The organism is Modicisalibacter xianhensis (assembly GCF_900113605.1).
GTDB classification, from domain to species: domain Bacteria; phylum Pseudomonadota; class Gammaproteobacteria; order Pseudomonadales; family Halomonadaceae; genus Modicisalibacter; species Modicisalibacter xianhensis.
On the sequence record NZ_FOPY01000002.1, the window covers coordinates 1 to 228,011 of the forward strand.

The window sequence follows — 228,011 nt, forward strand, 5'->3', positions numbered from 1 at the left end:
ACCAGCCGTTGATTCATCATTCGGACCGAGGCATTCAGTATTGCTGCGATCGCTACCAGCGCCTGCACGCTCGTCATGGCATCCGCTGTTCGATGACCGATGGCTACGACTGCTACCAGAATGCCTTGGCGGAGCGGGTTAATGGAATCCTGAAAACGGAGTTCCTGTTGGTGCAGCCTTGGGACCTGGACCAAGCCCGCACCATGGTCAACGAATCGGTTGAAATTTATAACCGTGACCGGCCCCACCTGGCCCTGAAATACAAAACGCCCGATGCAGTGCATCGGGCGCTCTGAGGCGAAATTAGGTGTCAACCTATTTCAGGACTAGACACCTGAAAAAGGAAAATCCATGTCGCCTACCCTGACCAAGACCCTCGCCGCCCTTCCCCTGGCCAGTGCCATTGCCCTGCCGGCGGTGGCCGACGACGCCACGCTCGACTTCGGCGTCCCGGCCTGGCCCGGCATCACCGTCAAGACCGAGATCGCCTCGCAACTGCTCGAGCCGCTGGGCTACGAGACCCGCAGCCAGGAACTCGGCCTGCAGGTGATCTACCAGGCGCTGGAAACCGGCGATCTCGATGTTTTCCTCGGCGGCTGGATGCCGGCACAGCAGGATATGCTCAAGCCGCGCGAGGAAAGCGGCGACATCCTTCGTCTGGCCAACAATGTCGATGGCGCGCAAATGACGCTGGCCGTGCCCGAGTACGTCTACGAGAACGGCGTGCAGAGCTTTGCCGACCTGGACGCCAACCGCGAACACTTCAATGGTGAGATCCATGGCTTCGGTGCGGGCTCCGCCGCCAGCGAAATCCTCACCAAGGCCATCGACAATGACACCTGGGGCCTGGGCGACTGGCGCATCGTCGACACCAGTACGGTGGGCATGCTGAGCGCTGCCGAGGATGCCATCTCGCGTCAGGAACCCATCGTCTGGGTAGGCTGGACACCGCACTGGATGAACCTGGAATTGCCGATGCGCTATCTTGACGATCCCAAGAACCTGTTCGGCGAGAACAATGGCAAGAGCGATGTGCTGACTTTGATGCGCAGCGACTATGCCGAGTCCCACCCCAACCTCAAGAGCTTTTTCGAGCAGTTCGCCTTCAAGGCCGAGGAGCAGAGCTGGATGATCCAGGCGTTCGGGTTGGACGAGCGTGCCGCTGATGAGGTAGCCAAGGAGTGGATCAGCAACAATCCCGAGCGTGTCCAGGCCATGCTCGACGGTGTCACGACCCAGGATGGCGCACCGGCCTGGCCAGCCGTGCGTAAGGCTTTGTCGCTATAATCCTGCCTTCACGGCGGCCAGGCGTTGGCCGCCGTGCGCTGGATGCGTATCCTGATCGCCACCCAAACGACCGGATGCGCCGAACCCATGTCCCGTCCCCTCCTCATCGTCATCGTTTCGCTGGTCGCGCTGGCCGGTCTGGGCCTGCTATGGCAATGGTTGGCCATGAACGACGCCCTGTCGCCGGAACGCCTGATGGAACTCGTCCAGTATTCCGTCGCCTGGCGCGACTCGCCCTGGGCCGTGCTCGTGGTCGTGGCCGTTTACGCCGGTGCCTCGCTGGTGGTGTTTCCGCTCAGTATCCTGGTGGCCGTCACCGGTTTGATGTTCGGGCCTTGGTGGGGGTTCGGCTATGCCCTGGCCGGTACGCTGGTGGCCTCGGCCACTACCTACTGGGCGGGACGCAAGCTGGGCCGCGATGCACTGCTGCGGCATGGGGGTCATCGCCTCAACGGGATTGCCAAGCATCTGGCCGGACGCGGCATCCGCACCATGACGGTAGTCAACCTGCTGCCACTGGCGCCCTTTACGCTGACCAACATGATGGCCGGCGCCTTCCACCTGCGTTTTCGCGACTACATGCTGGGTTCGCTGATCGGGATCGTCCCCGGCCTGGTGGGCATGACCCTGCTGGGTAGTCAGCTCGGCTCGCTGGTCACCGCCGAGAATCGCAGCGATCTCTACTATGCCCTGGGTGGCCTGGTGCTGGCAGTGCTGGTATTGCTGGGCCTCAAGCGGTATGCCACCTACCGGCAGCAACGCAGCCGGCGCTGACCCTCATTTCTGCGAGGTTTCCGGCGCTTCGGGCTTGGCCATCAACCCGTGTACCGGCTCCTCCTGAAGCAGCGAGCGCAGCACCCGGCCGCGATGACGCAGTAACTGCCACTCCGCCTCCAGGCGACCACGCATGCGCTCCCAGGCATCCTCGTCGGCATGACTGACGGGGCCACCGGCAGCGATCGCTTGCCGGTAGACGTCCAGGCAGCGTGCGGCACAGCGTGACTCATCGAATGCCTGTGCCGTCGACAGGGCGCCTTCGCGTAGCGTGTTCCTCAATTCAGGCTCGTCGAGATTGCCGAGGGCGGACGCCAAGGCCTCGGTGTGATCGCCAGGCAACAGGTAGCCGTTGCATCCGCTTTTCACCACTTCACGTACACCCGGTGCATCCACCGCCACCACGGGCAGCCCGGCCGCCATGGCCTCGACCAGCACCATGCCCTGGGTCTCGCTGTGCGAGGCAAACGCAAACACGTCCATGGCATGGTAGGCATCGATCAGGGCCTGGTCATGCAGCTTGCCGGTGAAATGCAGCCGATCGACGACACCGGCGTCGAAGGCGATCTCATGCATGGCCATGCGTGCATCGCCATCGCCGACGACGAGAAAGTGCGCACGTGGCCGCTGGATGAGAAACCGCGCGACTGCCTCGGCCAGAAAAGGCAGGTTCTTTTCCCGCGCCAGCCGACCGACATGACCGATGACATAGGCCTGCTCGGGGATGCCCATGCGCCGACGCATGGCCACGCCATTGCCGTGGGCGAAGCGCAGGGTATCGACGCCGCTGGGGACGACATGTACTGCCTCGTTGGCCCCGCGCAGGCGCAGCAAGTCGCGGATACTATCGCTGGGGGCGATCACGGCATCGCACAGGCGGGTATATTCGGTGGAAAGTGCCACGGCAAAACGCTGCATGCGGGGCGAATCGCCCGGCACGTAGTGCGTGTAGTGCTCGTAGAGGGTGTGGTGGGTGAAAACCAGCGGCAAGCCATAGGTTTCCGCCGCCCGCGCTGCAGTATCGCCGAGCAGAAACGGATGATGCGAGTGAACGATATCGGGATCGAAAGCCTCGATGGCTTCGTAGAGTTGTCCGGGGATCGGCACCGGCAAGGAGAAGTCGCTGCCGTTGAAATGCTGTACCGCTGCCACGCGCACCACGTCAGGCTCATGTTTCGGCTGCCCCTTCAGCTTGGGCGCCACGACCAATACCCGGTGCCCTTCCGCCTGCAGACGGGCCTTGAGCCGCTGTACCGACTCGCTGACCCCGCCGACGATGGGACGGTATGTATTGGTAAACATGAGTATGTTCAAGCCAACTTCTCCTTGGCAGTGAAGGTGACGGTGGCGGTTAGGCCTCACGTCCTCGCGATACCCTCTCGGTATGCAGTGGCACGCTGCGGTGGCGACGGTACGCGACCGGGCAGCGCCTCCTCAAGATAGGCGACGAACGCCCGCAGGCGGGCCGGCAGATGACGACGCTGGTCATAGACGGCATAGAAGTCCGCCTCTATTCCCTGCCAGTCTGGCAGCAATCCGACGAGTTGCCCGCTTTCCAGATAGGGATACACGTCCCACCACGAACGCAGCATGATGCCATGCCCTTCCAGCGCCAGCAGCGTAATCGCCTCGCCATCGTTGCTGGCCAGCCGCCCGGATACCTTGACCCCGACTTCGCGCGTTTCGTTCACGAAGCGCCACAACGCATAGTCACTGTCGTTTTCGCGAACCACCAGGCAGTGGTGCATCGCCAGATCCTGGGGTGCAGCCAACGGCGGCATGGAAGCGACATGGTCCGGGGCCGCACACAGAATGCGGCGATTATACAGAATGCGTCGGGCAATCAAGCGGGAATCCGGGGGCTGACCGATACGAATGCCGATATCGAAGCCGTGGTCCGCCAGGTTGAGAGGGAAGTTGGTCAACTCGAGAAGGATCTCGAGCCGGGGATGGCGCTGGGTGAACGCCGAGATCAGCGGCGCGACATGTCGCCGCCCGAAACCGAAGGTGGCATTGATACGCAGGCGTCCCGACAGTGCACTCTGTCGTGCACTCAGCATACCCTCCAACTCACCAATGTCGTCGAGGATGACCGCTCCGCGTTCACGGTAGAGTTCGCCCTCGGGGGTCAACGTGAGACGACGAGTGGTTCGGCTGGCCAGTTCGACGCCCAGTCGTGCCTCGATCTGCTTGAGACGCTTGCTGACCGCCGACAACGAGATGCCGAGCTCGCGGGCCGTCGCTGTCAGGCTGCCGCAGTGTGCCAGGCGTTGGAAGAATGCCAGGTCATCGACGTGGGCCATACGATTATCAACTGCAACGCAACAATAGCTTGCATTCTACTCTGATTATTCCATGCCTGACAGCGTCTAGACTCTGGGTATCCGCATCCCCTACAACCCGACAAGAAGGAGACCGCCATGACCCATCGCATAGCCGCCATCGCCGGTGATGGCATCGGTACCGAGGTACTGCCGGAAGGCTTGCGTATCCTCGAGGCCGCGGCCAAGCGTTTCGACATCGATCTTGAAATCGAACATTTCGACTTTGCCAGCTGCGATTATTATCTCGAGCATGGGCAAATGCTGCCGGACGACTGGTTCGATACCCTGTCATCATTCGATGCCATCTTCTTCGGTGCCGTGGGCTGGCCGGAAAAGGTCCCCGACCACATATCGCTGTGGGGCTCCCTGCTCCAGTTCCGCCGCGCTTTCGACCAGTACATCAACCTTCGTCCCTGCCGCCTGATGCCAGGCATCAAGAGTCCATTGGCCGATCGCGAACCCGGGGACATCGACTTCTACGTGGTGCGCGAGAACACCGAAGGGGAATATTCCAGCGTCGGCGGCAAAATGTTCGAAGGCACCGAGCGCGAGGTGGTCATCCAGGATACGGTCATGACCCGGACCGGTATCGACCGGGTACTCAAGTACGCCTTCGACCTGGCCTCGAAGCGTCCGCGCCACAAGCTGACCTCGGCTACCAAGTCCAACGGCATCTCCATTACCATGCCCTACTGGGATGAGCGGGTAAAAGCCATGGCCAGCCACTATCCGGATGTCACTGTCGACCAGTTCCATATCGACATTCTAACGGCCAACTTCGTGCTGCATCCCGACTGGTTCGATGTGGTGGTGGCCAGCAACCTGTTCGGCGACATTCTTTCCGACTTGGGCCCCGCCTGTACCGGCACCATCGGCGTGGCTCCCTCGGCCAACATCAACCCGGAAGGCAAGTATCCCAGCCTGTTCGAGCCGGTTCACGGTAGTGCGCCGGACATTGCCGGCAAGGGCATCGCCAACCCCATCGGCCAGATGTGGTGTGGCGCCATGATGCTCGAGCATCTCGGCCATGAAGAGGCGGGTAAGGCCATCGTCGACGCCATTGAACAGGTACTGGCAGCAGGACCGGAACAGGCGCCACTCACCCCTGACTTGAAAGGCCAGGGCACGACCCAGTCATTGGGTAAAGCCATCACCGAAGCGCTCGAGAAGTAACCAAACGTACCAGTGTGTCCCAGGGCATACTGGTACGGTTACAGTACGGCGTTCGTTATCATCTAGATCAATTTTCTCGCTCTTTCGTCTTGCAACTTGTCCGCGATCCCCCTATCCATGAGTGAAACCTACAATGACAAGGATAAGGATATCGGCCATGGCCATTGCAACCCAATTGCCCACGTTTCCCCGCCTTACCTGGTTGGCGCCCTTTTCGTTCCTGGCCGGCTGCACCGGTATTCCCGAGGGCACCCAGGCCGTGACCGATTTTCGGCTCGAAAACTATCTGGGTCGCTGGTACGAGATCGCCCGTCTGCCGCACGGTTTCGAGGAAGGTCTCTCCTGTGTCACTGCCACTTATCGCCCGCGTGACGATGGCGGAGTCGATGTCATCAACCAAGGATATAACCTGGAAAATGGCCAGTGGGACGTCGCCGAAGGGAAGGCGTACTTCATCGAGAGTCCCGATGTCGGCCGTCTCAAGGTCAGCTTCTTCGGCCCGTTCTATGGCGGTTACAACATTCTGGAACTCGACGCGGACTATCGCCATGCCCTGGTGGCCGGCCCCGACCGCGACTATCTATGGATCCTGGCACGCGAGCCCAGTCTCGACGAGCACACTTACCGCTCGCTGGTCCGTCGAGCCCGGGAATTGCAATTTCCCGTCGACAAACTGATCAAGGTGGAACAACGCCCGACCATTTGCCCCGAACAGCGTCAGGCGAGCTGATAGCAACCCGGCATCTGCCTTCGACTAAAGACGCTTGCTATATGTTTAACATTCACCATTAAAGCTTCTACATTTTTTCTGGTAGGCCCTTGTGGCCTGCACCCTGTTCAACGCCACCAACAAACAGGTAGAAAAATGAAGCTTGGACGCCGCCAGTTCCTGTCAGCATCGGCCGCCCTGGCCGCTGCCAGTACTGCCCCCACCCTGTTCGCCCACACAGGCATGAGCGCTTCGCCACCGGATCGTTATCCGGCCGATGCCTGGAAGATCGTCGATGAACGTTTCCGCGATTATTTCCTTTTCAATACACCGCTGCAGCGCCAGTGGACCGGCGGGTTGTGGCTGGAGGGGCCGGCCTGGAATGCCGTAGGCCGCTACGCCGTTTTCAGCGACATTCCGCGCGCCCGGCAAATGCGCTGGGACGAAGCCACCGGACAGGTCAGCGTACTGCGCCACAAGGTAGGTCACTCCAATGGCAACACCTTCGATGACCGCGGTCGCCTGGTCTCCTGCGAGCACTCCCCAGCGCGCGTGATCCGCTACGAATGGGATGGAACTACCACCGTACTGGCCAGCCAGTACCAGGGCAAGCCGCTCAACGCCCCCAATGACCTGGTAGCGCTGCCCTCGGGCGGCATCATCTTCACCGATCCCGGTTACGGGGCCCACGTGGAATATGAAGGGCACAAGCGTGAACTGCAGCTCAAGCCGGCCATCTACTACATCGACGACTCACTGGACGAGCCGATCCTGCTGACCGACGAGATCCACAAGCCCAACGGCATCGCGCTGACCCCGGACGGCAAGGCCTTTTACGCCAGTGACACCGCCCCGTCGCACTTCCCCGACCAACCGGCGGCCATCATCAAGTGGTCCCTGGCAGAAGATGGCAAGAGCGTCAGCAACCGACAGGAAATCGTTACCAGCAACAGCACCACCTATGATGGCCTGACCTGCGACGTGCACGGCAATATCTGGTCGAGCGCCTCGGGCGGCGAGAGCGTCGACGGTGTGGCGGTGTTCACTGCGGATGGCACCCTGCTGGGCCGCATCTTGCTACCCGAAATCTGCTCCAACGTCTGCTTTGTCGGCGAGGATCGCAACCAGCTGCTGATGACCGCCAGCCAGTCGATCTACACGCTGTACACCGCCACTCAGGGCGCCTGATCCCGGCCCTTGGCCAACCAACCGCCAGCCGCCACCCATTTGTGAAAGGGTGGCGGCTGGCGTTTACATTATCGCACCCGCGTTTTTCATCACGTCGACGTCACCTCTTGTCCCTCTTCGCCCAACCCTCGAAGGTATTTATCCATCGAGGCAGCTAATCGTGCATTAACGCCATCGATTACGCTGCCCATGGATGTTTCCCAACAGAACAACAGGACAATAGGCAGGCGCCACGATGACTCTCGACCAGTTCTTCGCCAAGCTTTGGAACGACTACACGGCGATGACGCCGCAGGCCCAGCGCATTCACGATGCGTTTGTCGCCGACGGCGAGGCCATCATCAACGATCATGTCGCTTTCCGCACCTTCGATCGCGGGCCGATTACCTTGGCCAATCTCGAACCACACCTGCTGGCGCTGGGCTATACCCGCTTCGAACCTTACGACTTCGCCGCCAAGAAGTTGCGCGCCTACGGTTACCTGCCCCCCTCTGAAGAACAGCCGCGCATTTTCCTGTCGGAACTCAAGTGCGATGAGCTTTCGACGACCGCTCAGCGCATCATCGACGGGCTCGTCGGCCAGATCGATGCCGCCCGGGTGGGAACACCCGAAGTGATGTGGGCCGGCCGCCTATGGGATGCCCCCAGCTTCGAGGACTATCAGACCCTGATGGACGAGAGCGAGTATGCCGCCTGGCTGTCGATCATCGGCTTGCGCGCCAACCATTTCACCATCAGCGTCAACCACTTCCAGACCTACGACAGTGTCGAGAAGGTGCTCGACAAGGTCGAGTCGCTGGGCCTGGGCATCAATGCCTCGGGCGGGCGCATCAAAGGCTCGCCCGAGGTGCTGCTGGAGCAGGGCTCGACGTTGGCCGACCGCGCCGAGTTTACCTTCGCCGGTGGTCAGGTCGAGGAAATACCCACCTGCTACTACGAGTTCGCCAAGCGTTATCGCGCCAGTGACGGTAGGCTCTATCAGGGCTTCGTGGCCGCCAGCGCCGACAAGATTTTCGAATCCACCGATGTCCGGGGCGCTCGCCATGCTGGCTGAGTGGCTCGACCTGACGCTGGACGGTGAGCTGCCCTCTGACACTCAGGGGCGGCTGCCCTTCGGGCGTTATGTCCTTCACGGACCGGGCATTCTCGAACTGGCACCCAGTTCGCTTCAGCCACAAGCTCGGGCGGTGATCGTCTCCGTCGGCATCCACGGCAACGAAACCGCCCCCATCGAGCTGCTAGGCGAAATGCTTGCCCGTCTGGAAGCCGGCCTGCTGCGCCTCGGCGCCCCGACGCTGATCATTCTCGGCAACCTGCCCTCGATTCGTGCCGGACAGCGCTTTTGCGAAACCAACCTCAATCGCCTGTTCCGCCGCGATCAAGACGAACCGGGCGACGAGCCGCAACGGGCCCGCGAGTTGATGGCAGCTGTCGATAGTTTCTATGCGCGCCACTCCCAGCCGCGCCTGCACTACGACCTGCACACCGCCATTCGCGATAGCCGCTTCCCCCGCTTTGCCGTCGAGCCCTACGCAGATAACGGCATCCATGCCGAGCAATGGCGCTGGCTCGCCGCAGCCGATATCCAGGCGGTACTGCATCAGCATCAGCACAGTTGGACGTTTTCGCACTATTCGAAGCATTACTATCAGGCGCAGGCGTTTACTCTCGAGCTGGGCAAGGTGCACCCCTTTGGCGAAAACGATCTAGCAGTACTTCGCCCCATGCGACAACTGCTCGAAGCGCTGCTCGAAGGGCGCGAACCGCCCGGCGCCGACCCCGATGCCATGAAATTCTTCACGGTAGCGCATGAGCTGATGCGCGAAAGCGAGGACTTCCGCCTGTGCTTTCCCGACGATACGCCGAACTTCAGCGAATTCGATGTCGGTACCCGCCTGGCCTGTGATGCCAAGGCGGGCGAGTTTATCGTCACCGAGCAGCCCTTGGCGGTGGTCTTTCCCAACGCTCACGTGGAACTCGGGGCCCGTGCCGCCCTATTGGTACGCGCCACGACGACACCGCAGAATTAACGTTAGCGGCACATGCTACCTAGACGGCGCCGCATAGAATAAAAAACTTTTTCATTACAATAATTTAGAGGAAATTTACCATGAACCCTCCAATATCGTCAGACCAAAGTCGTAACTCTGGGTGAACAACCCGCTCTGAATCGGCGTCGAACGCCTGTTAGAATCGCTGCCTTTTCTGCGGCATCACGCTGCGTCAGCTCGCATCGATACACCGTACAGGTGACTTACGAAACGGCCCGCCCAGCCCCGGCTCATGCCGGCCCTGACCTGGGCACGGTTTCGTAGGTGACCTGACAAGCCAGTCACCGGAGCCCGACTCATGGCCGAAACGCCCCTTCCCCTCGAAGTGCGCAACCTACGCAAGCGCTTCGGAAGCAACGAGGTCCTCAAAGGCCTGTCCCTGCAAGCCCATCAGGGCGACGTGATCACGCTCATCGGCGCCTCCGGCTCCGGCAAGAGCACCTTCCTGCGTTGCATGAACCTGCTCGAGCAACCCAATGAGGGCGATATTCTCGTGCATGGTGAGGAGATTCGCTTCAAGGAAACCCGCCATGGCCGCGAGCCCGCCGACTGGAAGCAGGTCGAGCGTATCCGCGCCAAGCTGTCGATGGTCTTCCAGGGCTTCAATCTGTGGGCGCACATGACGCTGCTCGAGAATGTCATCGAAGCGCCGATCCATGTGCTCAAGAAGCCCCGCAAGGAAGCCATCGAGCAGGGCCGCGCCCTGCTCGATCGCGTCGGCCTGCTCGAGCGCGCCGACTATTACCCGGCACAGATGTCCGGGGGGCAGCAGCAGCGCGGTGCTATCGCCCGTGCCCTGGCCATGGAGCCGGAAGTCATGCTGTTCGACGAGCCGACCTCGGCACTCGATCCGGAGCTGGTCGGCGATGTGCTCAAGGTAATGCGCGACCTGGCCAAGGAAGGACGCACCATGGTCGTGGTCACCCACGAGATGGCCTTCGCCCGGGATGTGTCCAGTCAGGTGATCTACCTGCATCAGGGCGTGGTAGAAGAAGCCGGGCCGCCCGCAGACGTGCTGGACAACCCGCGCTCCGAGCGTCTCAAGCAATTCCTCGCGCCCAAGCATTGAGCAGGAGAGAACCATGATCGACCTGCAGGGCTACGGCCCGCGCCTGCTGGAAGGTGCTCTGGTAACCATCGAACTGGCGGTACTGTCGCTGCTGCTGGCCGTTATCCTCGGCTTGCTCACCGCCAGCGCCAAGATGTCACGCAGTTGGATCCTGCACCGCATCGGCACGCTTTACACTACAGTGATTCGTGGCGTACCCGACCTGGTACTGATGCTGCTGCTGTTCTTCGGTGGGCAGATGGGCATCAACCTGGTTACCGACTGGCTCTATTACCAGTTCGACATCGACATTTTCATCAACGTCAACGAGTTCATCGCCGGGGTCGTGACCATCGGGCTGATCTTCGGTGCCTACATGGGCGAGACGTTCCGTGGTGCCTTTCTTGCCGTGGACAGTGGCCAGATCGAGGCCGGCCGGGCCTACGGCATGTCCGAAGGACTGATGTTCCGGCGCATCCGCTTTCCGCAGATGATGCGCCATGCCCTGCCGGGACTGTCGAACAACTGGATGGTGTTGCTCAAGACCACGGCGCTGGTCTCGATCATCGGGCTCACCGACATGGTACGCGTGGCTGCCGAGGCCTCCAAGGCCACCCACGAGCCGTTCACCTTCCTGATCCCGGTCGCGGTGATCTACCTGCTGATCGCCAGTGTCTCGGAGTGGATCTTTGCGCGCCTGCAGAAACGCTACAACGTCGGGTTCGGGGAGGCTGACGAATGGAACAACTGAATATCTGGTTCACCAACCTGCTGGCCGACAACACCATCTTCAACGCCCAGACCCTGGAATACTATGCCGAGGGCCTGGCCACGACAGTTCAACTGGTGTTCCTGTCACTGGTCATCGGCCTGGTCATGGCCGTCCCGCTGGCCATCGCCCGCGGCTCACGGCGCAAGTGGATCAAGATGCCGATCTTCTTCTACACCTACATATTCCGCGGCACACCGCTGCTGATCCAGCTCTACATCATTTATTACGGCGTGGTGTTCATCGATGGCATCCAGGATACCTGGTTGTGGCTGATCCTCGAAGAACCGTTCTACCCCGCGCTGATCGCTTTCACCCTGAACACGGCCGCCTACACCACGGAAATCTTCCACGGGGCGATCAAGGCCACGTCCAAGGGCGAGATCGAGGCAGCTCGTGCCTACGGCATGTCACGCGGCCTGATGATGCGGCGCATCATCCTGCCCAGCGCTTTCCGCCGCGCCCTGCCGGCCTACGGTAATGAAGTGATCTTCATGCTGCACGCCAGCGCCATTGCCAGCGTGGTGACGATCATGGACCTGACCGGCGCCGCCCGACTGGTCTATGCGCGCTATTATGCCCCGTTCGATGCGTTCCTGTTCGTGGCCATGCTCTACCTGTGTCTGACGTTTGCCATCCTCTACCTGTTCCGCTATCTCGAGAAGCGCATGCTGGCGCATCTCCGGCCGCAGAGCTGAGGCAGCGTCAAACGAGCGTTGGGAAAATGCCTTCGGATGGCATGATTCCCTCTTCCGACACGACCTTGGGTACGCTACCTTGGTCGGGTCATCGATCAAAAGTCGATTCGCACAACAAAAGGGAAAGTCTCTCCATGAAAAAATTGCTGACCGTCACACTGCTGGGCGCCGCCCTCGTAGCCGGCTCTGCCCAGGCCCGCGATTACGACACCGTACGCTTTGGTGTCGACGTCCCGTACGAGCCGATGGAATACCGCACGCCGGAAGGCGAGCTGACTGGCTTCGACATCGAACTCGGCAATGCCCTGTGTGCGGAAATCGGCATCGAGTGCGAATGGATCGTGCAGGGCTGGGACGGCATCATCCCGGGCCTCATGTCACGCAAGTACGACGCCATCATGTCCTCGATGACCATCAATGAAGAGCGTCGCGAGCAGGTGCTGTTCTCAGATCCGTACTTCACGCCGCCGTCCGCCTGGTTCGTGCCGGCTGACAGCAACATCGACATGCCCGCCAAGGAGACCCTCGAAGGCAAGAACATCGGGGTGCAGCGTGGCACGCTGCAGGACAACTACGTAAGCGACATGTACGGCGAGATCGCTGATGTCAATCGTTACGCCACCGCCGACGACATGGTGCTCGACATGGAAGCCGGACGCCTCGACGCCGTGTTCCTCGACTTCCCGGTCGGCAAGTCCACGCTGCTCGACAGCGAAGACGGCAACTACAAGGTCGTCGGCAGCATGATCACCGAGCCCAAGTCCTATTTCGGCGATGGCTTCGGTATTGCCTTCCGCAAGCGTGACGAGGACCTCGCCAGCAAGTTCAACGAGGCGCTCGCCACGCTCAAGGAAAACGGCACCTACGACGAGATCTTCAACAAGTACTTCAGCAACAAGAAGTGACCGCAGGCGCTCCGGGCCACACGGCCCGGAGCACCGGGTCGGCAACCGCTCATGAACGCCTCGCCCATGCCACCGCTTTCGGCCACAGCCTATATCGTGCCGTTCTATCTCAGCGAATGGTTCGACGAATAGCCTTTCCTCGATGACGCGCCCGCGTCGTCCCGGCACGCCCGTGCCTGCTGCAATAGCCAGCCCCTGATATCACTCCAGATTTGCCCTGTGTCGAAAGGGCATGCTCCCGGTGCCACTGCACCTAACTCATCCTCCAGGAGGAGATTCGACATGCGTCATTCACGCTTGCTGCTTACCGCCGCCCTGAGCGCTTCCCTGGCCAGTGCGGTATTTTCCGGCTCCGTCATGGCTCGCGACGACGACCCGATTCGTCTGGCCGTCGACGTGCCCTACGAGCCGTTCGAGTACAAGACCGCCGACGGCACGCTGACCGGTTTCGAAGTCGACCTGGGCAATGCCGTCTGCGACTATCTCGAGGTCGAATGCACTTGGGTCGAGCAACCTTGGGACGGCATGATTCCCGGCCTGATGGCACGCAAGTACGATGCCATCATGTCGTCGATGGCGATTACCGAAGAACGCGCCCAGCAGGTCCTGTTCTCCGAGCCCTACTACACCACGCCCAGCGCCTGGATCACCGCCAAGGACCGTGACATCGACATCCAGGACAAGGAGAGTCTCAAGGGCCTGACGGTCGGCGTCCAGCGCGCCACCATTCAGGACCGCTACGTTACCGACCTCTATGGCGATGTGCTCGAGATCCGTCGATACGGCAGCGCCGATGACGTAATTGCCGACATGCAGACCGGTCGCCTCGACCTGACCTTCATGGACTACCCGATCGCCGAGGCGAGTATCGACATCGACACCGAAGGCAGCGAGTTCAAGCGCATCAGCGACTTCATCAAGGAGCCAAAGAAGTATTTCGGCCAAGGGGTCGGTGTGGCTTTTCGCAAGCGGGACAAGGCGCTGGCCGAGAAGTTCAACGAGGCACTGGCCGAACTCAAGGCCAATGGCACCTACGAAGAGATCATGAACAAATACTTCACTTACGACGTCAAGCTATGAGATCGCATGCCGCCCCGCTCCACGGGGCGGCATCGACAAGCGAGGTAACATGCTGACCCTGCTACGCAACGCCCGACTCTACAGCCCGGAACCGCGCGGGCTATGCGATCTTCTGATTGCCGACTCGCGCATCGCCGCCATCGCTGCGGCGGGCGAGACGTTGGCTACAGGCCCTGGCATCAACGAGATCGACTTGCACGGCCGACGTGTGGTACCCGGCCTGGTCGATCCTCTGGTACATTTTCTCGGCGGCGGCGGTGAAGGCGGCTTCGGCACCCGCACGGCCGAGCTGACCCTGGACGAGGCCTTGCGTTCGGGCGTGACGACACTGGTCGGTGCGCTGGGCACCGACGCCCTGACCCGCACCCCGGCCAACCTGATTGGCAAGGCACGTGAGCTGGCCGCCGGCGGCCTGAGCACCTATGCCTATACCGGTTCGTACCAGCTTCCCCCAGTCACCTTGACCGGCAGCGTGAATGGCGACATCGTCTTCATCCCCGACTTCATCGGTGTCGGCGAGGTGGCCATCAGCGACCATCGTGGTTCTCAACCCAGCTGGCAGGAACTCGCCCGGCTCGCCTCCGAGGCGCGTACCGCCGGCATGCTCGCCGGCAAGTCGGGCATCGTCTTCGTGCATGTGGGCGATGCTGACACTCGACTCGAGCCGCTGCGCGATGTTGCACGAAACACGGCAATCCCGCTGAGCCAGTTCTACCCCACCCACATCAACCGTACCTCGGCCCTGTTCGAGGATGGCCTGCGTTTCGCACGCGAAGGCGGACGCATCGACTTCACGACCAGCACCACACCGGAACTCCTTGCCGACGGCGAAGTACCCGCTGCGGAAGCGGTCGACCGAGTGCGTCATGCCCGGATCGACCTTTCGCGTGTCAGCCTGTCTTCGGATGCCAACGCCTCGCTGCCTCGCTTTGATGCCCAGGGTCGTTTCGTGGGGCTGGAACCCGGCCGTCTCTCCAGCCTGTTCGACACGCTGGGCGAGTGCCTCGATCTCGGCTTGCCTTTGGAACAGGCGTTACCGTGTGCCTCGACCCATGCGGCCGATACTCTGGGCCTGCACCGCAAGGGCCGCCTCGCAGCCGGTCAGGATGCGGACCTGCTCGTGCTGTCCGACGATGCCTGGCACATCGACGAGGTATGGGCGCTGGGCAAGTGCGTGCATGGCGGGCACGGATCCCGACGCTAGCAGTTGGCTCAACCCCGGCAAGCGCTTAACCTGTGCGCAGAGACACTGGCCAACAGGGAAGTCGATGATTCGTACCTTTACTTTCGATAAGCACGCCATCAAGGAAGTCAGCCGTGAGGCCCAGCCGCTCCCGCAACGGCTGTCCTCAGCGGCCTGGATCGATGCGCACGAGCCCGACGACGACGAGCGCGAACAGCTCAACGCCTTTCTCGCCGATGAACTACCTGCCGGTGAGGACGTGGAGGAAATCGAATCGTCGGCGCGCTACTTTGTGGATGCCGATGGCATCCACGTACACTCCCTGTTCCTGTCACACAGCGAAGGCCGCCACGGCAATACCACCGTGGCCTTCATCCTGCAGCCTGATCGCCTGATCACGTTTCGCGATTGCGAACTCGCCGACTTTCGCCTGCTGCGCATGCGAGCCCGCTATGGGCAGGTAGAGGCTGCGTCTCCCCAGGAGTTGGCGCTGACCATCTTCGACCAGAAAGTCGAGAATCTCGCCGACACCCTGGAGGACATCCATCGCAAGCTCGAGGATGTCAGCCATCTGGTACTTGAGGAGGAGGATTCGGATCTCGAGGATGCGATTGATCAGCTCGCCAAGCTGGAGGACAGCAACGGCAAGATTCGCCTGTGTCTGATGGATACACAGCGCTCGGTGGCCTTCCTGATGCGCCAGTTGCGAGGCCACAACGAGTTGCAGGAAACTGCGCGCGAGATCATGCGCGACGTCGAGACGTTGATGACCCACACCACCTTCTTGTTCGACAAGATCAATTTCTTGATGGACTCGACCCAGGGTTTCATCAACATCCAGCAGAACCAGATCATCAAGATCTTCTCGATTGCCGCTGTCGTCTTTCTCCCGCCGACGTTGGTCGCCAGTATCTATGGTATGAACTTCGAGCACATGCCGGAATTGTCATGGCCCTATGGCTACCCGTTCGCGTTGTTGTTGATGGTGGTGGCCGGGATTTCGCCGTATCTGTATTTCAAGCACAAGAACTGGCTTTAGAAGGACACTTCAACGAGCTGTTCCCACTCTCGGCAACTCAATGGGAATGGGAGCCACCGATATGCTGCACGGGAGGCGGCAGTTCGCCGTTGTCCTGCTCGTCGGCGGGCAGCGCGAGTTCACGCAGGATGCCACAGGCGCCGGCTTCCGCTTCACCCCGACAACGTGCCCGCAGATCGAGCAGCGCGTCGCGCAGGCTGGCCAACTGGGCGAGACGCGCCTCGACGTGACCAATGTGCTCGTCGATGAGATCGTTGACCGCAGCACAATCACGCTCGGGGTGATCGCGAAGGGCCAGCAACTCGCGGATTTCGTCGAGCGCCATGTCCAATGCCCGGCAATGACGGATGAACGTCAGTCGTTCGACATGCGTCGCGCCATAGACCCGATAATTGCTGCTGCTACGCGCCGGCTCGGGCAGTAGTCCCTCGCGCTCGTAGTAGCGAATCGTCTCCACCTGGCACCCGGTCCGGCGGGCCAGTTCACCGATCTTCATTACACGTCTCCTGCCGATGCACCGCGAAGGTGCAATTTCTTTCCTGCATCGGTCACTGGAAGTCTTTCAATGGTATGTCAGGCGCCAGGAGTGGCAACCATGGCACGCCCCGACAGGCGATTGGCACGCTCCTTACTTTAGTTTAAATGCATCGCCTGAACGGCGGAGCCGGCGCTCTCACCGGTTCCGCCGTCCGTTTTTCAAGATGCCACCGACTGATGCAAAGCCTGATCAAGAAAGTTGAGCATCCAGCGCACCACCACCTGATCGTCCACCGGCGCACTGAGCGAGGTCATGCCCTCCCGCAACCGGTTGCCCGGCAGAATGTCGCGCTTGAACTCCATCAGATCAGCCGAATAGGCCTTGGTGAACTCGGGGTGTCCTTGGACACCGAGGAATGTCTCCCCTACCTGCATGAGATAGATCGGACAAAAATCGCTCACGGCGAGGATCTTCGCCCCTTCCGGCAACTGTCGCACCTGGTCCTGATGGCTGACCACCAGATCGAGCCCTTCCTGCCAGGGTTCCATCCAGGCGGCACGCTCTGTCACCCGGTTGAAAGACATGCCCACGCCCCAGCCGCGTTCATTCTTGACCACCTCGCCCCCCAGCGCCTTGGCGATCAACTGATGTCCGAAGCATACGCCGACCAATGGCCGGCCTGTCCGCCAGAGTTCACGCACGAAGCTGCAAAGCCTGTCGATCCAGTCGCTACCGTCGTTGACGCCAAACTTGGACCCGGTAATCAGCCAGGCATCTACCGCCATGGTATCGGAGGGAATGTCCCCGTCGTGGCAGCGCCAGGTCCGAAAGCTCAGCGTGGGGTCGGCTGACGTCATTAGCCGCTCGAACATGTCGGGATAATTGCCATGACGAGGCTGTAGCTCCTCGGCCACATCATCGCACTGCAGCAGACCGATGCGCATGCGTCACTCCTTTATCGATCGTTGTGTCGTTCGTGGCGTGCCAGGACATGCCCAAAGGCAGGCGAAGCGATGGCACGCGGCAGCCATGGGCGCTATCGTAGCGTGGAATCGGGCCTTAACCCATGCCGGAGCGATCCATGCCCCTGACATCACAAAGCATCCCTTTCCAAGAAGTCCAGCGTCCTTCGTCAGCATGGACGGGCTGGGGCCAGTGGCTGGCCCTGATCACCATGACCGTGGACCACGTTACGCGCTACCTGTTACCCGATCATTGGAACGTCGGGTGGGCAAGCTCCTCCATCGGACGCATCGCCTTTCCCCTGTTCGCCGCCATGGTGGCCTGGCACGCGCTGTTCAATACCCGCAGCCCGCTGCGCTATGCTCGTCGAATCCTAGTCATCGGCCTGTTAGCTCAGTTGCCCTACCTGGCCATGCCGCGCGATCATTTCCAGTTGAACATCTGCTTCACGCTGGCCTTGGGGCTGTTCTGGGGAAGCTGGCTGTTCGACGTCGTCCGCCAGTCGGGAACGAGGCGTAACACGTTCATCACGGCCCTGCTTATTGCCCTGACAGGCCTGGCCTGGCTGCTCATCGGGCCATGGGTAGAGTACGGCCGCCAAGGCTTGCTGATGATTCCGTTCTACATGCTCGCCTTCCAGGCATTGAGCCAACCGGCCGAGCCACTGCTGGAGCGCCTGTGGGCCGCCCTTGCCACGCTACCGCTGCTGCTCAATGCCGGATTGCTCAACAGCTCGGACATGGCCAAGTCATTTACCGTCGCGACCTGTCTGGCCGTGCTGCTGCTGGCCGCCGGTGCAGCCAGGCACATTCCCCAGGTGGGCTATGCCATGCCACGCCGGGTCTGGCTGGCCTGGTACCCGGCGCACTTTGCGGTTATCGCGCTCCTGCTGTTACTGATGGAGTGACGTCCTGCGCCTCTCACTAACCGAGTCACGTCATGTAGTTTGGCGCGGGCAGTACCCGTGCCAGCGCCGAAAACGTCAACGGACGATGGAAGAAGAACCCCTGGAATCTTTCGCAGCCGTTGGCTGACAGGAAAGCCAGTTGGTCGTCCGTTTCCACGCCTTCGGCCACGACATCCAACGCCAGATGCTGGGAAATGGCGATGATCGTCTGCACGATAGCGGCGTCGTTGGGGTCGTCCAGTTCCTGCACGAAGCTGCGGTCGATCTTGAGTTCATCGAGGGGCAGACGCCGAAGATAAGACAGCGACGAGTAACCGACCCCGAAGTCGTCGATAGCCAGGCCGACGCCGATGCGCTTGAGCTCGCGCATCTTGTCGACGGCACCCTGCAAGTGGTCGATGAGCACGCCTTCGGTCAACTCGAGGAACAGACGCTCAGGCGCGATCCCTGAACTGCCGACGGCTCGCTCGATGCATGTCACGAAGTCGGACTCGCCGAAATGACGGGGACTGATGTTGATGGACAGTCGCGGCAAGCGCTCGGCATCGAGGGCCTGCAGGCAACGGCAGGCCTCGCGCAGCACCCATTCGCCCAACTCGACGATCAGGTTGCTTTCTTCCGCCAGTGGAATGAATTCCGCCGGTGACACCGAGCCACGCGTCTCGTGTTCCCAACGCAGCAGCGCCTCGGCACCGACGATGACGCCATAGGCATCGACTTGAGGTTGATAGTGCAGGCTCAACCGGTCGTCCTCGATGGCCCGACGCAGGTCGCTTTCCAGCGCCAGACGCCGTTCGACCTCGATCTGCATGCTGGGCTGGTAGCAGCAGACCCGTGAGCGGCCTTGGGTCTTGGCCTGGTACATAGCGGTATCCGCGTGCTTGAGCAGGTCATCGGCATTCTGTGAGCCATCGGGGAACAGTGTCATGCCAATGCTCGGCGTTACACGCAAGGTACGTCCATTCAGCACATAGGGAACAGAAAGCGCATTCAGGAATCGCCGCGCCAATGCCATGGCCGCCCGGTTGGCACGGTCGGGTGAGTCTGGCAAGCCAGTGACCAGAACCACGAACTCATCGCCGCTCAAGCGGGCCGCGACATCTCCCTGACGAAGCAGGCCGGTCAGACGCTGGGCCACATCGCGCAGTAGCCGATCGCCCATGGCATGCCCCAGCGAGTCATTGACTGCCTTGAAGCGATCCAGATCGAGGAACAGCACGACGCCACGTTCGCCACTTTGCTGGCAGGCCTGATGTGCCGCACCAAGCCGCTCGAGGAGCAGGCGACGATTGGGCAGGTTGGTCAGAGGGTCGTAGAAGGCCTGATGATGGATCGTTTCCTCGGCACGCTTGCGCTCGGTAAAGTCCTCGATGACCGCGACACCGCCAGCGATCTGGCCACTCGCGTCGCGAATCCCGTTGAAGAAGGCGCGTAACGGAATCATTCGCCCCGAATGAATGCTGACGTAATCCCCCTCGTAGTAACCACTGCCTTCGTGAAGCGCACGAGCCACCGCGTCCATGACCCGGGAGTCGATCAAGTCATGGCAAAGGTCCAGCCCGATCACCCCGCCCCGTCGCCCGCCGACAATGTCGAGAAACTTGTCATTGCAATCGAGAATGCCACCCTGCGCATCGAAATGCAGGATACCCAACGGCGCGGAGTGAAAAATGCTGCGATAGCGGCTACGACTTTCACGTAGCGCCCGCTCACGTTCCTCCCCCTGGGCACGCAGCCGAATATTGTCGGCGATCAGCCTTCCGAACCGGTAGCTGGCGACCAGCGTGAGACACAGGAACAAGGCCATCAGCAGCGCCAGCAGCATGGCGACCGGCGTGCCTGTCTGCACAAAGCGCAGCATCAACGGCGCCATGGTCGGCACCAGAAACAGCGCCGCGACACCCCATACCGACGATAACGTCGTTACCGCCCCGGCGCTGACGCCGGCCAGAATGATGGCCAGCGCCGCCTGTCGCTCGTGCTGATCGACAGGAAACAGCAGAAAACCGGCGGCCCCCCAGGCCATGCCCGCAGTCAACGCACCCAATGAGAACCCGATGAGCCAGCGCCTTCGGGCCTGCATGGCATCGTTCTGGCGTCGATAGCGATGCGCCAGGCCAAGACGCAGCAGGGAAACCGCAACGATGGCCACCAGCCAGGCCAGTAGCCAGGCATGTGGCATGACCGACCAGAGCGACACAATGAGCAACAGGGCACAGGCCACACTGGCCAGGACCGGCTGCCAAAGCCCGTGATACAGCATGCTCACCCGTTCGCGGCGCACTGCCGGCAGGGAGCCACGCCCCAACATCCTCCGCCATGGTGCGAAGCGCCCCAATGAATCCGTCATCCACTCTCCCTATCCTGGGCCTGGACCTGCCGCAGGTTGTCCTGTAGCAGCCCCGAATGCTCTCGTCCTTGAGCCAGCCGACATGGCAGCCACTCAGCCTTGTACGTTATCTCATCATAGCGAACCAACGAGCCCCGACGAATGGATGAGATCGCTGCGTTGAATCGAGTGAGCGTTTACCGATATTTCGCATGTCGCCCTTGAGTGAGCTCAAGCCTTGCTATGCTTGCCAGAGGTGGGGTGGGCGCGACCGTGGAGCGCTAGCCGCACCGGGGCGGCCATCGCAAGCCCGTTCGTGGCATTCCGCCATACAACAACAGGAAACCATGGTGGCCGCAGCTTCCATCCGACCCTGGGGAACCTGCCATGAAACGTCCCGTACGGATCGCCATTACCGGCGCTGCCGGTAGCATCAGCAACTCCCTGCTCTTTCGTATCGCCGCCGGCGACATGTTCGGCCCCGACCAGCCGGTCATCCTGCAACTCATCGAGCGCCCCGAAGCCATGCCTGCCTTGCATGGGATGGCCATGGAACTCGAAGACTGCGCCTTTCCGCTGCTGCATACCGTACGCCTGCACGACAACGCCGAAGCCGGCTTCAAGAACGTGCATTATGCGATCCTGCTCGGCGCTCGGCCGCGAGGCCCCGGCATGGAACGCAAGGACCTGCTGTCGGCCAACGCCGAGATATTCAGTCGTCAGGGTCGGGCCTTGAACGACCATGCCAACCATGACGTCAAGGTCGTGGTGGTCGGTAACCCCGCCAACACCAACGCGCTGATCGCCAGCCGTAATGCACCGGACCTTTCGCCGTCACAGTTCACGGCAATGAGCCGCCTCGACCACAACCGTACCAAGGGCATGCTGGCTAATCATACCGGCTGCAACCCAACTGATATTCGCCGGGTGGCAGTCTGGGGCAACCACAGCGCCACCCAGTACCCTGACCTGCGCCACGCAGAAACGTTCGGCATGCCGGTCTTTCCCAGCCTGGACCTGAATTGGGTCGAGAACGACTTCATTCCCCGGGTCCAGAAGCGTGGCGCCGAAGTCATCGCCGCCCGCGGCCAGTCCAGTGCCGCCTCGGCGGCAAATGCCGTCATCGATCACATGCGCGACTGGGCCCTGGGCACCCCGCCGGGCGATTTCACCAGCATGTGCATTGTCTCGGACGGCAGCTATGGCGTGGCCAAGGGCATCGTCTTTTCCTTCCCGGTCTGCTGTCGCTATGGTCGTTACCAGATCGTCCAGAACCTGGCCATGGATGAGGCAAGCCTGAAGCGGCTAAAGACCACCGAGGCCGAACTGCTCGAAGAAAAGGCGGCTGTCGATCACCTGCTGCCCAAGGAAACCGAAGAAGCCCACAATAACCTGAGTATTCGCCTGCGCTCCGGCGCTGTCCGCTATGCAGAGGAAGACAACGATGATGACAGTCCGGCAACCGTGCTGAGAACCGATCGCGTCATGTAAACGACGCCCAGCGTCTAGCGATGCCGTTCGATGGATGTTTGATTGGTCATCGGCGGCATCGTGAACGTTCTTACCACCCACCACAGCGCTACCAGCAATCCCAGCGGCAGCAGTACCGTCTCGAGCAGGTAGACCACCAGCAACTGGATGAAGCGGTCCACCATATCGTCGGAAAAGCCGCGAACATCCAGCGCCATCGCCGTTGTCTCGTCACGCAGTTCGCGCATCCAGTCGAATAGACCGCTATCCTCCGCTTCCAGCGCTTCGACATCGGCTTCCTGCAGTTCGGCCGTGGCAGTATCCAATTGTTGCTGAGCCACGATACGTCGGGGCTCGAGCACGGCATCCGAGATCACGGCGACCCCGGTCACCGCCAACGGCACCATGAGCCGGGCAACGACCAACAGGACCAGGGCACCGCGCGCCAGCCGTCCCAGACGCCAGGCAACCGACGGCAACATTAGCGAGATCAGGAGAATCAGGGCCACGGTACTGCCCAGCACGGCGATCGACGCATTGTGACCGAGCTCGATCAGCACGCGCTGGATGCCGATCGAGGCCATTGCCACGACCATGACATCAGAATAGCGCTCGGCCATGTCCTGCAATGGCTTGAAGAATTGCCCTGGCTTGACCGCCACGCCACCGATGACCGGCAAGGTCAGCTCGGCTTCGGAGACCAGGGCGATACCGCGATCAATCAGACGCGCCGACCCGTAGGAAGCGGCAGCCAGCACCAGCGAGCGGTTCAGCGCCTCCACCGCCGTAGTCTCGACCGGCGCCATCGCCGGCCCCAGCACGCGTCGTTCGGCCAGGCCACTGCCCGATGCCAGCAGCACGAGACATAACAGGAACGCCATGGCGACCCGCTGGCCCACGCCATGGCGGGGACCGGAGAGCCCCGCGGGCGCTGCCTGGCGCGACATCGTCCAGGATAGGCAAGGCAGCACCAGGCTCAGCGCCAGCAACACACCTTGCCAGGGCGCCTGCATGCTTTTCAGCCACCATTGCCGTGCCGCCACGGCGCCGACGAGCCAACCCAGCAGCAGGCCGTAACTCAGCCATGGCAGGTCCATCACCCACCAGTAACTCACCAGGTAGGCCGCATCGAGCAATGCGGCCACCCCCACTCGCCAGACGACGTTCATGAAATAACTCCTCGACTTTCTCCGACTAAGGCCTGCCCCGTGCACACGGTACAGCGCAACATTTGCAGCCTGCCCAGTTAATTACCATCCTAGTTATCAAAGCTGAGGAGAGGCCTTATGAACGACCGAGTTTTTCTGATCACCGGTGCCTCCAGCGGCATCGGTGCCGCCACCGCCCGCGCCGCGCACCGAGAAGGCTACCAGCTGGTGCTGGCGGCACGCTCCGCGGACAAATTGGATGCCCTGGTCAAGGAGTTCGGTCCCGAAAAGGCCTTGGCCATCTCCTGTGACGTGACCTCCATGGACGACCAGCGTGCCATGGTCGATCAGGCGCTGGAGCATTTCGGACGCATCGATGCCGTGTTCGCCAATGCCGGGCGCGGCGGTTCGCCGGGCGGCTTCAGCGAGGCCGACCATGAATCATGGCGCGCATTACTGATGACCAACGTCTATGGCGTCGGCCTGACGATCCAGGCCACCCTTCCCGCCCTGCGCCGTAGTCGGGGGCATATCCTGCTCACCGGTTCGGCAGCCGGTCGCGCCACCATTCCCGGCTCGATGTACAGCGCCAGCAAGTGGGCGGTGACCGGCATCGGCTACAACCTGCGCGAAGAACTGCGCGGCACCGGCATCCGCGTGACCTTGATAGAGCCCGGCATGGTCGATACTGCCTTTTTCGATCAGGCGCCGGCACATGCGTTACAGGATAGGGACATTGCCAATGCCGTACTGTATGCGGTCAACCAGCCCCCGCACGTCGACGTCAACGAAATTCTCGTGCGCCCGACCCCACCCATGGACTAGGCTGGCAAAGGCAATAACAAAAACTTGATCGATGGCATGAATCGGGACTAGCACAAGCGTCAAAAATTGCGCATCCTGACACGGTCATAGGTAAGGCACTGGAGCCTCATGGACGCTGTACGACAGATGAACGGCTGTGCTTCTTCCGCACAGCCGTCGAAATGGAAAAGCGATTTCGATGTCCGCGACATGGAAAAACGCACCCGCCTGATGCGCGTCGTCACCCGCCGCATCGCCCTCTCGGAACTTGGCAACCGGGAAATCGCCCGCCGCGCAGGCATCCCTCCTCAACGCATCAGCGATCTTCTCGCAGGACGCATCGAGCAGTTCTCCGTCGACGAGCTGCAGGCGCTGCGCGAGACCGTGGAAGAGGACGTCACAACGCCGCCCCTCTAAGCGACAAGGGCTACCGCCCGCCCTGCAACCACTCGAGCGGCAACTCGTGCTGGCCACGTTCGTCGGTCACGAACAGCGTATCCTCGCTGAGCATCACCGCCCATTTGACGCTGCGCGGCAGGTTCTCTGCGAGTGCAGCCAGGGGCGCCTGGGGTAACGCCGCAATATTCAGATTGCCCAGCGTGTCCACGCTGGGCAATACACGCGTTTCCCAACCTCGCCGATTGCCATACGCCAGCAGCGAAACCCGCTCGGCGCGGCGTGAACACCAGGTCAGCCGCTCGGCATCGGGCTGGCCGACCTCGATCCAGTGCAGGATTCGCTCATCCAGGCTCTTTTCCCATAATGCCGGCTCATCGACATCGGACAGTCCTCGGCCGAAGGCGAGCCCCTCGGCGTACCACAAAGCGTAAGCCAGCAAGCGTACTGCCAGGCGCTCCTCGGTTTCGGACGGGTGACGCGCCACGGTGAAACGCAGCGTGGCGTAGACGTCACGATCCAGATCGGACAGGCTGAGGTCGACCTTGTAAGGCGTGGCGGTCAGGGCCATGAGACACATTCCAGATGAACAGGGGCGCCTAGCATAACCTGCATGGCGCAACACGGCCCACCAGTTCCGTTTCCGGCGAGTTTCGCGAGCACCCTGACGTAGAATGCAGTCATCAGCGGTTTGTGGAGAGAGCTCATGCTGGATCGCGACGTTTGCCGACGTGCACGGCTTGCACGCGATGCCCGCTTCGACGGCCAGTTCTTCACTGCCGTCAGGACAACGGGAATCTATTGTCGTCCGATCTGCCCGGCCACGCCTCCCCAGGAAGGAAACGTCGATTATTATCCTAGTGCCATCGAGGCGGCCAGGGCCGGCTATCGCCCTTGTCTGCGCTGTCGTCCGGACAGCGCCCCCGGCTCACCGGCCTGGAAAGGCACCGACACCACGCTTGAGCGCGCCCTGCGCCTGATCGACGCGGGCGCCCTGCAGGACGCCTCGCTCGACCGGCTCTGCTCGCGCCTGGGCATCGGCGATCGCTATCTCCGCGCCCTGTTCCAGCGTCGCTTCGGCGTTTCGCCGAAAGCGTATGCGCGCTACCAGCAGTGCCTGTTTGCCAAGCAACTTCTCCACCAGACCCGCCTGCCGGTGACCGACATCGCTTATGCCAGCGGATTTCGCAGCCTACGACGTTTCAACGCCTGTTTCCGCGAGTACATGGGCATGGCCCCCAGTCAGCTACGCCGACAGGCCGGCACCACGACGGGTGGCCTGACGCTTCACCTGGCCTATCGCCCACCCTATGCCTGGCCGGTCATGCAGCGTTTCCTGGCGAGGCGCAGGATCGACGGCCTGGAGTGGATCGGTGACGACCACTATGGGCGTAGCTTCACCTGGCAGCATACCAAGGGATGCTTTACCGCCATTCACGATCCCAGGCGGCATGGGTTCCGGGTCACGCTGGAACTCGACGACCTGAGTGTCATGCAGCCGGTCGTGGCCAATATCCGCCGCATTCTCGATCTGGATGCCGATACGCGGGCGATCGAAACCCACCTGGCAGGAGCCGCCCCCGGCCTGCCGCTAATCGAGGGGCTGCGCCTGCCCGGCACGTGGAGCCTGTTCGAAGCCGGCGTGAGAGCGATCCTCGGCCAGCAGGTATCAATCGATGCCGCCAAGCGCCATGTCCAGATGCTGGTCGAGACGCTAGGCCCCGGATTCGCCGATAGCGCTGGTGAGCAACGGCGTCACTTCCCGGGGCCCGAGTCCATTGCCGAAAACGAGCTGGCCTTTCTGCGCATGCCCGGGGCCCGTCGCGAGACACTGCGTCGCTTCGCCGCCTGGTATCGTGACGCCCCGAAAGTCGATGATCCGGCCCACTGGTTGGCGCTCAAGGGCATCGGCCCATGGACGGTGGACTATGCACGCTTGCGTGGCACCAGCCATCCCGATATCTGGCTGGCCGGCGACCTGGGCGTGAAACAGGCTCTAGGCGCCTTAGAGAGCGAATCGCGAATTGACCCGCAAGCTGCCGCTCCCTGGCGCAGCTACCTGACACTGCAACTGTGGAATCGCTGACATGTACGTGGATTATCTGACCCCACCCTGCGACAGCCCCATCGGTCTGCTGGAAATACGTACCAATGACCAGGGCGTCACGCATATCCTGTTCGTCGAATCACCTTCCCGGCCGGCTCGCCCCCACCCGCTAATCGAACGCTGCCAGGCGCAGCTCAGCGAATATTTTCAGGGACAGCGCCTCGAATTCGACCTGCCCCTCGCCCCGATAGGCACCGATTTCCAGCAACGGGTGTGGACGCGTCTGCGCGAAGTACCCTACGGCGAGACCTGTAGCTACGCGGCGATTTCCGCCGGTATCGGCAGTCCGAAAAGCCATCGTGCCGTGGGGGCCGCCAACGGTCGCAATCCGCTGGCGATCATCGTGCCCTGCCACCGGGTGATCGGCAGCAATGGCCGACTCACCGGCTATGCGGGGGGCCTGGCACGCAAGGAGTGGCTTCTCGCCCATGAGCAGGCAAACCGGGGTTTCGCCCTTCAATAATGCTGAATGACGCCGTATGACTTGGCCGCGCCGGCCGGCTTGGCTAGGGTGGACATGACGTACACTGACTAACGCTATTACGGAGACCACCCATGAAACGCCTTCTCGCAGGGTTGATGCTCATCGCCGCCACGCCGGTGTTCGCCGATGGCAAGGCGACCATTGCCTCGAACGACAGCCAGCAGGACATGCAGATGGAGATTCAGTGGGCCGGGGACAAGATGCGCATGGACTTTCCCGGCCAGCAGCAGCACGGTTACATGCTGATGCGCGACGGCAAGGGCTACATGGTGACCCAGCAGGGCGGACAGCCGCTCATCATGGACATGTCCATGCTCAGGGAGATGAGCGACTCGATGGACGATAACACCGGGGCCATGGCCGGCCAGGCGGAAACCGTCGAAACCTTGGAGGTCACCGGCGAGACGGAGACCGTCGCCGGCATCGAAGGGAAAGTCTATCGTCTCGAGTGGACCGATCGTGGCGGTCAGACCCACGAAGACACGCTGGTACTCAGCGACGACCCGCTGGCCCACGAGATGCTGACTGCCTTCCAGAACTACGTGCAAGCCGTCATGGGGCGCGCCGACCCGATCGGCCAGGCGGTTCTCGAACGCGACTTGGGCATGTTGCGCTTCGGCGAACGCTTCAAAGTCGCTGAAATCGCCAAGGCCTCGCCCGCCGAAAGCGCCTTCGAACTACCGGAAAACGCCATGACCATGGATCAAATGATCCGTGAGCAGATGGGGGAAGGCGCCCAGTAACAAGACGGTTTACTGCACCTGCAGCTCTCAGACCGGCAGGTGCAGAATCGCCCCGCGCAAGCCGCGGGTATCTGCCCACAGCTTGCCCACGGTGATCGGCAGCGTAAAACGCCGCCGCCCACCACCGCCCGGATTGAACAATAGCCGTCTATCCTGCCATTCATTGCGCGGCTTGTGGGAATGGCCATGCAGTACGGCATCGCAGGGTGTGCCGGTGTCAAAATCGTCCAGATTGTGGACCAGATGCAATCGCCAGCCATTGACGACGAGATCCTGCGTCATCGGCAGGCGCCCGGCCCAGTCCGGCGTGTCGATATTGCCGCGCACGGTGTACAGCGGCGCCATCCCGGCCAAACGTTTCAGGATATCTTCGTCACGCTCACGGCTGCCCACATCGCCCAGATGCAGCAGCAGCTCGCAGCCGTCGAGCATGGTCAGCGCTTCGTCGCGCAGCGTACCGTGGGTATCGGCGATCACGCCGATTGGCGAGGCGATCTCGTGCACCGGCACTGCCATTTCTTCCTACTCCGGCAGGTCCGTTACCGCGCCCAACGACGCCGAACTCACCGTTCGCGCATACTTGGCAAGTACACCACGCCGGTATCTTGGCTCGGGCTGACGCCAGGCGGCACGGCGGCGAGCCAGTTCGTCGTCGCTGACATTGACCTCGATGACATCGGCCTCGGCATCGATGGTGATCTCGTCGCCATCTTCCACCAGCGCGATCGGCCCGCCTTCGAAGGCTTCAGGCGTCACGTGGCCAACCACGAAACCGTGGCTGCCGCCCGAGAAGCGCCCGTCGGTGATCAACGCCACGTCGTTGCCCAGGCCGCGCCCCATGATCGCCGAGGTCGGCGTCAGCATTTCGCGCATGCCCGGCCCGCCCCTGGGCCCTTCGTAGCGGATTACCAGCACGTCGCCGGCCACCACGGTGCCGTCGTTGATACGGGCCTGGGCCTCCTCCTCTGAGCCGAACACCCGGGCGCGGCCCGTGAAACGTGTGCCTTCCTTGCCGGTGATCTTGGCCACTGCGCCGGTGGGTGCCAGATTGCCATAGAGGATACGCAGGTGACTCTGCGCCTTGATTGGCTTGTCCAGCGGCATGATGATCTGCTGGTCATCCGGGTAGGGTTTCACGTCGGCCAGGTTCTCGGCCAGGGTCCGGCCGGTCACCGTCAGGCAGTCACCGTGCAGCAGCCCGGCATCGAGCAGCGTCTTCATTAGCGGCTGGATGCCGCCGATGGCCACCAGCTCGCTCATCATGTAATGGCCGCTGGGGCGCAGGTCGGCAACTACCGGTACGCGTTTACCGATCCGCGTGAAGTCTTCCAGCGACAACTCGACGCCGATGGTGCTGGCCATGCCGATCAGGTGCAGTATGGCGTTGGTCGAGCCGCCGAGGGCGATGACCACGGTGATGGCGTTCTCGAACGCCTCGCGAGTCATGATGTCGCTGGGCTTGATGTCCTTCTCGAGCAGCTCAAGGACCGCTTCGCCGGCCGCATGGCAGTCGTCGCGCTTGGTCTGCGAGACGGCGTTCTGCGCCGAACTGTTGGGCAGGCTCATGCCCAGCGCCTCGATGGCCGAGGCCATGGTGTTGGCGGTATACATGCCGCCGCAGGATCCCGGGCCGGGAATCGCTGTTTCCTCGATCTGCTTGACGGCGATACGGTCGATATCGCCGCGCGAATGCGCGCCCATGGCCTCGAAGACCGAGACGATATCGGTATGATTCTCGCCGGGCAGGATGGTGCCGCCATAGACAAAGATGCTGGGCCGGTCGAGACGCGCCAGCCCCATCATGCACCCCGGCATGTTCTTGTCACAGCCGCCGATGGCTACCAGGCCATCGAAGCCTTCGCAGCCGGCCACCGTCTCGATGGAATCACAGATCACCTCGCGCGAGACCAGCGAGTACTTCATGCCCTCGGTGCCGTTGGCAATACCGTCGGAGATGGTAATGGTATTGAAGATCACGCCCTTGCCGCCGGCTGCATCAGCGCCCAGACGCGCCTGCTCGGCCAGGGTATCGATGTGGCTGTTGCACGGCGTAACCTGGCTCCAGGTCGAGGCGATACCGACCTGGGGTTTGGCGAAGTCCTCGTCACTGAAGCCCACCGCGCGCAGCATGGCGCGACTGGCGGCCTTGCCCGGCCCATCGACGACCGGGCTGGAATAACGACGACGTGGATCCTGGGAATTCTCCTCGCTCATGGTCTCTCTCCGCGGCATGCATGGTCAGAACAGAGTCTGGCCATCGCCCGCCGCGGTTGCAAACCCGATCAGCCGTACTGGTGGGCAAGCCTTGGCCGGATGAGCGCGACTACCACGCCCACGACACTCGATGCCACCAGCGCGCCGACGAAGGGCGCCAGGGTCGGCGTACCTCCGGGAAAACTCGCCGCGAGCAGGCCGGCCTGAAGGCTACCCTGGGCGACCCAGCCCGGCAGCACGGCACCGACCAGTCCAGCAAGCCCACCGCTGACCGCAGCGGCGGTACTCATGCGCGACCACAAGCCCAGCAGCACCGGCACCACCGCGGTGGCACACAGCAGATCGGCGATCAGGAACAGGCGCAACACCGACACGCCCTGCAGCGCGATGATCACTACCGGCACCATCAGTGCCACCGACAGCCAGCGCGCCCCATTCAAGGACAGTTCCCGGCGAGACAGACCATCGCCAACAGCCAGCGAGGCAATCCCGTTCTGTAGCGTATCCACGCTGGAAGCGACCAGTGTCACCGCCAGCACCAGCGCCAGCAGCTTGAGCCAGCTGGGCGCCTCGCTGAGCAGCGCAAAGAACGGCATCGGTGGTTCGCCCAGGCCGACACCGCTCATCGCCGCGAGAATGCCCAGCCCGCCGACCACGGCCACGACGATCACGGTCGTCACTCCGCCCAGTACCGCGCCCTGCCCCAGGGCAGCCCCGTTCCTGGCCGCCCAGACGCGCTGCCAGTAGCCCTGATGGAACAGGTTGGCGGCGGTCACCGCGATGACCAGCGTCAGCGCCACGCCCAGCGCACTCCCGGTCGGCACACCGGGAAGTGCGGCATCGGCGGGCATGGCCGGCAGGCGCTGCAACGCGACGACGCCCACCACGGCCAGCAGGCCGATCAGCAGCAGTGCCTGCCAGCGGTCGGTGACCAGGCTTGCCCGTAGCCCGCCCCAGGCGGTGTAGATCAGCGTGATGATGGCGACCGCCACCACGACCACCCCGCCCGGCACGCCTGACAGCAAGGCCGTGATCCCGCCGATGGCGGTCAGCTCGGCAGCCAGGAAGCAGGCCATGTAGAGTACCGAGATCAGCGATACATAGCGGCGCACGCCATTGCCGAAGCGCGAGGCGGCAAATTCGCCGATGCTGCGCCCTTCGGGCAGGTGACGGCGGATCGCCGGCCCGCATAGGGCCAGTACGATGAACGGCAGCGCAGACCCCAGCGCATACCCGCCCAGGGCAATGGGACCGACAAAGGCGCCCACCTCAGGCGGCGCGAAGAGGATCCATGCCCCCATGCCCGAGGCCAGAAACGACAGGCCCAGCGTCGAGGCGCCCTGCGAATTTCGTGCGGTGACGTAATCGTCGAGGTTGGTGCCTGCGCGACTCGCGCGCAGGCCGAGAATGGCAAACAGCAGCAAGGCGGCGCCCAGCGCCGCCAGGGTGGCGTAAAGCATGTCGCTCTTCCTCCGCCGGCATTAACCGGATCAGGTTCCAGGGTCAGTCCTTTGCGAAAGGACAATCTCAGCCCTGCCGGACGGCAGGACACCCCTGGCGACAGTGAATGAATTGTGAGCCTGACTGCATATCAGGTTGCAGGTAATGATCGGTCGCGGGATGCCGAGTGTAAAGCACCCAGACTGACAAGACACGACAGCCCGGCGTTAGAGGCGAGTCAAGGGAAAGGCGAGTTTACCGGACGACCGGACCACTCCCGGCTGGTTTTCAGCGCGGGAAAACAGCGCATGGATGAATCGACTGAGGGGTGAATCGGCGCCGAAGACTGCCACCAAATGAAGATCTGCCTCGGCCAGGTGTCCGGCCAGGCGTCGGCGCACCTCCCGTTCGCCGAGCAGGGCCACCAGGGTCGCCTTGCCACGATCCTGATCGATATCCTTGCCGTTTACCGCCAGGCCATCGGTCAGATCGTCATAGAGCTGGTAGGCCTGGCCGAGCGCCAGGGCGAAGTACTGCAAGTGCGATGCCACGGTCGCGGAGGCACTGGCGGCGAGCCCCGCCAATGCCAGGGTCGCCTGGAACAGTGCGCCGGTCTTGAGGGTGTTGGTCGTGGTTACATCATCCACATCAAGCAAGTGCTCGGCGGCATGCAAATCCTGATATTGTCCTCTGACCAACCCTTGTTCGCCGACTGCCCGGGAGAGTTGCGTCACCATCTCGGCACGTATGTCAGGAGCAATGCCAGGCGCTGCCGACACTAGCCCGAACGCCCGGCTCAGCAGCGCTACCATCGACAGCATGGCGACATCCTCACCGTACTGGCGGTGTGTCGTGGGTCGTCCCCGCCGCAGGCTGGCATCGTCCATGCAGGGCAGGTCATCGAGAATCAGCGACGCGCTGTGAATCATCTCCACGGCACAACCCAGATCAAGCAAGGCCGGCGACTCGTGGCCCAGCCCCCGGGCAGCGAGAACCAGCAGGCTGGGACGCACCCGCTTGCCCCCTGCCAGCAGGCAATCGCGCATGGCCAGGCTCACGGCGTCGCCACCCACCTTGGGCAGCAACTCGTCCAGGCGCGCATCGACCTGCCGGCGCAATTCGGCAAACTCGCTTGCGGCCATGTTACCGGCATCGGGTCGATGTGATATTGAACCCATCTGGTGACACTCCCGTTAGGCACCCAGGCGCGACATTGTTATCTTGAAGAAGTGGCCCGTTGGGTACCGATTGACGAGCCTCGTAATTGCATTACCATGCCTTGTACAAGTTACGTATAAGTTAGGCATTCCTCGCGACAATAGCAATCGACAACACTCGGGCCCAGGAGATGCACATGGCCGATGGCGATCTGGTAAACCGCAAGAACGATCATCTGGATATCGTGCTGGATGACCGGCGAGCGCTCTCTCCTGGACAGACAGGTTTTTCACGTTACCAGTTCCTTCACTGCGCCCTGCCCCAACTGCATCTGGATGACATCGACCTTAGCACCCCATTGCTGGGCAAGACACTGCAGGCCCCTTTTTTGATCAGTTCGATGACCGGCGGCGCTGCACGGGCCAAGGCCATCAATCACCACCTGGCCGAGGCCGCCGAGGCCCTGGGCATCGCGCTGGCCATCGGCTCACAGCGCGTGGCCCTGCAATCCGGCAGCGATCACGGCCTGACCCGTGACCTGCGTCAGCTCGCTCCGAGCATCCCCTTGCTGGGCAATATCGGAGCCGCTCAACTGGTCGAGCGCGACGGGATCGACTGGGCACGCCGGGCCGTCGAGATGATCGGCGCCGACGCTCTCATCGTCCATCTCAACCCCCTGCAGGAGGCCGTTCAGGCCGGGGGCGACCGCGACTGGCGCGGCATCCTGGAGGCCATCGAATACCTGGTCACGGTGCTGGACGTCCCGGTCGTCATCAAGGAGGTCGGTGCCGGCATTTCCGCTTCGGTCGCCCGCTCGCTGGTCGACGCCGGTGTAGCGGTCATCGACGTGGCCGGCGCCGGCGGCACCAGTTGGGCCGCGGTCGAGGCCGAGCGGTCGCCGGACGAGGCGTCACGCAAGGTCGCCATGGCATTCGCGGGATGGGGCATACCCACGGCACTGGCCCTGCAATCGGTACGCCATGCTCTGCCCGACACGCCATTGATCGCCTCGGGCGGCATACGCGATGGGGTGGATGCCGCCAAGGCGATCCGCCTGGGTGCCGATGCCGTCGGTCAGGCGGCAGCCGTGCTGCAAAGCGCCACGCAATCCACCCAGGCGGTGATCGACCATTTCGAGATGGTGATTCACCAGCTACGTATCGCCTGCTTCTGCACCGGCAGCGCCGATCTGGCAGCGTTGCGCCGCGCCGAGCTGGTCGACCTGCAAGATCCGGCACTGGGCAGCCTGCATGGCTAAGGAACCCAAGCCGATCCATGTCGGGATCGTCGCGCCACCCTTTCCCAGCCACTACCGCGCCCTGCAGGCGCTAGCCGCCGAGTTGATCGAACGCGGCCATCGCGTGACGGTCATCGACCGCGCGGATGCCGCGCGCTGGCTCGACGCCCCACGCATCGGTTTTCACACGCTCGGGCATGCTAGCCATCCTCCCGGCTCGCTGAATCGACTGCTGCGCCTGGCCGCCAGTCCCGGTAGCCCGTGGGGATTGCTTCGCCTGATTCGCGAACTGGCCGCCAACACCGACATGCTTTGCCGTGAACTCCCCGAAGCGCTAGGGACACTGGGCATCGACCTGCTGCTGTGCGACCAGATGGAAGCCGCTGGCGGCCTGGTCGCAGAGGCCGCTGGCCTGCCCTACGTCTCGGTAGCCTGTGCCTTGCCAGTCAATCGCGAACCCGGCATTCCCTTGCCGGTGATGCCAATGGCCTTCGGTCAAGGGTCGCGCTACATCAAGATGTATGCCAGTAGCGAGCGGGTCTACGATGTCCTGATGTCCCCCCTGCGCCGAGCCATCGCCGTCAATGCCGAGACCTTCGGCCTGCCGCCCCGCGACGGGCTGCATGAGTGCCTGTCGCCATACGCCCAGATCAGTCAAACGGTGCCCGGCTTCGAATTGCCACGACGTGCCTTGCCTGCCCATTTTCATCATGTCGGACCGCTGCGTCCGCCTGCCATGAACCAGGACGCATTGGACTTGCCGGCCGCTGAAGGTCGCCCGCTGGTGTTCGCCTCGCTGGGCACGCTACAAGGCCATCGCTACCGGCTGTTCCAGCGTATTGCCCGCGCCTGCCGTCACCTCGATGTACAACTGCTGCTGGCCCATTGTGGTGGCCTGAGCGCCTATCAGGCCCACACCCTGAAGCGCGAGGGAGCGACCTGGATCACCGATTTCGCCCCACAGCGCGCGGCGCTTGAACGTGCCGATGCGGTGATCACCCATGGCGGGCTCAATACGGTGATGGACGCCCTGTCGACCCGCACGCCGATGCTCGTGCTGCCCATCGCCTTCGACCAGCCCGGCGTGGCGGCGCGTATCGAGCATGCCGGGGTTGGCCTGCGCACCTCGCCGACGTTCGCCGGTACACGCTCGCTGGCGGGGAAGCTTCACGAACTCCTGCATTACGGACGCTTCACAGCACCGCTGGAACGCTTGGGCGCACAAGTCGATGCCGCCGGTGGCGTCCCGGCTGCGGCCGACATCGTCGAGAACACGTTTGCCGGCGCTGTGCCGGCCGGAAGGATGGACTGCGCATGACCACGCCCGATTTCGATCTGATCTTGGTGGGCGGCGGCCTGGCCAATGGCCTGATCGCGCTGCGCCTCAAGCAGGCGCGTCCTGCGCTGCGTCTGCTGATGCTGGAACGCGATGCGCGCCCCGGCGGCAATCACACCTGGTCATTCCATGATGGTGACCTCGACGATGCCCAGCATGCCTGGCTGGCACCGTTGATCGGCTGCCGCTGGCCGAGCCATCGGGTAATCTTTCCCCAACGCACGCGCCAGCTGCGCGGTGGTTATGCCAGCATCTTCTCGGCGGATTTCGCCCGGGCGCTGGAAGACGCACTCGGCAACGACCTATGGGCCGATACTCGTGTCGAGTCGGTGCAGCCCACCCGGGTGACCCTGAGCGATGGACGCACCCTGCAAGCTGGTGCTGTGATCGATGGACGCGGTGTCGACCCCAACCCGCACGTGGCGCTGGGCTACCAGGCCTTTCTCGGCCAGGAAGTCCGCCTGGCGCGCCCGCATGGCCTGACGCAGCCCATCCTGATGGACGCCAGCGTTGCCCAGAGCGACGGCTACCGCTTCGTCTACGTGCTGCCGTTCAGTGCCGACACGCTGCTCATCGAGGATACCCACTATGTCGACGGCCCCCAGGCCGATGAAGCCACGTTGCGCGCGCATGTCGAAGCCTATGCTCGGGCCAGCGGCTGGCAGATCCAAGAGGTGCTTCGCGAGGAACGCGGCGTGCTGCCGATCACCCTGGCTGGCGACATCGATGCTTTCTGGCGCGGCGCCGACGGTCAACCACGCAGCGGCCTACGCGCCGGGCTGTTCCATCCCACCACCGGCTACTCGCTGCCCCACGCCGCACGCCTCGCCGAGCAGATTGCCAGGCTTGACGACCTGAGCGCGCCGGCGCTGTTCACCGCCATCCGCGACACGGCCGAGCGGGAATGGCGCCGTCAGGGATACTTCCGCCTGCTCAACCGCATGCTGTTCCTGGCCGGACGGGCCGACCAGCGCTGGCGCGTCATGCAGCGTTTCTACGGCCTGCCGGAGCCGCTCATCGAGCGCTTTTATGCTGGCCGGCTCACGGCAGCCGACAAGCTGCGCATCGTCGTCGGCAAACCGCCAGTACCCATAGGCGAGGCTGCGCGGGCCGTGCAACTCACCCATCCCCGGCATATCGCCTCGCACCAGCGTTCCCATCAGCTCAGGAGCCGTCCATGACCCAACCCAAGCGTGCCGTAGTGATCGGTGCCGGTTTCGGCGGCCTGGCCCTGGCCATCCGCTTGCAGGCCGGTGGCTACCAGACCACCCTGCTAGAGAAGCGCGACAAGCCCGGCGGGCGAGCCTATGTCTATGAGGACAACGGTTTCGTCTTTGACGCGGGCCCCACGGTAATCACCGATCCGTCCGCGCTGGAAGAGCTTTTCACGCTGGCCGGAAAGCGCCTTGAGGATTATGTCGAGCTACTGCCGGTCACGCCGTTCTATCGCCTGTGCTGGGAAGACACGCCCGCCTTCGATTACGTCAACGACCAGGCCGAACTCGAACGCCAGATCGCCGAGCGCAATCCTGAAGATGTGGAAGGCTACCGGCAGTTCCTCGACTATTCCCGCGCCGTGTTCGAGGAGGGCTATCGCAAGCTCGGCGCCGTGCCGTTCCTGTCGTTTCGCGACATGGCGCGCGCCGGGCCGCAACTCGCCAGGTTGCAGGCCTGGAAAAGCGTCTACGCCATGGTGTCGCGTTTCGTCAAGGATGAGCACCTGCGCCAGGCGTTTTCCTTCCACTCACTGCTGGTGGGCGGCAACCCCTTCGCCACGTCGTCGATCTACACCCTCATCCACGCCCTGGAGCGCGAATGGGGCGTGTGGTTTCCGCGCGGCGGCACCGGCGCGCTGGTGCGCGGCATGGTCCGGCTGTTCGAGGATCTCGGCGGCCAGCTCGAACTCAACGCCCCGGTGAGTCGCATCGAGGTCAGCAATGACCGTGTCAGCGGCGTCAGCGTCGAGGACGGCCGCCATTTTCCAGCCGACGCCCTGGCCTCGAATGCCGATGTCATGCACACCTATGGCCAGTTGCTCGGCACGCACCCACGCGGTATCAGCCAGGCCCGCACGCTGGGCCGCAAGCGCTTCAGCATGTCGCTGTTCGTGATCTACTTCGGCCTCGACACGCCACCGCCCGACGGCCTGGAACACCACACGGTGTGCTTCGGCCCGCGCTACCGCGAGCTGATCGAGGACATCTTCAACGGCGAGACGCTGGCCGACGACTTCTCGCTCTATCTGCATGCGCCGTGCGTCACCGACCCCTCGCTGGCCCCGCCCGGCTGCAGCGCGCACTACGTGCTCGCACCTGTGCCGCATCTGGGCAAGGCCCCCATCGACTGGAGTGTCGAAGGGCCGCGCTACCGCGACCGCATCCTCGAGTATCTCGAACAGCACTACATTCCCGGCCTGCGCGAGCATCTGGTGACCTGCCGCCACTTCACGCCCGAGGATTTCCGCGACGAACTCAACGCCCACCTGGGCTCGGCGTTTTCGCTGGAGCCCATCCTCACCCAGAGCGCCTGGTTCCGCCCGCATAACCGCGACGCGCGGATCGACAATCTTTACCTGGTGGGTGCCGGCACCCATCCCGGCGCCGGCGTGCCGGGCGTGATCGGCTCGGCCAAGGCCACGGCTGGCCTGATGCTGGAGCGCCTCGACGCATGAGCGAACCAACCGACGTCAATGACCTGGCACGCCATGCCACCCAGACCATCCAGACCGGTTCGAAGAGCTTCGCCACCGCTTCGCAATTATTCGATCCCGCCACGCGGCGCAGCGCCGTGATGCTCTACGCCTGGTGCCGCCACTGCGACGATGTGATCGACGGTCAGGAATTGGGATTCGGCCAGGCCGAGGGCGAGCGTGCCGACGCGTCCTGCCTGGCCGAGCTACGCGCAACGACCCGGCGTGCCTATGCTGGCGAGACGATGGAAAGCCCGCCGTTCGCCGCTTTCCAGCAGGTTGCCCTGACCCACCGCATCCCCGAGCGCTACCCCATGGATCACCTCGACGGCTACGCCATGGATGTGCAGCATCACCGTTACGAGACGCTCGAGGATACGCTGACCTATTGCTACCGCGTCGCTGGCGTGGTCGGCGTGATGATGGCCATGGTCATGGGCGTGCGCGACGCGCCGACCCTCGACCGCGCCTGCGACCTGGGGCTGGCTTTTCAATTGACCAATATCGCCCGCGACATTGTCGAGGATGCAAGCATCGGCCGTTGCTATCTGCCCGCAGAATGGCTGCACGAAATGGACATCCCGGCAGACGAGGTTGCCGACCCGAGCCATCGCGATGCCTTGGCCGGCCTGGCCGCCCGCCTGGTCGACCTGGCGGAGCCCTACTATCAATCGGCCAAGGGTGGGCTGAATGCGCTACCGCCACGCTCGGCCTGGGCCATCGCCACGGCGCACGGAGTCTATCGGGAAATCGGCATCAAGGTGAAGGCACAAGGCGCCCGAGCGTGGGATACGCGGGTTTCGACCAGTCGAGCCGACAAGCTACGCCTGCTGGCCCAGGGCTCGGCGATGGCGTTGCGCTCACGGGTCGGCACGCCCGAGCCGAGACCGCCCGGGCTGTGGACACGACCGCACTGAACTCCTGGCGTCTGGGCCCCTAGCGATCGTCCTGACGCTTCAACGCTCCACCATGCAGGTCGCGCAATTGACGTTTCAGGGTGCTCACCGGCGGCGCAATCAAGAAACCGAACGACACGCAGCCGTCCTTGCCATGCACGGCATGGTGCATGCGATGGGCCTGGTAGAGGCGCTTGAGATAGCCGCGGCGAGGCACATAGCGAAACGGCCAGCGCTGATGCACCAGGCCGTCGTGGGCGAGAAAATACAGAAAACCGTAAGCAGTCATGCCGGCGCCGATCCATTGAAGCGGATACCATCCCGCCGTACCCAACGCGATCAGGGCAATCGCAATACCGGCGAAGACCACGGCATACAAGTCATTCTTCTCGAACCAGCCGCTACGCTCGGGCGAGTCGTGTGGCTCATGATGCGAGCGATGCCACGCCCAGCCCCAGCCATGCATGATGTACTTGTGAGCGAACCAGGCGAACGCCTCCATGCCGGCCACCGTCAGCATGACGATCAAGATATTCAGGACATAGCTCATCGATCTCGCTCCCGGCCTTGGCAGGACACTGTACCGCTACTGTACAAGCTCACACGGTACTTCGACAGGACAAACCCGCAGAGTTTCATTTTCTCGCTGTACATAAAAACCGCCGCCCGAAGGCGGCGGAAGGGAGGCATTCCAGAGGGGTGGCAACTCAACCCATCGAAATCGTGCTGTTGATACCGCTGGAGACGTTCTCGGGCTCGAACCAACGCGCGGTGACGGTCTTGGTCTGGGTCCAGAAGGCGATGGCCTGCTTGCCGTTGGGGCCGAGATCGCCAAGCTTGGAGGCACGCGACCCGGTGAAGCTGAAGTAGGCCACCGGTACCGGGATCGGCACGTTGATGCCGACCTGACCGACATCGATGTCGCTTTCGAAGCGCTTGGCCGCCCACCCCGAATTGGTGAATATCGCCGTGCCGTTGCCGTTGGGGTTGGCGTTGATGAACTCGATGGCGTCGTCCAGCGTCTCGACACCTGCCACGCACAGCACCGGGCCGAAGATCTCCTCCTTGTAGATGGTCATGTCGGCGGTCACGTCACTGAAGATGGTCGGGCCGACGAAGTTGCCGTCCGGGTAGCCTTCCACTTGAATGTCGCGGCCATCCAGCGCCAATGTCGCGCCTTCGCCCTCCCCCGTGTCGATCAGTTGCAACACGCGATCGCGTGCCGCCGGTGAGACCAGCGGACCGAGATCAGCGTCGCGCTGGGTGCCGGGGCCGACCTTCATGGCGCGGGATTTTTCGACGATCTCGTCGAGCCATTGCCGGGCCTCGCCCACCAGCACCAGAACCGAGTTGGCCATGCAGCGCTGCCCGGCGGCGCCGAAGGCCGATCCGAGAATGTTGTTGATGGCCTGGCTGCGGTTGGCGTCGGGCATGATCACGCAGTGATTCTTGGCGCCCATCATGGCCTGCACGCGCTTGCCCGCCTTGCCGGCCCGCTCGTGAATCAGGGTACCGATGCGCGTCGAACCGATGAACGACAGCGCCTTGATGTCGGGGTGGTCACACAGCCGGTTGGCCACGTTCGGGCCACCGTGCACCACGTTGAGCACCCCGGCAGGTACGCCGGCCTCGTGAGCCAGCTCGACCAGGCGCATGGTCGAGGATGGGTCCTGTTCGGAGGGCTTGAGCACGAAGGTGTTGCCCGTAGCGATGGCCAGCGGGAACATGAAACACGGCAGCATCACGGGGAAGTTGAAGGCGGTGATGCCGGCTCCCACGCCCAACGGCTGGTTCAGCGAATAGACATTGACGTCGCTGGCGGCGTTCTCGGCGATCTCGCCAAGCTGCAGCGTGGTGATCGAGCAGGCGTGCTCGACCACTTCCAGGCCACGCCCCACCTCGCCTTCGGCGTCCGGCAGGGTCTTGCCGTGCTCCTCGGTGATCAGCGAGGCGATCTCGGCGGTGTGCTCTCGGATCAACGCCTGAAACTTGAGCATGATGCGCATGCGCTTGGCCAGCGGTACCTTGCGCCAGGTCTTGAAGGCTGCCTTGGCACTGGCCACGGCACGGTCGACCTCCTCGACGGTACAGAACGGCACGCGCGCCACGACTTCCTGGGTGGCCGGGTTGATCACGTCGCGCCATTCCCCTGACTGCGAGGGAACGGGCTGACCATCGATGTACAGGGAAACATTTCGGACGGACATGGTGGCGGCTCCTCGTTCGTTGTCTTTGTTGGTGTGCCCGTGCATGGCGAAATGCAGCGGTGGCAATTCTTCGAGTCTAGTCAGAGGGCGAATTGACAGACAACCGGCAGCGCAGCACATTGCTTGTGCATGAATGCACAAGGCTGACGACATGCTGGACTGGCAGGATATCCAGATTTTTCTCGAAGTGGCACGCTGCGAGCGCCTGACCGATGCCGCCCGTCGCCTGGGGCTGGATCACTCCACCCTGTCGCGTCGCGTCCGCCGCTTCGAGAAGCAACTCAACACCCAACTGTTCGAACGCAGCACGCGGGGCTACCGGCTCACCGAGGCCGGACAGCGCCTGCTCGGGCATGCCGAGGAAATGGCCCGCCACGCCATCGACGCCCGCGAGACGCTGGCCGACCAAAATCATCAGGTCAGCGGCCAGATTCGCCTGGGTGTCACCGAAGGTTTCGGCACCTGGGTGATCGCGCCGCTACTGGCCGCCTTCTGCGAGCGTCATCCCGGCATCACCGTGGACTTGCTGGCCCTGCCGCGCATGATCAACCTCAGCCGTCACGAGGCGGACCTGGCGATCACGCTGGACCGGCCGACCAGCCAGGGACTGGTGGTATCGCGATTGTGCGATTATGCACTGCGCCTGTATGGCAGCCAGGGCTACCTACAGCGTCACGGCACGCCCCGGTCGCTGGCCGACTTGTCCCACCATCGCCTGATCGGCTACGTCGACGACCTGATCTTCAGTGAGCAGCTCAACTACCTGGTGCCCTTGCTCGGCGCGGAGTCCGGCCACGGCGCGCCGGCCCATTTCAGCCTGCGCAGCACCAGCGTCTCGACCCAGTGCAGCGCCACACGCCACGGCGCCGGCCTGGCCATCCTGCCCTGCTTCATGGCCTCGGGCTGCAAGGACCTGGTCGGGGTGCTTAACGACAAAGTGGAAATCCACCGCCAGTTCTGGATCGTGTCGCGCCAGGAACAGCGCCAGCTTGCCCGGGTCAGGCTACTGTGGGAGTTCCTGCGCGACGCCGGCGAGCGCAACCGCGAATTCCTGATGGGTGAATCGGCCGAACTGGTCGTGCCCTGATCACGTTCCGCAGAACGTCCGGAACACCTGCTCGCTGGGTTCGGCCGGCAGCGTATAAGACTCACGGCCGGGCTGCTCCTCGAACGGCCTGGCCAGCACCTCGCGCAAGGCCTCGAAGGGTGCGAAGTCACCTTCGTAAGCCGCCGACAGCGCTTCCTCTACCTTATGGTTGCGCGGGATGTAGAGCGGATTGACCGCCCGCATGCGTGCGGCAATGGTCGGGGGCTCGGCATCTTCACGCACCAGCCGCGCCTGCCACTGTTCCAACCAGGCCTCCAGCGGCTCGCTGCGCTCGAAGAGTTCAAACAGTGCCGGCCGGGCCTCGGCGGATTCGGCCACGTCGGCCAGCAGGCGAAAACTCAGGGTGAAGTCGGCACGTCCGGCCTGCAGAGCCTCAAGCAGCGAATCGGCCAGTTCGCTGTCGCCCTCCTCGTGCTTCGCCAGGCCGAGCTTGGCGCGCATCACCGCGAGCCACTCGGCACCGTACTGGTCGGGATAGGCCTCGATGACCTGGGTGGCGCGTTCGACGGCACGCTCCTGCTCGGTATCGATCAGCGGCAGCAGCGTTTCGGCAAAGCGCGCCAGGTTCCACTGGATGATGCCCGGCTGGTTGCCATAGGCATAACGCCTGCCCTCGTCGATGGAGCTGAACACCGTGCGCGGGTCGTAGGCTTCCATGAACGCGCAGGGGCCGAAGTCGATGGTCTCGCCGGACACCGCCGTGTTGTCGGTATTCATCACCCCATGAATGAAGCCCACGCCCATCCAGCGCGCGACCAGCGCCGCCTGACGCGCCTGCACCGCTTCCAGCAGGCCCAGATAGCGCTCACCCTCGGGGCGTTCGCTCAGCTCCGGAAAGTGGCGCTCGATGACGTGATCGGCCAGTTCGCGCACGCCCTCGATGTCACCACGCGCAGCGAAATACTGAAACGTCCCCACGCGGATATGGCTCGACGCCACCCGCGTGACGACTCCACCGGGCTCGGGCACCCGGCGCACGACACGCTCGCCGGTGGTGACTGCGGCCAGCGCCCGCGTGGTCGGGATACCCAAGGCATGCATCGCCTCGCTGACTAGATATTCGCGCAGCACCGGCCCCAGCGGTGCACGGCCGTCGCCGCCACGCGAGAACGGCGTACGCCCGGCGCCCTTGAGGTGAAGATCGCGCAGCCGTCCATGCCGGTCGGTAACCTCACCGAGCAGCACGGCGCGGCCGTCGCCCAGCCGCGGCACGAAGTTGCCGAACTGATGGCCGGCATAGGCCATGGCCAGCGGCTCGGCCCCCGGCGGTACCGAGTTGCCCGAGAACCAGGCCGCCGCCTGCCCGGCATCGAAGGCCTCGATGTCGAAGCCGAGCTCCTCGGCCAGCGGGCGGTTGAAGGCGACCAGTTCGGGCGCCTTCACGGGAACGGGGTCGAAGCGTTCAAAGAAACGCTCCGGCAGTCGTGCATAGTGCAACGAAAACGCGGGAAACATCGCAACTCCAGCGGCATCCAGCCGAATGACGAATGACATCCTGTCCCGATCAGCGTAGGCCATGCCCGGCAAGGATGCCGGCAGGAAACAGGATCAGGACGGGGGATAGCGTCGGCTCAGCTCGTCATCATACTCGCCGTGCCCATGGCCCACATAGACCTGCGGCAGCCATTGCAGGTCATGCCCCAGCCGCTCCATCGAGTCCTGCAGTTCCAGCGCGGCGACCCACGCCTGGGGCAGCCCGCCGAGACCGAAGCGAAGGCCGAGCAGATTGCCGGCGAGCAGGCCGGCGTCCTTGCTGTCACCGCCATGGTTCACCGCCCACAGCACGCCCTGCCGGTAATTCCCGGCAGCCAACGCACACCATGTCGCGACGGCCAAGGCTTCCTGAGCGGTTCGTCCGGCACCGAGCGCCGCAATCCCCTGCGGGCTGGGCACGCTGCCCTGGGCATGCAACTCACGGACCGCATCGAGCAGAAAACGAATCTCCGCCTGGCAACGCGACAGGCTGGCCCGTTCGTCATCGTTCTCGATGTAAAAATCGATGCAGGCTCCGCTATCCATGAAGGTCAGCGCCTGGGGCAGCAGCGTCTCGAGGGATTGCTCGCTTTCGAGCAGACCATTGATCAGGTAAGCGAACACACCGGCACCAAGATAAGCGCAGGGGTGGCCATGGGTCAGGCGGGCGGCCTCGCAGGCCACCGAGAAGGCTCGCTCACGATGCCGGAGCAGAAAGTCACTCCAGGGAAACAGCCCGATGGCCGCGGCTCGCGCCAGGGCAGCACTGCCGTTGACCGCATTGCGTGGCAGCGAGGTAAAGGCCGGGGCCTGTTGCAGAGCCTTCAGGCATGTCTCGTCGGGAAAGTGTCGCTGGTGAAGCTGTGGATTGACGACCAGTCCATTATTCCGGTCGACACCGGCGACAGTCGGCGTGACGCCCTGGGTGACTGCCCAGCGCATCAGGGCATGATGAATGACGGCGACCGGATCGTAGATGTCACGCTCCTGGATACGCACATAAGCGCGCAACATCCCCTCGGCAGTAAACAACATCGTCTGGGTCGCCCCACTGACGCCTCCCCGCACGCCACCGAGCCCCAGCAGGTCGCTCACCCCGTCGGGACCGAACTGTGCGACGATCTTGTCCCATCCCTGCGATTCGATCGGCGCGCCCAAGGCATCGCCGATAGCTCCACCCAACAGGCAAGCCTGTGTCAGTTCGATCCGTTGTGCCGTATTCATACTCGACCTCCCGCCCCATGGCTCTAGGAGCAAGGCTAGGGCCAGCATACGACAACACGTGTCGTTCGCCACCTAACTCCGAGCAGGTTACGACTCGAGAACCAGACGAGACTCGCCTTCATCAAGGCCACACGACCACCCCGCTCATCGGCGTCGCACCATCTCTCTCATTCCCGTGGCGTCTACCTGTTGCTCACTGTCTTGGAACCGGGCGTCCTATAGTAGGTTCAACCTCGAACGGAGATGACCTAAATGCCCAAACCATTGACCTGGCCCTTGCGAGTACTGAACCGCTTTCGCCAGAGCATCGCGTACCTGACCAGCCTGATTACCCTGGTTTACCTGGGCCTGGCACTGCTCGTGGTGCTGCTCCCCGTCGATGCCTCCGTGCTGCCGGATTTTCTCGAGTTCGTGAACTTCGACGACCCGGATACGGCACGCACGCTACTGGCGACACTGATTGCTGGGATGATCTCGCTGATGGTGTTCAGCTTTTCGATGGTCATGTCGGTACTCAGCCAGGCAGGGGGTAACTTTTCCCATAAGCTGGTTTTCGGACTGGTCACGGAGCGTCGCCATCAGCAGGTGCTGGGCCATTACCTGGGCACGATCCTGTTCATCCTGGTGCTGCTGATGGTGCCGGAGGATGGCAGGACCCCCGATCTCTGGCGTTCACTGGCCGTCTACCTGGGCGCCGCGATGGTGATCCACTGCCTGGCACTGTTCGTCTACTTCATTCACAACGCCTCCCAATCCGTGCAGATCAATGCCGTCACGCAGGAACTGCATCGCTCCGCGCTGCAATCCATGGAAGGGCTTCAGGCCAGGCAGGCCCAGTCCCGATGGTGCTACGCCAGCGATCGTCGAGTGCCTGCCAACTGCCATATCATTCATGCCCGGCAGAGTGGCTATATCCAGCGCACCCATCTCGACGAGTTGGCCAACCTGGCCAAGCAGTCAAACGTCACCATTCATTTCAATTTTACGCTGGGCGACTTCATCGTCAGAGGCTTTCCGATATTGCAGATAGAGACGGCGCGTTCCCTTGACGATGACTGGTGCGAAGCCGTGAGAGCTCAACTGGAGTACGTGGAAGGCGAGTCGATCCAGGACCTCTACGTCAATGGGCTGACACAGCTCATGGAGATCGCCATCAAGGCCCTTTCCCCCGGCATCAACGACCCGGGCACCGCCAGGCTGTGTCTGCACCAGATCACCGAGCTGCTCTGCGAGCGGCTCAGGTTCCAGCCCTGCAACACCCTGGCTGACGACACGGGACAGGTCAGGGTCACCTGGCCCGAGGAGTCGCTGGAAAGCCTGCTCTACAAGTTGTATACGCCCATTTTGCATTACGGACGCGACGACGTGAGCATCGGCCTGGCTCTGCTGCAATCACTCAAGACCCTGTCTCTGTTCGCCGATGCCGAGCAACGTGAGCTTATCCAGGCACATGCGCAACGCGTCGTCGCTGCATTGGCCGACCGGGTCAGCGACTCGCTGGACAGTCGGTTCATTCTCGAACGCCTCGATGGCGGCACGCATCGGCTCAACTTGTCGCGTGAATCGTTCGAGACTATTTAAACCGATGCAGATCGCCCGGACATGACGTGTCATGTCACCATGGCACTGTTGGCAAACTTCCCATACAGCACGGCAAGGAGTCGAAGATGCTCGACAAACTGATGGCAGCCATCGGAATCGGCAGTGCTCAGGTGGACACCCGCCTGGAGGCGGATGTCGTCCGCGCCGGCGAGACACTGCGCGGCCAGATTCACATCAAGGGCGGCGAAGTGGCCCAGGAGATCGACGGCCTGACCCTGGACCTGGTCAGTGAAGTCACTGAGGAAGTCGACGACAAGAAGGTGCGTGTACCGCACAGCTGGGCGCGCCTGAGCCTGACCGAGCGACTCAGCGTGCAGCCCGGTGCATCACAGGTCCACGATTTCACATTGGATATCCCGCTGCTCTCGCCGCTGTCGATAGGCCGCCAGCAGCCCCGCACCTGGGTCGCGACTCGAGCAGACATCGCCATGGCCATCGACCCGCGCGACCAGGACGCCCTGCGCATCCAGCCCGCGCCGCTGCACGAGAACGTGCTCGACGCCATGGCGGCCCTGGGCTTTCGCCTGACTGAGGCACCGCTGAACCGCTCGCGGATGAACCCGCAGACCGGCTTCGTCCAGGAGTTCGAGTTCAAGCCCGAGCGCGGTGGGCGCTTCTCGCACCTCGACGAGGCGGAACTGGCCTTTCTGCCCTCCCGCGAAGGGGTGCTCGATCTGCTGATACAGCGCGATACCAAGGCGCGCGGCCTCGGCTCGATGTTTGCCGAGATGACCGGCACCGACGAGCAATTCCACCGCCTGACCCTGCACGGCAACGAAACCCGGCAGACCCTGCAGGATGCCCTGGCACGGAACCTGTCCTGACCCCGCCTGGCTGATGACGCAAGCGCCGGTGCCCGGCGAGCATCGGCGCTTGCAGTGGTGACCGCGACATGGTTTATTCCCGCGCCTCGTCCAGTCCGGTATGGTTGGAACGTGTTCGACCGCCCCGCATCAAGGAAGCGCCATGTCCCTGTTTTCTAACGACGCCCTGCAGCCCGGCTTCATGGTCGTCCATGGCAATCGCCTGGAAGACCTGCGCGGCGTGGCGGTGGAATGGATGAAGCGTCATCCGCTGGCGCCGCTGGAAAACGAAGTCATCCTGGTACAGAGCAACGGCATCGCCCAGTGGATGAAGCTGGCGCTCGCCGCAGACACCGACGAGGCCGGCACCGGCGGCTCCGGCATTGCTGCCGCGCTGGACATCACCCTGCCGGCACGCTTTCTATGGCAGGCCTACCGCGCCGTTCTTACCCATATCGAGAACGATCCCGCTGCCGTGCCCTCGACCTCGCCGTTCGACAAGGCGCGGCTGACCTGGCGCCTGCTGCGTCTGTTGCCCGAACTGATGACGCACGACACCTTCGCGCCGCTCAAGCAGTTCCTGGATGGCGATGGCGACCTGCGCAAGCACCACCAGCTGGCCGAGCGCCTGGCCGACCTGTTCGACCAGTACCAGGTCTACCGCGCCGACTGGCTGGATGCCTGGGGGCGCGGCGAGGACGTGCTGATCACCGCGCGTGGCGAGTCCCGCCCGCTGGATGAAGGCCAGCGCTGGCAGCCCGAGCTGTGGCGCGCCATCCGCGAGGACGTGGGTAGCGATGGCATCGACTCCAGCCGCGCCATGGTCCACCGGCGCTTTCTCGATGCCGCCCAGGCACTGACGCCCGAGAATCGCCCGCCGGGCCTGCCGCGCCGGGTCATGGTGTTCGGCATCTCCTCGCTGCCGCAACAGGCGCTCGAGGCGATGGCCGCCATCGCCCGCTGCTGCCAGGTGGTGCTGTGCGTACATAACCCCTGCCAGCACTACTGGGCGGACATCATCGAACACAAGGACCTGCTGCGCGCACGGCGTTTTCGCCAGGCACGCAAGGACGGCATGCCCGAGCGCCTCGACGTGATCGGCGACGGTGACGGCGAGGCCGACCTGCACTTGCATGCCCAGCCGCTGCTGGCGGCGTGGGGCAAGCAGGGCCGCGATTACCTGCGCCTGCTCGACGAGCACGACGACACCCAGCAGTACGAACGCCTGTTCGCCGCCGAGTCGCTGCGCATCGACCTGTTCGACTCGAACGGCGACGGCTGCCTGCTGCACCAGCTGCAGGACGACATTCGCGAGCTGCGCCCGCTGCACGAGACCCGCGAGCGCTGGCCGGCCGTGGACACCCACCGCGATGACTCGGTGGTCTTCCATGTCGCCCACAGTGCCCAGCGTGAAGTCGAGATCCTTCACGACCAGCTGCTCGCCGCGTTCAGCGCCGACCCGAGCCTGCGCCCGCGTGACGTGATCGTCATGGTGCCGGACATCGACAGCTACGCGCCGCACATCCAGGCAGTGTTCGGGCAGATGCCAACCGACGACCCGCGCCACATCCCCTTCACGCTGTCGGACCAGGGCAGCCGCCACCGCCTGCCGCTGCTGATCGCACTGGAAAAGCTGCTGCGCCTGCCCGAGCTGCGCCTGTCGGTCAGCGACCTGCTCGACCTGCTCGACGTGCCCGCGCTGCGCACGCGCTTCGGCATCGCCGAGGACGACCTGCCCACCCTTCGCCGCTGGATTCACGGCGCCGGTATCCGCTGGGGCCTGCACGGCCTGCAGCGCCGCAGCCTCGACCTGCCCGACGGCATGGAACAGAACACCTGGACCTTCGGCCTGCGCCGCCTGCTGCTGGGCTACACCGTGGGCAGCGCCGCCGATGGCGCCTGGCGGGATATCGAGCCGTTCGATGACATCGGCGGACTGGAAGCGCAGCTCGCCGGCCCGCTGGCGACGCTGCTGGAGACCCTCGAGGACCAGTGGCACGCGCTGCGCGGCGAGACCGACGTGGTCGGCTGGGGCACGCGCCTGCGCGCCCTGCTCGAGGCCTGTTTCTTCGCCGACGAGGCCCGCGACAGCCTGGTGCTTACCCAACTCGAACAGGCCCTGCAAACCTGGCAGGAAAGCGCGTTGGAGGCCGGCCTGACCCGCGACCTGCCGCTGTCCATCGTGCGCGAGCACTGGCTTGACCAGATCGACGAGCAGACCCTGTCGCAGCGCTTCATGGCCGGCGCGGTCAACTTCGCCACGCTGATGCCGATGCGCGCCATCCCCTTCCAGCGTGTCTGCCTGCTGGGCATGAACGACGGCGACTACCCGCGCAGCCATCCGCCCATCGACTTCGACCTGATGAACGGCGACTACCGTCCCGGCGACCGCTCGCGCCGCGAGGACGACCGTTACCTGTTCCTCGAGGCGCTGCTCTCGTCGCGCCAGCAGTTCTACGTCAGTTGGGTGGGTCGCAGTATCGTCGACAACAGCGAGAAGCCGGCCTCGGTGCTGGTCGGCCAGTTGCGCGACCATCTGGCGGCCGGCTGGCGCACTGACGACGACACCGACCTGCTCGGCGCGCTGACCACCTTTCATCCATTGCAACCGTTCAGCCGCGCCTACTTCCCTGCCGCCGAGGAGTACGCCGCGCGCAACGTGGCGGCACGTCGGCTGGTGACCTATGCCCATGAGTGGCGAGCCGTGCATCACGAAGCGACGGACAACGAGGCGCTGAGCGTCTCGTCGAGATCAGACGTTCTGGCCGACTTCGAACAGGATACGCCACTGACGCTGCACCAACTCGGCAGCTTCCTGCGCAACCCCGCCAAGGCGTTCTTCAACACTCGGCTCAAGGTCTACCTGGAGCGCGAGGATATCGTCAGCCTCGACCAGGAGCCCTTCGCCCTCGACGGGCTGGAACAGTGGCAACTGCAGGACCTGTTGATCCAGGCCCAGCGTCAGGCCGTGGACAGCGGCCACTCCCGCGAGGCGGCACTGAGCGACATGCTCGATACCCTGCAGGGCCAGGGCGTGCTGGCCATGGGCGCCTTTGGGGAACGCATGCGCGATTCCCTGGCCGAGCCCATGGAAGCGCTGTTCGACGACTATCGCCAGGCCTTGGATGAGTGGCCTTACGCGTTTGATGAGCCGGCGCCGGTACGCCTGGCAATTCCCGGCGGCCCGCTGCTGGAAGACTGGCTGGGCGATCTGCGCCACGACGACGCCGGCAACCGCTGTCGCCTGCTGCTTATCAGCAGCAGCCTGGTGAAAAAGAACCGCTACAACTGGCACCACCTGCTTCGCCCCTGGGTGGCGCACCTGGCGGGACACCTTACGTCTCACCCTGACGACGCGCCGCTGACCACGCGCCTGCTCTCCAAGGCGGGCAACATCACATTGCCACCGCTCGATCCCGCCGTGGCCCGCGAGCACTTGCGCGCCCTGATTGATGCCTGGCAGGTCGGCATGCAATCCCCCCTGCCGTTGGCCACCGGCACCGCCTTCGCCTGGCTGGGCAAGGAAGGCAACCCGGAAAGCACGCCGGACAGCGATGCCTGGAAAGCGGCGATCAGCGCCTTCCAGGGCGATGACTTCGTGGCCGGCGAGGTCGGCCGCGACCCGTACCTGGCCCACCGCTGGGCGACCTTCGCCACGCTCTACCAGACGCATCTCGGCACGCCCTATGCCTTCGCCACCCTGAGCGAGCGCTTGCTGGCCCCCGTGTACCACGCCGTGAAGGGAGGCGGAAAATGAGCGATGTCACGCAGCTTGATCCACTCAACTTTCCCTTGCACGGCAGCCGACTGATCGAAGCCAGCGCCGGCACCGGCAAGACCTTCACCATCGCCCTGCTCTATGTGCGCCTGGTGCTTGGTGCGCGCCGCGACGACGATCCCGCCGCCTTCGCCCGGCCGCTGACGCCGCCGGAAATCCTGGTGGTGACCTTCACCAACGCCGCCACCCAGGAACTGCGCGAGCGTATCCGTCACCGCCTGGTCGAGGCTGCCGAGGTGTTTCGTGCCGGCGCGCAGACCGACACCAGCGAGGCCACCGCCAAGCCGGCCGATCCGCTCCTGCTCCAGCTGCGCGACGAGTACGACCCGGCCACCTGGCCAGCCTGCGCACGCCGCCTGCAACTGGCCGCCGAGTGGATGGACGAGGCCGCCGTCTCGACCATCCACAGCTGGTGCTATCGCATGCTGCGCGAGCATGCCTTCGACAGTGGCAGCCTGTTCTCGCTCAACCTAGAAAACGACCAGAGCGAGCTGATCAGCGAAGTGGTGCGCGACTACTGGCGCAGCTTCTACTACCCGATGAGCGTCGACGAGCTGCCCGCGGTGATGCGCTACTGGCAGTCGCCCGACACACTCTACGAGCATATCTGCCGACTGCTGCCCGAGTGCGACGCCCTGCCCGAGGGCGCGCCGCCGCCCGACGAGGCGCTGAATGAAGCCCGGGAAGCGACTGCTCAGCGTCTCGCCGAGCTCAAGGCGCCCTGGTCGCAATGGGTGGATGAGTGCGAAGCCCTGTTCGAGGACGCCGCCAAGCGCAAGGCCTTCAAGGGCCAGAGCTTCAATGCCCGCAGCCGCGCCAACTGGCTGGGCGCGTTACGTGATTGGTGTCAGGGTGACGACGTGCGACCGGCGCTGACCGAGGCCGCCTGGAAGCGCCTGACACCGAACGGCATGGCCGAGATCTGGCTCAAGGGCGAGCCACCCGATCACCCCGCGCTCAGTGCCATCGTCGAGTTACAGACCGAACTCGAGGCGTTGCCCGAGCCGCGCGCCACGCTGCTGCTTCATGCCGTGCACTGGTGCCGCGCGCGCCTGGAGCGCGAGCAACTGCGCCGCGCCGAGATGGGCCCCAACGAACTGCTGACTCATCTCGACCGCGCCCTGGCCGGGGGCAACTGCGAAGCGCTGGGCGCACAGATCCGCCGCCAGTTCCCGGTGGCGCTGATCGACGAGTTCCAGGATACCGACCCGGTGCAGTACCGCATCTTCGACTGCATCTACCGCATCAAGGAGAACCGCCGCGACAACGGCGTGTTCTTGATCGGCGACCCCAAGCAGGCGATCTACGCCTTCCGCGGCGCCGACATTCACACTTACCTGCAGGCGCGCCGCGATACGGCAGGCCGGCATGTCACGCTGGGCACCAACTTCCGTTCCTGCACGCCGATGGTCGAGGCAGTCAACCGTTGCTTCGCGCATGCCGAGCAGCACCCGCCCGGCGCGTTCCTGTTCAAGGGCAAGGACGGCAGCAATCCCGTCCCGTTCAATACCGTCGCGGCCAAGGGGCGCAAGGACGCACTCACCCTGAACGGCCAGCCGCTGTCGGCCATGACCCTGTGGCAACTGGAAAGCGACGAGCCGCTGGCCAAGGGTGCCTATCACACCGAGATGGCCGAACGCTGCGCCAGCGCCATGGTCGAGCTACTCGACCATGGCCAGCACGGCCGCGCCGGCTTCCGTAGTGATGACACTTTCAAGCCACTCAGGCCCTCCGACATGGCGGTGCTGGTCAACGGCCTGGGTGAAGCCCGGGCCATCCGCCAGGCACTGGCCCGGCGCGGGGTGAAGAGCGTGTACCTGTCCGACAAGGACAAGGTGTTCACCTCGCCCATCGCGCCACAGGTCGAAACCTGGCTGCGGGCCTGCGCCGAGCCCGACGACGACCGCAAGCTGCGTGCTGCCCTGGCCACGCCCGCGCTGGGGCTCGACCTGCCCGAACTCGATGCCTTGAATGAGGACGAACTGGCCTGGGAAGGCCGGGTCATGCAGTTCCGCGATTATCACCGCCAGTGGCAGTTCCAGGGCGTGCTGCCACTGCTGCGCCGGGTGATGAACGACTTCGCCGTACCCGCCCGGCTGCTCGCCGACGGGCCCGCCAGCGATGGTGAACGCCTACTCACTGATTTGCTTCACCTGGGCGAGTTGCTTCAGCAGGCCAGCCAGGAACTCGACGGCGAGCATGCGCTGATCCGCTTTCTCGCCGAGGCCATCGCCGACCCGCAGGGCCAGGGCGACGCCCACAAGCTGCGCCTGGAAAGCGATGCCGATCTGGTCCAGGTGGTCACTATCCACAAGTCCAAGGGCCTGGAGTACCCACTGGTGTTCCTGCCCTTCATCTGCAGCCACCGCCCGACCAAGAAGGACGACTCGCCGCTGCGCTGGCACGACGATGCCGGCAGGCTGCAGATCAGCCTGGAAGCCGACGAGGCCATCCTCGAGCGTGCCGACCGCGAGCGCCTCGGTGAGGACCTACGCAAGCTCTACGTCGCGCTGACCCGCGCCCGCCACGCCACCTGGCTGGGCATGGCGCCGCTCAAGGGCATGGAAAGCTGCGCCGTGGGGCAACTGCTGGCCAACGGCGAAGCCATCGCGCCGTCCAACTTCGGCAATATGCTGGCCACACTCAAGGGCCGCTGCGAGTCGATTGAATTGTGCCCCGCGCCAGAGATCACTCGCCGCGTCATCAGTCTGGACGACAAACAACCGCTGCTTGGTGAAGTGCGCCAGCCGCTGCGCCGCGCCCGCGAGCACTGGTGGATCGCCAGCTATTCGGCGCTGCGCTTCTCCGGCGAGGCTCCAGCCATCGCCCCCGAAACGACGTTTGCGCCCATCGAGTCCACGGCAAGCACCACAAACGAGTCGACACCGTTCGAACCGGCGACTGCCGTCGAAGCCACCGCCTTCGAGGTCATGGCCGAGCCCCGCGACAGTTCCGAACCCGACGCGCCGGTGCCCAGCCTTCACCGTTTTCCACGCGGCCCCGGTCCCGGCACCTTCCTGCATGGCATCCTCGAGTGGGCCGGTCAGCAGGGTTTCGCCCAAGTGAACGCTCATCCCGCCCAGCGCGAGGACACCCTGGCGCGGCGCTGCAACCTGCGCGGCTGGAGTCAGTGGCTACCCACGCTGGACGAGTGGCTGGCCGACCTGTTGAGCCGCCCCCTGCCGCTGCCCAGTGCGAACGGCATGACCGACGAGGTGCGCCTGGAAGACCTGAATGCCTATCAGGTCGAGATGGAGTTCTGGTTCGCGGCCAACCAGGTCGACGCGCCCGTGCTCGACGAACTGGTGCGCCGCCATACCCTGCACGGCATGCCAAGGCCGCGCGCCGAACGCGACAGGCTCAACGGCATGCTCAAGGGCTTCATCGACCTGGTGTTCGAGCATCAGGGTCGTTATTACGTGGCCGACTGGAAGTCCAACCATCTGGGCCTGGACGACAGCGCCTACACGAGTGAGGCGATGCGTGCCGCCGTCGCCGAGAAGCGCTACGACCTGCAGTACGCGCTCTACCTGCTCGCGCTGCACCGCCTGCTCAAGGCACGCCTGCCGGATTATGACTACGAGCGCCACATCGGCGGTTCACTGACGGTGTTCCTGCGCGGCACCCATGCCGCCAGCCGTGGCGTGCACGCCGAGCGCCCCCCACGCCAATTGATCGAGGCCCTGGACGCGCTGTTCCGTGGCGATGCTCCCGAGTCCACTCACACCCAGGCCATGGAGACACCGGCATGAAGGAACTCGACCTGTTCGATGACCTCAACCCCGAGGCGGACAGGCCGCAGCGGGACGTCTCGCATGCCGCCTGGCACGATCACGCTGCGCTGCTGGCGCTGCTGCAGCGCTGGGTGGATCGCGGCTGGCTGCGCCCGCTGGACCGCGCGCTGGTGGTGTTCCTGCATCGCGAAGTCGGCGACGGGCACCCGCTGCTGCTGCTCGCCGCCGCGCTGGCCAGCCATCAGCTCGGCCGTGGGCATGTATGCCTGGACCTCGCCCAGACCCTGGCCGCGCCCAACCTGGCGCTCTCGCTGCCACCGGAAGGCGACGACCTCAGCGACCCGCCGCCGCTGCCCAGCGAGATTCTCGACGGTCTGCACCTCGACACCTGGCGCGCCGCACTGACCGATCCGATGCTGGTCGGCGAGGCCAACCACGGCCGCGCCGGCAATACCCCGCTCGTACGACTGGATACCGCCGGCAGCACACGCCTCTACCTGCGCCGCTACTGGCAATATGAGCAGGACATCCGCCACGCCCTGCACGGCCGACTGACGAACGACTTGCCCACACCGCCGACCGATACCCTGAGGCAGGCGCTCGAGGCATTGTTCGGCGAAGCGACCGCCACCCAGGCGCATGACGACGCCCAGCTCGACTGGCAGAAGCTCGCCTGCGCCCTGGCTGCCCGTTCGCGCTTCTCGGTAATCACCGGCGGTCCCGGTACCGGCAAGACCACCACCGTGGTGCGCCTGCTCGCCCTGCTCCAGGCCTTGCAGCTTGGCCAGCAACAGGGCAAGGGCAGCGACCGGCCCCTGCGCATTCGCCTGGCCGCCCCGACCGGCAAGGCCGCCGCGCGCCTCAACGAGTCCATCGCCAAGCAGGTCGAAGGCCTCTCGTTGCTGGAACTCGCCACGGCGGCCAGCACCGACGGCGTGGATATCCGAACGCTGCGCGAAGCGATCCCCACCGAGGTCACCACGCTGCACCGCCTGCTCGGTTCACGGCCGGATACGCGCCACTTCCGCTACAACCCCAGCAACCGCCTGAGCCTCGACGTGCTGGTGGTCGATGAAGCCTCGATGGTCGATATCGAAATGATGGCCGCCCTGCTCGGCGCCCTGCCGCCACGCGCGCGGCTGGTACTGCTGGGCGACAAGGACCAGCTTGCCTCCGTGGAAGCCGGTGCCGTGCTCGGCGACCTGTGCCAGCGTGCCGAGGCCGCTCACTACACCCCCGAGACCAGCAATTGGCTGGCTCAGGTCGCGGGCGCCACGCTACCCGAGCGTTATCAGAGCGACCACGGCCAGGCACTGGATCAGGCCATTGCCATGCTGCGCGTGAGCCACCGCTTCGATGCCAGCAGCGGCATCGGTCAGTTGGCCCAGGCCGTGAACCGCCCACTGTCCAGCGACCATCAACCCAAGGACAAGCGCCGCGCAGTGCGGGGTGTCTTTCAGCAGGGCTATGCGGATATCGCCCACCTGCGCCTGAGCGACAGCGACGACCCGGCGCTGGACCGGCTGGTGGTCGACGGCAACCCCAACGGCTTTCTCAACAAGGGCCGCGGACGTGCTGGGCGCGACGGCGAACTGCCGCCACCCACCGGCTACCGGCACTATCTGGAAACACTGGCCGGGCATCGCCCACCCGCCGACGCCGACCTGGAGCACGACCGCGAGACCTTCGATGCCTGGGCACGCGCCGTCATCGACGCCTATGGCCGCTTCCAGTTGCTGTGCGCGCTGCGCAAGGGCCCATGGGGTGTGGAAGGCCTGAACCCGCGTATCGCCCGCGCCCTGCGCCGCCAAGGGCTGATTCACGCCAGCGACGCCGAACTCGAACGCGGCTGGTATCTTGGCCGGCCGGTGCTCGTCACTCGCAACGACTACAGCCTGGGGCTGATGAATGGCGACATCGGTATCACCCTCGCCCTGCCACTGCCCGGCCAACCCGGCGAGACGATGCTGCGCGCCGCCTTCCCCAGCAACGACGGCAGCGGACGCATCAAGTGGGTACTGCCCAGCCGCCTGCAGGCGGTGGAAACCGTCTTCGCCATGACCGTCCATAAGTCCCAGGGCTCGGAATTCACGCACACCGCATTGGTGCTACCCGACGCCCCCAACCCCATCTTGACGAGAGAATTGATCTATACGGGCATTACGCGTGCCAAGGATTGGTTTACCTTGGCAGAAAGCGGGCGCGGGATACTGGATGAAGCGGTGCTGCGGGAAGTGACGCGGGTGAGTGGTTTGACGTGAATAACAAAGTCAGAATTCGGCTCAAAGCGATCATGTACCGGTTCGATTCAGGTAATTAAATGAGATGGAGTGAGTCGGCACACTCGCCTTTCTAATTATAGACAGGGTTATTAACAGAACAGCACGCTCTCTTCTTAGTCTTCTCTAAAAAATAACCATGCTTTACTCATTGACTCATGGATGAGTCTCATTAGGGAACCCTTCGACATAAGATGACTTGAGAGCGCCTGCAAAGCGGGCTTTTTCCTTTCGACAATAGCTAAGGGGCACAACCGTAGTCGTCGCCCCTTAGCTTGTTTGGAATACTATCTACAAGTCCTATTGAGAATTGGAAGAGCTAGAACCACTCTGGTTTTGCTGCTGCATTGAGCCGGAGCTACCTTGCGAGCTTTGCTGACGCTGGCTGTTCTGCTGCTGTTGCCCCTGTTGTTGAGCTGCGGCTTGCTGAAGGCCCTGAATATACCCTTGCTGGTAGCCTCGGATAAGCCCCTGCTGAGTGCCTTCTTCCTTACCTTCCATATATCCCTTGACGTAGATGTATTGCATCAACTGCTGAGGGCTAGTGATCTGGGCACCTTGGTTACCCATCTGACCACCTTGGTTGTTACCCTGATTCCAGCTTGGGTTCCCTTGGTTCCAATTCTGGTTGCCATCTTGCCCCCAGTTAGGGTTACCTTGCCTTTGGCTATGCTGGTTGGGGTCATTCCATTCTTGGCGATACGACTGCTGCCCTACTTGTGGGCCTTGGTTATTCTGGTAGCCTTGCCCTTCATTCCATTGCTGGGCTGTGGCTGCTCCAGTAGCGAGGGCTGATGAAATGGCTGCTGTAATGAGTAGGCGCTTGAGCATATTTCCTCCTTGATTCTGCGTATCAAGTGAAATCCCCAATATGCGTAGCGGGAAATCACTTCTACCCACCCTAGATGCTGAAAAGAGAAATTGAAGAAACTCGCCGAAAATTTATTGTTATTTTTTGAAAACCCACACATTATAATCAAACTGATATCATTAGGATTGAAATAATTACTTTGCATAATTTTACCCCCCCCCAATTGAGCATTTATCAAAATGCATATTATAATTTATAGCTTAAATTAACTAAAAACAACATTACAGGATTTGATTGTTTATACGCTCCTCTCCTACGTTGAAACTGTCGATTGCTTGAAGGGCAATCCGGTTTAGGACAAACCGTCTTATCATCGCTTTTCATCAGCATGGAGGTAGTATGAAACGCAACTGGATTAATGGCATTGGCGGCACTCTTGTTCTCTTTTCTCTGCTAGGCGCTGGTGGCGCCTTTGCTCAGGAAGACAATGGCTTCAACGACTGGGATAGTGATGGTAACGGCGCCATCAACTATGAAGAATGGGATGCTGGCTTTGACGATGAAGGCATTTTCGATACTTGGGATGCCAACGACGACGACGTCATCGATGACACTGAATATGGTGAAGGTATTTACAATGCCTATGATCAGGACGAAAGCGGCGATCTGACCGAGGACGAATACGGCGACTTCAATGATGACGCCGGTGATGAAGGCTTCTGGGACGTATAAAATACATCCTTATCCATGAGATTGCCGAAGCGGGGGAGTGTTCTCTCCCGCTTTGTTGTGTCTAGGCTTGCGCGTTCCTGCTATACCCGAAAGGCTACCAGCCGATCGCACCTCCTACAGTCCTACTGCTGTTTGCCCCCCAACATTGCTACGCCCACAGACCCTGCAAGAAAACTGCGTCATGGCATGCCTGCTTCCTTACTACTGCGCTACCGCCATGTTTCTGGCTCTTGCGGGGATAAGCAGTCGACTGGCTGGATAGCCATAACTGGCATAGATTGATAGTCAACAATGGGTTTCGCCCGGCCATTGGGCCAGCGACTCCATCCGCCAATAACAAAAATCCGGTGCGAACAAGAATTGGCCATGGATGCGACGAAATGCCCCCCAGGGATGCGGGTGCTGGTTTCTCTGACCGCGCTTTCTTCACTCTCCGGATGCAGTGGTCCCCAATCGGCTCTGCAACCAGCCGGGGTCGATGCCGAGCAGATCGGGCAACTGTTTTGGTGGATGTGTGCGGTCGCTGTCCTGATCTGGTTGCTGGTGATCGGCTTCGCCGTCTATGCCACGCATATCAACCCTGAGACCCATGACAGCCGAGCGGCACGCTGGTTGATTATCGGTGGCGGCGCTATTGCCCCGCCTGTTGTGTTGGGGGCATTGCTGGTCTTTGGTCTGCCTCTTCTTCCCTCACTCAGTGCGCCGGCAGAAGACGGCCTGCAAGTCACTGTCTCGGGCGAGCGTTGGTGGTGGCGAGTGCAGTACCCGACACCATCGGGCGGAACCGTCGAACTTGCTAACGAGGTTCGGCTGCCAGTGGGTGAACGGGTCGGATTCAGTCTCACTAGTCCGGATGTCATCCATTCATTCTGGATTCCCTCCCTGGGCGGTAAGGTCGACATGATTCCAGGGCGGACCACCCGCTTGACGCTGGAGCCTACCGACGTCGGTGTGTATCGCGGCGCCTGCGCCGAGTATTGCGGTACGGCCCATGCACTGATGAATTTCCAGGTGGTGGTCATGGAGCCAGAGGCATTCACCGTTTGGCTCGAGCAGCAGGCGGCACCCGCCCAGACACCTCAAAGCTCGCTTGCCAGGCGGGGGCAGGAAGCCTTTCTGGCCAACGGCTGCAGTGCCTGTCATACCATCCGCGGCACCCCCGCCGACGGCGTGTTGGGGCCGGACCTGACGCACGTCGGTAGCCGCCTGAGTCTGGGGGCGGGCATTCTGCCTAACGATGCAGAGGCCTTTGCCCGCTGGATCCGTCATACCGACCAGATCAAGCCGGGGGTGAACATGCCGGCATTCGCCATGTTGCCCGAGGGGCAGCTTACTGCACTCGCCGCTTACCTGAGTGGACTGAAATGATGCCTGCTGATGCCCAGAGTGATGACGACCGGGCTGACCGGGCACGTCAAAAAGCGCAGGAGGCGCGACTGAGCAAGCCTTGGGTGACGCCACGCGGCTGGCGCTACTGGTCGGCAGTCAATAATTCCGAAGTCGGTCGCTGGTACACCGCAACCTCCTTCCTGTTCTTTCTTTTTGCTGGGGTGCTGGCGTTATTGATGCGCACGCAACTGGCCGTTCCAGAAAACGACTTCCTGTCGGCAGGCACCTATAACCAGATATTCACCTTGCATGGCTCGGTGATGATGTTCCTGTTTGGTGTGCCGATTTTCGAAGCCTTCTCGATCATGATCCTGCCGCAGATGCTGGGCGCGCGGGACCTGCCGTTTCCCCGCCTGTCGGCATATGGGTACTGGAGTTTCCTGATCGGTGGCGTCTTTGTCTGCGGGTCGATTTTCTTTGGGGTCGCGCCCGAAGGCGGCTGGTTCATGTACCCGCCCCTGACCACGACATATCAGGAAGGGCTGGGAGCCGATATCTGGCTGCTGGGACTTTCATTCATCGAGGTCGCGTCACTTGCCGCAGCGGTCGAGCTCATTGTCGGTGTGCTCAAGACGCGCCCACCAGGCATGCGCATCAACCTGATTCCCCTTTACGCCTGGTACATCCTCGTGGTGGCGGGAATGATCCTGTTTGCCTTCCCTCCACTGATCGCCGGCGATTTGCTGTTCGAACTGGAAAGGGCGTTCGATTGGCCTTTTTTCGACCCTGCCCGGGGCGGGGATCCTTTGCTCTGGCAACACCTATTCTGGATATTCGGTCATCCCGAGGTGTATATCATCTTTCTGCCCGCGATCGCGCTAGTGGCAATGATCGTCCCGACCTTTGCCCAGCGGCCCATCATCGGCTATAGCTGGATCGTGCTGGCCGCCGTCGGCACGGGCTTCATCAGCTTCGGTTTGTGGGTGCATCACATGTACACCACTGGCCTGCCTAACGTCTCCCTGGCCTTCTTCTCGGCGGCCTCGGAGGCGGTCGCCATCCCTACGGGAGTCCAGCTCTTCTGTTTTCTTGCCACGGCGGTTGCCGGCCGGTTCGTGCGTTCAGTGCCCATGCTCTTCGTCACTGGCGCCTTGGCGATCTTTGTGCTGGGTGGTCTCACTGGAGTCATGGTGGCCATCGCCCCATTCGACTTCCAAGCCCATGATACCTATTTCGTGGTGGCTCACCTGCACTATGTGCTGATCGGCGGCATGTTGTTTCCGGTAGCAGCCGGCCTCTACTACTTCTACCCCATGGCTACCGGCAAGCTGCTGGCACAGAAGCCGGGCTACTGGGCATTCTGGTTGATGTTCTTTGGCTTCAACGTCACCTTTCTGCCGATGCATCTTACCGGCCTGCTGGGCATGCCGCGGCGTGTATTCACCTATCCTGCCGATATCGGCTTCGATGTGCTCAACCTCACTTCGTCCATTGGTGCCTTCATCTTTGCAGCGGGGGTCGTCGTGCTGGTGCTCGAAGTCGTGCGCCCAAAGACGAAACAACCCTATGCGAAACGCAATCCCTGGGGCGCAGGAACCCTGGAATGGCTCGGAGAAATGCCGGGCAAACCCTGGGGGATACGTTCGATTCCCTCCATCAAGGGACGTTATCCGCTCTGGGATCAGCCCAACCTCATGCAGGATGTCGATGCCGGGCGCTTCTACCTTCCCGATGCCGAAGAAGGCAAGCGAGAGACGTTGATCACCACGACGATCGATGCCGACCCGATCCAGTGCCTACGGGTTCCCGGGCCGACATTCGTGACGCTCTGGGCGGCGATCTTTACTGGTGGGGCTTTCATTTTCGCCACCTATAAATGGTACTTCGCCGCAGGCATCAGCGCTGTACTGGCATTGGTCACGGTGCTCATCTGGCTATGGACCGGCACGGCAAAAATACCCGAGAAGCGCAGCAAGGAGGCGGGGCTGGGTGTAACGTTGCCGCTGTATGCCTCGGGTTCGACGTCGGTGGGATGGTGGGCGATGTTCATCACCATGATCGGGGACATGAGCGCCTTTGCCAGCCTGATTTTCGGGTATTTCTTTTTCTGGACCGTGCATGAGGATTTTCCGCCCGATCCGGCGTCCGGCCCGGGGCTTTTCTGGCCGCTGATAGCCGTGGGGCTACTGCTGGGTGCCTGGCTGCTTACCGTACTGGCCAGGTGCTGGAATCGACACGACCGGCCCATGGCGTTCCATGTCGGGCTCGGGCTGGCGGTATTGCTTAATGTGGCCGGCACAATGGCGCTGTTGGCCGGCCCCTACCTGAGTGGTCTCGACCCCACGCGCCATGTCTATCCAGCCACTGTCTGGGTGCTGGTGCTGTGGGCGGTAATTCATTTTGGTGTCGGTCTGGTGATGCAGCTTTACTGCATCGCTCGTCGCTGGGCCGGCCGCATGAGTGCCGACCATGACATCGATATCCAGAATGTCGCGCTGTATTGGCACTTCATGGCCATTACGGCCGTGCTGACAGTGGCGGTTATCGCCGGTTTTCCGATGGTGGCTTGAGCAAGAGCCCCTGGAGGTCCTATGGCACAACGCATGGAATCCGAACCCGATTCAGAGAGCGAAGCCCTTCCAGAACGACGGGAGACGCTCTGGCTATTGGCACTGAGTCCCATGCTGTGGATGCTTTATTTTCTGGTGTCCTATGCCACCGCGGCTATCTGGTGCGCGAAAGTGGTGGGGCGCGATGGCTCCCTGGAGGGCGCGCGCATCGCGATCGGCGTCTACACCGTGCTCACGCTGGTGGGCATTGGCATCGTGACCTGGCGCGGCTTTCGCAAGCACAGTTTCGGCACTGCGACGGTACCACACGACTTCGATACGCCTGCCGATCGTCATCGCTTTCTCGGCTTTGCCACGGTACTGCTTGGCGGCCTTTCCGTGGTCGCTACGCTGTACGTCGCCCTGGCCATCGTCTTCATCGGCAGCTGCACATGACGCGCCCTTGCATTGCATTCATGAGCCTATGCCTATTGGCGTTTGCTCTGCTGGGGCCGCTGCTCGACCTGGCCAGGCTGAGCTTCGGCGGGCACATGGCCCTGCACATGCTGATCGTGGCGGGAGTAGCGCCCCTGCTGGCCATGGGGCTTGCTGGCAGCCGCCTCGACCCGGCCCAAAAGGCACCGAAACTATTCTCGCCTCTTCTGGCGTCAGTGCTTGAATTCCTGGTGATCTGGGCCTGGCATGCTCCGTCGCTACATCACGCCTCAAGGCAGTCGATGATCGTGTTCGCTCTCGAACTGGCAAGCTACCTGGCGGTCGGACTCCTGCTATGGTGCGCAGCCTTCGGTGGCCCACACCAAAAGGCACATGGGCGGGCGGCCACTGGCATCGCGGGATTGCTGCTGACCTCGATGCACATGACCTTGCTAGGGGTGCTGTTGGCGCTGACCGACCGTCCACTATACCGGCACTCGGGGTCAGCTCCCTGGGCACTCACACCGCTTCAGGACCAGCAAATCGGCGGGGTAATCATGCTCGGTGTCGGTGGTGCGGTCTATCTTCTTGGAGGCCTGTATCTTCTGGCCGGTCTATTGCGTGGCACTCCTGTGACGGGTACCAATTTACCGGAGAAGCGACATGAGGGTTGAGCCAACCCGAGCCCTGTTGTATCGGCTTACCACTCTCCCGCATCGGGTCATTCGATACATGGTCGGTCATGGAAAGGCGTTACTGTTGAGCTTGGCAATGCTGGGCGGCGTACTGGCCGGTGGTGGTTTTCTTGTCGTGTGGCTGGGCCTGGTACCGATCAGTGCCAGCTCGGGCCACTGGCCCGTGACTCGCTGGTTCTTGCATTTTGCCATGCGCAATGCTGTCGAAACCCAGGCGATGGGAATCAAGGCGCCTGCACTGGACGACCCGGCGCTGGTACTCAAGGGGGCCGGGCATTATGCGACCGGTTGTGCGCCTTGCCATGGCGCTCCTGGGGAACGCCAGTCGCTTATCGTGCAGCAGATGACGCCAAAACCGCCGTTCCTGCCACCCAGGATTCATGAATGGACACATGAGCAGCTGTTCTGGATCGTCAAGCATGGCGTCAAGTTCACGGCGATGCCGGCTTGGGTGAGTCTACAGCGCGAAGACGAGATATGGGCAATGGTCGCGTTCCTGCGCGAACTACCGACCCTAAGCCCCGAAAACTACGAACGCTTGGCATATGGCGAGCGTGCCGATACCGGTATCGCCAAGGAAACGACACCCGACCATCTGCGAGCGTTGAGTGACCCTCTGGGGCCAACGTTAGCCAACTGCGACCGCTGTCATGGCTCGGATGGCCTGGGTCGTGGCACCGGCGCCTTCCCCAAGCTGGCCGGCCAGAGCGAAACCTACCTACGGGCCAGCCTTCGCGCCTATGCCGATGGCGAGCGCAACAGTGGCATCATGGAGCCGATCGCTGCGGGCATTGACGAAGCGACAATGCAGGCGCTCGCAGAACATTATGCCAGCCAGTACGCCATCGCCGATCAGCCGGCCGATACACAGCGGCCCAACATCGATGGGCCAGTAGCAACGGACTTCGATCCGGCCGCAATAACACGCGGTCGCGCCATCGCCCAGCGAGGTATTCCCGAGCAGGGAGTTCCTTCCTGTACCGACTGCCACGGCCCACGGCGAGAGCCCCACAATCCTTACTATCCCAAGCTTGCCGGCCAGTACACCGACTATCTTGTGCTCCAGCTATCACTGTTCAAGTCGGGCAAGCGCGGCGGCACAGCGTATGCGCACATCATGCACAGCGCAGCCAAGGGGTTGAGTGAAGAGCAAATACATGATGTGGCGCTATACTACGCCTCGCTCAAGCAAGAAAGCCGATATCCTTCGATCCGACTAAAGCGAGGCGAGGAGCCGATATCCAGTAGTATCGAGATCTCTTCGATATACCGTGACAGGCTCATACGTTAAGCTTTACGAAAATAATGCGCTGTCTTTAAGGCTCTGCCTTACTCTATTACCGTGCGCCTTTTTAATACCATAACGACATTTTATATAAGTTACTCATCACCGGTGTTTATTGGCCTCCTATACGCCGATAGTCAACCTTGAGCCAGGTAACGACGACCACGTCGCAGCAATACCCATGAAATGGCAGTTACTCCACCAACCAGCAACAGGCCAAGGAACCGCTCATAGGCACCGTTCCATTCTGTCGGCGTTACCAAATACAGTGGCGTCAGAACTGACCAGGAAAGACCGAACCATAGGGCATACCGCCCCCATAAGCCGGATATCTCACGCAAACCGCCAATTACAAAGAAAACTGTCAGACAAACCAGCACATATAGCGTATAAACCGCATAAGTATGGACCTTCATTCCAGCATTATGGCTGCCTGCATATTGGTTGAAGAGGGCAATGACAGTGATGTCTATACTCAATAACGCAAAAAAGTTACTAGCTGCCCTCCACCTTGCTCCTGCCCAGCTCCAACGATACAGGCCAAATGCACAGGCCATCAGGCCTGCAGCAAACATGTACATACCCGAATCGACTATCCAGGCATACTGGCCCACTGCCAGTTTGCTGATGGTTTCGCTAATGGGGTCATGCTGTTCGTAGACAAGAATGCCCACCAGGTTACCGAACACTACTGCCAAGCACCCGATCAGTCCTCCCACCCCACAGACGAAAAGAATCTTCCGTTCTACTGCTGATAACATGCAGCCTCCCTGCCTTGGCAAGAGCTCCCGTCACTGCAACATAAAAAAGCGGGAGGTAGCCTCCCGCTTTATACGGCATTACTCTCTATCATCAGAATAGTTTAGACGTCCCAGAAACCATTGTCACCGGCATCATCATTGAAATCGCCGTATTCATCTTCGCTCAAGTCGCCATTTCCATCTTCGTCATAGGTGTTGAAAACACCTTCACCAAACTCATTTTCATCAAGCATGTTGTCGTCGTTGGCATCCCAAGAGTCAAAGACACCTTCATCGTCAAAGCCTGCATCAAACTCTTCATAATCGACGACGCCGTCACTGTTTGAATCCCACTCATTGAATCCAGCGTCTTGAGCAAAGGCACTACCAGCGCTCAGCAGAGAAAAAGCAATGAAAGTTCCACCGAGTCCATTAATCCAATTGCGCTTCATGCTTACCTCCTTGCTTGCGAAAGCGATGAGAAACCTTAACGGCAACTCCTTGTCCGCTTAGAATCTTCCAATAACAATGTCGTCGCAAAACCTTAACCATAACAACCAGCCTAGAAGAAGGCTTTCAGAAACGACAAGCCAAAAAGGATACTATTTGTCATGAATCGTAACTTTACTTCGGAGATGACTCGCTACCACGATAATTTATGCACTAATTTCCTCATGTCGTCGCAAATTTCCGCAATAATTAAGATGCTAATATTTTGTATTACTGAAGAAAAAAATGGGCGACATAGAGTCATAAACCTTCTATTTAATAAAGAATCATGGGCTAGGCTGGACCTAATCTAGCTTCGTTCACTGAGCGCAGGCGTACGGGCGTAACCCCCGTCAGCTCAGCGTCGACCGGAGCAGTTCCAGTTGCCATTCCATCGCCTGCCCAGATGTTGAGGCCCGGCCGAGGCGTCAGGCTACACCGAAGCTTTTAGGCCAGTGGTAGGTAGCAAGCAAGTGGCCGCTAATCGCTAGCCTGCTACGTAAGCTTATTCTTACATATGAATAGCAGATTTCTTACACGGAATCCCAACCTGCGTTAGTTCCAAAAAAATTGATCTGGATAAAATTCTTTCACGTGGACAGGGATGAACTCCACAGGGAACCCGGGCAAGGATGGCCCGAAGCACCAAGGATGCGCGAGCGGGATTGCTCGCGGTTGAGCAGCATGGAGCACTACGCTACGCAGCCCGGCCTTTCAGGCCGGGCTTTTTAATGATTTGATGGCGCCTACCCCCTACTTCGTCTTGGCCGAGACACTGCTCTGATCGTCACCCCCCGAGTCACCGGCCAGCAGCGGATTCATGCCGTCACCGAACTTTTCGGTATCGAAATTCGAGATCTGGTGCAGGCAGGTCAGGTCCAGGATCTCGATCTCGGTACGGGTCTTCTTGATGACGTTGTCCTCATGCAGCTCCTTGAGGATTCGGCTGACGTGCACGTGAGTCAATCCCAGCGCCAGGCTGATGTGCTTCTGCAGCAAGGGCAGCGTGAAGCCACTGCCGAGATCGCCGTGCACCCGCTTGATACGGTAATAGATTTCGAGAATGAAGTGTGCGATACGGCAACGTGCGTCGTTGCTCAGCACGTTGATCAGGCGGTCGGTAATGACGGCTTGCTGCCGCGCGGCAGAGGCATGGATACCCATCGCCAGGTTGGGATGAGCTTCAAAGATGTCCTTGATCCGACCGGTCGGAAACGGGCAGATGATACCGTCCGTCAACATGACGGCAGTCGTGTAGTGATGAGGAAGCGTGGCGTCGCGAATCCCCATCAGATCGCCGGGGATGAAGATATCCAGAACACGAATCGTATTTTCACCCAGGCAATGGTAGGAATAGGCCCAGCCACTGCGCAGCGTGTAGAGCTGCTCCGGCCGCATCCCCACTGTCCATAGCTCGTGCCCTTTCTTGACCTCTTGCGGGTCCTGCTCCAGCTCGGAGAGTATCTGGGCCTCTCGCTCCCCGATCGTCATGTGGTGCGACAGGTTCTGTGTGACGCAACTCTCGAAATGGTCCGCCATTCTTCCTCCTTGAAGTCTGACCTGCATATTCTGATGAGAATAGTCTATCAGCCCCCATCATCTTCTCCATCGGTTGTCATTGGGTTGCCAGATAGAGCCGGGACAGTTCGGTCAGCCCGTGTTTCATCCGTTATAGCGTTTGCCCACCGCTAGCGAAGGTGTCACGCTCAATGGAGTGTTTTTATCCCTGAATAAGGAGTGGTCATGTTCATTGCCATGAACCGTTTTCGCGTCAACCCCGAGAGAACCGAAGAGTTCGAGCAGATCTGGCTGGAACGCGAGACACACCTGAAGGGTCTGCCCGGGTTCGTCGAGTTCCACATGCTGCGCGGACCCGAAGAAGAGGATCACGTACTCTACGCCTCGCACACCATCTGGCGCTCGCGCGAGGATTTCGAGGCCTGGACACACTCCGAGGCGTTTCGCGCCGCACACGCCAACGCCGGCCAGAGCCGCCGCGAGGGGCTGTACCTGGGCCCGCCGAAATTCGAAGGTTTCGAGGTGATCCAGACGGTCGGTAATGACTGACCACACCAGCCCAGGGAGGCTGTCGACTGGGTAGCGACTCATGCAGCCTCCTGTTCCTGCGGGTAGTCCTGCGCCGACTCATTACGGTACGCCACAGCCATGGTCAGGATCGCCACACTGGCGAAGGCAGCGAAGGTGAAACGTGCCGAGGTCGACTCCATGAGCGCGCCGGCGACAGGCGCGCCGATGACCTGACCGACCGCGATCATCAGAAACGGCAGGCCGAGGCCGATAGCCGGCCTGTCGGAATAAACGTTGACGCCCCAGACCAGGTACGTTCCCGCCAGCATCATATAGGCGACGCCCAGCAGTGCAGCCGAACCCAGGGCCGTGGCCAGCGATCCGGGAAACAGGGCCAATCCCAACGTGGCGGCTGCCAGCATGACGAGAAAGAGCCGATGGACGGTAGTCACGCCAAGGCGGCGAATCAGGTCTCCGCCGGCCCCGCCCAGCAGCCCTGCGATGCCCATGACGACCCATAGCAGGCTGATATTCTCCCGCGACAGGCCGCCGACCTCGACCACGACCTCGCCGGCAAATACCCAATAGGCGGTGCTGGCAAAACCCATGCCGGTGGCAGCGTAGATCAAGGGCAGCGCGTCACGCCGCCACAGGCCATGCCCGGGCGCTTTCGAGCGGATAGCCGAGTGGCGATTCCCGCCTTGGGTCCGTGGCATGGAGCGCGCCAACCAGAAGGTTGTAGCCACGGCCATTACGGTGAACAGAAGATAGGCACTTCGCCATTGCTCGGCGGCAACCAGGGCAACTGCGCCCGACAGCGCGATGCCTACGCTGGTGCCGCTGCTGATCAAGGTGTTGGCCCGCGCCTGCCCCCGCAGCGGAATCGCACGGGCCACGACATCGGCCAGCGGCGGCGAGGCCAGCCCTGTGCTCATGCCGGCAAACAGTACGGCGAAAGACAGTGCCCAGGGCGAAGGGCTGACGGCGATCATGGCCATGCCCAGCGAGGCCGCGAGCCCGGCCATGAGCGCCACCCGGCGGGGGCCCAGCCGCTCGACCAGCAGCATGCTGAGGATGATTGCGACACAATAGCCCAGGTACGAGCCACTGCCGATCACGCCAGCGATGGTCGGCGTCATGCCCACAGTGTCACGCATACCGGGCAGAAACAGGCCATAGGCGAAGCGGGCCAGACCATAACAGACACCGGTCAGTATCAGACCGGGAAGCACGATGCGAAGGCTGGATGATGCAGTCATGTTCATGTCTGGCCCCATCCCCTGACGTGTTCAGCGTTTCGCCGGCATCGCTGCAGTTCCAGCGCAGCCAGGGCATCCTCACGCAGCGGTAGCCGCAAGGCCCATTCGATATCGCTGCGATGATGGCCCATGTCTTCGAGGATATGGTCGTCATAGGTAAGCAAGGGCAGTATATAGCGGCGGAAAATGCGTCGACGCTGCCAGGCATACCAGCGATTTTCCAGTGCCGTGATCAGCCCCAATGGCGGCATGGCCGGCATGGAAAATTCCGGTTGGGGCGAAGTGCAAGGGCGCGGCAAATTGTCGATGGCCCGGCGAACGTGTTCGAGATCGGACATGACGATATCTCCCGGCGAGTGCCAGATCATGGTTTGGCAAATTTCAGGAACGTTGAGGGTCGCGACCTCATCGTCAGGATGGCGGGCGCATTGTGTTCAATCAAACAAAAAGAACTACACTTATCTTTAAGTAATACTGAAAGGTTTGATCATGACTTCGACGCTTCCACCCCTCGAGCGCGGCACCCTGCCATTACTGGACGCCGACGTACTGCGCATGTTCGTGGCAATTGCCGAAAGCGGCAGTTTCACCCAGGCCGCCAAGCAGGTATTCCGTACGCCCTCGGCGCTGAGCATGCAGGTCAAGCGTCTGGAAGAAACGCTCGGGCAGGCGCTGTTCGTGCGCGAGGCCCGGCGAGTCACGCTGACGCCGGAAGGCGAGGTACTGCTGAGTTATGGCCGCCGGCTACTTCGGCTCAACGAGGAGGCGGTGACGCATTTCCTGGCGCCCTCGCTGGATGGCACGGTGTGCTTCGGCACGTCAGATGATGTGGGGTCGCGTATCCTGCCGCATGTGCTTGCGCGCTTCGCCCGGTCGCATCCGGGCGTTCAGGTCAACGTGGTGGTCGGCCGCAGCGTGGAGATGCTCGAACGCCTGGATCGGGAGGAGCTCGACCTCATCCTGACAACCACCGGCAACGAAGGGCCGGCCAAGGAGCGTGGAGAGATCGTGCATGCGGAACCGTTGGTGTGGGCAGGTCTGGAGGGCGGTGTCGCCGCACGGCGTTCACCGTTGCCGCTGGCCCTGGCAAGCCACGGGTGCCCTTGGCGCGGGATGGCGCTTTCCGTGCTGGACCGCATGGGCCTGGCGTACCGCATCGCCTACACCAGCGAAAGCTGCAGCGGTCAGGAAGCCGCCCTGCAGGCAGACCTCGCCGTGGCGCCCCTGCCGCAGGGTATGATACGCCCGCCCCTGCGCCGATTGGACAACGAGACCGGCCTGCCCCCGCTCGACAACTCCCAGGTCGCGATGCTCTGCCGGCCCGGCGCCGGGGCGGCAACCGATACCTTGGCCGAGCACGTCAAGGCGGCGTTTCGGGAGCTGCGCTAGAACGTGCCCGTCGTACGCAGACGCTCGCTCAACTTGCCGAGCTGGTAGAGGTCGTGCATGTAGATATCGAACTTGGAAATGGCGAAGTTCATCAGCAAGAGCACGCCGATGATTACCATCAGGATGAACTCGTCGTTGGCCCACTGCAGCGCTTCCATGGGCACTTCGTAGGCGATGGTGTAAACGCTCAAGCCGCCCAGGAACAGCACCAGCAGACAGTTCACGATGATCACGGGTAGCAGCACGCCCCGGATATCATTGCCTGGTGGGCGGGTCGTCCACGAGGCCAGGTGGCGCACCTTGAGACCACCATCGCTCACCACGTGTCGCTTGCGGCGCAGTAGCGGCTCCGCGTAGGTTTTTTGTGTGCCTTCGCGAAAGGCGACCAGTGCAATGCGGTAATCGAAGCTGCGCCCGAAGATGCGATGTGCCGCCTGGACGAAGCCTGCCGATTCGCCGGTTTCCTCGTACGCCTTCGCCTCGCGCGAAAGCGCCTCCAATTCCTCGTTCTCGGTACGGGAACGCGTGTCCTCGTCGTCAAAGTTCAGGTTGTAGTGAATATCGTAAACCTGATAGAGCGCCAGCGTGACGCCGGCGTAAATCAACACGTAGATTAAAATGCTCAGCATGGCATGCACCCGTTCGAAACCTGCCTTGGCGCGATCCACCCGAGGGTCGATGGCGAATGTCGCCAGCATCCTACCTTGGGGTGCGGTGCATTGCACCGCTTGGCCGCCCGATGCAGGGCTAATCTCGCGACTTGACCCGCAATCCCCCCGATAGTGTGATAGCCCATGCACCAACCGCTTCGGTATTCCCCCTGCGCCAGCTCAGAGGCTTCCATGCAACGCTCCATGCGAAAGATCGTGCTCATCGATAACGGCTCCCTGCGGCCCCAGGCCACGCTCAACCTGCGTCGCCTTGCCCATGCCCTGAGCCTGGCCACCGGCGAGGCCGTCGAGGCCGCCTCCCTGTTGCACTCTTTCAAGATTCCTCCCGAGCAACTCGATGGTCGCAAGGCCGTGACATTGGGGCCGCTGGCCGAGCGGTATGCGGCAGAGGGCGTGACCGAGCTGCTTGTCCTGCCCTTCTTCTTCGGCCCCAGCCAGGCGCTGACCCGCTACCTGCCCGAGCGTCTGGCAGAGGTGCAGGCCAGCTACCCGCAACTGAGCGTCAAGGTGGCCCTGCCTCTGGTCGAGACCCAGGCACCGGTGGATCTGCGCCTGGCGCGGTTGCTGGCAGACAACGTGCGCGAGCGGATAGCCGGCCTGACGCAGCCCAAGGTGGTGCTGGTCGATCATGGTAGCCCGATCCCCGAGGTCACGGCCGTGCGCAACTATCTCGCCGGCCAGTTGAGTGTGCTGCTTGGCGATGAGGTCGGCTGCGTCACCTTTGCCTCCATGGAACGCCGTGACGGTGAGGCCTACCGCTTCAACGAGCCACTGCTGGAACACCTGCTGGCCTCGCCGGCACTGGCCCACAGCGACGTGATCCTGTCCATGCTGTTTCTTTCCCCGGGCCGCCACGCCGGCGAAGGCGGCGACATCGCGGAAATCTGCGACCGGGCAGTGGCACAGTCGCCCGGACTGAACGTCGTCACGACGCGCCTGGTGGGGGAAAACGACGCCATCGTGGACATTCTCGCTACCCGCCTGCAGCAACTTCTGACCGGACAGCCGCTGCTGACGGAAATGCCAGCGGCGCAGGGGGAGCGTACCTGATGGCCCTGCTCATTACCCGTGTCGCCCCGGAATGGGTCGATTACAACGGCCACATGAACGATGCCGAGTACGCCCGGGTCTTCTCGCTGAGCGTGGAAGCGCTGATGGCGCGTATCGGACTCGACGAGGCCGGACGCGAGAAGGAGCGGTATACGCTGTATACCCTGGAGACTCACCTGTGCTATCGGCGCGAAGTCCACGAGGACCAGACTCTCGAGGTCGAGGTGACGCTGCTGGATCGCGACGCCAAGCGCCTGCACGTCTTCTTCGAGATGCGCGATAACCAGGGCAACCTACTGGCAACCAGCGAGCAGATGCTGATGGGGATGGCCACAGCTGCCGACGGGGCCCGACCGGCGCCCTTTCCCGAGTCGGTGGACCGAGCCATCTCTGAGCTACCGGTAGCCCCTATGGATGCCTGGCCGGAACTCGCCGGCCGGCGTATAGGGCTTCCGCCCAAGCGCTGATGCTGCTGGCCATACACGGGGACGCGATACCTAGCCGCCACCTTCCAGGGCGCGTCGTAGCTCGTCGCGCCAGGCATCTGCATGACGTGACGGGGCGGCGGGAAAACGCCCAAGTGCTACCGCCAGTTCGAAGAAGCCCTGCGCCGGCAGCCCCTCGCCTCGTCGACTGACAACCAGCGCGGCGATGAATGGCTCGCCCCGCTGGGCATCTTCGCGCATCAGAGTTTCCAGTGCCTGGGTCACACGCTGAATAGTGCGCGGCGGACGCAGCCCCAGCGCCTCGGCGAGCTGCCGGTAGGTCATCGGCAACGCCTCACGAGGAGTGGTCTCGAGGATCTGACGCACCTGGTCGGGCAGCGACACAATATCGGTCATGGTTTGCTCAGGCATTCGGATCGAAGAGCGCCACTTCGCGAATGTCGACCCGCTCCCATACGCGCCCGGTCATGTAGGGTTCGGTCTCGAGCCATGCCTCCAGGTCCTGCCGGTCGGCAAAACGAAAATGGGCGTTGGAGCCGATCATCCTGCCCTTGCTGTCGAGAATCGCCCCGCCACTGAGAAATTTCCCCTGCCTGGCGAGGTCACGAACGCCGTCCAGATGCGCCTCGCGGTTGGCCAGGCGCCGATCCAGGGCCGCGTTGTCGGTGTAGTCATAAGCCATCACGGCGTATTGCTTCATGTTCCGCTCCTTTCGTTCACCGTTCGCTGTCAACGCACCGCATCATGCGCCAGGCCGCCGTGCGAGACAAACCGACATAGGCGGCACACCAAGTGGGCTGCATTGAACGTTGCAATGCCCTCATGGCGCCTCGCCAGACTTGGCCCGGATCCCTGAGCGGTACTATGTTGGGAACTGTGGTAACACTCAATAAGCAACGACCCCAAGGAGGGAGTCATGACCGTTGACAATGCAAATGGCACCGGCACGGACGTCGTCGATATCCTGACCGCCGACCACCGGGAGATGACGGAACTGCTCGCCCAGGCCGAGCATACCCCGGACGCCGATCAGCGCCGGGATCTGGTCGAAACGGTAATCGCCGAGGTGATGCGTCATTCCGTTGCCGAGGAGATGTACGTCTACCCGGTGATGGAAAAGCACCTGCCCAACGGCAAGGAAGAAGCCGATCATGACAGGCAGGAGCACGACGAGATCGTGCAGGTCATGAAGAAGCTGGAAGACGCTGATGCGACCGATCCGCAGTACATGGCGCTGGTGCAGGAACTGGACAAGCAACTTCGCCACCACGCGGACGACGAGGAATCCGATCAGTTCCCCTCGCTGCGCAAGCATCTGACCCAGGACCAACTGATCGACATGGGCAACAAGGTGCAGAAGGCCAAGCAACTGGCACCGACCCGCCCTCACCCCAGCGCACCGCACTCCGAACTGTTCCACAAGAGCGTCGGCCCCGGTGTCGGCATGATCGACAGGCTCCGCGACAAGCTCACCGGACGCCAGACCGGTTAACATTACTCACTGCAAGCACTTCAAGCACTTCGCGGCCCACGCCGCGAAGTGTCCCTTCCTTCGCTGTCTTCCTTTTCGTCATTCCCTTACTGCCTGACGCAGGCCATGCGTCAGGGTGTTGTTTGTGTTCATTCTGGAGTCTTACACCCAGCCGGAACACCACGCTACCGACGAAATACTTTTTGATTAACGAATTCACCAAGTACACCAATGACATGACATCAGAGTCTGCTACTTTAAAGTTACGTCTTTAAGAGGGAACAAATATGCACAATGAAAGCCTTCTCGAAGATATCCAGGAGGTGAACCTGGCATACCTGCTCCTCGCCCAGCGCATGCTGAAGGAGGACCGGGAAACTGCCATGTTTCGCCTGAAGATCGACGAGCGCATGGCGGACCTGATGGCATCGCTTTCCATCAAGCAATTGAGCCAGATGGCACGCTCCAATCAGCTGCTGTGTCGGCTGGCGTATGTCGACCCCGACCAGCTAATGAAACTGTTCGAGAACCCACGTGAACTGGGCATGGCCCAGACCCATGCGGCCCTGCTCATGGCGGCAGACCGTTTCTCGAGTTCCGGCCACTGAGTGCCGACCCGGCGCGAGGGCGAGGGCGAGCGATGAAAAGTCTGGTCAGCGAGATGATGCAGGTGCAATTGGCGATCGAGCTTATCGAGCTTGGCGCCCGCCTGCAGGTACTCGAGACGGAAACCGAGCTGAGCCGTGCCCGGCTGATCAAGCTGTACAAGGAAGTCCGTGGCGTATCCCCGCCTAAGGGTATGCTGCCCTTCTCGACCGACTGGTTCGTCACCTGGCTGCCGAACATCCATGCCTCGCTGTTCTACAACATCTACCGTAGCCTGTGCGACGATATTCACTGCGAGCGCCTTGCGGCCTTCGTCAAGGCCTACCGGCTCTATGTCGAGCATGTCATGCTGGAGGCAAACGAACCGGTGCTCGGGCTGACGCGTGCCTGGACGCTGGTGCGCTTCTTCGAGAGCGGCATGCTACAGCTATCCCAGTGCAAGGAATGCCGTGGGCCGTTCGTCGCCCATGCCCATAGCCCCGTAAAGCATTTCGTCTGTGGCATCTGCCAGCCCCCGTCACGTGCCGGAAAGACGGTCAGGAGCCGCCAGAGCAAGTTCGATGACAATCGCAGGACAGGCACTGCCTGATTCGCGTATCGGCTCCTTTGCCCCTTGGCTTGGCCTGTCGGCTGCCGACACGTGGCGTGATGGCCAGCAGCTAAGGCGAAGAGATTTCTTCAGTAATGACCTCAGGCTGATACAAACCATCCTGCCAATATCGATGGTGGACCTACCCTGGGATGCTGGCTTTGTTGCATGATGTCCCGATTGCCCAATCGGGAGTCATCATGATGTTTATCCCCCGTGTGCGAAGCGCCATTTGTATCGTTGCCATGGTGTTGTCAGCCCCGGCCCTCGCTATCGAACCTGCCCAGCGAGCACAGGTTGCCGAAAAGAAAGCGGAAGTGCTGGAACAGGAAGCCTCGGCCGAAGGCAGCGGCCGCCCCCCCGAGCCCGACGAGTTGATCACGCGGCCCGGTGCCCAGGCAGTAGACCCTGTCGGTGAGGCGCCACTGGATGACGCCATCACTTGCCTGGCACGCTCGATTTACTGGGAAGCGAGGGGAGAAGGCGCGACGGATATGGAAGCGGTCGCTAACGTGGTGATGAACCGGCTGGGTCACGAGGGCTTTCCCGATACTGTCTGCGGGGTAGTCAAGCAGGGCTCGGAACAGGGCAACTGCCAGTTTTCCTGGTGGTGCGACGGGCGCCCTGACGAGGCTCAGGAGGAAGAGGCTTATACGGTGGCCAAGGAAATCGCTCGCAAGGCGCTGAACCAGCAATTGAGGGATCACACAGAGGGTGCACAGTTCTTTCACCACCGCAATGTGACGCCTCACTGGGCCTCGGAATTTACCCGAACATTCACGACCGATGAGATGCTCTTCTATCGGCAGGCCCGCTGACGACAGCGGGATTCATCGGGTTGAGACGTAGGCACGCGAGAAATACGAAGCCCGGATACATGCATTGTAGTGATGCATCCGGGCCAAAAACGATTCTTGTTGGTGCAGAAATTATCTGGAAGAGGGCATGTCCCCTCGGCAAAAATACTTAAATCTTCTTAATGGCTTGTTTTTGAAGGTTTTTTGTTATTATGGCGCAATATTCGTATAGTTATTGGCATGGTAGGTGCGGTAATGGCCGCTCCTGAGGTCCCATGGCAAAGATTGCGCCGGGACAAGCCACCCGTTTTCAACGTCGCCTTCAACATGGCGATAAACCGAGTGAGCTGGCGTGCTCCCCTGGTCCCCTTCGGGGGACTTTTTTATTCAAAGCCCGATGTTGTTCTTGTGACCTTTCGGTTCGGGCCGGCGAGCTGTAATGGCCCTAGTCTCCATCGCCTGCCCCCTCGAGACAACACCACCTTCGTTTAATATCGGCTCACTCGAGCATGGCTTTCAGATGTTAGTCCTCTCTTCCTGATGCCCTGTCGTATCGTCTGCTACAGCCTACACTGACATGCGTTACAACCGGGTCAGTCAAGGAAGTGGCTGTCCACGAACAGCAGTGGACTGGAACGTCGCATCGCACCCGGTTGTCGTTTCCTCGTATGCCCTCATGCTTCATACCCATGAGCGTTAATGGAGGCAGACCAACAAGGAGGTGTCATGCCGCATCAGATCACCAATCGTAGACGTAGCTACAGGAAGGCCCCGCAGCGTGAACGTTTTCTCTGGGAGGGATTGAATGCCTCGGCCTATGTCGCAGGTGCTGCGACCTTCGTTATTGGCAGTGTCTTCTTCCTGCCCTCGTTCGAATCGTACTCCAGCGCCGGCGCATGGCTGTTCATCCTGGGCTCATTGATCTATCTGGCAGTCACGGCCAATGACTTTCTCGAGACCGTCAATCATTACCGGCACTATTCATCGCACGGCAGGAAGACCGTGCTCGAATTCGTCACCTCGACGGGCTACGTCATCGGGTGCGGACTGTTTCTGGTAGGCAGTGCATTCTTTCTGCCCAGCCTGGGCCTGGAGCGCTGGGGAGCCTGGTGTTTCATTGTTGGCAGCGCCCTGTTCACCATAGGCGCGACCATCAACGTCACGCAGATCACCCAGGCCGGCTCGCTGGTTACCCTGCAACTGCTCAATGGCGTTGCCATTTCGTTCATCATCGGCTCCATCCTGTTCCTGGTGGCCTCGATCCCCTACCTCTGGTCGACCCATCATTCTTCGCTCGCCCATGCCTTGCATACCTACCTGGGCTCGCAGTTCATTTTCGCCAGCCTTCTGTTTCTCGCAGGGGGCGTGGCGAACTTCTACCGCGCCTATCGCACCCATCGCTTCCATCAAACCCAGGTTAATGGCAAGTGATGATGCTTCGCTAAGCGCCAGGCAGAAAAAAGCCCCGGCCGAAGCCGGGGCTGAACGCCATCATTACTGCTACGGATGCTGATGGACACTGGTTACATCTTGCTGCCGGGATAACCTTCACGGTGCTGCTGAGTACCGAGATGTGTTGCCTCGCCGACGACATCGGCAGAACTCGAGCGTGACGCACCGCCTTTATGCTGAGCCGTGCCCAGATGCGTGGCTTCCCCGACGACGCCCGAACTGGACGCCGGGCCGGCTGCAGCCGTTCCCACCCCAGACGTGGTTCCAGAACGATTGGTCCCGGTCACGGTATCGGTGTACTCCGGCGGAGCCGAAGTCGAGGCAGTCGGCGTTGCCGGCATGACGGTACCCGGCCGGTAGTGACGCCCCGAGGCATCATCATGCCGCTTTCTACCCAAGGTCTTGGCGTAGGCCTTGTCATAGGCCTTCTGCCCTTTGCCGCTCTGCGACATCATCAACCAACCGATGCCGACACCAATCAGTAGTACAGGGAAGGGATTCTGCTTGATGGTATTGCCAAGGTTGGAAAGGAACTCGTTGGCTCCACCGTTACGCACATGGTTGTAGGCGGAATCCACGAAGTACTTCGGCGAGAGCCGGTCTTCCAGTTCGTGGAGGGTATCGTCCAATTCTTCGCGCGTCTGGCGAATTTCCTCTTCGATTTCATCCGGACTGCGTCTTTCGTGTTTATCGCTCATTATCTGCCCTCCTTGACATGTTCACCGTGATGCCTGGCCAGGTCCTTGTCGTTTCTGAAGCTGGCCATCGTTCTCTCGGGAGCGAGCTCCAGCGTCTTGAGCTTCTTGCGTCCGGCCTGCAACAGGATAGCGCCAATGATCAGCACGACACCGCCCACGATCAGTGCCGACAGCCAAGGCGTCGAGCCATAGTCGATCACCGTGTCGAGTCCATAGACGGCAGCGGCGAGTAGCACTAGAAATCCGCTGAACAGTACAGCGCCGGCGGCAGCGATGGAGCCGGCGCCTTTCGACGCCTGGGAAGCCTTTTCGGTCATCTCGGCTTGCGCCAGACGCACTTCGCCACGAATCAGGGTTCTGACTTCGTCGGTCAGATTGGAAACCAGCGATCCCAGCATGGAACTCTCCGTACGATTTTTCTCATCATCCATGAGTGCCTCCTTGCCAGACGTGAATCCGCGTTAGCAATTACCAACGTAGACGATGATGCTGCCGTGACAATGCCTGCTATCGTTACGTTACAAACATTTTCAACTCTTTTCCTGGGTGTGGGGCGCTGCCTGTCGTCCCGGCCAGTCCGAAAGACGATGCTTGCCCATCCCCACCGGCCGGCATCGAGGAACGGTACGCAAGGGGTGCAGGCCGTAGTGCCTGGTGCAGCGCACCGGATCGGCAGGCAGTGCCGAACGACGCCAGGTCGGGCGATGCCGCAGCGATGCCTGTCGGTAGCGCATCCCGGCAAGGTATTCATCAATGAGCCTGATGAGCATGGCGGCCAGCATGGCCAGTTTTCTGAGGTTAGCCATCGATCCGATCCAGTGCCTGAGAGATTGAATGGGTATTGGGCGGCCGAACAAGACGGGTGACTTCCTCGCCGTTGTCGAGAAAGACCAGGGTGGGCCACAGCTTGATTCGAAAGGAACGTCCCAGTCGGCGCCCTCGGCCATCCGCAATCTTGAGATGGTTGACACCGGGGTGGGATTCCATGGCCGCCGCCAGGATCGGTTGCGCCGACAGGCAGAAACCGCACCAGGGCGAGCCGAATTCGAGGACAGTCGGCATTTCCATCGCGTCGATCTCCTCACGCGCTGGCTCCCGCTCCAGGTAGGTCGTGGTCATTGGCATTCCGTATCCTCCTTGACTTGATCCGTCAGCCAATGTCGCTAGCTTTGAAAGTAAGCGCTCCCCAACCCAACAACAACGACACGGAGGTCGGTATGAAACGCTCGTGTTCTTTCCTGAACCTTTCCTCTTCAACCCTAGTTGGAAGTATGGCGACTTTTCTAGTTTTCGCCGTACTCTCCTCCTCACCTGCATTGTCACAGGACACCGCCTCGCCTTCACCACAGGCAGCAGGTGACGTGCCTGGCCTGGAAGCTTCCGCCTGTGTCACGGATGCCCTGAAGGCCATGCAGGCCGAGTGCTACACCTTCCGCGGCCAGGAAGATTGGAGCGATCCCAATGGGCAGGTGGTGGAACTTCCCGTGGCCGTGATTGCCCCGGAACAGGCAGGCAACCCGGACGCCCCGCCAGTCGTGTTCTTTCCCGGCGGGCCCGGCTATTCGGTGATCGGCAACCGTGATTACGTCGAGCAGTTGCGCAAGGACATCGGTGATCGCACCTTGATCGTCATGGATCACCGAGGCTTCATCCATGCCAAGCCGACCCTGGCTTGTCCGGACTATGCCGAGGTTTCCCCCTACCACAACATCATCCACACGCCAGCCATCACGTCGTCACTGGACCCCATGGAGCGCATGGAGGCCATGACTGGCGAAGTGAGCGCCTGCTATCGCAAGCTCGAAAGCGAAGGCATCGATGTGGCGGAATATAACCAGTACGCGGTAGCGCGCGATGTCGACGAGATTCGTCGACTGCTGGGGTACGACACCATCGATGCCTTCGGCTCCTCGACGGGCAGCGGGACGGTCCTGTCCTATCTTCAGTACCACCCTGAACACGTCCGAGCGGCGATTCTCGGCTGGCCCTGGTTCACCAGCTTGCGCAACCGCTCGCCCCTGGACGAGTTCTACGTCGCCAAGCAGACCTTCAGCGACGTGCTTGCCCTTTGCACGGCGAGCAGCGAGCGCTGTCGGGAGCAACTGCCGGCTTGGTTCCTGGCCATCGACCGGGCCCGGCGGACACTGGATGATCGACCCTACGTCGCCACGGTGCAGGACGAAGGTCAGGAGAAGCGCCTGTACTTTGATGGCGCCGCGTTTCTGGATACGCTCTACCTGATGTTGCCCAGCGACTATGCCCAGCTTCCGCGCCTGGTCAACGATATCCAGGCCGGGGACTACTCTTCGCTGGGGCAATTCTTCCGCATCGATCAGTACCAGCCGGACACTGAAGCGCCCAACTACGCGCTGGGCTATTTCCTCGCTCATGTCTGCAACGACATGGGCACCAACCGCCCCACCCCAGCCGACTCACGCGCGGCGATACAACGCGAACCGGGTATCCTGGGGTTCGAGCCGCCGTGGGTATGTGCCTGGTGGGGGGTGGATGGCGACGTACCGAGCTCACATAGCGATCCGCTGCAGTCGGACAAGCCGGCGCTGTCGATTCATGGGCAGATGGACCCCTGCTGCGGCACGCGCTGGGGGGAAGTACTGTCGCGCACCATGCCCAATCTGCAGACCCTCGAAATCCAGGCCAAGGGACACAGCCCGGTGACCGAGTGCCGTTCTCAGGTGATTTCGGCGTTTCTCGATGATCCCATGGCCGAAATCGACACAAGCTGCGCTAATGAGGTACCGCTGGAGCCGTGGGCACTGCAGTGACAGGAGATGACGGCAGGGGCCAACCGCGCCGGCCCCTGCCGTATCAGTTTTAGCCTTGGGATTGGCCTTGGGTGTCCTGCTCGGGCTGCTGCTCGTTCTTAGAGCCGTCAGGGGCCACCAGATACCATTCCCCACCGAAACCATGGACGTCCTGGCCATTGACCTCGCCCGGCGCCTGATCCTTGACGAAGTAGTACAGCGGCCAACCGCCGTAGGTGACCTGGGTACTCCCGTCCTCGCGCTGGAACGTATCCACCAAGTCCTCCTGCAATTGCTCGCCGACCTGGGGCTTACCGCTTTCCAGCGTCAGTGGCGGCCAGGCCTCGGCACACTTGTCCTGACAGGAACTCTTGGCCTGGGTGTCACCCTGGCCTTGCGTATCCGTCGTGAACATGTAGAGCGTCCTGCCCTGTCCATCGGCGACATAGGCACCGTAGCCGCTAGTGGTCTGTTCAGAGAGCTGGACGCTACCCTCCGACTGGGCCAGGGCCGGCCCGGCGAACGCGACGGCGGCCAACAGCGAAAGCGACATCAGTTTCATGACTGGCACTCCTTTGACGATTGTCGCCTTCAACATAGCAGGTAGAGGCGCAGCCACGACCGGCATTTACCGTTCGTTGCACATTGAATGAAGAAACCGCTCAGAACTGCTGCATGGCCACCAGCACGACCAGATAGCGCGCGCCCTTGCCGATGGCGGTCAACACGAAGAAGATCGGGAAGGAAACCCGCAACAGGCCGGCAATGAAGGTTAGTGCATCGCCACCCACCGGCAACCAGGCCAGCAACAGCGACCACACGCCGAAGCGGTTGAACCAGCGCTGGGCATGGCCCAGCTTCTTCTCCTTGAAGGGAAACCAGCGCCGGTCCTTGTAGTGTTCCAGATAGCGCCCCAAGGCCCAGTTCACGGCCGCGCCGAGCGTATTGCCCGCCGTGGCGACCGCCAACAACAGCCAGAATTCATAACCGGCACGAAACAGACCGGCCAGCAGCACTTCGGAATAGAAGGGAAGCAGGGTCGCCGCGAGGAAGGAAGACGTGAACAGCCCGAAGTATCCCGTCACATCCGCTCCTGTCGTCTATGGGTGAATTGCGGGTTACAGCGTAGCCCCTGCCGGGCCGAGTGTCCGGCAACCATGTCAGCGTAGCAACCGGCTCAGTGTGTCGTGCCGCGCTTGCCCCCGAGGCGGCCGGCGAGCTTGACGACGCCCAGTACCACGCCACCGGCAACGATCCCGAACAGGGCATTGAGCACGGTGGTGCCCAGCGTGCCGAGCACGGCCCCGATGCCGGGGATCGCGGCTGAGGCATGCGAAACGTCCTCCATCGCGTGCTCGAGGAAAGGAATGCCATGGGTGAGAATACCACCGCCGACCATGAACATGGCGGCCGTGCCGATCACTGACAGGCTTTTCATCAGGTACGGTGCAGCACGCAGGATGGCGCCGCCGATGGCTTGCGATAGGGCGCCGGATTTCCTGTCGAGGTAGAGTCCCAGGTCGTCGAGCTTGACGATACCGGCCACCAGCCCATAGACCCCGACAGTCATGAGAATGGCGATGCTCGACATGACCGTGATCTGCTGGGTCAGGCTGGCGCCCGCAACGGTGCCCAGCGTGATGGCAATGATCTCTGCCGAGAGAATGAAGTCCGTGCGTATGGCCCCCTTGATCTTGTCCTTTTCGAAGGCCACCAGGTCAACGTCGGGATCGTTGAGCGCCTTGACCTGCTCGTCATGGTGGGCCTTATCCTCATCCTTGCTGTGCAGGAACCGGTGCGCCAGCTTCTCGAAGCCCTCGTAGCACAGAAAGGCGCCACCCAGCATCAGCAACGGGGTCACTGCCCAGGGAATGAAGGCGCTGATCAGCAGGGCCGCCGGCACCAGGATCAGCTTGTTGAGGAACGAACCCTTGGCCACTGCCCAGACCACCGGCAGTTCGCGGTCTGCCTTGACGCCGGTGACCTGCTGGGCATTGAGCGCCAGGTCGTCGCCGAGCACGCCAGCGGTCTTCTTGGCCGCCACCTTGGTCATCACCGACACGTCGTCAAGAATGGTCGAAATGTCGTCGATCAGGGTCAGTAAGCTTGCACCGGCCAACAGCGGATCCTCTTCGATGGGTTACGCTGGCTCAGCATAAGCAATTGGCGGTGTCGCCGCCATCGCCGCGGTGTCACGATAGCGCACGCAGACGCTGCAGGTAATCGTCGGCCACCTGTTGCAGGTTCTCACGCTGGCGGGCCGCCTGCTCTCGCGAACGGCCATCAAGGGCGCTCAGATTGGCATCCACATTGAGCAGCACGGCACTGAGCCCCGAATGCAGCAACATGCCCCCGGCAATCACGTCGCTCTGCAGATAGGCCTCGGTCAACGGCCGCGCATCCAGGGACAGCGCCAGGCCATCCAGGCAGGCATCGGCGGTGACCAGTGGGATTCGATTCACCTCCCGCGTTGCCACGTCCAAGGCTTGGTCTCGCTGCTCACGCTGGGTCTCGTCATCCTTGGGCATGCGCAATGCCTCCAGATAGCCTTCAAAGGCCTGCATATCGCCGTCGGCATGATCGGCCAGCGTTTCCAGCAATTGTTCCGCACGCTCGAGCAGACGCTGGCGATCGACGCTCGGTTGCTTGTCGTTGCTGATCTTCAACCCTTTCATGATCAGCGCCACCCCGAAATCGGCAGACGCCGCCGCAGCAGCACCGCATCCCGGGCTGGAGCGTTGCACCACGGCTTCGCGAAAGTCGAGCAGTGGCAGGGTCCATAGACTTTTAGGTGTTGTCATGGGCGCTCCAGCCGGCTTACCTGACCATCGCGCGAGAGTCGGTAGGTCTCGAGGTCACGGGCCAGGTAGAGCGTGTTACGATAATGGTTGCGCGCTTCGCGCTCGACGTCGCCGATGTTGGGAACGACCCCGCGTTTATCGTGGTAGCGCGGGCTGAAGTGGGTGAGGATCAGGTTGGGCAACGCCATGGCCTGGGCGAACGTCGCCACGGCAGCCGCCGTGCTGTGCTGGTTGTCGGAGCCCAGGCGTTCGACGACGTCCTCGGTGTAGGTCGCCTCGTGAACCAGCAGGCTCGCCCCGAGGCAGGCGGCCTCGAGTCGCGAGGGGGCGTCGTTATCGCCGCCGATCACGACCTTTCTCGCCGGACGGCTGGGTAGCAAGACCTCATCGCTGCGCACCTGCGTGCCGTCGTCCAGGGTCACGTCCTCGCCGCGGTGCAGCCGCCCCCACGCCGGCCCCCTCGGCACGCCGAGGGCGTCCAGACGCTCGGTGTCCAGTTGGCTTTCCACGCCACGTTCATGAAAGACGAAGCCGTAAGATGCCACGCCATGCGAGAGCTTGACGGGCTCCACGCTGAAATCGGGCAGGCTTAAGCGCGCGTTTACCGCTTCCACCGCAACGAATTCCAGCGGAAAGGTCAGGTGCAGCCCGGTCGTGGCCTGGATGGCGTCGAGATAATCGCGAATCGCTGCCGGCGCAATGATAGTAAGGGCATGGCGACGCCCAGACATCGAGGCACTGGCCAGCAAACCGGGCAGACCATAGCAATGGTCGCCGTGCACATGAGTGATGAGCACGGCATCCAGCCGATGCAACGACAATGGGGTCTGCATGACACGATGCTGGGTGCCCTCGCCGCAATCGACGAGATACCAGGCTTTGCCACTCTGTTTCTTGATCGCGGCAGCCGTGACGTTGCGCTTGCGTGTCGGCACTCCGGCCGAGGTACCTAGAAAAACGACGTCCATGGTCCTGTTCGTTCAATCCCTTGATCCGATTCATCACAGCGTAGTGTGCAGCACGGGTCTGCACCAAGCGTCACGGCGATTATGTGTCGCCAGCAATGCTCCTTATACTGCGGGCAATTCTGGCGATTTCATGACGAGGCAAGCATGCGTATAGCGATCTACGGTACGGGCGGTGTCGGCGGGTATTTCGGGGGTCGTCTCGCCGAAGCCGGCGAGGACGTGACCTTCATTGCTCGTGGCGAGCACTTGGCGGCGATCCAGCGAGACGGCCTGAGCGTGAAGAGCGTGGCCGGCAGTTTTCACGTCGCCGTACAGGCAACCGATGATCCCGCCACGGTGGGCGAGGTGGATTGCATCATTCTGGCCGTGAAGGCCTGGCAGGTCACCGACGCCGTCGAGGCCATGCGGCCAATGATTGGCCCCGGTACCTTCGTGGTACCGTTCGAGAACGGTGTGGAAGCTGCCGACCAGATCGCGGCCGCGCTGGGCGAACGACACGCCGTCGGTGGCCTGTGCGGCATTCTCGCCTATCGCGACGCACCCGGGCATATCGTGCATGCAGGCGTCGACCCGTTCGTGCGTTTCGGTGAGCGGGACAATCGTCCCAGCGAACGTCTCGAGGCGCTCAAGGCCTGCTTCGAGCGCGCCCGTGGCGTCCAGGCCGAGATCCCCGACAATATCAACGTGGCGATCTGGAGCAAGTTCCTGTTCATCTGCGCCATGAGCGGAATCGGCGCGATTACCCGGGCGCCCATCGGTGTGTGCCGTCAACTGCCACAGACCCGACACATGATCGAGCAGATGCTCGACGAGATCTATCAGGTCGGCCGGGCACGAGGCGTCGCCCTGCCGGACAACGCCGTGCCACAAGCGATGAAGTTCATTGACGCCCTACCCGCATCAGGCACCGCTTCCATGCAACGCGACATTATGGACGGTCGCCCTTCCGAGATGGAGTCGCAGAATGGCGCGGTGGTACGGCTGGGTGAGGCGAGCGGCATCGCGACGCCGATCAATGCCCTGGTCCATGCCGCGCTGCTCCCCCAGGAACTGGCAGCGCGCGGCGAGACCCCGTCGACCTAAGCCATCCCGGAGGAAAAGCGTCAATGCCCAACCTCTACCTGGTGCGAGGCCTGCCCGGTGCGGGCAAGACCAGCTTGGCGCGCAGCATTGTCGATCCGTCGCGGGTGTTCGCAGCGGACGACTATTTCTACGATAACGAGGGCAATTACCACTTCGATGCGGACCGCCTTTGGCCAGCGCACCGCCACTGTCAGCTCGCCGTCGCCAAGGCGATGGAGAACGGTGAAGATATTGCCGTGGCCAATACCTTCACCCGTACCCGGGAAATGAAGCCCTACATGAAGCTGGCCGAGGCGCACGGCTACCGGGTGTTCTCGCTGATCGTCGAGAACCGGCATGGCAGCAGCTCGCTCCACGATGTTCCAGAAGAAGATATCGAACGCATGCGGCAGCGCTTCAATGTCCGGCTGTAAGTACGCCGGCAAACGGCCAGGGCGGGACGAGTGCTCCCACCTTGGCCGTTATCGAACCAGACTCTTCCTCAGGGACGGCAGACAAAATAGTCGTTTTGGATATCGTGTTCGAGCTGGTGCACCGTCACATCGGTGAAGCCCGCGCGGTCGAAGTATTCCAATGCCCTCTCGCGCCCCCACATGGTACCCAGCCCCTCCCCGCCCTGGGCCAGCGACACCGTCATGCAATGCGTGACGGATACCGCATACAGCAGCGCTCCCAGTGGGTGCTCGCGGTCCAGGTGGTGATGGCTCGAGGCATGGATGTCCTGGGCGATGTAGACCCCACCGGGCTTCAGGCTGCGATGGATGCCACGCAACAGCGACAGCGGGCGGGCCTGGTCGTGGATGCCGTCGAAGGTGGTGACCAGGTCGAAGGCTGCCGGCTCGGCCGTGGTGTCGAAATCCGACAGGTCGCGGACCGTGAAGGCGACGTTCGCCAGGCCCAAGGCGTCAGCCTGCTGGCGCGCCCAGCCGATGGCTTCTTCCGAGAGGTCGTAGCCTACGAAGCCGCTGGCCGGGAAGCGCTCGGCCAGCTTCAGCAGCGCCCTGCCCCGGCCGCAGGCACAGTCGAGCACGTCGATACCGCTCTCGAGCCGCTCGATCAGGCCCGGAGCCAGCGGCAGGATGCTGTCCAGCAATGCCGGCAACACCGTCTGGGCACTGTCGGTCGCCATGACTTCGTGGAATCTCGGGTAGCGGGCATAGGGCACGCCCCCACCCTCGCGAAAACAGATAATCACCTCGTCTTCCACGGCGCCCAGCAGGCTCAGGAACTGCGCATACACGGCCAGGTTGGCCCCCTCGATATCGGTCAGGCGTGCGGCATGGGCATCAGGCAGCCAGTAGCGCTGTGTCTCCGGGTCGGTCTCGATGACGCCACCGGCCACCATGCCGCCCAGCCATTCGCGAACGTAGCGTTCTACGAGCCCGAGGCGGTCGGCGACTTCCTGACTGGTCTGTGGGGGCTGGCCGCGCAAGGCCTCGAACAGTCCGGTGCGGTAGCCGATCGAGGTCAACAGCATCAGCCCGCTCTCGTTGAGAGCATTGACCAGACGCGCTTCGAAGGTATCGGTGGTTGGCTCGATGGCCGGCGTGGGTAGAACGTTGCACATGAGTCTTCTCCTTATTGTCTGCCATTCATGGCGAAGTGCAGGAGAAGGCTAGCGCTGGACGTGAGCGTGCACTAACGTGAATTGGGACGTAAACGAGGCTTTTCTGCCATGGCGGCCACCATCAAGCCTGTCGTTGCCCTGCTCGCCCCGCCCGAGGCAACGGCATCGACGCTGTACGGCCTGTTCGACCTGTTCAGTTCCGCCGGTCGCGACTGGAATGCCGTGATGCATGGGCGTCCGGGAGAAAGTCGCCTGGCGCCGGTGATCGTTTCACGTGATGGCCGCGGGTTTCGCGCCGGGAATGGCGCCTGGATCGAGCCCGATGCAGCATTGAGCGAATGTCCACGCCCCCAGGCGGTGTGCATTCCCGATCTGATGGTGGCTCCTGACGAGCCACTGTCGGGGCGCTACCTGACCGAACTCGCCTGGCTGCGTCATTGCCATTCACAAGGTGCCCTGCTAGCGGCGGCCTGTACGGGGGCGTTGCTGCTGGCAGAGGCGAACCTACTGACCAACCGGGATGCCACGACCCACTGGGCCTATTGCGATGCACTGGCGAAGCGTCATCCTGAGATTCGTGTGCATGCCAATCGCGCCCTGGTCGCCACCGGGGATGGCGAGCGCATCATCATGGCAGGCGGCGGAACGTCCTGGCTCGATCTGGCCTTGTTTCTCGTCGCTCGTTTGCTGGATACCGAGGAGGCCATGCATCTGGCCAGGCTCTACCTGATCGACTGGCATCGCGAGGGCCAGCAGCCCTTCGCGGCGTTGACCGCCTCGCGGCAGGTCGAGGACGCCGTGATCGGTAAATGCCAGATCTGGGCAGCCCAGCATTACGACACCCATGCGCCGGTCGCGGAAATGATCCAACTGAGTGGTTTGACCGAGCGCTCCTTCAAGCGGCGCTTCAAGTCCGCCACTGGCATGACACCTATCGAGTACGTACATACGCTGCGCCTGGAAGAGGCCAAGCTGCTGCTGGAAACGACCGATACGCCCATCGAGGCGATTGCTGGCGACGTCGGCTACGAAGATCCCAGTTTCTTCCGCCAGCTCTTCATGCGCCGCGTCGCCCTGACACCGGGCCAGTACCGGCGTCGATTTCGGACCATGCGCCTGGCCATGCAATGAGGCCAGTGAGTCAGACGCTCACGGAGTCGCGCTTGCGCCGGTTGAAGTCCTCGACGAAGGCATCCATGACGTCGGCGTCGTAAGGCTGCAACCCGCTCACGACCAGTTTCTTGGAGCCGCTGCCGACCGACTCGCCGCCGGCCAGCATACGAAACTCCAGGTGAGCCTCGCCTCGCTTACCGTTGATCTCGAAGCTCGAGCCGGCAAATTCCACGTCGAGCGCCGAGACATCCAGATTGTCGAGGACGAATCCCATGCTGTCGTAGATGACCAGCGGCCGCTGCGGATTGAACATCACGCCATGGGTTTTCATTAGCGGCTGCAGGTAGTGCGGAAAGTTGCGTCCCGAGAAGGCGATGTAGCGCCGCGTGAATGCCTCGATCACGTCAGGATCGCGGGTGGTCTCGCCACTGCGTTCTACGCACAGGTATTCCTTGCCGGCATCGTCGACGACACTGAGCAGATTACCCTCGCACTCACGGATGGTCAGCGGCACATCGGCGCCGACCATGCCGCGGAAATGAAACGTCATGCGCTGCGACAGGCCATGCTGCGCCAGCACCAACGCAAACAGCAGATCCCCCGGAACGCAGAAGCGTCGTGCATCGGGGTCGTGAATCGGGTTGTAATCGCCGGCCATCCGCTTGGCGAACTGACTGGCCTGTTCCGCGGCAATGCACAGCCGCCCGCCGGCCAAGGCGTAGAAATCATCGAGAAACATACGATCCTGTCACCGGCAATGCCGCAGGGGCTCCGGTATTGTTGCTGTTTGCATGAGACTGCCCGGGAGACTGTTTCTATCATCCCGCGCTGGCCAAGGCCAGAAGTTATCCTGCACGATGCGGGAAAATACGCATCCTCCCCCCGCCGAGGCAGAAAAGTCTCACAAGCGCTTGAGCAGTTCCGCTTTCTTGGCCGCAAACTCTTCGTCGGTCAGCAACCCCTTGTCCTTGAGATCGCCAAGACGCTCGATGGCGCTGAAGATATCGGCTTGCGCCGGGTCGGCTGCCTGCGTCGTCGCGGAGCTTGTCGCAGCGGCCGGCTTCCCGGCAGTGCTGGATGATGGAAATGAGTGACCATCCTGCGAGACCACGGGCAGGCTGGCCAGGTCGACAGTACCGTGCTGGCTGGTGAAAGTGATCGTTCCCCCACTGCCTTGCTGCTGAGAGAAGCCGCCGATCCGATGATCGCCCGTGTCGTAGACCCGGACATTTCCGCCGACACGCACGGCAAGGCGGCGTGCGTCGGCGAAATAGGCATAGCGGGCATCATTCTGTACACCGGTGGCATTCGGTACACCCAACTCGCTGGGCCACCAGCGATCGCCCGGTTCGGACACGAACAGGCTCGAGCTGCCTCGAGACATGCCGCTGTCCTGATGTTGTTGCCCCCCACCGCTCTGGCTCTGCGACTGAAAATTGCCACTCGTCTGCAGCAGCCCCGGCTGGTTGGCAAGGATCTCGGCGATCTCATGGCACAGCGCGTCGACACGCCCCTTGAGGGTGTGATTGAACATGTCGCTGAGCATCAGCATGCCCCCGCGCATCCACTGGCCGGAACCGCCGAACTCGGGGTGGGAGAACTGCGCCATGCCGCCATTGCCATTGAGCACTGCAAACAGCATGTGGGCTACTGCATCGCGACTGAAACCATGTCGCTGAGCGAGGTCGTCGACCACCGCCTGTCCTTGCGAAGTGAGTCGTTGCATGGCTACTCGCCCTGTCTGAATTCGACTTCCACAGTCTAGTCGAGAAACACGACCGGATGACCCAACGAACCATTGATGCACATCAACGGCGTCAAGCTGAGACATGCAGTACCTTGGCGCCCCGCACCGCCCGGGTCTTGAGCTCGATCAGCGCCTGGTTGGCATCGCGCAAGGCGAATGAACGCACTTCGGGGCGAACGCCGATCTCCGCCGCCAAGGCAAGGAACTCGACGATGTCTCGCCGGGTCACGTTGGCTACCGATTGCAGGGTTTTCTCGAGCCACAGGTGACGGGGATAATCCAGTCCCAACAGCGCCGACTGGTCGTCGTCTTCCTTGCGAATCGCGTTCACGACAAGGCGACCACCCGGGGCGAGATTGGCCAGTGCCGCCACGACCGGCGTCCAGGCCGGAGTCGTGTCGATGATGGCGGCCAAGGGATGTGGCGACAAGGCCCGGGTATCACCTGCCCATTGCGCACCCAAGTCCAAGGCGAAGCGCTGCTCGTCGGGACTGCGCGCGAATACATGGACCGGCGAGGCCGGATAGATATAACGGGCCAACTGCAGGACCAGATGCGCCGAACCACCGAAGCCGGTCAGGCCGAGTGGCTCGCCATCCTCGAGCCTGGCCAGGTTGAGGGACCGATAGCCGATGGCGCCGGCGCACAGCATGGGCGCTGCCTGCGCATCGTCCAGTGACGCGGGTAGCGGGCAGGCATAGCGGGCATCGACCACCATGCGTTCGGCATAGCCGCCATTGATGTCGCGCCCGGTAGCGATGAAGTCGGGACACAGGTTTTCGCGATCGCTGTGGCAAAACCCGCATTCGCCGCAGGCCGAAGCGATCCAGCCGATTCCAACCCGTTCACCGAGACGCGATGTCGGTACGCCCTCCCCCACTGCGCTGATCCTGCCAACCACTTGGTGGCCAGGAATCATCGGCAGCGTGGGCGGTGGGGTGCGCCCCTCGATTTCATCCAGTTCGGTATGACAGACACCGCACACGCTGACATCGATCAGTACCTGGCCAACATCCGGCATCGGCGGTTCACGCTCCCGCCAGGCCAAGGGCGATGCACCGGGCGTCACCGGCGCAATGTGTTCGAGTTGCATGGCATGCATGAAGGCAGTTCTCCGTTCGGGCCTGGTGCGTCCCGAATGCTGGTCTCGTCAGTTTGAGCCTAGTGCAGCTACCTTCTGCCGATGTTGATCTTGGTCATGCCCCGTGACCTGGGGTGTCGGCCAGGGACGAAACAGGGCGTGCCCGGAGAGATCCGGTCCCGAATACAGACGATCCGGCCACTGAAACAGCATGATGGCCAGTACGTTACGATGCTCGCCGAACTCGAGCTCGGTGCCACCGTCTTCGGCAGGGATCATCCGCGCTTGCGGATCGTAGCGCTCACGCAGCGCCTGCTTGATCCTGGCAACGGCAGGATCATCACCGCGCCCGGCCAACTCGAAGCTGATGCCGACTTCGGTGAAAATGTCGGCCTTGGTCCGGGCGATGATGGGGTCGATATTGGCCGAGAAATAGTCCAGTACCCACTCCACCTCCTCTGCATTCACCGGATGCTGGTAGTAACCACTGGCGGCGATGACCAGATGAGTCAGGCCATAGATCTTGTTGCGAAAACCGGCGTTAGAGAGCGCATCGTCCTGCTGGGCTGGATAGCGCGTGCGCATCGCCGTGGCGAATGCGTCACGCAGATCCGTGATGCCCAGATCATGCAGGTAATAGACGGCATTGGCGACCTGGGCGGCATAGATGTCGAGCACGTCGGGGGCGAGCAGGAACCGGCGAAAATCGACGCCAGCCAGGTAATCCAGCGCCCGCTCATGCCCCGCGAAGGGCGGCGTGCCGAGCAGACGGTAGTCGTTGGCCTGCGCCAGCCGGAACAATAGCTGGCGGGCAAAGGGGATCTCGCCCCAACGGGCCAGCAACGCCTTGCGCCGACGCTGCTTTTCGGTCCGGGTGGGATAGGCTTCCATGATCGCCCGGCTGCGCGCCATGGGATAGCCTTCCAAGGCCAGTCCGGCAATGTCCCGTTGCAACTCGAGCGCCAGGCGTGCCGCATAGTCGACATTTGCCGGTACGTATTTAACGTTGCCAGTGATCCGATACAGACGCTGGGCATAGTGACGTTGCTTGCCCGGGCTCAGTGTCGAAAGTCGCTCTTCATAGCGAGCCTGAATCTCGCCACCGATATCGCGAAGTTCGGTCAACGGTGAAGCCGCACAGGCGGCAAGCAGCCAGGCAAGAACCCACCATGCCAGGCAGTGGCGTACCCTGCCGGCAGATAATATCGGTACGTATCGTTGCATGGCTCCCCCTGACTGTATACCTCGCTCTTTGCCCTGAGGTGCTGCACCGCCTGCCTCGACCCGAAAGGGCAACATGACGAGATACTGCCGGAGTGCATCGCCTAAAAACATCCTGGAATAGGCCGCTATTCAACGATAGGCCTGGTTAACGTCGTGGCATGCTGAGCATATCCTCGACCAAAGGTGGGTCAGTCCTTTTTTGCAATTCGAGGTCTCGAGTACGTAATATCCGGTAAGCAAAAATGCGGTGCATTTTCATCACAACTGCACCAGACTATTTATAACGAAATGCTCAAGAGAGTGATTTCTCTCGGTTTCTCAATGATGGCAGAGACTGTGCTTCCATATTCGGAATCGACATATGCCAGCTAGGCGGGACTGGACACGATGGCGAGACAGCTTACCTCGGTGCATGGTCGCGCGCTGGCTCGTCTTCATGGCGCTGAGCCTGTCCTGTCTCGTGAGTTGGGCGGATGAACCGAACGATGTGGTCCTGATCGCGCATCCCAATGTCCGGGTCGAGACGCTTTCCCGGGATACTGCGCGTGCCATCTTTGCCATGCGACAACGAACATGGCCAAACGGACAGTCAGCCAGCGTCTTCGTCCTGCCGGAAGACCACCCTGTCCATGCGCGTTTCTCGAAATCCCTGCTGAATGTATATCCCCATCAGTTGAGGCTCGCTTGGGACCGTGTCGTGTTTTCCGGCACTGGCCAGGCCCCGAATGTCGTGATGTCACAGCCAGACATGATCAAGCACGTTGCCTCGACCCCTGGCGGACTGGGCTACATCGAAAGAGGTTATCTGGATGACAGTGTCAATGTCATACCGATTGTCAATTAGCCGTCTGCTATCGGGCTCGGGGTTCATAGCCACGGTGTTATGTGCCAGTCCAACTGCCATGGCCAGCGAAAACATCATGGGCACTCTGCAAGTGCACGGTTTCCTCAGCCAGGCATGGATCGTCTCCGAAGACAACGATTTTTTCGGCCCCAGCAGCGAACATGGCGGAAGCTTTCAATATACTGAAATCGGTGCCAATGCCTCGCTGCGTCCACACCGCGATGTCCTGCTGGCCGCTCAGGTGCTGGGCCGCCAGGCCGGCGACACCAGCGAGGAAGGCCCTGTACTGGATTATGGCGTCATCGACTACCAGATGGTCTCCAACCGCCATCGCACGATAGGTTTTCAAGCCGGGCGCTTCAAGAACCCCTTTGGCTTCTATAACCAGACCCGAGACGTCGCTTTCACACGCCCCAGCATATTGTTGCCACAGTCCATCTACTTCGACCGTACCCGCTCGCTTGGCCTCGCCGGCGATGGTGTGTCGGTGTATCACGAGGAACGCTTTCCCGGCGGCACGTTACGCACCCAGATCGGCTATGGCGCAGCGCAGGCCGATGACGACCTGAGGCAGACCTTGCGTCTCGATGCTGTAGCGGGGTCTCTGGACCCAGCCGACTCGGCTATTGGACAGGTACGTTACGATCACGCCAGCGGGAATTTCGTTGCCGCCTTGAGCGTAGGCCATGCCAAGGCGGAATTCGATTCCAGCGAAAACACGATTTCCGATGGCACGTTCCGCTTCAATCCATGGGTTCTGTCGTTCCAGTACAATCAGGAGTTGTGGAGCCTGACCATGGAGTATGCGTTACGCAATTCCAGCCTGTCGGGATTCGACAACCCTCGCTTCAATTACGATGTCACCGGCGAAAGCTGGTATCTACAGTATGCCCGGCGCTTTCATGAAGATTGGCAATGGCTGGTGCGTTACGACAGCCTGGTAAGCAATCGCTCCGACCCTGACGGTACCGATTACCAAGCCAGCGGTGCCGGTCCCGCCCATACGCAATTTGCCAAAGACGTGACCCTGGGCCTGCAATGGACGCCTCACCCTCAACTGATGCTGGCTGCCGAATACCACAATGTCGATGGTACCGGCTGGTTGCCCATCCAGGACAACCCAGACCCGCAAGACACTGAGCGCTACTGGCAGATGCTGCTGTTTCAGTTGTCATTACGTTTTTGATTCGTTTTTTCTAACGCAAGCGTAGAGTGGCTGGACAGCAACGATGAGTAACTTGCCGATTCCTTACAAGCCTAGGCACCTGAGCCTGACATGGCGGGTCATTGCCCTGAGCAGCTTGCTGCTGCTGGGCCTGGCTTCGCTCTTCACCTATATCAGTCACTTCAACTTGACCAGCCAGTTCAAGGAGAGTCGCACAGCTCACCTGGCACGTCAGGAGCGCGAGATCAGGCTGGCCGTGAATCGCTCTGAGGAGAACCTCAGGCAATTGGCCAGCCTGTTGGCAGCCTCACCAGGCATGGGAACTGCGCTGGCTTCCAACACACCGGTCTTGGCTGCCGATGCGCTGAACTCACAATGGCCGACGCTTCAGCTTGAAGCCGGCATAGACGAAATTCTGGTTTTCGATGCCAATGGCGAGCGCATGGCTTCTTGGGGAGCCCCTCAGGAAGGAGTATTCAAGCCTGTCAGCGACTGGGTCAGGCAAGTCATGTATTCAGAATCGCCGGTCACCAGCCTGCGCTGCTTCCAGGATTGCCGTCAGTATGCTGCGGTCCCAGTACTGGTTAACGCAGACAGTGCTGGTATGGTTGTCGTGTCTCGGTCACTGGCCGATGTCACCCGGCAAGCCCAGCGCGTTGCCGATAGTGACGTCGCGCTTCTGGTAACCGGTCAGCCAGCCTCTTCCGACCTGGGCGAGGAACGTATACTCAAGGCCTGGAACGGTCACCTGGAAACCCTGACACATCAGGCATCCACCCTGCCCGTGCTTCAAGCTGCAGCGCATAGAAAGTCACTGCCACAACTTGTCAGTAATCCTCTGGTCATTCAGTCGGGCGAGGTGCACCATGAGATAGCCGCCATTCCTCTTGATGGCGACAACCCACGTCAAAGCTCGGGGTATTTCCTGCTGGTCTCGGACATTACCGGGCAGATCGGCACGATCACTCAAGACACCCGCACTAGCCTGATCATTTCGCTGGCAGGCTGGATTGCTGCAGAATTATTGCTGTTGGCTATCCTGTGGCGCCCCATGGCACGCCTCAGACGGCTGGCTGATGTTCTCCCCTCGCTTGCTCGAGGTGGATATTTTCAAGCCAGGGCTGCCGTGGCCCGCCCGAAAGGCCTTTTTTTCGATGAAATCGATGTGCTGGACTCAACGACACTGGATCTGGCCACGCAACTCGAAAGTTTCGAAGGCGAACTTCGCACGCGCAGCGAGCAATTGACTCTTCGCGTCAAGGAACTGGCGCAGGAGCGCGACTTCGTCGAAGGGCTGCTGGATACGGCACGCGTCTTTATCCTGACTCAGGATGACCAGGGCCACATTACGATGGTCAACGATTATGCCCTGTCCATGCTTGCACTTTCCGAAGCGACACTGCTCGGCACGCCCTTCGATAAGGTGTTCCTGCCTCGAGAGGCAATGAGCAATGCCGCGTCCATCGGCTCCCATCAGGATGAGCGCGTGGTCCGACTACCTGGCCAGTCGGAAAGAATCATTGTGTGGGCACATGCCGCCCTGCCCACACGGCAGAACGAAAAATCCACACGCATTTCGGTTGGACTCGACATTACCGAGCGCAAAGCCGCCGAAGCCCGCCTGACCTGGCTGGCGCAGCATGATCCCTTGACCGAGCTTTACAATCGTCGCTTTTTCCAGGAAGCGCTCGATCGTGCGCTGGAAAAGGACAGCCCAGGGGCCGTGCTATTTCTCGATCTGGATCAATTCAAGGAGGTCAATGAACTCAGCGGTCACCATGCTGGCGATAGCCTGTTACGCACGGTAGCCGATGCCTTGCATCAAGAGTTTGGCCGCGATTGTGTCATTGCCCGGCTCGGGGGGGACGAGTTTTCCATCCTATTGCAGAACGCCGATGCCGCACGTGCCATCCAACTTGCCAAAGCGATCGATCGCGTTCTGGACAACATCGGCCTCACCGTGGGATCCCGGCGCCACCGTGCCGTGGCCAGTATCGGCATCGCCCTCTACCCCATACATGGCGATACGCCTTCCGATATCATGGCCAGTGCCGATGTCGCCATGTACAAGGCCAAGGAAAGCGGCATACAACGTTGGCACCTGCTGGAAACGATCCAGCACGCCAAGGATGAACTGCAGCAGCGTGTTTACTGGGTGGAACGTATTCGCAAGGCACTGCGCGAGGATGACTTTACGCTCATGGTGCAACCCATCGTGCGTCTGGCCGACCGCGATGTGCGACACTATGAAGTCTTGCTTCGCATGCGTAACGACGATGGTTCACTGGTCGCCCCGGGCAGTTTCATCCCGATTGCCGAGCGCAGCGGCCAGATCATCCAACTCGACCGGTGGGTGGTGCGCGAGAGCCTCAAGGCGCTTCGCTCTGTCCAGCACCTGGGTATCAGCCTTGCCGTCAACCTATCCGGACAATCCTTCCATGACGATGGCCTGACCCGTTTCCTCGCCGATGAACTCACAGCCAGCGGTGCCGATCCACACCATCTGATACTCGAGATCACCGAGACGGCAGCCGTCACCGACTTTGCCACGGCCAGCGGCATGATGCAGGGGATTCGTGAACTAGGGTGCCGGACGGCCCTGGACGACTTCGGCGTCGGGTTCAGCAGCTTCCACTATCTGAGCCAACTCCCCGTCGATTACATCAAGATTGACGGATCGTTTATTAGGAACCTGGCAAATAATTCAGATAGTCGTATCATCGTCAAGGCTATTGCCGATATTGCCAAGGGGTTCGGCAAGCAGGCCATCGCCGAATTCGTCGATCAGGAAACACTGATTCCTTTATTACAGGATTATGGCATTACTTACGGTCAAGGATTTCATTTGGGCCGGCCAACGCCAATGAAAACCGCGTTTGCGAACATGCCAGCCGGCACATGAAGTGACTTGATAACGCTCGCGTAGATGAGCAAAGGGAACAAGGGACTAACGATGAGAATTGACTCTTCCTCCTGCCCGCAAGGCAGCGAGTCATCACTGACCGTTTATGAACAATTCATCAGGGACTTTCGTTTCCGGCTAGCCGATGACGACGAAACCAAGCGCCGCGTCTACGCGCTAAGGTACGAGATCTATTGCGAGGAACTTTGCTACGAAGAGCCTGCAGAGCGTTTCGACAAGGTCGAAAAGGACGACTATGACACACGCTCCCTGCATTGCCTGATCGAGCACCGCCAGAGCGGAAAGGCAGCCGGCTGTATGAGATTGGTACTGCCGGATCAACGGACTTCGCAAGTGTCAGGCAGGTTGCCTATTCAGTCTCATGGTAGCCAAAGCCTTAACCATGCCACACTGCATCCTGAACGCCTGCCTGATGAAAATATTTGCGAGGTTTCGCGGCTCGCCATCTCTCGTGACTTTCGTAAAGCCCGCCATACCGAAACCTTGGCACAGAATGCCTTGAGATTTAGCGAACAGGAAATTCGCTGCTTTCCACTGATCCTTATCGGGCTGTTTCTTGCCACTTATGCCTTGGTTGGGCTGACTCACCGCCCTCACGTCTTTGCCATGATGGAGCCGCGGCTTGCCAAGCTGCTTTCGCGTTCGGGGTTCAACTTCACCAAGGTGGGGGAAACTATCGAGTTTCATGGCAAGCGCAGCGCCTATTACATCAACCAGCGTAACGCCGAAGAAGAAATGAACGCCGAACTGGTTCCGCTCTACTTGTATGTGCAGCAGCAACTCGGTCCACAATTGAAGGCTGCACAGGCGAGGGGATACCCCGCCCTCGAACTAGGTACTGTCTGAAAAGTCGATGAGCGAAGGTTAGACAAGGCAAAAATCAGCGAAAAAAGCGGAGTTTACGGGTTGGTAATGAGTATTTTTAGCTGATTTTTAACGCAGTATGGCCGAACGCAGTCAGCTTTCAGACAGAGCCTAAGCTGAACTCACGTCAACACAGATAACCTTCCTGCCCGATCGAGATGCGCTCGCATCTCGTCGGTTGCCGCATCACCGTCATGGTGTCGGATAGCCTCGAGAATGCGCGCATGCTCTTCCAGCGTGACGTGCTCGTTGCCTTTCCAGTGCAGCACCGAGGCATGAAAATTGGCCAACCAGTCGAGCATGGCGTTGCTCACGGCAATAAATATGGCATTGCCAGTAATCTTGGCAATGGCGACATGGAAGGACATGTCCGCCTTGATGAACGCGCCGGCATCGCCATTCAGATGGGCGCGCTGCGCCTCGAGCAACGTTTCCAGGCGCTCGATATCCCCCTCACTGGCTTTTTCGGCGGCCCGGGCGACCATCCCAAGTTCGAAGAAGGCCCTTGCCTCCTTGAGCTGTTCCAGTGACTGCGGCGAACTCGACAGCATGTGCATGGCCGTCAGTTCGATCTGAGAGAGCACGCCCGATGCCGTGGGCATGGTCACCGTGGGTCGCTGGCCATGATGGATGCTGACCAGGCCGGCCCGCTCGAGCGACTGCATCGCCTCGCGCACCGCCGGGCGCCCCACCCCGAACATCTCCATCAACTGGCGCTCCGACGGCAGGCTATCCCCCGGCTGATAGTCGCCGTTGAGCAGCATGGTGTACAACCGATCGAACACGTCATCGGATAGCTTGCGGCGGGAAATCTTCAGGGCATCGCTCATGGCGTGTCTCTTGCAATGGCTAGGTGCGGTTGTCGGAAGGCAGCTTACCCAATCGCCTCGCTCACTTCAGCCCTACCCATCACGGCACAGGGCGCGACCAAAGTCGCGTTTGACAGCGCGCGCTACTTATCATGTCATCATACCAGTTGTAATTCGGTTTTTCTCTCCAATCGGTAAAGGCAGGACAACGACAATGACACGCATCGCACTGATCGGCGCTGGCGGCAAGATGGGTTTTCGGCTGTCGCGCAACCTGAAGGGCTCGGAATTCTCGGTCGACCACGTCGAAGTTAGCGAGGCAGGACGCAGCCGGCTCGCCCAGGAACTGAGTATCGAGTGCACCGACGCCGAGCGTGCGGTGCCGGATGCCGACGTAGTGATTCTGGCCGTACCGGACACGCTGGTCGGCAAGATATCCCATCAACTCTCGCCAATGATGAAAAGCGGCACCATGGTCATCACGCTCGATGCCGCCGCGCCCTTCGCCGGGCATCTACCTGCGCGTGATGATCTGACTTACTTCGTCACCCACCCCTGCCATCCGCCGATCTTCAACGACGAGACGGACCTGGAAGCCAAAAAGGATTACTTCGGCGGCCTCAAGGCCACCCAACATATCGTCAGCGCCCTGATGCAAGGGCCAGAAGACAGCTTCGAACTCGGCGAGCGCATCGCCCGGACCATCTACGCCCCGGTTGGCCGTTCGCACCGGGTCAGCGTCGAGCAGATGGCGCTGCTCGAGCCGGGGCTCTCCGAGACGGTCTGCGCTACGCTACTGGCAGTGATGCGTGAAGCCATGGACGAGGTCGTGGCCCGTGGCGTCTCCCAGCAATGCGCTCGCGACTTCCTGCTCGGCCACATGAACATCCTCTCTGCGGTCATCTTCGACGAGCAGCCCGGCGCCTTCTCGGATGCCTGCAACAAGGCCATCGAAAACGGCAAGCCAATGCTGATGCGCGACGATTGGAAGAAGGTCTTCGAACCCGAGGAGATCGCCGAAAGCATTCGCCGCATTACCTGAGCGCGGGCATTGCCTGAAGAACCTGACAAGAGGCGCACCATGAGCGAACGGATCCACGCCACCTATCTCATCGAGACGCCCTACCCGGTCGAACGGGCCGCCGAGGTGATGGCCGGCGAACAGTCGTCGGGCACGTTTACCCGGCTGGCCAACGAGACCGACGAGTTGCGCGCCAACCATGGTGCCACCGTCGAACGCATCGAACGGCTCGACTGCGTCGAGACGCCCTCGCTGCCGGTGCGCCCAATCAAGGGCAGCGACATGCCGCGTTATCAGCGGGCGCATGTCACGCTGTCCTGGCCAATTGCCAACCTGGGGCCATCGTTGCCCAACTTGCTCTCGACCGTTGCCGGCAACCTGTTCGAACTCAAGGAATTCTCGGCGCTCAAGCTGCTCGACCTGACGCTGCCGGCGAGTTTCGCCGCGGCCTACCCGGGGCCGCAGTACGGCATCACCGGTACGCGCGAGCTCACCGGCCTCGAGCGGCGCCCGCTGATCGGCACCATCATCAAGCCCAGCGTGGGCCTGTCCCCGGCGCAGACTGCCGAGGTCGTGGAACAGCTCGTCGAGGGCGGCATCGACTTCATCAAGGATGACGAGCTGCAGGCCAACGGGCCGCACAACCCGCTCGAGGCGCGTGTCGATGCGGTCATGCCGATCATCAATGCCCATGCCGAACGTACCGGACGCAAGGTGATGTACGCCTTCAACATCACCGACGACCTGGATGCCATGTTGCGCCATCATGACTACGTGGCAGCCGCCGGCGGCACCTGTGCCATGGTTGCACTCAACAGCGTGGGCCTGACCGGGGTAACACATCTGCGCCGGCATTGCCGGCTGGCCCTGCACGGCCACCGCGCCGGCTGGGGCATTTACAGCCGCTCGCCGCACATCGGCATGAGCTTCATTGCCTATCAGAAGCTGTGGCGCCTGGCCGGAGTCGATCACATCCACGTCAACGGCCTGGCCAACAAGTTCAGCGAGGCCGATGACAGCGTGATCGCCAGCGCCCGGACCTGCTTGATGCCAATGTTCGCCCCGCCGACGCCGGGCTGCGAGGTGATGCCGGTGTTCTCGTCCGGCCAGACCGCACGCCAAGCCGTGGATACCTACCAGGCACTGGGCAGCACCGACCTGATCTTCTGTGCCGGCGGGGGCATCATGGCCCACCCCGGCGGCATTGCCAGCGGTGTGAAGAGCCTGCGCCAGGCCTGGGATGCTGCCGTGCAGGGCGTGACGCTTGAAGCCTATGCCGCCGAGCACCGCGAACTCGCCCAGGCCCTGGAGACTTTCCAATGAGCGCCCCCGAGACACTCATCACCTATTACGGCGATGACCTCACCGGCTCGACCGATGCCCTGGAGGCCCTGAGCAGCCGGGGCGTACCGACGGTCCTGTTCACGGCCATTCCCGACCATGAACAACTGGCCCGCTTCGCGGCGTGCCGCGCCATCGGCCTGGCCGGCACCAGCCGCAGCGAGTCGCCGGCCTGGATGCGCGAGCACCTGACCCCGGCGCTGAGCTGGCTACGTGAACGCCATGCCGGGCTGTGTCACTACAAGACCTGCTCGACGTTCGACAGCGCCCCCGAAACCGGCAGCATCGGATGTGCGCTGGAGATCGGACGTGAGGTGTTCGGTCAGGCCTGCGTACCGATCGTGGTCGGCGTACCGCAGATGAAGCGTTATACCGCCTTCGGTCATCTGTTCGCGGCCTATCGCGGCGACGTGTATCGTATCGACCGGCATCCGGTGATGTCGCGTCACCCGGTGACACCGATGCGCGAAGCCGACCTGCGTCGCCATCTCGCCGATCAGACCACGCTCGATATCGGCCTGGCGGACCTGGCCTCGCTGGCCGCCGAGGATATCGACCAGCGCGTCGACGACTGGCAACGCCGTCATCAGGCACTGCTCTACGACGTCATCGATGAAGCCACCCAGGCCAGCGTCGGGCACCAGTTGTGGCGCACGCGCCAGGCCGGTGGCAGCTATGTGGTGGGCTCCTCCGGTGTCGAGTACGCGCTGATTCCCGAATGGCGCAGCCAAGGGTTGATCGGCCCGCCTCCGAGCTTTGCCGACCCCGGCAGCGTGGAGCGAATCGCCGTGGTCTCGGGCAGTTGCTCGGAAACCACCGCCCGCCAAATCCACTGGGCGAAAGACCACGGCTTCCAGACCATTGCCGTGGACGCCGCCCGCCTGGCCGACCCGGCAACCGGCAAGGCGGCACGCGACGAGGCGCTGCAGCGCGGTCTGGCCGCCCTGAAGGCCGGCGAGAGCGTGATTTTGCATACCGCGCTGGGCCCCGACGCTGCCGATCCGGCCCTGAATACCGAGCAGGCCCGCCACAGCATCGGCCGGCGCCTGGGTGAGATCCTGCGTGAACTGGTCATTGCCGAAGGCCTGACACGCGTGGTGGTTGCCGGCGGTGATACCTCGAGCCATGCCATCGAGCAACTGGGTATCCATGCCCTGACCACACGATTGCCATTGCCGGAGACGCCAGGTTCACCGCTGTGCACGGCCTACAGCGATGACGCACGCTTCGATGGCCTGGAAATCGCCTTCAAGGGCGGCCAGATCGGCAGCGACAGCTACTTCGCCACCATCCGCGACGGTGGCGCCCAGCGGCCCTGAACGGTTTAACGCCGAGACGCCGTGGAGGCGTCTCGGTAATCCTGCGTCAGTATTTTTCCAGGATACGGATCAACTCTGGTGCCAGGCGATCGCCATGGCCCTGGTCGTTGACCTCGCGGTACAGTGCCTCGATGGCCTCGGCGACGCGATGCGGCGCCTTCACGTCCTTGGCCATGGCGTTGTAGTAGCCGACGTCCTTGAGCGTATTGGCGAGACTGAAGCGGAACCCCGACGGATCGTCGGCGGCAATGAACGGGCGCAGGCGCTCGAGCACCACGCCGGCGCCCCCGCCATTGCCGAGCACCTCGAGGAACACGTCGTCGGCGATCCCGGCATGGCGTGCCGCCGAGGCAGCCTCGGCGAGCACTGCGGTGAAGCCCAGCGACACGTAATTATGCAGTAGCTTGAGCTTGTGCCCGGAGCCCACCGGGCCGCCATGGGTGATGTTCTCGGCGAAGTCCTGCAGCAGCGGCAGCACGTCGCGGAACAGCTCGTCCGGTGCGCCGACGATCAGGTTCAGCCGGCCCTCGGCGGCCTCCTTGGGCGTGCGTGTCATGGCGGCATCCAGGAACTGACCGCCAGCCTCGGCGACGCGCTCGGCGATCTTCACCGTGGAGCTGGGGATCGCCGTGGAGCAGTCGATGACGATGCTGCTGCTGCCCAGCCCCTCGACCACGCCACCCGGCTCGAACAGCACGCTCTCCACCTGGGGCGTACCGGTGACGCACAGGATGATCACGTCGGAGGCCTCGGCAACCTCGCGGGCGCTACGTTTGAGCACAGCGCCTTTTCCGAGCAGGTCGTCGACCGGCTGGTTGCCGGGATGATCGAGAAAACACAGCTCATGCTGGTGTCGCAGCAGGCTGGTGGCAATACCATGGCCCATCAGGCCGATGCCCACCATACCGACACGATAGGGTTTGTTCATGCCCGTTGCTCCTCGATGGCTGGTTGGGTCTGCGAGCCGCCTGCGGCCAGCGCCTCGGCGATGGCACGCCCCAGTGTTTCGGTCGTGCCGCTGCCCTTCAGGTCCGGCGTGATCACGCTCGGGTCGCTGCGTTCCATGACCGCTTCGATGGCGCTGACAATGGCCTTGCCGGCCTCGATCTCGCCCAGATGCTCGAGCATCATCGCCCCGCACCAGATCTGGCCGATGGGGTTGGCGATGCCCTTGCCGGCAATATCCGGCGCACTGCCGTGGACCGGCTCGAACAGGCTGGGGTACTCGCGCGTGGGATTGATGTTGCCGGAGGGCGCAATGCCGATGGTGCCGGTGCAGGCCGGGCCCAGGTCGGAAAGAATGTCGCCGAACAGGTTGCTGGCCACCACCACGTCGAACCAGTCGGGGTGCAGCACGAAATTGGCGGTGAGAATATCGATATGGAACTGGTCGACGCTGACATCCGGGTAGTTCGCCTTCATCGCCTTGACCCGCTCGTTCCAGTACGGCATCGAGATCGACAGGCCGTTGGACTTGGTCGCCGAGGTCAGCTTTTTACGGGGTCGGGTGGCTGCCAGCTCGAAGGCATACTTGAGCACCCGGTCGACCCCGGTGCGGGTCATGATGGTCTCCTGCAGCACCACCTCGCGGTCGGTGCCCTCAAACACGCGACCGCCCAGGCGCGAGTATTCGCCCTCGGTGTTCTCGCGCACCACCATGAAGTCGATGTCGCCCGGACCGCGTCCCTTGAGTGGGCTTTCGATGCCCGGCATCAATCGGCACGGGCGCAGGTTGACGTACTGATCGAAGGCGCGCCGGAACTTGAGCAGCGAGCCCCACGCCGAGACGTGATCGGGCACGGTGTCCGGCCAGCCCACCGCGCCGAAGAAGATGGCATCGAAGCGGGTCAGCGTTTCGTACCAGTCGTCCGGCAGCATGTCGCCATGCGCCATGTAGTAGGCGCAACTGGCGAAGTCGAACTGCTCGAACTCCAGCGACAGATTGAAGCGCTTCGCCGCCGCTTCCAGCACGCGTAGCCCTTCCGGCACGACCTCGAGGCCGATCCCATCACCCGGTAATACCGCAATCTTGTAGGTCATCGTCATTCACCCTTAGCCGTGCTTGATGGCGATAGTCTTGATCTGCGTATAACTCTTCAGCCCTTCGAAGCCCTTTTCACGGCCATGACCGGAGCGCCCCACCCCGCCGAACGGCAGCTCGATGCCCCCGGCAGCGCCGTAGTTGTTGATGAATACCTGGCCGCTGCGGATAAGCTTGGCCAGGCGCAGCTGTCGCCCGCCGTCGCGGGTCCAGATACCGGCGCATAACCCGAAGTCGGTGGCATTGGCCAGGCGCACGGCGTCGTCCTCATCCTCGAAACGCTGCACTGCCAATACCGGGCCGAACAGTTCCTCGCGCACCACGTCATGATTCTCGGGAATATCGACGAGCATCTGCGGCACCACGAAATGGCCGCCAGCGGGTGCGCCGTCGGTCAGTTGGCCGGCAGCCGCAACGCGAATACCGTCGTCCTTCGCCTCGGCAAGCCGCGTCTCGAGCTTTTCGCGCTGGCGGGCGTTGATCAGCGGGCCGCAATCCGGGTCCTTCTCGCCGGCGTCGCAACGCAGCGCCGAGAAGCGCTCGGCCAGGCGCGACACCACATCGTCGTAGCAGCTCGACTCGACCAGCAGGCGGCTACCCGCCGAGCAGGTCTGGCCGGCGTTCTGGATGATGCCGCGCACCACCGCCGCCAATGCAGCGTCAAGATCCGCATCGGCGAATACCACCTGCGGGGACTTGCCGCCCAGTTCCATGGTCACGGGCACGTGATTGGCTGCGGCCGCCTGGGTGACCAGCGTGCCGGTGACCGGCGAGCCGGTGAACGACAGGTGATCGATCAGCGAGTGCGCCGACAGCGCCGCGCCCGCCTCGCTGCCCAGGCCGGGAATCACGTTGAGTGCACCAGGCGGCAGGCCGCAGCGCGTGGCGATCTGGGCCAGGCGCAGCACGCTCAGGCAGGCATCCTCGGCGGGCTTGAGCACCACCGTGTTGCCGGCCGCCAGCGCGGCAGCCACGCAGCGCCCGAAGATCTGTGACGGATAGTTCCAGGGGATGATCTGGGCGCAGACCCCGAACGGCTCGCGCAGGGTCATCACCGCAAAGTCGTTCTCGAACGGGATCGTCTCGCCATGCAACTTGTCGGCGGCCCCGGCATAAAAGCGGAAGTAGCGCGCACAGACAGCAATATCGCCCTTGGCCTGGCTCATCGGCTTGCCGGTATCGGCGCACTCCAGCGCGGCGAGTGCCTCGGCGTCGTCATCGATGGCCGCCGCGAAAGCATATAGCCACTCGCCGCGCTGACGGGCCGACCAGCGATGCCATTCGCCCAGCTTGCCATCGAAGGCGCGCCGCGCGGCCCTGACCGCCTCTTCGACGTGCTCCGCCTCGCTGCGGGCGATCTCGGTGAGGGTCTCGCCGGTGGCCGGCGCTTCCACGCGCAGCGTGTGGGGTGTCGTCACCCACTCGCCGGCAATCAGTGCCGCACGAGGTGGCATTTCGGGTAGCTCATGCATTGTTGTTTTCCTCGCTCAGTAGAGAAGATCGACCAGGCCCAGCGATATCCAGGGCAGATAGGTAATTGCCATCAGGCAGGCCAGCACCACCAGCACGAAGCGCAGCAGCCAGGGAATGAGCTGATCGATGGACAGCTTGGCTACCGCGCAGGCGGCGAACAGGTTGACGCCCAGCGGCGGCGTGAACATGCCCAGCGCCAGGTTGACGACGACGATCAGGCCGAAGTGCACCGGGTCGATACCGTACTGCACGGCGATGGGGGTGAAGATCGGGGCCAGCACCAGGATGGCGGCAGACGTCTCGACGAACATGCCCACCACCAGCAACATCACGTTGACCGCCAGCAGGAACGTGATCGGGCTGTCGAAGACCTGGGTTACCCAGGCCGCCACATCCGAGGGCAGCCCGGAGCGGCTGATCAGGAAGCTGAACAGCGTTGCCGCGGCGATGATCAACATGATCGTGGTGGTCGAGATGACGCTCTGCTTGAAGATCGGCCACAGGTCGTCGAAACCCAGCTCACGGTAGACTAGCCCGCCGACGATCAGCGCATAGACTACCGCCACCGCCGAGGCCTCGGTGGGCGTGAAAACGCCACCGTAGATACCGCCAATGACCACCACCGGCATCAGCATGGCGGCCCAGGCTCGCCGGAATGCCGTGGGAAAGGCTTGGCGTTCCTCGCGGTCGCGCAGGCCGTAGCCGCGCACCTTGCAGAATAGGTAAAGGAACAGCAGCAGCGAACCGCCGATCAATAGCCCTGGCCCGATACCGGCGATGAACAATCGACCGATCGAGGTGTCGGTGCTGACGCCATACAGGATCAGCGGAATCGACGGCGGAATCAGCACGCCCAGTTCGGCGGACGAGGCCTGAATCGAGGCCGCCAGTGGACGCGGATAATCGTGACGCACCATGGCCGGGATCAGGATCGAGCCGATGGCAAACGTCGTCGCCACACTCGACCCGGACACGGCAGCGAACATCATGCAGGTCAGCACGCAGGTCATCGCCAGACCGCCCTGCAGGCCGCCGACGATCGACTTGGCGAGATCCACCAGGCGCTGAGAGATGCCCCCGGCAGCCATCAAGTTGCCAGCCAGAATGAAGAACGGGATCGCCATCAGCGGAAAGTTGTCGATCCCGACAAACATCTGCTGCGGCACCATCAATAGCGGCAACCGCGAGAAGAACTCGATGCCGATGATCGACGCCAGCAGGATGGAAATGGCGATAGGCACGCCCAGGCCGAACAGGATGATCAGCGAGAGTCCGATGGCCAGGTTCATGAGCGGGTCCTCCCGGTGAGTCCGGTCGGGGTCGGCGCAGCCGACGACTTGGTTGGGCCGGACGAGACGTCATGGCGCGGAGCCTGGCGTGACGGTACAGCGGACGAATCCTGAGGCCGTTCGGCCGGTGCTTCGGCCTCGGCGGGGCCGATCGGCTCACGCCGGGTTACCTGGGCGGCAATGCGCGCCAGCACGGCCAGCACCGAGAAAGCGGCGCCGACGGGAATGGCCGCGTAGACCCAGGCAATCGAAATCTGCACGCCCGACAGCATCTGCGCGCTGACCCGCATCGTCATCTGCGTGCCGAAGTAGACTAGGATGGCCAGCACGATGAGGCAGCACAGCGCAACCATCAGTTCGAGCCACACCAGGGCTCGGGCTGGTACCAGCTTGTAGATGACCTCGACGGCCATCATGTAGCCGCCGCGAAAGCAGGCGGCCGCCCCCAGAAAGACACACCAGATCATCGACGAGCGCGACATGACCTCGGACCAGGTCGAGGGTGCATCGAACACGAAGCGGGTCAGCACCTGATAGAAACCCAGCGATACCGAGACAACCAGCATCGCGACGGCAGCGATCAGCGCAATACGTGACGTGAAGCGCTCTAGGCGCAGGAAAAGTTCCAGCATGGCAGTCACCTTGCATCGGCCACCCCCGACGCGGGGGTGGCGAGGTTCCTAGAGTGCTGTGCTCAGCTGCCGGCGAGACATTCGCTGTTGCGAATCTTGTCGAGCATCTCGCTGCCGTACTGGTCGGTATACACCGAGTAGGACGGTTCGACGGCATCCTGGAACTGCGACTTGTCGACGTTCTCCACCACCGTCATGCCCTTGTCCTTGAGTTCCTTCACCCCTTCGGTCTCGAGACGAGATACCTCGGCACGGGTCGCTTCGGCCCCGGCCTTGGCGGCCTGCGTGAACCAGCCCTGCTGCTCCTCGCTGAGACTGTTCCACAGGACCGGCGAGGCGAGCATGACGGCCGGCGAGTAGACGTGGCCGGTCAGTGTCATATGGTCCTGAACCTCCCACAGGTTACTGGTCAGGATCACCGACACGGGGTTTTCCTGGCCATCGACCGTGCCTTGCTGGAGTGCCGTGAACAGTTCCGGGAAGGCCATCGGCGTGGGGTGCACGTCCATTTCCTCGAAGGCCGCCATGTGCATCTGGTTTTCCATGGTGCGTATCTTCAGGCCGGACGCGTCTTCGGGGGTCTTCACGTCACGCAGGCTGTTGGTCAGGTGACGGAAGCCATTCTCGGTCCAGGCCAGGCCGACCAGGTTGTTCTGGCCGACCTTGTCGAGTAGCTCCTGGCCGATCTCGCCATCCAGCACGCAGCGCGCCTGGTCGTAATCGGCGAACAGGAACGGCAGGTCGAGCACGTAGGTCTCGGGCACGAAGTTGCCGAGCGGCCCGGTGGACGTGATGACGGTGTCGATGGTGCCGATCTGCAGCCCCTCGATCATGGCGCGCTCGCCCCCCAGGGCCCCGGACGGATGCTCCTCGACGGTGAACTCGCCACCGCTGAGCTCTTCCAGGGTTTTCTTGAAGGCATCGACGCCCACCGAATAGTGGGAATTGTCGGAGGTGGTATGGCCAACCGTGATGGTCTGGGCCGCCAAGGCAGTGAGGCTGGTGGATGCCAGGGCGACGCCAGCGATGGCGGTGGTCAGAGCGGTGCGTGCAAAGCGTGCTGTCATTGTTATTTCCTCTTTCGCGTTACGCTTCTGGGTTGTGGCGGCAGTGCCGCCGGATGAGTCGTTGTGTTGTTGTCTATCACACCTCAGGACGCGGTCTGCTCGGCGATGAAGGTGCGTACGATCTCGTGAAAATCCCGGTCACCGGCAAAGCCGAGCCGTTCGGCACGGCGCGTCTCGAAGCGTGCCGGCCAGCTGGCGACGATGGCTTCGATGCGCGGGTCGGGCTCATGGCTCACCCGGGCCAGCGCCTCCTCTCCCCCCACCTCACGCAACACCTCGAGCATCGCGGCGACACTGACGGTCAATCCGGGCAACATCACACTGCGATACGGGGCCAGTGCCTCGCCGGGGAGTGTGGCGGCATGCAGCAGCGCGTCGATGACGCGCCCCGGCGACATCACGAACAGGTCGAGATCGGTGGGTACCGGGCAGACCGCCGCCTCGCCATTGAGCGGTTCACGCAGGATGCTCGACGCGAAGCTGGACGCGGCGGCGTTGGGCTTGCCGGGACGTACCACGATGGTCGGCAGACGCAGTACGCAACCGTCGACCAGGCCACGCCGGCTGTAATCGTTGATCAGCAGCTCGCACATGGCTTTCTGGGTGCCGTAGGAGCTTTGTGGCGTCAGCGCCGTCATGTCGTCGAGCGTGTCCGGCAGCTCACCGCCGTAGACGGCGACCGAACTGGCCATGATCAGGCGTGTCTCGGCCAGCCCGGCCGCACGGCAGCCTTCCAGCAGGCTACGGGTAGCATCGAAATTGACGGTCATGCCCAAATCGAGATCGGCCTCGGCCGCCGCACTGACCACAGCGGCAAGGTGATAGATAGCCTCGGGACGCTCGCCGAGCAGACTGTCCAGTGCACCGGGACGGGTGATGTCCATGGCCCGGCAATCGAGCCGGACCGTGTCATCGGAAGGCGGTACCGGTGCGACCTGGTCAATCAGCGTCAGGCGTGTCAGTACCTTGCCGTTGACCTCGCCGCGCTCGAGTAGCGTCCTGGTCAGGCGTTGGCCGAGGAAACCGGCCGCGCCGGTGATCAATACGTGCATCGTCTTTCCTTGTCGTTGTTTGTCACGCAAACTGGCTTATCAGTCTTGGCGTATCAGGCTTGCAGCCCGTAGGCGATCCCCCACCCCAGCCCGGCGGCGGTTTCCGCCGCCGGCTTGTACTCGCAGCCCACCCAGCCGTCGTAACCTAGCGCCGCCAGGCGCTCGAGCACTGCCGGATAGTTCACCTCACCGACATCCGGCTCATGACGCCCCGGGACGCCAGCAATCTGCACGTGCCCGAGATAGGGCAACTGTGCCTCGAGATTGGCGAACAGGTTTCCTTCGCTCATCTGGCAGTGATAGAGATCGAACTGGACGCGCAGGTTGTCGGCGCCGACCCGTGCCAGCACCTCGCGGGCCTGGGCCTGGCGATTGAGGAAGAAACCGGGCATGTCGTGGGTATTGATCGGCTCGATGAGCAGGGTCCGCCCTGCCTTGGCCAGTTCCCCCGCGGCAAAGCGCAGGTTGTCGACGTAAGTCGTCATGTGCGCTTCGCGGGTCGCCTCGTCGGCCTCCGCCGGCAGCAGCCCGGCCATGGCATGCAACCGGGGGCAGTCGAGGGCCTCGGCATAGCGCAGCGCTTCCTGGACGCTGTCGCGAAACTCGGCCTCGCGCCCCGGCAGGCTGGCCAGGCCGCGTTCGCCCGCCTCCCAATCGCCCGGCGGCAGGTTGAACAGCACCTGCTGCAGGCCGTTGTCGTCCAGGGCGGAACGCAGTTCGTGCGGCGCATAGGCATAGGGGAACAGGTACTCGACGCCACGGAACCCGGCCTTCGCCGCCACCGCGAAGCGCTCGAGGAAGTCGTGCTCGGTGAACAGCATGCTGAGATTGGCAGCCAGCTTGATCATGGAATCGTCTTGCCTCGTGTCGTTGTGGATTGCCGCTTCAGTCACGCGGAAACTTCGCTTCGAGTTCGGCCACCTGTTCCGGCGTCAGGCAGCGCGGGTTCTGGCCGCGCAGCAGCAGGAACAGCTTGGCGGTTTCCTCGAGTTCTTCGGTGGCGTAGACCGCCGCCTCCAGCGACTTGCCTGCCACCACCGGGCCGTGATTGGCCAGCAGCACCGCGCTGTGCCGGCCTGCCAGTCCCTTCACCGCGTCGCCCAGCGCGGTATCGCCCGGCACGTGGTATGGCACCAGCGGTAGCCGGCCGACACGCATCACGTAGTAGGCAGTGAGCGGCGGAATGCAGTCGTGGGTGTCGATGTCCGGCAGGCACGACACCGCCACCGAATGGGTCGAATGCAGATGCACGATGGCCTGCGACTGCGGCCGCTCGGCATACATCGCCATGTGCAGAAAGCTTTCCTTGGTTGGCTTGTCGCCGTCGATCAGCCCACCGTCGCGATCGAGGTGCGAGATGCGCGCCGGATCGAGTCGCCCCAGGCAGGCATTTGTCGGTGTCATCAGCCAGCCGCCATCGTCGAGGCGCATGCTGATATTGCCGCTCGAGCCCATGGTCAGGCCGCGATCGAACAGCGACTGGCCGTAGGTGACGATCTGCTCGCGCAGGCGGTTGTCGTCGTGGCGGCTCATGACGTCCCTCCCTGGCCAAGGGCCGCGAAGGCCCGAGTGAAGAAATCGACCCCGCCGAAGTTGCCGGACTTGAGCGCCAGCGACAGCGGCGCCTCGCGCCCGGCCACTTGGGTCTGCGTCCACGGTACGCCGGGGTCGATCTGCTCGCCGATGCGCAACTCGGTTACGCCCAGCGCCGAGACCACGGCACCGGACGTCTCGCCACCGGCCACTACCAGCCGCCCGACACCCGCATCCAACAGTTCACGGGCCAGGCGTGCCATGGCCCGTTCGACCAACTCGCCAGCCTGCGCCGCGCCCAAGCGTTGCTGGGCCTGCTCGACCCGTTCGGGCGATGCCGAGGCATAGATCAGTACCGGCGTCGCCTCGTCCAGGCGCTCACGGGCAAAGGCCAGCGCTTCCTCGATCTGCGTATCGCTGTCGGCCAGTGCCAGCGGGTCCAGCGCAAACCCCTCATGGGAAGCCAGGAAATGCTCGACCTGACCCAGCGTGGCGCGCGAACAGCTTCCGGACAGCACCAGGGCCGCACCGTTCGGCGCGTCTAATTGACCGGCATTGGCGACCGGCGCCAGCCAGCCACGCCGGCGGTAGGCTTCGGGCAGGGTCTGGCCCAGCCCCGACCCGCCGGTCACCAGCGCCAGGTCGGCCACCGTCTCGGCGAGCACCGCCAGATCGTTTTCATCGAGAGTGTCGCAGATCACGTGACGCACCCCCTCACGTTGCAGCGCGCCCAGGCGCGCCTGGGCGGCCTCAGCCCCCTGGGCCAGCGTGGCATGTGGCAGCAATCCGACCGGATGCGGCGTCTGTTGGGCCAGTACGCGCACCAGGTCGGCATCCTGCATGGGATTCAGGGGGTGATGCTGCATGCCGCTGTCGTTGAGCAGCCGGTCACCGACGAACAGATGCCCCTGGTAGACGGTGCGCCCGTTGACCGGAAAGGCCGGTACCATCACCGTCTGCTCTCCACCCACGCGCTCCAGTAGCGCATCGGCGACCGGGCCGATATTGCCGCGCGGCGTGGAGTCGAACGTCGAGCAGTACTTGAAGAAGATCTGACGCGCGCCCTGTGCTTGCAGCCAGGCGAGCGCGGCCAGCGAATCGTTCACGGCCTGCTCCGCCGGGCAGGAGCGCGACTTGAGCGCCACCACCACCGCATCGACATCGTCGACGTCCAGTGCATGCTCGGGCACGCCGATGGTCTGGATGCAGCGCATGCCGGCACGCACCAGGTTGTTGGCCAGGTCGGTCGCGCCGGTGAAATCGTCGGCAATGGCACCGAGAACAAGGCTCATGCTCCGCCCTCCTCGTCGTTAGCGGCCGGCAATGTAATTCCCGACAGGCGCTGATACACCTTGACGACGGCCGCGTCGTCCTCGCGCCCGAACCCGGCGCCACTGGCAGCAGTGAACTGCTGCAATGCACTGGCCGACACCGGCATGGAAAAGGCCAGCTCGCGCCCGGTCTGGTGCACGATATTGAGATCCTTGACGAAAATGTCCACGGCGGAGAGCGGCGTGTAATCGCCCTTGAGGATGTGTGGCACGCGATTCTCGAACATCCAGGAATTACCGGCCGACTGCGTGATCACTTGATAGAGCGTATCCGGGTCGATGCCCATGCGAATGCCCAGCGCCATGGCCTCGGCGGCGGCGGCGATATGCACGCCGGCCAGCAACTGGTTGACCAGCTTGACGCTGGAGCCTGCGCCGGGGACATCGCCCAGGCGATGAACGGTTTCGGCCATGGCCTCAAGGACCGGCCCGGCCTTGCCATAGGCCGCCTCGCTGCCCGATGACATCACCGACAGCCGGCCCTGGCGCGCCTTGGCCGCCCCGCCGCTGATCGGGGCATCGAGCATCAGCAGGCCGGCGGCCTCGAGCCGTTCGCCGAGCGACTTGGCGTAGCTAGGCGCCACCGTGGCACACTGCATCACCAGGCTGCCCGGTGCCAGCCGATCCACTAGCCCCGCTTCACCGAACAGCACCGATTCGACCTGCTCGGCGTTGACCACCACCACCAGCACGATGCTGCAACGCTCGGCCAACTCGACCGGCGTGGCCACGCTGGTGCCGCCCCGCGACTCGAAGGCCTGCCGGGCGCCGTCGTTGATATCGCAGCCCATCACCTCCAGCCCGGCTTCCAGCAATGCCGTGGCCGTGCCCAACCCCATGGCACCCAGCCCGATGACTCCTATCGTTGCGGCGTTCGTGGCGCGCTCGGCCATTGGCGTCTCCCGTGTTCCACCTTGTCGTTGTTGTCGCTGTATCGGCTTGGATGTTAGCGCTAACATCTGGTTTAGATTACCCTCTCAGAACACGCAAGCGATGGGAACGGGAGCGCGACCAATGTCTAATCCAGAATTGCCGGAGCGTCGCAAGCGACGTGGTGCCGACAACCCGACCCTGGCCGACGTCGCCCGCGAATCGGGAGTCTCCACGATCACTGTCTCGCGTGTGCTCAACTCGCCCGACAGCGTGCGCCCGGCGACCCGCGAGCGCGTCGAGGCCGCCATCGCGCGGGTCGGCTACGTACGCAACATGCTTGCCGGCAGCCTGGCCTCGGCCAATTCACGCTTCATCGCCGTGATCGTCCCGTCGCTCTCCAACGTGGTATTCATCGAGGTCATACACGGCCTGCAGACCACCTTCGAGAAGCACGGCTACCAGATTCTGCTCGGCAATACCGAATACGACATGCGTCGGGAGTACGAGCTGGTCCAGACCTTCCTCGGCTGGTCCTCCTCCGCACTGGTGATTACCGGGCTACGTCACGACGCCGCCTGCACCGCCATGCTCAAGCGCTGGCAGAAACCGATCATGGAAATCATGGAGCTCGGCCAAGGCATCGATCTCAATGTGGGCCTGTCGCACTACGATGCCGGACGCTGCATGGCGCAGCATCTGCTCGACCGAGGCTATCGGCGCATCGTCTATGCCGGCTCGCAAATGGACGGCAACTACCGTGCCCGGCTGCGCTACGAGGGGCACCGCGACCTGTTGCAGGAAAACGGGCTGGAAGCGCCATTGGAGGAATGGCCCGAAGCCAGCGCGCTGGAGATCGGTGCCAGGGCATTTCGCCAGATAATGGTGCAGCGATCAGGCACCGAGGCCATTCACTTCGCCGACGACACCCTGGCGGCTGGCGCCATCCTGCATGCCAACCGAGCCGGTATCCGCGTGCCCGACGATGTCGCCATCGCCGGCTTTACCGGGTTGCCGTTCGGCCAGCACATCACCCCCCGGCTGACGACGATCGTGTCACCACGCGAGGCGATCGGGCGAATTGCCGCCAAACAAGTCATCGCACGTATCGAGGGCAAGCCAATTGAAAATACAAGTCACGATGTAAGTTTCGAACTTTGCATTGGTGAAAGCACTTGATAAAAACTAAGCAAACTTAACCAATGGAGTATTCACACCTTGAATACTTTGAATTGATAAACGCAAGTTTGAACGTGAACAAACGTGACAAGTCATGACACATAGTCGACTAACAATAAACTCGGGATTTACTGTTCCGTAACAGTTAGGCACTGTCTGAAAAGTCGACGAGCGAAGGTTAGGCAAGGCAAAAATCAGCGAAAAAGCGGAGTTTACGGGTTGTAAATGAGTATTTTGAGCTGATTTTTAACGCAGTATGGCCGAGCGCAGGCAGTTTTCAGACAGTGACTAGTCAACTCTTCCTAGAGAGAGACATGTCATGACCAGGCACTTCAAGAAAATCAGCGTAAAATATGCCGTCGCCTTCATTGGCGTGGCACTGGCCCTGCTGGCGGTCGTCATCGCCGACTTCATGCTGACCCGCAGCGTCAAGGAGCGCATGCTCGAGTTCAGTTCTTCATTCAACCCCGCCATTTCGGCAGCGCTCAACGCCGACCGGGACCTCTACCAGGCCAGGACAGCCGAGCTCGAATATTTACGCGCCGAGCCAGGTACCGCCCATGCCGAGGAAGTGCGCAAGGCGTATCGGGAAAATGCCCAACAGGCATACGATGGTTTGATGGCCTACAAGGAAAAATTGGCGAGTCACCCCGAACTCATCGGTCAGTTGAATGCGTTCGAGAATACTTATCGGCAATGGCGGGAAGCGTCCGAAATGACATTTACGTTATATTCGGAAGGCAACGTGTCTGAAGCGATAGCCCATCTTGAAGGCGACTCCTTGAGCCACTTCGAGACACTGCGCGGCATTTACGACATGGCAGGCGAAACGGCCGGTCAGAAAGTCGTCGCTCTGGAAGCCGCGACCGTCAAGCGTATCAATACCCAGCAGACCATCATCGTGATTTTCTCGATCCTGGTCTTTCTCGGTGCCGTGACACTGGCGCTGGTCGGTCCGCTGTTCATGTCGCGTGCCATTCGCCAGATCACTGGCCGTATCCGCGAAATCACTGACGGCGATGGCGATCTCACTGCCCGCATCGACAGCAAGCGCAACGACGAGATCGGCGACCTGGCCGTTCAGTTCAACGCCTTCATCGCGCGTATCGACCAGACGTTGCAGCAGGTGCGCGCCAGCACGGAAAGCGTGCATACCGCCGCTGACGAGATCGCCCAGAGCAGCCAGGACCTGGCCTCACGCACCGAGCAGGCCGCCTCCAACCTGCAGGAAACGTCGGCCTCGATGGAGGAGATATCCTCGACCGTCAGCAATACCTCTGACGCCGCCCAGCAGGCCAATCAACTCGCCCACTCGACCGTGGATATCGCCCGCCAAGGGCAGAAGGCCATGCAGCAGGTCGAGACCACCATGGACGACATCAACGCCTCTGCCGGCCAGATCAGCGAAATCATCGGCCTGATCGACAGCATCGCCTTCCAGACCAACATCCTCGCCCTCAACGCGTCGGTGGAAGCGGCGCGCGCCGGCGAACATGGCCGTGGCTTCGCGGTGGTCGCCCAGGAAGTCCGTACTTTGGCCAGCCGTTCCAGCGAGGCCTCACGCAATATCCGTGAGCTGATCGATACATCGGTAGCCCGCACGCAGTCCGGTACGCAACTGGTCAAGCGCGCCGGCAAGACCATGCTGGAGATCGTCGAGAGCATCGAGCGCGTCACCGACGTGATCGGCGAGATCAGTGCCGGCGCCAAGGAGCAGAGCGTCGGCATCGGTCAGGTCAACACCGCCGTGACCGAACTCGACAACATGACCCAGCACAACGCCTCCATGGTCGAGCAATCAAGTGCTGCCGCCAACGAGATGCGCGAACAGGCCGAGCGACTCAATGCCCTGGTGGCCTCGTTCCGCCTGAGCAACACCCTGCAAGGCAACCCGGCAACCGCTCGTCAGGCTGCCAAGCCGGCCGCGGGCAAGGCCTTGGCGTCACCGGGCAAGTCAGTCAAGACGACCCGCAAGGCGACCGAGCATGACGATTGGGAGGCCTTCTGATCGCACCGAGATGAGCCGCTAAGCACTGGACACGGTTTCCCTGGTCTTCCCGGCGTGCAGTCAAACACGCCGGGCTTTTTCTACCGAACTGCAATCCGCTTCCCTACCCGGCACACGACCAACCCCGCTCTCCCTTGTCAGGAGTTCCTTGCATGACACAGCGCGCCTTGATCGTCGATGACGATATCGAAATCCAGTTACTGGGCCAGCATCTGTTGCGACGTCGTGGCTTCGAGGTCATTGCCGTGGCCGGCCTCGAGGAACTGGCTCGCCAGCCGGGCCTGCTCGACGTGGACCTCATCCTGCTCGACTTCAGCCTCGGTGAATTTACCGGGTTCGACATTCTCCAGTACCTGCACGACTTGCGCCTCAACGCCGCCGTGGTACTGCTCAGTGGCTGCGATGAAGATACAGCTCAAGCCTTGCTTCACTCTGGCAGGTCCAAGGGCTTGCACATGCTCGGCTTTCTTTCCAAGGGGCAACTGCTGAAGCGACTCGATACGGTGATCCAGCCCTTGGCAGACCGCGAAACGTCACCGACCCTCGAGGCGCTGGACAATGCCATGCGCCAGGGTCATTTTTTCCTGGCCTATCAACCCAAGTTCGACCTTCAGACCGGCCAGGTGGTCGGCGTGGAGGCCCTACTACGCTGGCAGGATCCACGGTGTGGCCTGATCACGCCCGACCGCTTCATCCCGTTGGCCGAACGCCATCATCGTATCGTCGACCTGAGCTGGCACGTGCTCGACCTGGCCCTGGCACAGCAGGCCCGCTGGCAGGCCAATGGCTGGACGCTGAACATGGCCATCAACGTTCCTGCACAGTGGTTGAAAGCGCCCAACATGCTGGCGACCTTCGACCGCATCGTGGCCCGCCATACCTCACGTCTCGAGGGGCTGACCCTGGAACTGACCGAGTCGGCAGGCATCGAATGCCTGAGCTATGCACGGCATGTCCTGTCGGCGCTGCGCGAACGCGGATGCCGGCTGGCACTGGACGACTTCGGTACCGGCTATTCATCGCTGATTCAGCTCTACCGGCTGCCCTTCGACGAGCTGAAGCTGGATCGCAGCTTCGTTTCGCTGTGTGACGAGGACCGTGAGGCTCGCGCCATCACGCTGGCCATCATTGACCTGGGACGACGACTCGACATGACGGTAGTGGCAGAAGGCATCGAGACCCGGGAACAGCATGACCTGCTGCGTCACGCCCATTGCGATATCGGCCAAGGGTTTCTATTGGCTCGCCCCATGCCCAGCGCACAATTCGATGCCTGGTATGCCGCACAGGCCACGCAGAAGGCCAAGGCCCTCGCGTGAGGGCCTTGGGTATGGCTATCAAGGCAACGGGAACATCAACCCAGCAGTGGCAGGTCTTGCAGCGAAACACGCGTGGCTCGGGCCAGTTCGGCAAGGCGCTGCAGGTCGCGGCGAAGATGGGCCGCTTCGGACAACACGCTTCCCTGTTCCAGGATACGTGCCTGCTCGGCGATGGCCAGGCATCCCAAGGACCCCGCCGCGCCCTTGAGTGAATGCGCTTCCCGTTGAAACGCCTGCCGATCCTCGTTGTCCAGATGGCGCCCCAACGCAACCAGACGCTGATCGAGGCGTGCCAAGAACGTCTCGAACAATCCTTGCAGGGCATCAGGATCGAGGGTATCGCGCAATTCTCGCTGGGTTGCGATATCCACCAGCACACTATCGGCCACCGCTCCACTGGCAGGCGATGGCAACGACAGCGCATCACGCGGGGCCTGCCGGCCTTCCAGCGACTCGACTGCCTCCCGGCAGCAGGGGCCCAGGTAATGGCAGAGCCGGTCGTAGAGCGCTTCACGCGTGAAGGGTTTGCAGATCACCTCGTCCATGCCGCTCTGCAAGCAGATATCGCGATGTTCAGGCATGACATTGGCTGTCATGGCGAGAATCGGCAGGCGCTCTCCCGCCGCCTCCCGCGCCCGCCAGCGGCGTGCCGTCTCCGGTCCATCCAGCACCGGCATCTGCATGTCGAGCAATACCAGGTCGATGGCGCCATTCGAGGCCAGGCAGGCCAGCGCTTCCTCGCCATTGTCGACGACGATGGCCTGCTGTCCCATCCATTCGAGCATCGCGGTGGTCACGGTCTGGTTGACCGGGTTGTCCTCCACCACAAGGATCGTATGGCGGTCGAGGCCCTTGCCATCCGTCACGATCCGGGACAGCGGTTCGACAGGGCTCGTCTCGGGCAAGCTGACGGTAAACCAGAACAGGCTACCCAACCCTGGCTGGCTACTGACACCGATGTCGCCGCCCATAGCTCGGGTCAGGCGCTGGCAAATGGCCAGCCCCAGCCCGCTACCTTCATGCCGCCGGGCAATCGAGGCATCGACCTGAGTGAACGGGGCGAATAGTCGCTGCTGATCGTCTGCAGCAATACCACAACCGGTATCGCGTACCTCGAAGCGAATGTGCTGTCCGTTTTCACGCGTGACACTGAGCCTGACAAAGCCCTGTTCGGTAAATTTGAAGGCATTGGTCAACAGGTTCATCAATACCTGGCGCAGACGATTGATATCGCCGCTGACGAATGACGGCAGATCGGCATCAAGCTGGTACGTCAGGGGAACGTCCCGCTTATCCTGGCGCAACTGATAACCGGCACAGACCTGCTCGATGAACGTCGGCAGGTTGAACGGACGATCGTCGAGATCCAAGGCCCCCGACTCGAGCTTGGTGTAGTCCAGGATATCGTTGATCACCGCGTGCAGCCCAGCCGCGCTCTGCTTGAGTGCCATGAGATACTCATGCCCGCGTGCCGTCAGCCGCTCGTCGCCGAGCAGGTCGGCCATGCCGATCACGCCGTTCAGCGGTGTGCGGACCTCATGACTCATGACCGCCATGAATTCCGACTTGGCCCGACTCGCCGACTCGGCACGACGGGCGACCTCGTCGAGCTCGACGGCCTGCCTCTCGAGCAGTTGCGCCTTTTCGAAACGAGCCCGACCTTCCTGGACCAACGCCCTGACCAGCACGCCCCCGGAAAGCATCACCAGCACAACCAGTATCAGCACCACCCAATACAGCTTGAGCAGTTCCTGGCGCTCGAAGGTACGCCTTTCCGCGACATGGGCATTGATGTCGACCAGGATATCGCCGGTCAGCAACTGTAGCGCCTGGTTCTTGTCGAGAAGTTCCCGGGTCAGCCCCGCCGACAGTTGCGTCACATCCTCGGGCAAGGCCAGCAGTTGTCCATCGATGTCGTCGATCAGGCGTTTGGCACGTTGAAGGGGATCGTTCAGCCCCGGCACCGCGCCGATAGAGCGAGCGATATCGCCGTGGAGAAAAAGGTTCATGCGACTGTAGAGGATTTCATGGCGCAGCAAGGCCTCATCAAGCGAGTGATCGCTTTCATCGAGCAGGGCAAAGCGGAACTCCCTGACCTCGCGGTCGAACTGATACGCCGCCCAGACCAGGTTTTCGAGCAAGCGACCTTCGAGGGCCTGCTGGCGCTGGAAGATCAGGCCGCCTGTGGCCAAGGCCGCAAGAAAAAAGAGGATCGCCGCGAACGTGGCGATCCTGAAACGTCGCGATAACAGCGACTGCATCGACAGGGCCCCCGATGCCCTAGCGGTATCAGTGGATTTCAATGGCCTTGACCTGCCAGACCGAGCGGGTAATGACCTCTTCGTTGAGCAGCGCCGGGGTCTCGTCGAAGGGATAGATGACGAACAGTGGCCCTTGGTCGCGGACCCGCAACCGGCGTCCATCGGCGGACATGGCCAGGATCACGTCATGCTGCGCGAAATCCGCGACGGGGATCTCGGAAGAATAGTCGTTTAGCGCGACGACCTTCATGGTGTCGCCCTGTGCCCCCACCGTCTCCAGCAATGCCCGTCCCAGCGGGCCGTTGAACGTTACCCGGCCTTCGTGCCACGGCGTCCCGGTCACGGTCTCGCGCTGCTCGAGAACCTGGAGCATGTCGCTGTCGAAATGTGCCTCGTCGCCGACATTGGTTTCGGTGATGTCGCCACTTACCACCAGGATTACCGGTCCCGTCGGCGCCTCAAGTGCCAGGGCCTGGCTGCCGATAGAAGAGAGTAAAAAGGCCAGGAGGCCGCCCAACAGGGCGCGTGAGCGATAAAGCGACATGACAGTTCCTCAAATGGCTGACAAACCGATTGTATTTCGAAGACTCGCTATCGAACTGTGAACCATTGTCACAAACATGGCGTGAGCACCCCTATTCAAGCAACGACCGGTGGTTATCGGTAAGAAGAAAAACATGCCAAACCCAATGCATATCGGCGTGCTGGAAGACGATGCCGATCAGCAGGATTTCATCGAGCAATGCCTGATCGCCGTCGGGCACCGCGTCACGCAGTTCATGCGCGCCAGCGAACTGCGCCGGGCCATACAGACCCAGGCGTTCGACCTGTTCATCATCGATTGGCGGCTGCCGGATGCCAGCGGCATGGACGTTACCGCCCACCTGCGACAGCATGATGGCTGGAAGGGGCCGATCCTGTTCGTTACCGCCAGTCAGGAGGAGGAGGACATCGTCCTGGCACTCGACAGTGGCGCCGATGATTTCCTGGCCAAGCCGCTGCGTCCTCGCGAACTCTCCGCGCGTGTCAATGCCCTTGCGCGGCGGGCCGGGCTCCAGGCACAAGCCACTGACAAGGAGCAGTTTGGGGCCTACTCGCTGGATGGCGGTCAGCGCGAGGTGCAGCTTGCCGGCGAGCGTGTGACGTTGACGGAGCGTGAATTCCGCTTGGTCTCGCTGTTCTTCAGCCATCCTGGCGAACTGCTCTCGCGCGCTCACCTGCTGGAAGTCGTCTGGGGCATCAAGGGCGACGTCTCGACACGCACCGTGGATACCCACATCAGCCGGCTACGCCGCAAGCTGGTACTGGACGGCAGTCATGGCGTACGCCTGCGTAGTATCTACCAGCATGGCTACCGGCTGGAGGCGCAGGCCATGAGTCACTGAAGATCAGTTCGTCACGCGGGATGACCGACCTGGTCGGCCTGTTGCAACCCATGGTCGGTATCACGCGAGTCAACGAAGCATCGGTAGTCCTGACTGACACAATCGGCATAAGTCATGGCCAGCGTGGCTACCATGTCGATGAAATTATTGAGGCGCCCCTCGAGCCGCTCGCATACGCAGCGGGCAAAGCGCGCCGGATCGTCCTGATTCAGAGCACGCGCACCGCGCAGGTGTTCGCGAGCCAGGATGCGTCCCCATTGCTTGGTCAGCTTGCGATAGGACTTGGCTCCCTCGATGCGCTGGGTGGGAAAGTCCACCTTGTAGGGCGAGCGCTCGCGCACCGAGAACACCTTGTCGTCCAGATGCAGCCAGCCCAGATAGATGTCGGGATGCTCGGCGATGGCGCAGAACGCTGCGGCATGGCGAATGCCTTCGTGGGGAAAGGCCCGACGCCAGGCGCGCTTCTCGTCGCGGCTCATCAGCCGCCAGCCCTCCGGTGGTGTCTGTTCCTTGATGTCGAGAATGACATCGTCGTGTTCATGTTCGGCCCCGCCCTCGATGAGTACGTAATAGCGCTCCAGCCCCAGCGACCCGGTCCCCGCATCGAGCCGACGCGCCATGTCCTTGACACGAAAGTGGCTGGCCTCGCTGGCAGCCGCCGGCCCCTGCAATGTCTTGGGATACTCCTGCTCGATGGCCTGACGAAGCTGGTTCGCCTGGGCCTGGGAAAGGGGCGCCAGCTTTTTCGGGCGTTTAGCGAAACAGCGCTCGTCATCGCCAAGACGCGTCCATTTCTCCAGCATCCTGGCCCGACTGCACGTGTCCGCAACGGATTGCATGAACGGCGCCAGAATGCCCTTGGCATTGTCCAACGTCACCGCCAGGGGCGTCTCGCCACGGACATGACCGGCCAATTCGTCGTGATAGCTCTCGAGCAGCGCACTCAGGGCCTTGTGGATGCCCTTGCGCGTCAAGCCAACGTTTTCGCGGGCATCGAGTACCACGCTGATCGCCAATCGCCAGAGATCGTATTGATAGTCGCCTATCAGGGCATCGTCAAAATCGTCCATACCGTAGCGCACGCTGTCGTCATGATGGCCATAGGCCCCGAAGTTGTAGGCATGGGCATCGCCCTGCAGCCAGGTCTGGGTCCCGGGCAGCCCGCCATACAAGGCAAAACGCCAGTCGTGCCAGACGTCGGCCCAGTAGAGTTGGTTGGTGCCTCGGAAGAACCGGTAGGGCGACTCGGCCAGTTTGGTGTACTTGGCCTTGCGATGCGCATCGGAAAGACCGGCGTTGGCAGCGTTAATGGCCTCCAGTACCTGGCGGGGCCGGTTATGACGCGTCAGTGGCTGCGACATGCGCAGGCTCCCTCGACGAGAGTGGCGTAGTGTCTCTAGCGTGACGGATAAGTTCAGTGACGCCAAGCGCTCTCGTCTCGACGTCTACGCTTTGCAATCCTGATTTGGGTTCTATGCTTACCGGGCAGTCAGCAGGGAAATGAGACCCCTATATGCACTGGAACGCCTGTGACCACGGGCAAGGAGAGCAATATGGCACTGCGTTTGAAACCGCTCGATGAACAGGTGATCGTGATCACCGGCGCGACGACGGGCATCGGCCTGGCCACGGCACGTATGGCCGCCGACCACGGCGCCAGGCTGGTGCTCGCGGCCCGCGACGAGACCGCCCTGTCGCTGCTTGTCGGGGAGTGTCGCGAGGCTGGCGCCGAGGCCACCTACGTGGTAGCGGATGTCGGTGACGAAGCCCAGGTCCGCGAGGTTGCCGCCAAGGCCATCGGCAGTTTCGGCGGCTTCGATACCTGGATCAATAACGCCGGTGTGTCGATCTACGGGCGCATGCTCGACATCAAGATGGAAGACAACCGCCGTCTGATGGATACCAATTTCTGGGGCGTCGTAAATGGTTCATTGGAGGCGGCGCGCTACTTTACCCAGAAGCCACGTGACCATGGCGGGGTCATCATCAACCTCGGTTCCGCCGTGTCGGATCGTGCCCTGCCCATCCAGGGCATGTATTCCGCCTCGAAGCATGCGGTCAAGGGCTTTACCGATGCCTTGCGCATGGAACTGGAAGAGGAAGGCGCCCCCGTCGCCGTCACCCTGATCAAGCCGGGCAGCATCGCCACGCCCTATCCCGAGCATGCGCAGAATTACATGGACGAGGAGCCCACCCTGCCGCCGCCCTTGTATGACCCGCGTGTAGTGGCCGAGGCTATCCTGCACTGCGCTGAGCATCCCCATCGCGACATGGTAGTCGGCGGCGGTGGCAAGCTTATCGCCGCGCTGGGCCAGATCGCCCCCCGCCTGGCCGACAAGGCCATGGAGGCGTCGGTGATCCGTCAGCAGAAGTCGGGGTACGCCGAGCATCGCCAGCGCTTTGCCCTGAACTCGCCCACGCAGGACATGCGCGAGACTACGCGTTATCCAAGCCACATCTCGAAGTCGAGCATCTATACCCAGTCCTCGTTTCACCCCTTGTTGACCACGGCGGTGGTTGCCGGCGCCGTCATTGGCCTCGCTGCGTTGACCGGCAAGGGCACGCCGAAGAAATTCCGCCGTCACTGAGGGGGCAAACCGAGGTGCAGAAATAGGCTACGTCACGCCCCGGCTCGGACAGCCGGGGCGTCTTCGTTCAGGCACCTTGTCATGATGGTGACGGCTTCGCCGCGATAGTCCACGGCTTCGACGTCCTGCCAGCCCAGTCGCCGGTATAGTGGCTGCTGGTCCGGCGTGTAGAGATAGAAGCGTTCGATTCCCGCCTGGCGCGCCTCGTCCTCGACGCGCCTTACCAGTCGCGAGGCAATGCCCTGCCCGCGCCACTCGGGATGCACGAAGACGGAGGCCAGCCAGGGCGTAAGCTGCGGCCGGCTGCTCATGTCGCTTTCGATCAGGCTGGCGGTGCCGACCGGTTTACCGGCGTGCATGGCCATGAAGACCCGCGGCACCCCCCTTTCACCGCATTCACTGCGCACCTCGGCACAACGATCCGCAAACGACATTGCGGGATTCAGGTGGCCCCAGGACTCATGCTGCCAGGTCACGATGGTTTCCAGATGGGGTGAATCCGGGGTCAATGCCTCGATCGTCGGCGGATTAAGTGGGGTCATGCCGTCCTCCTGCGGTGGGTGACAGGCCAGTATACGGCATCACCCACCGCCAGGTGGCAGGACGCTCAGCGCCGCTGCCGCCGGTACCAGTACAGGCCCAGCGCTGCGACGGCCGCCGTCGTGGCGATCAGCGCCGTACTGCGATACGACGAGGGCTGGCGAAATCCACCATCGATGCGCCGTTCGCCAGTAGGCGGCGAGAACAGGTTGCCCGACGAGGTGGCATCCGGCGCCGCCTTGCCTAAGGCCGTTTCGACCAGGCGCGCATTGGCAATGCTGTAGCCCGGCAACCAGGCCTGGGCGAACCTGGCCAGGCGCGACACGCTGCCTACATAGATGCTCGGGCGCGGGTGTTGCGCCGCCCTGACGATGGCGCGAGCGGTACGTCGCGGGTCGTAGACCGGTGGCACCGGCTTGACGGCACGCCCGGTGAAGTTACCCCCGTCGCGAAAGCCGGGTGAGTCCATGACCGCCGGATAGAGGTTGCAGACGTGGATGTGCGGCCAGGCGTGAAGCTCGCCACGCAGGCTTTCGGCAAAGCCGCGCAGGCCGAACTTGGCCGCAGCATAGGACGCCGCATAGGGCTGCGCCGCCCAACCGCCCAGCGAGATATTGTTGATCAGCACGCCCGACTGCTGGCGCTTGAAGTGCGGCAGCACGGCATGGGCACTGCGCACGTAGCCCAGCAGGTCGGTCTGGATGACTTGTTCGTGAGCCTCGATGGGGATCTCGTCGAAGTTGCCGAGGGCACCAATGCCGGCATTATTGACCCAGACATCGATTCGACCTGCCGTATCGACGGCCGTACGCGCCAGACGCTCGACATCCTCGGTACGCGTCACGTCCGTAACCACTACCCGGGCCTGTCCGCCCTGGCGGTGGCACTCCTCGGCCACGTCGTGCAAGGCGCGACGATCCCGCGCAGCGAGAAACAAGGCTGCTCCCTGGCGGGCGAATTCATGCGCCGTGGCACGTCCGATACCACTGGAAGCCCCGGTAATCACGACGACGGCGTTCTGCAGATCATGCGACATCCTGCTCTCCTTCCGTGAGTTGGATATATCCAGGCTCAAGACCGAGCCAGACTGTTCGTCTCAACTCAACGTAGTAGACACTGTACGCATGGGCGTGACGTATACCCGGCCGGGCGGCGAAAAAAACCCCGCCAAGAGGCGGGGAACCGAGAGTGAAGCGACCCATCCGTCGATGAGCCTCAGCCCAGCTGGAACGGATAGACATTGCCCAGGTTGAGCAGGCGCGTCAGCTCGTCCAGAGCGGTCAGGGTTTCCTCGGCGAGTTGCGGGTCGGCAAGGTCGTCCGGCGTCAGGCGATCGCGGTAATGGCGATTGACCCAATCGGTAAGCTCGCCATACAGCGTGTCATCGAGCAGTACCCGGCCGGTCAATCCTTGCCGCTCGCGCTCGCTGAGCACGATACGCAGGCGCAGGCAGGCCGGACCGCCGCCGTTGCGCATGCTCTGCTTGACGTCCTTGACCACCACCTCGGTGATCGGGTTGTTGCCGGCCAGCAGGTGATCCTGAATGGTCCGCCACACGGCCTCGTTCTCCTCGCACTCGCCGGGCACCACCAGCGTCATGGCACCAGAGCCATCGGGTTGGGTGAGCAATTGCGAGTTGAACAGGTACGAACTTACGGCATCGTCCAGGCTGACCGCCTCGCTGGGCACGCGCACCGGAATCAGCGGCGTGGTCATCTTGCGGCGCAGTTCGTCGAGTGTGCGCTGCTCGTCGAGGAAGGCCATCTCGTGGTAAAGCAGCACCGGTCCGTTGCCCACGGCGATCACGTCATTGTGGAACACGCCGGCATCGATCGCCTCGGGATGCTGCTGGGCGAACACCGTCTGCGCCTCGGACACGCCGTGCTGACGCGCCACGGCCTGGCTGGCCTCCAGGGTCTGGCGGGCCGGGAAGCGCGTGGGCTCTACCTGCCCACCGAACGCCTGGCGACCGTAGACGTAGAGATGCACGCCGGGATCGCCATGCGTCGCGGCCAGGCGGGTATGGTTCGCCGCGCCTTCATCGGAAAACGCCGGGGTCGCCGGCAACACCGGGTGATGGGCAAAATGGGCCTCATCGCGGAAGATCGCCGCCAGCACCCGCGCAGTGGTCTGCGGTTCGAGAAAGCGGTGGAAGCTCGACTGCAGGTTGGCTGGGGTGAAGTGTACGCGCGCATCCGGCGCGTCAATGCTCGGTGTCACCGTAGCGGCGTTGGCGGTCCACATCGACGACGCCGAACACACTGCGCGCAGTAGTTGTGGCGCCTCGCGAGAGGCGCGCTCGAGCACCTCGGCATTGCTGCCGGTAAAGCCCAGGTCGCGCAGCGCGCCGAGATCCGGACGCTGCTGCGGCGGCAGCACACCCTGCGGATAGCCGGCATCCTTGAGGGCCTTCATCTTGGCCAGGCCCTGTAATGCGGCCTCCCTGGGATTGGAAGCCAGGCCACCGTGGCGCATGGAGGCGACGTTGCCATGTGCCAGCCCCGCGTAGTTGTGGGTAGGGCCGACCAGCCCGTCGAAGTTGACTTCCTGAACGTTGGGATCGCTCATATTTCCTCTCATAGCGTCACGCCCGGCGGCAGGTTGTCGGGCATCGCCAGCGACTCGCCTTCCATCGAGGCGATCGGGTAGGCGCAGTAGTCAGCCGCGTAGTAGGCGCTGGGGCGATGGTTGCCGCTGTCGCCGATGCCGCCGAACGGGGCGTCGCTGGAGGCGCCGGTGGTCTGGCGGTTCCAGTTGACGATGCCGGCACGAATGCGCAGCAGGAAGTCGTCCCAGTCGGCACGCTCACCGCCAATCAGGCCGGCCGCCAGTCCGTAGCGGGTGTCGTTGGCCAGGCCGATGGCCTCGTCCCAGTCATGGTAGCGGTGCACCTTGAGCAGCGGCCCGAAGTGCTCCTCGTCGGGTATCTCGAGGCCGGTCACATCGATGAGTGCCGGCGTGACCAGGCTGGTACCGTCGACCACGCGCTGCATGCGCGACAGCACGACCCCGCCGCGATTCTCCAGGTCATCCTGGGCGCGCAGCATCGCGTCTGCGGCCTCGGGGCTGACCAACCCGCCGTAGAACGGCGCCGGCTCGCTGAACGGCGCGGCCACGTGAAGCTTGCCGATGGCCTCGACCAATGCGTCGATCAGCCGGTCGCCGATCTCGCCCTCGGGCACCATCAGGCGTCGTGCACAGGTGCAGCGCTGACCGCCGGAGAGAAACGCCGACTGCAGGATGGTAAGTACCGCCGCAGCCTGATCGGGCACGTCCTTGACCACCAGCGGATTGTTGCCGCCGAGTTCCAGCGCCAGGATCTTGCCCATCTGCCCCGCGAACTGCTCGTGCAGCAACCGGCCGATCTTGACGCTGCCGGTGAACAGCAGGCCATCGATGCCGCTATCGCCGGCCAGCGCCTGGCCGACCGGGGCCGCGCCCTGGACCAGATTGATCACCCCATCGGGCAGGCCCGCCGCCTGCCAGCACTGCAGGGTCAGGTCGGCAGTCATCGGGGTCTGCTCGCTGGGCTTGAAGACCACGGTGTTGCCGGCCAGCAGCGCAGGCACGATATGCCCGTTGGGCAGATGGCCGGGGAAGTTATAGGGGCCGAACACCGCCATGACACCGTGCGGACGATGACGCAGCACGGCCTGGGTGCCACCGGCCACGTCGCGGCTGCGCTCGCCGGTACGGTCCGCATAGGCGGTCACCGAGATGCCGATCTTGCCGATCATGGCGCCGACTTCGGTACGCGACTCCCACAACGGCTTGCCAGTCTCGTGAGCGATGGACTCGGCAAGCGTCTCGCGGTTGGCTTCCAACTGGTCGCGAAAGCGCTCGATCAGTGCCTGGCGCTCGGCCAGCGGGCGGCGCGCCCAGTCCGGGAACGCCTCGCGCGCTGCCGCAACGGCACTGGTCACCTGATCATCGCCGGCAGCCCTGGCCTGCCACAGCGTGTCGCCGGTGATCGGGTCGCGCTTGTCGAACGCTTGCGCCGTGCCGTCGACCCATTGGCCGCCGATAAAGAGTTGTTGTCTGGCGTGCATAGTTCTCTCCCGTTCAGCGCATCACGATGCACTGCAAAACCTTGTTGTGATCCTGGTGTCCTGAAAGCGAAGCCAGGCTCACGTCTCGAGAACGCGGAGGGAATCGCCCGTGCCCACGTTAAGTCGGCCCGCCTCCTCCTCGGTCAATGTCAGGGTGCCGTCCTCGCTGGGGCCACGGCCAACCCAGGCGGCACGGAAACCGACCATGCCGGTGGTCGACACCAGCCAGCCCGGGCGCTCGGTATGCTCGAGGTCGTGCCCGATCTCGACCTGGCACAGCCGTGACAGGCGCACGGCGCGAACATCGTCGATGTAGGCTTCCACTGTCGGGCCACCATCGAAGATGTCGACGTAGCCCTCCCAGCGCAGGCCTTCCTTCTTGAGCATTTCCAGCGCCGGGCGGGTGTGCTCGTGGACCTTGCCGATGCAGTCCCGCGCTTCCTCGCTGAGGAAGGTGGTATGAATCGGGAACTTGGGCATCAGCTCGCCGATGAAGCTCTTCTGGCCCATGCCCGTCAGGCGATCGGCCTCGTTGAAATCCATCGGGAAGAAGTGGCTGCCCAGGCACTGCCAGAACGGACTGTTGCCGTTCTTGTCGAACACGCCGCGCATCTCGGCCAGCACCTTGTCAGGAAACTGATCGCGGAACTGGGCCATGAACAGCCAGCGTGCCTTGGACAGCAATGCCCCGTTGCGGTCGCGGCGGTATTCGGGGCGCAGGTAGAGCGAGGCCACCTCGGCATCGCCGGTGTGGTCGGAGCTCAGGAACAGCGTGTCGATGGTGCGATGCAGGTCGAGCTGTACCGACGAGTGCGCCAGCTTGCCCACCCGATAGTGATAGAACGGTACCTCGCGCCCGACCTGCGCCTCGATGGCGCAGCAGCCGGCCAGCTCACCGTTGCTCTCGTCTTCCAGCACGAAGAAGTACAACCGGTCGTCGACCGGGGTACGTTCCTCGAAGGCGCGTGCCGCGGACTCGATCTTGCTGGCCAGAAACTCCCGATTGTCGGGCAGCGAGGTGAAACCGACGCCGGTTTCCTGGGCCAGGCGTTGCAGGCCGTCCAGGTCGCCACGGGCGATGGGTCGAATGCGCATCACAGTTCCCCCTCGTCGAAGGTGTCTTCCCCGGCGGGCAGGGCCAGCGGCGCGGCCAGCACCGCCCGGCCCTCTTCCACGCCGAGCAGTTCGGCATGTTCCGGCGAGAGCATCAGCTGGCCGGTCGGCGACAGCGCATAGCGCGCCACCACGCAACGGAAGCCGCCCAGCTTCTGGTTGGCGATCATTGCCGGCTCGGCATCGGGCAGCGCCGAGGCCGGCCGGATGCGTACCGGATGCCAGGTACTGCGGCGGAAGGTCTGCAAGCGCTCGCGCTCGGCCTTGATCACCGGCCCGGCATCGAAGATATCGACATGCCGCGAGCGCACGAAGCCTTCCGCGAGCATCTCGTCGAGCGCCGTCTCGTGCTGGGGATGCTCACGACCGATGGCGGCTCGTGCCTGTGGCGTCAGCAACGGCAGGTAGAGCGGGAATTGCGGCATGACCTCGGCGATGAAGCTTTTCGAACGCACCCCGGCCAGGTGATTGATCTCCTGATAGCCACGTACGAAGAAGTGGCGTCCGACGCTGTTCCAGAACGGCGACTCGCCGTCGGCGTCGAGATAGCCCGGAAAGGCGATCGCCAGGATCTCGGCGAAACGCTCGGGATACTGGGCGATGAACATCAGTCGCGCACGGCGCAGCAGGCTCTCGGCACTGGTGCCCTTGTAGCGGGCATCCAGTGACATGGCACACAGCAGCGTGGCCTCGGAGACTTCATGGGACAGCGACAGTGTCTGTACCTCGCGGCGCACGTTGAGTTGCTGCGAGGCGTGGATCAGCGTTTCCTGGCGATAGGTGTAGTACGCTTCATGCGCGCCGGCCTGGGCGCGGATGGTAGCGGTACCTACCACCTCGCCACGCTCCAGGTCCTCGAGCACGAAGGTGTAGCTTTCATCGCCGGGAAACTCCACCTCGCGCGTCAGCGAGCGCTGCGAACGCGAGATGCGCTCTTCCAGGCGGTCGCGGTGCGCGGGCAGGTTGGTCAGCTTGGGGGTGGCGGTTGACGCCAGGCGTTCCAGCCCGGGCAGATCCGCCGGCTTGGCAGGACGAACGACCAGCATGGTGTTCCCTCTTATCGGATCCCGATGGCGCCGGCCGCGATCAGGCCGCGGCCGGCGCGCGTCTCATGCGTTGTCGACCAGGCGGGCGATGGCGCGCTCCAGGCGCTGCATGCCTTCGTCGATGTCGGCTTCGGGAATCACCAGCGACGGTGCCAGGCGCAGCACGTCGGGACCGGCGATCAGGGCCATCACGCCCTCCTCGATGGCCAGCGGCAGGATCTCCCGGGCGCGGCCTTCGTAATCCGCCGACATCTGCGCACCGATGAGCAGCCCCATGCCGCGAATTTCGCGGAACACGCCATACTTGGCGTTGATGCGTTCCAGATGCTCGCGGAACCGCTCGTGGCGGCGCTGCACGCCTTCGAGCACTTCCGGCGTATCGATGGTTTCCAGCGCTGCCAGGGCCACCGCGGAGGCCAGGGCGTTACCGCCGTAGGTGGAACCATGGGTGCCCAGCACCAGCACTTTGGCAATGTCTTCCTTGGTCAGCATCGCACCGACCGGGAAGCCGCCGCCCAGCGACTTGGCGCTGGTCAGGATGTCCGGCGTGACGCCATAGCGCATGTAGGCGAACAGGGTGCCGGGGCGGCCCATGCCCGACTGCACCTCATCGAAGACCAGTAGCGCATTGTGGCGATCGCACAGTTCGCGCAGGCCTTCGAGGAATTCCTGCGTGGCGGGAACGATGCCGCCTTCGCCCTGCATCGGCTCGACGATAATGGCGCAGGTCTCGTCATCGATCAGTTCGCGCACGCTGTCGAGGTTGTTGAACTCGGCGTGCACGATGCCCCCCGGCACCGGCCCGAAACCCTGGGAGTACTTGGGCTGGCCGCCGACACTGACGGTGAACAGGGTGCGGCCATGGAACGACTGTCGGAATGAGATGATCTTGGCCTTGCGCTCGCCGTAGTTGTCATGCGCCCAGCGACGCGCCAGCTTGAGCGCCGCCTCGTTGGCCTCGCCACCCGAGGAACACAGGTAGACCTTGTCGGCGAAGGTGCGCTCGACCAGCGCCTTGGCCAGTTTCAGCGCCGGTTCGTTGGTGTAGATGTTGGACAGATGCCAGAGCTTGTCGGCCTGCTCCTTGAGCGCCTGGACCAGCACCGGATGGCAGTGCCCCAGCGAGTTGACGGCGATGCCACCGGCGAAGTCGATGTACTCGCGGCCTTCCTGATCCCACAGGCGGCTGCCCTCGCCGCGTACCGGTATGGTCTTCTGCGGTGCATAGTTGGGCACCATGTAACGGTCGAAATCTTCGCGGCTCGGGGTGTAGGCCATGTTGTTCTCCATCCAGTGGGATTGGTGTCATACGCTCAGGCGACGGAACGCCGTCTCGGCAGTCGCGTATCGCACGATGACACCGAGTATAAGTGGAGGATATCAGGCGTGGCTTTCAGCAATGGGACGACGAATTATGAAAAGCGGCAGTCGCTGCGAGTTCGCCTGCCCTTGAAAGCTGTCCATCAGCCTTCACACTCATTAGCTGACTAGTCTTTGCAGGAATCTACCGACAACACAGGAGTCACTACATGCAAATCGATCTGACGGGCAAGCGCGCCATCGTGACCGGCTCCACGGCAGGCATCGGCCATGCCATCGCCAAGGGACTCGCCGAGGCCAGCGCCGCGGTGATCATTACCGGACGCACACAGGCTCGCGTCGATGAGGCCATTGAGGCCATCCGCCGCGAGGTCGGCGGCACCCAACTCGATGGCGTGGCAGCCGACCTGGGCACGGCCGAGGGTTGCCAGGCCGTGATCGACGCGCATCCCGAAGCGGACATCCTGATCAACAACGTCGGCATCTTCGCGCCCCAGGATTTCTTCGAGACCGACGACGACACCTGGGACCACTTCTATCAGGTCAACGTCATGAGCGCGGTCCGCCTGTCGCGCCATTACGCCCAAGGCATGAAGCAGCGCAACTGGGGGCGGGTGCAGTTCATCTCCAGCGAATCGGCGCTCAACATTCCCACCGAGATGATCCACTACGGCATGACCAAGACCGCCGTACAGTCGATCTCGCGCGGCCTCGCCAAGACGTTGGCCGGCACCAGTGTGACCGTCAATGCCATCCTGCCGGGACCGACCCGCTCCGAAGGCGTGCTCAACATGATTCGCGAAATGGCGGAAAAGGAAGGTATCTCACAGGATGAAATGGAAGCTCGCTTCGTGAAGGAGAATCGTCCCTCCTCGATCATCCAGCGCCTGGCCACTCCCGAGGAGGTGGCCAATATGTGTGTCTATGCCGCCTCGCCTCAGGCCAGCGCCACCACCGGCGCCGCACTGCGCGTGGAAGGCGGCATCGTCGATACCATGGCGTAGCCCATCCGTGTCATGCTGGCAGCCCTGATCGACAATGTGTGGTTGAATGGCGTAACGACTATGAGGCTGACAGCATGCTCAACACCACCGCCTGGAACCGTCTTCGCTATACCTTCTATGCGCCGGTCTATGATCTCGTTGCCGACCGAGCCTTCCGGCGTGCCCGTCGCCAGTCGCTGGAAGGCGTCGACTGGCATAGTGGCCAATGCGTGCTGATCGTCGGCGCCGGGACCGGCCTCGACCTGCCCTACCTGCCTCGCGATATCGAACTGCACGGCACCGATCTGTCGCCGGCCATGGTCAAGCGCTTTCGGGCGCGTGCCGATGAACTGGGCTTCGATTGCCAAGCCCGCGTCATGGATGCCGAATCCCTCGATTTCCCCGACAAGCATTTTGATGTGGTAATCATGCACCTGATCCTGGCGGTGATGCCCCATCCCGAGCGTGGTCTGGCCGAAGCGCACCGCGTATTGGCCGACAACGGCCAGCTTTGCGTCCTGGACAAGTTCCAGCCCGACGACCGCCCTTCCGGCTGGGGCCGGCGAGCGCTCAACCTGGCGACCAACGCCATCGCCACCGACATCACTCGCCAGGCAGGCCCCTTGCTGCAACGGGCCGGGTTCATGATCGAGCAGGACAAGCCGGTCATGATGGGAAGCCTGTTTCGGGCTTTGATCGCCAGGAAAGCGCCCATGCCCTGAGTCAGGGCTGAGCGCTCCGTCGGTCTGTTTCCGGTGATGACAAGGCAGAGCACTCAGCCCAGGCGCTCTTCGCGAGGTGTCATCCCGAAGTGATTGCGGTAAGCGGTGGAGAAGTGCGCCCCCGAGGAAAAGCCGGTTTGCAGGGCGATGTCGCCCACCGCCTGGTCGGTCTCGCGCAATAGCTTGCGCGCCTGCTGCAGGCGCAGGTCGAGATAGTAACGACTGGGCACTGCCTGGAGGTATTTCTTGAATAGCCGCTCGAGCTGACGCCGCGAAATGCCAAGATGCTCGGCCAGTTCGTGGGTGGTGAGCGGTTCCTCGATATTCGATTCCATCAACGCCACCGCATCGATAAGACTCTGCGGGGCATGCCCGAGCCGCGATCGCAGCGGTACGTGCTGGGGCTCGTCGCCCATGCGGATACGTTCGCACACGAAATGCTCGGAAACCCGCTCGGCCAAGCGCTGGCCATGATGCTGACCGATGAGGGTCATCATCATGTCCATCGCCGCCGTACCGCCACCGCAGGTCAACCTGTCGCGATCGATCTCGAACAGCTGGTGTGTCACGCGCACCGCCGCATGGTTGCGCGCGAAGCTTTCGGCGCTCTGCCACGGCAGGGTCGCCCGATACCCGTCCAGCACGCCGGCTCGAGCCAGGACCTCGGTGCCACCGGCGATCCCCCCCAGACCGATGCCGCGACCGGCAAGGCGCGTCAGCCACGCCAACAGGCCGGGCGGCACGCTGCCCGCCTGGCTGGGCGCAGCACACACGAACAACAAGTCCAGTTCGCCAGCGTCGTCCCCGACCGCGCCCTGCGGCGACAGGGAAAGCTCGGCGGCACTCTTCACGGCCCGCTCGTCCAGGCCGTAGGTCACCGTGGTATAGAGCCGCGCCCCGGCCAGCCGGTTGGCCACGTGAAGCGGCTCCAGGGCACAGGCTTGGGCGAGCAGGGAGAAGCCCGGCAACAGCACGAAGCCGACCTGCCGGGTGACGCCCGAAGGCGCAGGAAGCGTCGCATCAAGGGGCATCTTGGCTGCCGAGCTCGGCAATGAAGGCATCGGAGCGCGCAATCGCCGCTTGCATGCGCTGGCGCAGGGCCGCCACATCACGCTCCAGTCCTTCCACCTCACCCCGCAATGCGCCAATCGCCCGCGCATTGAGGTTGTGCTTGAGGAACAGCACATTGTCGCGCATGGCCAGCAGCACCGGTTGCATGCTGTCTGCCGCGTCGTGCATTGCCTCGATCATCTCGCCATAGCGCACCCGGGTGTCGCGCAACTGCCGTTCGGAGAGGCGCCGGTACTCGGCACTCTGGTACAGCGAAAGCTCATCTTCCCACTCGTCGAACAGCGCCTCGGCCACGTCCTCGATGCTCTCGATGCGTTCTTCGACACGCTTGGCAGCGGTCTCGCTATCCTCGTACTCTGCATTCAACTGATCGTAGGTCCGGGAGAGTTCGCTCTCGGGCACCTGGACCACCGCCCGAAACTGCTCGAGTGCCGAGGCGAACTGCTCCTGGGCCGCCTGCTGGGCGTCGCGGCCCTCCTCGACCCGATCGACCAGTACGTCGCGCTTGTGAATCCCGACCTTCTCCAGCGCGCCATAATAGGCGCTCTGGCAGCCGGCCATGCCGACCAGAACAACCAGCAACAGCGGCCACAGCCAGCCAGCACCACGCTGGCGTTGCGTTCGCCTCGTCATGCGCTTGCCCTTACCCGTCTCAGAGTTGAGTGACGTCGAAGTCGGCGACCGGATCGACCTCGGCGTCGTAGTCGATGTCGTCTCGCTCGAAGCCGAACAGCTTCAGGAACTCATGCTTGTAGCCAGAATAATCGGTAATGTCGAACAAGTTCTCCGTGGTCACCTGCGGCCACAGGTCCTTGCAGGCCTGCTGGACATCGTCGCGCAGTTCCCAATCGTCGAGGCGCAGGCGGCCGGCCTCGTCGGTCTCAGGGACACTGTCGGCATAGACTCGGTCACGGAACAGGCGATTGAGCTGCTCGATGGTGCCTTCATGCAGCCCTTGCTCCTTCATCACCTTGTAGACCATGGCAATATACAGCGGCATGACCGGAATGGCGGCGCTGGCCTGGGTCACCACTGACTTGAGCACCGCGACGTTGGCGCTGCCGCCTTTCTCGCCCAAGCGCTTGTCGATTTCGCCGGCAGCACGGTCGAGGTCTTCCTTGGCCTTGCCCAGCGCACCATGCCAGTAGATCGGCCAGGTAATCTCGGTGCCGATATAGCTGAAGGCCACCGACCTGGCACCGTCGGCCAGCACCCCGGCCCGGTCGAGGGCGTCGATCCACAGCTCCCAGTCCTCGCCGCCCATGACCTGGATGGTATCAGCGATTTCCTGCTCGGTGGCGGGCTCGACCTCGGCCTCGATGATGGTGTCCTTGTTGGTGTCGATGGCGGTGGCGCGATAGGTTTCGCCGATCGGCTTGAGCGAGGAGCGCTTGACCTCGCCACTGTCGGGCAGCTTGCGCACCGGCGAGGCCAGCGAATAGACCACCAGGTCGACCTCGCCGAGGTCCTGCTTGATCAGTTCGATGGCCTTCTCACGGGTCTCGTGGGCGAAGGCATCGCCATTGATGGCCTTGCTGTAGAGACCCTCTTCCTTGGCGTAGCGATCGAAGGCGGCGGCGTTGTACCAGCCAGCCGTGCCCGGTTTTTTCTCGGTCCCGGGCTTTTCGAAAAATACGCCTAGCGTGCCGGCACCATAGCCAAAAGCCGCGGTAATGCGTGCCGCCAGGCCATAGCCGCTGGATGCACCGATCACCAACACTTTCTTCGGGCCTCGGGCCTTGTCGGCGTCACCGATCGCAGCGCGGGTGGCCTCGATCTGTTCGAGCACGTTCTGCGCACAGCCGGCAGGGTGAGTGGTGGTGCAGATGAAACCGCGAACCTTGGGTTTGATGATCACGTCAGACCTCGACTTTCCATGACACTGGTTTCGCTCCCGCAGTTGACATCGAACCGGGAGCCGCTGATTTGCGGCTATTCTAGCGGCTAGACGATTCCCTGTCCGCCCTGCTTGAGCTCACCCACACAATGGTCGAAGATGCCGACGTGATCGACAAGTAGCGAGCAAGCCGTGGAAGAGATCGAAACCCTGGTCGCCAAGCGCGGCGAACTGTGGCTGGCATTGGCCCCCCTGTGGCTCGACCGCGAGCCGCGCGAAAGCGACTACCAGCACATGATCGAGGTCATCGGGCGTCATGATCTGACCCTCGAGCAATTGGAGTGGATCTTTCGCCTGGAACTGGCCCCGGTACTGTCGCGCCAGCAGATGTCGATGGCCGGGGAATGGCGCAGCTTCGACGAGAATCGCCTGTTGACGCGGCTGGTCATTCATTACCGGCGCCTGAGTGGCTGGCGCAAAGGCTTCTGGACCCTGTTCTCGGGGCTGACCACGATGATGACCCGGCATCGCTGGAACCTGCTAATGACGCGCTTGATGGAAGAGCGCGGCGAAACACCTTCCTGAGCCCTGGGGTTCTCAGGCGGAGAATGGCGTATCCAGGGCTGTCTCCAATCTGGGCACAATGCGCCGGATACCATCACGTGGCGCGAAACGACAGATGACCTGACCGTCACGCCCTACCAGGAACTTGGTGAAGTTCCACTTTATCGGCGTGCTGCCCAGCACGCCGGGGGCCTGCCGCCTTAGCAGCGTGAATAACGGATGCGCACGGCTGCCGTTGACCCGGACTTTCTCCATGACCGGAAAGGTCACGGCGTAGTTGCGCTCGCAGAACTCGGCGAAGTTACGGGCCGATTCCGGAGACTGGTTGGCGAACTGGTTGCAGGGGAAGGCGAGCACGGTAAAGCCCTGGTCGCGGTAGCGACGGTAGAGCTGTTCGAGTTCACTGAGCTGCGGCGTGTATCCGCAGCGACTGGCGACATTGACGATCAGCAACACCTGACCGCGCAGGGCGCGCAGGTTGAAGGGTTCGCCGCTCTGAGTGCGGCAGTCCTGAGTATAGATTTGCATAACCCGCCGATTCGCTATGGTCCGCCTACAAGGCCAATGGTCCCCGGAGAAGCCTTCCCCGGCTGTTGGCCAAACGCAAAAGATGCCATGTCTCGTGGCGGCATGCCAACGGCAGCGACGCCTTGTTGGCGAAGAGTGCCGTCTGCCGGATTTGCCTCTTTCAGCATAGCCCCGCCCGGGCCAACGGGCACGTGGCAGCACCAGCGCTCAGGCCTCATGTTTCCTGGCTGAGCAGACCGCGTTCCAGCATCAGCTGCAATGCCAATCGGCTGTCCGGCGTGGCCCGCTCGAGACGTAACGCGTCGGCAATCGGCATCCACAATGCATCGGCGACTTCTTCGGGCTGAAGACGCAGCGGACCATCGTAGCGAGCAAGAAATACACTGCCGAAGATATGGTTACCCTGCTCGGCGAAACGAAAATCGAAACACGGGCGCAGGCGGACACCCTCGACGCCCAGCTCTTCGGCCAATTCTCGCTGCGCTGCCACGTGTACCGGCTCACCGGCGCCGACCACGCCTCCGGTGGCCAGGTCGTAATGGCCCGGGAAAACCTCCTTGGACATCGTGCGTACCTGAATGCAGAGTTCCTGGCGTGCGTTGAGCACGAACACATACGTCGCGCGATGCCAGAAATGAAAGCGCCGCATCATGGCACGCTCGGCACTACCGCAAGGCCGGTTGGCGGCATCGACGAGCTGGATGCGCTCTTTCCTGATGGCAGGTGATGCACTGTGTGCCATGTCGACGGGCATGTCTGGCTCCTCGAAATGAGAACGCCCAGCATGCCAGAAACTCCAACCCGGCGTCATCGCCGCTTCGACGTCGGCAGTATTGACCGCAGGCAGGTGGGGTTCCATGCTCAAGCGAACAAGGAGATCCGCCATGCACGACCGCGCCCCCCGTAGCCGCCTGGCCACGCATAGCGTCGATAACCAGCCGCTCCCCCCGCATGATCGCAACTTGTTCGCCCTTGACCGCCCCCTCCGCGACACATTGGCCCGCGAAGCACCAGCCTGGGTCGCACGCCGTCTCGCCCCCCTGGGCGCCGCTGTCGGCAGTCGAGAGTTTCAGGCCCTCGGCGAAGAAGCCAACCGTCACCCACCCGAGTTGCGCCTGTTCGATCGTCACGGACGTCGCCTCGACGAGGTGCACTACCATCCTGCCTATCACCAACTCATGCACCTGGCCTTCGACCACGGCTGGCACACGGTGGCCTGGGAAGAGGAGTTCCAGGGCGGTCATCAGGCGCATGTTGCAGCACTTTACCTGCTCACCCAGGCCGAACCGGGATTCTGCTGTCCGGTGACCATGACCCACGCCGCCGTGCCGGCGCTGCGCCGTGAACCGAGCGTTTACAATACCTGGTATTCACGATTGCAGGCCTGGGATTACGATCCGCGTGCCGTCCCCGCCTGGGAAAAGCCGGCCGTCACCCTGGGCATGGCGATGACCGAGAAACAGGGCGGCAGCGACGTGCGCGCCAACACGACCCAGGCCGTTCGCGACGACGAGGGTTATCGCCTGACTGGCCACAAGTGGTTCTGCAGCGCGCCGATGTCCGATGCCTTTTTGACCCTGGCCCAGACCGACGAAGGCCTTGGCTGCTTTCTGGTACCTCGCTTCACACCGGATGGCGAACGCAATGCCATCGAACTGCAACGTCTCAAGGACAAGTGTGGCAACCGCGCCAATGCCTCGGCGGAAATCGAGTATCGCGGCGCCTGGGCCGAAGCCATCGGCGCCCCGGACCGGGGGATTTCCACCATTCTGGAAATGGTGCAACAGACACGCCTGGATGCAGCAACCGCTCCGCCCGGCATGATGCGCCAGGCGCTGCTTGAAGCCTGGCTTCACGTTCGCGAGCGGCATGCCTTTGGCCGTCGACTCGCCGAACAGCCCCTGATGCGCCGCGTCATTGCCGACCTTGCCCTGGAGACCGAAGCCAGCCTGGCGCTGGCGATGCGTACTGCACTCGCCTTCGACACACCGCTCGACCCTCATGAACGTGCCCTGGCCCGTCTACTCCCGGCCCTCGCCAAGTACTGGCACAACAAACGCGGCCCCGGCTTCATGGCCGAGGCCATGGAGTGCCTGGGCGGCATCGGCTATGTCGAGGAAACTCCATTGGCCCGCCTGTATCGCGAGGCGCCGGTCAACTCGATCTGGGAAGGCTCGGGCAACGTGATCTGCCTGGATGTACTGCGTAGCCTGGAACGCAACCCGGAATGCATCGACGCCTTGCGCGACGAACTGCTCACGGCCCGGGGCCAGTCAAGGGACTACGATCAGGCAGTGTCGCAACTCGAGACGCTGCTGACACGCCCGGCGGAAGAGATCGAGGCCAATGCTCGCTGGCTGACCCAGCGCATGGCCCAGTGCCTGCAGGCCGCGTTGCTGCTGCGGCATGCGCCCGAAGCGGTCGCGCAGACCTTTTGCCGTAGCCGACTGGGTCAGGACGTGAGCCCAGCCTATGGCGTACTACCCTACGGCGCCCCGCTAGACGCGATCCTGTCGCGCATCGTGCCCTGATGGGCAGCACTGGCATGTGCGTCAGCCGAGCAAGACCCGCAATGCCAGGGCAATCAACAATACACCGGTAATGCGGTTGATCCAGTGGGCACGCGCCTGGAGCCAGGGCAATACCCGGGAATGCGATAGCGCCACGGCGACCAGCACGTACCAGGCACCATCGATCAGCGTCGCCGTGGCTACGATGATCGCCTTGGCTGCCCATCCCATGTCGGCACTGACGAACTGACTGAGTAGCGCCACGAAGAACAGGATCAGCTTGGGGTTGGCCAGGGCAACGATGACGCCGTCACGCGCCGCCTGAACAGGGCTGGTGATGGTGGCCTGGGCATTTAGCGCGCCACCTCGTCCGGCGCGAAGCGCTTTCATACCCAGCCAGGCCAGATAGGCCGCACCGCCCCAGGTGATCACATTGAACACCACGGGCTGATGCGTGATCACTGCGCCGAGTCCCCATACGGTCAGCAGGGCATAGAAACCGACCCCCAGTGCGTGGCTAATGCCAGCCACGACGCCGGGCGCTCGTCCACCTCCCAGTGTATGCCGCAAGACCATGGCCAGACTCGGCCCCGGAGACATGGCTCCCATCGCACAGACAGCAGCCAGTGACAGCCATAGCGTTAGCGGCATCGGTTTCCTCGGTGAGTTTGACTAGCGGTGATATTGCCTGGCGGCCTCCGGCTGCCACAGGATGGCATCGACACGCAGGCGCGTCGGTCGCCCATCGGGCAGCAGCCAGTCGATAGTGTCGCCGACTCGCAACCCTAACAGCGCCGCCCCGACCGGAGCCAGGATCGACAGGCCATCCGGCGTTTCTGCCAAGGCATGAGGAAAGACCAGCGTGCGTGTGATGGCATTGCCGTAAGTCAGCTCGGTAAAACGGACTCGACTGTTCATGCTGATCACATCTGCCGGCATTTCTTCGGGATCATAGATTTCGGCACGTAACAGCTCGGCTTGCAATATCTCGGCAATCGAGCGGTTGCGGGCGTCGCAGGTGTCGATCAGGCGTTGTACGCGTTCGGCATCCAGCCGATTCATGACAAGCATCGGGCGTGGCATCAGAGACTCCTTCTCTTTGGCCATGCGCAGTCGCGCAGAAAAAACAGCCCTTCATGCGTGATTCATGAAGGACTGTCAGCCTTTCGATCATAGCGTCTATCGCGGTTACCGGTAAGCCCCACCCCCTACAACGAAAGTATTATCCGCTCCGATCCGGTAATGGGTCGGCTTCACTCGACACGAAAAAAGCCCGGGACACTAGGGTCGCCGGGCAAAATGCAAATGCTGGGATACAGCGTTGGTATCTTATGCCCAGCCATGGACGCCTCATCCTATAAAGAGCGCATCATTTAGTCGCTTTATTAGAAACATATGAAAAATTGTTTACTCCGGTTAACGAAAAGTGCGTAAAACGTCGCTAGCGTGGATATCTGGCCAAGCAGTATATGACCTTGTACGGATAATGCGTTTTTTGACAGTACGCCCCAAATCGCGTACAAGATTTGTACAATAAAAACATCCCTCCATTCGACGACCTGCCAATACCCCTCACAACCCGACCCGCCAAACGCAAGGAAACCGACCATGCTCCGCTCGAAGCGCAACGATACGATCGCCAGCGCCATCCATCGCTCGATGGCCATCATCGAATTTACACCTCAAGGCGACATCCTTTCAGTCAATGACAACTTCTGTCAGGTCACGGGGTATAGCGAAACGGAGCTGGTTGGCCACCATCACCGCATGCTATGCGAGCCGGAATATGCCGCCAGCCTGGATTATCGGTTGCTCTGGGATGCGTTACAGCGTGGCGAGCATATGTCGGGACGCTTCAAGCGTATTGCCAAGGATGGCTCCGTGCTCTGGCTGGAAGCCGCCTATACTCCGGTGACCGGACGCAGTGGCCGGGTCGATAAAGTGCTCAAGACCGCCACGGACATCACAGAGAAGGTGGCCCACGAACAGGAAATGACCAGTCGCCTCAATGCTATCGACCGCTCCATGGCGGTCATTGAATTCAATCCCGATGGCACGATTCTTACCGCCAACCGGAATTTCCTGGAGACGGTGGGCTATTCCCTTGAGGATATCCAAGGCGCGCACCACCGCCTGTTCTGCGAGGCCGACTACGCGACCAGCGACGAATACCGGCGATTCTGGCAACGTCTCAATGCCGGGGAGTACACAGCGGGTCAATACAAGCGCCTGGACAACCAAGGGCGTGAACTTTGGCTCGAGGCCACCTACAACCCCGTATTCGACGCCGATGGCCAGCTCTACAAGGTCGTCAAGTTCGCCACTGACATCACCCGCCGGATCGAGCGCCAGCGCGCCGAGTCGGCAAGTGCACAGATGGCCTACCGCATCTCTTCGGAAACTCGCCTCACCGCCAATGAAGGCGAAGAAATCATTGGCCAGACAATGGCCGAGATCCGTGACATTGCCGAGCGTGTCAGTCAGGTGTCACACCTCATCGACGAACTGGAACAACGCTCGAGCGACATCACCGCGGTGATCGAAACGATCCGCAACATCGCCGAGCAGACCAACCTGCTGGCCCTCAATGCTGCCATCGAAGCAGCCCGCGCCGGCGAACATGGCCGCGGTTTTGCCGTCGTTTCCCACGAGGTGCGCCAGCTTTCGATACGTACCACCCAGGCCACACAGGATATCGTCGCGACCATCGGCAGTCTGCGCGAGATCACGCAGCAAGCCAGCGAGGGCATGCAAGCCTGTCTGCATAACGTCGATAGCGGCGTGAAACAGACCGGTCAGGCCAGTGACATCATTGCACGCATTCGTACCGGCGCGAACGACGTGGTTACCGCCATTGAGCGCTTTGCCTCGACGCTGGAAAGCGGCACCTGCAACCAGCCTGCCACTCGCCGGTCGAGCACTCCCCTGCTGCAAGAGCTTGCCGGTTCATGAGGTCGTTGCCCATGACAAGATGATTTATGTCGTCTACCTTGACTGCCTAGCGGAAGGAAACCGCACGAAGCCCAACGCGGGCCGTTCGTACCATTGTCGTAACAAGGACAGGAGACAGACGAAATGGATTTCGCAAACGAGAGAACCCTGGATGTGCCGCAGTGGTGGCTGAAGCCCCGTGTCGGCCAGCTGGCCGAAGGCGTGACCTGTCACGTCATCGACCGTAACTCACCGGTAGCCAAGCAAGGCAATGTAACCAAGCTGGCCTATTACCAGCTGCGTGTCGACGAGATTGGCCATGACACCTGCCGCTGCACCATCACCAAGCGGATGAATTGAACTTTCTCTCCAGCCCTGGCGAGACCGCCCGATAGCACAGCGAGCAGTCTCGCCCCTCCCTGTCCTAGCGCTGCGCGCACCACTGCGTATAGACGCCTTTAGTGTCCGGTTCTCCCAGCCTTACTCTCTCGTCGACATCGAGCATCTCCTCCCTCCGCCACTGATCGACACGGTCACAGTACCGGCGCTGCTCCATGGTTGGGCTGTCGTGATCGGCGGTCGAAGGTTCAGGGAACGTCAGTGCAACAGTGCTGGCTCCAAGGGCCAGAAAGAAGAATGCTGTGACGAGGGTAACCTTGCTCATGTCGTGACTCAGTATGTTAAATAATTTTATTCGAGTGTAGCTGCCGGTACGCGCCCACACACAAACCATAAACGTGACTTCGCCATAGCTCCTTTCTTTACGCCATTGAGGCAAACCAGAACGGAATATTTCACGGCAACGTATTTTCCTTGAATGTAACGGCGTGTGTACTAACGTATAGGAAAGGCACGGAATGCCTTTGTGAAAACACGGAGGAGTCCCTTATGGACAAGACACAGAGAACCACACATTCGATTCGCGTCTGGCTGGGTATCGATAAGATCTCACGAGCAGACCACTCGATCGCAACAGCCCGCAGAAGCCTCGACGATGGACCGATGAGCGTGGAGCAGGCTGCCAATGCCCGGCGAGAAGCGGAATACGTGGCCCGGCGCAATGGCATCAAGGAACCTCTTCTGCAGCTGTGGAAGGTGGTGCACTGAACATCGAGCGGTGCATGGCCCGATCCGTGTTGTGACGACAGGCTCAGGCGCTTGCCCGTGTCTGCAGTCGCCATGCCAGGCAATCTCACTGGTTAGCCATGCCTCGAAAACTACGAGGGCCGGCCATTGCCGGCCCTCGTCATTGGCCAAGTGCAACTCGTGTTGTCACGGGTTTGTCGAATGATCCTCGATGCGATGCCAACGCCTGCTTCTGGGCAATCCCGGCCCCTTCGGTTCCCTGCGCGCGTCTTCAATCATCATGCCGTTTCCCAGCAATAAACTCGCTCTTGGTCGTGCCTTTCGCTGGCCACTCGGCTTCTGCTGGGACAAGGCATGCTTGATCAACGCCAGGTCCCGCTTGGAGTCGGTCTCCATGAATTGCGCCAGCATGCGTGCCGCTTCCTCACGCACAAACTCATAGATGTATTCGTCGTAGGTGATGATGAAGGCGTGGCAGTAGCGACAATGCAGTGCATCGGCTGGTGCAGGATCGCCTTTCCAGAAATTGGTGCCATGGCAATGCGGGCAAGCGACGGAGCGCGAAAGGTTGAACATAAGGCCTCCTGCCTTGGAGTTGTTATCGGAACGTAACGTACCACTCCCGTTTGGCGGTCGATATCCCACCTAATCAGGCTTTGGCACACCCTGCTTTCTCTTGGAAGACCCCATACCGAAGCATGAGGAAGCACGCCATGGTCGGCTCTCTTCATGCCCCATATGATTCGCGTTCGTTTTTAGGGTAAGATGGGCTGCGTTTTTGGGGAGTAGCCTGCTTCCGCAACGGAAGTCCCCGTGTCAACACAGTCGGCATCATGCCGTGGCACGGGTGGCCGCAAGGTTGGCGAGACCAATGACATGTCCGCACTTTCGCCGGTAGTGCGTGCTGTCATTGACTCGTTTTACCGGCACGGACTCCTGCTTATGTCGCTGTTATCCACCTTTCTACTGGCATTCTCGATGTCCAGCGATGCCTTTGTCGCCTCGCTGAGCAAAGGTGCGACACTTCATCGCCCGCGCTTCTCGGAAGCCCTGCGCACCGGGATCATCTTCGGTGTCGTCGAGGCACTGACGCCGCTGATCGGCTGGACGCTGGGTCTTTCAATGGCACAGTACGTGGCCGCCTGGGACCACTGGATCGCCTTTACCCTGCTGCTGTTGCTGGGAGGCCACATGATTCTGGAAGGGCTGAAACGCGACGACGATACACCACCCGTCAAGACGACCCGGCACTCCTTTCTGCGCCTGACAGTCACGGCATTCTCGACCAGCATCGATGCCTTGGCGATTGGCGTGGGCCTGGCATTCATGGAAGACGTGCATATTCTATGGACCGCCCTGGCCATTGGCCTGGCCACGCTGTTGATGACAACGCTGGGTGTCATGCTGGGACGGGTCTTGGGAACGCTCGTCGGCAAGCGGACGGAAATCGTGGGGGGAGTCATTCTTATCGGTATCGGCTCGACGATTCTCATCGAGCACCTGGGCCTGTTTGCCTAAGGCGGCGGAGCCCAAGCCCGAACGCCACCCAGCCAGGACCATCAACAGGCCTGGCTGGGTGGCGGCATTCTTCAGGCGCTCAGGCGTTGCTCCGGCGCGGCCAGGACACGCTTGAGATAAGCCAGGTCGTCGGCGGTACGCGCTTCGGTGAACTGCGCCAGCAACTGTTCGGCTTCATGCTGAATGGCGTTGCGAATGTATTCGTCGTAGGTAATGACGAAGTTATCGCAGTAACGGCAGTGCAGTGCCGATGTGGGTTCCGGGTTGCCTTTCCAGAAATTGGTACCGGAACATGTCGGGCATGTCACTTCTCTGGAGCGATTGAGCATATGGCCTCCTGCCAAAAGGGATTGTCTGATCTTTCCGTGACCAGGTAGCGTTAGCGCAACCGACCGCCTCGGCCGCCAACGAGTGACCAGCATAAAGCAAAATTTGCCATGTACAAGGCAAGTACAACCAACGTATACACGACAAAACCAAATTTTCTCTTTCTCGACAAACCGTTACGTTACCCAAGAAAAACCTGATTGAGCAAATGCCTCTTGCATGCCAAACCATGGTCGCTTTCCTGTGGACTGCGGCTTTCGTCATCTCCGGCTTGGGGTGCTCCGGCTTCAATGTTAAGGTACGCGCCCGATCAGGAGGGTACATGAGTATTACCGACGAACTGAAAGCCGCCATCACCGAACACCGCCTGGCGGAACGCCGCTATCCTGAGGCCATTACCGTCACGCCAGTCAAGATGGCCGAGCTGATGCAGCACAGCCTGGAGCAAGCCAAGACCACCATGGCCGATACCAACCCCAACCTTTTCATGGGAGTGGAAATCCAGGTCGACGCCGACCAGGACGACCCTATCGTCGTTCAGCGTTGAGTTGTCACGCTGCGCGCTAGCCGATAGCTCCCCATCGGGCTTCGCTTCACAAAGCAAAAACCCCAGCATCCATGCTGGGGTTCTGCTGGGCTTCCCTGCCCCGGTTTACCGGTTCCGTTTCCCTGCTCTTGTTATCCCTGGTTAGGCTATCCTGGCCTTGCAATCCTTGTTGAGCTGTCCTTGTCTCGATGAAGCGTATTCTGCCCGGCTCACGGCTGGAATAAGAGCAGCAGTTATCGACTCGTTGCGTAAGCCGCAATGGATGGATATGTAGGTTTTCTGACTGCTAAAAAACTCATCCAGAGCGTGGCGACCCCCTGCTGAAAACTGGGTTTCAACGGCATTGCGCTCGAAACGAGCCCAAAAACGGCTCAAAAGAGGATGCTGCGTAACCGCATGACATGAAAGACTTGATAGCCCGGTACGAGATGCGCCCCATGCAGCATGTAAGACATTGGCCATGTAGATCCAATGTGATACGGCGCCAAGGGCGCAGGCACGTTCAGGGTTCGCCCTGAGCCAGCCGGGCTTTGATGATCTCTACGCGGCGCGGCATAGCGGTCCTAATTATGTCAGAAGTCAGCCCATTCGGGCTCGTCCTTTGTGGCTCTGTCGGGCGAACCCGCGGCCGGGACAGGCAGTAGCGCCGCCTTGGCCCGCGCGTCGAGCCTGAAATGAGTCACCAAATCGGCCAGCCGCCTGGATTCCTGCTCCAGCGAAGCCGCTGCCGCATTGTTCTGCTCTACCAAGGAAGCGTTCTGCTGGGTCACGGAATCCATCTCTGTCACCGCGCTTCCTATTTGCGTAATACCCGCTTCCTGTTCCTGAGCAGACATCGACAACTCACCGATCAACTCTGAAACGCGATGAATGACAGCGACGACATCCCGGATCTTCTCACCGCTACGCCCGGCCTGGGCAGACCCGCTGGCTATCTTGGAATTCACATCTGAGATCATTCGATGAATCTCTTGCGAGGATTCCGCCGTTCGGGTCGCCAGGGTCCGGACTTCGCTGGCCACGACGGCAAAGCCACGGCCATGCTCACCGGCACGCGCCGCTTCCACCGAAGCGTTCAAGGCAAGAATATTGGTCTGGAACGCAATCGAATCGATGACCTGGATGATCTCGCTGATCTGGTCTGAGCTACGCTCGATATCCTGCATCAGCGCTACCGTCTGCTCCACTTCCCGAATACCATCCTCAGCTTGGCTTGCCGCTTGGGTAGACAACTCATTGGCAGAGTGGGATGTCTGGGTGTTCTGGCGGACGGTAGAAGAGATCTGCTCCATACTGGAGGCCGTTTCCTGCAATGCAGACGCCTGCTGCTCAGTGCGAGAAGACAGGTCCTGGCTCCCTGCCGAAATCTGCGCCGCCCCGGTAGCCACGGTATCGCTGCTGGCCTGAAGCGTCGCGATCAAATGCTTGAGCTTGCCCTGCATGCCTCCCATCGCCGCGAACAGCTGACCGATTTCATTGCTCCCCTTGGACTCGATATTCGCGGTCAGATCGCCATCAGCTACACGCTCGCAGTGAGTAACGGCTGCCGCGAGAGGCCTCACCAGGTAGACATTGACACTGCGAATCACGAAGAAGGCGACAAGGCCTGCCAAGACCAGCAGTCCCAGCCCAATGCCGTCAGCGAGCTTGCTGAACTTTTCATCGGCAAGGATCAATGTATTGCCACGTTGCTCGGCATAATGCACAAAATCATCGACAGCGGCAGAGAATTTGTCATAGCCAGAGCGGAAGCCCTCTAGGCCATCCACGATGGTTTCCTCCTCCCCGCTCATCACGGCATCGATAAAGGCCTCGCTCATGGCCTGCTCATAACCTGCAATGATGGCGTCGACATAGGGTTGTCGCTCACTACCTTCTGGCAGCCTTACCTCACGAAATTGCTCGAAGCGATCCATGACCTGTCGAAATGACCGCTGCGCTTCGACAAGCTGCCCATCCGCGCGCTCAGGCATGTCTCGGCGCTGGAAGTCAGCGAACTTGACCAGGCGGGTCTCGCCCTGGGACATGTTCAGTTGGGCACGGTTGATGCTATTGAGCTGTTCGACATTGATTTCAGCGAGTTCGGACAAATTGCTACTGCTGATTTTATGCGAGTAGAACCCTAGACCACTGACCAAGGCAACCATGACCACCAGGATGCCGAATGCCAACGTGAGCCCTCTCTTGACCGAGAGATTGTGCATGTTTTGCCCCTGCTTGTACGAATGGAATAGTTCTGTACACATTACGTCCAACTATTGGCTATCGGCAGGCAAGCAGGCAACTTGAGCAAAATACCGGGCACTAGGCAGATACAAGAGAGCCCGACCTTTCGGCCGGGCTGCTACGCTCCTTGCTGACGACTCACGCGCTTCCTAAATTAGTCTAGCTAATTCAATCAGAAAGCTTCCCACTCAAGTTCAGCGGTTTGAGTTGCAGGCGCCTTTTTAACCATTGACTGCAAAGTACGAGAAGGAAGCGCAGTGGCTCGCTCCGGGGCCAAGGTGTGGGTGTGCTGTAGCCCGACCTTACGCTGCGCCTCACCTTCCGCTAGCCGAAATATGGCGACTGCCGATTCAAGTTGAGCCGCCTGTTCCTCAAGCGATGACGCGGCTGCAGCAGCTTCTTGTACCAATGCCGCATTCTGCTGGGTTACTTCATCCATTTGCGAGACGGCCTGATTGACCTGCTCGATACCATCGCTCTGCTCTTGGGAAGCGGCAGAGATCTCATCCATGATGTCGGCAACCCGTTTCACCGAAGCCATGATGTCGTCCATAGTCTGTCCCGCCCCTTCCACCAGGCTCGCCCCCTGCTCGACCTGGTTTGCCGAAGTCTCGATAAGGGCACGAATTTCCTTGGCCGCATCAGCGCTACGGCTTGCCAGGTTACGCACCTCTGTTGCAACGACAGCAAACCCACGGCCTTGTTCACCGGCCCGAGCCGCCTCGACCGACGCGTTGAGCGCCAGAATATTGGTCTGGAAGGCGATCGAGTCGATCACGCCGATGATATCGGTAATCTTCCTCGAGCTTTCAGAAATGCCGCGCATGGTCACAATGACCTGGTCAACCGCGTCACCGCCACGCTCGGCTGTGGCAGAGGCCTCGCTAGCGAGGGTACTGCCCTGACGCGCATTGTCGGCGTTCTGTTTCACTGTCGCGGTCAGTTGCTCCATGCTGGCTGCCGTCTCTTCAAGTGAAGCGGCCTGCTGCTCGGTACGAGACGACAGATCGGTATTGCCGCTGGCAATTTCACGGGTACCGATATGGATAGAGCCGCTACTGTCACGAACCACTGCAACCGTCTGGGATAGCCCTGTCTGCATGTGTTTCATAGCAGCAAACAACTGACCGATCTCATTGCGACCCCGATCGGCGATCTTGTGCGACAGATCCCCCTGGGCAATGCGCTCGAAGTGCGTCACGGCTTCCTGCAAAGGGCGAATGACGACACGCATCATCCCGATACGGACCATGACTACACACAGGACAACCAGACCCAGAGCCGCCAAGCCGATGTAGGCAAACGTTGTCATCGTCGCACGGAAGCCGGACAGCAATTCCTGCCCACGCGTCCTGGCGAAATCGATAAAGGCCTCATTGGCTTTAATATATGCCAGGTTCAGCCTGTCACCTTCGCGCTTGGCTGCTCGGAAGTCTCCCTCGTTACCGCGCTTGAGTGCTTCATGCTGAGGTGTCAGCCCTTTCGTGATGAGCTGGGAGAAAGCTGCCTCAACGGCAGCTGCAATGGGTTTGCCCTGTTCGGTTTTGGGTGCGGCCATGAAAGTTTCGAAACGCTGCTGAGCTGCCTGCAGCTTCTCACCGGCTGTCTCCAGGTACATCACCGCTGCGGCCTTATCCCCTTCATTCAGCGCGTCCAGATGGTTCAGAAAGAACAGTTGGGTATCGGCGATATTTACCTGCGCACGATTCAGTGAGTTCAATTGTTGCACATTGATTCGGTTCAGCTCGTCTATCGAACCAGAGCCCAAGGCACTGGATTGATAGCCAAGCATCGACACAAGCAGTATCAAGGCTGTAAATAACACCAGAACCGCCGTTAACCCGGTCTTAACCGTTAACTTTTTCAATAACTTATGCATCTTTTGATCTCACAGGGAGGAGGATCAGTCAGCCTTGATAATCCAGCCTAGATATAAAAGTGCCTGCATTACGACGTCATGGGCGCAAGGCTAAGTTGTCTTTCCAAAGACAACTTAGGTATCGGCATACACAACAAAGATTTTTAGTATACAAAAATTTATATTTGTATAAAGCTAGATATCACAGGTTAAGAAAGCACATCATTTGTGAATATTAAATGCTCAATTAATGAGAAAACTTGCCCAATAATGGAAAGAAAAAAGTCGAGGGCGTGCACTTACGACCGCCACTGACAGGATCGAAATGCTATAGAGTAATTTTGAAATGCCAAATGAAACGCATCTGTCCTGACACTGAACTCATGCCGACCATCGAGATGAGTTCTTCCTACAGCATGCATATAGCCCCCTTTGAACAGCTCCGTGCCGGAAACAAGCACAGCACACGAACCAGCGGCCGTTGCCGTCATGGCCGCTCTGACGCTCACTCTACGCAGGATAAGCTTGTAGCAGTTCCTTCCCATAGGCACGAATGAACTCCAGCGCCTTGGCATGCTTCCAGTCCTCCCGATAGACGAGGCCAAAACTGAAGTCGATCCGGGGGCTGAAAGGCCTCATCACCACTTCGTCCCGCTTATACAACTGGTCGGTGGCAGTAATCGGGTTCATCACGCTGATTCCGGCCCGGTTTGCGACCAATGACGTGATGGTGCCAATGTTGGCTTCGGTCTTGCCGGCAATATGAATCCCGTGGCTGGCGATCAGGTTGAGCAGCGGATCGGCCCCGACATTGGGCTGGTTGCTGATGACCAGGTACTGGTCCTTGAGATCGGCGACGGTGACCTCTGGCAGATCGCTCAACGGATGCCCCTGCGGAACCAGGCACAGCGCGTGAGTGGTCAGCCACTCCTCGATCCGTAGTATTCGGGAACTCACGGGCAGCGTCACGAAGCCCACGTCGGCATGCCCCGACTCCACTTCCCGCAACACGTCGTGACTCGACATCATGTCGAAGCTGATACTGAAACTGCGGTTCTTCTCGAGCAAGGCTGCGATCAGGCTCGGGACGAACCCGAAGGCCAATCCTGGAATCGCAGCGATCCTCAGGCGCGACGTGCCGAACTCCTTCAGGGCCAGAACACTGTGACGCAACTCGTCGATGTTGCCCATCAGGCGCAGGATTTCCTCGTAGAGCTCGCGTGCCTCGGGAGTGGCAACCAAGCGGTTCTTTTCACGCAGGAAAAGCGCCAGTCCCAGGTTCTGTTCGAGCTGTGACAACGAGCGACTGACCCCGGATTGCGTGATACCCAGCATTCTGGCCGCCTGTGAAGCACTGCCTGCCTCGAACAGGGTCTTGAAGATGGCGAGCGCCTTCAGCGAATGTATGTTGACGTCAGGCATGATTAAAAGTCATCGTATTCGGTAAAAACATCATATATTGAAATATCTTGTCGGGGCTACCTAGACTAGCCCTATCCGACTTACACAACGACAACGGATCGACAAGATGACCACTTCCCCGCTGTTCTATCAGGCCGGTCCCGCCATGCCGGAAGTCAGCCACGCTCACGGCGTCTTCCTCTGGGATGCACAAGGCAAGAACTACCTCGACGGCTGCTCCGGCGCCATTTCATGCAATCTCGGCCACGGTCACGAGGCTATCCGCGACGCCATGCTGGCCCAGCTCGACCGGGTCGCCTTCACCTATCGCACCCAGTTCGAGAACGCCCCGGCCGTGGCGCTGGCCCATGAGCTGGTTGCCATGACCGACGGCGAACTGGAAAAGGTGTTCTTCGTCTCCAGCGGCTCGGAAGCCGTCGAATCTGCGCTCAAGCTGGCGCGTCAGTATTTCGTGGCGAGAGGCGAACCACAGCGCCGCCACTTCGTGTCGCTGCGTCCGTCCTATCATGGCAGCACCCTGGGTGCGCTCGGCGTAACCGGCTATCAGCCCCTGGAAGCACCCTTCACCGATATCACGCCCGGCTCGATCAAGGTGCCCGGTCCCGACTTCTATCGCGCCGGCCAAACTGATCGGGGCGCCCATATCCGCCATGTCCTCAATGAAACCCGAGCGCAAATCGAGGCGGCGGGCGGCGACAGCGTCATCGCCATCGTGGTCGAGCCGGTAGGCGGCGCCAGCACCGGGGCCCGCCTGGTCGATAAAACCTATCTGGAAGGTCTGCGCCAACTGTGCGACGAGTTCGGCTGCCTGCTGATCTTCGATGAGGTGCTGTGCGGCATCGGCCGCACCGGGCACTGGTTCGCCTATCAGCAGTGGGGCGTGGCGCCAGATCTGTTGACCACTGCCAAGGGACTGGGGGCGGGTTATTACCCCGTCGGCGCCCTGCTGTGCCGCGAGGCGCTTGTCGAGACGGTGATGGCCAACGGCGGCTTCCAGCATGGCCACACCTATGCCGGCAATCCGCTGGCCTGTGCCACCGGCCTGGCCGCCATCGAGGCGATCCGCCGCGAGGGACTGCTGTACAACGTCACGGCCCGTGGCCAGCAGCTCAAGCACGGCCTGGAAAGTCTCCAGGCCCGCTACTCCTGGCTCGGCGACGTGCGCGGTCTCGGCCTGCTGTGGGGCGTGGAGCTGGTCATGGATCCCGTCGAAAAGACGCCCTTCCCCGCCGAGGCCAACCTCTTTGCCAAGGTGACCGCCCTGGCCAAGGAAGAAGGCCTGCTCATCTACCCGCGTCGCACGCTCGACGGCCTGGCCGGCGATCACTTTCTGATCAGCCCGCCCTTCACCATCAGCGAGAGCGAGACCGAGCTGCTACTCGAGCGGCTTGCCAGCGCCCTGGAACGTCTCGACCGGGAGGTGGTAGCCCCATTGCTGGATACCGCCACGGTTTCCTCTACCAATGCGATCACAGGCTGACACTCATGACACGTCTCAACCAGAAGCATACTGCCATCGAGACGGCCATTGCGCTGATCCCCGATGGCGCCTCGATCATGGTCGGCGGATTCGGCTCGCCGGGAACGCCCTTTGCGCTGCTCGACGAGCTTCTGGCCCAGGGCCAGAAGCACCTGACCGTCATCAAGAACGACGCCAACGAGCCGGACATCGGTATCGGCCGGCTGATCCGTGCAGGCCGCATCGACCGGCTGATCACATCGCATATCGGGCTCAACCGGACGGCCATCGAGGCGATGAACCAAGGCCACCTGGCGGTGGAGATGCATCCGCAAGGCCTGCTGGCCGAGAAGATCCGCTGCGCCGGAGCCGGCCACTACGGTTTTCTGACTGATATCGGCCTGGGCACCGAGATCGCCCAGGGGCGCCGCGAAATCGAGTGCGATGGACGCACCTGGGCCATCGAGCCGGCCATCCGGGCCGATTTTGCCCTGGTGCATGCCGACCTGGCCGATGCCTACGGCAACCTCGTCTATCGCGGTACGGCGATCAACTTCAACCCGCTGATGGCCATGGCCGCCGACAAGGTCATTGCCCAGGCCTTCCGGGTCGAGGCGCCCGGCACCCTGCCCCCCGAGACCGTTCATACGCCGTGTGCCTTCATCAATCACATCGTCCAGGTCGACTCGGCCACCAGCGAACAAGGGAGACGCGCCCATGTCGTCTGATCAGGAAAGGCTCCTGGCCCGCGCCGCCCGCGAGGTGCTGCCCGGCCAGATCGTCAACCTCGGCATCGGCCTGCCGACCCGGCTGTTTCATTACCTGCCGCCGGACATGGACGTGCTGGTTCACTCCGAAAACGGCGTGCTGGGTAGCCAGCCCGTGGCGCACGGCGCCGAGCCGGATCTCGAAATGATCGACTCGGGTGGGGCCTATATCGGCACGCGGCCCGGCGCCAGCGTGTTCGACAGTGCGCTGTCGTTCGCCATGATCCGCCGCAGTCGCATCGACATCACCTTCATGGGGGCGTTCGAGGTGGATCAGCACGGCAACCTGGCGAACTGGAAGATCCCCGGCAAGTTCTCCCCCGGCATCGGCGGCGCCATGGAACTTGCCCAGAAGGTCGACAAGCTGGTGGTGCTGTGCTCGCACAACGACAAGCACGGCAATCCCAAGATTCTCAAACAGTGCCGGCTACCCCTCACCGCGTTGCACTGCGTTTCACGAATCATCACCGACAAGGCCGTGATGCAGGTGACGAAGGCCGGCCTGGAAGTCGTGGACATTGCCGAAGGGCTCGACGTGGCTTCGCTGCGGGCCGCCACCGACGCCGAGCTGATCATCGACGAAACCCGGCTGGGGAGGTTCTGATGCTGACCGCTACCGAAAAGCGCATCCTCGACTGCTGCGAGGCGCTGATGGACGATACCCTGACGCTGACCCGCGATCTGGTGAAGGCCTATAGCGTGCTGGGTCAGGAACACGGGGCTCTCGCCACCATGGAGCGCTGGTTCGAGCGCCTGGACCTGCCGGCGGAGCGCGTCGGACTCGATGCGCCGGGCTTCGCCGATCATCCCCATCGGGCACCGGCCGCCTGGCCGAGCGAAAGGCGCTACAACCTGGTCAGCCGGCTCAACCCGGGCGTCTCCAAACCCCATCTGGTGCTCAACGGCCACCTGGACGTGGTACCGGCCGAGCCCACCGACATGTGGACACGCCCACCCTGGGAGCCCTGGGAAAAGGACGGCTGGTTGTATGGTCGCGGTGCGGGCGACATGAAGGCCGGCATCGCCGCCATGGTCATGGCCGTGCAGGCGGTACGTCAGGCCAGCGTGGCGATCGACTTCCCGTTGACCCTGCAGACGGTGATCGAGGAGGAGTGCACAGGTAACGGCGCGCTAGCCTGTCTTCACCAAGGGTACTGTGGCGACTTCGTGCTCATCCCCGAGCCCTTCGGGGCACAGATCTACAGTGGCCAGGTCGGTGTGCTGTGGTTTCGCATGCGCATCGACGGCGTGCCGGCCCACGTGCTGGATACCCGCGCAGGAAGCAACGCCATCGAGACCTTGCAGGGCTATCTGCCGGCTTTCAAGGCGCTGGAGGAAAAGATCAACGCCTTGCCCCGCCCCGCGCCCTACGAGGTGTTGGATCATCCCTTCAACCTGAGCATCGGCAAGATCGAAGGTGGCAACTGGGCGTCAAGCGTTCCGGCCCATGCCATTGTCGAAGGACGGGTCGGCTTCCCGCCAGGCATGTCACCCGACACCGTCATGAACCGCGTTCGCGAGACGGTTGCCGAGCACCATCGCACCCTGAACGATGGTACGCCGGCCCCGCGCGTCGAGTTTCACGGCTTTCGCTCGGAAGGCCACCTGGTCGACCTCGAGGCCTCGGGTATCCGCCTGCTGTCACGCTGCCACGAGGATCTGGTCGGCGAGCCACCCGCTCATTACCTCTCGACCTGCACCACGGACCTGCGCGCCTTTCATGTCTCGGGAGGCATCAACGGCACCTGCTATGGCCCGGTGGCTCAGCGTATTCACGGCGTGGACGAGTGCGTCGAGATTGACTCGATCCGTCGGGTCCTGACCACCTATGCCCTGTTCATTCACCGCTGGGCTGCCAGCGGCGACACATCGAGGAGCGCCTGATGAACGCTGCCTATCTCGTCGACTATGCGCGCACGGCCTTCACTCGCGCCCATCCCCGCAAGCCGGAAGTCGACGCCTGGTCAGGCCAGCGTGGTGATGCCTTGCTGGGCCAGGTCATCGATGCCCTGCTCGCACGCAGTGATATCGCGGGCGACAGCATCGAGGACCTGAGCGTCGGCTGCGCACTACCGGTCAAGGAGCAGTGGAGTTTCGGGGGCCGCTACCCCCTGTGGCTGTCCCGGCTGGGGTCGGCGTGCGCCTCGCGTCAGATCGACCAGCAGTGCGGCTCCAGCCTGGCCGCCCTGCGCGGCACGGTCCGCGAGGTCCAGGCTGGCGCCATCCAGGCTGGGATTGCCGGCGGCTTCGAGACCATGTCGCAGGTGCCGATGGGCCCGAGCCTGTTTCAGGAAGGCGTACTGACGGTGCCCCAGGCCCTCATGGACAGCAGCAGGCTCGACATGAGCGTGGCCATGAACATGGGCCTGACCGCCGAGCGCCTGGCCCGGGAAAGCGACATCAGCCGGGAAGCCATGGATGCCTATGCCCTGCGTTCTCACCAGCGTGCCGCACGCGCCGAGCGGGATGGCTGGTTCGAGGGGGAGCGCCTGACGCTGACCAACCCGGCCGGCGACGTCGTGGCTCGTGACGCCAATATCCGCCCCGACACCAGCCTGGCGAAGCTGGCCGATCTTGCCCCGGCCTTCGTCGAGGATGGCCGGGTCACGGCCGGCAACAGTTCTCCACTGACCTCGGGGGCCGGTGCTGCGCTGGTGATGGCCGAGGCCGCCATGGCGCGTCACGACCTCTCGCCGTTGGCACGGGTGGTCGAGGTGGCCGACTGCGGGGTGACGCCCGAACGCATGGGAGCCGGCGCGGCGGCGGCCATCGAACGGGTACTTGCCAAGGCTGGCCTGCGCACCGAGGACATCGATGCCTGGGAAATCAACGAGGCCTTCAGCGCCGTGCCGCTCTATGCCATGCAAACCCTGGGCCTCGACCCGGACCGGGTCAACATGCATGGCGGCGCACTGGCGCTGGGACACCCCCTGGGAGCCACCGGCATCCGGCTGGCCGGCACGCTGGCCCGCATTCTTCAGCATCGGCAAGGGCGCTACGGCTGTGCCGCTGCCTGCATCGGTGGCGGCCAAGGGATCGCCCTGATTCTGGAGCGATGCTGAACGCCATCACGTACCACGTAATCCATTGCTTCATCCACACAACGACAACAAGGTTCATTCCTTGAAGGAGAAAAGCATGCAAACTCCAACAACAAACGACACAGCGCCGCGTCCCTCGCTGCTGGGGGCGGCAAGTTGCATCGGCTTTCTTTGCTTCATGATGTTCGCCCAGATATTCCTACTGGGCGAGGACTGGGTCACTCACATCTCGCTGATATTCGCCATCGTGGTCTGCAGCATCGTCGCCCTGGTGTCCGGCTTCACCTGGCATGACATCCAGAAGGGCATTCTCTATGGCTGCGAAATTGCCATGTTGCCGATGCTGATTCTGATGATGGTCGGCGTGCTGGTTGCCAGCTGGATCGCCTCGGGCACGATACCGTCACTCGTGTATTACGGGCTGCAGCTCATCAACCCGTCCTACTTCCTGGTCACCGCCGTGCTGGTGTGCTCCATCGCCTCGCTGGTGACCGGCAGCTCCTGGACCACCGCCGCGACGTTCGGTGTCGCCTTCATGGGCATCGGCAGCGGCCTGGGCATTCCTCCCGCCATGACTGCAGGTGCCGTCATCTCTGGGGCCATCTTCGGCGACAAGATCTCGCCCATCTCCGACTCCACCAACCTGGCAGCGGGAATCGCCGAGGCCAACCTATTCGACCACATCCGCTCGATGTTCTATACCACCGGCCCCGCCTGGATCATCACCGCGGTCCTGTTCTTCTTCCTCGGGCTGGGTTATCAGGGCGAGGCGGATACCAGCCAGGCCGACCTGCTCCGCGCAGGCATACTGGACAATTATTCGGTCAGCCTGTTCGCCTTCATTCCGCCCCTGGTCGTGCTGGTGCTGGCTTACCGGCGGGTCAGCGCCTTGGCCGTCATGGTCATCGGCAGCCTGGTGGGCGGTGCCATGGCGGTTGCCGTCCAAGGGGTTGGGATTGGCGACATGATGAACTACATGAACTACGGCTACGTGTCGGAGACCGGGATCGAGCCAGTGGACAGCCTGCTAAGCCGGGGTGGCCTGCAGGAAATGATGTGGACCATTTCGCTGGGGTTCATCGGGCTCAGCCTCGGCGGCCTGCTGGAAAAGACGCGCATGCTCGAGGTACTGCTCGGGAGCCTGGGCAAGCTGGTGAGCAATGCGCGAGGGCTCATCGTGACTCACGTCTTGGCTTCCCTAGCTACCAACCTGTTCTCGGCAAGCCAGTACATTGCCATCATCATTCCGGGACGCATGCTGGTACCGGCCTATCGCAAGCTCAAGATCCTGCCTTCCGTCTGCTCACGCACTTGCGAGGACTCCGCCACGGTGACATCCCCTCTCGTGCCCTGGGGCCTGGGCGGCGCCTACTACATGGGCGTGCTGGACGTATCGGCCTGGGACTACATGGGCTGGACCTTCCTTGCCCTGATCACGCCCCTGATTGCCGTGGCCTACGCCATGGGTAACCTGTTCATCTGGAGAGAGGGCGAGCGCAACGACGTCAATACGTATTATCAACAGCCTGCCGGGCAGCGAGATCCGTCTCGCAACAGCATCGCTGACCAAGCACATGGTATGGCAAGCACATCATGGCGCTCTCCTGCCGATCACTGAAGTTTCAAGGCAGGAATATGCCTGACTATATGGTTGATCTTGCTCAGTAGTAGTCTGTAAGTAGTGGCCATCACAGATAAGCACGGCCCGATGGCCATTACGCTCGAACAGCGCGTCCCCCAGATAACGTTCCAGTTTCTTGAACTGCTTGCCTGGCTGACGCGCAGTTCCGTCCGCCTGCTTGATTCCGGCGTACTCTCAGAAACGACTCCAGACCAACGAGGGAGGTGAATGTCACTTAAGCTTGTCTTCGCGATTCCCTGCTATTCTGGAATATCGTAAGGCAGGAAGTGATGGACCACTCCGGCAAGACAATTACAACACCGGCCCGGCACGCGTGCAGGATGCTGCGGTTACGCAAGCCGAGCTTGCCAGGAGCCCAGCCATGAAAAGACTGTCCCACGATACCAAGACACGCGGCATTCATGAGCTCTATGCGGAAGATCCCGAGGCGGCAGATCGCAAGCTATGGGGTCGTGAGATTGATCCGTTAACCCGCCGTGGCTTCTTGAAACGTTCAAGCCTGCTCGCCATGGCGGCCGCCGTAGGCGGCGCCATTCCCTTCGCCGACCGTATGCCCGGCGGACTCATTCCTGCAGCTCTGGCGCAGAGTGACGACCCCTTTACGCTTGAGGGCAAGGAAGGCCTGACTGTCCTCAACGACAGGCCCATCAATGCCGAGACCCCAGCGCATCTGCTTGATGACGACATTACCCCGGCAAAATACATGTTCGTTCGCAACAACGGTATTCCACCAGAGCTGCAGAACATTAATGCCGATACCTGGGAACTGGAGGTTGCTGGCGAGTCTTGTAAGAATCCGCAGACCTTTACCATTGCCGACCTCAAGAAACGCTTTGAGCATCATACATTACAGCTTCAAGTGGAATGCGGTGGCAACGGGCGCAGCGAGTACGTGCCCTCGGCCAGCGGCAATCAATGGACTACCGGCGCGGTAGCCTGCCCGACGTTCACCGGTGTGCGGCTGCGAGATGTGCTCGAGGCCTGCGGAATCAAGAAGGATGCGGTTTACATCGGCTATTACGGAGCTGACCGTCACGCTAGCGGCAACCCGAACAAGGAGGCCATTTCACGCGGCGTACCCATGGCCAAGGCATTGGAAGACGAATCGCTGATCGCATGGGCAATGAATGACGATGATATTCCCTACCTCAATGGTTATCCCTTGCGCGTCGTCTGCAGCGGGTGGCCGGGCTCCGTTTCGGGCAAGTGGCTCAAGCGGATCGTGATCCGTAACCAGAAACACGACGGTGCCAAGATGGCGCCTCCTTCCTATAGCGTCCCCAAGCACCCGGTCGCGCCGGGCAGTATCGTGCCCGATGAGGACTTCGTGACCATCGAGTCGATGCCAGTGAAGTCGCTGGTGACTTTCCCCCGTTCAGGCGGCGAACAAGCGCAGGGTGAAGGCATGACGGTTCGCGGTCACGCCTGGGCCGGAGACCTGGAGGTTGAAGAGGTGCATGTCTCCATCGACTTTGGTACCACTTGGCAGAAGGCTGACCTCAAGGCACCACCCAATCGCCTGGCCTGGCAGCGCTGGACGACCACTGTCACGTTTCCCGAGCCGGGCTACTACGAGGTGTGGGCTAGGGCGACCGACACGAAAGGCAGGTCTCAGCCCATGGTAGTACCAGGCTGGAATCCCAAGGGCTATCTCAACAACGCCTGCCACCGCATCGCGGTTCAAGTGGTTTAGGAGGCAGCCATGAAATTTTCAGGTGAGCTTGCCATGCCAATGCTGGGGGTGGTCTTGCTGGGTACTCCCCTGCTATCAGGGGCACAACAGACAGATCCTGCCACCGGTCTGATCAAGGCTGAGGGATGGGAGACAGTACGCAATAACTGCACTGCCTGCCATTCAGCCGATTTGGTTACCCAGAACAGCGGCACTCGCAACCACTGGGAAAACCTGATTCGCTGGATGCAGGACACCCAAGGGTTGTGGGAGTTCCAGGCTGAAACGGAGGAAACAATCCTCGATTATCTCTCCAGTAATTATGGCCCCAAGGAAGATACTCGCCGTCCGGCACTGCCTCGCACGCTGATGCCGGACAACCCCTATCCCACGGTCACCGGGTCTGACTAGACTCAACAGCAGCCCTCCTACGTGGAGGGCTGTGCAGCCTTAGAGCGCCCTACCGAATCTAAAGGAAGCCCGGTCATGCCCGTCTGTCGCCAGATGAGCATTGCACTGGCTTCACCCTTGCACGTGACCAGTTCGTCGCGACTCGCCACCAGCACCTCAGTGATACTTGGTCTGTCGAAACACTGGTCTGACAAGTTTCTTTCCCCAAGAAGCTATAGACCCACTTGTGCCCGCCGATATCTAGCTCCCGACGATAATAACTTGGAGCTACCTACTGTGACGAAGACGGCCACCAAAAAACGAATATCTTTCAACCTGCAAACTAAAATCCTCCTGCTGACATTAGTTCCACTGCTGTTGGTGACAAGCTCTCTTGTCGGCTTATCACTCCTTGAACGCATGGAAGACACCCAAACCAACCTGGCCGAACAGCGGGCCATGTTGATCGAAGCGCGCAAAAGCTCAGTGCGCAACGTGATCGAGACAGCCATGTCCGCGATCAGCCCGATCGTGTCGCAAGCCGGCCCCGATGATTCTGAAGCCCAACAGCGTGCTCGTGACGTGTTGCGTAACCTGCGGTTCGAGGGCGACAACTACGTCTTCGTCTATGACTATGACGGCACCAACCTGGTCCTGCCCCACCAGCCACAACTGGAAGGCACCGCCATGCTCGACAAGCAGGATCCCAGCGGGAAATATCTGGTCCGTGACATGATCAAGATTGCCAAAAATGGTGGCGGTTTTTACCAGTACGGCTGGCCGCACCCGAGTACAAAGCAGGTCGAACCCAAATTCTCTTATGCGGCCGGCATCGAGAAATGGGGCTGGCTGCTCGGGGCCGGTGTTTACGTAACCGATATCGACGCTGCCATGGCCGATGCCGAAGCCTTGGCTGCCAAGGAACTTCGTCAATCGATCTGGTCATCGGTACTGATTGGCATCGCCATGTTTATCGGGGTTGCCCTCGTGGCTGTCTTCCTTGTGCGCCGGGCCATCCTACCCATTCGTCGTATCGCCGAAGCCATGAAGGACATTGCCAGGGGCAAGGGCGACCTGACCCGCCGTCTGCATGCCGACAGCAATGACGAGGTTGGCGAACTGGCCCATCAGTTCAATGCCTTCGTCGAACGTATGCAAAACACCCTGCGTGAAGTCCGCACCAGCACACGAAGCGTGAATCGGGCTGCCGGCGAGATTGCCCAGAGCAGTGAAGAACTGGCGTCACGTACCGATCAAGCTGCGGCGAACCTGCAGGAGACCTCTGCGTCAATGGAGGAGATCACCTCGACCGTCAACCACAGTGCAGAGTCCGCCCAGCAAGCCAATCAACTGGTGCAGTCGACAGCCGACGTGGCTCGTCAGGGCGAAACGGCCATGACCCAAGTCGAGAAGACGATGAATGACATCAATTCCTCGGCAGCGAAAATCAGCGATATCATCACCATGATCGACTCGATCGCTTTCCAGACCAACATCCTGGCGCTGAATGCCTCAGTCGAGGCTGCACGTGCCGGCGAGCATGGTCGGGGGTTTGCCGTCGTCGCTCAGGAAGTCCGTACCCTGGCCAGCCGCTCGAGTGAAGCTTCCCGCGAGATCCGTGAGCTTATCGACACCTCATCCTCCCATACCCGTTCCGGGGCCGAACTTGTCAGGTCGGCAGGCCAGACCATGCATGACATCGTGGCGAGTGTGGCCCGAGTTACCGATGTCATCGCCGAGATCAGCGCGGGCGCCAAGGAGCAAAGCAGTGGCATCGGCCAGATCAATACGGCAGTGGCCGAGATGGATACCATGACCCAGCAGAATGCAGCCATGGTTCAGCAATCCTCTTCCGCAGCCAATGAGATGCGGGAGCATGCGCAGCGACTCAACCGCCTGATCAACTCGTTCGTGCTGGGCGACGACACAACAGGCATAAGCGACCGAGCAGCTCCAGCATTGCCGACCCGATCCGCTCCAGCCGCGAAGCACAACCTACCGGTTACGAAGCCAACCATGGCGAGCGAGGTTGAAGAGTGGGAAGCGTTCTGACAGCAGATAGGCGTGACAATAGGTAATAAGAATGAACCCGGTCTGTTATGACCGGGTTCATATTAGATGTCCCGAAAATCTTTGATACAGAGCAAGCGGCGATGCGGCGCACCTATCCGCTTGATTACATCCAGAAAATGGGCGGTAGAGCCCTGTGGGATGAAGCTTCTGGACGCTAAGCGATGATCTGCAGTCTGCTCTAAAAGCTCCGTCTCGATGCCCAATGACGCAGCAATGACGCGCTTGTGAACTAGAATGCTTACGCACGCCCGGAAAGCGGAATCCCCTCCTGGTGTTTCGCTCCCGCTCGGCCTTATTCAAGGACACCTTATATGCGCGTCTTTGCCAATCCTGTCGGCTCTGGTTCACTTTGGTTCGACAATCTCGCAACGGCCGACGGCACGCCGGTTGCCTACGATCCTCAGGCAAGAGCGTTCCTGGCCACGCCACCATTTTGTAGCAACCGTGACGTAATCAGCTGCAACTGGATCGCTCCAAAACAAGGCGCTTTCTGTCGTGCTTGCGCAATGACCGCGCTTGCTCCGGATCCGTCCATTCCCAATGCCATGCCCTACTGGGCCAAGACAGAAGCCGCCAAGCGCTGGGTCCTCGATAATCTTGGCCGCTGGAACTGGTTCCGGCCGGAAGATCCCGGCGTGGCCCCCGTGTTCCACATGCTCGCCGAAGGGCACACACCGGTTCCCATGGGGCATGTCGAGGGGGTAGTGACCATCAGCGTTGCCGAGGCTGACCCGGTTCTTCGCACTACGCGCCGCCAGGCCCTGGAGGAACCCTACCGGACCATGATCGGCCACATGCGTCATGAGATCGCGCATATGCTCTGGTGGCGGCTTAGCCTGCGTGCCGATTTCCTGGATGCCTTCCGTGCCATGTTTGGAGACGAGCGCGTGGACTATCGCGCTGCGCTCCAGCGCCACTACAATGATGGCCCGCCTGCCGACTGGAAGCAGCATTTCCTGACGACCTACGCCTCAGCCCATCCACACGAGGACTGGGCCGAAACCGCCGCTCACTTGCTGCACCTGACCGACATAGCCGACAGCTTCGTTGCCGCGGGCTTGTCCTCGCCCCAACTGCCGCATCCCAACTGGGACCCGTATTCGGAACCGGATGCCGCACGCCTGATCTATGTCGCAGCCGACCTCAGCATGGGCATCAATAACGTCAATCGTTCCATGGGGCTATCGGACATCTATCCCTTCGTGCTGTCGGATGTCTCCAGTCGCAAGCTGGCCTTCGTGCATGACTGGCTTCGTCGAGGAGCAAAAGGATTATGAGTGCAAACTTGCTAATTTAATGATTACAACTTCATTGCGGGTTCACATACAAAACAGTGGTTATGCTTTTCTGCGTTTTTCCTTGTCATGACCCATTCCCCCACAATGTTGTTTATGGATATGGTGCAGCGGTTGATGCTCAAAGCTCAGGCCGGGTTGAGATCGAGCATCTCACGAGCCTGCCGCCATGTAGCCACGGATCGCTCGTATTTCTCGCATAGCGCCACGGCGCGCTCGACCAAGGCTGCATTGGAAGGGGCCAGAGTATGGCGATCAAGGCGCACATTGTCCTCCAGGCCGGTGCGGGTATGGCCGCCGGAGGCAATAGACCATTCGTTTATTAGGTACTGGTTAGGGCCGATGCCGGCGCCACACCATTGAGAGCCCGGTGCCAAGCGTTTGAGAGTGTCGATGTAGAAGTCAAAAGTAGGCCTGTCCACCGGCATGGCGTTTCTAACACCCATCACGAATTGTACGTAGAGAGGTGGCTTGAGCTTGCCCTGCGAAGAGAGATGGACGGCCTGATGGATATGCGACAGGTCGAAAGCCTCAATCTCGGGTTTTACGTTGTATTTCAACATCTCATCAGCGAGCCACTCCACCAACTGGGGCGCATTCTCGTAGATTCGGTTGGGAAAATTGATGGAGCCCACCGCGAGGCTCGCCATATCGGGCATGAGCGGCAACATGCCGCCACGCTCCTGGCCGGCACCGGAGCGACCGCCAGTGGATAACTGGATAATCATTCCCGGGCAGTGCTTTCTCACCCCTTCCATTAACTTGGCAAATTTCTCAGGGTCAGAAGTGGGCGTCTGGTCATCATTGCGTACATGGCAGTGGACGATGGAGGCACCAGCCTCGAAGGCTGCCTGGGTGCTCTCGATCTGCTCCTCTACGGTGATGGGAACCGCAGGGTTATTTTCCTTGCGCGGTAGGCTTCCGGTGATGGCAACACAGATTATACAGGGAGTAGACATAAGGGCCTCATTTTACGCCATGGTACTGGCGCGGCAGGTTGAATTGTTATTTAGCGTGAGCCTAACGGATATTGTTAAAGGCTTCGTAGATACTAAACAGGCCTTTTTCAGCGCCTCGTGAAGCACGAACGGTAATATTGTCGGTCGACAAGAAGTCATCGGGAAATGAGATGAACGCCCTGCTTGTTAGCGCTCAAAGGCCTCCACCCCAGCCGCGGCGAGGCTTCGCATGTAATTCTCTCAAAAAACATTCCGGCGGCCGATCAGGTTCTACTGTAAAAAATCCGATCTGGTCAAAATCCTTGCGCCCCCTTCTACCCTTTACACCTCTTAACTGCTGACAATGCGTTTCAGCAAGCTGAGTGAGAATACATCTGCCTTGCTTATCAAGCGGGAAAGCACTCCAGACTATTCCCCTGGACTCCGTATCGGCATGACATATCTTCGTGCCAGCAATAAATAACTCCAAGAGGTGACTTCATGGACAAGGCTCGACTTAACGGAAAGAACTGCCTGATTACGGGTGCCGCGCGCGGCATGGGTGCCGCTGTTGCTGAGCACTATGCCGAACAGGGCGCGAATGTATGCGTAGCCGATTTGAACATTGAAGGGTGCGAGGAAGTTGCCAAGCGCATCAACAGCAGAGAGGGCGGCAAAGCCATCGCGGTCAAGCTCAATGTCACCGAGCGTGAGTCCATGAAGGCAGCAGTTGAAGCCACTGTCGAGGCTTTCGGCAGCCTCAATGTCATGGTCAATAATGCTGGCATCAACAAGCCGCTAATGTTCCTGGATATTACAGAGGAGAACTGGCACCAGATTATGGACGTCAACGCGCTAGGCTGCCTGATCGGCATGCAGGAAGCCGCCAAGCAGATGATCGATCAGGGCAAGGAGAACGGCCCCTACAAGATCATCAATGTCGGCTCCATTCTCTCCCGTCAAGCCTTCGATGATGTAGTCCCCTACTCCTGCAGCAAGCACGCCGTCCTGGCTATGATCAACGGCGGCGCCAAGGCGCTGGCCGACCACAACATCACCGTCAATGGCTACGGTCCCGGTGTCGTACGTACCGAGCTATGGGAGCAGCTCGACAAGGACCTGGTCAGTATTGGCAAGTTCGACAAGCAGGGCCAGTCCATGGACGAGCTCGCCGAAAAGATGATTCTGATGAAGCGCTATTCCTACCCCGAAGATGTGGTCGGCACGGCCTCCTTCCTGGCCAGCCCGGAGTCGGACTACATGACCGGCCAGTTGCTGATGATCGACGGTGGCATGATCATGCAGTAAGGCTACCGGCAATTCGGGGCTGGCTCAGTAATATCCCCTGTCGCGCATCACCCGATCGGCCCTGTCCTGTGCCATGGACAGGGCTTTCTTGATGGAGCGGCGCCCGTCCAGCACCTCGAATATCTCGTGCCCGGCAATGCTTATCACCTCCGTGATGCCCGGTACCGGGGGGCGTGGCCAGACCTGCAGGATGTCCTTTCTCGCCATGTCATCCACAATCTCGATCAGAGGGGACAGGGCTGAGACCTCCGGGTCCCGGCTGACACTGAAGCGCGGGGTCACCAGACTGCCATTGAGAATGTAGAGCTTGGACATGCTGGCCGAGGTCAGGTGACGAAGGGCCGTCCAGACATTCTCGGTCCGTTCCTCCGAGAGATTCGCCGGAATGGCCAGGGCATAGCCTCCGATAGGGGTAATTATGCGGCCATGGTTGCCGATCGGGTGCGGCAGGTAGCCGGTATTCCCCCAAGCCGGTGACTGCCGATCGAACTCGATGAGCGGGGCCAGCAAGGTATAGCAGTAGGCCATGCAGGCCTCGCCGGAGGCATAGGACTGGGCACGCTCGTACCACGCCATATGGAGGATGTTGGGGGGCGAGAACTTCAGGATGTCCAGCATGTACTCGCAGGCGCGGTAGGCGGCATCTGATTGAAACATTGGCCGCAGCTCCTCGCCGACTGCCTGCTGGAAGTCATAGCTGCCTTCGCAACGGCGAAGGTTGATGATCGGCTGACCGAACTTAGCCATCAGGAAACTGAAAGTATGGCCCAGCGGCGTGCCTCGCGCAGCGTTCCAGGCGATGCCGTAGCGCCCCTTGGCGGGGTCGTGCAAGCGCCTGGCCGCCTTGATCAGTTCCTCCGTCGTTTTCGGAGGCTCGAGTTGCGCTTGCTCGAGAATATCCTTCCGGTAACAGAGTAGCTCGGGCGTGGTCTGCAGGGGAATGCCATACTGTCGCCCAGCGTATCGCGTGCTCTGGATCGCCACCGGATGGAAGTCGGAGAGGTCGTAGGCATCGCGACGGATGAAGTGATCGAGAGGCTGCAGGATCCCTTTCGACGCCAGTTCGCCGAACCAGGGGAGGTCGCAGGCCACCAGGTCATAGCGCGACTTGATGCGACCGGCATTGTGAATGATCTCCTCTAGCAGCTCGTCTATCGATCGGGCGGAATTATGAATATCAAGGCCGAAGATGGATTCGAGCTGTTGCTTCAGGTTGTGCATCGCCATGAAGGTCGGGTCGGCATGGATGAGTCCACGCAGCCCGCCCTTCAGTTCGAGCCGTGCCGAGAGCACCGCCGGAGGCGAGATCACTCGAGCCATCTCGGCCGCGTCGAGGAAGATCCGTCGGCCGGTCTCCGAGGCGGGATTCACGCCGAACAGGGGGCCCAGAAGACCCTTGATCCGATTCGCATAGGCTTCCCACTCGGCGATCATTCTGGGCGAGGGGTGCAGCGATACCGTCTTGCCCGATTTCGTCCTGGGCCGTGAGAGGATCAGTCCACGCTTGATAATGCTCTCTATGCCGCGCTTGGCGGTGCCATAGGAGAGGCCGGAGGCATCCGCAAGGGAGGTGGGCGTCGTCAGACGGCCGGCCAGGTGGTTGCGCATGAGATGGATCATCATGCGCATCTCCCGGTAACCGTGGCTCATGGAGAGCGAGTGCTCGGTCTCCTGCTCGAACTGCTCGATGAAGTCAATGAAGCGCGAGAGCTCCGTGTTGGAGAGCTTCGGCATTGGGGGCTGGGACAGGCTGTCGTAGGGACCCTCCGGGTGGCTCTCGTCGAGGATCTCGCTCATCTCATATTCACCTCGGGGCAGAGAAACTCTCATACACAAAGATAGCGCCGCCTGACTCTTGTCGGCAAATGTGGCGGCCCCCAGCTACCCCCATCCGCTAGCGATCAGGCGTATGCCCAGCAGGATCAGCAAGCCCAGGATGAACCGGAAGAAGAGTTCTCCGTTCAGCCGCTTCTGTATGACCAGTCCCAGACGCACCCCCAGCCAGGCCACCGGGAACAGTAGCAGCGCGATGGTGAGATTCGTAACATTCAACAAGCCAAGCATGCCGTAGGGCACCAGCTTGACAAGATTGGTGGCTGCCAAGAAGACCACTGCAGTAGCAAGGAACTGCTCCTTAGTGAGTCGTCGCTGCAATAAATAAAAGTTGAGCGGTGGTCCTCCCGCATGGGCGATGAAACTAGTGAAACCGGCGATGCAGCCACTCAGCCCACCAACCCAGGTCGGCATTACCCGACCCCGGAAGGGCTTGAATAGCCCCCAGAGGGCGAACAGGATCGAGAACACCCCCAGCAAGACCTTGAGCAGGGCCTCATCGAAGCGGCCATAGGTTAGGTAGCCGACCGACACCCCCAACACCGCGGGGGGGAACATCAGCCATAGTACGGCCGCCACCCGGTGGCGCCACCAGGCCTTGAGACTGAAGAGATCCATCACGATCAACAGGGGCAGCATGACGGCCACGGCGAAGTTCGGGCTGGCCTTCAATGAGATCAGCGGTACCGCTACCACCCCGACGCCGCCGGCGAAGCCTGATTTCGAAATGCCGGTAATCAGCACGGCGATAATGATCAACACAATGAACTGCCAGTCGTACACCATGCAGCCCCCTGCCTCCTTACAGGCTAAAAAAAGAGGCCGTGGCGATGGCGATCACGGCCCAAGCGGAGGGTATCACTGCCCATGAATGCGCTTCTTTATAAAGTGCCCGGGAGCCCCGGAAGGCAGGGATCACAAGATGTCGCACACCTCGTCGAATGTGAAGCGATCCTGGCGCGGGAAGAGCGCCGAGGCGTCTCCGTAGCCCAGGTTACATAGGAAGTTACTCTTCACCTTGCCATCGGGGAAGAACTCTTCATCCACGGCGGCATTGTTGAAACCGGACATTGGCCCGGCATTCAACCCCAGCGCACGCGCGGCCAGGATGAAATAGCCTCCTTGGATGGAGCTGTTACGGAATGCCGTCGTGTTGATGAAGTCGGTCTTGCCCTCGAACAGAGACTTGGCATCCTTGTTGTGGGAAAACATTCGTGGCAGATGCTCGTAGAACTCAGTGTCGTAGCCTAGCACGGCCACTACGGGCGCCTTCATGGTCTTCTCTTGGTTGCCGGGGAGCAGTGCTGGCTTGAGACGCTCCTTGGCCTCCTGGCTTTTCAGAAATAATACGCGTAGGGGCTGGCAGTTCATGGAGGTCGGGCCGAAATGCATTAGGTGATACAGCTCGCGCAACTTCTCCTCACTGACCTCCTGATCTGTCCACACGTTGTGGGTACGTGCCTCGGTGAACAGGGTCTCAACCGCATGGTTATCGATGACAGTCATGTCGCTCTCCTCTTGCTGGATGGTTCTTTCGGGATGGCTTCGCCCTGCGATGCGACTAACGGCTTGCCTTCAGGCCAAAGTCGTATTTCAGATAGCGGAAGGGTACGTCCATTGATCGCCCATCGGGTGCCTGTCCTGGCGGCAGCGGCACATACTCCGCGACCAGGGAATCCTTGACGCCGAAGACTGCGTCGGAGTCGAGGTAGGGATCTTCTTCGGCGAAGACCTGGGTTACCAGGGTCTCGTAGCCCTCGGCCTTCAGCATGAAGTGCACGTGGGCGGGCCGGTAGGGATGCCGGCCGGTGATCTCCAGCATCTTGCCGACCGGACCGTCGGTCGGGATCGGATAGGGTGCGGGGGTCACTGTCCAGAAGGCATAGCGCCCCTGGGCGTCAGTAATAAAACGAGCCCGCAGCGAGGCGCTCTCGAGTTCCTTCTGGACGTCATAGAACCCTTCGCTGTCCGACTGCCAAACATCGACGATGACATTGGCCAGCGGCTCGCCGCGCGCATCATGCACCTGCCCCTCCACAAAGAAGGGCTCGCCCTCGACGTTCCAGTCGATCGACTCGCCCTGGACAGCCTCGGGCGGGTCAGCCACATAGAAGGGTCCCAGCACCGTGCTTTCCGACACCATGGGGTCTGAGGTCTGATGATTGATGGCATCGACCAGCATCGTCACACCCAGGGTATCGGAGAGCAGGATGAACTCTTGACGCTGGTCATCGCACATCTGGCCGGTTCGGGTCAGGAAATTGATGGCTTGGGTCCACTCCTGTTCAGTGAGTTCCACCTCACGGATGAAAGTGTGCAAGTGCCTCACCAGCCTGTTCAGCACGCTCTTCAGGCGCTCGTCACTGCAGCCAGCGAACTGTTCAATCACGGCGTCCGTGATGTTCTCGGCATTGAGATTTCGCATGGGGTTATTTCCTCTCTAAGGTCGGCAGCCCGGAGAGGCGCTCGGTGTGGTGGATCGTGGCGATATAGTCATCCCCACCGTGTCCCGTGCCGATCAGGGAGCTGTAGGCCTCGCGCATCTGAGCAGCCAAGGGCACGGCGACACCATCTCCGTGGGCACAGCCGAGGATCAGGTCCAAGTCCTTGGCCATCTGGGCGGCCGAGAAGGTAGAGGTGAAGTCACGGTCCTTCAGCGGCTGGGTCTTGTACTTGACCATCGGCGAACCCACGGCACTGTCGGCCATGAGGTCCAGCATTTCCTCCCAGCCGATGTTGCCCTTGCGGGCCATCGCCAATGCCTCGCCCATCATCCCTGCGCTTACCGCGATCATCAGGTTGATGGCCAGCTTGGCGTAGCGAGCCTGTTCATTATCACCGAGCCAGTACTGGGCCTTGGTGAAGGTATTCATCACCGGCAAGGCCTCATCCAGTGCCTCACGCGGACCGGAGACCATAGCCGACAGGGTGCCGGACTCGGCGGCGACCGGGTTGCCCGACACCGGGCTGCGCAGATAGGCAATGCCCCGCTCGTCGGCGGCGGCTGCCACCCTGGCGGAGGCCTCGATGCTGACGGTACTGGTCTCAATCAACACGCTTCCCGACGCCAGCTTCGCCAGCAGGCGTCCGGTTTCAAGCGTCAGGCCCAGCAACGCTTTGTCGTCGGGAACCGAGACAAAGACCAGGCGGCAGTCCACGACAGTAGAGGCCAGGTCCTCGTATGCGGTGATGCCGGCCTGCTCGGCCAGCGCCATCCGCTCGGCGCTCAGGTCGAATCCCTGCACGGGGTAGCCGGCTGCGGCGATCCGCGTCGCCATGGGCAAACCCAGCTTGCCAAGGCCAATCCAGGCTACCTTGGTGGTATTGGTGGTCATTGAGAGGCCCCCTCTTTTTTTTGCCGTGATTGAAGCTCGGCATTGATGCGGTGACCGGAGACTGCCAAGTGATTGATACCCTCCTCGACGCCTCCCAGCAGCTTGCCGTGTCGCTTGTGGAATTCTCCCGCCACCATGACGCTGTCGACGTTGGCGAGACTCGCCTGCATGACCACGGTCGATACCGGGTCATTGACTGGCTGCATGTTCAGACGGCCGCTGTCCAGCAGCACGATGTCGGCCTGTTTGCCCGGCGTCAGGCTGCCGATGCGGTCCTCGAGCCCGAGGGCGCGGGCACCGTCGACAGTGATCCACTGCAGCGCCTCGCGGGTGCGGATGGTCGAGGTGTCGGGTATCGAGCCCTGCTCCCGTCGCGAGGCATCGTTATCAAGCGCGCGCTGCATGCCCAGTGCCATGCGGGCGACGCAGAACATGTCACCGGAGATGACCGATTCGAGATCCACCCCCAGGGAGACGACACCGCCGTGTCGGCGAACGTGGCCGGTGATCGGGAAACCGTGACCTTGGGTCATCTCGTTCTCGGGGGCGATGGAGAAGGTCACGCCCTTCGCGCAGAAGCGGGCCAACTGGCTGTCGTCCAGGCTCTGCCCATGCACGATGTTGATATCCGGCCCCAGTAGCCCCTGATCCTCGATCACGTCCCAGCCTCCGGGGCTGACAGCCTCGCCGCCGCCTTGGTGCATTGAGGCCACCAGGCCGAACTCCTTGGCCAGTTCGAAATCGTGCAGGCTGACGTCAAGGGTGGAGTAATGCGGCCCGAGGATCGCCAGCCCCAGGGTCACGCGTCCCTCGCGGTCGCTCAGCGAGCCGGCGAGCAGTCGCTCGACCTCGCTGCGTGGATGGGGGATCTCGCTGAAGTGCGGCTGCCCCGGCTTGGGGTCCGGCTTGGGGGAACCATGGAAAAACAGCGCCCGAATACCGGACTCCTTGAGCCCGCGAATGGCCGCATCGGTATGATCGGGCGTGGGGTTGTTGTGGCACCAGTCACCCAGGGTAGTGGTTCCGCAGTTGAGCTGGTTAAGCGCACCCATACGGGTGGCGATGTAGATGTCATCTGGGGAGAACAGGGTCGCCAGCCCGCGATGCACATGGCCGAAGTACTCTAGCAACGTCCAGTTGGCGGCGACGCCGCGCAGGGCCGTCTGCCAGGTATGCATATGGGCATTGACCAGGCCGGGGATCAGGATGCCTCCCCGACAATCGACCACTTCGGCCCCCTCAGACGGCAGGTCCTGGCCAACTTGCAGGATACGATCGTCTTCCACCAGCACCTGGCCGTCGGCCAGATCACCAGTCTCGGGATCCATGGTTACCACAATGGCATTGGTCAGCAGGATCTTCATGCGTCGAGAACCTCCCTTGACGTTGGACGACGACCGGCAAAGGCATCACACAAGAGACGGTGGATGCCATCGGCCTCGATCTCGCGTGGATTCCAGTAGGGATTGCTCGTGGCGATCTCGGTCGCCCGGTCGATATCGCTCTCCTGCATACCAATGTCGGCCAGGGCCAATGGCGCCCCCACGGCGCGCGCCAGGTCATAGAGCCCACCGGCTGCATCGCTCGAGCCCAACGCCCGGGCGATACGTGCCATTGCCTCCGGGGCCGCCTCGGTGTTGTAGGCCACGGCGTGGGGAAGCACGATGGTGTGGGTCTCGGCATGAGGTAGGTCGAAGGAGCCGCCCAGGGTGTGGCAGAGCTTATGATGCAGCGACATCCCCACGGAGCCGAGGCAGGCACCGCACAGCCAGGCACCATAGAGAGCATCCGAACGAGCGTCTTGGTCCGAGGGATTCTTGGCGATCGCCGGCAGACTACGCGCCAGGGCGGCGATGCCCTCCTCCGCCATCAGCGAGACCACGGGGTTGCGGTCTTTGGCGTAGAGCGCCTCCACCGCATGGGCGATAGCATTGATGCCACTGGTGCCGGACATGCCGACCGGCAGACCCAGCGTCAGGTCGACGTCATAGATCACCACCTCGGGTAGTACCTTGAGGGTGCGCTGGGTCGTTTTAAGGCCGTCCCGAGTTTCCCCGAGAATCGGTGTCATTTCAGAGCCGGCATAGGTCGTGGGGATCGCCACTTGGGGCAGGCCGGTACGAAGAGCGATAGCCTTGCCGAGCCCAATGGTGGAGCCGCCGCCGATCGCCACGGTGCAGTCCGCATCGAATTCCTCGATATGGCGCATCGCCGCGTCGGTGACCTCGACCGGGGTGTGCATCCTGGCTTCGGCGAAGACGCCGGCCCCGAGCTCGCCCAGTTTGGCGAGTACCTCGCGAGCCTGGCCTGCCTGCTCGGGCGTTGCCAGGACGACTGCACGGTGGCAGCCTAGCTCACGGACCTCCTCGGCGATTCGGGACAGGGTTCCTTGTCCGAAGATAGCGCGTGACGGCAAGCCATTATAAATGAAGGGCTTCATGATGGTTTCCTCGTGATTACCTGGGAAGCTGGGTCGCATGGCCACATCAAGCCGAGGCCGAGTGGGCAGGCCCGCTGGTTTCCGTGACGTACTGTCCGGTGATGGCCTGAACCAGCTTGTCCTCGGATACTGCATCGCCGTCGAATTCCGCCGTCACTCGCCCCTCATACATCGCGATGATGCGGTTGCTGACACCCAGCACTTCGGGCATTTCCGAGGAAATCACCAGCACCGCATAGCCCGACCGGGCCAACTCCTTGATCAGCCCATGAATCTCGGCCTTGGAGCCTACGTCGATGCCGCGGGTCGGCTCATCCAGAATCAACAGCTTGGGATGGGTATGCAGCCACTTGCCGATGACGATCTTCTGCTGGTTGCCACCACTGAGGTTGCCGACTTTCTGGCGCCAGCTGGGTGTCTTGATCTTCATTGCCCGCTGGTACTTGTCATAGACGACCTTCTCTTCACTAGTCTTCATGAAACCCATGGAAGAGACACTGCCAAGTGCCGAAAGGGTCATGTTGTCTCGACAGTTCATGCCGAGGATCAGGCCCTTGTCCTTGCGATCCTCCGGTACCAGAGCAATGCCCCTGGCCACCGCATCGTGGGTGGAGCGGATCGACTCGACCTTGCCGTCGAGAAGGATCTCGCCGGCCGATGGCTGACGCAGCCCGAAGATCGTCTCGGCGACCTCGGAGCGGCCTGCGCCGACCAGACCGTACATGCCAACGATCTCGCCCTTGCGTACGTTGAAGCTGATATCCTCGAAAACCCCCTTGACCGTGAGGCTACGCAACTCGAGCATGTTCTCCTTGAATTCACGAGGCTTGCTGGCGTGATCGAGCTTGAGGGTTCTGCCGATCATCAACTTGGTGACTTCATCCTCGCTGGTGTCAGCTGTATTCAGGGTCCCGTTGTACTCGCCGTCACGCAGAACCGAGATGCGCTGGGAGAGATGGAAGATCTCATCCATTCGGTGCGAGATGTAGACGATGCCCACCCCCTGCTTCTGCAGGTTCCGAATGATGTCGTAGAGCACCGGCTTCTCATGGTCGGTCAGTGATGCCGTCGGCTCGTCGAAGACCACGATCCGCGGCGTGAAGACCAAGGCTCGGGCGATCTCCACCATTTGCTTCTTGGCGATGGAGAGATTGCTGACCATGTCGCGGGAACTAAAGGTGCACTTGAGGCGCTTGAGTATTTCAGTGCTGTCTGCATGCAGCTTCTTCCAGTCGACACGGTTACCCCATTTCAGGGGCAGGCTGCCCAGGAAGATGTTCTCCGCCACCGACATTTCGGGAACCAGCGACTGCTCCTGGTGGATCAACACGATGCCGCTCTTCTTGGCCTGCTTGGGGTTTTCGAAAAACTTCTTCTCTCCCGCGAGAAAGATCTGGCCCCCGTTGGGCTGATGCTTGCCGGCCAGCACCTTCATTAGTGTGGACTTGCCGGCGCCGTTCTCGCCCAGCAAGGCATGGACCTCGCCTGCCCTGACGTCGAAGCTGACCTTGTTCAGGGCTATGACACCTGGAAACTTCTTAGTGATGTTGATCAACGACAGTACGGGGCTCGGGGAATCCGCACTGTGACGGGGATTGCGACTAATAGCTGTAGTGCTCATATGCTGACTCCCTTGCTGGCATGGACATTGAGCCGTTGGTCGATGATCAACACCGAGATCAGGATGAGACCGAGAATGACCAGCACGTAGAAGGCCGGCACCTGCATCAAATTCATGCCGTTGCGCAGGATGCCGATGGCAAGCACGCCGCCCAGGGTGCCGGTGATGCTGCCGAATCCACCTGTCAGCTTGGTGCCACCGAGTACCACGGCAGTGATGGTCCAGAGCTCATAGTCACGGCCCAGGTTCGGCGTGGCGGCACCCATCTGGGTCGCCAGAAGCACACCGGCAAGGGCGGCGAAGAACCCCACAATGATGAAGTTGATCATCATGTGACGACCGATGCGGATACCTGCATCCAGGGCAGCCTCGGGGTTGCCGCCCACGGCGAAGGTATTGCGACCGTGACCGGTCTTCTTCAGCACCAGATGCATCACTAGGGTGCAGACGAGAAAAATAAGGGCGAGCACGGGAAACGGCCCGATCGATGCGGCCCCGAAGTCGGAGAAGGCGAAGTTGGTGGCATAAAAGGACTGCTCTTCGGTGTAGACGAAGATGAGACCGCGGACACCAATCATGGCCCCTAGAGTCACGATAAAGGCGTTGACGCCTGTCTTCCAGACGATCAAACCGTTGATGGCCCCCAACACAAGGCCCGATGCTAGGGCGGCTATGACCGCAATGGTAATTCCATAGTCTTGGAGGCCGACCGATAACGATGCCGCCAGCCCCAGGACAGCACCCACCGAGAGATCAATATTGCCGTTGATCATGACGAAAGTCATACCTAGGGCAATCAGCCCGATAGTCGAAGTCTGGACTAGGATATTGCCCAGGTTACCTATCGAGAGAAAATACTCAGACATGAAGCTAAAGAAGACGGTAATGACGATGACAAATACCCAGATCGGCTGGATAAATCCACTGCCTTTTAGAAAATCCTTCATGTTAATCATGTTCATCACCAGGTTCAGGAGTGAGTCGTAAAAAGACGCTTGCGCTTGTTGGCAAGGTCCAGCCACACCGCCAGGATGATAATTACCCAAGTGACAAGCCACTGGGTGTAATAGGGATACCCCAACAGCAGCAACCCGTTCTGGATGAACCCTAGAATTAAGACCCCAATGATCGTCTTCCAGACGCTCCCTGCCCCACCTAACAAGCTGGTTCCTCCGAGAATGATCCCGGCCAGCACCAGCAACTCGTAGCCCTGCCCGACGTTATTCTGGGACCCCATGACCCGCGAGCCCAGCACCAGTGCAGCACAGGCCACGCAGAAGGCTGAGATCAGGTAAGTACTGAATACGCACCAGTTCCTTCGGATGCCAGAATACACGGCCGCGGCCGGGTTACCACCGACGGCGAAGATGCGCCGACCATAGCTGGTGTAAGACATGCCGACCTGCACGATGATTGCCAGAACAGCAAAAAGGATTACCGGAACTGCGATACCCAACACATAGCCTCGCCCGAAGATGGCGAACCAGGTGTCGCTCTGGTTGGCGATATCGACATTTTTTCCGCCACTATAAATCAGCACCAGTCCTTGGACTGCCGATAGCATCGCCAAGGTAACGATTAGAGAATTCAGCCGCATGAAGCCGATCAGTAATCCGTTGACTGCCCCGATCATCAGCGTCAGAACGAACATCAGAACGATGGCCCCGGCCGGCCCTATCTTGTCATGCAAATCGACTACTAACACCGTCGAGAAGGAGAGCATCGACCCGACGGAGAGATCTAGATTACCGCCGATAATTACTATCGTTACCCCTACGGCAATAATGCCGATAATCGAGGCCTGTCGGACCACAGTCATGATATTTGACTGGGATAGAAACTGTTCGGAGAATAGTGAAAAAGCAAACATGCAGATAAGAAAGAAGACAAGGATGCCCTGAGCGGAAAGAAAATTCAGAAGGCCTTCCTTATACTTCTTATTTAATAAGATGGCTTGTTTACCTTGTTCTATAGAAGCCATGATACTCACCTTTATTGGCGTTTCTGGCTGAAGTCCGGGATGCTTCCGTTGCAGTCGACGCCCCGTCGGCATGCCCGGGAGCATGCCGTCGATCCGAGAAATTCTTGGCCATTTGTCATGGCGGACGGAACAGAGTGTCGGTCCTGATGTTCAGAAAGAGTCTTGGGCGAACTCTCCGGAACCATGGACCCGGGGATACTAGAGAAGACCAGGCCCCTTGAAAGTCCCAGCCCCCCGATGCTTAGAAAACGGGTTTGTCGAACTCGGTCAGGTTGTTGGCGGTGATCTTTGGTGTCTCGAAGAAGTTCATCTTCGGCACCTCTTCACCTGCCAAGACATCGAGTGCGGTTTGGAGAGCCGCTTCCGCATCATCGACAGGGGACTGGTAGATGGAGCCGTAGTATTCACCACGCTCGATGGCCTCGTAACCCACGGCGAAATTAGTGGCGCCGATGAACACGATCTCATCGGCACGGCCGGCGCTCTTGGCGGCGTTCAGGGCACCGACTCCCATGTTGTCATCCCCAGCATAGACGCCGTCGATGTCATCGTATTTGGTGAGGAAATTTTCCATGACCCGCTGGGCCTTCTCACGGTTCCAGTCGGCGGGCTGGGTCTCCAAGAGCTTGACTCCGGGGCACGCTTCGGCCAGTTTCTCCTCGAAGCCTTGGGAGCGCTCCATGGCGGTGGTATATCCCGGCTGCCCAGCGATCTGCACGATTTGTCCCTCACCGTTGAGGGCTTCGCACATCATCTCGGCAGAAGAGGCTCCCTGCTGGACATTATCGGGGCCCGAGAAGGCCGCAATGTAGTCAAGGCCCGCCTCGGCGATCTTGGAGTTGGTTACCACGACAGGTATACCGGCATTATGGGCCTGCCGGATGGCGGGAATCACAGCCTGTCCGTTGGTCGGCCAGATAATGATGGCATCGACACGTTGCTGGATGAGGTTTCGCATCTGGCCGATCTGGCGAGCGACATCTCCACCGGCATCAAGCACGATGACATCGACATTGCCATGCTTTGCGGCTGCCTGCTCGAAAGCACTCTCGTAGGTCGTCTGGTAGCTATCGACACCGACGTTGTTCTGAGTGATGCCGATCCGATAGGACTCCTCGGCCTGGGCGAGGCCTGCGGAGAAAATCATGACACCGGTGGCTAGCGCTGTTTTGTAGATCATATTAACACCTGCTTTATTGTAATTGATTTGAATGATTCGCCTCTGGGGGCTCATCGTGTGCATTGAAGCTTACTGTCGGGCTTTGGCCTCCAACAACGTAACAGCGTGTGAGAAATGACCAGTTTGGTTATTTCCTTCTCCGTTTCCTCCCTGCGGTCCACGAACCTCATCTGTCTGGCCTGCAACTAGGATCAGAGTGGCAGGATGTCCTTCCAGAGCCATGACAACAGTAAGTCGAAGTCGGCAACCTAGCTGCGGATCGACCACATCCCAAAGACGAACTGAAGGTATAAGGCGAGAGAGCCCTATAGGCGTTGGCCGTCTCGATCAGGCTGTAGATAGCCACACTTGCCTGGGCACCGCTGGATGCTTGGCTGAATAGCCAGCTCTTACAGCCGCGACGAAGGGGGAGTGTTCTCGGCCGAGGGTATTGGCCAGGAGGATCAGACCCTCACCGAAGTACCGCGCCAGATGGCTCCACTGGATAATCAGTTAGTGGTGCCTAGCCCAGCGCGCTCTTCGGCAGCACTTGGTTCAGAGGCTTGTCGAGCCAGATGCGTAGTTGAGTAATCAGCTGGCGGCTCTTCTGATTAAAATACCAGGCACGCTTCGGGTCGAGGGCCTTGGCTGCTTTTATCTGCGCCTAGAACTCAACGGATCTGAGTGCCCTGTCGGTCTTGCCAGTCTTGTCCTTGGTTGCACCTGCTAAGTCTCAACGGGCTTACGCCACGTGTGTGACCAGTAGCCGCATTATAGTCGGCCAGCATCACTCGTTGGCCCGGCCGCCACCCGCTGCAGCCACACGTTGTAAGTAGTACTTGCCGGTCGGCCGGCTTAAGCATTGATCTGCAGGGTGGAGAAAACCGGCTCTATTGCACCTATTTCCTGCCGCCTTACCTGGCATAGGATGGCTGTAGTACTCGCCTATAAACTGATGCTGCACTGGAGTGGCGGGCCCAGCAGGAATCGAACCTGCAGCCAAGAGGCTAGAAGTGCAATTCTTTAACGGAACTGTCGTTCGGTACGTCCTACGCCAAGCTGCGGCCTATTCTGGAAATGCGAGGCACGATATAAGCTGGCCCAACCTGCATTTTCATGATTTGCGGCACAACTACTACGCCACGCGTTCGCCAGTCACTTCATGATGAACGGCGGTGACGTGTTAACGCTGCAAAAGATTCTGGGTATCAAACGATTCAGAGGACGATGCTCTATGCACACCTAACGCCGGATCACTTGGTGGAGGCCATCAAATAAGCGCCGAAAGTGCGTAGCCACTTTGCAGACAGACGAGTGGAAAAGGCTAGATACAAAGGAAGGGAAGGATGACGCTAACTTACTGATTTGGAAATGGTGCCGGTGGTCGGACTCGAACCGACACGCTATCGCTAGCGGCGGATTTTGAATCCGCTGCGTCTACCAATTCCGCCACACCGGCAGCGGAATCGCATTATACGGAGCTAAATCATGGCGTCAATGGCGGACTGACTTCATCGCCCTGCTCGGCTATCATGGGCGCCCTGTCCAAACGGTCCAGCCTGGTGCCGGACCATCGATGCAACGTTCACCGTCCTGGCCTTCATCATTCATGCAGCGTGCCGATTTCCATTACGATCTTCCCGACGAGCTGATTGCCCGCTACCCCAGCGAACAGCGCAGCGACTGCCGCCTGCTATGCGTGGACGGCACCAGTGGCGAACTCGCACATCGCCGCTTTCCCGACCTGCTCGACCTGCTCGCGCCCGGCGATCTGGTGGTATTCAACGATACGCGGGTTATCCCTGCACGGCTCCACGGCCAGAAAGCCAGCGGTGGCCGAGTGGAAATGCTGCTCGAGCGGCCGCTGGATGCGCATCGCGGCCTGGCCCACCTTCGTGCCAGCAAGTCGCCCAAGCCGGGTACCGAGCTGATCTTCGAAGGTGACGTGCGTGCCGTTGTCGAAGGCCGACGGGACGCACTTTTCGAGCTGCGCTTTCTCGGCGAGACGCCACTGATCGAACTGCTCGAGCGCCATGGCCATATGCCTCTGCCGCCGTATATTACCCGTGAGGACGAACTGGCCGACCGCGATCGCTACCAGACCGTCTATGCCCGTCGCGACGGCGCCGTGGCCGCTCCCACCGCCGGCTTGCACTTCGATGAACCGCTGATGGATGCCATGCGCGAGCGCGGCATCGAAACGGCCTTCGTCACGCTGCATGTCGGTGCCGGCACCTTCCAGCCGGTACGCGTCGACGACATTCGCGAGCATCACATGCACAGCGAGTGGATCGAGGTCGACGAGACCGTCACCGAGCAGGTGCGCGCCGCCCGCGCACGCGGCAACCGGATCGTCGCGGTGGGCACCACCAGCGTTCGCTGCCTGGAGAGCGCCTGCCTCAAGAGTGACGACGGCACGATCGCCCCGTTCCGCGGCGAGACCGATATCTTCATCTATCCCGGCTACCAATGGCGCTGTGTCGATGCCCTGATTACCAACTTTCACCTGCCGGAATCGACTCTGATGATGCTGGTGTCGTCATTTGCCGGCTATGACACGGTAATGCGTGCCTATCGCGAAGCCGTTGACGAGCGCTACCGCTTCTTCAGCTATGGCGATGCCATGTTCCTGACCCGCACGCCCACGCTTTCCTGATTTTCGAGACCCCGATGCGTAACGAATGCTTCATGAAGTTCGAGCGCCTGGCCAGTGACGGGCGTGCCCGTCGCGGCCGGCTGACCTTTCCCCGCGGCACGGTGGAAACCCCCGCGTTCATGCCGGTGGGCACCTACGGCACCGTCAAGGGCATGACCCCGCAGAGCGTCAAGGAGATCGGCGCCGAGATCATCCTCGGCAATACCTTCCATCTGTGGCTGCGTCCCGGCACGGAAGTGATCGAGGCTCACGGCGACCTGCACGACTTCGCCCAGTGGGACAAGCCGATCCTCACCGACTCTGGCGGCTTCCAGGTCTTTTCGCTGGGCGCCATGCGCAAGATCACCGAGGAGGGCGTGCATTTCCGCTCGCCGGTCGACGGTGCCAAGATATTCATGGGCCCCGAGGAATCGATGGCCGTACAGCGCTCGCTGGGCTCCGATATCGTAATGATCTTCGACGAATGTACGCCCTACCCGGCCACCGAGGACGAGGCGCGCAAGTCGATGGAGCTATCTCTGCGCTGGGCCAAGCGCTCGCGTATCGCCCATGGCGATTCGCCCTCGGCGCTGTTCGGCATCATTCAGGGCGGCATGTACCCCGAGCTGCGCAAGCGCTCGCTGGAAGGTCTGCAGGAGATCGGCTTCGATGGCCTGGCCATTGGCGGCCTGTCGGTGGGCGAGCCCAAGGAAGAGATGATCAAGGTGCTCGACTACCTGCCGACCTGGATGCCCGAGAACAAGCCGCGCTACCTGATGGGTGTCGGCAAGCCCGAGGATCTGGTCGAGGGTGTACGCCGCGGCGTCGACATGTTCGATTGCGTGATGCCGACCCGCAACGCCCGTAATGGCCACCTGTTTACCGCCGAGGGCACGGTCAAGATCCGTAACGCCAAGCACCGTCACGACACCCGGCCGCTCGAGGCAGGCTGCGACTGCTACACCTGCCAGCACTTCTCGCGCAGCTACCTGCATCATCTCGATCGCTGTGGCGAAATGCTCGGCTCGATGCTCAACACGATCCACAACTTGCGTTACTACCAGCGCGTCATGGCTGGTTTGCGCGGTGCTATCGAAGCGGGTACATTGGCGAACTTCGTGGAAACGTTCTATGCGCAACGCGGCTTGCCGGTACCCGACGAGCCCCGCTGAACGGTCAGGATGACCCGATTCCCGGCCGGACGACTGGCGTCCGGCCATGCTCTGCAACTTTCTTCACTTGTCCGGGAGACGACAACACATGCTGGATTTCTTCATTTCCCAGGCGCATGCCGAAGGTGGTGCGCCGGCGGGCGGCGGCATGGCCCAGATCATCATGCTGGTCGGCTTCGTGCTGATCTTCTACTTCCTGCTGTGGCGCCCGCAGTCCAAGCGTGCCAAGCAGCACAAGCAGCTGATCAATGGCCTGTCCAAGGGCGATGAAATCGTCATCGGCGGCGGCCTGGTCGGGCGCGTCACTAGGGTGAACGATGAATTCATCGCCATGGAGATCGCCGAAGGCACCGAAGTCAACGTGCAGAAGAACGCCGTCGCTGCGGTCCTGCCCAAGGGCACCTTGAAGTCCATCTGATCCCCCTCGCTGCCGGCCACCTGCCGGCAGCGTCTTTTCTGCGTCAGCAACAAGGACAGGGCTTCCATGCTCAACCGTTACCCCCTGTGGAAGTATCTGCTGATACTTATCGTTCTCCTCGTCGGCCTGATCTACGCATTACCCAACCTCTTCCCCGAGGATCCGGCAGTCCAGATCAGCACTGCCCGTAGCGACGTGTCCCTGGACGAACGACAGCTCGAACGCCTGCGCAGCGAACTCGACGAGGCCGGCATCGCCGTCAAGCGTATCGACAGCGAGCCCAGCGGCACGCTGATTCGCCTGCAGAATGCCGACCAGCAGCTCGTCGCCCGCGATATCATCAATCAGGTGCTGGGCGAAGATTACACCGTGGCGCTCAACCTCGCCGAGTCGACCCCGGCCTGGCTCGAGGGCCTGGGCGCCTCGCCGATGAACCTGGGGCTCGACCTGCGGGGCGGCGTGCATTTCGCCCTGGAAGTCGACATGGAGGCCGCCCTCACGCAGCGCCTCGAGGTCAATGCCAGCGCGATCCGCGAGAGCCTGCGCGACGAGCGCATCCGCTACCGCGACACCTCGGTCGAGGGCCGCACCCTGACCATTACCCTGGGCAACGAGGAAGATCGCAGCCGGGCCCGCGAGATCATCAGCCGCGAGTTCCCCAACTTCCAGTACGAGAACCGTGACGGTGGCCGCGGCGCCGTGCTGGCGATGACGCTGACCGAGCAGCAGGTCAACGAGATCCAGGATTATGCGATCAACCAGAACCTGACCACGCTGCGCAACCGCGTCAACGAACTCGGCGTGGCCGAGCCGCTGGTCCAGCGCCAGGGCCCCAACCGCATCGTCGTCGAACTGCCCGGCGTACAGGATACCGCCGCGGCCAAGCGGGTAGTCGGTGCGACCGCCAACCTGGAATTCCGCCTCGCGGCACGTCCCGACACGCCGGACAACGAGACCGAGACCATTGCGTTCCGCAACAACGAGGATCGCACCGCCGAGGTGATGCGCGACGTCATCATCACCGGTGATAGCGTCTCCAGCGCCAGCCGCAGCTTCGACGAGAACGGCCGCCCGCAGGTCAACATCAACCTCGACGGCACCGGCGGCACGCTGATGAACCGTGCGACGCGCAGCAACATCGGGCGTGGTATGGCGGTGATCTACATCGACAACCAGACACGCACGCGAATGGTCATGGAAGATGGCGAGATGGTCGAGCAGCGGGTTCCATATACCGAGCGCGGCATCATCAGCTTGGCGACCATCCAGAGCGCACTGGGCAACAGCTTCCGCATCACTGGCCTGGACTCACCCACCGAGGCCGAGGAACTGGCCCTGCTGCTGCGTTCCGGCTCGCTGGCGGCGCCGATCTACTTCGTCGCCGAGCGCACCATCGGCCCGAGCCTGGGCAAGGCCAACATCGAGCAGGGTGTTCTCTCGGTGCAAATCGGCATGCTGCTGGTCGTGCTGTTCATGCTGGTGCGCTACAAGGCGTTCGGCGTGGTGGCCAACCTGGCCCTGGCAACCAACCTGATTTTGTTGATTGCCGCCCTGTCGATGCTGGGCGCCACACTGACGCTGCCGGGCATTGCCGGTATCGTGCTGACGCTGGGCATGGCGGTGGATGCCAACGTGCTGATCTTCGAGCGCATCCGCGAGGAGATACGCGCCAAGATGCCCATCCAGCAGGCCATCCATGCCGGCTATGAACGTGCGTTCACCTCGATCGTCGACGGCAACATCACGACCCTGCTGGTCGCGGTGATCCTGTTCTCGATCGGCACAGGCCCGGTGAAAGGCTTCGCCGTGACGCTGTCGCTGGGCATCCTGACGTCGATGTTCACGGCCATCCTGGTGTCGCGCGCCATCGTCAACCTGTCAGTCGGCGGCAAGCCGGTGAAGAAACTCTGGATCTGAAGGGGCAACGCGATGCGACAGTTCGATTTCATGGGCAAACGCCGCCTGGCCTTCATCGGCTCCGGCGTGCTGCTGCTCGTTTCCCTCATCACGCTGCTTTTCCAGCAGTTGAACCTGGGTCTGGATTTTACCGGCGGAACGCTGGTGGAAGTCCGCTATGCCACCGCCCCTGCACTGGATGCCGTGCGCCAGGCATTGGAAGGCGCCGGCTTCCAGGATGTCTCGGTACAGACCTTCGGCAGCGCCAGCGAGGTGCTGGTCCGTCTGCAGCAAGCCTTCGATCCTGGGGTAGGCGAGCAGGTCACGCAAATCCTGCGCCAGACCGGCGAGAGCGTCGACCTGGTGCGCGCCGAGTTCGTCGGCGCCCAGGTCGGTGGCCAGCTGCGTGACCAGAGCGGCCTGGGCATGCTGGTTGCGCTCGGCGTGGTGATGCTCTATGTGGCGTTCCGCTTCCAGTACAAGTTCGCCTTCGGCGCGCTGCTGGCCCTGGTCCACGACGTGATCATCGTGCTCGGCGTATTCTCGCTGTTCCAGCTCGACTTCGACCTGACGGTCCTGGCGGCGATCCTGGCGGTCATTGGCTACTCGCTGAACGACACCATCATCGTCTACGACCGGATTCGCGAGAACATTCGCAAATCCCGCACTGACGACATGGCGGCGATCTTCAATGATGCCATCAACGCCACGCTGTCACGCACCCTGGCCACGTCAGGTACCACGCTGCTGGTCCTGCTCGCCCTGCTGCTGCTGGGCGGCGACATGATTCATAACTTCGCTTTGGCCCTGATCATCGGGGTAGGCATCGGGACATTCTCCTCCGTTTATGTCGCCTCGGCCCTGTTGATCGTGCTCAAGCTGCAGCGCGAGGACCTGATCCCGGCGAAGAAGGAAAATGCCGAAGAGGAAGAGCTGCCCTGAGCGGCCAACCCGCCTGCTCGATTTCACCCCGCCTCGGCGGGGTGTTTTCGTTGGAGCCGGCTCAATCGCGCCCTTCACAGCGCAGCCCATGCTTTCGCAACTTGCGCACCGCACTGGGCTGGCTGATTCCCAGCCGCTGGGCGATCTCGTAGGTACTGCGCGCCGTCCCGCACAGCGAGGCCAGGATACGGGCCTCGTGGTTGTCCATGGCCTGGCGCAGGGTCTGCCCTTCGGCCAGCAAGGCACTGACTTCTTCGAGGTTTACGCCGGAAGAGACCGGCAATCCCGCCGGCCCCTCGTCTCCCGGCGCGCCGATGACACCGCCCGGCGCCGCCAGCCAGGCACGCTCCAGCCAGTTCTCGAGTTCGCGGACATTACCGGGCCAGTCGCGGCCCATCAACTCCGCCCATAGCGAAGGATGCAGTACCTTGGTTTGTTCGTAGCGCTGGTTGAGCCGGTCGAGCTGCAGTTCGACGAGCGCGGGAATATCCTCGCGGCGCTCGCGCAGCGGAGGCAGCGTGACCGGAATCACGTTGAGCCGGTAATAGAGATCGAGCCGGAACTCACCGCTTTCGACGCGGTGTGCCAGGTTCTGGTTGGTGGCCACGACCAGCCGGAAATCCACGCGCCGGGGCTGGGTATCACCCAGGCGTGTCAGGTAGCCATCCTGGATGACCTTGAGCAGTTTGGTCTGCATGACCAGCGGCAACTCGGCGACTTCATCGAGAAACAGCGTGCCGCCGTCGGCCATCTCCAGCACCCCCGCCTTGCCCTGGCGGGCGGCACCGCTGAACGCACCGGGCTGATAGCCGAACATCTCGGATTCGAACAGCGACTCGGGAATCGCTGCACAGTTGACATCGACGAACGGCCCCTTACCGCGCCGGCTCCAGCGATGCAGTTGCCGGGCGAAGGCCGTCTTGCCGACGCCCGATTCACCCAGCATCAGCACGGTGGCATCGCTGGGCGCGACGCGCTTGAGCAGCAGCGCAATCTCGCGCATCACCTCGCTGCGCACCTTCAGAGAATCCAGGGACAGCTCATCCCCCAGCGAGGCTTCGGCACCGCGCTTGAGATGCTCGCTGAAACGCTGCTGCAGCAGCGTGTACTCATCCTGCAGCAGTTGCACGTCAGTCAGGTCCATCGAGCGCGACACCACGCGCACCAGTTCCCCATCGGCAAACACCGGGTAGGCCTGGGCAATGACCCGGCGGCCGGTACCAGTCTGCTGCATCAATTGTGCCGGCCGATGGGTACGCAGTACCTCTTCGGTTACCGAGGGGCGCAGCACGCCCTGGGCCACGAGATCATGAACGGTACTGGCCCGGAGTTCCTCGCGACTCAGGCCGTAGACGGCGGCACACCCCGGGCTTACATCCAAAATCTGGCCATCGGCAGCGGCAATGAACAAGTGATCGTGCGCCGTGTCGACGACGGTTCGGAGAATGGCGGCATTGATGTCCATGAGGCAATCCAGCAGCAGGCAAGCGGGCGATTCATCATCGTATCACGATTCTTTTTTGAATCATTCACAGACCCAGATTGATTCAATAATGAATCAACGGGCCGTAAAGCCGGTCCGTTATCAGTGACTTACAAGTTGGCATGCTTTCTGCTTTGAACAATAAGAAACGGTAGTCATAACAACGTATGGAGTCTCCATGACCGACAGTCCCTCTCGCTTCAACCAACCGCTCGGCGGCAACGAGATGCCGCGCTTCGGTGGTCCCGCCACCATGATGCGCCTGCCCACCCAGCCGACGGCACAAGGCCTGGACGCGGCCTTCATCGGCGTGCCGCTGGACATCGGCACTTCCAACCGTCCCGGCGCCCGTCTCGGTCCGCGACAGATCCGCGATGAATCGCGCATGCTGCGTCCCTACAACATGGCGACACGTGCCGCCCCCTTCGACAGCATTCAGGTGGCGGATATCGGCGATGTGCCAATCAACACGTTCAACCTGCAGAAGAGCGTCGACATCATCGAAGCCTTCTACGACGAGGTACTCTCCCACGGCACACGCCCGCTGACATTGGGAGGCGACCACACCATCGTGCTACCGATCCTGCGCGCCATGAAGCGCAAGTACGGCAAGGTCGGGCTGATCCACGTCGATGCCCATGCCGACATCAACGAGCACATGTTCGGCGAGGCCATCGCCCATGGCACGCCGTTCCGTCGTGCTGTCGAGGAGGGCCTGCTAGATGGCGAACGCGTGGCACAGATTGGCCTGCGCGGTACCGGCTACGCCGCTGACGACTTCGACTGGAGCCGTGAGCAGGGCTTCCGTGTGGTGACTGCCGAGGAGTGCTGGCACAAGTCGTTGACGCCGCTGATGGAAGAGGTTCGCGCCAAGATCGGTGACGGCCCCGTCTACATCAGTTTCGACATCGACGGTCTCGATCCGGCCTATGCCCCGGGCACCGGCACGGCAGAGATTGCCGGACTGACCGTACCCCAGGGGCTGGAGATCATTCGCGGCGCATGGGGCCTCGACATCGTCGGCGGCGATCTGGTCGAGGTGGCGCCGCCCTACGATACCAGCGGCAATACCGCGCTGGTGGGCGCCAACCTTCTCTACGAGATGCTGTGCATCCTGCCGGGGGTGCAGCGCCGCTCCTGAGGCTCATCAAGTACCGTATCGCTCGCCGCTCATTGGCCGATCGGCGGGCGCGTCTTCACTGGATCGACAACAACAATGGGTGTCTTATGTCCTCTTCCCTCGACGCGACCACGGATCGCGCAACCAACGGCGGCAAGCTCAATCGCTCCGGTTTGTTCAAGTTTCTGATTCCCTCGCTGATCGGGGTCGGCATGTTCCTGGTGCCGTTCACGGTGGGCGATACCATCAACATCGGTATGGGCCTGCTGGCCGATGGCCTCAAGGCGCTGCTTGGCGATGCCCTGCCGGCCATTGCCGTCGGCGTGCTGTGCCTGTCAGTGCTGCTCACCGCCTGGGTGAAGTTCGGCAACCCGCGCTGGGGACAGCAGCGCGCCATGAAGGAGCTGTTCGAGGTCGCGCCGCTATGGTTCGGCATGCGTATCCTGGGCGCGCTGTTTGCCGTGATGACCTATTTCCAGGTCGGGCCGGCGTTCGTCATCGCCGACTTCACCGGCGGTGTCATGCTCAACGACCTCGCCCCGGTGCTGCTGACGTTCTTCTTCTTTGCCGCCCTGCTGCTGCCCTTCCTGGTCGACTTCGGTTTCATGGAATTCATCGGCAGCCTGGTGCGCAAGCCGTTTCGCATGATCTTCGGCCTGCCCGGCCGCAGCGCCATCGATGCCACCGCATCATGGATGGGCTCGGGCACGGTGGGCGTGCTGATCACCACCCAGCAGTACGAGCAGGGCTATTACAATCGCCGCGAGGCCTCGGTGATCGCCACCAACTTCTCCATCGTGTCGATTGCCTTCGCCCTGCTGGTGACCAGCTTCATCGGCATCAATCACCTGTTCATCCCGTTCTACCTCACCGTGGTCGTGGCCGGGCTGATCGCCGCAGTGATTGTGCCGCGCCTGCCACCGCTGTCGCGCAAGCCGGACACCTACTATGAACCGGTGGGATGCCGGCTCGAGGAGGAGAGCACCGGCAACCAGGGCATCCTGCGCTTCAGCCTCAACCAGGCCATCGCCCGTGCCGAGCAGGCTCCCGGCCCACGCCAGTTGCTGCGCCATGCCGTACTCAACGTTGCCGATATCTTCCTGGCGCTGCTGCCGCTGGTGATCGCCATTGGTACCGTGGCGCTGATCCTTGCCGAGTTCACACCGCTGTTCACCTGGCTCTCGTACCCGATGGTGCCGGTCCTCGAATGGCTGCGCATTCCCGAGGCGTCCGCCGCCGCCCCGGCCACGCTGGTGGGCTTCGCCGACATGTTCCTGCCCGCCGTGCTGGCGACCAACATCGAGAGCGAGCTGACGCGTTTCGTGATCGCCTGCCTGTCGCTGACCCAGTTGATCTACATGTCGGAGATCGGTGCACTGCTGCTGAAGTCGCGCATTCCGCTCAAGCTGTGGGAGCTGGTGGTGATCTTCCTGCTGCGTACGGCGATCACCTTGCCGATCATCGCCTTCATCGCCCACGTCTTCGTGTTCTGAGGCTGCCATGACCTGTGCCGAACTGTTGATACGCCTGCTGCACGAGCGCTACCACGTCGACACCGTATTCGGGATTCCCGGCGTGCATACCGTGGCGCTCTATCGCGGTCTGGAAGGACAGGCCATCCGTCATGTCACCCCGCGCCACGAGCAGGGCGCGGGCTTCATGGCCGACGGCTACGCTCGCGCCAGCGGCAAGCCGGGCGTGTGCCTGATCATCACCGGGCCGGGCATGACCAATATCGCCACGGCGATGGGTCAGGCCCTGGCCGACTCGGTGCCGATGCTGGTGATCTCCAGCGTCAACCGGCGCGACACCCTGGGACGTGGCCAGGGCCGACTGCACGAGCTGCCCAGTCAGCAGCAGACGCTGGCCGGGGTCTCGCGCTTCAGCCACACCCTGCTCGATCCGGATGCGCTGACGGAAGTGCTGGCCCGGGCCTTTGCGGTGTTCAGCTCGGCGCGGCCGGGGCCGGTGCACATCGAGATCCCCATCGACCTGTTCGATGCCCCGGCAACGCCGCCCGCGTCCTGGCGGGCTCCGGTACTCTACCGCCCCGCACCCGATCCCGACGGCATCGCCCAGGCTGCCAGCTGGCTGCGAGAGGCCGAGCGGCCGCTGGTCCTGCTTGGTGGTGGCTGCGTCGATGCACCGGCCATGGCCCGTACGCTGGTGGAGCGCCTGGACGCACCCTGCGCCACTACCATCAATGCCAAGGGGCTGTTGGGGCGCGATCATCCGCTGGACATCGGCGCGAACACCTCGCTGCCTGCCGTGCGGCAACTGGCACGCGAGGCGGATGTAATCCTCGCCGTGGGCACCGAGCTCGGCGAGACCGATTACGACGTGGTCTTCGACGACGGTTTCGCGCTCGACGGTCGTCTGATTCGCATTGACATCGACCCCGAGCAGCTGGCGCGCAACCAGATGACCGCACTGGGCCTGGTTGGCGACGCGGCGCGCGCCCTGGCCATGCTGCTCGAGCACGTTCCCGACGCGCTGTCCCGCGATGGCGCCCAACGCAGCCGTGCCGTCCGGGATGCCCTGGCACTGGGCAGCGACCCGACATTTGTGTCGTTCGTTCCGCTCTATGCCGCGCTGGCAGACCACTTGCCCGACGCCATTCTCGTCGGCGACTCCACCGCCCCGGTCTATGCCGGCAATCACCTCGTCTCGCAACCCGAGCCCCGGCGTTACTTCAACGCCTCCACCGGCTACGGCACCCTTGGCTACGGCCTGCCGGCGGCGCTCGGCGCCCAGCTTGCCCGCCCCGAGCTGCCGACAGTGGCACTGGTCGGCGACGGCGGCGTGATGTTCACCCTGAGCGAACTCGCCACCGCCGTGGAAGAACGGCTGCCGGTGGTGATCGTGCTCTGGCACAACGCCGGATACGAGGAAATCCGCCGCTACATGGACGCTCACGGCGTGGCTCGCCTCGGCGTCGACATTCAGGCACCGGACTTCCAGCAGCTTGCCGCCGGCTTCGGCTGTGCCTCACAGCGAGTCGCAACGCCTGCCGAACTGGCAGGCGCGCTGGCCTCACGGCCCGACGCGGCGCCCTACCTGATCGAGATCGATGCGGCAGCCTGGCAGGCTTCGCTCGTTGCTTAGCCCTGAGCCTTTTCCCAACCACAAGGAACAACAAGAATGAACACTGCCAAGACATCGTCGGCCTTCGGTCAGGATACGCTGGACGCCGTCTCTCATGAACGCAGCCTGGGACTACCTGGTACCTTCGCGTTGTGGCTGGGCGCCAATGTGGTGGTCACGACGATCCTTACCGGAATGTTCCTGTCACCGGACCTGGCCTTCCTGCATGCCATGACTCTGGTCTTTCTCGGCTCGGCCATCGGCATCGTGCCCCTGGTCCTGATCGGTGTAATGGGCCAGCAGACCGGCATGACGACCATGGTCCTGGCGCGTGGCACCTTTGGTCGAATGGGAGCCGTGTTCCCGGCTTGGGTCAACCTGCTGGCACTGGTGGCGTGGAGCTGGATCCAGGCCCTGCTGGCCGGGATGAGCCTTGACTATGCCGTGCAGAGCCTGACCGGCTACTCCAACGTGGCCCTGTTCACGGTGATCTGCGAGGGCCTGGTCGTGCTGATCACGCTGCGCGGTCACCTGGGTATCGAGACTGCCGAGAAGATCGCTGCCGTGCTGATGCTGCTGCTGGCCGGCGTGGTGGTCTACGCCCTGGCCACCAACTACGACCTGCCGAGCATCGTCGAGATGCAGGCCCGCGGCGGGCTGGGTGCCGGCGTGGCATTCGATATCGTCATCGCCACCGCCTTCTCGTGGATTCCGCTGGCGGCGGACTACAATCGCCACTGCAAGAGCCTGCGTGCCGCCGTGGCCGGCACCTGGGGTGGCTACGTCACCGCCACCCTGGTCGCCATGGGCCTGGGTGCCAGCGTCTCGGCGCTGTCGGTGGCCATCGGCTTTCCGCAGACCTACGATCCGACCCAGTTGCTGAGCGGCTTCGGCTTCGGCCTGCCGGCGGCGCTGGTGATCTTTTTCTCGGTGCTGACCACCAATGTGATGTGCGTCTACAGCGCCACGCTCTCCTACATGAGCACCGCGCCGCGCACACCATTCTGGAAACCGGCGCTGGTGATCGGCGTAATCTCGGTCGTGGGCTCCCTGATTCCCGGCATCCTCGATCAGTTCCAGACCTTCCTGCTGATCATCGGCAGCGTGTTCATCCCCGCCTTTGCGCTGATGATCGTCGACTACTTCCTGCTCGGCCGCGAGCGCTACAGTGCCGATCAGTTGCTCGGCCATACCGGTACCCTGCCCGCGATCAATCCGGTCGCTTTCGTCAGCTACGGGGTCGGCGCCGCCCTGGCCTACTACTGGAACTGGGTGGCGCCGCTGGATTTCGGCGCTTCGCTGCCGGTCTTCGTGATCACCGGCGCGCTCTACTTCGTGGCCAGCCGTCTCACCCGTCGTTCAGGCAGGGCCGTGGCATGAGCCTGCTGCGCATCGCTGCCGACCAGTGGTATCGCACCACGCCACTAGCGGATGGTGTCACACGGATCGACGAGCCGTGGATCCGCCCGTTCTATCGCTGCAACATGTGGTACGTGCGAGGGCGTGAGCGGGATTTGCTGGTCGATTTCGGCCTGGGCGCCGTGCCCCTGCGCCGTCATGTGTCGCTGGTCGCCGAGCGTGACCTGATAGCCGTGGCCAGCCACACGCATTTCGATCACATCGGCGCGGCCTGCGAGTTCGACATCTGTCACGTGCATGCCGAAGAAGAAGATATCCTGGCCTCGCCTGACCGGGAACGCACCCTGGCCGAAGGGTTTCTCGACGATGCCATGTTCGAGGCGCTGCCGCCGGCGCCGTTCGAGTACCACACCTACCGCATCGAGCCGCCACGCCGGATCGTCACGCTCGAGGATGGCGAGACGATCGATTTGGGCGACCGGCAATTCATGGTCGTACATACGCCGGGGCACTCCCCCGGCGGTATCGCCCTATGGGAGGCTGCCACCGGCACACTCATCTCGGGTGACGTGATCTACGACGGACCGCTCATCGAGGATACCTGGCACAGCAATCTGACCGATTACGCCGCCAGCCTGCGCCGGCTGCGGCAATTGCCGGTACGCGTCGTGCATGGCGGTCACTTTCCGAGTTTCTCGGGCGAGCGACTGCAAACGATGATCGATGCGTGGCTACGCACCCATGACGCTTGAAGGAATGCCCATGCAACGTCTCGACAAGCAATTCATCGACAACCAGTGGGTCGCTTCTCAGGCGACCCGGACCTTGCCGGTCACCAATCCTTACAGCGCAGCGGTGATCGCCGAGGTCACGGCCGGCGACAGCGCCGACGTGGAGGCTGCGGTCGCCGCGGCACGTCGTGCCCTGCCTGCCTGGCGCGCCCTGTCGGGTACCGAGCGGGCCGTATATCTGGATGGCTTTGCCGATGCGCTGAGCGCGCGCCGCGATGAACTGGTCCGACTGTCCGCGACCAACAACGGCAAGGTGCTGGCCGAGGCCGGCATCGACCTCGACGATGCCATCGCCTGCTATCGCTACTATGCCGGGCAGGCCCGCCAGCTCGATTCGCGACAGGGCCAGCCGGTGGCGCTGGAAATGGAGGGCGTCGAGGCGCGTTGTTATTTCGATCCGGTCGGTGTGGTCGGGCTGATAACGCCCTGGAACTTTCCGCTGGTGACCAGCGCCTGGAAACTCGCGCCCGCCCTGGCTGCCGGCTGTACAGTGGTGTTCAAGCCTTCCGAAGTCACGCCGCTACCCGAGCAGGCGCTGGCCGAGATCGCGCTCGAACTTGACCTTCCCGCTGGCGTGTTCAACCTGGTGCATGGCGATGGTCAGGGCATCGGCGAACCGCTGACCCGGCATCGCCACATCGACAAGGTCTCCTTCACTGGCAGCAACCGGGTTGGCGAAGCGGTAATGCGGGCCGTGGCCGACGGCAGCCGGAACATTTCGCTGGAGCTGGGCGGCAAGTCGCCGATCCTGGTGATGGAGGACGCTGACATCGAACGGGCCGCCGATCAGGTGATGGCTGGCCTCTACTTCAATGCGGGCCAGATCTGCTCGGCCACGTCGCGCCTGATCGTTCACACGTCGATTGCCGATGCCCTCTATGCTGCACTGGGCCGGCGCATCGATGCGCTGGTGCTGGGCAATCCTCTGGAGGAAACCACGACCATGGGTCCGCTGACTCATGCACGCCAGAAGGACAGCGTGGAAAACTACCTGGCGGTGGCCGCCGAGGAGGGCTTGAGCGCCGTTCGCGATTCGCGTGATTGCTCCCTGCCTGAGCAGGGCTTCTTCGTCGCGCCGACTCTCTATCGGGATGTCCCCACGACCAGCCGCCTATGGTGCGAGGAAATCTTCGGGCCGGTGCTGTGCGGGCGCAGCGTTGCCAGCGAACAGGAAGCCATCGAACTGGCCAACGACAGCGACTTTGGCCTCGCCGCCACGGTGATCAGCGGCGACCCGGCACGCGCCAGGCGCATCGGCCGCCAGCTGCAGGCGGGCAGTATCTGGTACAACAGTGAGCAATTGGTCTTGCCGCAAACGGCCTGGGGTGGCTTCAAGCGCAGCGGTATTGGCCGCGAACTCGGCCCTTGGGGACTAGCAAGTTATCAGGAGGTCAAGCACGTCATCGGGCCCGCCGACTAGATCCCTCACGAGCCACAAAAAAACCCCGCTGCAATACAGCGGGGTTCTGGTATGGGCTGGAATATCAGACCGATACGTGCGGCTTGAGCCGCTGCACCATCGCCTTGAACAGGCGTGGGCCGGCAGCCATGAGATCGCTCTCGGGGCCGACGCTGGGGGTACCGTCGGGACCGCCGATCAGCGCGCCGGCTTCCTTGAGCAGCAGCGAGCCGATCAGACTGTCCTGCTCCTCGAGACCCAGCACCAGCACGGCATCGGCACGGCCGGCAGCCATTTCGGCGATATCCAGCAATGGGCAGCCCGTGGCTATCACGGTCTCGACCTGGGGACCGAGTTGCTGCAGCACGCGCAGGTAGGTCGGGAAATGGCGGGCACGCAGCCAGCTTTCGGGCAGGCCCATGGCCAGACGAATGCCGGTGACGTTGGTCGCCTTGCTCACGCGGATACGCTTGCCGTTGTGCTGGGCGCCGCGACCGCGGCTGGCCAGGTATTCGTCGTCACTGAACGGGCAGATCACCACGGCATGTTCGGGGCGTCCCTTGACCAGGCACACCAGTGAAATGGCACAGCCGTTGCCTGCGACACCCAGGTTGGAATAGCCATGGAAGGGTTCGATCTTCCAGACGATGTCACGGCCTTCGCCCTCGCCGTCGCGGTGCGGCGTGAAGCGGCCGGAGACGCCATGCTGCGGATAGCCACGCGCGAGCTGACGCACGATCAGCGTCTCGGCGTTACGCGCGGCATCTTCCAGCAGGCCTTCGAGATTGCGGTCTTCATGAGCTGTCTCGATGCGCTCACGAATGCGCACGAACTGTTCGGCGGCGCTGCGCGCGGCGCGCAGCGCAAATTGGACCATCGGATGCATGATCGGGGCCTTGAGGAGTCGGTCACTGTTAAAGAACGCCGGGCATGCTAGCAAAAAGTCGCATCGTGGGCCACGAAAATCGCCCTGTCCCGCCGCCACGTCATGTCACATGGTAGACTGTCGGGTTCATCGTCAACGACTCGGATTGTTTCCTGACATGCCCGCTTCTGCCTTTTCCCTCGACCGCCTGCGCATCGTGCTTGTCGGCACCAGTCACCCCGGCAACATCGGCGGTGTCGCCCGCGCCATGAAGAACATGGGCCTTAGCGACCTGGCCCTGGTGGCACCGCGTTGCGAGGTACATTGCAGCGAGTCGATCTCGCGGGCGTCGGGAGCGGATGAGATTCTCGCCAAGGCCCAGGTTCATGACACGCTCGACGCGGCGCTCGGCGATACCACCCTGGCCGTGGGCGCCAGTGCTCGCTCGCGCACCCTGCCCTGGCCAATGCTCACGCCCCGCCAGGTGGGCGATAGTCTGAGTACGGAAATGGCTCACGACGCAGCCCGCGTCGCCCTGGTCTTCGGCCGCGAGGACACCGGACTTACCAATGCGGAACTGCAGCGCTGTCACCGTCACGTGCACATTCCCACCAACCCCGAGTTCAGTTCATTGAATCTGGCTGCCGCAGTTCAAGTGCTGGCCTACGAATGCCGACAGGCGTGGCTAGCGGCACCGGGCACCGAGAACGTTCACGAGGACGATGCCCCCTTCGGTGTCGAGTGGGACAGCCCGCTGGCCGACCATGCGGATCTGGAGCGCTTCTTCGAGCATCTGGAACGCACCCTGGTCGCCATCGAATTCCATGATCCCGACAATCCCCGGCAATTGATGGCCCGGCTGCGCCGTCTCTACCTGCGTGTGCGCCCCGACCGCATGGAGATCAACATCCTGCGCGGCATTCTCACTGCCATGGAAAAGCGCGCCCGCGGGCATTGACGAACTCGCTGAAACGTCGGTCCCGCACATACCTTGCAGGGCCGGGGCCGCGCCCCAATAATATTTGCCCCCACGATTCATCGCTGCGGTCGACTATCGGCCTGGCCCGTGACAAGGATCGCTTCATGTTCAGCCGTCTGCGTGAAGACATAAACAGTGTATTCGCCCGGGACCCTGCGGCCCGCAACTTCCTCGAAGTCCTGACCAACTATCCGGGCCTGCATGCCCTGCTCGCCCATCGCCTGAGCCATTGGCTGTGGGCGCACAACCTGAAGTGGCTGGCGCGCAGCATATCGACGCTGTTTCGTTGGCTGACGGGCATCGAGATTCACCCCGGGGCACGCATCGGTCGGCGCTTCTTCATCGATCATGGCATGGGCGTGGTGATCGGCGAGACCGCCGAGGTCGGCGACGATGTCACGCTCTATCAGGGCGTGACGCTGGGCGGCACCAGCTGGAACAAGGGCAAGCGGCATCCCACGCTGGAAGACGGCGTCATCGTCGGGGCCGGCGCCAAGATCCTCGGCCCGTTCACGGTCGGGGCCGGTGCCAAGATCGGCTCCAACGCGGTGATCACCAAGGCGGTGCCGGCCGGCGCCACGGTGGTCGGGATTCCGGGCAAGATCGTCAAGCGCGCCGACCCCGATGTGGAGGAAGTCCCGGCATTCGACCCGGAGCGGCGCGAGGCGATCCGCCAGAAGTTCGGCTTCGATGCCTATGGGGTCAGCCAGGACATGCCCGACCCGGTCGCGCGTTCCATGCAGGCGATGCTCGACCACATGCATGCCGTTGACCAGCGCATGGATATGATGTGCGAGACACTGCGCAAGCTCGATGCCGGCTATCGTGCGGGGCACTGGCCAGAGTTGCGCGACGAGGATTTCGCCGAGATCCTCGCCGATGTCGAGAGTTGCTGCTCGCTCCCCGAGGACGAGCCGGCAACGAAAGGCGATGACGGGAGCCAGGAGGCGTCTCCGGCGTCCCCGCTGCCTCGCAAGCGCTCCGGAGGGGAGCGCTGAGGCGATATGCAGAATAGTTGACCGTTCTAGTCGGTTTTTCCATAATGGCCGTTGTTCACCGGAGCGCCATCGGCGTTCCGGTATCGTTTCGGTCACTTGACAAGCCCGTGCGACTGACACTCTATGCGCCTGACCACCAAGGGACGCTACGCCGTCACCGCCATGCTCGACCTGGCCCTGCATGCCGACCAGACGCCCATTTGCCTGGCCGATATCTCGCGTCGCCAGGAAATTTCCCTGTCGTACCTCGAGCAGCTTTTCGCCAAGCTACGGCGGGCCAAGCTGGTCAAGAGCGTACGCGGGCCCGGCGGTGGTTATCTTCTGGCGGTGTCACCGGCGGCCGTGTCGGTGGCCCGCGTGATCGATGCCGTCAACGAGTCGGTGGACGCCACCCGGTGCCAGGGCTTGTCTGACTGCCAGCAGGGCAGCACCTGCCTGACTCATCACTTGTGGTGCGAACTGACTCACGAAATTCATGCATTTCTCGACGGTGTGACCTTGGCTGACCTGGTCGAGCGTCATGAGGTGCGCAACATTGCCGCTCGCCAGCGACAGCGTGTCGATGGCGACACCATTGCCGTGGACTCGCCCTGACCGGGCCCGATTTCACTTAACGGTGGACAACACGTCATGAACGGACCCGTTTATCTCGATTACGCCGCGACTACCCCGGTCGACCCCCGTGTCGCCGAGGTCATGAGCCGGCACCTGACGCTGGACGGCATCTATGCCAACCCGGCGTCGCGCAGCCACATGCCCGGCTGGCAGGCCGAACAGACCGTCGAGAACGCCCGCCGCCAAGTGGCCGACCTGATCGGTGCCGACCCGCGCGAGATCGTCTGGACCTCCGGCGCCACCGAAGCCGACAACCTGGCTCTGATCGGCTTCATGCGCGCCAACCGCGCACGTGGACGTCACCTGATCACTTCTACCATCGAACACAAGGCGGTAGTGGATACCGCCACCGCCCTGGAGGCGGAGGGCTTCGAGGTGACCTGGCTGTCGCCGGGCCCCGATGGCCGCGTCTCGCCCACACAGCTGGCCGAGGCCATGCGCGACGATACCCTCCTGGTGTCGCTGATGGCGGTGAACAACGAACTCGGCGCGATCCACGACCTGGCGGCGCTCTCCGAAGTCACCCACGCGCACGGCGCCGTGCTGCATGTCGATGCCGCCCAGGCCTCGGGCCGCATCCCGCTGGACGTCAACCAGTTGGGAATCGATCTGATGTCGCTGTCGGCTCACAAGGTCTACGGTCCCAAGGGGGTCGGTGCGCTCTACGTTCGCCGCAGCCCCGACATTCGGGTCGAGGCACTGATTCACGGGGGCGGCCATGAACGCGGCATGCGTTCGGGCACGCTACCCACCCACCAGATCGCCGGCATGGGCGAGGCCTTTGCGCTCGCCGAACGCGAAGGCCAGCAAGACCAGGAGCGCATTGCTGGCTTGTCGCAGCGCTTTCTCGACGGCTTGAGCGACCTGCCCGGCGTGCACCGCAACACGGTGGCTGAGGTATCGGTACCCAATATCGTCAACCTGGCCTTCGACGGGGTGGATGGCGAGTCGCTGTTGATGGCGTTGCGCGGCATTGCGGTATCCACCGGCTCGGCCTGCAACTCGGCGAGCGTCGAGCCGTCCTACGTGCTCAAGGGTATTGGCGTGCCTCGCGCGCGTGCACTGACGTCATTGCGCTTCAGCTTTGGCCGCTTCACCACCGAGGAAGACATCGATACTGCCATTGCCGAACTACGGCATGCCGTGACTACACTGCACCCATGACACGCCGCTTCATCATCGAGGAGTAAACAATGGCTCAACTCAAGATCACCCCTGCAGCCGCCAGTCAGATCCGCCAGGTCCTCGACGAGCGCGGCCACGGCCTGGGCCTGCGGGTGAGCGTCAAGCCCAGTGGCTGCTCCGGTTACAGCTACGTGCTCGACTTTGCCGACGAGGCCGCCAATGAAGATATCGCCTTCGAGGAGCACGGCGCCAAGGTCTACGTGGCCCCCGACGCCTTGGCGATGCTCGACGGCAGCGAGGTGGACTATGTGTCTGAAGGTCTCAATCGCTTCTTCCGCTTCAACAATCCCAACGTCAAGGATCAGTGTGGCTGCGGCGAAAGCTTCAGCGTCTGATTCTCGGCAAGGCCTGCCCCGCTCGCGTGTCGCAGGATGCGTAACCGTGGTCGAGCCGCTATAATGTCGCGATTTTCGGTACCGTCCAACCCGGTTTGCCGAAACGCATTCTGCGCGTCGCTCCCAGCGGCGCGCAGCCGTCTTTATATCCATGACATCTCGATAGTCGAACCCAACGGAGTCTTTGCATGGCCAATCAGCGCACCCTTTCCATCATCAAGCCCGACGCCGTCGCCAAGAACGTCATCGGCGAAATCTACAGCCGCTTCGAGCAGGCCGGCCTGAAGGTCGTTGCCGCCAAGATGCTGCACCTTTCCAAGGAACAGGCCGAAGGTTTCTACGCCGAGCACAAGGAACGCGGTTTCTTCGGCGAGCTGGTCGGCTTCATGACCTCCGGCCCGGTGATGGTCCAGGTACTCGAAGGCGATGACGCCATTGCCAAGAACCGTGAACTGATGGGTGCCACCAACCCCAAGGAAGCCGCGCCCGGCACCATCCGCGCCGACTTTGCCCAGTCCATCGACGCCAACGCCGTGCATGGCTCCGACTCGCCGGAATCCGCCGAGCGTGAAGTCGCCTATTTCTTCAGCAGCGACGAGATCTGCCCGCGCTGATTCGTCGACGGTGGGGGGGCTACCTCCCCACCTGACGCCTCCGCTCCGAGCTCGTCCTGCTCCGTGCCCTACCGATAGCGATTATGACTGCCACCACCCAATCCTCGCGTACCAACCTGCTTGGCCTGTCTCGTGACGAGATGGAGGCCTTCTTCGTTTCCATCGGCGAGAAGAAATTTCGTGCCGCCCAGGTCATGAAGTGGATCCACCATGAAGGCTGCGACGACTTCGAGGCCATGACCAACCTCTCCAAGGCGCTGCGCGCGCGACTGGCCGAGGTTGCCGAAATCCGTGGCCCCGGCGTTGTCTACGAAGGCACGTCCAGCGACGGCACCCGCAAATGGGTCCTAGAGGTCGAGGACGGCAGTTATGTGGAAACGGTACTGATACCCTCGGACAACGGCACCCGTCGCACCCTGTGCGTGTCATCCCAGGTCGGCTGTTCGCTGGACTGCAGCTTCTGCTCAACCGGCAAGCAAGGCTTTCAGCGCAACCTGACCGCCGCTGAGATCATCGGTCAGGTGTGGGTCGCCCAACGCAGTGTGGGTCCGCGCCGCGACACCGCCAACCGCCCCGTCACCAACGTAGTGATGATGGGCATGGGCGAGCCGCTGCTCAACTACGACAACGTCGTGCCGGCGATGAAGCTGATGCTCGACGACAACGGCTACGGCCTCTCCAAGCGTCGCGTCACCCTTTCCACCTCGGGCGTCGTGCCGATGATCGACCGACTCGGCGACGAGATCGACGTGAGCCTGGCCATTTCGCTGCATGCCGCCAACGATGAGTTGCGCAACGAACTGGTGCCGCTCAATCGCAAGTACAACATCCGCACCTTGCTCGACGCCTGCCAGCGCTATCTGGCGAAGTGCGACGACACGCGGATGATCACCATCGAGTACACGCTGATCAAGGACGTCAACGATCAGCGCGAGCATGCCGAGCAACTGGCGGCCCTGCTCAAGGAACTGCCCTGCAAGATCAACCTGATCCCGTTCAACCCGTTCCCTCACTCGGGCTACGAAAAGCCATCACGCAACCAGACGATGCGCTTTCAGCAGTGGCTCTACGAGTTGGGCTATACCGCCCCGATCCGTACCACGCGCGGTGATGACATCGACGCCGCCTGCGGCCAGCTCGTCGGTCGGGTGAAGGACAGGACCCGGCGCCACGAGCGCTACATTCAATCGATTCAGCTCGATGCCGACTGAATGAAGTGCCGACCTTGACTTCAACTGGGCACGGCGCTTTGATGAGTACGCTTCATAGTTTACTGCGGTCACCTTGGCCTGACGCTGTGGCCTAACCGTAAGATTTCACTCGAGGAGTGCATGATCCGACGCTGTCGTTCGTCATCGCTGACCAGACTATGTGCCGTCACGCTCGGCGTGCTCTGGCTATCCGGCTGCACGACCACGACGCTGGAACAGCCGACCCGTACGGCGGATCTGGATCAGGCACTCAAGCTCAATGTCACCATGGGTATCGAGTACATGGAGCAGGGCAACCTGCGCCGTGCCCAGGACAAGCTCGACCGGGCGCTGGAAATCGCTCCCGACGACCCCGGGGCGCTCCAGGCCCAGGCCCTGCTTTATCAACGCCAGGGCGAGACGACGCACGCCGACCGGTTTTTCCAGCGCGCCCTGGCGGAAGCACCCGACTTCACTCGTGCCCGTAACAACTATGCGGCCTTCTTGTTTGCCCAAGGCCGCATCGAGGCCTCCTGCGAGCAACTCGAACGTGCCACGCAGGATCTCAAGTACGATAACCGTGCCCAGCTCTATACCAACCTGGGCATTTGCCAGCGCGAGCTGGGCGACCTTCAGGCGGCCCGCGCCAGCCTGGAGCGTGCGCAGGCCATCGACCCGCGCAACGCCCGGACGTACCTGACGCTGGCCCAGATCAATCATGCACAGGGCAATGACGAGCGCGCCTGGGAACAGCTGCAAACGTTCATCCGGCTGGCCGGCATGAACCCCGAAGGACTGCGTCTGGCGCAACGAATCGCCAGCGCTCGCGGGGATGCCGTAACTGCCGCTTTCTATTCACGCCAGCTCGACGAATACGAAGGCGCCCCCTGACCATACGCATCAAGAGGATTGCTCAGTCATGAGCGAAGCACAAGAACGACAGGAAGCCAGCTTCGACCCCGCCGGTCACACCTCACCCGGTCAGCAGCTCAGACGTGAGCGTGAACGCCAGGGGCTCGGGCTCGAGGAAGTGGCGGTTCAGCTCAACCTGCGCCCGGCCGTGGTGGCCGGCCTGGAAGAGGACCGCTACGACGAGGTTCCCATTCCGGCCTACCGCCGCGGCTACCTGCGCGCCTACGCTCGCCTGATGGGCCTCGACGAACGTCAGATCGTCGAGGCTTACAATAACCTGAATGGCCGGGGCGACCTCGACCGCAAGGTCACGCCCGTTAACGTCACCAAGCCACCATCCCGGGTCGGTGCCTGGGTCTTCAAGCTGGTCACGCTGCTGGTCATTCTTGGCCTGATCGGCCTGACCCTGCTCTGGTGGCAAAGCCGCAACGGCAACGAGCTGATGGAAGGCCTGGGCCTGAGCGATTCCGTCGAGGTCAGCCCGATGGACGAACAAGCGGCAAATGATACTGCGGCCCAGCCCGACGAGACCGAGAGCGAGGTCTTGCCGCCGCTGCCCGAGGAAAACAGCGAACTCGGTCTTGTCGAGGACGATAGCGCCACCGCTGGCGAGACGCCCCCGCCCTCCGCGGATGAGGCCGACACGAGTGCCCCCGACTCCACAACCACGCCGGGCGAGGCTGCCGATGCGACCGCAACGGCAGCAGCCAATGACGTAGCGAACACCGACGACACGGCACCCGTAGAGGCAACGCCCGACGAGACCGGCGCCGCGCCCGAAGATTCGGCGGCGGCCGAAGGCGGCGAAGCCGAGGCGACTACGCAGGCCGAGACGCCGGCCGTCGACAATCGCCGCATGCAATTCACCTTCAACGAACAGTCATGGACCGAGGTCTACGATGCCAATGGCCAGCGCATCTTCGTCGGTCTGCAATCGCCCGGCACCGAGGCGACCGTGGAGGGCGAGCCTCCGTTCCGCCTGACCGTGGGTAATGCCAGCGGTGTCGAACTACGTTATCGCGGCGAGCCGGTCGACCTCCGTGCTCGTGCCGGCGGCAACAATGTCGCCCGCTTTACCATGGGAGAATGATTCAGGCTATGCACGCTCAGTCTCCGATCCAACGGCGCAAGTCTCGCCAGATCCATGTCGGCTCGGTGGCGGTAGGTGGCGACGCTCCCATCTCCGTCCAGAGCATGACCAACACCGACACGCTCGATGTCGAGGCCACGGTGGCGCAGATCCAGCGCCTGGAAGCCGCCGGCGCCGATATCGTGCGCGTTTCGGTCCCGACCATGGATGCCGCCGAGGCCTTCGGTCGCATCAAGCGTCAGGTTCAGGTGCCCCTGGTCGCCGACATCCACTTCGACTACAAGATTGCCCTGCGCGTCGCCGAGCTCGGTGTCGACTGCCTGCGCATCAATCCCGGCAACATCGGCCGAGAGGACCGGGTGCGCGCCGTGGTCGAGGCCGCCCGCGACAACGGCATCCCGATCCGCATCGGCGTCAATGCCGGCTCGCTGGAGAAGGACCTGCAGAAAAAGTACGGCGAGCCCACCCCCGCTGCGCTGGTCGAGTCGGCCATGCGCCACATCGATCATCTCGACAAGCTCGACTTTCCCGACTTCAAGGTCAGCGTCAAGGCCTCGGACGTGTTCATGGCGGTCGCTGCCTATCGGGATCTGGCGACTCGCATCGAGCAGCCCCTGCACTTGGGGATCACCGAGGCCGGCGGATTGCGTTCGGGGACCGTCAAGTCGTCGATCGGGCTGGGCATGCTGCTGATGGATGGCATCGGCGATACCATCCGCGTGTCGCTGGCGGCCGACCCCGTCGAGGAGGTCAAGGTCGGCTACGACATGCTCAAGAGCCTGCGCCTGCGCGCCAAGGGCATCAATTTCGTCGCCTGCCCGAGCTGCTCGCGCCAGAACTTCGACGTGATCGGTACCATGAACGCACTCGAGGAGCGTCTCGAGGACATCATGACGCCACTCGACGTCTCGGTGATCGGCTGTGTGGTCAATGGCCCCGGTGAAGCCAAGGAAAGTGACATCGGTCTGACTGGCGGCAGTCCTGCCAACCTCGTCTACATCGATGGCAAACCGGCAACCAAGCTGCGCAACGACCACCTCGTCGACGACCTGGAGCGCTTGATCCGCGAGAAGGTCCGTGAAAAACAAGCCGCCGAGCAGGACATGATCGCTCGCAGCTGAGGTTTCTTTTCGGCCGGGTGCGGGCCATGCCAGCCCGTGACTCGGCATCCCAGGAGTTACCCTTGAGCAAGAAGATCCAGGCCATTCGTGGCATGAACGACCTGTTGCCCGAACAATCGCCACTGTGGCAGTACTTCGAGCATCAGGTCGAGGCGCTGATGCAACGCTACGGCTATCGTGAGATACGCACCCCCATCCTAGAGCAGACAGCCCTGTTCGCTCGCTCCATCGGCGAGGTCACCGACATCGTCGAGAAGGAGATGTACACCTTCGAGGATCGCAACGGCGACAGCCTGACGCTGCGTCCGGAAGGTACCGCAGCCTGCGTGCGTGCTGCCATGGAACACGGCCTGCTGCACAACCAGACCCAGCGCCTATGGTACCAGGGGCCCATGTTCCGCCATGAACGCCCCCAGAAAGGCCGTTATCGTCAGTTCCATCAGGTCGGAGTCGAGACCTTCGGCATGGAAGGGCCCGATATCGATGCCGAGGTCATCCTGCTGTCGGCGCGCCTGTGGAAGCAGCTCGGTCTGTACGAGCACGTGACCCTGGAACTCAACTCGCTGGGCTCGCTGGAGGCTCGCCAGGCCTATCGCGACACGCTGGTAGCCTACTTCGAGCAGCACCGCGACGTGCTCGACGAGGACTCGCTGCGCCGCCTGTCGAGCAATCCGCTACGCATCCTGGACTCGAAGAATGCCGACATGGCCGAGATGCTGGCCGGCGCGCCGCAATTGCTCGATCATCTCGACGCCGAATCGCGCGAGCATTTCGAGCAGCTCACCTCGCGTCTCGATGCGGCAGGCATCGCCTACCGCATCAATCCGCGCCTGGTGCGTGGCCTCGATTACTATTCACGGACCGTGTTCGAGTGGACCACCACGGCATTGGGCAGCCAAGGCACCGTCTGTGCCGGTGGCCGTTACGACGGACTGGTCGAACAGCTGGGGGGCAAGCCCATCCCGGCCGTCGGTTTTGCCATGGGCGTGGAGCGCCTGATCCTGCTGCTCGAGACACTCGACCTGATTCCCGAGGACAGCCAACGCGGCCCCGATGCCTACCTGCTGGCCATGGGCGAGCGTGCGGAGCGCGAGGCACTGCTGCTCGGCGAAACCCTTCGCGATGCCCTGCCGACCCTGTCCCTGCAGTTGCACTGCGGCGGGGGTGGCTTCAAGAGCCAGATCAAGAAGGCCGACAGGAGCGGGGCCCGCGTAGCGCTGATACTCGGCGAGGACGAGGTCGATCAGGGCACGGTCGGGGTCAAGTTTCTGCGCGAGGAGCGCGAGCAGGAGACCTTGGCTCGTAATGACATCAGCAAGGCGCTGGCGGACCTGCTGGCCTGACGCCTCGCCGCGTCAAGGCGCCTCGGACAAGGCACGCCCTCGTTTCAGACAGACGTTAAGGAGACCGCCTGTGGCGGAACTGCAAACCGAAGAAGAACAGCTTGAGGCCATCAAGCGCTGGTGGAAGGCCAATGGCACATCCCTGATCGCCGGTGTGGTGATTGCCGCCGCCGGTGTCTTCGGCTGGAAGGCCTGGCAAAGCTATCAGGCCAATCAGGCCGAGGCGGCCTCCATGCGCTACCAGCAACTGCTGTCGCTGGCTGGCCAGGATGAGCTCGAGGCCGATGCGATGGCCCAGGCCCAGCAACTGATCGGCGAAATCCAGGATGAGCACGGCGGCACGCTGTATGCCGACCTGTCCGCCCTGCTCCAGGCACGCCTGGCCATTGCCGATGGCAACCATGCAGCAGCGATGGACGCCCTGCAGGGTCTGATCGAGCGTACCGAGCGTCCTTATCTTCAGGGCCTGGCACGCCTGCGCCTGGCGCGCGTACAGCTGGCCGACGGCAATCCCGACAAGGCACTGGCCACACTCGAGGCCGGTGTTCCTGACGCCCTGAGTGCCCAGCAGGCCAACACCCGTGGCGACATTCTCGTTGCCCTGGGTCGCGAGGACGAGGCCCGCGACGCCTACCGCAACGCCCTGCGCCTGGTGCAGGAAGGCGGCCAACCGGTGCCCGGCGTTCAGCTCAAGCTCGACAATCTCGGCGCAGAGGATGCCACGCTATGAAGACGTCTACGCTTTTCCTTCCCGCAGTTCTGGTTGCCCTGCTGGCCGGCTGTGCCGGCTCCGTCGAGCCTGAATACGAACCACGTGAACTGACCGATATCAATCCACAGGTCGAACTCGACCGTGACTGGAGCCAGGGCATCGGTGAAGGGCTGGGCGTGGCCCGCTACCCCATCACCCCGGCGCTCGATGATGGCGTCCTGTACGCTGCCGACCAGTCCGGGCTGGTGCGTGCCATCGATGCCGCCACAGGGGAGCGCCAGTGGCAGGTCGAACTCGGCACGCCCATCTCCAGCGGCCTGCGCGCCGTGGCCGGTCGCGTCTACCTGGGTACGCGTAATGGTGAGGTCGTGGCACTGGATCAATCCAGCGGCGAGGAGCAGTGGCGCGCCCGGGTTTCCAGCGAGGTACTTGCACCGCCCCAGGCCAATAACCGATTGCTGATCGTACAGAGCGTGGATGGAGCCGTCACCGCCCTGGACCGTACCACCGGCGAGGAGCAGTGGGTCTACAACAGCAGCGAGCCGGCGCTGACCCTGCGCGGCACCGGCACACCGCAGGTCATCGACCAGGTCACCTTCGCCGGCTTCGCCAACGGTCGCCTGGTCACTCTGGACAACCGCAGCGGACAGGCACTGTGGGACATGCGTGTCGCCGTGCCTCAAGGCCGCAGCGAAGTCGAACGTCTGGTCGACCTCGACGGCCAGCCGCTGCTGACCCGTGACGGTCGCCTTTATGTCACCAGCTACAACGGCCGCCTGCTGGCGCTGGAAGCCACCAGCGGCGAAGTGCTCTGGGAGCGTGAATCATCGAGCTACCTGAGCCCCATGCTGGTCGGCGATACGCTGTACACGGTCAACGAGGCCAGTCACGTCCTGGCGCTGGATGCTCTGTCCGGTCGCGTCATCTGGGAGTCCGATGCGCTGGAAGGCCGCTGGCTGACCTCGCCGACTTTCGTCGACGGCCGCATCGTGGTAGGCGACTATGAAGGTTACATCCATCTGCTCGACGCCCGAAGTGGCGATTTGGTGGGTCGGCGCAATGTCGGTGATAGCATCAGCCTCGAGCCCATCGGCAATGGACAGCGCCTCTATGTGATGACCAACGACGGTGAACTTAGCGCCTTCGACGTATCTGCCACCGGCAACTGATCCCTGACGTGCAGGCACATCCGCCTGCACGGTTCCCATAGACTGCTTTCGCGGATGGGCGCACCCTGGCAAGCAATGCTAGAATCGCGCCCAATCCAACAGAAACCCTACCGGTTTCTGCCGACTCCTGACTCGATTCCCGAATGCCATGAATCCCGTGATCGCCCTGGTCGGCCGACCCAATGTCGGCAAGTCGACCCTTTTCAATCGCCTCACCCGCACGCGTGATGCCCTGGTCGCCGATTTCCCCGGCCTGACCCGGGATCGCAAGTACGGCAATGGCCAGCTCGGTGGCAAGACCTACACCGTCATCGACACAGGCGGTATCAGCGGCGATGAGGAAGGCATCGATGCGGCCATGGCCGAGCAGTCGCTGCTGGCCATCGATGAGGCCGATATCGTGCTGTTCCTGGTCGATGCACGTACCGGCCTGCACGTGGCCGACGAGGCCATCGCCAACCATCTGCGCGTCAACCAGAAGAAGACCTGGCTGGTCGTCAACAAGACCGATGGCCTGGAAGAGCACTCGGCCATGGCCGACTTCTGGGCCCTTGGCCTGGGCGACCCACGCCCCATCGCCGCCGCGCATGGACGCAACGTCACAGCACTGATCGACGAGGTACTGGCGCCCTTCCCCGAGCGTGAGGAAAACGCGCCGCCCCCCGCCACCGAGCAGGGTATTCGCATCGGCGTGATCGGTCGGCCCAATGTCGGAAAGTCGACGCTGGTCAACCGATTGCTCGGCGAGGAGCGCGTGGTGGTCTTCGACGAGGCCGGCACCACGCGAGATGCCATCGAGATTCCCTTCGAGCGCCGTGGCAGACCCTACGTGCTGGTGGATACCGCCGGGGTACGGCGACGCAAGAACGTCAGCCTGGCCGCCGAAAAGTTCTCGATCATCAAGACGCTGGAAGCGATCAAGGAGTGCCATGTCGCGATCATGGTACTCGATGCACGCAGCGGCCTGGTGGAACAGGACCTGCACCTGCTCGACTACGTGCTCAGCACGGGCCGTGCCCTGGTTCTGGCGGTCAACAAGTGGGATGGTCTGGAAAGCGAGCAGCGCGAGAAGATGCGCGCCGACATCAAGCGTCGCCTGGGGTTTGCCGATTATGCCGACCTGCACTTCATCTCGGCATTGCATGGCACGGCAGTGGGCGATCTCTACCCATCCGTCGAGCGCGCCTTCAAGGCAGCGACCGCGCACTGGTCGACCAACCGCCTCACCAATATCCTCCAAGATGCGGTCAGCGAACACCAGCCGCCACTGGTGCATGGGCGTCGCATCAAGTTGCGCATGGCGCACCAGGGCGGCAGCAATCCGCCGATCATCGTCGTTCACGGCAATCAGACAGAAGCCTTGCCGGAAGCCTACAAGCGCTACCTGACCAATACGTTCCGCAAGGTGCTCAAGGTGCGCGGCACGCCGATGCGCTTCGAGTTCCGTTCCGGCAAGAACCCCTACGACAGCAACGCCGATGCCAGCGATCGCGAAAAGGCTCGCGCCCGCCAGCTGGCCCGCACCAAGGAGGCTCGCCGCAACCGCCGTTGACACGGCGACGGCCGGCGCTGCTCGAATTCGCTTGTCGCCCTTTCGTGGGTAGTCCTAGAATGCGCGCGCCTGGCAGTAACCGCCAGGCGCTTATCCCATCCCTGTTGTCCGGAGCGCTGCATGCCCTCTTTCCGTTCCGACCGTCGCCACCTGTGGCGCGGACTGCGTGTTCTTCCCTTTTGCATCGCGCTACTGCTCGCGGGCTGCCTGGCATTGCCTCAGACCGGCCTGTTCGCGATGCGCCTGACGCTCACTTCGCTGGGTGTCGAGAAGGTGCGAATCGGGCCATATGACGTTAGTGCCGGCCTGGACACCAGCGACCTGACCTCATTGCTCGCCTCCAGCCTGGGTACTGGCAGCCTGCCGATCCAGGCTACGCTGGCGCTGGGGCTGGGATTGCCCAGCGGGCTGCCACCGGTGCAGCTCGACGGCTTCGGCTGGAAACTGGACGTGCCCGGTGCCGAGCCAGTCAGTGGCCACTATGCCGAGAGTGTCGCACTCACCCCGGGTGACGCTGCCGATGTGCGCCTGCCGGTACGCTTCGACCTGCTCGGTGACAGCCAGAAGTTGATGCCCATGGTGCAGTTGGCCAGACAACTGGCCAGCCAGGGTGAGTTGCCGGAAGGCAGCGAGCTGAGCATCGACCCGGGCGATGTGCGCGGGCTGGGCATGAAGCTGCCGACCGGAGCGTGGATGCCAACCCTGCGATTCACCGTCGGCCCGGAGGGCAACCTGCAGCCCCAGCAGTAGCTCGTCAGCGCTCGAGTCCCTGCCGCCCGACCCAGTGGCAGGCGAATTGCCAGGCGGCCCGTCCGCTGCGTCCGCCACGTAGCGTGGCGAAGCGGACGGCCTCCTCGCGGGCTTCCTCGCTCCAATCCAGCCCAGCGCCGAGTTGGCCAACCCAATGGCGGCAGGCTTCGAGATAGGTGTCCTGGTTGAAGGGGTGGAAAGCCAGCCACAGGCCGAAGCGATCCGACAACGAGATCTTCTCCTCGACGGCATCGCCATGGTGAAGCTCATCCCCCACCAGCCGGGTCTCGGCATTGTCGCTCAGCGATTCGGGCAGCAGATGACGGCGGTTGGAGGTGGCGTAGAGCAGGACGTTTTCGGGAGGCCCGGTCAACGTCCCGTCAAGCACGCTCTTGAGCGCCTTGTAGGCATCGTCGTTGCCTTCGAAAGACAAATCGTCGCAATACACCACGAAACGCTGCGGCCGGTCGCGCAGCTGCTGGACCAGGGCGGGCAGCCCCACCAGGTCGTGCCGGTCCACCTGAATCAGGCGCAGCCCCTCCTTCGCCAAGGTGTTCAGCAAGGCCCGAACCAGCGAGGACTTGCCACTGCCGCGCGCGCCCCACAGCAGTGCGTGGTTGGCTGGCAGGCCGCGAAGAAAAGCCCGGGTATTGTCGAGCAGCGCCCGCTTCTGGCGCTCCACGCCAAGCAGATCGTCCAACGTCACGGCGTCACGTACCTGTACCGGCAAAAGCTGGCCGCCCAGGGCATGGCGTTGCCACAGGGCGGCAACGTCCTGCGACCAATCCAGCCGGGGCGGCTCTTCGGGTAGCCAGGCTTCGACACGGTCGAGCAGGCGGGAAAGACGCTGGGACAGCTCGGCATCCATCGTTTTAGACTCCTAAGTCGGCAATGGTTGACCCTGCAGGGCATCCGGGTATCTTGAAGCCCAATACGATCACGGTCCAGACGGACAGGACGCCAGGAGACACACCCATGAAGTGGATGAAGCGCAGCGCCATTGGCGCCTTGATGATCACCCTTGCCGCCTGCAGCCAGTCGCCGACCGGCCGCTCGCAGTTGACCCTGTTCTCGCAGGAACAGCTCAGTGAAATGGGCGAGCAGAGTTTCGCCCAGTACGAACAGCAACTGCCGGTGGTTGGTGGCCAGGTGAACAGTTACGTGCAGTGCGTGGCGTCAGCCATCACCAGCCAACTGAATTCGGGCGGTGCGTGGGAGGTCAAGGTCTTCCAGGACGAGTCGGCCAACGCCTTCGCCCTGCCCGGTGGCTACATTGGCGTCAATACCGGCCTGCTCGATGTGGCGACCAACCAGGACCAGCTGGCCGCCGTCATCGGTCACGAGATCGCCCACGTCATGGCGGACCATGCCAATGAACGTGTCTCCCAGCAGGCCGCCACCCAGACCGGCCTTTCGGTGTTGCAGGCTGCGGCCGGCCTGGAAGGCGCCGGCGGCCAACAGCTCATGGGGCTGCTCGGCGCGGGTGCGCAGTACGGCATTCTCATGCCGTTCTCGCGCAAGCAGGAAAGCGAGGCTGACGTGGTAGGGCTGAACCTGATGGCCAGGGCGGGGTTCGACCCTCGCGAGAGCGTCGATCTGTGGCAGAACATGTCAGCCAATAGCCAAGGACAGCCACCGGTGTGGATGTCGACTCACCCCAGCCATGGCCAGCGTATCGGCGGTCTTCAGGAACAGATGGACGACGCGCTGGCACTGTACCAGCAGGCGCAAGCCTCGGGCCAGACGCCCAATTGCCGTCGACCGGGCTAATAAGCCAGCCTCGGCATCCTGATGCGTCACCCGGCAAGGCCGGGTGACGTTCAGCTCATATCTCGCTGCGCAGCAGCTCTCTGACCGGGCCAGTCTCGGGCCGCCGGTTGCGCCACAGGAAGTAGGATTCCGCTGCTTGCTCGATCAGCATGCCCAGGCCATCCACAGTGCGAGCGCCATGCTCGGCGGCCCAGCGCAGGAAGACCGTCGGCTCGGCACCATACATCATGTCATAGGCCAGCGCCGCGTCAGCAAACAGGTCGTCGGGCAAAGGGGGCAGCTCACCGCCCAGGCTGGCACTGGTGCCATTGACGACCAGATCGAACGTCCCCACGATTTCGTCGAAGCCACCACCGGTAGTTTCGCCCAGGTCGGCGAAATCGTCGGCGAGTTGGCGTGCCTTGTCAGCGGTACGGTTGGCGATCATCAGTACCGCGGGCCGGGCCGCCAGCAGCGGCTCGAGCACGCCACGCACAGCCCCCCCGGCACCCAGCACCAGAATTCGTGCGCCTTCCAGCGGTGCGGCATGCGCCTGCAGGTCACGCACCAGACCGATGCCATCCGTGGTATCGCCGTAGGTGTCGCCCTGCTTGCCGAGCACCAGCGTGTTCACTGCGCCGGCACGTCGGGCACGTGGACTCAGCACGTCAGCCAGTCGGTAGGCATCTTCCTTGAAAGGCACGGTGACATTGCCCCCCTTGCCGCCATGGTTGACGAAGTCCCGCCAGGCGCCCGCGAAACCATCGAGCGGTGCCTCGATGGCCTCGTAGGCGATCTCGGCACCAAACTGCTCGGCAAAGGCCTTGTGGATGCGGGGCGACCTCGAGTGACCGACCGGATGGCCGAACACGCAATAACGATCTGTCATCTCTCGACTCCTGTTCGATCGGCGCTTACGGCGCGGAACGCTCGGCATCGTTCAGCCAGTCGCGCGGGCGCAGATAATCGCGATACAGCACCTCTTCGCGGCTGCCCGGCTCCGGGGTCCAGCCATAGTGCCACTCGGCGACCGGTGGCATCGACATCAGGATCGACTCGGTACGGCCGCCACTCTGCAAGCCGAACAGCGTACCGCGATCCCACACCAGGTTGAACTCGACGTAACGTCCACGACGATAAGCCTGGAAGGCCCGCTCGTGCTGACCGTAGTCGTCGTGACGGCGGCGTTTGACAATGGGCAGGTAAGCATCAAGAAAACTATCGCCCACGGCGCGCTGGAAGGCGAAGCACTCGGAAAAATCCCACTCGTTCAAATCATCGAAGAACAAGCCACCGACGCCGCGAGTCTCGTTGCGGTGCTTGAGATAGAAATACTCGTCGCACCAGGCCTTGTAACGAGCATAGACGTCCTCACCGAACGGCAGGCAGGCGTTACGGGCCACCCGGTGCCAGTGAATCACATCCTCCTCGACCGGATAGAACGGCGTGAGATCGTAACCGCCGCCAAACCACCAGACCGGTGCTTCTCCGGCCTTCTCGGCAATGAAGAAGCGCACGTTGCCGTGGCTGGTCGGCACATGCGGGTTATGCGGATGCATGACCCAGGAGACCCCGACGGCATGAAAGCTGCGCCCGGCCAGTTCAGGACGTGCCGCCGTGGCGGAAGGCGGAAGCGTCTCGCCGTGCACGTGGGAAAAGTTCACGCCGCCCTTTTCGAAGACGGCACCGTTTTCGATGACCCGCGAGCGACCCCCGCCACCCTCGGGGCGATCCCAGGCGTCCTCCCGGAATCCGGCCTCGCCGTCCTCGTCGGCCAGGGCCTGGCAAAGACGATCCTGCAAGTCGAGAAGATACTGCTTGACGTCATCGAGATGGGCGTGTGCCACACAACACTCCTTGGATTGGCGTTCGTGAAGCCATGCCCTCGGCTGGGGCATGGCTAGGCGCGCAGCACCTCGCCACTGCGCAGATCGCGGATGGTACTGGGACGCGAATGGCCACCCAGCGGTCCGTCGAGAACATGGACCGCTGAGCCAAACTGATGGCTAACGGTGTCGGCGTCCCGGGCCGGCGGTGCGCCGGCGGTATTGGCCGAGGTCGATACGACCGGTCCGCCAAAGGCGGCGCACAGCTCACCGACCAGCGGATGATCGCTGACGCGCAACGCCACACTGGGGTGCTCGCCGCGCAGCAAGGGATGGGAACGTCCGTTGTCCGGTACCAGCCAGGTGTTCGGCCCCGGCCAGCTCGCGGCGAGGAGTTCCCGGTCCTGCGCTTCCAGGCCGGCCAGCCAGGGTTCCAATTGTGCGATATGCCCGGCGATCAGGATCAGGCCCTTGGCCGGATCACGCTGCTTGAGCCGAATCAGGGTTGCCAGGGCCTCGGCATTGTCGGGATCGCATCCCAAACCCCATACAGCCTCGGTCGGATAGGCGAGGATGCCACCCTGACGAAGGGCGGCGACGGCAGCATCCAGAGCGTGACGTTCGGTCATCGTTTGCGACTCGACTGAAAGACTGGGGCGAGATTCTAGCACGCCCGGCAGCGGCCAACAGCTACCCGGGCAGCCGGACCCAGCCACCCGGCGCCTGAGTCACGCGCCCCTCGAGCTCGAGCTCCAGCAGTCGCTGCTGACAGTGGCCGAAGCCTTGACCGGACAGGTCGATCAACAGATCGAGTGGCGTTGGTGCATCGCTGAGTAGCGCCAGCAGCGGATCCTCCGGCGCCGACTTGGCCTGCGAAACGGCAGCGCCACCCGGCGGGCTCGTCGCCAGTGCTGGCAGCGACCAATGCGTCAATTCGGCAAGAATGTCTTCGACACTCGTGACCAAGGCCGCGCCCTGGCGCAGCAGCGTGAGACAGCCTCTGGCCTGGGGGTTGTTGATCGAGCCCGGCAGGGTGAAGACATCGCGATTCTGTTCCATGGCCAGACGTGCACTGATCAGCGAGCCGCTTTTCTCTGCCGCCTCGACGACCAGCACTCCCAAAGACATCCCGGTAATGATGCGATTGCGGCGCGGAAAGAACGCCGGGTTGGCACGCACTCCCGGCGCGTGCTCGCTGACCAGCAGCCCGCCGCGCTCCAGCATCTGCCGATAGAGCCCGGTGTGACGTGCGGGATAGACCACGTCGATGCCGCACCCCAGCACGCCGATGCTGGTTCCGCCAGCCTCCAGCGCCGCATGGTGGGCCTGGCCATCGACGCCCAGGGCCATGCCGCTGATCACTGCCAGCCCGGCCCTGGCCAGGTCACCGGCGAAGCGCGCGGTATTGCCCAGCCCTTCACGGGTGGGACGGCGTGTCCCGACAATGGCCAGCCCCGGCACATCCAGTGCCTCCAGGCTACCCTGCGCCCAGAGCAGCGGTGGCGGATCGGGAAGCTCATCAAGCAGAGCCGGCCAGGCGGGATGTGATGGCGTCAGCAGATGGTGTGCGGCATCACGAGACGCCCAGCCGAGGGCCCGTTCGATCTCCGCCTGGAGCGGACTTCGCGAGGGATGTTCCAGCCAGAGTCGCAAGGCATCGCGGGCCGGTCCGGGCAACAGCGCCAGCCAGCCATCGGGCCATTCGGGTTGGCGCGCCTTCAAGCTGGTGATGCGTCGAGCACCGAGTCCCGGGAGTCGTGACAACACCAGCCATTCCTTGGCAGTCATGGCCATGCGTCACACGCCCCCGTCATTGATCAGCCTGTCCACGCCTTGCGGCGAATGGACCCGGTCGCCCACTGCCAGACTGCGTGTGGCATGCATGACCAGTGCATAGCTGATCCGGTCGTAGACGCGAAACACCATCAACCAGCCGGCATCCTCGCCGGGCAGGCGAATCAGTTCCTGGGTAACGGGATCGGTGACCAGTTCGCCCCGCTGCTCCACGGCCAGGACGTGCCCGGGCTCGAGGCCATCGCGTTCGCCAAGGTCGAGCGCCACCACGTCCAGCCTGCCGATGAACTGGACGCCCCCGGGTACCGCCAGGATATGGCCCTCGCTCGGCCGGTCAGGCGCGCGCGGTTGAAATTCGGGTGTGACCGGCAACGATTCGAGAGGCAACACCAGGTCAGCATCGCGAATCTCCTGTCGCGAGGATACCACCTCGAGCATGGCAATGTCGCCCTGCTGGCGGATGAAGCGCGCCTCTCCCAGTGTTTCGAGCTCCACACCGAGAAACTCGCCGGTGTCGGGATCCTCGTAGCGCTGTCCCGGGCGATAGAGACCGAAGCGCTGCATGGACGGCAACGTACCGCGCACATAAAGCCGATCGCCGGCCCCGCTGATGATGCGCCGGTCGTTGCCGGCAACCACATACGGCACCGCCTCGGTCATGCCTGGCTCGACGATGCGGTTGCCTTCGAGGAAGCTTTCGACGGTGTCCAGAGGCAGGGGAGGAATGGCTTCGCGTCGCGGCACCTGGCGCACCTCGGGCGACAGCCGGACCACACTCCCCTGGCCGCGCTCTAGCCCCAGGCGGGGCTGACCGTTCTCGTAGTAGAGATAAACGCTGTCACCGGGATAGATCAGATGGGGATTGCGAATCTGGGGGTTGACGTCCCAGACCTCGGGCCACTGCCAAGGGTGCTGCAGGAAACGCCCCGAGATATCCCACAACGTATCGCCCTTGACCACGGTATAGCGAGCCGGCGCGTCCTGACGCAACTCGCTCGTGAGTGCCACGGCAGGCGTCGCCAGCAGGGCACCGGCCAAAGCCCCGGCCACCCAGCCGAACAGGTGCGGGCGGCGCACCTCCCCGTCTAACCTCTTTATCATCCCCTGTTCCCTATCGAGGCCGGCCCTGGCGGGAAACCGGCTTTTTTCTTTTGCTGACGTGACCGCGCCGAACCCCCGCGCGGTCATCCTGTCAAAGTGAATACCCACCCGGATGCCGCCAAAGGTTCCGTTACCCGGCGGCGCGCACTACAATATGCCTAATGTTCTCGTAACTTTGCACAACGGTAATTTAAACGCCATGGCCAAGCTAGACATCCTCGAATTCCCCGACGAGCGCCTGCGCACCAAGGCGGCGCCGGTCGACGTCGTCGACGATGAGGTACGCACCCTGGTCGACGACATGCTCGAAACCATGTACGACGCCCGTGGTATTGGCCTGGCGGCGACACAGGTCGACGTGCACCGCCGGGTCATCGTGATCGACGTGAGCGACGATCGTTCGCAGCCACTGGTGCTGATCAATCCGCAATACACGCCGCTCGGCGACGAGCGCGAGCCGATGCAGGAAGGCTGCCTGTCGATTCCCGAATACTATGCCGAAGTGCCGCGTGCCCTGCGCGTCCACCTCAAGGCACTCGGCCGTGACGGCCAGCCCTACGAACTGGAAGCCGACGGCTTGCTCGCGCATTGCATCCAACATGAGCATGACCATCTCGAAGGCGTGCTGTTCGTGGATTACCTCTCGCCGCTCAAGCGCGACCGCGTACGCAAGAAGATGGAGAAGCGCCACAAGCAGATGCAGGGCGCCTGACTTCCACGTCACTCAGTCAAAAGACTGACACAGCCAGGACCGGACTCCCGTCCGGTCCTGGCGTTTCTGGTAGCGACGTTTTGACTTCCGCTCCCCTTCGCTATCATGCCTCTCATGCTTCTCTACCATGGATGCCCTTCATGTCCCGACCCTTGCGTGTGGTGTTCGCCGGCACCCCGGTGTTTGCCGCCGACAGCCTCAAGGCGTTGCTTGCCAGTCAGCACGATGTCATCGCCGTCTACACCCAGCCGGACCGCCCCGCCGGACGCGGGCGCAAGCTGACCCCGAGCCCGGTCAAGGCGCTTGCCCAGCAGCACGGCATCAAGGTCTTTCAGCCCGAGTCTCTCAAGAATGCCGAGGCCCAGCAGACGCTGGCGTCACTCGGTGCCGACGTCATGGTCGTCGTGGCCTACGGCCTGCTGCTGCCACAGGCCGTACTCGACACGCCGCGCCTGGGCTGCATCAACGTTCACGCCTCGCTGCTGCCACGCTGGCGTGGCGCCGCCCCGATCCAGCGCGCCATCGAGGCCGGCGACAGCGAGACGGGCATCACCATCATGCAGATGGATGCCGGTCTCGATACCGGTGACATGCTGCTGACACGTCGTCTTCCCATCGACACGGCGACGATCGGTGGCGCACTGCACGACCAACTGGCTCACCTCGGCGGCAAGGCGATTGTCGAGGCTCTCGACGCACTGGCTTCCGGTGAATTGTCGGCCACGCCACAGCCAAGCGAGGGCGTTACCTATGCCGCCAAGCTCTCCAAGGCCGAGGCCGAACTCGACTTCAATCGCCCGGCCTCGGAACTGGCCGCTCGTATCCGTGCCTTCAACCCCTGGCCGGTCGCCTGGACCCTGCTCGACGGGCAGCCTCTGCGCCTCTGGCTGGCCGAGTCCGAACCCGCAACCGGTTCCGCCACGCTTCCAGGCACCCTGCTCGAGCCGGCCGGCGATGCCCTGCGCATCGCCTGCGGCCCGGACGGTACCCAGGTGCTGAGAATTACCCAGGCCCAGTTGCCCGGGGGCAAGCCCCTGACGGCGCGTGATCTGCTCAACTCCCGCGCCGAACGCTTTGCACCAGGCACTTGCCTCGGCCATTCCCGTCAGGAGGACACGGCATGAATGACACATCCAGCGGTCAGGGCGTCCGGGTTGCCGCTGCGCGTGCCCTGGTACCGGTATTGACCGGCAAGGGCTCGCTGGCCACGCTCGATGATAGCGTCGTGCCAGCACGCGATCGCGCCTTCCTGCGTGCGCTCTGCTATGGAGTGTGCCGGACGTTACCGCGTCTCGAGGCGCTTGCTGCCGAGTTGTTGCGAAGCCCGTTCAAGGCGCGCGACACCGACGTCAAGGCATTGCTGCTGCTGGGCATTCACCAGTTACTTTATCTGCGGGTCCCCCCGCATGCCGCCGTCGGCGAAACCGCCGGCGCGGCCCGCCTGCTCAACAAGGAGTGGGCCACCAAGGTGATCAATGGCTGCCTGCGGCGCCTGCAGCGCGAGTCGGAGACGCTGCAGGCCCGGGTCGATAGTGATACTCATGTCGCCCTGCTGCATCCCGTATGGCTGATGCGTTCGCTGCGCCAGGCCTGGCCCGACGACTGGCAGGCGATTGCCGAGGCTAACAATCGTCCCGGCCCGATGACGCTGCGCGTCAATCGCCGCCTGACCACCCGAGATGCCTACCTGCAGCGACTCGAGCAGGCCGGCAAGCCGGCCACGCCCTGCACCTATTCCGCGGACGGTCTGACCCTGGAAACGCCCTGCGATATCAGCGAGCTACCCGGCTTTGCAGACGGCGAGGCCAGCGTCCAGGACGAGGCTGCGCAACTCGCTGCGTCGTTGCTGGCACCAGCGTTGCAGCAGCGATCCGGCGCGCGCGTGCTGGATGCCTGCTGCGCCCCGGGCGGCAAGGCCGCCCACCTGCTCGAAGCCTACGATGTCGCCCTGACAGCTATCGACAATGACGCCAGTCGCCTCGCGCGCGTCGCTGCGACCCTGGGCCGCCTCAACCAGACCGCACACCTGAAGCATGCCGACGCCAGCGAACTCGACTGGTGGGACGGCGAACCTTACGATGCGATTCTGCTGGATGCACCGTGTTCGGGTACCGGGGTCATCCGACGCCACCCCGACATCAAGCAACTGAGACGCCCCAGCGACATACGCGATCTCGCCTCGCTGCAGGCGCGCCTGCTGGATAACCTTTGGCAAACCCTGGCCCCCGGCGGCACCCTGCTCTACGCCACCTGCTCGGTGATGCAGGAAGAGAACGCCAACGCCATCGAGGCGTTCCTGTCCCGCACGCCGGATGCCCGGGCCTCGACACCGACAGATGTGGCCTGGGGCCGTGCCGCTGGCGCTGGACGCCAACTGCTGCCGCGCATCGACGGACACGATGGGTTCTTCTACGCGCGCCTGGAGAAGTCGGCCAGTTAGACAGCGGGCCGGACACTGCACCTATACTGGCGAGGGAATTCGGCACTGCTCGTCAGTGCCGGTCATTACTCACCGGTTAGGAGGACTGGCATGTCCAATCATGTCTACAAGCACATCGAAGTCACCGGCTCCTCGCCCAAGGGGATCGAGGACGCCGTCGAGCAGGCCATCGCCAAGGCCAACGAGTCGTTGCACGACATGCGCTGGTTCGAGGTCGTGGATACCCGTGGCCACATCGAACACGGGCGTATCGCGCACTGGCAGGTCACTGTCAAGATCGGCTTCACGCTGAACTGAGCCACCTGGCGCCAGCGCTCGGGCCCGTTTGGTCGGGCCCTGTCCCCGGCGCCCCTGTCTGGTTTATGCTAGCGCGTCACAACGGACCACCCCGTATGCGGAACCCCCATCGATGAAGATCATCATTCTGGGCGCCGGTCAGGTCGGCGGTACGCTAGCCGAACACCTGGCCCATGAAGAAAACGATATCACCGTGGTCGATACCGACACGGGACGCTTGCGTGAACTGCACAACCGGCTGGATATCCGCACCGTGACCGGTCCGGCATCCTACCCCATGGTGCTGCGCCAGGCCGGTGGCGAGGATGCCGACATGCTGATCGCCGTGACCAACTCCGACGAGGTCAACATGGTGGCCTGTCAGGTGGCGCATACCCTGTTCCGCACCCCGACCAAGATCGCCCGCGTGCGGGCCGCCGCCTACCTGACCCGCAAAGGGCTGTTTTCCAACGAGGCCGTGCCGATCGACGTACTGATCAGCCCGGAGCAGGTGGTCACCGACCACATCCGCCGCCTGATCGTTTACCCGGGTGCCCTGCAGGTGCTCGAATTTGCCGGTGGCCAGGCCCAGCTGGTTGCGGTCAAGGCCTACTACGGCGGTCCGCTGGTGGGCCAGGAGTTGGGATTCCTGCGCCGACACATGCCTAATGTCGATACTCGTGTCGCCGCCATCTATCGGCGTAATCGACCGATCATTCCACGCGGAGATACCGTCATAGAAGCCGACGACGAAGTCTTCTTCATCGCCGCACGCAAGGATATCCGCGCGGTAATGAGCGAGCTGCGCAAGGTGGAGCGCGACTTTCGCCGCGTGATCATCGCCGGGGGCGGCAACATCGGTCAGCGCCTGGCCGAACAGCTCGAGCACAGCCATCAGGTCAAGATCATCGAGCACGACCTGGATCGCTGCACGGTGCTCTCCGAACGGCTCGACCGTACCGTGGTCCTGCATGGCAGCGCCACCAGCAAGCGCCTGCTGATCGAAGAGAATATCGAGGACTGCGATATCTTCTGCGCGCTGACCAACGACGACGAGGTCAACATCATGTCGTCGATGCTGGCCAAGCGCCTGGGCGCCAAGAAGGTCCTGACCCTGATCAACAATGCCGCCTACGTCGACCTGGTCCAGGGCGGCGAGATCGACATCGCGATCTCGCCCCAGCAGGCCACCATCGGCGGCTTGTTGACTCACGTGCGCCGCGGCGACATCGTCAACGTCCACTCGCTGCGTCGAGGTGCCGCCGAGGCAATCGAGGCCATCGCCCACGGCGATTCGCGTTCGTCCAAGGTCGTCGGCCGCACCATCGACGAGATCGCCCTGCCGGCCGGCACCACCATCGGAGCCATCGTACGCGGTCAGGAAGTGCTCATCGCCCATGACGACGTGGTAGTCGAATCAGGCGATCACGTCATCCTGTTCGTGGTCGACAAGCGGCGTATCCGTGATGTCGAGCGGCTGTTCCAGGTAGGCCTGACTTTCTTCTGATACACCGGACACAATAACGACTCACATGCCTAACGCGGGAAACACCACGCCATGAGCCCACGCGTGACACTACGCATTCTCGGGCTACTGCTGATGCTGTTCAGCCTGACCCTGGTGCCACCAATCGCGATTTCCTGGCTGCTCGTCGATGGCGTGTGGGACGCCTTCGCCATTGCCATGGCGATCACGGCCGTGACCGGCGCCGTGCTCTACATCCCCAACCGGCAGGCCCGCAAGGAGTTGCGTACTCGGGACGGTTTCCTGATCACGGTGCTGTTCTGGAGCGTGCTGGGGCTGTTCGGGTCGCTGCCGCTGATGCTCGCCAGCGACCCGGCGCTATCGTGGACTGATGCCGTCTTCGAGTCGTTTTCGGGGCTGACTACCACAGGCGCCACGGTGATTACGGGGATCGACCTGCTGCCCGACTCCATTCGTTACTACCGGCAGCAACTGCAGTGGCTGGGCGGCATGGGAATCGTGGTACTGGCGGTAGCCATCCTGCCCACCCTGGGTATCGGCGGCATGCAGCTCTATCGCACCGAGATTCCCGGTCCGCTCAAGGATTCCAAGCTGACTCCGCGCATCACCGAGACCGCCAAGGCGCTGTGGTACATCTATGCCGCACTAACACTGGCCTGCTTTGCTGCCTTCTGGGCGGCCGGCATGAACTGGTTCGATGCCCTCGGTCATAGTTTCTCGACCGTGGCCATCGGCGGCTTTTCCACCTATGACGCCAGTATTGGCTACTTCGACAGCGCCACCATCGAGACGATCTGCATCGTGTTCATGATCCTGTCCTCGATCAGCTTCGGACTGCACTTCGCGGCCTGGCGCGAAAAGCGACTGGGCCAGTACATGCGTGACCCCGAGTTTCGCTTCTTCATCCTGTTCCTGATGTTGCTCAGCGCCATCAGTGTCCTGGTGCTGCTGGTCAGCGACACCTACAACGACATGACCGGGGTCCGCCACGGTATTTTCGAGGCTGTCTCGGTGGCGACCACCTCCGGCTTCGGTGTGGCCGACTTCTCGGCCTGGCCCGGCGCCCTGCCGTTCATGCTGTTCGTCGCGGCGTTCGTGGGCGCCTGCTCCGGGTCGGCCGGCGGCGGCATGAAGGTCATCCGTATCCTGCTGATCCTCAAGCAGGGCGGGCGCGAGGTGCTGCGCCTGATCCACCCCAACGCGGTAATCGCCGTCAAGGTCGGGCGTACCAGCGTGCCGGACAGCGTCTCACAGGCGGTATGGGGCTTCTTCTCGGTCTACGTGATGCTGTTCTTCCTGATGCTGATCGGCATGCTAGCCACCGGGCTGGACCAGGTCACCGCCTGGTCGGCGGTCGGCTCGGCACTCAACAACCTCGGCCCGGGACTCGGCGGGGTGGCCAACCACTATGGTGACATCCCCTCTGCGGCGAAATGGATCCTGGTAGTGGCCATGGTGCTGGGGCGCCTGGAGATCTTCACCGTTCTGGTCCTGTTCACCCCTGCCTTCTGGCGCCGTTGAGCGGGTTTGGCCTGCCCCCGACACTCGTGGATAATCGGTTGCTCGATTCCACAGCAAGCGAGCGTCCATGATCGAAACTCAGGACACCCCCCGCGAAGACATTCAGGACGGTCCCCGCCGGGTCATCGAGTGCGGCGATACCCGCTACACCCTGCTGGGTACCGCCCACGTCTCCCGTGCCAGCGCCGATGAGGTTCGCGAACTGATTCGCTCCGGCGAGTACGATGCCGTGGCCATCGAACTCTGCGAATCGCGCTACAAGAGCCTCACCGAGCCGGATAGCCTGGCCAATCAGGACCTGTTCGAGGTGTTCCGCCAGGGCAAGGCCGGGATGGTCGCCGCCAGCCTGGCGCTGGGCGCCTTTCAGCAGCGTGTCGCCGAACAATCGGGTATCGAACCCGGAGCGGAGATGCGCGCAGCGGTCAAGGAAAGTCAGCGGGCCACCCTGCCGCTGGTGCTGGTCGACCGGGACGTCGGCGTGACGCTCAAGCGCATCTATGGCAACGTGCCCTGGTGGCAGCGTGCCGGCCTTATCAGCGGCCTGTTCGGCAGCCTGCTGTCGCGCCAGAAAGTGTCCAGCGAGGAGATCGAGCGCCTCAAGCAGGGCGACGTGCTGGAGTCCACCTTTCGCGAATTCGCCGAACAGTCGGAAGCCCTCTACACGCCCCTGATCGCCGAACGCGACCGTTACATGGCACTGCGCCTGGCCGAAGAGAGCCCGCCCGGACGTTACCGCAATGTGCTGGTGGTGATCGGGGCCGGGCACCTCAAGGGGCTGGCCGAGCATCTGTCGCAGCCGCTGCCCGACGACCCGGCCATCGAACGCCGCGATCTGGACGAGACACCTACCCGGGCTCGCTGGTGGAAAGCCATACCCTGGGCGATCACCGCCCTGGTGCTGGCCGGCTTCGTCATCGGTTTTTCCCGCGACACCCAACTCGGCTGGCAACTGGTCGGCGAGTGGTTTCTGATCAATGGCGTCCTGTCAGGCCTCGGCGCCGCTATTGCCCTGGCGCACCCACTGACGGTGATCGCCACTTTCTTTGCCGCCCCGCTGACCTCGCTCAATCCCACCATCGGGGCCGGCTTCGTGGCCGCTGGCGTGGAGCTCTCCCTGCGCCGCCCCAAGGTGCGCGACTTTTCGCGCCTGCGCCATGACGTGTCATCGCTCAAGGGCTGGTGGCGCAATCGTGTTTCGCGCACCCTGCTGGTGTTCCTGCTGGCGACCGTCGGCTCGGCAGCCGGCACCTGGATTGCCGGGCTGCGCATCGCCGGCCAGTTACTCTGAGCCCTGCTCCCGCAGGCGGCGCATTGCCGGGGTCGGGGCGTCCAGCTTGTGATGCCTGCGACTGGCCGCGTAACTGTCGTTGAAGGCGTCGAAGTAGTCGTCGAGGATGGCCGAAGCCTGGGTGTTCCCGCTCTGACGCAGCAACTCGGCGGCGACTTCGGCGGTACACAGATGCGCGGCCGAGGCTGGTTTGCGCAGGTGATAGCGGGTCAGCCGCTCGCTGTGCAGCGGCAGCACCGGCAGACAATCCAGATAGGGGCTCTTGCGAAACATCCGTCGCGCCTGACGCCATGTGCCATCGAGGATGATGAACACCGGAATGCGACCGGCATTCGACACCTCGTCGACTGCCTCGATGCCGACCACGCGATCGGCATAGTCCGGCTGGTCGTCGGGAAAGATAATGAAGGGCGCGAATCGCGCATCCTCGAGGTGCGCCAGCAATGTCGCATCAGGCGCCGTACGGTACCAGGTGAAGACTTCGGTGGTATCCAGGATGTCGCCGATGAGCCGCCCGGTGTTGGTGGGCTTGTTGTGTTCCAGCGGGTGCGTCAGCAGCCAGAAGCGCGCCTGGCTGTGGGCGCTTACCCGATACGGGCACAGGCAATTAAGCGTGGGCAGCCGACACCCCTCGCAGCGCTCGACGAAACTACCCCGCGCCTTGAATGGCCGACGCGGCGGACGGGGCCGGCCAGTCGCCGGGTCACGTTCCCAGAGGCTATCGCCGGAAAAATGCTGGTCGGCCAGAGGGGCCTCGGTGCAGGTCGCCGTGTCCGCGTCGTCGCGAGTGTCGCTCGTCATGGGATTGCCGGAATCGATATGAAAAGGGGCTAAAAAGGGACTAATAAAAGGGCCGGGCATTCTAGCATGCCCGGCCCTGTTTGCCGTGTCCCCGCGAGGTCAATCGGCGATCGGGCGTGCCCCGCCCTCGGCATCCGTTACCGGCCGACGCTTCCAGTAGCCAGCGAGCAGCGATCCCGACACGTTGTGCCAGACCGAGAACAGCGCACCCGGCAGGGCTGCCGAGGCGCTGAAGAACTGATTGGCCAGTGCCACGGCCAGCCCCGAGTTCTGCATGCCGACCTCGATGGCGATGGTACGCGCGACACGCTGATCGAACCCCAGCAGCCGGCCCACACCGTAACCGCCAGCCAGACCGATGGCGTTATGCAGGATGACCGCCACGGCGACCAGCGGCCCGAGGGTCGCCAGTCGGCCGGCATTGAGCCCAACCACGATGGCGATGATCAGCACAATGGCCGCCATGGCGACAGTCGCCAGCAGAGGCTCGACACGACGGATCTGTTGCCCGAGGAAATGGTGGACAACGACGCCCAGGGCAATCGGGGCAATGACAAGCTGGGCGATGCTCATGAACATCCCTGCCACCGGTACCTCGACGCTCTGGCCGACCAGCAGCCAGGTCAGCAAGGGGGTGGCGACTACCGAGATCAGGGTGGAAACCAGGGTCATCGACACCGACAGGGCGACGTGGCCACCGGCCAGCCAGGTCATGAC

Annotated in this window: 211 protein-coding genes, 1 tRNA gene, 2 pseudogenes and 1 riboswitch (1 of these 215 running past the window's edge); of the genes and pseudogenes, 118 read left to right on the top strand and 96 right to left on the bottom strand. The window is 62.2% G+C overall.

From position 1 onward, the window contains the following. The 3 genes and pseudogenes from BM194_RS01845 to BM194_RS01855 all read left to right on the top strand — a co-directional run. Nucleotides 1-330, top strand: a pseudogene (locus tag BM194_RS01845) (transposase); the annotation flags it as partial. Between the two features lie 21 nt (nt 331-351). After that, nucleotides 352-1,287: an ABC transporter substrate-binding protein gene (locus BM194_RS01850; protein ID WP_092843059.1), complete on the top strand. Its 936-nt coding sequence runs from the start codon at nt 352-354 to the stop codon at nt 1,285-1,287. 87 nt (nt 1,288-1,374) lie between these two features. Then, a complete protein-coding gene (locus tag BM194_RS01855; protein WP_092843677.1) occupies nt 1,375-2,061 on the top strand; it encodes a TVP38/TMEM64 family protein in 687 nt (228 codons plus the stop codon). A gap of 3 nt (nt 2,062-2,064) precedes the next feature. Here the strand turns inward: BM194_RS01855 and BM194_RS01860 are convergent, their stop codons facing one another. Continuing rightward, complete coding sequence (locus tag BM194_RS01860; RefSeq protein WP_244890846.1) at nt 2,065-3,375, bottom strand: glycosyltransferase; 1,311 nt, start codon at nt 3,373-3,375, stop codon at nt 2,065-2,067. 44 nt (nt 3,376-3,419) lie between these two features. Further along, nucleotides 3,420-4,364, bottom strand: a complete 945-nt coding sequence (locus BM194_RS01865) for a LysR family transcriptional regulator (protein WP_092843063.1) — start codon at nt 4,362-4,364, stop codon at nt 3,420-3,422. A 117-nt stretch (nt 4,365-4,481) separates the two neighbouring features. Between BM194_RS01865 and BM194_RS01870 the strand changes: the two genes are divergently transcribed. The 12 genes from BM194_RS01870 to corA all read left to right on the top strand — a co-directional run bounded on the left by BM194_RS01870 (nt 4,482) and on the right by corA (nt 16,228). After that, nucleotides 4,482-5,558: a tartrate dehydrogenase gene (locus BM194_RS01870; RefSeq protein ID WP_092843065.1), complete on the top strand. Its 1,077-nt coding sequence runs from the start codon at nt 4,482-4,484 to the stop codon at nt 5,556-5,558. 157 nt (nt 5,559-5,715) lie between these two features. Next, entirely contained in the window at nt 5,716-6,288 is a 573-nt protein-coding gene (locus BM194_RS01875; protein ID WP_092843067.1) for a lipocalin family protein, read from the top strand. A gap of 135 nt (nt 6,289-6,423) precedes the next feature. Beyond that, nucleotides 6,424-7,455, top strand: a complete 1,032-nt coding sequence (locus BM194_RS01880) for an SMP-30/gluconolactonase/LRE family protein (protein ID WP_092843069.1) — start codon at nt 6,424-6,426, stop codon at nt 7,453-7,455. Between the two features lie 235 nt (nt 7,456-7,690). After that, complete coding sequence (locus tag BM194_RS01885; RefSeq protein ID WP_092843071.1) at nt 7,691-8,509, top strand: DUF1338 domain-containing protein; 819 nt, start codon at nt 7,691-7,693, stop codon at nt 8,507-8,509. Beyond that, nucleotides 8,499-9,485 carry a succinylglutamate desuccinylase gene (gene astE / locus BM194_RS01890; RefSeq protein ID WP_092843679.1) on the top strand — a complete coding sequence of 329 codons (987 nt, stop codon included), beginning with the start codon at nt 8,499-8,501 and terminating at the stop codon, nt 9,483-9,485. Before BM194_RS01885 ends, astE begins: the two co-directional genes overlap by 11 nt. 319 nt (nt 9,486-9,804) lie before the next feature. Then, the gene (locus BM194_RS01895; RefSeq protein ID WP_092843073.1) at nt 9,805-10,575 is read left to right on the top strand and encodes an ABC transporter ATP-binding protein; all 771 of its coding nucleotides are present in this window, start codon (nt 9,805-9,807) and stop codon (nt 10,573-10,575) included. A 13-nt stretch (nt 10,576-10,588) separates the two neighbouring features. Next, on the top strand, nt 10,589-11,305 hold the full coding sequence (locus tag BM194_RS01900) for an ABC transporter permease (protein WP_092843075.1): 717 nt from the start codon (nt 10,589-10,591) through the stop codon (nt 11,303-11,305). Further along, a complete protein-coding gene (locus BM194_RS01905; protein ID WP_092843077.1) occupies nt 11,293-12,021 on the top strand; it encodes an ABC transporter permease in 729 nt (242 codons plus the stop codon). Before BM194_RS01900 ends, BM194_RS01905 begins: the two co-directional genes overlap by 13 nt. Before the next feature lie 134 nt (nt 12,022-12,155). Further along, entirely contained in the window at nt 12,156-12,926 is a 771-nt protein-coding gene (locus BM194_RS01910; RefSeq protein WP_092843080.1) for an ABC transporter substrate-binding protein, read from the top strand. Nucleotides 12,927-13,208: 282 nt separating this feature from the next. Then, nucleotides 13,209-14,006 (top strand): transporter substrate-binding domain-containing protein, encoded by a 798-nt coding sequence (locus BM194_RS01915; RefSeq protein WP_092843082.1) that lies wholly within the window; start codon nt 13,209-13,211, stop codon nt 14,004-14,006. Nucleotides 14,007-14,055: 49 nt separating this feature from the next. Beyond that, nucleotides 14,056-15,210 (top strand): beta-aspartyl-peptidase, encoded by a 1,155-nt coding sequence (iadA, locus tag BM194_RS01920; protein WP_092843084.1) that lies wholly within the window; start codon nt 14,056-14,058, stop codon nt 15,208-15,210. A 64-nt stretch (nt 15,211-15,274) separates the two neighbouring features. Further along, nucleotides 15,275-16,228, top strand: a complete 954-nt coding sequence (gene corA / locus BM194_RS01925; RefSeq protein WP_092843086.1) for a magnesium/cobalt transporter CorA — start codon at nt 15,275-15,277, stop codon at nt 16,226-16,228. Between the two features lie 37 nt (nt 16,229-16,265). Here the strand turns inward: corA and cadR are convergent, their stop codons facing one another. Next, the gene (cadR, locus tag BM194_RS01930) at nt 16,266-16,724 is read right to left on the bottom strand and encodes a Cd(II)/Pb(II)-responsive transcriptional regulator (RefSeq protein WP_092843088.1); all 459 of its coding nucleotides are present in this window, start codon (nt 16,722-16,724) and stop codon (nt 16,266-16,268) included. A gap of 200 nt (nt 16,725-16,924) precedes the next feature. After that, nucleotides 16,925-17,650 (bottom strand): type 1 glutamine amidotransferase, encoded by a 726-nt coding sequence (locus BM194_RS01935; protein ID WP_092843090.1) that lies wholly within the window; start codon nt 17,648-17,650, stop codon nt 16,925-16,927. Between the two features lie 137 nt (nt 17,651-17,787). On the opposite strand from BM194_RS01935, the gene BM194_RS01940 reads away from it, so the two are divergent. After that, nucleotides 17,788-18,576: a TraX family protein gene (locus BM194_RS01940; RefSeq protein WP_092843092.1), complete on the top strand. Its 789-nt coding sequence runs from the start codon at nt 17,788-17,790 to the stop codon at nt 18,574-18,576. A gap of 25 nt (nt 18,577-18,601) precedes the next feature. On the opposite strand, the gene BM194_RS01945 is transcribed toward BM194_RS01940, so the two are convergent. Next, entirely contained in the window at nt 18,602-20,926 is a 2,325-nt protein-coding gene (locus BM194_RS01945) for a putative bifunctional diguanylate cyclase/phosphodiesterase (RefSeq protein WP_244890847.1), read from the bottom strand. 366 nt (nt 20,927-21,292) lie between these two features. Here BM194_RS01945 and BM194_RS01950 point away from each other — a divergent pair, with 366 nt between their 5' ends. Further along, nucleotides 21,293-22,396 carry a malate dehydrogenase gene (locus BM194_RS01950; RefSeq protein ID WP_092843094.1) on the top strand — a complete coding sequence of 368 codons (1,104 nt, stop codon included), beginning with the start codon at nt 21,293-21,295 and terminating at the stop codon, nt 22,394-22,396. Nucleotides 22,397-22,410: 14 nt separating this feature from the next. Here the strand turns inward: BM194_RS01950 and BM194_RS01955 are convergent, their stop codons facing one another. Further along, on the bottom strand, nt 22,411-23,544 hold the full coding sequence (locus tag BM194_RS01955) for a hypothetical protein (protein WP_092843096.1): 1,134 nt from the start codon (nt 23,542-23,544) through the stop codon (nt 22,411-22,413). A gap of 117 nt (nt 23,545-23,661) precedes the next feature. Here BM194_RS01955 and BM194_RS01960 point away from each other — a divergent pair, with 117 nt between their 5' ends. Together BM194_RS01960 and BM194_RS01965 are read left to right on the top strand one after the other, a co-directional pair. Continuing rightward, complete coding sequence (locus tag BM194_RS01960; protein WP_092843098.1) at nt 23,662-24,348, top strand: SDR family oxidoreductase; 687 nt, start codon at nt 23,662-23,664, stop codon at nt 24,346-24,348. 108 nt (nt 24,349-24,456) lie between these two features. Then, complete coding sequence (locus BM194_RS01965; RefSeq protein ID WP_092843100.1) at nt 24,457-24,744, top strand: XRE family transcriptional regulator; 288 nt, start codon at nt 24,457-24,459, stop codon at nt 24,742-24,744. A 10-nt stretch (nt 24,745-24,754) separates the two neighbouring features. Here the strand turns inward: BM194_RS01965 and BM194_RS01970 are convergent, their stop codons facing one another. After that, the gene (locus BM194_RS01970; protein WP_092843102.1) at nt 24,755-25,294 is read right to left on the bottom strand and encodes a YaeQ family protein; all 540 of its coding nucleotides are present in this window, start codon (nt 25,292-25,294) and stop codon (nt 24,755-24,757) included. Between the two features lie 135 nt (nt 25,295-25,429). Between BM194_RS01970 and BM194_RS01975 the strand changes: the two genes are divergently transcribed. The 3 genes from BM194_RS01975 to BM194_RS01985 all read left to right on the top strand — a co-directional run bounded on the left by BM194_RS01975 (nt 25,430) and on the right by BM194_RS01985 (nt 28,057). Beyond that, nucleotides 25,430-26,809: a DNA-3-methyladenine glycosylase 2 family protein gene (locus BM194_RS01975; protein WP_092843104.1), complete on the top strand. Its 1,380-nt coding sequence runs from the start codon at nt 25,430-25,432 to the stop codon at nt 26,807-26,809. Between the two features lies 1 nt (nt 26,810). Next, entirely contained in the window at nt 26,811-27,293 is a 483-nt protein-coding gene (locus tag BM194_RS01980; protein WP_092843107.1) for a methylated-DNA--[protein]-cysteine S-methyltransferase, read from the top strand. A 92-nt stretch (nt 27,294-27,385) separates the two neighbouring features. After that, the gene (locus BM194_RS01985; protein ID WP_092843109.1) at nt 27,386-28,057 is read left to right on the top strand and encodes a hypothetical protein; all 672 of its coding nucleotides are present in this window, start codon (nt 27,386-27,388) and stop codon (nt 28,055-28,057) included. Nucleotides 28,058-28,084: 27 nt separating this feature from the next. Here BM194_RS01985 and BM194_RS01990 read toward each other — a convergent pair whose 3' ends face one another. From BM194_RS01990 to BM194_RS02005, 4 genes are all read right to left on the bottom strand, one after another. After that, entirely contained in the window at nt 28,085-28,573 is a 489-nt protein-coding gene (locus tag BM194_RS01990; RefSeq protein ID WP_092843111.1) for a metallophosphoesterase family protein, read from the bottom strand. Between the two features lie 6 nt (nt 28,574-28,579). Continuing rightward, nucleotides 28,580-30,271 (bottom strand): dihydroxy-acid dehydratase, encoded by a 1,692-nt coding sequence (gene ilvD, locus BM194_RS01995; protein WP_092843113.1) that lies wholly within the window; start codon nt 30,269-30,271, stop codon nt 28,580-28,582. A gap of 68 nt (nt 30,272-30,339) precedes the next feature. Further along, nucleotides 30,340-31,731: a sodium:solute symporter family transporter gene (locus BM194_RS02000; RefSeq protein ID WP_092843115.1), complete on the bottom strand. Its 1,392-nt coding sequence runs from the start codon at nt 31,729-31,731 to the stop codon at nt 30,340-30,342. Further along, a riboswitch (TPP riboswitch) is annotated at nt 31,721-31,837 on the bottom strand. It overlaps the preceding gene by 11 nt. Nucleotides 31,838-31,938: 101 nt before the next feature. After that, nucleotides 31,939-32,889: a polyprenyl synthetase family protein gene (locus BM194_RS02005; protein WP_092843117.1), complete on the bottom strand. Its 951-nt coding sequence runs from the start codon at nt 32,887-32,889 to the stop codon at nt 31,939-31,941. A 176-nt stretch (nt 32,890-33,065) separates the two neighbouring features. Between BM194_RS02005 and fni the strand changes: the two genes are divergently transcribed. The 5 genes from fni to crtB are packed head-to-tail and all read left to right on the top strand — an operon-like array spanning nt 33,066 to nt 39,048. Then, entirely contained in the window at nt 33,066-34,127 is a 1,062-nt protein-coding gene (fni, locus tag BM194_RS02010; RefSeq protein ID WP_092843119.1) for a type 2 isopentenyl-diphosphate Delta-isomerase, read from the top strand. Beyond that, complete coding sequence (locus BM194_RS02015; protein ID WP_092843121.1) at nt 34,120-35,424, top strand: glycosyltransferase; 1,305 nt, start codon at nt 34,120-34,122, stop codon at nt 35,422-35,424. The genes fni and BM194_RS02015 overlap by 8 nt, the downstream gene beginning before the upstream one ends. Next, a complete protein-coding gene (gene crtY / locus BM194_RS02020; RefSeq protein WP_092843123.1) occupies nt 35,421-36,623 on the top strand; it encodes a lycopene beta-cyclase CrtY in 1,203 nt (400 codons plus the stop codon). Before BM194_RS02015 ends, crtY begins: the two co-directional genes overlap by 4 nt. Continuing rightward, nucleotides 36,620-38,113 carry a phytoene desaturase gene (locus tag BM194_RS02025; RefSeq protein ID WP_092843125.1) on the top strand — a complete coding sequence of 498 codons (1,494 nt, stop codon included), beginning with the start codon at nt 36,620-36,622 and terminating at the stop codon, nt 38,111-38,113. Before crtY ends, BM194_RS02025 begins: the two co-directional genes overlap by 4 nt. Continuing rightward, nucleotides 38,110-39,048: a 15-cis-phytoene synthase CrtB gene (crtB, locus tag BM194_RS02030; protein WP_092843127.1), complete on the top strand. Its 939-nt coding sequence runs from the start codon at nt 38,110-38,112 to the stop codon at nt 39,046-39,048. The genes BM194_RS02025 and crtB overlap by 4 nt, the downstream gene beginning before the upstream one ends. A gap of 19 nt (nt 39,049-39,067) precedes the next feature. Here the strand turns inward: crtB and BM194_RS02035 are convergent, their stop codons facing one another. Further along, nucleotides 39,068-39,577, bottom strand: a complete 510-nt coding sequence (locus tag BM194_RS02035; protein WP_092843129.1) for a sterol desaturase family protein — start codon at nt 39,575-39,577, stop codon at nt 39,068-39,070. A gap of 157 nt (nt 39,578-39,734) precedes the next feature. Continuing rightward, entirely contained in the window at nt 39,735-41,234 is a 1,500-nt protein-coding gene (locus BM194_RS02040; RefSeq protein WP_092843131.1) for a CoA-acylating methylmalonate-semialdehyde dehydrogenase, read from the bottom strand. A 151-nt stretch (nt 41,235-41,385) separates the two neighbouring features. Here BM194_RS02040 and BM194_RS02045 point away from each other — a divergent pair, with 151 nt between their 5' ends. Beyond that, nucleotides 41,386-42,321, top strand: a complete 936-nt coding sequence (locus BM194_RS02045) for a LysR family transcriptional regulator (RefSeq protein WP_092843133.1) — start codon at nt 41,386-41,388, stop codon at nt 42,319-42,321. Here BM194_RS02045 and BM194_RS02050 read toward each other — a convergent pair whose 3' ends face one another. Beyond that, nucleotides 42,322-43,797 carry a protein adenylyltransferase SelO gene (locus tag BM194_RS02050; RefSeq protein ID WP_092843135.1) on the bottom strand — a complete coding sequence of 492 codons (1,476 nt, stop codon included), beginning with the start codon at nt 43,795-43,797 and terminating at the stop codon, nt 42,322-42,324. It lies immediately after the preceding gene. Between the two features lie 93 nt (nt 43,798-43,890). Beyond that, complete coding sequence (locus BM194_RS02055) at nt 43,891-45,039, bottom strand: ADP-ribosylglycohydrolase family protein (protein WP_177223314.1); 1,149 nt, start codon at nt 45,037-45,039, stop codon at nt 43,891-43,893. A 252-nt stretch (nt 45,040-45,291) separates the two neighbouring features. Between BM194_RS02055 and BM194_RS02060 the strand changes: the two genes are divergently transcribed. The 5 genes from BM194_RS02060 to recD all read left to right on the top strand — a co-directional run bounded on the left by BM194_RS02060 (nt 45,292) and on the right by recD (nt 57,217). Further along, nucleotides 45,292-46,620 carry a DUF2254 domain-containing protein gene (locus BM194_RS02060; protein ID WP_092843139.1) on the top strand — a complete coding sequence of 443 codons (1,329 nt, stop codon included), beginning with the start codon at nt 45,292-45,294 and terminating at the stop codon, nt 46,618-46,620. A gap of 86 nt (nt 46,621-46,706) precedes the next feature. Next, on the top strand, nt 46,707-47,465 hold the full coding sequence (locus BM194_RS02065) for a sporulation protein (RefSeq protein ID WP_092843141.1): 759 nt from the start codon (nt 46,707-46,709) through the stop codon (nt 47,463-47,465). Nucleotides 47,466-47,607: 142 nt separating this feature from the next. Further along, complete coding sequence (gene recC, locus BM194_RS02070; protein ID WP_092843144.1) at nt 47,608-51,201, top strand: exodeoxyribonuclease V subunit gamma; 3,594 nt, start codon at nt 47,608-47,610, stop codon at nt 51,199-51,201. Next, a complete protein-coding gene (gene recB, locus BM194_RS02075) occupies nt 51,198-54,974 on the top strand; it encodes an exodeoxyribonuclease V subunit beta (RefSeq protein WP_092843146.1) in 3,777 nt (1,258 codons plus the stop codon). Before recC ends, recB begins: the two co-directional genes overlap by 4 nt. Further along, nucleotides 54,971-57,217, top strand: a complete 2,247-nt coding sequence (gene recD, locus BM194_RS02080; RefSeq protein WP_092843149.1) for an exodeoxyribonuclease V subunit alpha — start codon at nt 54,971-54,973, stop codon at nt 57,215-57,217. Before recB ends, recD begins: the two co-directional genes overlap by 4 nt. Before the next feature lie 318 nt (nt 57,218-57,535). On the opposite strand, the gene BM194_RS02085 is transcribed toward recD, so the two are convergent. Next, nucleotides 57,536-58,066: a hypothetical protein gene (locus tag BM194_RS02085; RefSeq protein ID WP_092843151.1), complete on the bottom strand. Its 531-nt coding sequence runs from the start codon at nt 58,064-58,066 to the stop codon at nt 57,536-57,538. 379 nt (nt 58,067-58,445) lie between these two features. Between BM194_RS02085 and BM194_RS02090 the strand changes: the two genes are divergently transcribed. The 6 genes from BM194_RS02090 to BM194_RS02115 all read left to right on the top strand — a co-directional run bounded on the left by BM194_RS02090 (nt 58,446) and on the right by BM194_RS02115 (nt 65,077). Continuing rightward, the gene (locus BM194_RS02090; RefSeq protein WP_092843154.1) at nt 58,446-58,778 is read left to right on the top strand and encodes a hypothetical protein; all 333 of its coding nucleotides are present in this window, start codon (nt 58,446-58,448) and stop codon (nt 58,776-58,778) included. Between the two features lie 366 nt (nt 58,779-59,144). Then, on the top strand, nt 59,145-60,146 hold the full coding sequence (gene coxB, locus BM194_RS02095) for a cytochrome c oxidase subunit II (RefSeq protein WP_218155345.1): 1,002 nt from the start codon (nt 59,145-59,147) through the stop codon (nt 60,144-60,146). Next, nucleotides 60,143-62,677, top strand: a complete 2,535-nt coding sequence (gene ctaD / locus BM194_RS02100; RefSeq protein ID WP_092843158.1) for a cytochrome c oxidase subunit I — start codon at nt 60,143-60,145, stop codon at nt 62,675-62,677. The genes coxB and ctaD overlap by 4 nt, the downstream gene beginning before the upstream one ends. A gap of 21 nt (nt 62,678-62,698) precedes the next feature. Continuing rightward, a complete protein-coding gene (locus BM194_RS02105; protein ID WP_218155346.1) occupies nt 62,699-63,112 on the top strand; it encodes a hypothetical protein in 414 nt (137 codons plus the stop codon). Then, nucleotides 63,109-63,765, top strand: coding sequence for a cytochrome c oxidase assembly protein (locus BM194_RS02110; RefSeq protein WP_092843160.1), 657 nt, complete (start codon nt 63,109-63,111; stop codon nt 63,763-63,765). The genes BM194_RS02105 and BM194_RS02110 overlap by 4 nt, the downstream gene beginning before the upstream one ends. Continuing rightward, on the top strand, nt 63,755-65,077 hold the full coding sequence (locus BM194_RS02115; protein WP_218155347.1) for a c-type cytochrome: 1,323 nt from the start codon (nt 63,755-63,757) through the stop codon (nt 65,075-65,077). The genes BM194_RS02110 and BM194_RS02115 overlap by 11 nt, the downstream gene beginning before the upstream one ends. A gap of 131 nt (nt 65,078-65,208) precedes the next feature. Here BM194_RS02115 and BM194_RS02120 read toward each other — a convergent pair whose 3' ends face one another. The 3 genes from BM194_RS02120 to BM194_RS02130 form a co-directional block, all read right to left on the bottom strand. Further along, nucleotides 65,209-65,832, bottom strand: coding sequence for a DUF998 domain-containing protein (locus BM194_RS02120; protein WP_092843164.1), 624 nt, complete (start codon nt 65,830-65,832; stop codon nt 65,209-65,211). Between the two features lie 101 nt (nt 65,833-65,933). Beyond that, nucleotides 65,934-66,263: an EF-hand domain-containing protein gene (locus BM194_RS02125; protein WP_092843166.1), complete on the bottom strand. Its 330-nt coding sequence runs from the start codon at nt 66,261-66,263 to the stop codon at nt 65,934-65,936. A 790-nt stretch (nt 66,264-67,053) separates the two neighbouring features. Further along, nucleotides 67,054-67,839 (bottom strand): Crp/Fnr family transcriptional regulator, encoded by a 786-nt coding sequence (locus BM194_RS02130; RefSeq protein ID WP_177223316.1) that lies wholly within the window; start codon nt 67,837-67,839, stop codon nt 67,054-67,056. 204 nt (nt 67,840-68,043) lie between these two features. On the opposite strand from BM194_RS02130, the gene hmuQ reads away from it, so the two are divergent. Continuing rightward, nucleotides 68,044-68,367, top strand: coding sequence for a heme-degrading protein HmuQ (hmuQ, locus tag BM194_RS02135; RefSeq protein WP_092843170.1), 324 nt, complete (start codon nt 68,044-68,046; stop codon nt 68,365-68,367). Between the two features lie 38 nt (nt 68,368-68,405). Here the strand turns inward: hmuQ and BM194_RS02140 are convergent, their stop codons facing one another. Together BM194_RS02140 and BM194_RS02145 are read right to left on the bottom strand one after the other, a co-directional pair. Next, nucleotides 68,406-69,587 carry an MFS transporter gene (locus BM194_RS02140; RefSeq protein WP_177223317.1) on the bottom strand — a complete coding sequence of 394 codons (1,182 nt, stop codon included), beginning with the start codon at nt 69,585-69,587 and terminating at the stop codon, nt 68,406-68,408. Nucleotides 69,588-69,589: 2 nt separating this feature from the next. Then, on the bottom strand, nt 69,590-69,925 hold the full coding sequence (locus tag BM194_RS02145) for a hypothetical protein (protein ID WP_092843175.1): 336 nt from the start codon (nt 69,923-69,925) through the stop codon (nt 69,590-69,592). Between the two features lie 151 nt (nt 69,926-70,076). Here BM194_RS02145 and BM194_RS02150 point away from each other — a divergent pair, with 151 nt between their 5' ends. Beyond that, entirely contained in the window at nt 70,077-70,976 is a 900-nt protein-coding gene (locus tag BM194_RS02150; protein WP_177223318.1) for a LysR substrate-binding domain-containing protein, read from the top strand. On the opposite strand, the gene BM194_RS02155 is transcribed toward BM194_RS02150, so the two are convergent. Next, the gene (locus BM194_RS02155; RefSeq protein ID WP_244890849.1) at nt 70,973-71,674 is read right to left on the bottom strand and encodes a hypothetical protein; all 702 of its coding nucleotides are present in this window, start codon (nt 71,672-71,674) and stop codon (nt 70,973-70,975) included. The genes BM194_RS02150 and BM194_RS02155 overlap by 4 nt on opposite strands. 156 nt (nt 71,675-71,830) lie before the next feature. Between BM194_RS02155 and BM194_RS02160 the strand changes: the two genes are divergently transcribed. Together BM194_RS02160 and BM194_RS02165 are read left to right on the top strand one after the other, a co-directional pair. Then, nucleotides 71,831-72,697, top strand: a complete 867-nt coding sequence (locus tag BM194_RS02160) for a sirohydrochlorin chelatase (RefSeq protein WP_092843687.1) — start codon at nt 71,831-71,833, stop codon at nt 72,695-72,697. After that, a complete protein-coding gene (locus BM194_RS02165; RefSeq protein ID WP_092843179.1) occupies nt 72,697-73,164 on the top strand; it encodes a thioesterase family protein in 468 nt (155 codons plus the stop codon). Before BM194_RS02160 ends, BM194_RS02165 begins: the two co-directional genes overlap by 1 nt. Nucleotides 73,165-73,194: 30 nt before the next feature. Here the strand turns inward: BM194_RS02165 and BM194_RS02170 are convergent, their stop codons facing one another. Both BM194_RS02170 and BM194_RS02175 read right to left on the bottom strand, forming a co-directional pair. Beyond that, nucleotides 73,195-73,539, bottom strand: coding sequence for a hypothetical protein (locus BM194_RS02170; RefSeq protein ID WP_092843181.1), 345 nt, complete (start codon nt 73,537-73,539; stop codon nt 73,195-73,197). 7 nt (nt 73,540-73,546) lie between these two features. After that, the gene (locus BM194_RS02175) at nt 73,547-73,843 is read right to left on the bottom strand and encodes a YciI family protein (RefSeq protein WP_092843183.1); all 297 of its coding nucleotides are present in this window, start codon (nt 73,841-73,843) and stop codon (nt 73,547-73,549) included. Nucleotides 73,844-74,059: 216 nt separating this feature from the next. Between BM194_RS02175 and BM194_RS02180 the strand changes: the two genes are divergently transcribed. The 5 genes from BM194_RS02180 (at nt 74,060) to BM194_RS02200 (ending at nt 78,037) form a co-directional block, all read left to right on the top strand. Next, nucleotides 74,060-74,635: a hemerythrin domain-containing protein gene (locus tag BM194_RS02180; protein ID WP_092843185.1), complete on the top strand. Its 576-nt coding sequence runs from the start codon at nt 74,060-74,062 to the stop codon at nt 74,633-74,635. Nucleotides 74,636-74,901: 266 nt separating this feature from the next. Next, nucleotides 74,902-75,222: a flagellar transcriptional regulator FlhD gene (flhD, locus tag BM194_RS02185; RefSeq protein ID WP_092843187.1), complete on the top strand. Its 321-nt coding sequence runs from the start codon at nt 74,902-74,904 to the stop codon at nt 75,220-75,222. A 32-nt stretch (nt 75,223-75,254) separates the two neighbouring features. Then, nucleotides 75,255-75,809, top strand: coding sequence for a flagellar transcriptional regulator FlhC (gene flhC / locus BM194_RS02190; RefSeq protein WP_092843189.1), 555 nt, complete (start codon nt 75,255-75,257; stop codon nt 75,807-75,809). A gap of 200 nt (nt 75,810-76,009) precedes the next feature. After that, nucleotides 76,010-76,627 (top strand): cell wall hydrolase, encoded by a 618-nt coding sequence (locus BM194_RS02195; protein ID WP_092843689.1) that lies wholly within the window; start codon nt 76,010-76,012, stop codon nt 76,625-76,627. A 705-nt stretch (nt 76,628-77,332) separates the two neighbouring features. Beyond that, nucleotides 77,333-78,037: a YrhK family protein gene (locus BM194_RS02200; protein WP_092843191.1), complete on the top strand. Its 705-nt coding sequence runs from the start codon at nt 77,333-77,335 to the stop codon at nt 78,035-78,037. A 92-nt stretch (nt 78,038-78,129) separates the two neighbouring features. Here BM194_RS02200 and BM194_RS02205 read toward each other — a convergent pair whose 3' ends face one another. The 4 genes from BM194_RS02205 to BM194_RS02220 all read right to left on the bottom strand — a co-directional run bounded on the left by BM194_RS02205 (nt 78,130) and on the right by BM194_RS02220 (nt 79,881). After that, the gene (locus BM194_RS02205; RefSeq protein WP_092843194.1) at nt 78,130-78,756 is read right to left on the bottom strand and encodes a DUF3618 domain-containing protein; all 627 of its coding nucleotides are present in this window, start codon (nt 78,754-78,756) and stop codon (nt 78,130-78,132) included. Continuing rightward, on the bottom strand, nt 78,756-79,187 hold the full coding sequence (locus BM194_RS02210) for a phage holin family protein (RefSeq protein WP_092843196.1): 432 nt from the start codon (nt 79,185-79,187) through the stop codon (nt 78,756-78,758). The genes BM194_RS02205 and BM194_RS02210 overlap by 1 nt, the downstream gene beginning before the upstream one ends. Before the next feature lie 99 nt (nt 79,188-79,286). Further along, on the bottom strand, nt 79,287-79,562 hold the full coding sequence (locus BM194_RS02215) for a hypothetical protein (RefSeq protein WP_092843198.1): 276 nt from the start codon (nt 79,560-79,562) through the stop codon (nt 79,287-79,289). Next, nucleotides 79,555-79,881, bottom strand: coding sequence for a thioredoxin family protein (locus tag BM194_RS02220; protein ID WP_092843200.1), 327 nt, complete (start codon nt 79,879-79,881; stop codon nt 79,555-79,557). The genes BM194_RS02215 and BM194_RS02220 overlap by 8 nt, the downstream gene beginning before the upstream one ends. A 146-nt stretch (nt 79,882-80,027) precedes the next feature. Here BM194_RS02220 and BM194_RS02225 point away from each other — a divergent pair, with 146 nt between their 5' ends. After that, entirely contained in the window at nt 80,028-81,542 is a 1,515-nt protein-coding gene (locus BM194_RS02225; RefSeq protein WP_244890850.1) for an alpha/beta fold hydrolase, read from the top strand. Nucleotides 81,543-81,591: 49 nt separating this feature from the next. On the opposite strand, the gene BM194_RS02230 is transcribed toward BM194_RS02225, so the two are convergent. From BM194_RS02230 to BM194_RS02250, 5 genes are all read right to left on the bottom strand, one after another. Then, nucleotides 81,592-82,083 carry a COG4315 family predicted lipoprotein gene (locus tag BM194_RS02230; protein WP_166670989.1) on the bottom strand — a complete coding sequence of 164 codons (492 nt, stop codon included), beginning with the start codon at nt 82,081-82,083 and terminating at the stop codon, nt 81,592-81,594. Nucleotides 82,084-82,183: 100 nt separating this feature from the next. Next, complete coding sequence (locus BM194_RS02235; protein ID WP_092843204.1) at nt 82,184-82,606, bottom strand: YqaA family protein; 423 nt, start codon at nt 82,604-82,606, stop codon at nt 82,184-82,186. A 92-nt stretch (nt 82,607-82,698) separates the two neighbouring features. Further along, complete coding sequence (locus BM194_RS02240) at nt 82,699-83,640, bottom strand: DUF808 domain-containing protein (protein WP_092843206.1); 942 nt, start codon at nt 83,638-83,640, stop codon at nt 82,699-82,701. A 73-nt stretch (nt 83,641-83,713) separates the two neighbouring features. Then, nucleotides 83,714-84,322 (bottom strand): cyclodeaminase/cyclohydrolase family protein, encoded by a 609-nt coding sequence (locus BM194_RS02245; RefSeq protein WP_092843208.1) that lies wholly within the window; start codon nt 84,320-84,322, stop codon nt 83,714-83,716. After that, nucleotides 84,319-85,290, bottom strand: coding sequence for an MBL fold metallo-hydrolase (locus BM194_RS02250; RefSeq protein WP_092843210.1), 972 nt, complete (start codon nt 85,288-85,290; stop codon nt 84,319-84,321). Before BM194_RS02250 ends, BM194_RS02245 begins: the two co-directional genes overlap by 4 nt. 144 nt (nt 85,291-85,434) lie before the next feature. On the opposite strand from BM194_RS02250, the gene BM194_RS02255 reads away from it, so the two are divergent. Both BM194_RS02255 and BM194_RS02260 read left to right on the top strand, forming a co-directional pair. Continuing rightward, nucleotides 85,435-86,373 carry a 2-dehydropantoate 2-reductase gene (locus tag BM194_RS02255; RefSeq protein WP_092843211.1) on the top strand — a complete coding sequence of 313 codons (939 nt, stop codon included), beginning with the start codon at nt 85,435-85,437 and terminating at the stop codon, nt 86,371-86,373. A gap of 23 nt (nt 86,374-86,396) precedes the next feature. Continuing rightward, nucleotides 86,397-86,786, top strand: coding sequence for an AAA family ATPase (locus BM194_RS02260; RefSeq protein WP_092843213.1), 390 nt, complete (start codon nt 86,397-86,399; stop codon nt 86,784-86,786). A 68-nt stretch (nt 86,787-86,854) separates the two neighbouring features. On the opposite strand, the gene BM194_RS02265 is transcribed toward BM194_RS02260, so the two are convergent. Beyond that, a complete protein-coding gene (locus BM194_RS02265) occupies nt 86,855-87,940 on the bottom strand; it encodes a class I SAM-dependent methyltransferase (protein ID WP_092843216.1) in 1,086 nt (361 codons plus the stop codon). Nucleotides 87,941-88,048: 108 nt separating this feature from the next. Between BM194_RS02265 and BM194_RS02270 the strand changes: the two genes are divergently transcribed. Beyond that, on the top strand, nt 88,049-89,071 hold the full coding sequence (locus BM194_RS02270; protein ID WP_092843219.1) for a GlxA family transcriptional regulator: 1,023 nt from the start codon (nt 88,049-88,051) through the stop codon (nt 89,069-89,071). A 10-nt stretch (nt 89,072-89,081) separates the two neighbouring features. Here BM194_RS02270 and BM194_RS02275 read toward each other — a convergent pair whose 3' ends face one another. The 4 genes from BM194_RS02275 to BM194_RS02290 form a co-directional block, all read right to left on the bottom strand. Further along, the gene (locus BM194_RS02275; protein ID WP_092843222.1) at nt 89,082-89,792 is read right to left on the bottom strand and encodes a DUF3581 family protein; all 711 of its coding nucleotides are present in this window, start codon (nt 89,790-89,792) and stop codon (nt 89,082-89,084) included. Nucleotides 89,793-89,954: 162 nt separating this feature from the next. Then, nucleotides 89,955-90,779, bottom strand: coding sequence for an SHOCT domain-containing protein (locus BM194_RS02280; RefSeq protein ID WP_092843224.1), 825 nt, complete (start codon nt 90,777-90,779; stop codon nt 89,955-89,957). A 91-nt stretch (nt 90,780-90,870) separates the two neighbouring features. Continuing rightward, entirely contained in the window at nt 90,871-91,902 is a 1,032-nt protein-coding gene (locus BM194_RS02285) for a zinc-dependent alcohol dehydrogenase family protein (RefSeq protein ID WP_092843227.1), read from the bottom strand. A gap of 48 nt (nt 91,903-91,950) precedes the next feature. After that, nucleotides 91,951-93,105 carry a DUF3541 domain-containing protein gene (locus BM194_RS02290; protein WP_177223319.1) on the bottom strand — a complete coding sequence of 385 codons (1,155 nt, stop codon included), beginning with the start codon at nt 93,103-93,105 and terminating at the stop codon, nt 91,951-91,953. 436 nt (nt 93,106-93,541) lie between these two features. Here BM194_RS02290 and BM194_RS02295 point away from each other — a divergent pair, with 436 nt between their 5' ends. The 4 genes from BM194_RS02295 (at nt 93,542) to BM194_RS02310 (ending at nt 98,883) form a co-directional block, all read left to right on the top strand. Further along, complete coding sequence (locus BM194_RS02295) at nt 93,542-93,949, top strand: type 2 periplasmic-binding domain-containing protein (protein ID WP_092843693.1); 408 nt, start codon at nt 93,542-93,544, stop codon at nt 93,947-93,949. Between the two features lie 76 nt (nt 93,950-94,025). Further along, a complete protein-coding gene (locus BM194_RS02300; protein WP_244890851.1) occupies nt 94,026-95,135 on the top strand; it encodes a hypothetical protein in 1,110 nt (369 codons plus the stop codon). Nucleotides 95,136-95,178: 43 nt separating this feature from the next. Further along, nucleotides 95,179-98,016 carry a bifunctional diguanylate cyclase/phosphodiesterase gene (locus BM194_RS02305; RefSeq protein ID WP_092843233.1) on the top strand — a complete coding sequence of 946 codons (2,838 nt, stop codon included), beginning with the start codon at nt 95,179-95,181 and terminating at the stop codon, nt 98,014-98,016. 51 nt (nt 98,017-98,067) lie between these two features. Further along, nucleotides 98,068-98,883: a PEP-CTERM/exosortase system-associated acyltransferase gene (locus tag BM194_RS02310; RefSeq protein ID WP_177223320.1), complete on the top strand. Its 816-nt coding sequence runs from the start codon at nt 98,068-98,070 to the stop codon at nt 98,881-98,883. A gap of 140 nt (nt 98,884-99,023) precedes the next feature. Here the strand turns inward: BM194_RS02310 and nanR are convergent, their stop codons facing one another. Next, nucleotides 99,024-99,731: a transcriptional regulator NanR gene (gene nanR, locus BM194_RS02315; protein WP_092843237.1), complete on the bottom strand. Its 708-nt coding sequence runs from the start codon at nt 99,729-99,731 to the stop codon at nt 99,024-99,026. 193 nt (nt 99,732-99,924) lie between these two features. Here nanR and BM194_RS02320 point away from each other — a divergent pair, with 193 nt between their 5' ends. The 3 genes from BM194_RS02320 to BM194_RS02330 are packed head-to-tail and all read left to right on the top strand — an operon-like array spanning nt 99,925 to nt 103,391. Then, nucleotides 99,925-100,752 carry a phosphogluconate dehydrogenase C-terminal domain-containing protein gene (locus BM194_RS02320; RefSeq protein ID WP_092843239.1) on the top strand — a complete coding sequence of 276 codons (828 nt, stop codon included), beginning with the start codon at nt 99,925-99,927 and terminating at the stop codon, nt 100,750-100,752. 39 nt (nt 100,753-100,791) lie between these two features. Continuing rightward, nucleotides 100,792-102,054: a ribulose-bisphosphate carboxylase large subunit family protein gene (locus BM194_RS02325; protein ID WP_092843241.1), complete on the top strand. Its 1,263-nt coding sequence runs from the start codon at nt 100,792-100,794 to the stop codon at nt 102,052-102,054. Next, entirely contained in the window at nt 102,051-103,391 is a 1,341-nt protein-coding gene (locus BM194_RS02330) for a four-carbon acid sugar kinase family protein (protein WP_092843243.1), read from the top strand. Before BM194_RS02325 ends, BM194_RS02330 begins: the two co-directional genes overlap by 4 nt. Nucleotides 103,392-103,437: 46 nt before the next feature. Here the strand turns inward: BM194_RS02330 and BM194_RS02335 are convergent, their stop codons facing one another. The 11 genes from BM194_RS02335 to ltnD form a co-directional block, all read right to left on the bottom strand. Next, the gene (locus BM194_RS02335) at nt 103,438-104,319 is read right to left on the bottom strand and encodes an NAD(P)-dependent oxidoreductase (protein WP_092843245.1); all 882 of its coding nucleotides are present in this window, start codon (nt 104,317-104,319) and stop codon (nt 103,438-103,440) included. Beyond that, entirely contained in the window at nt 104,316-105,431 is a 1,116-nt protein-coding gene (locus tag BM194_RS02340; protein WP_092843247.1) for a tartrate dehydrogenase, read from the bottom strand. Before BM194_RS02340 ends, BM194_RS02335 begins: the two co-directional genes overlap by 4 nt. A 12-nt stretch (nt 105,432-105,443) precedes the next feature. Further along, nucleotides 105,444-106,904 (bottom strand): aldehyde dehydrogenase family protein, encoded by a 1,461-nt coding sequence (locus BM194_RS02345; RefSeq protein WP_092843249.1) that lies wholly within the window; start codon nt 106,902-106,904, stop codon nt 105,444-105,446. A 15-nt stretch (nt 106,905-106,919) separates the two neighbouring features. Further along, nucleotides 106,920-108,194 carry a TRAP transporter large permease gene (locus tag BM194_RS02350; RefSeq protein WP_092843251.1) on the bottom strand — a complete coding sequence of 425 codons (1,275 nt, stop codon included), beginning with the start codon at nt 108,192-108,194 and terminating at the stop codon, nt 106,920-106,922. Next, entirely contained in the window at nt 108,191-108,826 is a 636-nt protein-coding gene (locus BM194_RS02355) for a TRAP transporter small permease (RefSeq protein ID WP_092843253.1), read from the bottom strand. The genes BM194_RS02350 and BM194_RS02355 overlap by 4 nt, the downstream gene beginning before the upstream one ends. Before the next feature lie 62 nt (nt 108,827-108,888). Continuing rightward, nucleotides 108,889-109,893, bottom strand: a complete 1,005-nt coding sequence (locus BM194_RS02360) for a TRAP transporter substrate-binding protein (RefSeq protein ID WP_177223321.1) — start codon at nt 109,891-109,893, stop codon at nt 108,889-108,891. 83 nt (nt 109,894-109,976) lie between these two features. Further along, nucleotides 109,977-110,945, bottom strand: a complete 969-nt coding sequence (denD, locus tag BM194_RS02365) for a D-erythronate dehydrogenase (protein ID WP_092843255.1) — start codon at nt 110,943-110,945, stop codon at nt 109,977-109,979. A 53-nt stretch (nt 110,946-110,998) separates the two neighbouring features. After that, nucleotides 110,999-111,793: a 2-oxo-tetronate isomerase gene (gene otnI / locus BM194_RS02370; protein WP_092843257.1), complete on the bottom strand. Its 795-nt coding sequence runs from the start codon at nt 111,791-111,793 to the stop codon at nt 110,999-111,001. Between the two features lie 37 nt (nt 111,794-111,830). Beyond that, the gene (otnC, locus tag BM194_RS02375) at nt 111,831-112,478 is read right to left on the bottom strand and encodes a 3-oxo-tetronate 4-phosphate decarboxylase (RefSeq protein ID WP_092843259.1); all 648 of its coding nucleotides are present in this window, start codon (nt 112,476-112,478) and stop codon (nt 111,831-111,833) included. After that, a complete protein-coding gene (otnK, locus tag BM194_RS02380; RefSeq protein ID WP_092843261.1) occupies nt 112,475-113,770 on the bottom strand; it encodes a 3-oxo-tetronate kinase in 1,296 nt (431 codons plus the stop codon). The genes otnC and otnK overlap by 4 nt, the downstream gene beginning before the upstream one ends. Beyond that, nucleotides 113,767-114,768: an L-threonate dehydrogenase gene (ltnD, locus tag BM194_RS02385; protein WP_092843262.1), complete on the bottom strand. Its 1,002-nt coding sequence runs from the start codon at nt 114,766-114,768 to the stop codon at nt 113,767-113,769. Before ltnD ends, otnK begins: the two co-directional genes overlap by 4 nt. Nucleotides 114,769-114,823: 55 nt before the next feature. Between ltnD and BM194_RS02390 the strand changes: the two genes are divergently transcribed. The 3 genes from BM194_RS02390 to BM194_RS02400 all read left to right on the top strand — a co-directional run bounded on the left by BM194_RS02390 (nt 114,824) and on the right by BM194_RS02400 (nt 119,185). After that, complete coding sequence (locus BM194_RS02390) at nt 114,824-115,858, top strand: LacI family DNA-binding transcriptional regulator (protein ID WP_092843265.1); 1,035 nt, start codon at nt 114,824-114,826, stop codon at nt 115,856-115,858. A gap of 319 nt (nt 115,859-116,177) precedes the next feature. Beyond that, on the top strand, nt 116,178-117,866 hold the full coding sequence (locus BM194_RS02395; protein WP_092843268.1) for a methyl-accepting chemotaxis protein: 1,689 nt from the start codon (nt 116,178-116,180) through the stop codon (nt 117,864-117,866). 152 nt (nt 117,867-118,018) lie between these two features. Beyond that, entirely contained in the window at nt 118,019-119,185 is a 1,167-nt protein-coding gene (locus BM194_RS02400) for an EAL domain-containing response regulator (protein ID WP_092843270.1), read from the top strand. A 35-nt stretch (nt 119,186-119,220) separates the two neighbouring features. Here BM194_RS02400 and BM194_RS02405 read toward each other — a convergent pair whose 3' ends face one another. Together BM194_RS02405 and BM194_RS02410 are read right to left on the bottom strand one after the other, a co-directional pair. Further along, nucleotides 119,221-121,488, bottom strand: a complete 2,268-nt coding sequence (locus BM194_RS02405; RefSeq protein WP_244890853.1) for an ATP-binding protein — start codon at nt 121,486-121,488, stop codon at nt 119,221-119,223. Beyond that, on the bottom strand, nt 121,475-121,990 hold the full coding sequence (locus BM194_RS02410) for a putative pterin-binding protein (protein WP_092843274.1): 516 nt from the start codon (nt 121,988-121,990) through the stop codon (nt 121,475-121,477). The genes BM194_RS02405 and BM194_RS02410 overlap by 14 nt, the downstream gene beginning before the upstream one ends. A 145-nt stretch (nt 121,991-122,135) precedes the next feature. Between BM194_RS02410 and BM194_RS02415 the strand changes: the two genes are divergently transcribed. Continuing rightward, the gene (locus tag BM194_RS02415) at nt 122,136-122,831 is read left to right on the top strand and encodes a response regulator transcription factor (RefSeq protein ID WP_092843276.1); all 696 of its coding nucleotides are present in this window, start codon (nt 122,136-122,138) and stop codon (nt 122,829-122,831) included. Nucleotides 122,832-122,842: 11 nt separating this feature from the next. On the opposite strand, the gene BM194_RS02420 is transcribed toward BM194_RS02415, so the two are convergent. Further along, entirely contained in the window at nt 122,843-124,192 is a 1,350-nt protein-coding gene (locus BM194_RS02420) for a DUF2252 domain-containing protein (protein ID WP_092843278.1), read from the bottom strand. Between the two features lie 192 nt (nt 124,193-124,384). Here BM194_RS02420 and BM194_RS02425 point away from each other — a divergent pair, with 192 nt between their 5' ends. Beyond that, complete coding sequence (locus tag BM194_RS02425; protein WP_092843280.1) at nt 124,385-125,419, top strand: SDR family oxidoreductase; 1,035 nt, start codon at nt 124,385-124,387, stop codon at nt 125,417-125,419. A gap of 32 nt (nt 125,420-125,451) precedes the next feature. Here BM194_RS02425 and BM194_RS02430 read toward each other — a convergent pair whose 3' ends face one another. From BM194_RS02430 to BM194_RS02460, 7 genes are all read right to left on the bottom strand, one after another. Continuing rightward, nucleotides 125,452-125,961 carry a GNAT family N-acetyltransferase gene (locus BM194_RS02430; RefSeq protein WP_092843282.1) on the bottom strand — a complete coding sequence of 170 codons (510 nt, stop codon included), beginning with the start codon at nt 125,959-125,961 and terminating at the stop codon, nt 125,452-125,454. A 65-nt stretch (nt 125,962-126,026) separates the two neighbouring features. Continuing rightward, nucleotides 126,027-126,995 (bottom strand): SDR family oxidoreductase, encoded by a 969-nt coding sequence (locus BM194_RS02435; protein WP_092843284.1) that lies wholly within the window; start codon nt 126,993-126,995, stop codon nt 126,027-126,029. Between the two features lie 179 nt (nt 126,996-127,174). Next, nucleotides 127,175-128,527 carry an N-succinylarginine dihydrolase gene (gene astB, locus BM194_RS02440; RefSeq protein WP_092843287.1) on the bottom strand — a complete coding sequence of 451 codons (1,353 nt, stop codon included), beginning with the start codon at nt 128,525-128,527 and terminating at the stop codon, nt 127,175-127,177. An 8-nt stretch (nt 128,528-128,535) separates the two neighbouring features. Beyond that, nucleotides 128,536-130,008, bottom strand: a complete 1,473-nt coding sequence (gene astD / locus BM194_RS02445; RefSeq protein ID WP_092843289.1) for a succinylglutamate-semialdehyde dehydrogenase — start codon at nt 130,006-130,008, stop codon at nt 128,536-128,538. Between the two features lie 78 nt (nt 130,009-130,086). Then, on the bottom strand, nt 130,087-131,103 hold the full coding sequence (gene astA / locus BM194_RS02450; protein ID WP_092843292.1) for an arginine N-succinyltransferase: 1,017 nt from the start codon (nt 131,101-131,103) through the stop codon (nt 130,087-130,089). Then, a complete protein-coding gene (locus tag BM194_RS02455) occupies nt 131,103-132,167 on the bottom strand; it encodes an arginine N-succinyltransferase (protein WP_092843294.1) in 1,065 nt (354 codons plus the stop codon). The genes astA and BM194_RS02455 overlap by 1 nt, the downstream gene beginning before the upstream one ends. Before the next feature lie 63 nt (nt 132,168-132,230). After that, the gene (locus tag BM194_RS02460; protein ID WP_092843296.1) at nt 132,231-133,445 is read right to left on the bottom strand and encodes an aspartate aminotransferase family protein; all 1,215 of its coding nucleotides are present in this window, start codon (nt 133,443-133,445) and stop codon (nt 132,231-132,233) included. 251 nt (nt 133,446-133,696) lie between these two features. Between BM194_RS02460 and BM194_RS02465 the strand changes: the two genes are divergently transcribed. Then, nucleotides 133,697-134,491 (top strand): SDR family NAD(P)-dependent oxidoreductase, encoded by a 795-nt coding sequence (locus tag BM194_RS02465; RefSeq protein WP_092843298.1) that lies wholly within the window; start codon nt 133,697-133,699, stop codon nt 134,489-134,491. A 74-nt stretch (nt 134,492-134,565) separates the two neighbouring features. Beyond that, complete coding sequence (locus BM194_RS02470; protein ID WP_092843300.1) at nt 134,566-135,192, top strand: class I SAM-dependent methyltransferase; 627 nt, start codon at nt 134,566-134,568, stop codon at nt 135,190-135,192. 53 nt (nt 135,193-135,245) lie between these two features. Here BM194_RS02470 and BM194_RS02475 read toward each other — a convergent pair whose 3' ends face one another. From BM194_RS02475 to fabV, 3 genes are read right to left on the bottom strand one after another with little or no spacing between them, the layout of a single operon-like run. After that, the gene (locus BM194_RS02475; RefSeq protein ID WP_244890854.1) at nt 135,246-136,223 is read right to left on the bottom strand and encodes a GlxA family transcriptional regulator; all 978 of its coding nucleotides are present in this window, start codon (nt 136,221-136,223) and stop codon (nt 135,246-135,248) included. After that, nucleotides 136,213-136,896, bottom strand: coding sequence for a DUF2959 domain-containing protein (locus BM194_RS02480; protein ID WP_092843302.1), 684 nt, complete (start codon nt 136,894-136,896; stop codon nt 136,213-136,215). The genes BM194_RS02475 and BM194_RS02480 overlap by 11 nt, the downstream gene beginning before the upstream one ends. A gap of 19 nt (nt 136,897-136,915) precedes the next feature. Continuing rightward, nucleotides 136,916-138,121, bottom strand: coding sequence for an enoyl-ACP reductase FabV (gene fabV, locus BM194_RS02485; RefSeq protein WP_092843304.1), 1,206 nt, complete (start codon nt 138,119-138,121; stop codon nt 136,916-136,918). A gap of 171 nt (nt 138,122-138,292) precedes the next feature. Between fabV and BM194_RS02490 the strand changes: the two genes are divergently transcribed. Continuing rightward, the gene (locus BM194_RS02490) at nt 138,293-138,685 is read left to right on the top strand and encodes a DUF7079 family protein (protein ID WP_092843306.1); all 393 of its coding nucleotides are present in this window, start codon (nt 138,293-138,295) and stop codon (nt 138,683-138,685) included. A gap of 12 nt (nt 138,686-138,697) precedes the next feature. On the opposite strand, the gene BM194_RS02495 is transcribed toward BM194_RS02490, so the two are convergent. Further along, on the bottom strand, nt 138,698-139,192 hold the full coding sequence (locus tag BM194_RS02495; protein ID WP_092843308.1) for a glutathione peroxidase: 495 nt from the start codon (nt 139,190-139,192) through the stop codon (nt 138,698-138,700). Between the two features lie 214 nt (nt 139,193-139,406). Beyond that, nucleotides 139,407-140,078: an NUDIX hydrolase gene (locus tag BM194_RS02500; protein WP_244890855.1), complete on the bottom strand. Its 672-nt coding sequence runs from the start codon at nt 140,076-140,078 to the stop codon at nt 139,407-139,409. Between BM194_RS02500 and BM194_RS02505 the strand changes: the two genes are divergently transcribed. Next, a complete protein-coding gene (locus BM194_RS02505; RefSeq protein WP_092843310.1) occupies nt 140,077-141,723 on the top strand; it encodes an acyl-CoA dehydrogenase family protein in 1,647 nt (548 codons plus the stop codon). The two genes, BM194_RS02500 and BM194_RS02505, sit on opposite strands and share 2 nt — an antisense overlap. A gap of 21 nt (nt 141,724-141,744) precedes the next feature. Here the strand turns inward: BM194_RS02505 and BM194_RS02510 are convergent, their stop codons facing one another. Together BM194_RS02510 and rnk are read right to left on the bottom strand one after the other, a co-directional pair. After that, on the bottom strand, nt 141,745-142,353 hold the full coding sequence (locus BM194_RS02510; protein WP_092843312.1) for a LysE family translocator: 609 nt from the start codon (nt 142,351-142,353) through the stop codon (nt 141,745-141,747). Between the two features lie 21 nt (nt 142,354-142,374). After that, nucleotides 142,375-142,788: a nucleoside diphosphate kinase regulator gene (gene rnk, locus BM194_RS02515; protein ID WP_092843701.1), complete on the bottom strand. Its 414-nt coding sequence runs from the start codon at nt 142,786-142,788 to the stop codon at nt 142,375-142,377. A gap of 522 nt (nt 142,789-143,310) precedes the next feature. On the opposite strand from rnk, the gene BM194_RS02525 reads away from it, so the two are divergent. Both BM194_RS02525 and BM194_RS02530 read left to right on the top strand, forming a co-directional pair. Continuing rightward, complete coding sequence (locus BM194_RS02525) at nt 143,311-144,654, top strand: methyl-accepting chemotaxis protein (protein WP_092843317.1); 1,344 nt, start codon at nt 143,311-143,313, stop codon at nt 144,652-144,654. Between the two features lie 123 nt (nt 144,655-144,777). Further along, a complete protein-coding gene (locus BM194_RS02530) occupies nt 144,778-144,993 on the top strand; it encodes a hypothetical protein (protein ID WP_092843319.1) in 216 nt (71 codons plus the stop codon). A 64-nt stretch (nt 144,994-145,057) separates the two neighbouring features. On the opposite strand, the gene BM194_RS02535 is transcribed toward BM194_RS02530, so the two are convergent. Continuing rightward, entirely contained in the window at nt 145,058-145,297 is a 240-nt protein-coding gene (locus tag BM194_RS02535; RefSeq protein WP_143097561.1) for a hypothetical protein, read from the bottom strand. 224 nt (nt 145,298-145,521) lie between these two features. Between BM194_RS02535 and BM194_RS02540 the strand changes: the two genes are divergently transcribed. Next, the gene (locus tag BM194_RS02540; protein WP_092843323.1) at nt 145,522-145,740 is read left to right on the top strand and encodes a hypothetical protein; all 219 of its coding nucleotides are present in this window, start codon (nt 145,522-145,524) and stop codon (nt 145,738-145,740) included. 165 nt (nt 145,741-145,905) lie between these two features. On the opposite strand, the gene BM194_RS20840 is transcribed toward BM194_RS02540, so the two are convergent. After that, complete coding sequence (locus BM194_RS20840; protein ID WP_244890856.1) at nt 145,906-146,295, bottom strand: hypothetical protein; 390 nt, start codon at nt 146,293-146,295, stop codon at nt 145,906-145,908. 366 nt (nt 146,296-146,661) lie between these two features. Between BM194_RS20840 and mntP the strand changes: the two genes are divergently transcribed. Then, nucleotides 146,662-147,237 carry a manganese efflux pump MntP gene (gene mntP, locus BM194_RS02550; RefSeq protein ID WP_092843325.1) on the top strand — a complete coding sequence of 192 codons (576 nt, stop codon included), beginning with the start codon at nt 146,662-146,664 and terminating at the stop codon, nt 147,235-147,237. A 71-nt stretch (nt 147,238-147,308) separates the two neighbouring features. On the opposite strand, the gene BM194_RS02555 is transcribed toward mntP, so the two are convergent. After that, nucleotides 147,309-147,566, bottom strand: coding sequence for a hypothetical protein (locus BM194_RS02555; RefSeq protein ID WP_092843327.1), 258 nt, complete (start codon nt 147,564-147,566; stop codon nt 147,309-147,311). Nucleotides 147,567-147,886: 320 nt separating this feature from the next. Here BM194_RS02555 and BM194_RS02560 point away from each other — a divergent pair, with 320 nt between their 5' ends. Next, complete coding sequence (locus BM194_RS02560; RefSeq protein WP_092843329.1) at nt 147,887-148,111, top strand: hypothetical protein; 225 nt, start codon at nt 147,887-147,889, stop codon at nt 148,109-148,111. Nucleotides 148,112-148,683: 572 nt separating this feature from the next. Here BM194_RS02560 and BM194_RS21185 read toward each other — a convergent pair. From BM194_RS21185 to BM194_RS02575, 3 genes and pseudogenes are all read right to left on the bottom strand, one after another. Beyond that, nucleotides 148,684-150,300: pseudogene (locus tag BM194_RS21185) on the bottom strand (methyl-accepting chemotaxis protein); the annotation flags it as partial. 209 nt (nt 150,301-150,509) lie between these two features. After that, nucleotides 150,510-152,216 carry a methyl-accepting chemotaxis protein gene (locus tag BM194_RS02570; RefSeq protein ID WP_092843333.1) on the bottom strand — a complete coding sequence of 569 codons (1,707 nt, stop codon included), beginning with the start codon at nt 152,214-152,216 and terminating at the stop codon, nt 150,510-150,512. A 489-nt stretch (nt 152,217-152,705) separates the two neighbouring features. Further along, complete coding sequence (locus tag BM194_RS02575) at nt 152,706-153,617, bottom strand: LysR family transcriptional regulator (RefSeq protein WP_092843336.1); 912 nt, start codon at nt 153,615-153,617, stop codon at nt 152,706-152,708. A 106-nt stretch (nt 153,618-153,723) separates the two neighbouring features. Between BM194_RS02575 and BM194_RS02580 the strand changes: the two genes are divergently transcribed. The 10 genes from BM194_RS02580 to BM194_RS02625 all read left to right on the top strand — a co-directional run bounded on the left by BM194_RS02580 (nt 153,724) and on the right by BM194_RS02625 (nt 165,938). Beyond that, nucleotides 153,724-155,097, top strand: a complete 1,374-nt coding sequence (locus BM194_RS02580; RefSeq protein WP_092843338.1) for an aminotransferase family protein — start codon at nt 153,724-153,726, stop codon at nt 155,095-155,097. A 5-nt stretch (nt 155,098-155,102) separates the two neighbouring features. Then, nucleotides 155,103-155,804 carry a CoA transferase subunit A gene (locus tag BM194_RS02585; RefSeq protein WP_092843340.1) on the top strand — a complete coding sequence of 234 codons (702 nt, stop codon included), beginning with the start codon at nt 155,103-155,105 and terminating at the stop codon, nt 155,802-155,804. Further along, on the top strand, nt 155,794-156,447 hold the full coding sequence (locus BM194_RS02590; protein WP_092843342.1) for a 3-oxoacid CoA-transferase subunit B: 654 nt from the start codon (nt 155,794-155,796) through the stop codon (nt 156,445-156,447). Before BM194_RS02585 ends, BM194_RS02590 begins: the two co-directional genes overlap by 11 nt. Then, nucleotides 156,447-157,727 carry an ArgE/DapE family deacylase gene (locus tag BM194_RS02595; protein ID WP_092843344.1) on the top strand — a complete coding sequence of 427 codons (1,281 nt, stop codon included), beginning with the start codon at nt 156,447-156,449 and terminating at the stop codon, nt 157,725-157,727. Before BM194_RS02590 ends, BM194_RS02595 begins: the two co-directional genes overlap by 1 nt. After that, on the top strand, nt 157,727-158,905 hold the full coding sequence (locus tag BM194_RS02600; protein WP_092843347.1) for an acetyl-CoA C-acyltransferase: 1,179 nt from the start codon (nt 157,727-157,729) through the stop codon (nt 158,903-158,905). The genes BM194_RS02595 and BM194_RS02600 overlap by 1 nt, the downstream gene beginning before the upstream one ends. Before the next feature lie 76 nt (nt 158,906-158,981). Then, nucleotides 158,982-160,502 (top strand): Na+/H+ antiporter NhaC, encoded by a 1,521-nt coding sequence (gene nhaC / locus BM194_RS02605; RefSeq protein ID WP_092843349.1) that lies wholly within the window; start codon nt 158,982-158,984, stop codon nt 160,500-160,502. Between the two features lie 385 nt (nt 160,503-160,887). Further along, nucleotides 160,888-162,219 (top strand): sulfite oxidase, encoded by a 1,332-nt coding sequence (locus tag BM194_RS02610; protein ID WP_092843351.1) that lies wholly within the window; start codon nt 160,888-160,890, stop codon nt 162,217-162,219. 9 nt (nt 162,220-162,228) lie between these two features. Beyond that, nucleotides 162,229-162,609 (top strand): hypothetical protein, encoded by a 381-nt coding sequence (locus tag BM194_RS02615; RefSeq protein WP_092843353.1) that lies wholly within the window; start codon nt 162,229-162,231, stop codon nt 162,607-162,609. Nucleotides 162,610-162,885: 276 nt separating this feature from the next. Further along, a complete protein-coding gene (locus BM194_RS02620) occupies nt 162,886-164,640 on the top strand; it encodes a methyl-accepting chemotaxis protein (protein WP_244890857.1) in 1,755 nt (584 codons plus the stop codon). 332 nt (nt 164,641-164,972) lie between these two features. Beyond that, the gene (locus tag BM194_RS02625) at nt 164,973-165,938 is read left to right on the top strand and encodes a zinc-binding metallopeptidase family protein (protein ID WP_092843355.1); all 966 of its coding nucleotides are present in this window, start codon (nt 164,973-164,975) and stop codon (nt 165,936-165,938) included. 146 nt (nt 165,939-166,084) lie between these two features. On the opposite strand, the gene BM194_RS02630 is transcribed toward BM194_RS02625, so the two are convergent. Continuing rightward, on the bottom strand, nt 166,085-166,915 hold the full coding sequence (locus BM194_RS02630; RefSeq protein ID WP_092843357.1) for a 3-oxoadipate:acetyl-CoA acetyltransferase: 831 nt from the start codon (nt 166,913-166,915) through the stop codon (nt 166,085-166,087). Between the two features lie 480 nt (nt 166,916-167,395). Here BM194_RS02630 and BM194_RS02635 point away from each other — a divergent pair, with 480 nt between their 5' ends. After that, nucleotides 167,396-168,202 (top strand): SDR family NAD(P)-dependent oxidoreductase, encoded by an 807-nt coding sequence (locus BM194_RS02635; RefSeq protein ID WP_092843359.1) that lies wholly within the window; start codon nt 167,396-167,398, stop codon nt 168,200-168,202. Between the two features lie 24 nt (nt 168,203-168,226). Here BM194_RS02635 and BM194_RS02640 read toward each other — a convergent pair whose 3' ends face one another. From BM194_RS02640 to BM194_RS02700, 12 genes are all read right to left on the bottom strand, one after another. Beyond that, nucleotides 168,227-169,999: an ABC transporter substrate-binding protein gene (locus tag BM194_RS02640; RefSeq protein ID WP_092843361.1), complete on the bottom strand. Its 1,773-nt coding sequence runs from the start codon at nt 169,997-169,999 to the stop codon at nt 168,227-168,229. 84 nt (nt 170,000-170,083) lie between these two features. Next, complete coding sequence (locus BM194_RS02645) at nt 170,084-170,821, bottom strand: sulfite exporter TauE/SafE family protein (RefSeq protein ID WP_092843363.1); 738 nt, start codon at nt 170,819-170,821, stop codon at nt 170,084-170,086. A gap of 129 nt (nt 170,822-170,950) precedes the next feature. Then, entirely contained in the window at nt 170,951-171,541 is a 591-nt protein-coding gene (locus BM194_RS02650) for a malonic semialdehyde reductase (protein ID WP_092843365.1), read from the bottom strand. 55 nt (nt 171,542-171,596) lie between these two features. Next, a complete protein-coding gene (locus tag BM194_RS02655) occupies nt 171,597-172,460 on the bottom strand; it encodes an intradiol ring-cleavage dioxygenase (protein WP_092843368.1) in 864 nt (287 codons plus the stop codon). A gap of 4 nt (nt 172,461-172,464) precedes the next feature. Further along, nucleotides 172,465-173,370 (bottom strand): NAD(P)-dependent oxidoreductase, encoded by a 906-nt coding sequence (locus BM194_RS02660; protein ID WP_092843370.1) that lies wholly within the window; start codon nt 173,368-173,370, stop codon nt 172,465-172,467. Further along, on the bottom strand, nt 173,367-174,734 hold the full coding sequence (locus BM194_RS02665; RefSeq protein ID WP_092843372.1) for an amidohydrolase family protein: 1,368 nt from the start codon (nt 174,732-174,734) through the stop codon (nt 173,367-173,369). The genes BM194_RS02660 and BM194_RS02665 overlap by 4 nt, the downstream gene beginning before the upstream one ends. Then, nucleotides 174,731-175,810, bottom strand: coding sequence for a maleylacetate reductase (locus BM194_RS02670; RefSeq protein WP_092843374.1), 1,080 nt, complete (start codon nt 175,808-175,810; stop codon nt 174,731-174,733). Before BM194_RS02670 ends, BM194_RS02665 begins: the two co-directional genes overlap by 4 nt. A gap of 46 nt (nt 175,811-175,856) precedes the next feature. Continuing rightward, complete coding sequence (locus BM194_RS02675) at nt 175,857-177,431, bottom strand: sugar ABC transporter ATP-binding protein (protein WP_092843376.1); 1,575 nt, start codon at nt 177,429-177,431, stop codon at nt 175,857-175,859. Continuing rightward, on the bottom strand, nt 177,428-178,387 hold the full coding sequence (locus BM194_RS02680; protein WP_092843705.1) for an ABC transporter permease: 960 nt from the start codon (nt 178,385-178,387) through the stop codon (nt 177,428-177,430). The genes BM194_RS02675 and BM194_RS02680 overlap by 4 nt, the downstream gene beginning before the upstream one ends. A 14-nt stretch (nt 178,388-178,401) precedes the next feature. After that, nucleotides 178,402-179,412, bottom strand: coding sequence for an ABC transporter permease (locus BM194_RS02685; protein ID WP_092843378.1), 1,011 nt, complete (start codon nt 179,410-179,412; stop codon nt 178,402-178,404). A 241-nt stretch (nt 179,413-179,653) separates the two neighbouring features. Next, the gene (locus BM194_RS02690; protein ID WP_092843380.1) at nt 179,654-180,592 is read right to left on the bottom strand and encodes a sugar ABC transporter substrate-binding protein; all 939 of its coding nucleotides are present in this window, start codon (nt 180,590-180,592) and stop codon (nt 179,654-179,656) included. A 1,351-nt stretch (nt 180,593-181,943) separates the two neighbouring features. Further along, nucleotides 181,944-182,030 (bottom strand) — tRNA-Leu (locus tag BM194_RS02700). Between the two features lie 150 nt (nt 182,031-182,180). On the opposite strand from BM194_RS02700, the gene queA reads away from it, so the two are divergent. From queA to secF, 5 genes are all read left to right on the top strand, one after another. Beyond that, a complete protein-coding gene (gene queA / locus BM194_RS02705) occupies nt 182,181-183,227 on the top strand; it encodes a tRNA preQ1(34) S-adenosylmethionine ribosyltransferase-isomerase QueA (protein ID WP_092843382.1) in 1,047 nt (348 codons plus the stop codon). 32 nt (nt 183,228-183,259) lie between these two features. After that, nucleotides 183,260-184,378 (top strand): tRNA guanosine(34) transglycosylase Tgt, encoded by a 1,119-nt coding sequence (tgt, locus tag BM194_RS02710; RefSeq protein WP_092843384.1) that lies wholly within the window; start codon nt 183,260-183,262, stop codon nt 184,376-184,378. 88 nt (nt 184,379-184,466) lie between these two features. Then, nucleotides 184,467-184,796 (top strand): preprotein translocase subunit YajC, encoded by a 330-nt coding sequence (gene yajC / locus BM194_RS02715; protein WP_092843386.1) that lies wholly within the window; start codon nt 184,467-184,469, stop codon nt 184,794-184,796. Nucleotides 184,797-184,862: 66 nt separating this feature from the next. Next, on the top strand, nt 184,863-186,713 hold the full coding sequence (gene secD, locus BM194_RS02720; protein ID WP_092843388.1) for a protein translocase subunit SecD: 1,851 nt from the start codon (nt 184,863-184,865) through the stop codon (nt 186,711-186,713). A gap of 12 nt (nt 186,714-186,725) precedes the next feature. Next, a complete protein-coding gene (secF, locus tag BM194_RS02725; RefSeq protein WP_092843390.1) occupies nt 186,726-187,634 on the top strand; it encodes a protein translocase subunit SecF in 909 nt (302 codons plus the stop codon). Nucleotides 187,635-187,695: 61 nt separating this feature from the next. On the opposite strand, the gene BM194_RS02730 is transcribed toward secF, so the two are convergent. Next, a complete protein-coding gene (locus BM194_RS02730) occupies nt 187,696-189,099 on the bottom strand; it encodes a sigma-54 interaction domain-containing protein (protein WP_092843392.1) in 1,404 nt (467 codons plus the stop codon). Between the two features lie 196 nt (nt 189,100-189,295). Between BM194_RS02730 and speB the strand changes: the two genes are divergently transcribed. The 6 genes from speB to BM194_RS02760 all read left to right on the top strand — a co-directional run bounded on the left by speB (nt 189,296) and on the right by BM194_RS02760 (nt 196,891). After that, nucleotides 189,296-190,258, top strand: coding sequence for an agmatinase (speB, locus tag BM194_RS02735; RefSeq protein WP_092843394.1), 963 nt, complete (start codon nt 189,296-189,298; stop codon nt 190,256-190,258). Between the two features lie 86 nt (nt 190,259-190,344). After that, a complete protein-coding gene (locus BM194_RS02740; protein WP_092843706.1) occupies nt 190,345-191,730 on the top strand; it encodes a YjiH family protein in 1,386 nt (461 codons plus the stop codon). A 7-nt stretch (nt 191,731-191,737) separates the two neighbouring features. Then, nucleotides 191,738-193,342 carry a 5-guanidino-2-oxopentanoate decarboxylase gene (locus BM194_RS02745; protein ID WP_092843396.1) on the top strand — a complete coding sequence of 535 codons (1,605 nt, stop codon included), beginning with the start codon at nt 191,738-191,740 and terminating at the stop codon, nt 193,340-193,342. A 36-nt stretch (nt 193,343-193,378) separates the two neighbouring features. Further along, a complete protein-coding gene (locus BM194_RS02750) occupies nt 193,379-194,701 on the top strand; it encodes a purine-cytosine permease family protein (RefSeq protein WP_092843398.1) in 1,323 nt (440 codons plus the stop codon). After that, nucleotides 194,698-195,432, top strand: coding sequence for an MBL fold metallo-hydrolase (locus BM194_RS02755; RefSeq protein ID WP_177223325.1), 735 nt, complete (start codon nt 194,698-194,700; stop codon nt 195,430-195,432). Before BM194_RS02750 ends, BM194_RS02755 begins: the two co-directional genes overlap by 4 nt. Nucleotides 195,433-195,442: 10 nt before the next feature. Further along, a complete protein-coding gene (locus BM194_RS02760) occupies nt 195,443-196,891 on the top strand; it encodes an aldehyde dehydrogenase family protein (protein WP_092843400.1) in 1,449 nt (482 codons plus the stop codon). Between the two features lie 64 nt (nt 196,892-196,955). Here BM194_RS02760 and BM194_RS02765 read toward each other — a convergent pair whose 3' ends face one another. After that, a complete protein-coding gene (locus BM194_RS02765; protein WP_092843402.1) occupies nt 196,956-197,756 on the bottom strand; it encodes an inositol monophosphatase family protein in 801 nt (266 codons plus the stop codon). A 157-nt stretch (nt 197,757-197,913) separates the two neighbouring features. On the opposite strand from BM194_RS02765, the gene trmJ reads away from it, so the two are divergent. The 15 genes from trmJ to BM194_RS02840 all read left to right on the top strand — a co-directional run bounded on the left by trmJ (nt 197,914) and on the right by BM194_RS02840 (nt 212,300). Continuing rightward, nucleotides 197,914-198,693 carry a tRNA (cytosine(32)/uridine(32)-2'-O)-methyltransferase TrmJ gene (gene trmJ, locus BM194_RS02770; protein ID WP_092843404.1) on the top strand — a complete coding sequence of 260 codons (780 nt, stop codon included), beginning with the start codon at nt 197,914-197,916 and terminating at the stop codon, nt 198,691-198,693. A 125-nt stretch (nt 198,694-198,818) separates the two neighbouring features. Continuing rightward, on the top strand, nt 198,819-199,712 hold the full coding sequence (gene cysE / locus BM194_RS02775; RefSeq protein ID WP_244890859.1) for a serine O-acetyltransferase: 894 nt from the start codon (nt 198,819-198,821) through the stop codon (nt 199,710-199,712). Between the two features lie 123 nt (nt 199,713-199,835). Then, nucleotides 199,836-200,306, top strand: coding sequence for a Fe-S cluster assembly transcriptional regulator IscR (iscR, locus tag BM194_RS02780; protein WP_092843406.1), 471 nt, complete (start codon nt 199,836-199,838; stop codon nt 200,304-200,306). A 36-nt stretch (nt 200,307-200,342) separates the two neighbouring features. Continuing rightward, nucleotides 200,343-201,491, top strand: a complete 1,149-nt coding sequence (locus BM194_RS02785; RefSeq protein WP_092843408.1) for an aminotransferase class V-fold PLP-dependent enzyme — start codon at nt 200,343-200,345, stop codon at nt 201,489-201,491. 29 nt (nt 201,492-201,520) lie between these two features. After that, a complete protein-coding gene (locus tag BM194_RS02790) occupies nt 201,521-201,847 on the top strand; it encodes a HesB/IscA family protein (RefSeq protein ID WP_092843410.1) in 327 nt (108 codons plus the stop codon). 188 nt (nt 201,848-202,035) lie between these two features. Next, nucleotides 202,036-202,461, top strand: a complete 426-nt coding sequence (gene ndk, locus BM194_RS02795; protein WP_092843412.1) for a nucleoside-diphosphate kinase — start codon at nt 202,036-202,038, stop codon at nt 202,459-202,461. Nucleotides 202,462-202,544: 83 nt separating this feature from the next. After that, on the top strand, nt 202,545-203,672 hold the full coding sequence (gene rlmN, locus BM194_RS02800) for a dual-specificity RNA methyltransferase RlmN (RefSeq protein ID WP_092843414.1): 1,128 nt from the start codon (nt 202,545-202,547) through the stop codon (nt 203,670-203,672). A 120-nt stretch (nt 203,673-203,792) separates the two neighbouring features. After that, the gene (pilW, locus tag BM194_RS02805; RefSeq protein WP_092843416.1) at nt 203,793-204,542 is read left to right on the top strand and encodes a type IV pilus biogenesis/stability protein PilW; all 750 of its coding nucleotides are present in this window, start codon (nt 203,793-203,795) and stop codon (nt 204,540-204,542) included. Nucleotides 204,543-204,570: 28 nt separating this feature from the next. Next, nucleotides 204,571-205,653, top strand: coding sequence for a RodZ domain-containing protein (locus BM194_RS02810; RefSeq protein WP_092843418.1), 1,083 nt, complete (start codon nt 204,571-204,573; stop codon nt 205,651-205,653). Between the two features lie 8 nt (nt 205,654-205,661). Next, complete coding sequence (ispG, locus tag BM194_RS02815; protein WP_092843420.1) at nt 205,662-206,774, top strand: flavodoxin-dependent (E)-4-hydroxy-3-methylbut-2-enyl-diphosphate synthase; 1,113 nt, start codon at nt 205,662-205,664, stop codon at nt 206,772-206,774. A gap of 26 nt (nt 206,775-206,800) precedes the next feature. Continuing rightward, nucleotides 206,801-208,117 (top strand): histidine--tRNA ligase, encoded by a 1,317-nt coding sequence (gene hisS, locus BM194_RS02820; protein WP_092843422.1) that lies wholly within the window; start codon nt 206,801-206,803, stop codon nt 208,115-208,117. Nucleotides 208,118-208,187: 70 nt separating this feature from the next. Then, entirely contained in the window at nt 208,188-208,847 is a 660-nt protein-coding gene (locus tag BM194_RS02825; RefSeq protein ID WP_092843424.1) for a YfgM family protein, read from the top strand. Beyond that, nucleotides 208,844-209,998 carry an outer membrane protein assembly factor BamB gene (gene bamB, locus BM194_RS02830; RefSeq protein WP_092843427.1) on the top strand — a complete coding sequence of 385 codons (1,155 nt, stop codon included), beginning with the start codon at nt 208,844-208,846 and terminating at the stop codon, nt 209,996-209,998. Before BM194_RS02825 ends, bamB begins: the two co-directional genes overlap by 4 nt. 148 nt (nt 209,999-210,146) lie before the next feature. Next, on the top strand, nt 210,147-211,550 hold the full coding sequence (der, locus tag BM194_RS02835) for a ribosome biogenesis GTPase Der (protein WP_092843429.1): 1,404 nt from the start codon (nt 210,147-210,149) through the stop codon (nt 211,548-211,550). Between the two features lie 120 nt (nt 211,551-211,670). Next, nucleotides 211,671-212,300, top strand: a complete 630-nt coding sequence (locus tag BM194_RS02840; RefSeq protein WP_092843431.1) for a hypothetical protein — start codon at nt 211,671-211,673, stop codon at nt 212,298-212,300. Between the two features lie 4 nt (nt 212,301-212,304). Here the strand turns inward: BM194_RS02840 and BM194_RS02845 are convergent, their stop codons facing one another. Then, nucleotides 212,305-213,168 carry an ATP-binding protein gene (locus BM194_RS02845; protein ID WP_092843433.1) on the bottom strand — a complete coding sequence of 288 codons (864 nt, stop codon included), beginning with the start codon at nt 213,166-213,168 and terminating at the stop codon, nt 212,305-212,307. Between the two features lie 107 nt (nt 213,169-213,275). Here BM194_RS02845 and BM194_RS02850 point away from each other — a divergent pair, with 107 nt between their 5' ends. Further along, complete coding sequence (locus BM194_RS02850; protein ID WP_092843435.1) at nt 213,276-214,070, top strand: M48 family metallopeptidase; 795 nt, start codon at nt 213,276-213,278, stop codon at nt 214,068-214,070. Nucleotides 214,071-214,125: 55 nt separating this feature from the next. On the opposite strand, the gene aroE is transcribed toward BM194_RS02850, so the two are convergent. The 5 genes from aroE to BM194_RS02875 form a co-directional block, all read right to left on the bottom strand. Continuing rightward, the gene (gene aroE, locus BM194_RS02855; protein WP_092843437.1) at nt 214,126-214,938 is read right to left on the bottom strand and encodes a shikimate dehydrogenase; all 813 of its coding nucleotides are present in this window, start codon (nt 214,936-214,938) and stop codon (nt 214,126-214,128) included. Nucleotides 214,939-214,963: 25 nt separating this feature from the next. Beyond that, on the bottom strand, nt 214,964-215,896 hold the full coding sequence (gene hemF, locus BM194_RS02860; RefSeq protein WP_092843439.1) for an oxygen-dependent coproporphyrinogen oxidase: 933 nt from the start codon (nt 215,894-215,896) through the stop codon (nt 214,964-214,966). 53 nt (nt 215,897-215,949) lie between these two features. Beyond that, nucleotides 215,950-216,504: an L-threonylcarbamoyladenylate synthase type 1 TsaC gene (gene tsaC / locus BM194_RS02865; RefSeq protein ID WP_092843441.1), complete on the bottom strand. Its 555-nt coding sequence runs from the start codon at nt 216,502-216,504 to the stop codon at nt 215,950-215,952. A gap of 61 nt (nt 216,505-216,565) precedes the next feature. Further along, entirely contained in the window at nt 216,566-217,663 is a 1,098-nt protein-coding gene (dprA, locus tag BM194_RS02870; RefSeq protein ID WP_177223329.1) for a DNA-processing protein DprA, read from the bottom strand. Between the two features lie 9 nt (nt 217,664-217,672). After that, the gene (locus BM194_RS02875; protein WP_092843445.1) at nt 217,673-218,770 is read right to left on the bottom strand and encodes a LysM peptidoglycan-binding domain-containing protein; all 1,098 of its coding nucleotides are present in this window, start codon (nt 218,768-218,770) and stop codon (nt 217,673-217,675) included. 199 nt (nt 218,771-218,969) lie between these two features. On the opposite strand from BM194_RS02875, the gene def reads away from it, so the two are divergent. The 7 genes from def (at nt 218,970) to BM194_RS02910 (ending at nt 226,493) form a co-directional block, all read left to right on the top strand. Next, nucleotides 218,970-219,482 carry a peptide deformylase gene (gene def, locus BM194_RS02880; protein WP_092843447.1) on the top strand — a complete coding sequence of 171 codons (513 nt, stop codon included), beginning with the start codon at nt 218,970-218,972 and terminating at the stop codon, nt 219,480-219,482. Nucleotides 219,483-219,622: 140 nt separating this feature from the next. Further along, entirely contained in the window at nt 219,623-220,606 is a 984-nt protein-coding gene (gene fmt, locus BM194_RS02885) for a methionyl-tRNA formyltransferase (RefSeq protein ID WP_092843449.1), read from the top strand. Then, nucleotides 220,603-221,922: a 16S rRNA (cytosine(967)-C(5))-methyltransferase RsmB gene (gene rsmB, locus BM194_RS02890; protein WP_092843451.1), complete on the top strand. Its 1,320-nt coding sequence runs from the start codon at nt 220,603-220,605 to the stop codon at nt 221,920-221,922. Before fmt ends, rsmB begins: the two co-directional genes overlap by 4 nt. A gap of 90 nt (nt 221,923-222,012) precedes the next feature. Continuing rightward, nucleotides 222,013-222,219 (top strand): dodecin, encoded by a 207-nt coding sequence (locus BM194_RS02895; protein WP_092843453.1) that lies wholly within the window; start codon nt 222,013-222,015, stop codon nt 222,217-222,219. A 112-nt stretch (nt 222,220-222,331) separates the two neighbouring features. Beyond that, entirely contained in the window at nt 222,332-223,705 is a 1,374-nt protein-coding gene (gene trkA / locus BM194_RS02900; protein WP_092843455.1) for a Trk system potassium transporter TrkA, read from the top strand. A gap of 51 nt (nt 223,706-223,756) precedes the next feature. Beyond that, nucleotides 223,757-225,205, top strand: a complete 1,449-nt coding sequence (locus BM194_RS02905; protein WP_092843457.1) for a TrkH family potassium uptake protein — start codon at nt 223,757-223,759, stop codon at nt 225,203-225,205. A gap of 67 nt (nt 225,206-225,272) precedes the next feature. Beyond that, the gene (locus BM194_RS02910) at nt 225,273-226,493 is read left to right on the top strand and encodes a TraB/GumN family protein (protein ID WP_092843459.1); all 1,221 of its coding nucleotides are present in this window, start codon (nt 225,273-225,275) and stop codon (nt 226,491-226,493) included. Here BM194_RS02910 and BM194_RS02915 read toward each other — a convergent pair. Together BM194_RS02915 and BM194_RS02920 are read right to left on the bottom strand one after the other, a co-directional pair. Then, nucleotides 226,485-227,294: a tRNA-uridine aminocarboxypropyltransferase gene (locus BM194_RS02915; RefSeq protein WP_092843461.1), complete on the bottom strand. Its 810-nt coding sequence runs from the start codon at nt 227,292-227,294 to the stop codon at nt 226,485-226,487. The two genes, BM194_RS02910 and BM194_RS02915, sit on opposite strands and share 9 nt — an antisense overlap. Nucleotides 227,295-227,393: 99 nt before the next feature. Continuing rightward, on the bottom strand, nt 227,394-228,011 hold the 3' portion of the coding sequence (locus BM194_RS02920) for a bile acid:sodium symporter family protein (RefSeq protein WP_092843463.1). It continues 333 nt past the right edge of the window; 618 of the gene's 951 nt are visible here — the last part of the coding sequence; the start codon falls outside the window, past its right edge — the gene reads right to left on this strand; it ends in the stop codon at nt 227,394-227,396.

Excerpts from the sequence above, each read along its gene's own strand:
- BM194_RS01850 (WP_092843059.1), top strand. The coding sequence starts at position 352 with ATGTCGCCTACCCTGACCAAGACCCTCGCCGCCCTTCCCCTGGCCAGT.
- BM194_RS01855 (WP_092843677.1), top strand. The coding sequence starts at position 1,375 with ATGTCCCGTCCCCTCCTCATCGTCATCGTTTCGCTGGTCGCGCTGGCC.
- BM194_RS01865 (WP_092843063.1), bottom strand. The coding sequence starts at position 4,364 with ATGGCCCACGTCGATGACCTGGCATTCTTCCAACGCCTGGCACACTGC.
- BM194_RS01870 (WP_092843065.1), top strand. The coding sequence starts at position 4,482 with ATGACCCATCGCATAGCCGCCATCGCCGGTGATGGCATCGGTACCGAG.
- BM194_RS01875 (WP_092843067.1), top strand. The coding sequence starts at position 5,716 with ATGGCCATTGCAACCCAATTGCCCACGTTTCCCCGCCTTACCTGGTTG.
- BM194_RS01880 (WP_092843069.1), top strand. The coding sequence starts at position 6,424 with ATGAAGCTTGGACGCCGCCAGTTCCTGTCAGCATCGGCCGCCCTGGCC.
- BM194_RS01885 (WP_092843071.1), top strand. The coding sequence starts at position 7,691 with ATGACTCTCGACCAGTTCTTCGCCAAGCTTTGGAACGACTACACGGCG.
- astE (WP_092843679.1), top strand. The coding sequence starts at position 8,499 with ATGCTGGCTGAGTGGCTCGACCTGACGCTGGACGGTGAGCTGCCCTCT.
- BM194_RS01895 (WP_092843073.1), top strand. The coding sequence starts at position 9,805 with ATGGCCGAAACGCCCCTTCCCCTCGAAGTGCGCAACCTACGCAAGCGC.
- BM194_RS01900 (WP_092843075.1), top strand. The coding sequence starts at position 10,589 with ATGATCGACCTGCAGGGCTACGGCCCGCGCCTGCTGGAAGGTGCTCTG.
- BM194_RS01905 (WP_092843077.1), top strand. The coding sequence starts at position 11,293 with ATGGAACAACTGAATATCTGGTTCACCAACCTGCTGGCCGACAACACC.
- BM194_RS01910 (WP_092843080.1), top strand. The coding sequence starts at position 12,156 with ATGAAAAAATTGCTGACCGTCACACTGCTGGGCGCCGCCCTCGTAGCC.
- BM194_RS01915 (WP_092843082.1), top strand. The coding sequence starts at position 13,209 with ATGCGTCATTCACGCTTGCTGCTTACCGCCGCCCTGAGCGCTTCCCTG.
- iadA (WP_092843084.1), top strand. The coding sequence starts at position 14,056 with ATGCTGACCCTGCTACGCAACGCCCGACTCTACAGCCCGGAACCGCGC.
- corA (WP_092843086.1), top strand. The coding sequence starts at position 15,275 with ATGATTCGTACCTTTACTTTCGATAAGCACGCCATCAAGGAAGTCAGC.
- cadR (WP_092843088.1), bottom strand. The coding sequence starts at position 16,724 with ATGAAGATCGGTGAACTGGCCCGCCGGACCGGGTGCCAGGTGGAGACG.
- BM194_RS01935 (WP_092843090.1), bottom strand. The coding sequence starts at position 17,650 with ATGCGCATCGGTCTGCTGCAGTGCGATGATGTGGCCGAGGAGCTACAG.
- BM194_RS01940 (WP_092843092.1), top strand. The coding sequence starts at position 17,788 with ATGCCCCTGACATCACAAAGCATCCCTTTCCAAGAAGTCCAGCGTCCT.
- BM194_RS01945 (WP_244890847.1), bottom strand. The coding sequence starts at position 20,926 with ATGACGGATTCATTGGGGCGCTTCGCACCATGGCGGAGGATGTTGGGG.
- BM194_RS01950 (WP_092843094.1), top strand. The coding sequence starts at position 21,293 with ATGAAACGTCCCGTACGGATCGCCATTACCGGCGCTGCCGGTAGCATC.
- BM194_RS01955 (WP_092843096.1), bottom strand. The coding sequence starts at position 23,544 with ATGAACGTCGTCTGGCGAGTGGGGGTGGCCGCATTGCTCGATGCGGCC.
- BM194_RS01960 (WP_092843098.1), top strand. The coding sequence starts at position 23,662 with ATGAACGACCGAGTTTTTCTGATCACCGGTGCCTCCAGCGGCATCGGT.
- BM194_RS01965 (WP_092843100.1), top strand. The coding sequence starts at position 24,457 with ATGGACGCTGTACGACAGATGAACGGCTGTGCTTCTTCCGCACAGCCG.
- BM194_RS01970 (WP_092843102.1), bottom strand. The coding sequence starts at position 25,294 with ATGGCCCTGACCGCCACGCCTTACAAGGTCGACCTCAGCCTGTCCGAT.
- BM194_RS01975 (WP_092843104.1), top strand. The coding sequence starts at position 25,430 with ATGCTGGATCGCGACGTTTGCCGACGTGCACGGCTTGCACGCGATGCC.
- BM194_RS01980 (WP_092843107.1), top strand. The coding sequence starts at position 26,811 with ATGTACGTGGATTATCTGACCCCACCCTGCGACAGCCCCATCGGTCTG.
- BM194_RS01985 (WP_092843109.1), top strand. The coding sequence starts at position 27,386 with ATGAAACGCCTTCTCGCAGGGTTGATGCTCATCGCCGCCACGCCGGTG.
- BM194_RS01990 (WP_092843111.1), bottom strand. The coding sequence starts at position 28,573 with ATGGCAGTGCCGGTGCACGAGATCGCCTCGCCAATCGGCGTGATCGCC.
- ilvD (WP_092843113.1), bottom strand. The coding sequence starts at position 30,271 with ATGAGCGAGGAGAATTCCCAGGATCCACGTCGTCGTTATTCCAGCCCG.
- BM194_RS02000 (WP_092843115.1), bottom strand. The coding sequence starts at position 31,731 with ATGCTTTACGCCACCCTGGCGGCGCTGGGCGCCGCCTTGCTGCTGTTT.
- BM194_RS02005 (WP_092843117.1), bottom strand. The coding sequence starts at position 32,889 with ATGGGTTCAATATCACATCGACCCGATGCCGGTAACATGGCCGCAAGC.
- fni (WP_092843119.1), top strand. The coding sequence starts at position 33,066 with ATGGCCGATGGCGATCTGGTAAACCGCAAGAACGATCATCTGGATATC.
- BM194_RS02015 (WP_092843121.1), top strand. The coding sequence starts at position 34,120 with ATGGCTAAGGAACCCAAGCCGATCCATGTCGGGATCGTCGCGCCACCC.
- crtY (WP_092843123.1), top strand. The coding sequence starts at position 35,421 with ATGACCACGCCCGATTTCGATCTGATCTTGGTGGGCGGCGGCCTGGCC.
- BM194_RS02025 (WP_092843125.1), top strand. The coding sequence starts at position 36,620 with ATGACCCAACCCAAGCGTGCCGTAGTGATCGGTGCCGGTTTCGGCGGC.
- crtB (WP_092843127.1), top strand. The coding sequence starts at position 38,110 with ATGAGCGAACCAACCGACGTCAATGACCTGGCACGCCATGCCACCCAG.
- BM194_RS02035 (WP_092843129.1), bottom strand. The coding sequence starts at position 39,577 with ATGAGCTATGTCCTGAATATCTTGATCGTCATGCTGACGGTGGCCGGC.
- BM194_RS02040 (WP_092843131.1), bottom strand. The coding sequence starts at position 41,234 with ATGTCCGTCCGAAATGTTTCCCTGTACATCGATGGTCAGCCCGTTCCC.
- BM194_RS02045 (WP_092843133.1), top strand. The coding sequence starts at position 41,386 with ATGCTGGACTGGCAGGATATCCAGATTTTTCTCGAAGTGGCACGCTGC.
- BM194_RS02050 (WP_092843135.1), bottom strand. The coding sequence starts at position 43,797 with ATGTTTCCCGCGTTTTCGTTGCACTATGCACGACTGCCGGAGCGTTTC.
- BM194_RS02055 (WP_177223314.1), bottom strand. The coding sequence starts at position 45,039 with ATGAATACGGCACAACGGATCGAACTGACACAGGCTTGCCTGTTGGGT.
- BM194_RS02060 (WP_092843139.1), top strand. The coding sequence starts at position 45,292 with ATGCCCAAACCATTGACCTGGCCCTTGCGAGTACTGAACCGCTTTCGC.
- BM194_RS02065 (WP_092843141.1), top strand. The coding sequence starts at position 46,707 with ATGCTCGACAAACTGATGGCAGCCATCGGAATCGGCAGTGCTCAGGTG.
- recC (WP_092843144.1), top strand. The coding sequence starts at position 47,608 with ATGTCCCTGTTTTCTAACGACGCCCTGCAGCCCGGCTTCATGGTCGTC.
- recB (WP_092843146.1), top strand. The coding sequence starts at position 51,198 with ATGAGCGATGTCACGCAGCTTGATCCACTCAACTTTCCCTTGCACGGC.
- recD (WP_092843149.1), top strand. The coding sequence starts at position 54,971 with ATGAAGGAACTCGACCTGTTCGATGACCTCAACCCCGAGGCGGACAGG.
- BM194_RS02085 (WP_092843151.1), bottom strand. The coding sequence starts at position 58,066 with ATGCTCAAGCGCCTACTCATTACAGCAGCCATTTCATCAGCCCTCGCT.
- BM194_RS02090 (WP_092843154.1), top strand. The coding sequence starts at position 58,446 with ATGAAACGCAACTGGATTAATGGCATTGGCGGCACTCTTGTTCTCTTT.
- coxB (WP_218155345.1), top strand. The coding sequence starts at position 59,145 with ATGGATGCGACGAAATGCCCCCCAGGGATGCGGGTGCTGGTTTCTCTG.
- ctaD (WP_092843158.1), top strand. The coding sequence starts at position 60,143 with ATGATGCCTGCTGATGCCCAGAGTGATGACGACCGGGCTGACCGGGCA.
- BM194_RS02105 (WP_218155346.1), top strand. The coding sequence starts at position 62,699 with ATGGCACAACGCATGGAATCCGAACCCGATTCAGAGAGCGAAGCCCTT.
- BM194_RS02110 (WP_092843160.1), top strand. The coding sequence starts at position 63,109 with ATGACGCGCCCTTGCATTGCATTCATGAGCCTATGCCTATTGGCGTTT.
- BM194_RS02115 (WP_218155347.1), top strand. The coding sequence starts at position 63,755 with ATGAGGGTTGAGCCAACCCGAGCCCTGTTGTATCGGCTTACCACTCTC.
- BM194_RS02120 (WP_092843164.1), bottom strand. The coding sequence starts at position 65,832 with ATGTTATCAGCAGTAGAACGGAAGATTCTTTTCGTCTGTGGGGTGGGA.
- BM194_RS02125 (WP_092843166.1), bottom strand. The coding sequence starts at position 66,263 with ATGAAGCGCAATTGGATTAATGGACTCGGTGGAACTTTCATTGCTTTT.
- BM194_RS02130 (WP_177223316.1), bottom strand. The coding sequence starts at position 67,839 with ATGGCGGACCATTTCGAGAGTTGCGTCACACAGAACCTGTCGCACCAC.
- hmuQ (WP_092843170.1), top strand. The coding sequence starts at position 68,044 with ATGTTCATTGCCATGAACCGTTTTCGCGTCAACCCCGAGAGAACCGAA.
- BM194_RS02140 (WP_177223317.1), bottom strand. The coding sequence starts at position 69,587 with ATGACTGCATCATCCAGCCTTCGCATCGTGCTTCCCGGTCTGATACTG.
- BM194_RS02145 (WP_092843175.1), bottom strand. The coding sequence starts at position 69,925 with ATGTCCGATCTCGAACACGTTCGCCGGGCCATCGACAATTTGCCGCGC.
- BM194_RS02150 (WP_177223318.1), top strand. The coding sequence starts at position 70,077 with ATGACTTCGACGCTTCCACCCCTCGAGCGCGGCACCCTGCCATTACTG.
- BM194_RS02155 (WP_244890849.1), bottom strand. The coding sequence starts at position 71,674 with ATGCTGGCGACATTCGCCATCGACCCTCGGGTGGATCGCGCCAAGGCA.
- BM194_RS02160 (WP_092843687.1), top strand. The coding sequence starts at position 71,831 with ATGCGAAAGATCGTGCTCATCGATAACGGCTCCCTGCGGCCCCAGGCC.
- BM194_RS02165 (WP_092843179.1), top strand. The coding sequence starts at position 72,697 with ATGGCCCTGCTCATTACCCGTGTCGCCCCGGAATGGGTCGATTACAAC.
- BM194_RS02170 (WP_092843181.1), bottom strand. The coding sequence starts at position 73,539 with ATGACCGATATTGTGTCGCTGCCCGACCAGGTGCGTCAGATCCTCGAG.
- BM194_RS02175 (WP_092843183.1), bottom strand. The coding sequence starts at position 73,843 with ATGAAGCAATACGCCGTGATGGCTTATGACTACACCGACAACGCGGCC.
- BM194_RS02180 (WP_092843185.1), top strand. The coding sequence starts at position 74,060 with ATGACCGTTGACAATGCAAATGGCACCGGCACGGACGTCGTCGATATC.
- flhD (WP_092843187.1), top strand. The coding sequence starts at position 74,902 with ATGCACAATGAAAGCCTTCTCGAAGATATCCAGGAGGTGAACCTGGCA.
- flhC (WP_092843189.1), top strand. The coding sequence starts at position 75,255 with ATGAAAAGTCTGGTCAGCGAGATGATGCAGGTGCAATTGGCGATCGAG.
- BM194_RS02195 (WP_092843689.1), top strand. The coding sequence starts at position 76,010 with ATGATGTTTATCCCCCGTGTGCGAAGCGCCATTTGTATCGTTGCCATG.
- BM194_RS02200 (WP_092843191.1), top strand. The coding sequence starts at position 77,333 with ATGCCGCATCAGATCACCAATCGTAGACGTAGCTACAGGAAGGCCCCG.
- BM194_RS02205 (WP_092843194.1), bottom strand. The coding sequence starts at position 78,756 with ATGAGCGATAAACACGAAAGACGCAGTCCGGATGAAATCGAAGAGGAA.
- BM194_RS02210 (WP_092843196.1), bottom strand. The coding sequence starts at position 79,187 with ATGGATGATGAGAAAAATCGTACGGAGAGTTCCATGCTGGGATCGCTG.
- BM194_RS02215 (WP_092843198.1), bottom strand. The coding sequence starts at position 79,562 with ATGGCTAACCTCAGAAAACTGGCCATGCTGGCCGCCATGCTCATCAGG.
- BM194_RS02220 (WP_092843200.1), bottom strand. The coding sequence starts at position 79,881 with ATGCCAATGACCACGACCTACCTGGAGCGGGAGCCAGCGCGTGAGGAG.
- BM194_RS02225 (WP_244890850.1), top strand. The coding sequence starts at position 80,028 with ATGGCGACTTTTCTAGTTTTCGCCGTACTCTCCTCCTCACCTGCATTG.
- BM194_RS02230 (WP_166670989.1), bottom strand. The coding sequence starts at position 82,083 with ATGAAACTGATGTCGCTTTCGCTGTTGGCCGCCGTCGCGTTCGCCGGG.
- BM194_RS02245 (WP_092843208.1), bottom strand. The coding sequence starts at position 84,322 with ATGACAACACCTAAAAGTCTATGGACCCTGCCACTGCTCGACTTTCGC.
- BM194_RS02250 (WP_092843210.1), bottom strand. The coding sequence starts at position 85,290 with ATGGACGTCGTTTTTCTAGGTACCTCGGCCGGAGTGCCGACACGCAAG.
- BM194_RS02255 (WP_092843211.1), top strand. The coding sequence starts at position 85,435 with ATGCGTATAGCGATCTACGGTACGGGCGGTGTCGGCGGGTATTTCGGG.
- BM194_RS02260 (WP_092843213.1), top strand. The coding sequence starts at position 86,397 with ATGCCCAACCTCTACCTGGTGCGAGGCCTGCCCGGTGCGGGCAAGACC.
- BM194_RS02265 (WP_092843216.1), bottom strand. The coding sequence starts at position 87,940 with ATGTGCAACGTTCTACCCACGCCGGCCATCGAGCCAACCACCGATACC.
- BM194_RS02270 (WP_092843219.1), top strand. The coding sequence starts at position 88,049 with ATGGCGGCCACCATCAAGCCTGTCGTTGCCCTGCTCGCCCCGCCCGAG.
- BM194_RS02275 (WP_092843222.1), bottom strand. The coding sequence starts at position 89,792 with ATGTTTCTCGATGATTTCTACGCCTTGGCCGGCGGGCGGCTGTGCATT.
- BM194_RS02280 (WP_092843224.1), bottom strand. The coding sequence starts at position 90,779 with ATGCAACGACTCACTTCGCAAGGACAGGCGGTGGTCGACGACCTCGCT.
- BM194_RS02285 (WP_092843227.1), bottom strand. The coding sequence starts at position 91,902 with ATGCATGCCATGCAACTCGAACACATTGCGCCGGTGACGCCCGGTGCA.
- BM194_RS02290 (WP_177223319.1), bottom strand. The coding sequence starts at position 93,105 with ATGCAACGATACGTACCGATATTATCTGCCGGCAGGGTACGCCACTGC.
- BM194_RS02295 (WP_092843693.1), top strand. The coding sequence starts at position 93,542 with ATGGCGCTGAGCCTGTCCTGTCTCGTGAGTTGGGCGGATGAACCGAAC.
- BM194_RS02300 (WP_244890851.1), top strand. The coding sequence starts at position 94,026 with ATGGGCACTCTGCAAGTGCACGGTTTCCTCAGCCAGGCATGGATCGTC.
- BM194_RS02305 (WP_092843233.1), top strand. The coding sequence starts at position 95,179 with ATGAGTAACTTGCCGATTCCTTACAAGCCTAGGCACCTGAGCCTGACA.
- BM194_RS02310 (WP_177223320.1), top strand. The coding sequence starts at position 98,068 with ATGAGAATTGACTCTTCCTCCTGCCCGCAAGGCAGCGAGTCATCACTG.
- nanR (WP_092843237.1), bottom strand. The coding sequence starts at position 99,731 with ATGAGCGATGCCCTGAAGATTTCCCGCCGCAAGCTATCCGATGACGTG.
- BM194_RS02320 (WP_092843239.1), top strand. The coding sequence starts at position 99,925 with ATGACACGCATCGCACTGATCGGCGCTGGCGGCAAGATGGGTTTTCGG.
- BM194_RS02325 (WP_092843241.1), top strand. The coding sequence starts at position 100,792 with ATGAGCGAACGGATCCACGCCACCTATCTCATCGAGACGCCCTACCCG.
- BM194_RS02330 (WP_092843243.1), top strand. The coding sequence starts at position 102,051 with ATGAGCGCCCCCGAGACACTCATCACCTATTACGGCGATGACCTCACC.
- BM194_RS02335 (WP_092843245.1), bottom strand. The coding sequence starts at position 104,319 with ATGAACAAACCCTATCGTGTCGGTATGGTGGGCATCGGCCTGATGGGC.
- BM194_RS02340 (WP_092843247.1), bottom strand. The coding sequence starts at position 105,431 with ATGACCTACAAGATTGCGGTATTACCGGGTGATGGGATCGGCCTCGAG.
- BM194_RS02345 (WP_092843249.1), bottom strand. The coding sequence starts at position 106,904 with ATGCATGAGCTACCCGAAATGCCACCTCGTGCGGCACTGATTGCCGGC.
- BM194_RS02350 (WP_092843251.1), bottom strand. The coding sequence starts at position 108,194 with ATGAACCTGGCCATCGGACTCTCGCTGATCATCCTGTTCGGCCTGGGC.
- BM194_RS02355 (WP_092843253.1), bottom strand. The coding sequence starts at position 108,826 with ATGCTGGAACTTTTCCTGCGCCTAGAGCGCTTCACGTCACGTATTGCG.
- BM194_RS02360 (WP_177223321.1), bottom strand. The coding sequence starts at position 109,893 with ATGACAGCACGCTTTGCACGCACCGCTCTGACCACCGCCATCGCTGGC.
- denD (WP_092843255.1), bottom strand. The coding sequence starts at position 110,945 with ATGCACGTATTGATCACCGGCGCGGCCGGTTTCCTCGGCCAACGCCTG.
- otnI (WP_092843257.1), bottom strand. The coding sequence starts at position 111,793 with ATGATCAAGCTGGCTGCCAATCTCAGCATGCTGTTCACCGAGCACGAC.
- otnC (WP_092843259.1), bottom strand. The coding sequence starts at position 112,478 with ATGAGCCGCCACGACGACAACCGCCTGCGCGAGCAGATCGTCACCTAC.
- otnK (WP_092843261.1), bottom strand. The coding sequence starts at position 113,770 with ATGAGCCTTGTTCTCGGTGCCATTGCCGACGATTTCACCGGCGCGACC.
- ltnD (WP_092843262.1), bottom strand. The coding sequence starts at position 114,768 with ATGTTAGCGCTAACATCCAAGCCGATACAGCGACAACAACGACAAGGT.
- BM194_RS02390 (WP_092843265.1), top strand. The coding sequence starts at position 114,824 with ATGTCTAATCCAGAATTGCCGGAGCGTCGCAAGCGACGTGGTGCCGAC.
- BM194_RS02395 (WP_092843268.1), top strand. The coding sequence starts at position 116,178 with ATGACCAGGCACTTCAAGAAAATCAGCGTAAAATATGCCGTCGCCTTC.
- BM194_RS02400 (WP_092843270.1), top strand. The coding sequence starts at position 118,019 with ATGACACAGCGCGCCTTGATCGTCGATGACGATATCGAAATCCAGTTA.
- BM194_RS02410 (WP_092843274.1), bottom strand. The coding sequence starts at position 121,990 with ATGTCGCTTTATCGCTCACGCGCCCTGTTGGGCGGCCTCCTGGCCTTT.
- BM194_RS02415 (WP_092843276.1), top strand. The coding sequence starts at position 122,136 with ATGCATATCGGCGTGCTGGAAGACGATGCCGATCAGCAGGATTTCATC.
- BM194_RS02420 (WP_092843278.1), bottom strand. The coding sequence starts at position 124,192 with ATGTCGCAGCCACTGACGCGTCATAACCGGCCCCGCCAGGTACTGGAG.
- BM194_RS02425 (WP_092843280.1), top strand. The coding sequence starts at position 124,385 with ATGGCACTGCGTTTGAAACCGCTCGATGAACAGGTGATCGTGATCACC.
- BM194_RS02430 (WP_092843282.1), bottom strand. The coding sequence starts at position 125,961 with ATGACCCCACTTAATCCGCCGACGATCGAGGCATTGACCCCGGATTCA.
- BM194_RS02435 (WP_092843284.1), bottom strand. The coding sequence starts at position 126,995 with ATGTCGCATGATCTGCAGAACGCCGTCGTCGTGATTACCGGGGCTTCC.
- astB (WP_092843287.1), bottom strand. The coding sequence starts at position 128,527 with ATGAGCGATCCCAACGTTCAGGAAGTCAACTTCGACGGGCTGGTCGGC.
- astD (WP_092843289.1), bottom strand. The coding sequence starts at position 130,008 with ATGCACGCCAGACAACAACTCTTTATCGGCGGCCAATGGGTCGACGGC.
- astA (WP_092843292.1), bottom strand. The coding sequence starts at position 131,103 with ATGCGCATTCGACCCATCGCCCGTGGCGACCTGGACGGCCTGCAACGC.
- BM194_RS02455 (WP_092843294.1), bottom strand. The coding sequence starts at position 132,167 with ATGCTGGTCGTTCGTCCTGCCAAGCCGGCGGATCTGCCCGGGCTGGAA.
- BM194_RS02460 (WP_092843296.1), bottom strand. The coding sequence starts at position 133,445 with ATGGCCTACACCCCGAGCCGCGAAGATTTCGACCGTTACATGGTGCCC.
- BM194_RS02465 (WP_092843298.1), top strand. The coding sequence starts at position 133,697 with ATGCAAATCGATCTGACGGGCAAGCGCGCCATCGTGACCGGCTCCACG.
- BM194_RS02470 (WP_092843300.1), top strand. The coding sequence starts at position 134,566 with ATGCTCAACACCACCGCCTGGAACCGTCTTCGCTATACCTTCTATGCG.
- BM194_RS02475 (WP_244890854.1), bottom strand. The coding sequence starts at position 136,223 with ATGCCCCTTGATGCGACGCTTCCTGCGCCTTCGGGCGTCACCCGGCAG.
- BM194_RS02480 (WP_092843302.1), bottom strand. The coding sequence starts at position 136,896 with ATGACGAGGCGAACGCAACGCCAGCGTGGTGCTGGCTGGCTGTGGCCG.
- BM194_RS02495 (WP_092843308.1), bottom strand. The coding sequence starts at position 139,192 with ATGCAAATCTATACTCAGGACTGCCGCACTCAGAGCGGCGAACCCTTC.
- BM194_RS02505 (WP_092843310.1), top strand. The coding sequence starts at position 140,077 with ATGCACGACCGCGCCCCCCGTAGCCGCCTGGCCACGCATAGCGTCGAT.
- BM194_RS02500 (WP_244890855.1), bottom strand. The coding sequence starts at position 140,078 with ATGGCGGATCTCCTTGTTCGCTTGAGCATGGAACCCCACCTGCCTGCG.
- BM194_RS02510 (WP_092843312.1), bottom strand. The coding sequence starts at position 142,353 with ATGCCGCTAACGCTATGGCTGTCACTGGCTGCTGTCTGTGCGATGGGA.
- BM194_RS02525 (WP_092843317.1), top strand. The coding sequence starts at position 143,311 with ATGCTCCGCTCGAAGCGCAACGATACGATCGCCAGCGCCATCCATCGC.
- BM194_RS02530 (WP_092843319.1), top strand. The coding sequence starts at position 144,778 with ATGGATTTCGCAAACGAGAGAACCCTGGATGTGCCGCAGTGGTGGCTG.
- BM194_RS02535 (WP_143097561.1), bottom strand. The coding sequence starts at position 145,297 with ATGAGCAAGGTTACCCTCGTCACAGCATTCTTCTTTCTGGCCCTTGGA.
- BM194_RS02540 (WP_092843323.1), top strand. The coding sequence starts at position 145,522 with ATGGACAAGACACAGAGAACCACACATTCGATTCGCGTCTGGCTGGGT.
- BM194_RS20840 (WP_244890856.1), bottom strand. The coding sequence starts at position 146,295 with ATGTTCAACCTTTCGCGCTCCGTCGCTTGCCCGCATTGCCATGGCACC.
- mntP (WP_092843325.1), top strand. The coding sequence starts at position 146,662 with ATGTCGCTGTTATCCACCTTTCTACTGGCATTCTCGATGTCCAGCGAT.
- BM194_RS02555 (WP_092843327.1), bottom strand. The coding sequence starts at position 147,566 with ATGCTCAATCGCTCCAGAGAAGTGACATGCCCGACATGTTCCGGTACC.
- BM194_RS02560 (WP_092843329.1), top strand. The coding sequence starts at position 147,887 with ATGAGTATTACCGACGAACTGAAAGCCGCCATCACCGAACACCGCCTG.
- BM194_RS02570 (WP_092843333.1), bottom strand. The coding sequence starts at position 152,216 with ATGCATAAGTTATTGAAAAAGTTAACGGTTAAGACCGGGTTAACGGCG.
- BM194_RS02575 (WP_092843336.1), bottom strand. The coding sequence starts at position 153,617 with ATGCCTGACGTCAACATACATTCGCTGAAGGCGCTCGCCATCTTCAAG.
- BM194_RS02580 (WP_092843338.1), top strand. The coding sequence starts at position 153,724 with ATGACCACTTCCCCGCTGTTCTATCAGGCCGGTCCCGCCATGCCGGAA.
- BM194_RS02585 (WP_092843340.1), top strand. The coding sequence starts at position 155,103 with ATGACACGTCTCAACCAGAAGCATACTGCCATCGAGACGGCCATTGCG.
- BM194_RS02590 (WP_092843342.1), top strand. The coding sequence starts at position 155,794 with ATGTCGTCTGATCAGGAAAGGCTCCTGGCCCGCGCCGCCCGCGAGGTG.
- BM194_RS02595 (WP_092843344.1), top strand. The coding sequence starts at position 156,447 with ATGCTGACCGCTACCGAAAAGCGCATCCTCGACTGCTGCGAGGCGCTG.
- BM194_RS02600 (WP_092843347.1), top strand. The coding sequence starts at position 157,727 with ATGAACGCTGCCTATCTCGTCGACTATGCGCGCACGGCCTTCACTCGC.
- nhaC (WP_092843349.1), top strand. The coding sequence starts at position 158,982 with ATGCAAACTCCAACAACAAACGACACAGCGCCGCGTCCCTCGCTGCTG.
- BM194_RS02610 (WP_092843351.1), top strand. The coding sequence starts at position 160,888 with ATGAAAAGACTGTCCCACGATACCAAGACACGCGGCATTCATGAGCTC.
- BM194_RS02615 (WP_092843353.1), top strand. The coding sequence starts at position 162,229 with ATGAAATTTTCAGGTGAGCTTGCCATGCCAATGCTGGGGGTGGTCTTG.
- BM194_RS02625 (WP_092843355.1), top strand. The coding sequence starts at position 164,973 with ATGCGCGTCTTTGCCAATCCTGTCGGCTCTGGTTCACTTTGGTTCGAC.
- BM194_RS02630 (WP_092843357.1), bottom strand. The coding sequence starts at position 166,915 with ATGTCTACTCCCTGTATAATCTGTGTTGCCATCACCGGAAGCCTACCG.
- BM194_RS02635 (WP_092843359.1), top strand. The coding sequence starts at position 167,396 with ATGGACAAGGCTCGACTTAACGGAAAGAACTGCCTGATTACGGGTGCC.
- BM194_RS02640 (WP_092843361.1), bottom strand. The coding sequence starts at position 169,999 with ATGAGCGAGATCCTCGACGAGAGCCACCCGGAGGGTCCCTACGACAGC.
- BM194_RS02645 (WP_092843363.1), bottom strand. The coding sequence starts at position 170,821 with ATGGTGTACGACTGGCAGTTCATTGTGTTGATCATTATCGCCGTGCTG.
- BM194_RS02650 (WP_092843365.1), bottom strand. The coding sequence starts at position 171,541 with ATGACTGTCATCGATAACCATGCGGTTGAGACCCTGTTCACCGAGGCA.
- BM194_RS02655 (WP_092843368.1), bottom strand. The coding sequence starts at position 172,460 with ATGCGAAATCTCAATGCCGAGAACATCACGGACGCCGTGATTGAACAG.
- BM194_RS02660 (WP_092843370.1), bottom strand. The coding sequence starts at position 173,370 with ATGACCACCAATACCACCAAGGTAGCCTGGATTGGCCTTGGCAAGCTG.
- BM194_RS02665 (WP_092843372.1), bottom strand. The coding sequence starts at position 174,734 with ATGAAGATCCTGCTGACCAATGCCATTGTGGTAACCATGGATCCCGAG.
- BM194_RS02670 (WP_092843374.1), bottom strand. The coding sequence starts at position 175,810 with ATGAAGCCCTTCATTTATAATGGCTTGCCGTCACGCGCTATCTTCGGA.
- BM194_RS02675 (WP_092843376.1), bottom strand. The coding sequence starts at position 177,431 with ATGAGCACTACAGCTATTAGTCGCAATCCCCGTCACAGTGCGGATTCC.
- BM194_RS02680 (WP_092843705.1), bottom strand. The coding sequence starts at position 178,387 with ATGATTAACATGAAGGATTTTCTAAAAGGCAGTGGATTTATCCAGCCG.
- BM194_RS02685 (WP_092843378.1), bottom strand. The coding sequence starts at position 179,412 with ATGGCTTCTATAGAACAAGGTAAACAAGCCATCTTATTAAATAAGAAG.
- BM194_RS02690 (WP_092843380.1), bottom strand. The coding sequence starts at position 180,592 with ATGATCTACAAAACAGCGCTAGCCACCGGTGTCATGATTTTCTCCGCA.
- queA (WP_092843382.1), top strand. The coding sequence starts at position 182,181 with ATGCAGCGTGCCGATTTCCATTACGATCTTCCCGACGAGCTGATTGCC.
- tgt (WP_092843384.1), top strand. The coding sequence starts at position 183,260 with ATGAAGTTCGAGCGCCTGGCCAGTGACGGGCGTGCCCGTCGCGGCCGG.
- yajC (WP_092843386.1), top strand. The coding sequence starts at position 184,467 with ATGCTGGATTTCTTCATTTCCCAGGCGCATGCCGAAGGTGGTGCGCCG.
- secD (WP_092843388.1), top strand. The coding sequence starts at position 184,863 with ATGCTCAACCGTTACCCCCTGTGGAAGTATCTGCTGATACTTATCGTT.
- secF (WP_092843390.1), top strand. The coding sequence starts at position 186,726 with ATGCGACAGTTCGATTTCATGGGCAAACGCCGCCTGGCCTTCATCGGC.
- BM194_RS02730 (WP_092843392.1), bottom strand. The coding sequence starts at position 189,099 with ATGGACATCAATGCCGCCATTCTCCGAACCGTCGTCGACACGGCGCAC.
- speB (WP_092843394.1), top strand. The coding sequence starts at position 189,296 with ATGACCGACAGTCCCTCTCGCTTCAACCAACCGCTCGGCGGCAACGAG.
- BM194_RS02740 (WP_092843706.1), top strand. The coding sequence starts at position 190,345 with ATGTCCTCTTCCCTCGACGCGACCACGGATCGCGCAACCAACGGCGGC.
- BM194_RS02745 (WP_092843396.1), top strand. The coding sequence starts at position 191,738 with ATGACCTGTGCCGAACTGTTGATACGCCTGCTGCACGAGCGCTACCAC.
- BM194_RS02750 (WP_092843398.1), top strand. The coding sequence starts at position 193,379 with ATGAACACTGCCAAGACATCGTCGGCCTTCGGTCAGGATACGCTGGAC.
- BM194_RS02755 (WP_177223325.1), top strand. The coding sequence starts at position 194,698 with ATGAGCCTGCTGCGCATCGCTGCCGACCAGTGGTATCGCACCACGCCA.
- BM194_RS02760 (WP_092843400.1), top strand. The coding sequence starts at position 195,443 with ATGCAACGTCTCGACAAGCAATTCATCGACAACCAGTGGGTCGCTTCT.
- BM194_RS02765 (WP_092843402.1), bottom strand. The coding sequence starts at position 197,756 with ATGCATCCGATGGTCCAATTTGCGCTGCGCGCCGCGCGCAGCGCCGCC.
- trmJ (WP_092843404.1), top strand. The coding sequence starts at position 197,914 with ATGCCCGCTTCTGCCTTTTCCCTCGACCGCCTGCGCATCGTGCTTGTC.
- cysE (WP_244890859.1), top strand. The coding sequence starts at position 198,819 with ATGTTCAGCCGTCTGCGTGAAGACATAAACAGTGTATTCGCCCGGGAC.
- iscR (WP_092843406.1), top strand. The coding sequence starts at position 199,836 with ATGCGCCTGACCACCAAGGGACGCTACGCCGTCACCGCCATGCTCGAC.
- BM194_RS02785 (WP_092843408.1), top strand. The coding sequence starts at position 200,343 with ATGAACGGACCCGTTTATCTCGATTACGCCGCGACTACCCCGGTCGAC.
- BM194_RS02790 (WP_092843410.1), top strand. The coding sequence starts at position 201,521 with ATGGCTCAACTCAAGATCACCCCTGCAGCCGCCAGTCAGATCCGCCAG.
- ndk (WP_092843412.1), top strand. The coding sequence starts at position 202,036 with ATGGCCAATCAGCGCACCCTTTCCATCATCAAGCCCGACGCCGTCGCC.
- rlmN (WP_092843414.1), top strand. The coding sequence starts at position 202,545 with ATGACTGCCACCACCCAATCCTCGCGTACCAACCTGCTTGGCCTGTCT.
- pilW (WP_092843416.1), top strand. The coding sequence starts at position 203,793 with ATGATCCGACGCTGTCGTTCGTCATCGCTGACCAGACTATGTGCCGTC.
- BM194_RS02810 (WP_092843418.1), top strand. The coding sequence starts at position 204,571 with ATGAGCGAAGCACAAGAACGACAGGAAGCCAGCTTCGACCCCGCCGGT.
- ispG (WP_092843420.1), top strand. The coding sequence starts at position 205,662 with ATGCACGCTCAGTCTCCGATCCAACGGCGCAAGTCTCGCCAGATCCAT.
- hisS (WP_092843422.1), top strand. The coding sequence starts at position 206,801 with ATGCCAGCCCGTGACTCGGCATCCCAGGAGTTACCCTTGAGCAAGAAG.
- bamB (WP_092843427.1), top strand. The coding sequence starts at position 208,844 with ATGAAGACGTCTACGCTTTTCCTTCCCGCAGTTCTGGTTGCCCTGCTG.
- der (WP_092843429.1), top strand. The coding sequence starts at position 210,147 with ATGAATCCCGTGATCGCCCTGGTCGGCCGACCCAATGTCGGCAAGTCG.
- BM194_RS02840 (WP_092843431.1), top strand. The coding sequence starts at position 211,671 with ATGCCCTCTTTCCGTTCCGACCGTCGCCACCTGTGGCGCGGACTGCGT.
- BM194_RS02845 (WP_092843433.1), bottom strand. The coding sequence starts at position 213,168 with ATGGATGCCGAGCTGTCCCAGCGTCTTTCCCGCCTGCTCGACCGTGTC.
- BM194_RS02850 (WP_092843435.1), top strand. The coding sequence starts at position 213,276 with ATGAAGTGGATGAAGCGCAGCGCCATTGGCGCCTTGATGATCACCCTT.
- aroE (WP_092843437.1), bottom strand. The coding sequence starts at position 214,938 with ATGACAGATCGTTATTGCGTGTTCGGCCATCCGGTCGGTCACTCGAGG.
- tsaC (WP_092843441.1), bottom strand. The coding sequence starts at position 216,504 with ATGACCGAACGTCACGCTCTGGATGCTGCCGTCGCCGCCCTTCGTCAG.
- dprA (WP_177223329.1), bottom strand. The coding sequence starts at position 217,663 with ATGACTGCCAAGGAATGGCTGGTGTTGTCACGACTCCCGGGACTCGGT.
- BM194_RS02875 (WP_092843445.1), bottom strand. The coding sequence starts at position 218,770 with ATGATAAAGAGGTTAGACGGGGAGGTGCGCCGCCCGCACCTGTTCGGC.
- def (WP_092843447.1), top strand. The coding sequence starts at position 218,970 with ATGGCCAAGCTAGACATCCTCGAATTCCCCGACGAGCGCCTGCGCACC.
- fmt (WP_092843449.1), top strand. The coding sequence starts at position 219,623 with ATGTCCCGACCCTTGCGTGTGGTGTTCGCCGGCACCCCGGTGTTTGCC.
- rsmB (WP_092843451.1), top strand. The coding sequence starts at position 220,603 with ATGAATGACACATCCAGCGGTCAGGGCGTCCGGGTTGCCGCTGCGCGT.
- BM194_RS02895 (WP_092843453.1), top strand. The coding sequence starts at position 222,013 with ATGTCCAATCATGTCTACAAGCACATCGAAGTCACCGGCTCCTCGCCC.
- trkA (WP_092843455.1), top strand. The coding sequence starts at position 222,332 with ATGAAGATCATCATTCTGGGCGCCGGTCAGGTCGGCGGTACGCTAGCC.
- BM194_RS02905 (WP_092843457.1), top strand. The coding sequence starts at position 223,757 with ATGAGCCCACGCGTGACACTACGCATTCTCGGGCTACTGCTGATGCTG.
- BM194_RS02910 (WP_092843459.1), top strand. The coding sequence starts at position 225,273 with ATGATCGAAACTCAGGACACCCCCCGCGAAGACATTCAGGACGGTCCC.
- BM194_RS02915 (WP_092843461.1), bottom strand. The coding sequence starts at position 227,294 with ATGACGAGCGACACTCGCGACGACGCGGACACGGCGACCTGCACCGAG.